The sequence below is a fragment of the Rhodopirellula bahusiensis genome, assembly GCF_002727185.1.
Taxonomy (GTDB): Bacteria; Planctomycetota; Planctomycetia; order Pirellulales; family Pirellulaceae; genus Rhodopirellula; species Rhodopirellula bahusiensis.
In genome coordinates, this window is the sequence record NZ_NIZW01000009.1 from 1 (window position 1) to 230,686 (window position 230,686).

Here is a 230,686-nt window from a genome sequence, read left to right on the forward strand (position 1 = left end):
TCCAGAGCACCTGGATTGCCGATATTGACAGCGCAAATGCCGCGCCAAATCTGCCAAAAATTGACCCGACTTACGTATAACTGACAGCCTACTAGACTCGAGGCTTCCACTCCGAGCCATCAACGAGGACTCCTTCAGAGCCTTTGTTTGGAATTTCACCGGACGTGGGTGCGGTGGAGGACGGTGCGCGGCGTAGCTAGTTTTTCGGAGTTTGTCAGCCAACAGCCCTGGATGAAGTTCTGGAGCCAGGCGGTTGCATTTTGAGCGTTCCCCTCTTTAGAATGGTGCGGTTGTTCCACCGCCGTTCAGAGCCCTGAAGGGAGCCTTGATGACCGCTGCAAGATGTTCGCGTTCGAATGCCACTGAGGAAGCAGCGGAGTTTGAAATGGTGGGGGCGTTTCATCTGCCGAACAAAGACGAGTCGACAAGATGGGATCGTCGAATGGTTCGCTCGTGCGTCAGAGTCCTCCAAGCGAGCCTGTTTTTACTCGCGTTTCTTTGCCTTTCACCGGCTAGTTCGCTAGCTCAGTCGTCTAGCGCGGATGACCGGCTATTGAGTGCTGACGAACTGCGTCGCGTGAAGGGGGAGCCTCGCACCTATTTCTACGGCAAAGAGTTTCGCTACAAGATCGAAACTGAAAGCCGCACCGAGCACGGTGGCGCGACGTTTTTCTCGGGGCACTTGGACATCGCTGCTAATGGCGTGCGGACGCTCGCCATTGGCAAGCCAACTCCAGATCGCTCCTACATTCCGGTTCGTTTGATGCACTATCAGAAGAACCAAGGCGAACCTCACATCGATGACGATCCGTTGCTGACCTATTTTGAGGGCACCAACGGACGGGCCAGCCACAGTTTTCTTCGGAAGTTGCTATTCGACTGTGAAGGCAGGAAAGCAGTGACTTCTTTTGGCAATGCTTCCGTTGGCCATCTCTTACCTGCTTTTCATCAAGACCCACTCGTCAGCCTTCTTGTTAACGATGTTGCTTTGATCAATGGAACTGAACGAACGAATGACGTTGAGTTCGTTCCAATGGGCGACAAGCTTCAAACCGAATGGTTCGAACACAAGGCCGATCCAAAAGCAATTCGAATGTCAGCAACCGACCCAGGGGATCAATCCTACGTCGTGTTCACTTCGCAACCGGAACTCCTGCTCCTTGAGAGACGGGAAAGCTATCCCGATGGTCCACTGCAGGTCGACATCTCAGAGTTGATGACGTTCGATGGTTTTCGATACCCCAAGAAGGCAACGTACCGGGCTGTCACTCCCGATGGAAAATCGGGTTACATCTGCTCGATCGAAATGCTCGACATTAGTGAGATCGACGTTGACAGCTTTGAGTGGATTCCGCCCTGGCCGGCTGGTACTGAGTGGGCGCGTCATAAAGATAGGAAACGATTTCTTGTTCCCTATTCCGATGCGCAACTTGCCAAGATTCAACAGCACGGTTTGGCCAATGCTCGAGCGGATGCACCGTCGCCAGAGTCACCCAAGTTCTTCTATCTCAATGCCGGGTTGGTGGTTCTGATCTTCGGGTTGGTCGCCTACCGATTCTGGCCACGATCCAATTAGAAGAGGGATTCAACCATGCGCACGCAAGCTTCGATTCCGCGCGACGGCCAATTTCTGGACGGCATGGTGCCGTTGATTATGTCCACCCGACGACGTAGGCCAGGTCCTACCTGGCATGGTGACAGGAAGAAGCCATGTGAACTCGAGAACGCAGGTCAAACCTCCTCGCTTTGTTCCAAAGCATCGGCGGGGGTGCCAGGTAAAACCTGGCCTACGTTGCTCCCAGCGGAGCCCATCGAATCCATCGGCGCAAGCCACCTTCTGTACCGAGTCGACCACTGATCCGTTCCGCCAATCCGATAGGACTCGCCATGAACCAATCTCTTTCCGAACCGGGACGCATCATGACCATTCGTCGCGGTTTTACCATGATCGAATTGCTGATCGTATTGGCGATCATGGGGTTACTGGTGTCATTGTTCACCGGTGCTGTTCAGAATGCACGCGAGTCAGCCCGGCGGACTCAGTGCATGAATCAACAGCGACAACTTGCGCTCGGCATCCAAATGCACGCTGCCAAGCATGAGTACCTTCCCAGCAATGGCGGTGATGATGGCAAGTGCACCGTCACCTCTGCATCGGGCAAACCGATTCGGATTGGAACTTATACCTTTGCGGTTGACCATCAGTTTTGGTGGGGAGTCGGCCAACCGGGAGCCTCACCGCCGCAGCAAACGGGGTGCTGGGCCTATGCGATTCTGCCATCGCTGGAACAAGGGGAAGCGTACCAGAACGTTCAGGTCGAATCCGCTGGGCCGCTCTTCCGTTGCCCCAGTCGCTCGCGAGGAGAACCACTGGTCCCGCGAGATGATTCGTACGGCAGATATTCCGCGGGCGGTCGGGCGTGGGCCAAGACGGATTACGCTGGCAACCGCCGGGTGATGTTGAACTTCCCTGACGCTCAGCGACTCAGTGCGATTGCGGACGGACTGAGCAACACGTTAGGGACGGGTGAGAAAGCATTCGACCCGATCATTCAAACGGAAACGAGTTGGTATTACGACGAACCGATCTTCAGTGGTGGCAGCAATGGTACCGTGCGAAGTGGTTTGTTGATCGAACGAGATGGTCCCGGCGCCCGTTACATGGACAACTGGGGATCGGCTCATCTAGGCGGCGCGCTGTTTTCACGTTTGGATGGATCGACGGAGTTCCTCACGTCCAGCGTCGATGGCGAGTTGTTCCGCAGTCTGATCGACCCGAAAGACGGGGCCCCTTGATTCGAGATCGGTCGACGTAGGCCAGGTTCCAACTGGCTGGGTGACTGGACGGAGCCTCGCGAACTCGCGGATGAATGCTAAATCGCCTCGCTTTGTTCCAAAGCATCGGCTTGGTCGCCAGGTGAGACCTGGCCTACGTGAATGCATGTGGCTGGATTCGCCAGAATTCAGTTGTCCCAGTTAATTCACGTCCGAATTCTTGGCGAATCCGGCTACGCTGCGTGGAATCAGGCCCCTGCCAATTCAGTCATTTCGGTTTCGCTGTCGCCGAATCGTTCGAGATCCAATCCGTAGCGTTTGGCCATCGACAAATACAAGTTGCAGACGGGGACTTGGCCTTTGGCAGCGATGTGACGACCGGGCTGGATCGTGCCGCCGCCGCGACCGGCCAGCAACAACGGCAGGTTGTCTGGGTCGTGACGGTTGCCGTCGGAGAAGCTGCTCCCGAACATGATCATGCTGTTGTCGAGCAATGTCGACTCGCCTTCCTTGACCGCTTTCATCTTCCGCAACATCCGAGCGAATTGTTCGGTGTGCCAACGGTTGATGAGTTGATACTGAGCGATCTTTTCTTCTTTGTTCTCGTGGTGTGATAGTTCATGGTGACCACCATGAACTCCGTCGAGAAAGCTGAACGAGCGACCGGACACATCATTGGCAAACATGAACGTGGCGACGCGAGTCGAATCGGTTTGGAAGGCCAACACCATCATGTCCAGCATCAAATCGATGTGCTGGCGGAAGTCACCCGGCGTTCCCGTTTCTGGGATCTCCAGTGCGTGACCGCTGGCAATGCGATCCCGTTCTGCTTCGTAGCGTGCTCGGTGGCTTTGGTCACGGGTGGCAAACTCAATCCGTTTCTCCACTTCGCGGACCGAATCCAGGTACTCGTCCATCTTGAACTGATCGTCGCGGCTGAGTTTGCCGCGAACCAAACGAGCGTCTTCCAAAACGTAGTCCAGCAAGTTCTGGTAGGACTTTGCTTCCGGAGTGCTGGTCTTCATCCGTTTGCCAAACAGACGCTCGTAGACCACGCGAGGGTTGATGGCTTTCGCGATGGGCCGAGTGGGTGACTGCCACGAAATGTGCGAACCATACAATCGTGTGTAGCCGACGTTGCTGTCGATGCCGCTGATCACAGGATCAACCCCAAGTTCCAGCGAAGGCAGCGGCGTTTGGTCGCCCACCTTCGCAGCGATCAATTGATCGATCGAAACGCCGCCGCTGCTGATGTCTTTCCCGGTGGTCTTCGCAACGGGCATCCCGGTCAGGTAGTTTGCGGTCTTGGCGTAGTGACCATCGCCACCGTGCGAGTGTTTCTTGTCGAGCCCAGACAGCACGAGAAAGTCATCCTTCAAATCCGCAAGCGGTTCGAGTGAAGGCGACAGTTCGTAGCCGGCTCCTTCGGACTCAGGAACCCAATCTTTCTCCCAGACTCCATTGGGGAAATAGAGGAACGCGGTGCGAAGCGGCGGTTGCGGATCGCCATTTTGCGAACCCGATGCGTCCGGTTTGGCAGCGGCCATGGTATCCGCCATGGAGGCCATCCAAGGCAGTCCCAACACGGCTCCGCTGCCACGCAGGAAGCGACGACGAGGAATGGGCTTTTGCATGATCAACCTAACGGTCTATGGGTTGGCAGGTTTGAAATAACGATTGCGAAACGGATAACTGGTCACGATTGTTTCCAGGATCACTCTGGCACGCTGGTCGTTGGCATCCAATGCTTCCAACGATTCATCGACGACACACTTGTCGAACTTATTGAGCGATCGGCCCAGAGCGAATCCGTACAACTTCTTGACGAAGTGCTTTTTGAATTCACCACTGCGCCGCAACAACAATTGTTTGAGTTCTTCGGGACCGGAGAACGTTTCCCCTGAAGGAAGCTTGCCGCTGGAGTCGATCGATTGGCCGTCTTGTTCAGTTCGCCAGCGACCGATCGCGTCAAAGTTTTCGAGTCCAAAACCGATTGGATCCATGCGGTTGTGACACGCGGCACATTGAGGATCCTTGCGGTGAATTTCCAGTTGTTCGCGAAGCGTTGCCGCGTGGTCGGCTTCGGCCTCTTCCAAAGCGGGAACCCCTGGAGGTGGCGGTGGCACTCGCCCGCCGAGTACTTCTTCCAAAACCCAACGGCCGCGCAACACGGGGCTGGTTCGGTGTCCATACGATGACCTTGTCAGGACGGCGGCGAGTGTGATCACACCACCGCGACGACGATCCGAGAGTGGGATGCGTTTCCAAGTTTCTGAGTCATCGGTTTGTGTCAGGCCTTGTTCGGAAGCATCCAGACCGTAGTACGACGCCAGAGTCGAGTTGGCATGGATGGAGTCCGCATCGATCAATTCCATCAACGGGCGATCATCTTTAAAAACGTTCCAAACCGTTCGCACGGCTTCTTCACGCATGTCGGCGGCCAAGCGTTCGTCAAAGTCTGGGAAGAGTGTCGTATCGGGTTTGGACTCACCTTCGAATTGCGAGAGCCCCAACCATTGCAAACCAAAGTTCTCTCCCAACGCCCGCGAACGGTCATCGGCGAGCATGCGGTGCATTTGCGATATGATCTGTTCGTCGGTTGCCAGTTCGTTTGCGTCCGCAGCCAACATCAATGTTTCGTCTGGGATGGATGACCACAGGAACAAGGCCAACCGAGTTGCCATCTGATGCGGCGTCAGTGGTTGCACGCCACCGGCTTCGGATTCGGTTTCGACGACAAACAAGAAATTCGGTGACACCAAGATCGCTTTGAATGCATCAGCGGTCGCTTCGCGGATTGGCATTCCCGATTGCTGGGAGGCGTTCATCAACGTCATCAATCGGTCGACTTCAGAACCATCGACGGGGCGTCGCCACGCGCGGCGGGCGAATTGGTTGATCGCCTCTCGTGCATCGACCTCGCTGGCGATGTTCGTCAGCAAACTGCCAGCCAAAGAAGACTGTCCGCCCGAATTCAAAGCATCTGTGATGACTTGGTTGGACACCGCCAAGTACTGTTCGATGTGCAACGCCGATGTGAAGAGTGCGTCGCCAGCGGTATCGAATCCTTCGCCGCCGGCCCCGTCCGAAGGAACTTGCAACGATTCATCAACGGGCATTCCCACCAGGTCTCGAATTGCGTTGAGATATTCCGTTCGAGTGAGCCGGCGGCTCATCACGACGCCACGGTACCAAGCCTGGGTCTCTTCGTTGGCCAGTCGTTCGCACTCGTTGTCATCCGGTCGTGAATCGAACCATCGATGAACGAGTGCCTTTTGTTCGTCGTTGAGTTGCGGACTGCCTTCAGGTGGCATCTCGTTCAGTCGCACGCGTTTGGCGACTTCTTCCCAAACGGTGGCATTTTTTTGCAGCTTTTCGCTCGCACCGAATTGTTCTAGATCAAAACCTTCGGCATCCGCGCCCCGATGGCACTCCGAACAGGCCTGATCCAAAATCGGATAGATTGCGTCTTCGTATTCTTTCCGCCAGGCCGCGAATGGATCGTCATCCGCGATCGACAAAATTGGCGCAGCAACACAGGCGGCAAAAACGACGCAGCGGAACAGAAAACAGGCGAGTGGCATCGCGGGGAACATCGAGGGATGCTCAGTCGGCTGGAGGTGGGGCAAATCGCGGCACTGGTAGAATTGTCCGCGGGCGGGAACCTCAGTCTAGCCAATCCGGTCCCAACGTCCAACTTGAATGAGCCAGTCGATTCGACAATCCCCCGAAGATTTTTTCTCACCCACACTGCTACGAAGATCAACGCACGGAGTTGCCATGAAGGCGACTCGCCCCCCGAAAGCGACATCACCCGATGAACACCGAGCCCGCTCCAAACGCCAACGAGGAAACGATCACAGAGGGCGAACCAGTTGTTCTAAGTGAGACGTCTGGCTCGACCGAAACGAACGCAACAGAAGTCCTCTCGACCAACGAAGCAGCCACCCAAGCTCCGTTGCCGACTGATTCGACGTCTTATCAATCGTTGCCGATCGAGGCACTCAAGTTGGACCGATTCCAGGGCGGGATTGTGATTGCCGTCGTGCTGGTGGGTTGTCTTGTTGGCTTGATCGTTCCAATGTTCTTTGCGTCAGCCACGCTTGACGTATGGGCGTGGGCTGTGGCTGGTTGCTTGCTGCTTCTCGGCCTAGTCGTTTACGCGGCATGGTTTTATCCAAAGGCCGCGCACCGGTGTGCGGCGTGGAGAATCAGCGAACACGGCTTGGAAATCCGGCGAGGCGTATGGTGGCGTCACCGAATCGTGATCCCACACTCTCGAATGCAGCACAGCGACATCGAACAAGGCCCCCTGCAGCGGATGTATTCGCTCGCAACCCTGGCCATTCACACAGCGGGAACAAAGAACTCATCGGTCCAACTTGAAAACTTGAAATCGGAAACCGCCGAGCAATTGCGAGACGCTTTGACTGGCGGTCGCTGGGACATGAACACACCGCCTGAATCGCCGGTGACACCATGAGTCCAGAGCCGAAACCGCTGCATCCGATTTCGATTGTTTTTCAAGCCGTCGCAATTTCAAAGCACACCATCATTCCACTCGCACTTGTCGCCTGGAATGGATCTCAATCGAATTGGTTGGGGTTCATTGGTGCCTGGGGCTTTCTCGGCATGACGATGGCGGTGTTCGCCGTAATCGGATTCGTTCGGTACTGGTTCTATCGTTACCAGTTGGCGGATGGAGAGTTGGTTGTGACGTCGGGCGTGTTCTTCAAATCCAAACGCAACGTTCCGGTTGCTCGCATACAAAATGTCGATCTCGTCCAAAACCTATTTCATCGCATCTTTGGCGTGGCGGAGGTTCGAGTTGAAACGGCCAGCGGCACAGAACCCGAAGCGATTCTGAAAGTTCTTTCTCTAAGCGAAGTCGAATTACTGCGAGAGCAGATCGAATCGGCTCGCAAAGGCGTGTCTTCTGAGGCGGCAAGCCAAGCTGCGATGGGGACGGGGGCCATCCCCGAATCAGCGACTTCGACAAACGGACCGTCGGCAGCGACCACGGCGCCAGTCTCCGCATCGACAACCTTGCTGCAGATTCCGCTGAAGTGGTTGGTTCAAGCGGGATTGGCCAGCAACCGCGGTTTCGTGATGGTCGGGATCGTCATCGGGATCCTCTCGCAGCAGATGGGCAATGACAACCGGTTTGTTCTCCGGATCGTGAGAAACATACCGTCCAGTCGCGAAATGGAGATCGCTCGATCACAGGCCAACTGGTGGGAATCTTGGCTGGTTTGGGTTGGAGCGTTGGTTCTCGTCCTCGTGTTGATCCGTTTGCTGGGGATCGCTTGGTATGTGCTTCGGTTCTATGGGTACCGTTTAGAACTGCGCGACGAAAACTTGCATCTGTCATGTGGATTGCTGACGAAAGTTTCGGCCACGGTTCCGCGACGTCGCATTCAGTGGATCAGCATCCATCGCTCGCCGTTGCTGCGATGGATGAAACTCGCGTCGATCCGAATTGAAACCGCCGGAGGTGCCGGCAAGCAAAACGAAGACGCGGCGACGACGGTCACACGTCGCTGGTTCGTACCAGTCATCCCCGAGTCACTTCTGGATGAATTGGTGGAGCAACTGCGACCGGGACTGGAATGGTCGGAGAGTTCGCTTGAGTGGCAATCGCTCGACCGACGGGCGCTCAAACGGATGCGGCGGAAATCCAGTCTACGGGCTCAGGGCATCAGCATCCTCGCCGGTGGTTTGGCGTTTTTATTGTTTGATTTTTCGTATGCTTGGACGCTGGGGGTGCTGGTCGCCGTGGTTCTGATCCCGCTGAACATTTGGGTTGCTCAGCGTCGACATCGTCACTTTGGATTCGCTGAATTGCCATCGGGAGAAGGCGTCGTCATTCGCGAAGGATTTTGGGATCGAAAGGTGAGTTGCACGTTCTACGATCGAATCCAATCCGTCAGTTGTTCGGAAACGCCATTTGATCGCCGCTGGGACATGCAAACGCTTCGAATCGACACCGCGGCGGCTGGTCCAGCGGACCACGTTTACAGACTGCCCATGTTGTCGCGTCCAATCGCCAGCGAATTGTTTGATCGCTTGTCGAGCAAAACGTCGCGAATCGAGATGGTTTGGGACTGATTCACCCCGTTGATGAGGGATTGCTGAAAGCGTGTTCAATCAGGGTGGGTGCCGCCTCGCGGGATTGCAAACTGTCCTTACAATGGCCGGTTTTTGCGACCGATATCGCACCTCTTCCCGCAAGTCCAACTCATGTCGATCATCGAAGTCCGCGATTTGACAAAGAAGTACCGCGTTTACCAAAAACGCGAAGGAATCGGCGGCAGCATTCGCGGATTGTTCAAGCGAGAATTCCGAGAAGTCACCGCCGTTCGTGGGATCGATTTACAAGTCGACCAGGGTGAGTTCGTCGCTTTTCTGGGGCCGAATGGTGCTGGCAAAACGACGACGCTGAAGTTATTGAGCGGCGTCATCCAACCAACGTCGGGCACCGCCAGCGTGATGGGGTACGTTCCCTGGGAACGAAAAGACGGTTACCGACGCCGGTTTGCTTTGGTGATGGGGCAAAAGAATCAACTTTGGTGGGATTTGCCCGCCCGCGAATCTTATCGCTTGCATCAGCACATCTACGGGATTCCCGAAGGCGAGTTCAAAACGCGTTTGGATGAGATCAGCGATCTGCTCGACGTGACTCGTTTACTCGATCAACCCGTTCGAGAATTGTCGCTCGGGGAACGCATGAAGATGGAACTGATCGCGGCTTTGTTGCACAGTCCCGAAGTGTTGTTCTTGGATGAACCGACGATCGGTTTGGACGTGATCGCACAGCACAACATTCAGAAGTTCCTGCGGTACTACCAAGAGAAACGCAAGATCACGATCTTGCTCACCAGCCACTACATGAAAGACGTCGCGGCGCTGTGCCGTCGCGTCGTCGTGATCGCTCAAGGCACGATTCAGTACGACGGATCGCTGTCGGGAATCGTTGACAAATTCAGTGGCTACAAATTGGTCACGTTGCAGTTCGCGGCGTCCGAGAACCTGACGCGACCTGAACGTCTCGGCGAAGTCGTCGACGAAAATTGGCCGAAGCTGACCTATCGCGTTCCCCGAGCCGACGTTCCCCGATTGCTCGCTGAAACGCTACGAGACCACGCGATCGAGGACGTGGTTGTCGAAGACCCGCCACTCGAAGACGTGATCGCAGACCTGTTCCGTGAATCCATGGACGATTCCACCAACGACGCTACCGAAAGCACCGCGACAGTATGATTTCACTGGATGATTTGACCATCGGTTTTCGCGGTCCGGCTTTGCTGGACGGGGTTTCCGCACGCATCGAACGAGGGCAGCGAATTGGTTTGCTCGGCCGGAACGGTGCGGGCAAGACAACCTTGCTGAAGATGTTGTCTGGCGATGTCACGCCGGACAACGGGCAAGTGATCTTGGATGCGAATGTGCGTTTGGCGCGGCTGACTCAGGACGTTCCTCAAAACGTCAAGGGAACCGTCCAAGACATCATGACGTTGCCAGCGGAAGAGTTCTCGAAAATGGGAACGACCGCCGGGCTGGGAACCGCTCTTGGGCCGACCGATCACGGCACGTGGGAACCTTGGGAGATCGAACAGAAAATCGAGGAAACGCTCACGCGAATGAACCTCGATCCGCAGACAGAATTCGAAAGTCTTTCCAGCGGAATGCGACGTCGTGTTTTGTTGGCACGAGCGATCGCCAGCGAACCAGACATGTTGCTGCTCGACGAGCCAACGAACCACTTGGACATTCAGTCGATTCTATGGCTCGAAGACTTCTTGAGCCGTTGGTCCGGAACGTTGATGTTCATCACTCACGACCGGTCGTTCTTGCAATCGCTCGCCAATCGCATCTGGGAAATCGACCGCGGACGCTTGTTCGATTGGACGTGCGATTACCAAACGTTTCTGAAACGCAAAGCCGCGGCATTGGACGCCGAAGAAAAGCAGAACGCTTTGTTCGACAAACGACTGGCGGAAGAAGAGGTTTGGATTCGGCAAGGCATCAAGGCTCGAAGAACCCGCAACGAAGGACGTGTGCGAGCGCTGAAGGCGATGCGAAATGAGGCCAACCAGCGTCGCAGCGTCGAGGGCAAAGCCAAACTGAATCTGCAAGTCGCTGAGCGCGGCGGTGCTTTGGTCACCAAGCTCGACGATGTCTCGTTCACTTACCCGGGCACGGACCGAGTGATCATTCGCGATCTGTCGTCGCTGATCATGCGAGGTGACAAGATTGGCATCATCGGTCCCAACGGAGCGGGCAAGTCGACTTTGCTGAAGTTGATCTTGGGCAAACTCGAACCGACAACGGGTTCGGTCAAGTTGGGCACCAACCTGAAGATTGCTTACTTCGACCAATTGCGAGACACGTTGGATCCAGAACTCACGGTTCAGGAGAACGTGGGCGAGGGCAGCGACAAAATCCAGGTTGGCAATGCGACCAAGCACATCATGGGTTACTTGCAAGATTACTTGTTCACTCCCGAGCGTGCACGAACCCAAGTCAAGTTCCTTTCTGGTGGTGAACGCAATCGAGCGTTATTGGCCAAACTGATGACCCAGCCCGCCAATGTCATCGTGCTGGACGAACCGACGAACGACTTGGACGCCGAGACGTTGGAACTGCTCGAAGACCAATTGGTCGGTTTCGATGGCACGCTGCTGATGGTCAGCCACGACCGAACGTTCTTGAACAACGTCGTGACCAGCACGTTGGTCTTCGATGATGATTCGGACCCCGGTATCGTGAATGAATACGTCGGTGGCTACGACGAATGGGAAACGGTCGCCAAACGACGACGCGCAGAAGCAGGTGCGACCAAAACGAGCGAGAAGAAGACCACGTCGAAGCCACCTTCCAGCAACAGTGTCGGCAACGAGACCAGCGTGAAGCCGGTCAAGTTGTCTTACAACGACCAACGCGAATTGAAATTGTTGCCGGGCAAGATCGAAAAGCTCGAAGCGGAAATCGCTGCAATCCACGAAGAGATGGCCGCACCGGAGTTCTACCAATCCGGCGGCGATGTGATCGCGACCAAGAGCGATGAACTCAAAGCGAAGGAAGCCGAACTCGCCGATTCTTACGAACGTTGGGAAGCCCTCGAAGCTCACTGAGCACAATTGCAGTTCACTTGCTCTGGCCTGTTAAGCCGCAAGGTGAGCGGACCCGGCTGAGGGTGCTCGCCCGATAAGTTTGCTGTCCACTGCCACCTCTCCCCCGACGGGGGTCGTGCAGTTTTAACTGCTGTATTGCCGGGCATTTTTCATCACCCTCCCTCTGGGAGGGTCGAGCGAAGCGAGGGGAGGGCTCAGCATTGGATCCAGCGCGTAACCCTCCCCGGCCCGAAGCGGGCCGACCCTCCCAAAGGGAGGGTGAAATAGAACTGCACGACCTCGACGTTCGTCGGGGGGAGAGGTAGGTGGATGAAAACAGATTTCGAATTGCTTGGTCTGCCTCGCTACATCCTCGGCAAGTAATTCCGAAGGTAGTCGTGGCTTTGTTTGAGAGCTCGAATTCGGTTCTCGATCGAACCTTCGTAGGACCGGTCTTCGACTTCGACGCAGACCGGTCCGCTGTACCCGGTGTCGGTGAGGATTGAAAAGAACTGACCCCAGTCGACTTGTCCAAGGCCCGGTAGCTTCGGAGTGTGCCACTCATTCGGATTGGCAAACACTCCGACTTGATCCAGCATGACTTGGTCAACGCGAACGTCTTTCGCATGAACATGGACCAATCGATCGGCGAAGGCTCGCATTGGTGTCAGGTAATCCATGTGCATGAACACTGGATGTGAGGGATCGTAGTTCAGGCCGAAGTGTTCACTTGGGAATGTTTCAAACATTCGTCGCCACACCGCCGGGCTGATCGCCAAGTTCTTTCCGCCAGGCCATTCGTCGTCACCGAAGAACATGGGGCAATTTTCGATGCCGATCCGAACATCAAACTTTTCTGCCGCTTCGATGATTGGTCCCCACACGTTTTCAAATCGGGGCCAGTTGTCATCGATTGTTTTCTTCCAATCTCGACCAATGAACGTGGTCACACGTCCGATCCCCAGTCGCGAAGAGGCCTCGATCAATCGAATCAAATGTTCCGCTGCGACCTTGGATTCGGACTCATCGGGTGACAACGGGTTGGGGTAATAGCCGAGCGAACTGATCGCGACGTCGTATCGTTGACAGAGCGACTGAATCTCGTCGATGCGTTCGTCGGAAAGATCGGTGACGTCAATGTGCGTCGTTCCCGCATACCGCCGCTCCGCTTTTCCCGGCGGCCAACACATGACTTCCACGCACTCGTAGCCACACTGGCTCGCGACCGCGAAGACTTCCTCCAAGTTGTATTCCGGCAAGATGGCACTGACAAAACCAAGTTGCATCATGAGAAACGCTCGCGAAGGAGGCTGACGGTTGAAACAAACGGGGATCCGAAAAGACATTCGAACCAGCCCGAATTTTGCTAGAATATAACGAGTTTGATCGCCACCGGATCTTTCGCTTCCCGCGATATTGCCGCCCGACGAAAATGACTTGTTCAAGCTCGCTAGTGCGATGCATGTGATTCCAACCCAATCGTTCCACCACCCGCTGATTCGTGAAACCGACTGAACCCAACGCCGCGGCACCGCATGAACCCAATCGCGTTTGCGACGTGGTGGTGGTCGGTGGCGGCCCGATTGGAATCGAAACCGCGATCGAAATGCGGCGAAATGGAATTGATGCGATCGTGGTTGAGGCTGGTCCGCTCGGTCACACGATCTCTTGGTGGGCACCTCAAACACGTTGGTTCAGCAGCAACGACCGGATCTCGATCGCCGGCGTTCCTCTCAACACGGTTGATCAAGCCAAAGCGAGCCGGGAAGAGTACCTGACCTACCTGCGCTGCGTCGTTGACCAATTCAAAGTTCCGGTGGAGACGTTTTCAAGAGTCGAAAAGATCGAACCTCGTCCGGACGAGCCTCGCCGTTGGCAGGTTCGAGTCCAATCAAAGTGGATCGAAGCGTCGGCGGTTGTGCTGGCCATTGGCGGAACGGATCACCCCAACCGGTTGAACATTCCCGGCGAAGACCTACCGCACGTCGATGGTTATCTCCGCGAGGCTCACCACTACCACGGGCGTCGCGTGTTGATTGTCGGTGGTCGCAACAGTGCAGTGGAAGCGGCGATTCGGTTGCATCGCGTCGGCGCCAATGTCACGCTCAGCTACCACCGGGAAGAACTGCCCACGACGAGCATCAAGTACTGGCTGCGACCCGAGATCGATGGCCTGATCCGCAGCAAGGCGATCGAAGCGTTGTTCGAAAGCCGCGTGACCGCGATCACACCTGAACGAGTTGACTTGGAGCAAACGCTGCCCGATGGGCGGCATCACACTTTGCACATGCATTTCGATGATGTGCTGACCTTGATCGGGTACGACCAAGACAAGACGTTGTTCAAACAACTTGGGATTGCGATGGAAGATCCCGGCGGCAAACCAGTCCACGACGACGCGACGATGGAAACGGCATTGCCCGGGATTTATGTCGCTGGAACCGCAGTCGGAGGCACCCAAAGCAGCAAGTATCAAGTGTTCTTGGAAAATTGCCACGACCACGCGACGAAGATCACCAAGCACCTTTTGGAAAACGGCATTGGCCGATCTGAACCCAGCGATGAAGCTCAGACGGATTCGTCGTCCGACACGGCTCTCAATCGCCAAATTGAGATGAATCCCGAGAGCTGATCCTTCGACGGACAAGCTCTCTTTCGAAAACCGTTTTCAATCAACTAGCGACGTGAGTCACTCGCCCGCGACGGCTGCTGCGAGTTGTTCGTAGGTGCGTTGATTGTTGACACGAGCCCCACGATTGTCGCAAGCGATCTGGTACAGATGCTGGCCGATCGGCGTGGGGTACTTGCCCGTCACGCAGGCCTGACACAAATGCTCTTCCGGCAAATTGATGGCTCGTGCGATCGCTGATACAGGCAAGTACTGCAGCGAATCCGCACCGAGATCGTCAGCCATTCGTTGCTGTGATTCTTCGTCCAACTCGCCGGTCAACGAGAAGTACTTGGGCGCGATCAGCTGATCAATCGTACTCATGTCGATTCCGTAGAAACACGGAGCAACAATCGGTGGACAAGCCACACGAACGTGGATCTCCTTCGCACCGCCAACGTCACGGATTCGATCCAAGAGAGCGTTCATCGTTGTGCTTCGAACGATCGAATCCTCCACCAGGATGACTCGTTTGCCCTGCAAGACCTCACGAAGCGGTGTGTATTTCGCGGCCGCTTTGGCTTTGCGAGCACGTCCGCCTTCGATAAAAGTTCGTCCTGCGTATCGGTTGCGGATCAAACCTTCACGGCAAGGAATCGACAACTCGTAGGCCATCGAGTCCGCAGCTGCTTTGCTGGTGTCCGGAACGGGAACGATGATCGTGTCAGGATCATCCAAAGGAACTCGACCAAACTCACGTTCCGCATCGGCCAGTTCACGTCCCAGATTGGTTCGCGAAAGGTAGACACTTCGGTCGTCCAACGTGCTGGCGACATTTGCGAAGTAGATCCACTCAAAGAAGCAGTGCTTGGGCGTTTCGGGTTCCGCGAATCGTTCCATTCGGAATCCTTCGTCTGGATCGATCAGAATCGCGTGACCAGGCGGCAAAGATCGAATCTGATCCGGCTCGAAACCAAGGTTCAAAAGCGCGACGCTTTCACTGGCACAGGCAAACAGCGGGCCTTCGTGGATGTAGCACATCGGCTTGATGCCCAACGGATCGCGAGCGACCAACATCTCGCCTTCCGCGGTCAACAGTGCCATCGAGTAGGCACCATCGAAACCGGCCGTGACTTGTTTCAAGACATCAATCCAGTCGACTCGTTCTTGCGACTGCGACAGCAATCGAGCGATCTCGTGAAGAATGATCTCTGTGTCGGTATCGAGTGCCAGATGGTGGTCGCCATCGGCGAGCAACCGTTGCTTCAGAAGCGTGTAGTTCGCCAATTGCCCGTTGAAGCAGAAGCTGAACCATTTGCGTTTGTGGATGTGCCGACGCTCGAACGGTTGAGCGTAATTCCGGTCGTCTGCTCCGCAGGTCGCGTAGCGAACGTGACCGATCGCGGCGCGTCCCGCCAGCGATTTCATCAGTGATTCCGCTTTCGCCCGATGGTTTAGGCGGAAGACTTCGGTCACCGTTCCAACGTCGCGACGCGTTTTCAGTAGCGCGGGACGATCAGGGTCGAAGGTGGACATCCCAGCGGCGAGTTGCCCGCGATTTTGGATGTCGAGCAACATGCGGGGCAACAGACGCGAAATTTGTCGCGGTCCATCGTCCGTGCACACGGGGCTGCGCCCGCGACCAGAGAGGTGGTAGATCGCGGCAACGCCGCATTCGTGATTCAATTCAGCCATGAAATCTGCAATGAGGTGATCGCTGGGGCGAGGAAGCTACAGTCTACCGATGACAGGCGAGAACGCAATTCGCTGAACTGCCTGGATTGCCAAACCCGCCACCAATCGGGCGGGGAAAACGACGGTTTCGAAGGGTCAAATGGATCGTCTCGATCGAATCCCCAGAACGATCAACACCACCAGCAAAGTCGCCAGCAAGAGGGCTGGCCAGGCGATCGAAATTCGCGAAAGCACGACCAGGGGCATCGCAACGGTGATCATCCCACCGCCAACGAAGGGTGCCGACAGAGGCGCCGCCAACGCGTAATCCTCCGCCGCACCGGTTTTCAGTTCTGGGTCAACGACACGCAGCAAAACGAATCCGGTCGCGGTCGTGCCGGTGGACATTCCGAAATTGATCAGCCCCAGCGGGAACCATTTGTCAGCCGGCAAAATCTTTCGAGACAAAAACAACAAACAGAATGTCGACCAGATCGATCCGGCCACAAAGAGAATGGCCAAAGGCACCCACAAAGACGCCACCGCGGCCAAATTCAGTGTCGCGACGGCGGCGACGACCAATAGATCCATCGAAGCACCCGAAATCCGATGGATCGTTGTTTCGTCAATCAAACGGACTTGCCCGATCGCTCGCAACGCCATTCGCACGATCGCTCCGCCGAACAACGTGTATATAAACAACGGGAATGATCCAACGATGCTGGCCAGCGTCAAACGCGAACGCAATTGAGACTCGCCAGCGTCCGCAACTTCGCTGGTCTCGGCTGCATCCACCTCAGCAGACGCAACGCTCGCATCGGCCCCGATCGCTTCCGCGACCCAGCCAACGCCGGACTGCATCGCGACACCGATGCCCATGGCGAGAGCCAGCCAAATGATTTGCAACAACAGCGGATCAATCACACTTCCGTCGATGCGTGCTCGGCCGATCGAAGCTGGTTCGGATTGCGTTTCCGCCCGTGGCTCGTTGGATTCGTTTTCGATTCGAGGTGTGTCAGCGTTCGAATCCTCGGTGGAACTTTCAACTTGGATCCATCCCAACCGAACGGCCAATTGGATCCAAACGATGCCCGAAACCAATCCGTAGACCAAGCCACCGGTCGCCATCATGACGCCCAAATCCAATCCTTCATCCCAACCGATCGAAGCGTGCTTGAATACGTCGCCCATTGCCGCGGCGGTGCCATGTCCGCCAGCGAAGCCGGTTTCGATCAACATTCCGGCCGAAGATGGCAAATCGAATTGTGGCCCGACCCACAACCAAGTCACCCAGAGTCCCACCACGGTCTGGCCGAGCACGATGATCCAAACCATCAGGCCTTGCTGCATAACGTCACGAACTAAATGACGGTTCGATGACGACGGGTCCTGATCGCTTTTGCCCAACAACATCGCCGCGAAAACGACAGCGATGAGAATCGATGGCCACGGACCGAGGGCCGCCACGATAGGCTCCAGCGTTTCGCGTTCATTCCAGCGGAACCACTGGACGAACGCCAACCCCAAGAAACCCGCGATCAACGACGCGGGGATCAATCCCAACCGGAACCATGCGACTTGTTGACGCAACCAAACGCCAATCAGCAGAAGAGCGCAAACAAAAACGATGGCGTGAAGCATGGTCCTCGATCCGGTAGTTTCGGGCTCGGTTGATACCGACGCCGCGAGCGTTTGTTTAGCACCGCTGGTCCTCGATCTTGGCTCGCACCGAAGGCGTCGCCACAGTGTCGCGGGTCACCGAGAGCACGCAAGGTGACGCGAACCGTTTCGGGGTGCGAGATGGGCAGTGACAAAGTCCGGCATTCGTCCTACAACATTCAGTCCGGAGTCCGCCTCGGCGACCGCTTTTCTCCGTCCGCCTCCGTCTTTTCGCAACCCACCATGCTCGCAAGAAAACCCCTGTTTCCCGGCGTCATCGAGTTGAACTTCCAAGCCGGCGAAGTGCTCGGGTGCAACGTCTACTTGGTCCACGATTCCGATGAGTGGATCCTGATCGACATTGGCTACGAAGAGACCGTCGATGACTTCATCGAAATCATTCGCGGATTGGACTTTCCGCTGTCTCGCTGCAAGACGTTGGTCGCAACGCACGCGGACGTCGACCACATTCAGGGACTGGCCAAAGCCAAGCAGATTCTGAAGACCACGATCTCGGCGCATCCCAACGCAGTGGAGCCGCTGACGACCGGCGACACGCTGAAGACGTTGGCGGTCATTGAGGCTCAAGATTTGAGGATGGCGATGCCTCCCGTCGAGATTGAAAACCAGATCAACGACGGTGACATCATCACCGTCGGCAAGAAAGAAATCGAAGTCTGGCACACGCCCGGGCACACCGACAGCCAACTGGCGTTCCGCATCGGCGATGTGCTTCTGTCCGGTGACAACCTCTACCGAGACGGTTGCATCGGCGCGATCGACGCTCACCACGGAAGCGATATCCGATCGTTCATCAAATCACTCACGCGAATTCGCGACAGCGATGTGAAGTGGTTGGCACCCAGCCACGGCCCAGTGTTCGCGAAAGACAACGCGATGCTGGACAAAGTCATCGAGCGGGTCAGTGGCTACCTGCACATGGCCGATTTCGGAACGCTCGCGGAAGATTGGCCCTTAATGAACGAGTGGGATGAAGAAGTCGAGCAAGGCATCTTGCCCGAGGGACTTCAAGCTCCGACGGAATGACACCGATGGAGGTCGAACGACCCGACCTGTTTTCGAATGGGACCGTGATCTTGGGCGGCGGTTTGTGCGGCCTGATCTTGGCGCACGAACTGGCTCAGTCGCTCGAATCAAAATACGGGGCCAATGCACCCTGTGTTTGGGTGATTGAAGCTCCGTCGGGACCAGTTCCCACGCGCGACCAGCATCGTCCCGCTCGTTGGTTGCGATTACTCGGTGGCGAAGCGGACTACCAGTTGCAAACGCAACCCTCGACTGCGTTGGCTGGTCGGTCGATCCATTGGCCACGAGGGAAAGGCTTGGGAGGCAGCGGACGGATCAACTCGATGATCTGGTTCCCACCCACCGACGCCGACCGTCAATCGTTGACGAAATTGCTCCTGCCTGAGCAGCGTCCGAACGCTGAGTTTCCGAGCGCTGAGTCGCAGGCCGAGATCAAGCTGCAACTTCTAAAAGCCTTTGATCGCGCGCTCGAAATTGTTCGTCCCGAGCGTCCTCGCTGGCTCAGCCCCACCAGCACGGCTTTTTTGGAGTCAGTATCAAAACTACCGAGCGGTTGCTTTCACGCCTACGATCGACTGAATCGAAACGGTCGTCGGTGGACAGCCGCGGATCTGCTCGCGGATCTGCAGCAAAGCAATCCCGACGCAGCCAAGCGAATTCGCATCGTTCGCGCGAGCGTGTCATCCTTGAGAATCGACAACGATGCAGTCATAGGCATCCGTTGGTCTGATGGCCGAACGAGCCAAATTGCAAATGGCGTTGAATTGGTTTCGTCACTTGGTGCAATTGGCTCACCGACGCTGCTTCATCGAAGCGGTCTGACTCATCCTCAGATCGGTCAAAACTTGCACGATCATTTGATCATGCCAGTCATCCATTCTCACGAAGGTCACGCATTCTCAGACTCAACCTCTGACACGCGTGAGCTGGCTCGATGGCAACACAGCGGTGGCGGACCAATCGCTTGCAACATCGCCGAGTGTGGTGGAATCGACGAAGACCAACGTTGGCAACTGCACGTGACTCCGACTGACTACCTTCGATTCCCCAAGGACACTCGCCGTCCCGCGATGACCATCGGAGTCAACGTGACGTGTCCACGTTCGCGCGGAAGCATGAGTTGGACGGAGGACGAAACCATCATCGATGCTGGTTACTGGAGTGACGATCGAGACCGGATCGAGTTGCTCGACGGAGTTCGTTGGGTGCGAGAACTGGTGAAGCAATCCGGATTCGATCGGCGGCTACGGTCCGAACTAATTCCGGGTTCCAAGCGACAAACGGACGAAGCCATTTGCGCCGCGATGGCTCGCTACACACAAACGCTTTACCACCCCGCCGGCACCTGTGCACTCGGCGATGTCGTCAACCCAAATTTTCGCGTTCGCGGGCTGGCGAACTTGCGAGTGGTCGATGCGTCATTGTTGGCCGAACCGACCACGGGGAATCCCACCGCAACACTTGCGATGTTGGCTTGCTACGCCGCTGCCCAACTGAGCCGCGAGTAGGCTGACTCCATGAATCCGGCCGTGCTCAACCAGCAAAGTTAGATTTAGCGGGGCTTGCTGCGGTAGCGTTTGTTGGAGGCAACCAAGGTGACAAACTTGCCTTGTTGCAGCGTTCGCCCATCGTCGCTGACAAGTTGTCGATGCCAAGTGATTTTCGCAGCGCGACGTCCGTGAGGCTCGGTCGACTCGACCGACGTCACCACGCGAACTCGTTCGCCGAAGAAGACGGGGTTCTCAAAGTTCCAATCGCTAACAGACACCAAAGCCAAAGTCGCTGCACGTGGGTACTCGGTCGACAGCCCCGCCAAAACGCTCAGCCCAAGCAGCCCGTGCGCGACCGGTCGACCGAAAGGCGATTTTGGCAGAAGGCTCTCGCCATTCTCATCTTCATCGTGCAAAGGATCGAAGTCACCGGTCAGATCGGAAAATGCTCGAACATCATCCGCGGTGATGTTCCGCCACGGACTCAGCCATTTCTCGCCGACGCAGAGGTCCTCGCAGTACAGAGTCTCGGTGGGCTCAGGGGCATCCTTCGCGATGACGACGGGATCCGGGCGAGTCGCATTCTGCGAAGAGAGGATCGCATTCTGAATTGGCATCGAATCGGACATACGCGTCATTCCTTGTTGAGTAGCACTCCACCGTGAACCCGCTCAGGTCAATGAGCATCGGTTGGCCCCGCGTCAGCAGCAGCCGGTGAAGGTCGTTCAGGCCTCGCAACCATGCGAGTCGAACCCGTGGTTCGCCTAGGCGGCACTTTGGCCAAAAGAATTCCACGAAGCAATTCAGGGACCAGGCATTCGCTTAGAATATGCCAAACGCTGCTCGAGGCAATCTACCTGCGGCGATTGGGCGAACTATACCGGCCGCATTTTGCGGTTTGTATCAGATCGAAACGGCGTTTTTCGACCACAAATGCTTCGATGGTTGGCGACGGCGTTTCGTTCAATCATACTCTCGTCTGATCGAAATACGATCTTTGCCCACCCTTCCCTTCCTATGGATCCCACCTCGATGACCAACTTGCTCTTCGCAAACACCCTGACGACCAACAAGATGACGACGATTGCAATTTGCGTCGCCGTGGCCCTGGCGAATGCCGCTAGCGTTCATGCCGAAACGCCCGCCACCGTGCCCGCCGAGAGCGGATTGACCTCGATCTTCAACGGCAAAGATCTGACCGGATGGAGTGGCGATGAACGCTTGTGGTCCGTTCGTGACGGAGTCATCCACGGCGAAACCACACCCGAAAACAAAGCCAACGGAAACACGTTTCTGATCTGGGAAGACGGCAGCACCAAGAACTTCGAAGTCCGCTTGTCATTCCGCTGCAACGCGACGAACAATTCGGGAATTCAGTATCGGTCGAAGCACATCACCGACAAATCAGCTCGCAACAAGTGGGTTGTCCGTGGTTATCAACACGAGCTTCGCAACGAAAAGGATTTCCCGAACATCTCCGGTTTCATCTACGACGAAGGTGGCCGCCGAGGTCGCATTTGCTTGGTTGGCGAGAAAGCAGTTTGGAAAGACGGCAAGAAGAAGGTCCTCGAAAACTTCATGGACGAAGCTGAATTCCAAGAGCTATTCAACCTGGATGACTGGAACGAAGTCGTCATCATCGGCAAAGGCAACCACATCCAACACTTCATGAACGGAAAGCTGATTCTCGACTTCACCGACGAGCAACCTGAACTGACATTGCTCGATGGCAAACTCGCGTTGCAACTGCACGCTGGCAAACCAATGTGGACCGAATTCAAAAACATTCGTTTCAAATCGTTGGACTGAGACAGCCAACATCGCAAGCCGTACGTCGATCGTTCTGAAGACGATGTCACACTGGGGAACTTGCAGAAACAAACAGTCTCTGCGACCCGATCATTTTTGAACGAATTGCTGTCCGCGGGGTGTCAATTTCGCATCACCACCATTTCGTTCGCGGATGTGGGGTAAGCTAGACACCTGCGGAAGTCGTGCACAACGCCTTCCCTGGTTTGCTGGGCTTTCCGTGGTTTGCTGGCACTTTCAATGAGGATGAAGGTTTGACTTCCGATTCGGACCTTCCAAGCGGTACTCAACCGGGCAACACACAGCGTCCTTCCGAGACGTCACAGCTGGACGCGACAGTTGCATCCGGCAAAGCGATTCCTGTTATCGAGACGCCCGACTGGATCGGGCGCTACCGGGTCGTTCGGCGAATCGGAAGTGGTGGCTTTGGTTCTGTTTTTCATGCCAAAGACGAATCGCTCAATCGTGACGTCGCAATCAAGATTCCGCTGCGTACACTGGACGACGTCAACGATGAGTTCCAGTGGACGTCCGAAGCTCGGATGGTCGCCAAGTTGGATCATCCCAACATTGTTCCGGTCTACGACGTTGGAAACTCGGACAAGTTTCCATTTTTCGTCGTTTCCCGATTCATCCAGGGCGTCGATCTTCGCGAGAGATTTCAGAAGTCGAAACCGTCACTCGAAGAAGGTCTGGCCTGGGTCGCTTCCATCGCCGACGCCTTGGACCATGCTCATGCGAACGGCTTGGTCCACCGCGATGTCAAACCAAGCAACATTCTGATCGACAATCAAAATCGTGCTTGGCTGACCGATTTCGGATTGGCAATGAGCGACGATGCGCCGCGACCGACTCGAGCCGGGTTGCTGATCGGGACGTATTCCTACATGAGCCCCGAACAGGCTCGTGGCGAAGGTCACTTGGTCGACGGTCGCGCCGACATCTTTGCATTGGGAATCGTGCTGTATGAGTTATTGGTCGGACGACGTCCGTTCAGTGGCGGGTCCAGTCAACAGTTGCTGCAGGATATCGTCCGCGCGGAACCAACACCGCTTCGCCAGTTCGACCCAAAAATTCCAATCGAACTGGAACGAATTTGTTTGAAGGCGTTGGCTCAACGGGTCTCCGATCGCTACGAGCGGGCGGCGACGATGGCCACCGAGCTTCGCACGTACCAATTGGAAGAGAGCACGGTCGATTACACCGATGATCTGTCCGCTGCGTTTGTTCCCGTCGACAATCAATGGGCACCGCCGGGGGTGAAGGAAAACGCGCAGGGCAATGAAGCAGAGTCACGCGTGATCCCGAAGGGTCTGCGAGCGTTTGACAAACACGATCGCAGGTTCTTCTTGCAACTTGTCCCCGGTGCGCGAGACGCTCGTGGGATCCCCGAAGTTCTTCGCCAACTGAAGATCCGGATCGACTCTCGCGAGTCCGACGACGCTTTCCGAGTGGCACTGATTTATGGTCCCTCTGGATCAGGCAAATCGTCCCTGATGCAGGCCGGTTTGGTTCCTCTGTTGGACCCTTCGGTTGAAGTTATCTCAGTGGAAGCCAACGCGAAGCACACGGAATCGCGGTTGCTTTCGACACTACAAAACCTTGATTCGCACACCGCCGCCGAGTCCACGCTGATCGGGGCGATGTCGTCCATCCGAAAGAATGGCGTCAGCGGCGGAAAAAAAGTGTTGGTAGTCGTCGACCAATTCGAGCAATGGTTGCACGCGCATCCCAAGATGCGAGACGAAGTGCTTGTCGATGCAATTCGACAGTGCGACGGTGGAAACTTGCAATGTTTGTTGCTGATTCGCGATGACTTCTGGATGCCCGCCACACAGTTCTTCCACGAACTGGATGTGCGTTTGGTCCAAGACGTCAACAGCATCGCCGTGGACCGTTTTGATCTTCGGCACGCACGCTATGTCTTGACGGAATTTGGACGAGCGTATGGCTGCCTCCCTGATGATTTGAGCGGGATCACCAACGAACAGAACAAGTTCATCTCCAGTATCGTCGAAGCTGTTCAAGAGAATGGCAAAGTCATTTCGATCCATCTGGCCGTCTTGGCTCAGATGTTGAAGGGACGCACTTGGAACCTCAAAACGCTGGCTGAGTTTGGTGGTACCGAAGGCATCGATATCGGTTACCTGCAATCAACCTTTGAAGGCTCCAATGCCTCGCCTCATCACCGAAGTCTTCGTGATCCTGCGAAAGCGGTCTTGGCCGAACTGTTGCCCGATCGTGGGACCAAGATCAAAGGCCAGATGAAAGACATCGATCGACTGCAGCAAGTGACCGGGCTCGACGATTCAACCTTCGATGAATTGATCGCTGCTCTGGACGGAGAGCTTCGTTTGATCACGCCCACCGCTGCAATGGACGGCCTCAATTCGGATTCGTCCCTGCGAAGCTATCAACTAACGCACGACTTTCTAGTGGAACCAATTCGCGATTGGTTGACACAAAGCGATCGCCAAACCGTTCGAGGACGCGCGAAAATCCGGTTGAACGAACTATCGGAGTATTGGAAGAACAATCGCGAAAATCGCTTCCTACCCAGCGGATTGGAATTTCTTCGCTTCCTAGCGTTGACCCAGGCGGCTCAGCGAACGGAAGACCAATCCAAACTGATGGCGGCATCGGCTCGCTATCACGGGACCCGGTGGGCCATCGCCGCCGTGATGCTTTTGATCGCGGGACTCGCCGTTGCTGCGATCAACAAAGACGTCGCAAATCGGATGGCGGAACAGGAAACGGATTCAACCGTGTCTCGTTTGCTTGCCGCCGACATCGGAATGATGCCCGACGTGCTTGAAAAGATTCAAACCGTTCAAGAAGAAGCTCACCCACGTTTGCGATCCGTGCTGACGGATCCAACCAAAACGTCTCGTGAAGTGTTGGCTGCGCGACTGGCGTTGGTGGAGAACAATCCCGAACAAGTCGAACCGTTGGTGGATGCGATTCCTTTTTCAGATCCAGAAACCCTCGAATTGATTGCGGAACGTCTTCGACTTCAATCCGAGATTGCAACTCCTTTGATTTGGTCGCGGTATCAATCCAACACTTTGGATGAAGACCAACAACTGCGTTTCGCCTGGGTGCTCGCGCAGCTGGACGCAGTGAATCTACGTTGGAAACACCATGCCTCGCAATTAGTCAGAGCCATCGTCAACCAAAACCCGACTCGAGTCGGTGAGCTGACTCCCGGTTTCACCCGCATCGCCGAACAGATCATCGATCCCGCAGCAAAGTATTTTGCAACTTCAACCGATGGCATCCGATCCGAAACAGAAAGTGATGTTCGCCTGAACGCTGCGTTCCTACTTTCGCAGTGCATCGCTCCCGCGGATCCGGTTTTGAAGGAATTGCTAGTCGTCGCTGACAAAGATGAATTTGAATTGCTGCTGGCTGTTGCTTTGGAAGATCCCAGTGCTGTTTCTCGATTGCTTCAAGACGAGCTGAAACGGGAGGCGAAACCAGAATGGGACGAATCCAATTTGACATATACATTTCCGTCAGTTGATTCGACACTGAAAGCGCAAGTTGCTTCGATGCACGGTTTCGTCGACCAGAACTTCGTGATGATTCAACAGTGTCCACTCGAAGAATTCGAATCGGTCGCACGATTACTGCAACCTTTCGGATACTGCCCCGAATGCGTTCGTGCCTACACCAAAGACAACCGCCAATTTCTCGCCGCTGCTTTCCAACGGAATGGGCTGGATTGGAAGTTCACTCTCGACGTCAATCGAGAGTCTGTGGAAGCATTCCAACAAAGCATGCGGGCGGAAGAATTCTATCCTTGCGATGTGACTGCCATCCCCACACTGTCAGATTCCGATGAAATTGAAGCGTCGGATAGCTTGCAGGAATACGGTGTTCTGTGGACCGAACTACCAACCGGAACGATTGACTCCAGAATTTATCTGGGGCTGACCGAGTCGGAACATCAACCGAAAGGTTGGGAACCGCTGATTCAAATTGGCTTTGTTCCAAAGACGAATTTGAAACGGAGGCATCCGAGCGGAAGCGATCGCTACAGTTCCGTCCGTCATCGCTTGGTATCACCTCCAATGGCCGAGGACACATGGAACGATAGCCCCTACAGTTTTCAATCACGCATTTTGCTTGCGAAGTATCAGGCCGACATTCGTTTGAACCCACCCGGTGAATTCGACGAAGACACAATCAGCTACTCAGCAGTCTGGTGGAATGGTGGAACCCACGAGTCAAAAACACTTGAGCGACTCCCTTTCGCGGAGCATCTGACAGAATCAAAACAATTGGCAGCAGATGATTTCCGGCTGATCAGTTTGTCTTTGGTGGAAGACGGCGATGAAATTGTTGCCGCTTCAGTGTGGCACCGCCCAATTGTTTCGGATGAACAGAAAGATCATGTTGCAAGCCGCAAGGCCAACGCGACGATCGCGTTGACGCGACTGGGATCCACCGAGCAACTCTGGAAGTCACTCGAGGACACCACTGGTCCTCGACTACGATCCTATTTGATCGACCGAATGGCATCACTGAATGTTCCGCCATCAGTTTTACTCCAACGACTGCGAGTCGAAAGCGATGTGTCGCGACGAGTCGCGCTGATCGCGTCGATGGCCCGATACCGGCCCGAACAATTGCCCGCCGACGAACTGCTCGGTTTAAAAGAAATGATTGGTGATTGGGGAACACAACATCCACAGGCATCCGTGCACTCCATTTGCCGCTATCTCGCGAATCGTTGGGAATGGAGTGCCGTCGTCGAAAAGATCGATCAAGCGGACACACCCGATCGGGACTCTTTCATTCGATCAGAGGAAAAAGCCAATGAACTCGAACCGACCTGGGATCGAAATGGACAAGGGCAAACAATGGTCCACATCCCAGGTCCAGTCGAATTCACAATGGGATCGCCCGGTCACGAGTCGTTCCGAGATCATTCTCTGGAGGTGCCCATTCGAACCAAGATCCCACGCGCATTTGCGATCTCCGATTCGGAAGTCACTCTGGAACAGTATCAGCGTTTTGACCCAGACGCACACTATGCGACTCAGTACACACCCCATCCCGATTGTCCGAAAACCTCGGCTGGATGGTTCGAGGCTATCAAGTATTGCCGCTGGTTAAGTGAGCAGGAAGGCATACATGAATCGCAGATGTGCTATCCGACAATCAAAGAGATTGAGCGAGATGCTGAGTCACCAGAGGGTATCATACGACCCAAGAATTTTCTGGAACGCACGGGCTATCGATTGCCAACAGAAGCAGAATGGGAATTTGCCTGCCGTGCAGGAACGGACACACCTCGCTACTACGGGTATGCTCCCGAATTGCTCCCGCAATATGCCTGGACTACAGGGAGCTCTGCCCAAGCGTCCCAGGTGTTGTTCCGTCCGGTGAAACAGCTTCTGCCCAATTCGTTCGGCTTGTTCGACACGCTTGGTAACGTCATGGAATGGTGCGAAACACACGATCCAGCACGGCGTCACAACAAAACTAAGATCGTCGACACCTCGAATGGAATGATCGACAGCCAATCCATCTATCGAAATGCTCGAGGAAGCGCCTTGTTCTACGTCCCGACGACGATGCGCGCCGCCAAACGAGAACAAGAGAAGACGTACACATTTCACCCCTACCTTGGATTCCGTATCGCTCGGACGTTGACGCCAGCGGAGGAAACGAGCGATTGAGCGTGGACCATGCTGACCCTTCCGATATTCGCGTCACTTCAGGGCAAAATCCGCGTCAGTTCACCCCACTCACCATTCGACGTTTTTTGAAAGACAGTTCCTTTGTCCGTGATCACACGCATTTGGTTGTTGATGGTTCTTAGATCGATCGGCTTCAGATCGTTTTGTGGCAAAGGAACAATCGACCAATCTGCAGAGGCGATATCGAATTTGTAAAGCGTCTGATTCTCAGTCAAGACGTGAAGCATTTTGGAATCAACAGCAGCCATCATGCAAACTTTCTCGTCATCCAGTGGGTCACGACTCAGGTGAGACCAGCTCACCCCTGACGGTTCTTCTCTCATTTGATAGACGGTTTGATCGCGAGCGAGCAGAAACAAATTTTTGTTATTGCATGCCACACCGTCGACTTTCCATGAGGCGGGCGAGATGACCTGATTGTTCTCATAAACTTTCCGGTCGTTCTTGAGAGAAAAGTGTCGCCAGACGGCCGGCGGTGGAGGCAAGAATGGATTGGGAGTTCCATTCGCGATGCTTTGTTGCATCCACACATCGAAGGGTGCACTCCCTTTCACTTTCAAAACATGAGCTTCTACACACCAGTGGTCTTTATCAACGGAAGTGAAGTTGTCGTAGGACGCCCAGCAACACCCTTCGTCTTTCCACTGTGTCCCCCACGAATTCATCAGCAACAAAGCCTGTTTCTCATCGTCGTATCCGACGGCAGCAATGGCATGGTAATTCACATCGTCTGAAGAGCTTTCTGTCCAAACGTACGGCATTTCAATCGCATCATCGGCACGAAAATCACCCTTCATACGGACGACCAAAATGACCGGATATCCCTCGTGCAAATAGAGCTTGATATCGTCCAGGTTTCGGGCCCTCGCGTTGTCCAACAACTTGAACGAGTTTGCTTCCACGGCGGCGTTTGATGAGATTTGGCCGTTCACTGGATTCAGACATGCTCGCGATGCACAGCCATTGAGTTTTAGAAAGTCCACGGCTTGAAGGATCGTCAAACCACCCCCGTCACTGGATAGTTGGTTGTAAACATACTCGGGACTGAATTGATCGCTGGCGAAGGTTGGCTTCCGCCGTCGTTCTTGACCGATTTGGCAGGAATAGGCGGCGTAGGCAGCGGCCCAAGCCACACAATCATTCTGAGTTTGCTTGCCCGGAGTCGGAAGAAATTCTCGCAAGTCAACTATGTTGGGCAACACGACGGAATCGTTCGGGCCCCAATTCTGATCGATTCCGGGAACCGAGCTTTGCACCGTTTCGAAACTGGGAACCGTCGTGATCGAGTCCGTGCCGTATGGAACGGAAGAAGGAAGTGCAACGTCGCCGGACCGCTGCGTCTCACGGTGAACATCAACCGTTGCCGCCGCTGAATCAGGAGGCGCACCGAGATCCGCTCTCGTCGCAATTTGTTCGTAGACTTCATCCGGTACCAAGAGCACGCCCGGGTTATCGGCAGTTTGGGCAATCAAGTCACTTTGGTGAAAGAAACCAAAGGCTAAGACATGCCAGGTCAACCAGAAAGACAATCGCATAAGTCGACCAACATGAAGATCAATGGAAAGAATTGAAAAACGTTGGATCGTTATCACTCGATACGAGTTCGCAAACTTGCGTGTGGCGCCGAAAAGGAATAGCCTTCCATTCCCGTGGGGCTAACGAACCATCCGCCAGCATTCTAACCGAGGTCACCATCATGAGTAAAAGTCCAGAGCAACTTCGCGCGATGGCTTTGTCGGGAACTGTCTCCATTCCACCTCGGTTCCCTGACCTCGCCATTATCTCATTTGAAACCTGCGACAATTCGACCTCACCGTTTGTGGTTGTGGCCTATCAAAAGCTATCACCCAAGCTATCAATCAAGCGGACGTTTTTTCCATCCGATTTGAAATGCTTCTTCGTACCGGAGTCAACTTCGCATGTTGACTTGGAGAATGGCGAATGGTTCGAGGGCAACCAGCTATTGAAAAAGGCTCAGTTGATGCTTGATAGCACGAAAGTGGAAGGCATTCTCTATGTTCGCGAACAAGCACAATCGTTGCTTGAGATGGAAGCTGGCATGACCGCCGCCGAAAGCGCAGAGTTCTATCCACCGCTGCCTGATGACCGTTCGGTCAATCACTACAACATGAATCCATCGGGAGTCTCGGCGGGTTGTGACTGAGGTGGCTCGATGAATTCATCGCCATCAATCGACCTCGCGTTGCTAACACGAGACGAAAACTCATTGCAAGATTCGGTCTGCAACGCAATCGAATCGCAGGTCGGCGTCCGCCTGAATATTCATCGCATTGTCGGTGAACCACAGGTCGGTGATGCCAATCGACTCGCAACGATCGTCCGTTCGCGAAATGAGGCGGTCCGTCGCTCGCGATCCGACTACCTAATGTTTTTGGATGATGACGTGGTCCTGGCCAAGGACTGCATCGCTCGTTTGCACCATGGACTGAACGCGCGAACAAACTTCGGGGCTTTTGCGGCGGACTACTTGGGTGAATCTTCTCCGCATCGTGATTCGCGGCATGTGGCGATGGGTGCGACGCTCTTTCGTAGCTCCGTGCTGCGACGCGACTCGTTTCGGTGGGAGCCTGCGAAGTGCGAATGCCTTTGTCGATGCGAAGATCTGCGCCGAAGCGGGGCTCGGATCGATTACCTTCGCGGCGCGAAGGCTTGGCATTTGTCAAAGAGCCAAAACCGGCGAGTATGCAATACGGCCGACCTGTCGCTCGGAGATACTCCTCCACATTCTGCTGATCCGGAGACCGTCACGAATGCGAAAATCCTAGTGGCGTTCAACCGCCGTGACGTCCGTCGATTTCAGGACGTCTTCTTACGAACCCTGCGAGCAACCGGAAACACTCAGGAAGTCATTGTCGTCGGGTACGGGTTGTATCCCAGCGAGATTCAGCAACTCAAAAACTTGCCCAACGTTCGTTTCATTCGCCGGCCCTTCAACGGACAGCTGCCGCCGGTCCGGCGATTAGAGGACTTTCGCCAGATCGTTTCTCAACTTCCGGCGGATACATCGGTGGCTTACTGGGATGCGGGGGACATGTTGTTCCAAGGGCGACTCGACTCGCTTTGGCAACAAACGCAACAACATCCCGACAAGATTTTGGCAGTCAGAGAACCTCTCGGCTTTCCTCACAACAATGCGATTCGCGGATGGACGCGAACCATCGAGGCCCCTTCGATGCAGCGACGGGCGTTCGAACTGTTCGCATCCAACCCGTTCCTCAACAGTGGCTTCGGTGCGGGAACGGCTCGATCGATGCGCCGCTACTTTGACGAAGCGGTACGGTTGCGAGCCACGGCGCTTCGTGGAACGACCGACTGGGGTGACCAAACCGCACTCAATCTGTACTGCCACAGCGACCCGACGCGTTGGGTCGAAGCCTCCGAACACTGGAACTTCTGCGTGCATGATCGACGGCGAGGCGAAGTTCGCGTCACTCCCGATGGTCATGTGGTCAATCGATCCGGTCAATTGATCCCCGTTGTGCACGGGAACGCTCGTTCGTTGACTCAACTCGCGATAGTCCGATGAGCCCTTCATGATCGGTATCAACGAGGACACACCGACGTTTGTCATCAGCACGCTCGACGAGCAATCGTGTGATCGAGTCAGCCAAGTCAAGCAACATCTGCAGCGTGCAGGCTTTCGGCATTGGCAAATCATTCAAGCCAAGACGCCCGAAACGGAAAATTTTGAAGGAGTTGGGCTGCCTCCGATTTTACAGGGGCGTTGGCGAACCGATCTTCAGCACATGTGGGGCTCCGCCGCCTGCACGCTATCGCACATCCAGTTCTACGATCGGCCTGACAGTGAATTGCCAATCATTGTGTTGGAGGACGATGTCACGATTCATCCCAATTTCTTTCAAATATTGGATGCCGTGAATTTCCCAGACCAGATCCAGTGGGATCTCTGCCACCTTTCGTACTTCAACTCTCAACTTGGAAGTCAGAAAAACCCAACTCGGGTCGTCGCACCACACCTGATTCAGTGTGCACCAAACCAAGTCGCCGGAGCATACAGCTACATCGTGAATCGCTCGTTCCTAGAGCGTTTCACGCCGTTGGTGGAAGAAGTCGACTGCCAATTGGCCCACCTCACCGACGAGATCGCGAGCTACGTCATCGAGCACGAACCGAAGCTGACGGCTCCCGATTTCCGTTTGGATAGCGTACGAATGTCGCTTGATCACGTGTCCTGGCACCAAAACAATCCGACGACCGATTGATCGCTCGTCGGCGACACTTCATCACCTAGCTTCCACAGCCCCCTTATTTACCTTCGCAGTTTGCCCTGGCTGCCAAATTCTTTGCAAATATTCGGAACGGAATTTCGTCTTGGTGCGGTCAAAGGGTTCTGCTAATTTCCCTTTCATCGCCGGTGAGCCAGGACGGCCCCCACAAACGGCGATGCGATCTTCACAGAACCGGAAGGGAGTCCGACGTGGAAAACACGCAAAAAACTGGCCTGAGTTCGACTGGGCAGGCCGCACATATCCGCTGGATGATTCGCCGGGATATGCCGGATGTCTTGGGGATCGAGACCAACTGCTTTGAGTTTGCTTGGTCCGAGGATGACTTCATCCGCTGCCTCCGCCAGCGCAATTGCATCGGCATGGTGGCCGAGTGCGACGAACGCGTCGCCGGCTTCATGATCTATGAACTGCACAAGAACCGACTGCACATCCTGAACTTCGCCGTTCACAGCGATTACCGTCGCAACGGCATTGGCAACACGATGATGCGAAAGTTGCTGGGCAAATTGTCCCAAGAACGCCGCAACCGAATCATGCTGGAAGTTCGCGAAACGAACCTGGAAGCTCAACTGTTCTTCAAGTCGCTTGGATTCAAAGCCATCTCGGTGCTACGAGACTTCTATGACGATGCGACGGAAGACGCTTACCTGATGCAATTCCGCTACCAACCCACCGCGGAAGAATTGGCGGCTCCCCACAACCGCATCACACGCATGGCGGGCTGAGCCAAACCCAGGTTTCAGCTCTACGAATTCATAGAGGGCATCGGCAATTGCAAGCCGATGCCCTTTTTTCGTGGCATCACTTGCGTGGGCTGATCGTCCAAGCACGAATGCTTCGAACACGCACTTCGTCTCGCCCCGCTTTGATCAGGTCACGGTTCGCTGGCGTGGCAACGTTTCTACCGTACAGTCCCGCGTCGACGGGAATGCGTTCGCCGTCGGCTCGAAGGTTTTGGTGGTCACTTGAGAGCCCCGCGCCTGAGTTCGCCTCCCGCGAAACGATCAGATACATCGGAACAGTCGGCACGAGCTTGGAATCGCGAACCACCGCCTTACCATCAACAAACCAGATCAGAGCCTTTTCGCTCCAGAACAGTCCGATCTTGTGCCAGCCTTCGTTGATGCCGGGAATCTCAATCGAGGTCTTGCCATCTTCGCGAAGTTCATTGAGGGTTGTTGGCGGGTCGGTTTTTCCGCCGATGCACTTCATGAGCAAAATGTTGTTGCGTGATTCGGCTTCGGGCGACTCCTTTTCGACAACCATCTCGTGCTCGTAGATGTCGATCTCCAGCCCATTGGATGGATCATCATCGTATGCACTGCTTTGCTCCGACGCCGGCATCAACCAGAACGAATGTCGGTGTGCGAGCGCTTCCATGCCCTCAAAATTCACCTCAATCTCAAAGAATGTCCCTGGTTCGAACGTGACATTGGGTGACGACGTGTCGGTCTTACCAGGTTGCCCCCAGAACTGATCCTTCGCGACCAATTGATCCGTGCTTTCGACCGGCACCTGCTGACCATTCACACTTTTCAACGCGAAGGTATCAAACCAGGAGGTGTGGATTTCGAAATCGGCAAAGTTGACTTCACCACGAGCTGCGTCTTTCGGATCCGGATCAACGTACGGGAAGTTACGAGGAGAATTGCCCGAGTCGCGGCTGGAAAATCCGTCGATGTCCGAATCAGCAACGTAGCCTCGCTGGACCAAAACACCGTCCTCAATCGATGCGGTTTTCTCGTGATACCGGTCATACCAGGCGGCGTGCCGGCGCCCCTTTGCCTGTCGGTGCTGGCCCGCGTTGTTGCTGACGCCCATGTCTTCCTGACGCAGCATCCCCGCCTCCGGTTCGAGCACGCCAGGGACCGAGAAATCGACATCGTACGTCAGCTTAAACTCAAATCGCTCGTTCGCACGACTGTCATTGATCGTCGGCAATTCGTCCGCGATCGCCGGAGCCCAGCATGCGAAAACGAGACCGATGACGAGGGAAGTTCGATTGCACATTCTGTCTATCCTGTTGCCACTTCGAGCGAGCGTTGGCACCCTAACTGGCTGCGTTACACGGACGCCAATCGCGGTTCGCGACGTCCAGTTCGATGATAATCACGTGTGAACATTTGCAACCCCCTCGTCCGGTCAGCTGCGCAGCAGGCAGCCGGCTTAGACAGCCTTCAAAACCGACAGAGATGCTCACGGCTCGGTCGAGACTTCCAGCTCGCTTGGCAGCCCCTGAAATGCATCCAGCCAATCTGCCGTGATGGCTTCAGCGATGCCAGCGTCCTCTCGGGCACGAAGTTCCGCCGCGGTGGCTCCCCAGTAGAAGCTGACCCAACCGTCCGCGTGCGTTTGTGATTGCAGAACAAAGGCTGACAATTCTTCGGTGCTGCACTTCAAAGGAAACATCTCTTCAATGACCAACGGCTTGCCAACCTCATAGGCCTTCAGTGAATTCAACGCGTCCTGAACTTCACCTTTCTTGGGATAGAAATGGACAGAAACGAAGTCGAGTCGCTTGCCCACCGTGGGCGAATAGAACAGGGGTTTTCCACCACCGAACGCGAAAACCCACGGGATCACTCCAACGGTGACCATGGTCTGCGAATCCTGTTCGCGGATCGCGTCAACCATTTGATTCACCCAAGCTTCCGCAATCTCCTCGCGGCTTCGCTCGCCCCGACGAAGCGCCAAACGCTGCACAAAAAATTTGCCACCAAGCTCACCCGCCAGCCAATCCGACTCAGGTTTTTCACCCGGCAAGATCGGCTCGTTCATCAAGTCATAGCAAAAGACCGCTGGACAGCCCGAGCAAACCTTCGCGACCTCCGACCAAAACCTCGCCTGCGCCTTCCAACGTTCTGCTTCGTTCAGCTCATTCAGCCAATCCGGAACGTTGGATTTGTGATAGCAAGCCAATCCGGTGATGTCCAAATACAAACGCTTTGACTCAGCTAGCTTCAGCAGCCGCTTGAGTTGGTTCACCTGAGCGACTGAAGCTTTCTCGGGAGTCTCCATCCAGAGACCGATCTGCAGATGGATGCGAACACAGTTGGCACCGAGTTGCTTGATCTCGTCAAAGTCTTCAACGACCTTGTTCCATTCGTCAATCCAGTACTCATCGAGTAGCCGCCCCGACTCATCGTGGTCGTAGTTCACTCCCCAGATGACGAATGGCTCGTCTGAGTCGCTTTTCACAAACGAGTGGCCATCCGAACTGACCCCAACACGCTGCAAAGGCTCTTCAGCCTGGCCAACGACTGCACAAATCCAGATGAGGGAAATTGCAAAACAAACGCTCGAACGGCAAAGCTCCCGAGCTCGAGGTGCGCTGAAAGCAAGATTTTTGTAGCAAAGAGCTCGCTTCAAAGCAGCCATGGCACCTTAGATCCTTTCGCGGGGAAAGGCGATGATACCATCCTCAGCTTGCTGTGAACAATTTCGCAGAGCAACCGAGACCGGAAGGCTCAGATGGCTTCTCCACCACGCTCGCCGGTTCGGATTCGGACGCAATCGTCCATTGGGAGGACAAAGATTTTGCCGTCACCGATTTCGCCGCTCTCACCGCTGCGGCCGCCTTCCAAGATTGCGTCGATCGTTGGCTGAACAAACTCCTCGTTCACACCAATTTGCAACTGCACCTTGCGAAGCAAGCTGACGCCGTAATCACGGCCACGCATGGAACCGGTTTGACCACGTTGCCGCCCAAACCCTTGGCAATCCACCACGGTCAAACGGTGCACCTCCACGCGAGTCAACGCCTCTTTGATGGCGTCCAATTTGGAAGGCTGAACGATGGCAATGATCAATTTCATGAACGGTAACAGTCAGAAGTCGCGAACGGGCGATTCAAGCGAGCCAATCGTGCGGGCAAAGACCAGCCCATTCTGCGTTCAGGTCCGCACCTGATCGCCAATTGAAAACTGATGGGCTCGATCGCCTGCCAGGAATTTAGACGATCCAAAGATTTTCGCGTAGACCCGGTGGCTTGCACAAACATCAAAAGCCAGCTGGCCTCAGTCGTCTGCACCGGCAAAGCCATCACCACCGACAGCGCAAAAAAAAGACCCCGATCCGCGACAGGTGAGGCGGACACCTGTCACGGACCATTGGGGCTTCTTCTGGCCCAGGCAAGAGCCGAGAAGTTCAAAGCACCGCGCTGCGACGCCGCCGAGTGTGTAACGGCACAACCGGCGACATCACTGCGGTGGGTAGAACTAGACCACCGAGCCGCCGGAAACGGCGTCTGATGGGTAAGCGTGCATTCCGTGCTCGCTGATATCCAAACCTGCTTGCTCTTCTTGTGGCGAGACTCGCAGCATGCCTACAGCTTTGAGTACACCGAAGACGACCGACATGGTGATGAAGGCCCAAGCACAGATCGAAACGGTTCCGATCAACTGAATCATGAAGCTGGTTGAACCAGATTCCAAGTGAGCGTTTGGCAAGATGCCGAGAGCCATGCAGCCCCAAACACCGCAAACGCCGTGGACAGGGAAAGCACCGACGGGATCGTCGATTTTGATTTTGTCCAGAACAACAATGCTGAGAACAACCAAGGCACCTGCAACAGCACCGACAACGATCGACATCGAGTTGCTCATTGCGTCACAGCAAGCCGTGATGCCAACCAATCCACCAAGAGCACCGTTCAGGCCCATGGTCAAGTCAGGTTTGCCGAACAAGCCCCACGAGACAGCGGTTGCAACGATCACGCCAGCAGCTGCGGCGAGGGTGGTGTTCACAGCGATGAAGACGGTTGCGTCAATGTCGCCAGCAGATTGGAATGCCAATTGGCTACCAGGGTTGAATCCGTACCACCCCACCCACAGGATGAACACACCCAGAGCAGCGAAAGCAACGTTGTGACCTGGCAATGGAACGCTCTTGCCTTCGGCGGTGTAACGACCCAAGCGAGGGCCGAGGAAGATCGCACCAGCCAAGCCAGCGAAACCGCCGACTGCGTGAACAACTGCTGAACCAGCGAAGTCTTGGAAGCCCATGGCGTACTCGCCGTCGACCAAGTCGCCGAACTGCATCAACCATCCGCCGCCCCATTTCCAGTAACCGCTGATTGGATAAATCAATCCAGTCAGGATGGCACTGTAAACCAAGTAAGCGTTGAATTTCATACGGCCAGCAACAGCACCCGAAACGATGGTTGCGGCGGTCGCGGCGAAGACGGCTTGGAAGAACCAATCGACTTGTGGCGAGAATGTTTGATCAGGACTGGATTCATAAATCCCAGTGCCACCGAAGGCGAAGTAACCGTTTTCGACGTCACCATAGCTGCCCGGATACATCAATCCGAAGCCGATGAAGAAGAACAGCAACGCCCCGACGGACAAATCCATCAAGTTCTTAGACAGAATGTTGATGGTGTTCTTGGAGGAGTTCAGCCCCACTTCGACCATGGCGAAGCCGGCCTGCATGAAGAGAACCAAAACGGCACAGAGGAACAGGAAGCCATTGTCGAAGGCGTACCCTACTCCCGCGTCCGCCGCGGGCTCCTCTGAATCAGCGTCACCCGCGTCGGCGACTTCTGCAGTATCCGTTGCAGCCGCTGGCTCATCCTGAGCCGAAGCTACCGACGCGAGTGAACCGCCGATCCCCATCATCCCCACAAGGAGAACCATAGTGAGCCAAGCGAAACGGAAACCTGTCCGTCCGCCGCCAAGCTCTTGTGTTGTAAATGCTGAGATCGAACTCATGTGGTCTTCCTTCTCGTAAGACAGTTGGTGTGACACGACACGTTGCCTTCGGCACCCATTGCCAAAGTGAATCATTCACCATGCCGAGTCGTTTCGAACCAAGTGCTGCGCCGCCGTCCACCGTCCAACTCCTGCCCGGGCCATCCTGAATCGCTCGTGAGTCGTGCGTTGTCCTTTTGGGAAGCACTTCTTTTCGAAGGATGGCTACTGGCACACTTTGGACCAAAAGCAAAAACGGACTTCCGCAAATTCTCGCAAGACACTGAAGACAAACGACTTAAAACTTCCAGAATTACAACACCCTGCAATCCGAGCCCCATGCCAACACCCTCCGTGCCTAAGTCGCAGGCATCGCCCGGCAACCGCCGCCTAAAAACAAGGCAGGCGGTTTCACCCGCGGAGGGAGAGCGTAAAGCAGCGCTCGACTACCTGGGAAAGAAGGACGCTGCACTCCGACTGGTGAAGCATCGATTGGGCAGCCCACCGTCGTGGCGACGTCCCGCCGGCTTCGAAACGCTCGCTCGAATCATCCTGGAGCAGCAGGTGTCGCTGCGATCGGCGGAGTCGACCTTCCTGAAGTTGCAACACCTGCTCGCTGGACCACTCACCGCCGAAGGCATTGTCTCGCTTTCATCGGTGCAGACTCGAGCGTGCGGAGTCAGTCGACAAAAGCACCGCTATCTGCACCAACTGGCCGATGATGTTGTCCGAGGCCGTTTTCAGCTGGATCGCTTGGCCGAAATGCCTGATCAACAGGCCCTGCCTCAACTGACCGCTAGGCTGGGGATCGGCCGCTGGAGCGCGGAGGTTTACCTGATGTCCGCGCTCGATCGCCCCGACATTCTTCCCTTCGGCGACCTGGGTCTCCTCAAAGGCCTCGAGGAATTGGACGGGGGACAATACGAAAGCTTCGAAGCGGTGGTCGAACGTGCCAAACAGTGGCGCCCGTACCGTTCGACGGCAACTCGATTGGTATGGGCGTTGTACCTGGACAACCGTGGACTTCTGAACCCGATGGCCGCATCGAGTGTCACTTAGGGTGCTGCATCGACGGACGGGACCACAACCGAATACCTCCGCCAAACCACCTAAGGCGAACAAGCGACCGAAGCCGATGCGGTGCGGTGTTTGTGACGCCATCTTCACGGCCCCCTCATAATTCCGCCTGACAGGGGGCATGCATTCGTCTAAACTAAGTTCTGTGGCGTTGGCAATCTGGCGTCGCACCCCTCCCGGATGGCTCTCATCCGTCCTCCTCTCTTTTCATCCTACCGATTTGGTTCTCTCCTCATGGAACCTTCCTCCACGCCGGGTCCGGCGCGCAATGCTCGTCGTAGCAATCGCCGTATGCGCCACCCAGACAAAGATGTTGATAAACGTGTTCGCGAGCTTGATGCCGAACGCGATCCGCTCTCGTTGCCCGAAGAGATCGTCAGTGAAGTGACACGCGCGGGCGGCCGAGTTGGCATCCCCGCGAAAGATCAACCGCCCAAGCAAGCGTTGAACATCAACGACTTGCAAAAGCTCGAACATGACGAGTTGCTCGCTCTTGCCGAAACGGAAGGGTTGCAAGAGATCGCTGCGCTGCCGCGACAGGAACTTGTCTTCCGCTTGCTCAAAGCGCGGATGAGTGCGAATGGTCTGATGTACGGCGAAGGCACGCTTGAAATCCTTCCCGATGGATTTGGATTCCTGCGGAGCGCGCAGTACCACTACTTGTCTTGCCCCGACGACATCTATGTCTCCCCCAGCCAAATCCGTCGATTTGGACTGCACACGGGTTCGCATGTTGCCGGGCAAATTCGTCCGCCGAAGGAAAACGAACGCTACTTCGCTTTGCTGCGAATCGAAGCGATCAATCATGCGGACCCGATGCAGCGACAACGCCAAAAGCCGTTCGATGATCTCACGCCACTGCACCCGCGCTCGCGAATTGTGACCGAGCATGATGCGCAGGAACTCAGCACACGTGTGGTGGACTTGTTCACCCCAATTGGATTTGGACAACGAGGTCTGATTGTCAGTCCACCGCGTGCCGGCAAAACCATGTTGATGCAGAGCCTCGCCCGCGGCGTTCTCAACAACTACCCCAACGCCTATGTCGTGGTCTTGTTGATCGATGAACGTCCCGAAGAAGTGACGGACATGGAGCGTGAGATCCAATCGCCTCAATGCGAGGTGATCAGCAGCACGTTTGACGAACCACCGGCGAGACACATTCAAGTCGCTCAGATGGTGGTTGAAAAAGCCAAGCGAATGGTGGAATCGGGAACCGACGTTGTCATCTTCCTCGACTCGATCACCCGGCTCGCCCGAGCGTTCAACAGCGACAGCGATTCGGCAACGGGCAAGCTACTGACCGGCGGCCTGGACGCCGGTGCGATGCAGAAACCCAAGTCGATTTTCGGGTCCGCTCGAAAGGTCGAAGAAGGCGGTTCGCTCACGATCTTGGCAACCGCTTTGGTCGACACCGGAAGTCGCATGGACGACGTGATCTTTGAAGAATTCAAAGGCACCGGCAATTTGGAGATTGTTCTCGACCAAGACCTCGTCGCTCGCCGAGTTTGGCCAGCGATCGACCTGACACGCAGCGGCACACGTCGCGAAGAAATGTTGCTCGATCAGGAAGAACATCGCAGGATTGAAACCCTGCGTCGCGAATTGGCGGAACACTCGCCAGTCGATTCCATGACGGAACTGACCAAGCGAATGCGAAAAACACAAAACAACGCTGAGTTTCTCATGAGTGTTCAACCGCAAGACTGAATGGCCGCACGCGGCATTCCCCCCACCTCCTTCACCCTCCAATTCTTTCCCGAGAATTTGAATGCCTTCCATCGATGGAACCACCGGAAATTTGCCCAGCGGACGTGTTGCAATCATCGCGAGCCGCTACAACGCCAACATCTGCGACTCGATGGTGCAGGCCGCTTTGCAATCACTGACTGACGCTGGCATCCCGGAAGACAAACACTGGCTGATCCGTGTGCCTGGTGCATGGGAATTGTGCTGGGCGGTGGAGCAAGCCTTCCAACACGCTGACGTCATTGGTGCGATCACGCTGGGATGCGTGATCAAAGGCGAGACGACTCACGACGAACACATCAATCGCGCCGTCAGCGACACGCTGATGGAGCAATCAGTACGAACGGGCCGTCCCGTTGGCTTTGGCTTGCTGACTTGCAACACCGTCGAACAAGCGATCCAGCGCAGCGGTGGAACGGTCGGAAACAAAGGCCACGAAGCCGCCGATGCAATGCTGGAAATGCTGCGATTGCAAACCAAAATGCGATAGCGTTTGCGGCCGAGTCCACGTCACGCCAAACGAGTTTGCGTGGCGTTCGCACTGATTGAAATCACCGCTGCATCCGGAGCCCTGCATGACTCGTTTGTTCATCCAGTTCTACTGCGGCGTTCTATTGATCCTGCTCATCGCCTGGATCATCCAAGCCTACGTGTTTCGCGGAACGACGGAGGCCCAGAACATCTCGGTGATCGAGAACGCGCTCAGTGGCGGCGCCTTGCTGGCCCGCGACGAGATTGCCGCCGGTGGAATGCAAAACATCGACGAAACCGTCGCCAGCATTCAATCACGATTCACCTATCCCGTCGGCGTGGTGAATCGCTCCGAACGGTCATTGTCGAAGACACTGTTGCAACGCCTCGACGATGGCGAGGCCGTACTTTCCGGCGATAGCATCGAAGTGGCACTCACGGGAACACCGCTGTTGGTCGAACTCGGACCGCTCCCGCGTTTCGCCGGGCCGCGACGCAGCGACATTCTGCTCGGACTGACCAGCGTCTTTCTATTGGTCGCATTGGCGATCGCGATTTTAATGCGTCCCATCGCCAGGCAGTTTCGGATCGTTGAGCGTACTGCATTGGCGATCGCGGACGGTGACTTCGCCGCACGGATCGTGGACACCGGTCGAAGACGAAGCTTTCCAATCGTCGACGCATTCAATACCATGGCCGATCGAGTCGAATCATTGCTTCGCTCGCAAAAGGAATTGCTGCAGGCGGTCTCGCATGAGTTCCGAACGCCGCTCGCTCGCATCAAATTCGCAACCGAATTGGTGCGTTCCGCTGACACGGATGAGAAACGAAACCAACGAGTCGACTCGATCGATGACGCCACTGACAAACTCGATGACTTGGTCGCGGAACTACTCAATTACACTCGCACCGATGAGCAATCTCAGGTCGCACCTCGTGAGCGAGTCTCGGCTCAAGACATTGCGATGGATGCGATCGGGCAACATGCCCCTCTGCATCCCAATATCATCTTCGATGGTCCAACGGAATCCGACAACATCGACTTGGTGACCTATGAAGCCGGTCTAGTTCGAGCAATTGGCAACCTGGTCGGCAACGCTGGAAAATACGCCAATTCCAAGGTTCGCGTCACCATCACCAACGATTCCAATCGGGTTTGCTTCTTAGTCGAGGACGATGGCCCCGGGATCCCAGTGACTGATCGTCGTTTTGTTTTCGATCCCTTCCACCGACTCTCTGGCGATTCCCAGCCTGGCACGGGACTCGGGCTGGCGCTCGTCCATCGGATATGCCAGCGTCTGGGCGGCAAAGTCACGATCGACGACAGCCCACTCGGTGGAGCTGCGTTCTTGGTGGATCTGCCGCAGAGCTTGCTGCCTATGCCCAGCCATCCATTGCCTCCTGCGTCAGCGGAACGCGATTGATCAGGCTAAGATGGAAGAAGAGGAACGCGTTTTCGCGGCGACCGCTCGTCGCCTCAAAACATCCAACTTCTCCTGAGGCGAAATCATGAACAAGAAGATTTCCTCGTTGCAACTTCGGCGACGCCTCCTGTTCATCGTCGCGTTAGCCGTCTTCATCGGCGTCCCAGCTTACCTGGAATTCAAGCTTCGTCGTCCGGTCGGAGAAGGGCCCGCTGGTCCGGTGATCGATATTGAGCCGTTCGAAACCGCTTGGACTCAACACCAAGTTCATTTGCTCGGGATCGGCGACAGCGTCACTCGAGGCCTTGGTGCAAAATCGAAGTCACACTCCTACTTTGAACGTCTGCGAGAGAACCCCAAGGACGAATGGCTCGACATGCGGGGAAAGCACTTGGCAGCGGTCCTGCCAAACCTGACCGCCTCCAATGTTGCTGTTTCCGGTTCGACTTCTTTGGACCACGAACGCGTCATCGAGGCTGAAATCGAAACCTTTGACGATGACGTATTTGGATTGGTGGTGATGACCACCGGCGGAAACGATTTGATCCACAGTTACGGTCGCCGACCGCCCGAAGAAGGTGCCATGTACGGCGCGTCGTTGGAACAAGCCCAGCCTTGGATCGAGGCGTTCGAATCAAGGTTGAACAAAATGCTACGTCTGACCAGCGATCGTTTCCCGGCGGGTTGCCAAATTTTCTTGGGCGACATTTACGACCCGACCGACGGCGTCGGCGATGCACCCAGCATTTTCCTCCCCGACTGGCCCGATGGTTTGGCTATCCATGCGGAATACAACCGTGTCATTCGCCGGGTTGCGAATCAGTTCGGGCATGTCCATGTCGTGCCGCTGCATGAGACTTTCTTGGGACACGGATCGCATTGCCGCCAATTCTGGCGAAGCACGTACGATTGGGACGATCCCACTTACTGGTTCTACACCAATATCGAAGACCCAAACGACCGCGGCTACGACGCGATCCGCCGAGTCTTCTTGCAGGCCATCGTCGATCAACGCCGATCCCTCGAATCCCTCCCCGCGACCAAAATGTTGCAAGAAGGGATGAAAGACCATAGCCCACCACAGAATCATCTCAGCACCCGCTAAGCAGGTTTCGTTGGGTAGATCAGCCGATTGGCGTTCGCCAAGGTTCCCACGCCTAAGCAGTTAACGAAATACAACTTGACCTTCCTGCTTGCCTGCTTTGCCTGACAAACGGCCGCAAGCAGAAACGAAGCCACAACTGCAACTTCGCTCCTGCTTTGTCTGCGACAAGAGTTGCTCCAGCCTCAATCCGAGATGGAAGCGAGGCTTGTTGGCATCCCTTCGCAATCGAACTTGGCTTGCACCGATTGATCCGTCAGCGAAATCACCCAAATGCTCGCGTCACCTGGGTTGGTGATTGCGATCTGGCGTCCTCGCGGCAGGAACACGGCGTCGTGATGACCGAAGTGACCTTCGATCTGGCTCCGTCCGACCGAGATCGGTTCACGCGTCTTCGCGTCGGAGAATTCACCGTTCCCGTCGGGATCCAAATCGACCACGAAAAGCTGATCGTTCTCGGGAGCCTCTTTCGACTCCGCAAAACACAATGCGACCGGGCGTCCGCCCGATCCTTTGCCCACGATTGGCGTTCGCAACGATTGATCGCTCTTCAATTCCATCGGCATCGATTGAATTTGGGGTTCATCGCTCGATGCGTCAACGACACACAGCAACGATTGATCTGCTTTGCCGCTCGTGAAGACCACGGTGTCATCGAGATTCGCGAACGCTCCGGTGCGCAGCGGCTTGCCTTCGGGATCCGAGCCAATTTCCAGGTGATTGACCTGCACTGAATCGGCAGCATCGTCGGCCTCCATGTCAGCCGCAACCCAACAAATGCCGTCAGCCGGAGCGAAGAAAACTTTGCCTCCGCAGTAAGTTGCACCGTGCAAGACACCGGTGGGGCAATCGATGCGATATCCCTTGCCCGCGTTTTCATCCAAACCGACCACATCGACTCGGCCCGCGTTTTCCCCTTCGCCATGGATCCAAGTGCTGTATGCAACCTTGTCGTCGGCGACCGCCAGCGTGATGTGGCCACCACCGCCCTCGTAGAACATCCCCGCCTCGGTTGCCGACTTGGCTTCCCGAACACCGTTGGCATCCATCACCGTGAATCCATTGCGTTGGTCGTTCGCCATCACAAACGACTTGCCGTAGCGATAGAGGTGAGCGGGATTGCCTTGTCCGTCGTCAATCAATTTCGACTGCACCGAAGGCGTCTTCGTAAAACGCCAATGAAAGTGATCGCCATGGGCTTCTTGAGTTGCACCGGATTCGATCGCAACCCATCCGCTGCCGATGTCGCCGTTCGCTTCGTCACGCACGCCTACCACGAGCAACCCGTCGTCGATCTGCATCTGAACGAGCATTTGGTCGTCCACGTCGAGTTCCGGAAAGCCCTGCACGGATTCTTCCGCGAGAGCGTAGCCGTCCTTGGATTTCCGAAGGTCCGCCCACTTCAGCGCGGCACTTTGGTGATCCTGCCAAAACAATCGGGCGATCGTGCGCCCTTCTGCGTGCACGTTGGAACTACCCAGCAAGCTGAGAGCAGCAAAAGTGAATAAGAGTCTTTGAATGGTCATGTTTGTGTTTCAGAATTCAATGTTTGGATGAAAGTGATTGAACGGCCTGACGTGGCAGCTCAATTTTCTGGTGAGGTGTTTCGGAAAATGGTTTCAGTCGCAGAGAGTCGCAAAACTTCTCCATCACGGATGGCTTCAACATCCAACCGCCATCGCTGATCGATTCCATCGCAACGACATAGCTCTCCGGTTCAGGAGATGGCAAATTGCTAAAATGAGCCAAGCCACGCTCGTTCGTGATGGCTCGGGCAAGTGAGCCGCCGTCGGAGGTTTGCTTCAACAAAACCTGCACATTCGCGAGCGGTTTGCCGTCGTAGATAACCTCAACGAACGTATTTGACTCAGGCGTTGACGACTGCGAAGTCGCATCGCATCCAGTCGAACCAATGACTACGCAAGCCAGCAACAACGCCGACGCTCGAGCACTCACGGCCACTGGACCACCTCCCGGCCGTCGCGTGAAAACAACGCGTGGTACGTCGTTCGATCGATGGAATCGGTCATGAAATGAACGCTGCCATCCAACATCGCGTGCATGGAACCGCCGGTGTGATACGACCGCGAGGAATAGAATCCCCGACCATGAATTCCGATGTCGGGGATCGATGAATTCGGCGTCATGTAGCCGTTGATCACCGTCGCATAAGGCACGCCTCGAATCCAACACGACCCACGATTCCCGGAGTAAGAGCTGATCTTTGCGGGGAAAACGGTCTCCAAATCAGGGTTCTGGATCAGCGCCCCACCCTCTACGAACCCCGGGTTGGGAGCAGTGTTCCCACTCGTGCCACTCCAGTTTGCAATCCGACGATGCGGGCCAGCGGGTGTGGGTTCGGTCAGTCCACTGGTCTGATCGCCCATGATCGTTTCCGCCATCAAGACCGTCTGGCTGGTCCCATCCAAGCAGTCGCGAAATTTGGCCCAGGAGTTCTCCCAAACCATTCCATCGGTTCGATAGCGGTCGTCGTAGTTGGTGTCCGTTCCGCTGCCGTAGCTATACATGTAGCTCAGTCCACCGGAGAAGCCGGTCGCTCCATCGGCAAATGTGGTGCTGAACCTTGGGTCGCCAACGTCGCTGGGACAAAGGAAGGTCGGAACCACTTTTTCGACGGCTTCGCGAAGAACCGGATTGAAGCTCGCTGCCCATGGAGGGCCGATCAAGAGCGGTTGTTCGAAGTTGATCAGTTCGCTCAGCCCAGCCTGCTCGATGTATGGCAATACGCGAGCTTGGACGGAGAAACTGCTTGATCCCGTCATCGCCGGGATGCACTTGAACGAACTCTCGTAGTTGTGAGTCGCCAAGGCAATCTGTTTCATATTGTTGCTGCACTGCATGCGGCGTGCAGCTTCACGAGCGGCTTGAACGGCCGGTAAAAGCAAGCCGACCAAGATGCCGATGATCGCAATGACCACCAGCAACTCGACCAGGGTGAACGCTTCGCGAAAACGCGTTTGCCGCATCCGCGGTACTGTAAATTTCATGGGATTTCAATTGAGTGCGCGTAGAGAGATAGAGGTTGCCCCGCGCGGCGCGCACGTCGATCGACACAGGTTAGGTCGGACCGAGCGCCGATCGTCCGCGAACGCACACGCGAGGCAATGGTTGAGGTCAAATCGTTGTATGAATCCACAGTCATTCCGTGCACGCTCATCCATCCGTCAACGGATGACATGGCGATCCTGCCTCGCCGCGGATGATTCGTTGCCAAATCCAGATTGGCTACAACGAACGATCAGCGCGCATCGCCAGCGTGGATGCGGACGAATTCAGCAAGTACGAAGTGACAGTGACTCAGACTCGAATCGCAGGTGGGCCACGCAGAGGAGGCCAAGAGATAGACGGATCAACATCCGCTGAAAGGCATGTCGGCCAAGCCGCAAATTCAATCCATTCGCAAGTGATCGACGCTTGATCTTGATCGACAAAACCACCGGGAGCCGCGAGCGATTGGCAGATCCAGCACGAATGAGAATCGTGTGGGGAATGCGATTCGCCCTCGAACTCCGTCGCATTCGCGAGTGAGTCTTGCGAACAAGCACTCGACGCTGTTTCCTCGCACGCTTGCGAATGACAGCCATGGTCGTCTGCACAGCATTCGTGCACGTTTCCATTGTGCTGACACGCGGAATGTCCATGATCGCAACCAGCATGGCCGCTGGCACCGTGATCGCACGTCGCGACGTGCAACCATGCCGGTGCATGGCCGAGCAACAGCGTGAAGCTGAGCAAGAAAGTCGTTAATGGACGGATCGACGGGACCAATGTTCACTCAAACGAGAAATAGCTGAATTGGAAATGCAGGTCCGACCAAAGACTCGAAGCTAGCATACGCAATTCTCGCATTTTTGGTTTAGCCCTAATCCAGAAATTTCGCCAAACGATTCTGTCGACTTCCCGCTAGTCGCCCGGTAAAGGAACCCAACCCGCCCGCGTAAAAGCTGACCTCCGAACAGTCGAACATACAGGAAGTTCCTGCACCGTGATTGCGTTCGTGATCGACCCACGATGGTAATTTGGGCTCCAACTCGCGATATTCATGGGTCCTCGATGCTGCCAGTGCTCGACGGCCTCGATGCTCGAAGGATTCGGGCTGCACTGCATTCAATCAACCGACAACTTTTCACTCGATTTCGACTATGCCATCTTCCAAACAGTTCCCCGAAATCGAACCTGGACCCGGCGAGCGGCTGAACACCGAGATGGTCATTTCGGAATCTTACAGCAGTCGTGAGATCACAATTCCTCTTCACATTCGCCGGGGCCTTCAAGATGGTCCACGCGTATTCGTCACCGCCGCGTTGCACGGGGACGAACTCAACGGAACGGGAGCCATTCGTCAATTGCTTTCCGATTCGTCTTGGGACCTGCACTCGGGAACATTGATCTTGGCGCCAGTTCTCAACATCCTTGGATACGAACGTCACTCGCGATACCTGCCTGACCGTCGCGACTTGAACCGTTGTTTCCCTGGATCAAAAACGGGCAGCATGTCGTCACGAATGGCCCGAACCATCTTTGATCAATTGATCGAACCCTGTGACTACGGAATTGACCTGCACACCGCAGCCGTGCGTCGCACCAACTACCCGAATGCTCGAGCTGATCTAAGCAATCCAAAGTGCGCTGAGATGGCCGAAGCTTTTGGAGCTGGCATCATTCTGGATGCTCCCGGGCCGGAATGCTCCCTCCGTCGTTCCGCGACCGACCACGGGGTGCCAACGATCGTTGTCGAAGGCGGTGAGGTCTGGCGGATGGAATCTGCAGTCATTGACTGCATGACTCGCGGGGTTCTCAATGTGCTCCGCAAACTTCAGATGGTCGATGGCGAAATTGATGTTCCGATCAAGCAGACCGTGATCAGTCACACGAAATGGATCCGGGCCGAACGAGGTGGACTGATGCAAATGCATGTCGCACCCGGAGAAACGGTCAAAAAAGACCAAGCCCTGGCAACGAACTGCAGTTTGCTCAACGAAGGCCAGAACCAATTGCTCGCACCATTTTCAGGCGTGGTGCTTGGCGCCAGCACACTGCCATCTGTCAAACCCGGAGAGCCCGTCGTTCACATCGGCAAACTCGGAACTCGCAAACAGACAAACGCCTACGAAAAACGTTCGGGGAACGATTCCATCCAACAAGATGCAATCGAGCAATTCTCATCAAGCGTCCACGTCACGGCTCCAGAACCAATCACTGATTTCGATGACGTCGATTCGTGATTGAATCCTTCGTTCTTTCCGCTCGGAACACTTGCGTCAATAGTATGTTGCCCGCGAGCGTCAAAGGTAGACCGACTCTGCCTGATTTCCTCGAACATGTTGGCCGTTTGGGCGTTCGCCCCGGTTTTGCGCCGGAACCGTGGCTAACGCCAAGCGGCTGACATACCCGATGTCACCGGCCCACCCGCTTAGAACCAGATTTCGCTCAGCTCGCCCGATTCGAGTTCGTTGGCGTAGCTGAGGTAGTAGTTTCGGTTAGGGGCGTTGTATTCCTGGGCCGCCAGACCTCGCAGTGCAGCGATCTTGACTTTGCGAGCAAGTGGTCGGTCGGCGCCATCGAGCCATTTCATATGGTCGGAAAGTTCCAACGCCCACTGGTAGTCTTGCTTGTCCAAAGCAGCCTGCATTTGCTGAGACAGTTGCTGCGTGCCGCCGGCAAGCTCGGCGATCTTTTGGGCTTTGATTTTGGGTTCCAATGGATTCAGTGTCGTTGGGTTTCCATCGAACCAACCGAGCAGTCCCGAGTAAATTGCACGTGTGGCGTGCGGGACCGAACCGTAGAACTCGATCAGGTACGGTTCGTCTCTCAGGTCGGCAGGCAGTTTGACCTCATGAGCGATCTGGTCGGGTCCCTTTCCCGCATTGATTCCGCGAACGGTTTGGTCGTACACGCTGCGGATCGCTCGGCTGTAATCCGTCAATGCGGTCACGGCAGCTTCGGCGTCCAAGATCGGCATCGTGTGCCCAGGAACCAGATGGCTCGGCCGGAACTCAGCCATCTTCGCGACGCTTTCGGACCAGCTCCGCACGTCTCGATAGGCCGTTCCGCGAATCGCGTAGAGGTTTGGGAACGAACTGTAGAAGTTGTCACCAGAGAACAAGACTTTCCCCTCGGGCAACCAAATGAACATCGCATCGTCGGTTTCACCAGGAGCGACGTGCATCTCAAGCTTGATGCCAGCAATCGTCGTCTTCAATCCGTCGTCTGGGACTTGGATCGTCGGCGGTACAAAACCGTTTCCACCGTCGTGATCAGCGGTCAGCGCCGGGGCGACGCCGCGATTCGTGCTCTCCATGGGCGAGAGCTTCCGTCCGAATTGACGCACGTTCCGTTTTTGCTTGACCGGTCCAGCGGCTTTGGTCGTGCCTTCGGCCGATCCGAAGTTTTCGGTCCCGTAAATGTCTGGCATTTCTTCGCCAACAAATGCACTCGCGCCGCCGATATGGTCGCCATGACTGTGGGTGTAGATGATTGCTTTGACAGGCTTGTCGCTGTGAACGCGGAGAGCTTCGAAAGCCTCCTTGGCGCTCTGAGGTCCTTTCAACGTGTCGATGATGATGACTCCGTCCTTGCCAACAATCATCGACGTGTTCGCGCCGTGAAATCCAACGGCGGTGAAAACGTTGTCCGTGACTTGGACGACACCTTTCTGAAACTGCTGCTGTTGCGAATTCAGCATTTTCAACGCCGTCTGCGGATCAACTTGGGTGTCGCTGTGGGCGATTCCTGGCGAGACGATTGCTGGCGCGACAAAGGATGCGAACACCAGAGCGATTGATTTGAGTGGGATCGACATGTGGTACGTTCCTCGGATGAAGGGCTGGTTCTGCTTGGCGAAGTGGTTTTGTCGGTGCGGTGCGAACCATCCGGTGAGCAATCCGAGGGCCCGCGTCCTTGTGGTCGTCAGGGGACGATCATGCGAGCGAGTGCGACTTCAAAGAATCGAAATACGCTTCCCAGCTCTGGTGCTCGCGGCCGGCTGCCTCAACAAAGTGGCTTTCGTTGTCCACCGCACCGGTGCGAATGCCTTCGTAGATGCCAGCGATGATGTTGCCCAGGAATTCGCCAAGTTCTTGCGTGCGGTCGTCGCGATATTCTTCGACGGACATGGAACGAAAGGTAAGTTGGGTTCCAAACGCGTCGTTCAAGGAGTCCGTCAATTGCTGTTGAGTGATCGCGTCACCGTGCAGGTTGTAAGTGTGCCCGTTGTGTTTTGATTCCGTCAACATTTTCGCATAGGCAAACGCGAGTTCAGGACGCGTTGTGTACCCGCATTTTCCATCCCCGGCGCAGCTTGCGATCTCGCCTCGTTGTTGGTAATTGTCGATGTATTCCACGTCGGGCTCGATGTAGATGCCGTTGCGACCGATCACCCAATCCAGACCACTTTCACGGATGTCCGTTTCGGTTTGCCGGTTGCTTTGCACCACGGGTGAGAACGCAGTGCCGTCCTCCGCACCTTGAATGCTGGTGTAAACGATCTTGCGGACACCCGCCTGCTTGGCCGCTTCGATGACGTTGCGTTGTTGTTCGATGCGTTTCTCGGGAGCATCCATTCCGGACACCAGCAAGACGTGGTCGATGCCTTCGAGCGAGCTGGCAAGGTCGGATCGCGAGTTGTAATCGCCCGGTCGGATTTCAATCCCGAGCGAGCGGGCTTTGCTGGGAGTCCGAGCCAGTCCGATGACGTTTTCCTGGCCCACGATTGGAAGCGCTGCGTTGACTACTGCGCCACCCAGGTGGCCGCTGGCGGAAGTGATTGCGACTTTCATGATCGAATTCCTCGTCGGTGGGGGATGGCGAATTGCATCGTCGTGCGACTGGGAAAACTTGTCCCGTGCCGCCGTTAAGTGTATGATGCACATAAAGGCAATGCAACCGCCGCCAAATGGCGGCGTTTCGTTGCTTTTCAGTGCGACTACCTATGAGAGCATTCATGTCAAAACCTGAGCGACCCGGCTTTTTGATCAGTCGACTCGCCTACCTCTTCCGCGCACGAATCGAATCGGTGCTGGCGGAAAATGGTTCCACGCTGTCCCCCGAAGAATCCGCCTTGCTGATGGTCTTGGTGGAGTCAGAGCAACCGCTGCGCCGTGGAGAATTCGCGGAGATCATGTTGCGAGACAAGACCACCATCACGCGTCAGCTTGATGGGCTGGAGGCGAAGGGGCTGGTGCGAAGAAAACCGGATCCATCCGACGCTCGTGCGGTTCTGATATCACCGAGTCCGAAGGGAACTCGCCAGATCAAGAAACTGCTGCCGCACTTTCAAACGCTTCGAGAGAGCCTTCAGGACGGGCTGACGGCGGAAGAGTGGGCGACCGGGATGAAAGTCATGCGTCAGATGAAAGACAATCTGATCGCAATCGAATCGTAAGACTTGTGCGAACCGAAGTGACTCCAGGTTCGCACGATGTGACCTTCCTCGATCAGGACGTCGTGCCGCTTCCCATGCTCGGCCCCCTCCCTCACGTACGCCTGAACGGCGTCACTCGACCTCCCAAAAACTTCGTTCGGGAGAGGTTCTCAATTGCTGAAACCCGCTAAAGCGCCGCCTCGATCAACTGCACGACCTCGATCAAGCGATCGTGGGGACGATGCCGCCGTCGCTTCGCAGAGCAGCGCCGTTGATCGCTGAGGACAGTGGGCTGGCGACAAACGCGACCAAGTTCGCAATCTCTTCTGGCTCGATCAAACGCTGGATCAAGGAGGTCGGCCGGTTCTCTTGCATGAACCGTTTCTCTGCGGATTCGAAGGGTTCGCCAGGGAACAGATTGCCCACAAAGTCACGCACGCCGGGAGTTGCGGTGGAACCTGGCAGCACAGAGTTGACGGTCACCTTGGTGCCTTGAGTCAACTGAGCCAGGCTTCGCGAAAGTGCGAGTTGGGCGGTCTTGGTCATCGCGTAGTGAGGCATTTCTGGTGATGGAACCAGTCCTGACTCGCTGCTGATGAACACGATCCGTCCCGAGTTTTGGTCGAGCATTTGTTTGAGGTAGTGACGTGCGAGTCGCACGCCGCTCATCACGTTGACCTCAAAGATTTCATTCCATTGCTCGTCCGTCAGATCGAAGAAGTCAACCGCTTCAAAGACGCCAAGGTTGTTGATCAGGATATCGACCTGGGGATGTTCTTCAATCGTCTTGGCGATCCCGTCGGTAGTGCCATTGTCGGCGACCAACCCCACCAGTTTTGCCTCCGGGAGTTCTTTGCGAATTTCACCGATCGCCTTTTCAACGCTTGCTTCGCTGCGAGCATTGATGATCGTCGTCGCACCGTCAGCTGCGATGCGTTTCGCGATTGCCATCCCGATTCCGCCCGAGGATGCGGTGATCAGTGCGGTTTTGTCGTTCAGTCGTAGGTCCATGAGTCTGCTTCTTTTCGTTTCATAGCTTCGGTTAGGTGACTCGAGTCACCTGTCAACGTGAGATGTTCGTTCAGCATGGACGTCCGCACGGTGTTCGCCATCCGGCTCGCACAAACAACTACGCGTGCGTCACAACCCGCCACATAGCAAAACGGTAGCCGGATTCGCCAAGAATTCGGACGCTCACCGCTTCGCATTCGTCGTAGGATTGCCGTGCTTCCAAGAAGAGATTTGAGATTTCTCTACAATCCTTGATGGAAATGTCAGCCGGACGACGCACTGATGTTCATCACAAATTCCAAGCCCAAGTGACGGGCTGACATCTATGGATTACGTAGAAGCACATGAAAACGGAAGAGTCAATCTTTGTCGATGCCATCGAGCGGCCTGCTGAGGAAAGGATTGCGTTCATTCAACAGGAATGTGGCGAAAATGAGGCCTTGCGCCGGCGAGTGGAAGCTCTGGTGGCGGCGCATGAGAAAGAAGACGGATTCCTCGATTTCGATCCCGCTGAGACCACGGACACGACGTGGAGCGTAGACGTCGGGCAAGACATTGGTCCCTATCGACTGCTACAGAAGCTGGGGAAAGGCGGGTTCGGCGTGGTCTTCATGGCCGAACAACGGCACCCGATTCGACGCAAAGTCGCTCTGAAAGTCATCAAGCCGGGGATGGATTCGAAGGTCGTCGTGGCGCGCTTTGAAGCCGAGCGGCAAGCTCTCGCGATGATGGACCATCCAAACATCGCGCGAGTGTTTGATGGCGGAGCGATCGCGGCGGGCGATCGGCCTTACTTCGTGATGGAGTTGGTCAAAGGCGTTCCGATCACGGAGTTCTGCGATGCAAATTCATTGTCCACTGCGGAGCGGTTGCGGTTGTTCATTTCGGTTTGCAACGCGGTTCATCACGCACACCAAAAAGGCATCATTCACCGCGATATCAAACCGTCCAACGTGATGGTCACGCTGCACGACGGCCAACCCGTGGTCAAGGTGATCGACTTCGGCGTCGCCAAAGCACTGCATCAACGACTGACAGAAAAAACGTTGTTCACGCAGTACGGGATGATGGTCGGCACGCCCCAATACATGAGCCCCGAGCAGGCGGAGATCAGCGGTCTGGACGTCGACACTCGCAGCGACGTGTACTCGCTCGCTGTGTTGCTGTACGAGTTGATGACGGGAACGACGCCGTTGCAGACGGAATCTCTGCGCGAAGCCGGGTACCAAGAACTGCAGCGAATGATTCGCGAGGAAGAGGCGGTGAAACCAAGCCAACGCCTCAGCTCGTCAGGGCAAAAGTTGACCGTGCTGGCGAAGCATCGAAGCATCAGCCCGGATCGCTTGCCCCGAGAAATTCGCGGCGATTTGGACTGGATCGTGATGAAAGGGTTGGAAAAGGATCGCCGCCGACGATACGACTCCGCCAACGATTTCGCGACCGATATTCAACGTGCACTCGATCAAGAACCCGTCAACGCGGGACCGCCGTCGCTGGTTTATCGCTCGAAGAAATTTGTGGTCCGCAACCGAAGTCGGGTTGGCTTTGCAGTGGCGGCAGCCACCGTTCTCGCGGTCGCTGCATTCGCGTTTGGTGCGCATCAATACCAAACGCTGGCGGTGCAGCAACAGGATGAAGCTCGTTTGATCAATGCGGTGGATGAAGCGACCTCCGCAATGGTTGCGGTCGTCGACGCGTCTCCCGCCGATGAGCGTTGGGCGAGCACCGATTTCCTGGTTTCTCGCGTGCAGGATTTGGTCAGCGAATCCAACGCGGGAAGACCGACGTTGAATCGGGCAACGTCGTTTCTCGATCGCTATGAAGCCGCTCGTCGCGACCGAATGTTCGCTCTCGCGATGGAAGACGTGCTGATCGAACGAGGCACGAATCGTGATCTCGAAAGCTGGGAAATGATGGAGCAAGAACTGCGTCGGATCCTGCGAGCACGCGGGTATGACGTCGATGTGCTGGATCCAGAGGTGATGGGGCAACAAGTCCATCAGGATCGCGCCAACGTTTTTGTCACCGATGCGTTGGAGCTTTGGATTTCCACCCGCAATCATCTGGCGGAACTGGGAGGCGAGGAATTGACGTCGGATGAACTGCAGGCGTGGACCGAGGCGATGTGCGTCGCGGATCCCGACCCGTTGCGAATCGCGATTCGCAAGGTGATCTACGCAACTCAACCACCCAGTAAATCAGAATTGGAACACGTGGTGGAGCAATGTGACTTGGCGGCGAAATGCCCGCGGAAACTGTCTTGGTTGGCTGAGTCGTTCAAAATGTTGGGGGATCGGGAAAGGGCCGACGAGATTCAGCGTTTTGCGTTGATGCAGCATCCCAGCGACTTGATGTTGAATTTCGACTACGCGACAACGCTGATGAATGAAGAACAATGGAACCTGGCGATTCGATACTACATGCGATGCACCGCAATTCGTCCGCAGGTTCCTGGTGTCTGGACTGGATTGGCAGAAGCCTATCGACGCAACGGCGAATTGGGAGCGGCCGAGAATGCCGTGAAAATCGCGATAGAATTGGAACGCAGTTAAAATGCGGAGCTCGCGGTCATTCATCATGTTAAACAAGGTGAATAGAATGCTTGGCCGCCGGTTTCCCACAGACGCGAGGGTTCCTTGAAACAGCTCACTGAAATTCTCGACGCGCTCGATTCAGGAGACACCGCCGCAGCGAGGGATCTGTTGCCGCTCGTGTACGACGAACTTCGCCGTTTGGCTGCTGCGAAGTTGAGCCATGAACGGCCGGACCATTCGCTGCAAGCAACCGCGTTGGTGCATGAGGCTTGGATGAGAGTGGCCGGCGACGGTCGCGACGACCAACGAAAGTGGAATTCGCGTGGTCATTTCTTTGGTGCCGCTGCGGAGGCGATGCGCCGAATCTTGATCGACCACGCCCGTGCGGCTCAGGCCGAAAAACGCGGTGGCGGACGTGCCAAGATCGAACTCGATACATGGAACCATCCCGCCGCCTCGCAGCCCGAGAAGCTGATCGCATTGGACGATGCGTTGGCCAAACTTCAGGAGCTCGATCCGGTCAAAGCGGAGTTGGTCAAACTGCGGTTCTTCGCCGGCTTGACCAATCAGAAAGCCGCCGCCGCACTGGAAATCTCGACGGCGACAGCCGAGCGTTACTGGGCCTACGCTCGAGCGTGGCTGCAAACGGAAATGCAGTAAAACGCTCGAACGCCAGCATCTTCTTGGGCGATTTGCGAACCCAAGGCAGATCGGTTTTGCGCAAGCACCTCGCTGTTGCGTTTAGCCTGTTCCGCCTGGCAACAGCCACGGGAAGCAGTTGCGATTCTCTTGCGCCGGAGGTCTGTCCCGTGATTTGCGGGCCAAATGGCGATTTTGATTTTCTTTGAGTTTTCTTGATGGAGTTGGGGCTGAGCCTACGCACTGGAGTGCAAACCCAGCCCACAAATCCTTTTGGAGAAAGCCTGATGTCCATTTTTCGTCATTCAAAGAACGTCGCTGCCTGCCTGTCGTTCACCTTCGTGTCTTTGGCACCTTTGTTTGCTTGGTCCATCGAGCCGATTGTGTCATCCAAAGTGACAACCCCGTCGAACACGACCACCGAAGTGGTGCTGGCGTCGGAAGTCCAGTGGCAATCACTCAATCCGCTGCGTGGTGACCAGGCACCTCAAGCAGGAACGCTTTGGGGCGACCAAAACAAAGACGAATCGTCAGGGTTCCTGGTCAAGTTCCGCGATGGATTTTCGTCGCCGCCACACATTCACAACATCACCTATCGAGGCGTCGTCATTGGCGGTGGGTTGTTCAACGACGATCCCAGTGCCGAACCCATGTGGATGCCCGCCGGTTCGTATTGGATGCAACCGGCAGGGGAAGTCCACATCACTGCGGCCCGTGGTGCCAGCATCGCTTTCTTGGAAATTCAATCGGGCCCGTATCTTGTGATGCCGCCCAAAGAAGCATTTGACGAAGGCGAGCGGCCGCTGAATCTCGACGCTTCCAACATGGTCTGGCTCGATTCTTCCACCACGAATTGGATTGACGCGTCGGCACAAACCATTTCTGGCGGTGGTCCGAAATTGTCTTTCCTCTGGGGCAACCCCGATGCCGGTCAAGTCAACGGAACGCTCGTCAAGCTGCCCGCAGGATTCGTTGGCAAGTTGACCAACGACAGCGAAACGTTTCGGGCGGTCGTGATCCAAGGCCAAGCCAAACTCTATGACGCAACGGCTTCCGACATCACACCGCTGACGACTGGCAGCTACTTCGGATCCAGGGGATCGGTCGAGCACACCATTTCGACAGACGAAGAAGCCCTGCTCTACATCCGCACTGAAGGCGACTTCGGAATCGTCTCCAAGTAGCTCCAATCGATCGTTCAATCTTTCTCCCAACCAAGACTTGTTGAAATCATGACAGACAAAATACGCAATAAGACCATGTTGATCACCGGAGCCAATCGGGGCATCGGAAGAGTGATCCTTGACGATGCCATTGAACGAGGGGCGAAGAAGGTCTACGCCGCGGTCCGCGATCCACGAACCGTTTCACCGCTCATCGAAATGCACGGGGACCGAGTCGTGCCGATTCGGCTGGATCTTGAAGAGCCGAATTCGATTGTCGAGGCAGCGGAAGTGGCGACGGATGTCGAAATCGTGATCAACAACGCCGGCGTGATGAACATGAAGAGCTCGCTGGAGCCAGATGCGATCGAAGCTCTGCAACAGGAAATGAACATCAACGTTTATGGATTGATGCGAGTGGCCCAAGCATTCGCGCCGGTCCTCCAGGCAAATGGCGGTGGTGTGCTCGTGCAGCTCAACAGTGTCGCATCGGTGAGAGCATCTGCCAGTTTCGCGACCTACTGCGCCTCGAAAGCGGCAGCGTACTCCATCACCCAAGGGCTGAAGGATTTGTTGGGGGAACAGGGGACTCGCGTGATCAGCGTTCATCCCGGTCCCACGCAGACGGACATGGGCTGTGCCGCCGGTTTCGGCGATTTCGCATCCTCCCCATCGCTCGTTTCCAATTCAATTTTTGATGCGATCAACGACGGCCAGTTCCACTCGTGGGTTGGTCCGCTCGCCGAATTGGTTCGCCAACCCTACCAGCCATTTTCTGACAACGTGATCGAAGGCGACATGAAAGCCTTGCGTGAACGTGCCTTCGAAAACGAATCAACCACCGCGCATTCAATAGAAAACCTTTCACGATGAATCTCTGCAAAATCTTGCTCGTGTTGTTGTCCTTGGCATTCGGTGCTGGGTTGGGTGACATGTCGCTCGCCGCGGCGGACGACTCAATCGGTCAACTAGCGAGCGATTCAGAATCCGTTGGCGGCGAGATCGGTTTCGATGAAGGCTGGATCGTCGTGATCGGTCTGGTGGCTGCCATCGCCTTTTCAGCAGGCTTTGTTCACAGCGGGATCGGTTTTGGGTTTGGAATTGTCGCCATTGGATTGATGCCCTTGGTCATCGACGCCCGGCACACTCATTTGCTGGTCAGCCTTTGTGCGGTTCCAGTTCAGATGGGGACTGTCTGGGCCTATCGTCGTGGTGTTGTTTGGCGTCCGCTGTTGTTTGCACTGGGAGGAGCTTTGGTTGGGTTGCCGCTGGGGCTTTGGTTGTTCAACTCAATCAATCTGGATTGGCTGACACGTGGCACCGGTGTCGCACTGCTGATGATGATCGCGTACTCGTTCTACAACCGAGGCGCGGCACGCAAGCGGACGGAGGAAACGACGGATGTGTTTGACGAAAGCGAAGTCGCTCCCTCGGAAGAAAAGGACGATGTTGCGGGCTCGACGACAATTGGGATCGCGTCGGGATTCCTGATGGGCGCCGTCACGATGCCCGGGCCTCCCGTCGTCGCGTTCGCGTTGCAGCAGGACTGGGATCAAGAACAATTCAAAGCCTTTGTGAATCAGTTTCTGTTGGCCTTGTCAGTATTCAAAGTGGTCGGACTTCTTGCGACCGCTGATATTTCCCAGCAATCAGCAATCGAGTCTGCATTGATCATTCCGGCCGCCCTTTTCGGAATCGCAGTGGGCAAACGATTCAGCACCCGACTTTCTGCCGGCGGATTCCGGACGTTGGTCGCAGTGGGTTTGGCCGTGGTCGCTGTGCTACTGGTTGTCAAAGGTTCCGGCTGACTCGGGCGGCATCACGGGGATGCGATTCCATCGAATCATTTGCCCAATGATTCGATGGTGTGTCCGGAATGGATCGCACCGCGAAGAAGGTTTGTGATTTGGGTGAGCGTTATCTTTCGATCCGCCGGGGCCGGCGCAAGCGTTGCTTCCATGATTTGGTGCAGAGCAGGCGGGACGCCGGTTGGCGGTCGAAAGAATCGTTCTTCCGAGTGGAGAGTTCGCGACATCATCTCCACCGCCGATGCACCGGACTGGGGCGGTTGCTTGAACAGATGCCAGTGGACTAAACCGCCGATCGCGTGGAGATCGGTGGGAATGCCGATCGCACCGAAAGACGGATCGATTTGTTCCGGGGCAGCAAAACCCAAAGTGCCACCGAGAACAGACGTCGGGCCAGAATCCGAGGCTTGTGAGAATCCAAAGTCGGTGATCGTGATTCGGTCGTGCGAGTCAACGAGAACGTTGCTCGGTGTGAGATCGCCATGAACCAGTCCGGCTTGATGCACCGCCTCGAGCGTCTCGCAGATTTGCAATAACCAGCCGATGAACTGCGCTGCCGTGACGCGATCGAGCGCGTGCACTGGCCGACCGTCGATCCATTCACTGATGACGTACGGACCACCGTGTGGAGATTCGCCGTGGGCGACGTATCGAATGATGCCGGGATGATGGATTTGCGAGGCGATGTTGATTTCGCGAAGGAACGAGTGCCGGGCAGGATCGTTTTGCCAGTACGTTTTTCGCAAGAATTTGACGGCAACGCCGCGATCGTCTGACTGCATCCTCGCGTGATAGACCTTTCCGAAACCGCCGCTGCCAATCAACTTTCCCAGCACGAACTCGTTGTAGCCCACGCGAGGCAAGGAAGAGGACGCGGCAACGGGGCTGTTCGCGACAGGCTCATGCCGAGATTTCCCTTCCAGCTTTTGGCGAATTCTCACGAGACGGCGGCGCACCGTCCGCTCGTCAATTCCGAGTGAGTTCGCGATGTCACGCTGCGACCGATCTGCTAGCAGGCCCTCCACAATCGCGAACAGATCACTGGAAAGTTCTGTGTTCAAGGAGCTGAGAAACGTGTCCACGTGCTCGCCCGCTTCAGATGTTTCTTCGCTGGCGAGATGTGTTGATGCTTCCTCCAGCGTCACACGGTTCTGGTTCCCACCTCGCTTGGCAGCAGAAAGCCTTTCGATCGATCGGGACATTTTCAGGCGAGCGAACGTTGCCAAGAGTCGCCAGAGCGAAACATTGCTGCTGACCTGCACGCGGCTGTGTTTTGCCGCGTCAAAGAAGCTTCCCATCGCCGACTGGACGACTTCGTCCGGATCAATGGAGGATCGGTAGCGACGGTTCAGGCGGCTGGCGACCAACGCGACCAATCGGATTGCGTAACGATCGAACAACACTTCGGCGGCTTGTTCGTTTCCAGATTTCCACTCACGCAGCAGCCATCCGTCGGGTCGATCCATGATCGACTCAAAGAGGTTCTGATTTTTTTCGCGACTGCTGTCCGGTTCCAACGTTGGTTTCTCACTTCCCTGGTGGCATAGGCATCCTGCCTGTGATCGACATTCATGACAGGCTGGAAGCCTATCCCACTGGAGGAGACACGAAAATGACGATGGTGGTTACACAACCTTGCATTGGTTGCAAAGACAAAGCGTGCTTGCCGGTTTGCCCGGTCGAATGCTTTCACGAAGACGACAGAATGGTTTACATCGACCCCGACGAGTGCATCGACTGCGGAGCCTGCGTGCCTGAATGCCCCACCGAAGCCATCTTCTACAAAGACGATGTCCCGGAACAGTGGAAGGGATTCATCGAGCTGAATGCAACGAAATCGCAAGAATGCCCGTCAGCACACGAGTGAAGTCGTTCACCCAAGCAATCGCTACGTTCGCAAGACGGTAGCCGGATTCGCCAAGAATTCGGAGGCCCACAACTCGCGCCTCTGAATTCTGGCGAATCCAGCTACCAAGTTCTGTAGGCCAGGTTCCACCTGGCACCGCGCCGATGCTTGGGAACCAAGCGAGGCGTCCAGACAACCTGCCGTGGCGAAGGCGATGTCCTCCGGCATAGCACCCGCGCCAGTTGGGACCTGGCCTACACAACAACGGGTCCGTCACAACCAGCCACGTTCGCAAGACGGTAGCCGGATTCGCCCAGAATTCGGAGGCCCACAACTCGCGCCTCTGAATTCTGGCGAATCCAGCTACCAAGTGCTGTAGGCCAGGTTCCACCTGGCACCGCGCCGATGCTTGGGAACCAAGCGAGGCGTCCAGACAACCTGCCGTGGCGAAGGCGATGTCCTCCGGCATAGCACCCGCGCCAGTTGGGACCTGGCCTACACAACAACGGGTCCGTCACAACCAGCCACGTTCGCAAGACGGTAGCCGGATTCGCCCAGAATTCGGAGGCCCACAACTCGCGCCTCTGAATTCTGGCGAATCCAGCTACCAAGTTCTGTAGGCCAGGTTCCACCTGGCATCGCGCCGATGCTTGACAGCCCACTTCATTCCTGTTCTCACCACGACGCCAATGATCAGTAAGGTGGTGCAAGTCGGCGGAAGCCGTGAAAGAGAACAACGATTAGAAAAAACGAATTGCGAAGCAAGACAGCGATCGGATTGATTGTCGGAGTTTCGACGGACGCCTCACCGGCAACGGAACGAGCCAGCGAATCACCGAGTCGCTCCATCCACGCTGTGCTGCGAGGCCATTCGCAAATGCCGTGGATCCATTCCGCTGGGATCCCTTCGCGACCAACCCCGGCACCGACAATGCCGCCAACGATCGCGGCGGTTGTGTCAGCGTCGCCTCCGCAGCGAATCATCTCAGTCACGGCTTGGCGAAAATCCTTCGGATGCGATAGCCACGCATGAATCGCAACCGGAACGGTGTGATACGTGTAGCCGGTGACTCCATTGCCGAGCCCCAGCGAATCGGCAAACGTGTTCGTGGACTCTCTCTCACCGACGCTCTCGATTGCTTTTCGAAGCAGTTCAACCAACTCGGTGCCGGCTTCTCCGACCGCATCGACGACTTGATCGAGCCATTGGTTTGCATTGATCGTTGGGTGTTGGCGCGAATGTTTCGCAGCCAACGCCACCGCGATCGCTCCGTATTCGGCTTTGGGATCGCTGTGTGTCAGCCGCGAGGAGGCTCGCACCATTTTCAACAGCGATGGCACATCGACGATCGCGGCACCGAAGATCGCAGCTCGCATTGCCGGTCCGTTTCCAGCAGAGAACACACCCGCGTTTTCTGGCTTGGCGCCCAACCACAGTTTGACTCCGGCCCGAGCCGTTGCTTTGCCAACTCCCGCTGGCAAGGCCAAGATCCACCAACGCAGCCGACTTGCAAAACGGTTGGTGAACACATTGACATCGCCGCGCGCTTTGATCAGCGACTGAGCCACCATGCACATGTGCTCCGTATCGTCCGAGATCATCCCCCGCCGAAAGAAAAACCGGTAGCGATCCGCCGGTCCAAGCAAACGCTCGGCTCTCTGCGGCGAAACACCTTCGTAGGGAAGCCCCAACGCATCGCCAACCGCGGTCCCCAAAAGGCATCCAACGATCGCGTCGCATGTCATTGCATTCGTGCTCATCTTGGAAACGCCAAGTATTTCGTCGGCACGGAATCGACCAGCCACACGCCGTTGGCGGAGAGGAAGAATTCCTGACCGTCTTCGTGCATCATCCCGGCAGCGACACGAAGGATGATCGGTTTGCCTCGCCGCGAACCAACTTTCGTGGCCGTCGTTTCATCGCCGGACAAATGAACGTGGTTTCGAGCACGCTTTTGCAATCCGCCTTCACGGATGCTGTCGAGAAACGCGGCCACAGTCCCATGATAAAGCGTTGCGGGAGGCGTCTGCTTCTCAAGCTTCAAATCCACGCCTGACACAGAGTGACCTTGGCTGGCGCGAATTCGCAAACCATCTTCGCTAAGTGCGAAACGTCGTTTGTCGTTCGTGGCAATGACTTCGTGCACCAATTCCAAAGTCAGCTTCTTGCCGCGGGCATTGGCACTCGCAATCAAATCATCGATCTCGAGCCAGCCTTCTTCGTCCAACTTCATTCCAATGACGTCCGGTTGGTGCCGCAGAACAAGGCTGAGGAACTTGCTGGTCGAGATGAGTGTTTGGCTGGCTTTCATAGCACCAATGTAGTGGATGAGGGAACGAATGGATTGCAGCGGGACTCGTTGCCTCATCCACTACGAACGAAAAATGCCCGCGACAGATCACTCCGCCGCGGGCACTCTTGTTTTACAGCAAATTCACAACGCGATCGGCGAGTCCTTTGTCGCCCAGCACGATGTTCATGTTGCCGGTGGAGGCAATCTTTTCAAGCACCTCCAATTCTCGCAGTCGCATCAGCGTTGGGTTGTCCGCCAGCAACTTTGCCGTGTTGGCTTGGCTGCGCATGGCAGCCGTTTCTTCACGACGTGCGATCAAGTTGGCCTCGGCCGCTTTCTTGGCCTCCGTCACCTTGTTCATCAAGTCCTTCATGTCGCCAGGCAGGATGACGTCGCGGATGCCAATCGAAATGACTTCCAACCCGAGCACGCTGGCTCGGTCTCGGACGTTGGTTTCGAGTTCTTCGATCAAATCATCCTTCTCGCTGCCTGCTTGTCCCGATAGGAACACATCCAGGTCTCGATTGCCAACCGCGGACCGCAACGCGAGTTGTGTTTCGCGGTAGATCGATTGACGCGCGTCTTCCGATGCACTCACGGCGCGGCGAGCATCCTTCACCACATAAGTGATCATCGCGTTGATTCGCAGGCTCACCTTGTCGGCGGTCAGCATTTCCTGGCCCGACACGTCGACCTGTGATTCACGCATGTCGATTTCGACAACACGAGCCTCACCAGCGTCCTTCCAAAACGCGTACAAACCTGGTTCGAGTTGATCGACATAGCGGCCGTCCAAGTACAGCACGCCCATATGATCTCGATCGACCTTGCACACGTCCAGAAAACGATTGGCGTCGCCGCCGCGAACAATCGACACGAGCTGCTTGTGCTCGAACCGGGCGTCTTGCACTGCAATCGTTTCGATGCGGACATCGCGAACGCCAACCCAGTGAGTGTGCAGGCCAGGACCAAGCACGCGGCTGAATCGACCATCGATCCAAACCAGCGCACGCTGGTGATCTTGCAAGTCGACCACATCGGCTTTGCCAGACAGTGCACCGGACTTTGCAATCACATCCAGTTGTTCGTGCTGGAGCCATGGATCTCGCTTGCTCACCACTTCGATGGTGATGTTGGAGAACGGCGCGAAGACGTAGTGCGTTCCTGAGTCGAGAAGTGCAACGAATTCACCGTCGCGGAACTTCAAGCCGACTTCGTAACTGCGGATAAGAATCTTCGTGATCATGGTAGGTGCTGTCACCTTCTAAGTTGGTACGCAGGTGTCTTCGGGTATGTGAGCCGTTTGGCGTTTGCCATGGTTCCCACGCACAACCGGGGCTAACGCCCAAACGGCTCACGTGACGAACCCCAATCATTCCTGCGTACCTACTTTGCCTGCGAGGAGAATTGAAATTGACAGGCGGGGTGCCTGTCCAATGAAAACGGAGGCTTTTGGGCACGCGGTTGTTCGCTGAATCACACGAAACATTCGCGGAAGTTGGCTCGAGAGCATCCGGCTTGACCGTCGTCTGCTGATTCGGGGATTTGGCTTGGATCAGCGTGGCTCGGCCTGGGCTTTGCGTTGCCAATCCAAGTTTCAAAGTCCGTCCTCAGCTTCCTTCGATGTTGCTGGATGATCCGTCTGCGAACTTGCAGGGCGAAACCATCGTGCTGCCAAACGAAGACTTGCGACCAAGGTCGTTCGTCTTCATCAGCCGATCCGACAAAGCAACCGAATGCCCGCCAGCTTCCATTGAGACGCCTGGCGCCCGACGCTCTGACTTTTTGGTCAAAGCGGTGATGCGTGACGGGAGTCGAACCCGCGACCGTCAGATCCGTAATCTGATGCTCTAACCAACTGAGCTACTTCGGTCGATGCCTGTTTAGAACCCGCCCCTTCACAGGGGATTTCGCGGAACACGGAAAGCCAATCGCAAACGCGCGAGGCCACCGCGCCGCTGGAACTCACACCGACCGATCGCACCCACCATGACACTGCATGTGGAAAGTGGTTCGCGATTGAACATTCGGAAAAGAAAACGCCCGCGACAGAAGGATCCGTCGCGGGCGTTTGTCATTGGTTGTGTCAAACGACGACGCGAGTCACAACACCCGAGCCGACTGTTTTGCCGCCTTCGCGGATGGCGAAACGGTCGCCATCACGAAGAGCGATTGGTTGCTTCAATGCGACGCGGAGGTGGACGCCGTCACCGGGCATTGCCATTTGCACTCCGTCCAACACCGATGCACTGCCAGTCACGTTCGTGGTTCGGAAAAAGAACTGCGGGGCATAGCCGTCAAAGAACGGCGTGTGCCGACCACCTTCCTCCTTCTTCAGCACGTACACTTCCGCTTCGAACTCGCGATGCGGAGTCACACTGCCGGTTTTCGCCAACACTTGTCCCTTCGTGATCGCGGTGTGAGCGGTCTTGCGAAGCAGCACGCCAACGTTGTCGCCGGCCTTGCCGTTTTCAAGCACTTCGCCAAACGATTCCACTTGCGTGATCACATCGCTCGGGGTTTCGTCAGCCAAGCCAACAATGTCGATCGAATCCCCCGCCGCAACGATGCCTTGCTCGATCTTTCCGGTCACCACCGTTCCACGGCCTGCGATTGAGTAGACGTTCTCAATGGGCATCAAGAACGGTTTATCGATCGAACGCTGCGGATCGGGAATCGAGTGGTCGAGTGCATCCAACAATTGTTCAATGCACCCGATGGTAATCGGGTTGGCGGGATCGTCATGAGCCTGCTTGGCCGAGCCGCGAATGACCGGCACGTCGTCGCCGGCGTATCCGTGCTGCGTCAGCATTTCTCGCAGATCCATTTCAACCAAGTCCAACAGTTCGGCGTCTTCGACCAAGTCGCACTTGTTCATGAACACGACCAAGTGAGGCACGCCGACTTGCCGAGCCAGCAGAATGTGCTCCCGCGTTTGCGGCATCGGACCATCGGCGGCCGAAACCAACAACACAGCACCGTCCATCTGAGCGGCGCCGGTGATCATGTTCTTGATGTAGTCAGCGTGGCCCGGGCAGTCGATGTGCGCGTAGCTGCGACCATCTGTTTCGTACTTCACATGCGAAGCGATCACGGTCACGGTTTTGTTCTTGTCGCGAACAATGCCGCCTTTCGCTATCGACTCGTACGATTTGTACTTCGCCAGCCCTTTCTCAGCTTGAACACGCAAGATTGCCGATGTCAGCGTTGTTTTACCGTGGTCGATGTGACCGATGGTGCCAACGTTGACGGAGACCTTTTGCGTCATTTCGGTTTGAACCATAGCTCGTGAACTCCCTTTTCAAAGGAAACATTTCGCACCGTTCGCCAGCCGTTGAGGTGAGCAGCCTCGGCAGCCTTTTCGCTCGCGTGAGCGCCAGAGGAACAGAAACGAAGAAACAAAAAGTGGGCCAGGCTTCACGCCTGTCGATTCACAAAACGCAGGCTGGCAGCCTACGTCACACACGAAAAAAGCCCGCCGAGTGAATCACATGGCGGGCTTGGTGGATCGGATTGAATTGCTTTTAAAGGATCATTCACGACGCACCAAACCAGCCTCTTCGTTCAATGACGAGGTGGATTCGGAGAAGGATGTTGTGAATGTCGTGAAGGTGTTCATTTCAAATTCCAGAGAGGTTGCTTCGAAGCAGAGACACGCGTCCGCCGTCAAGGTTCACGATTTAATTGTGACTGCGAGGTGCAGTCGCCTGGGAAAGCGGACGATGATTGGGCGAGACTGAGATGGCACAACGAGGCGGCAGGAAGCGGTCGTTGCTACGATGGTGCCAACCACTCACGCGAACGCCTGTCGCAGTTCCAGTGGAAGAAACGTTTTCAGAACTCGAGCCACGCAGCGAGTCCGCGTGCGTTTGCTTTCCTGAATGGCTACGGGCAATTCCGCCGGCAACGATTTTAAGTTCATTGGTGGAGACTGCGAGTTCGGATGGGACGCTGTCTGTGTTTTCGGGTTCACCAATGAGCGTGGTTGGCGGGTGAATTCCGACGGAATTCAAAGCAACGGATGAAACTCTCAAGAGGAAGGCCAGAATGAGAAGAAGCAACTGCATCGTACCAGCAATGGTTTTCGTTTCCGTGTGTTGCCTCGCGGGCTGTTGCATTGCGAATGCCGACGACACGCTTGCTTCGCCCGGCGAAGGTACTGAAACGGTCAATGACAGCGTCGCTTCGCCTCGGCCTCCATTCAGTTGGGATCATGTGCCTCTGTACATGCACATCCGAAAGGCGACCGATTTCACTCCCGACGAGTTGGATTATCTGGGCGGATTCCCGTTGATCACGCTGGAGAAGACCACGGGCAGCCGGACCCATGGCTCCACCGAGGCTGGGTCGCTTGCCGCAGCTAAGGCGATCAAATCCGTCAACGAAGACACGTGTGTTCTGTACTACCGAAATGTCATGTGCAACTATTCCGGGTACAAGACCAATGCCGGGCTGCGGGACATCCCCGGAGCCTTCTTGCAGGGCAAAGACGGGAACCGAAAGCTGCATCGTGGCGTTCGGGAAATCTACGACCTGTCCAATCCTGAGTTGCGTCGATGGTGGGTCGATCACTGCGTGGAAGTGGCCAGCCACGATGAGATCGACGGAATCTTTTTGGATGGCAACATCAAGGCCCTGGAGCCAGCGTACCTTCGTGGGGAAATCGGAGCCAAACGAAAGCAGGAAGTCACGGACGGCTACTCCCTGATGATGCAAGTCCTGAAGGACAGGATTCCAGCCAACAAGATGCTGTTGGCCAATGTCATCCGAGCAAGGTTGCCAGATTCTGGCTTGGACACCATGCGGTACTTTGACGGATCCTACTTGGAAGGCATCGAGAGCCAGACCAATGGCCTGACTCGGGTGGAGTATTTAGCGAAAGGGATCGACGCCGTTCAGAAAGCCGCACGTCAGGGGAAGATCATCGCGATGTCGATCGGCCTGGGCGACGCGGCGCTCACAGGACTGAAGATTGATGACAGTCGCAAGAAAGTGTCACGGGTAGCCAACATCCAGCCACGCCTGGAGTATTGCTTGGCGCTGTTTTTGATCTGCGTTTTTGATCTGCGCCGAAAAGTACAGCTACTTTCTGCCTCATGATGGATACAGCGTGAACAACAATGACAGTGCCGTATGGCTCACCCGTTTCCCAGAATACGACAAGCCATTGGGACCGCCCAAGGGACCTGCCGTGAAGGATGGCACCACCTACACGCGCGAGTTCGAATCAGCGAGTGTCTTTCTCGACATTCAAAAGCAGATAGGAAAGATCACTTGGACGGAACCGAAATGAACTCACCCTCGCAAGAACCTTCGTCTGTCTGATCACACCGTCGGCAATCGCGCGTTCCGAAACCTTGGTTTGTTGGAGGTGCATTGATGGGTCAGTGAACCGAGATGGGATCACTGACGGTGGGGTGGTTAGATGATGTGAGGTTAGAAAATGAAATGCATGGCGCCCGTGCTTGGTGATGGGCGCTGGACCATTTTTTACCCCCCATTTTCCAACCTACTGATCGCGTCGGAGATGCTGAAGACGGTTCGGCGAGATGTGGTTGGAGACTTGCCACAGGTCCAAAGAAAAAGCCGAGTTGCGATTGCTCACAACTCGGCTTTTGAAGTGGAGGCGGGGAGCTGGCACTTGCACCTTCGAAAACGCCGTGTTTTACGGGGTTTAGGGAGCCGGCTCGTTTCTTATTGGCCACCGGTTTGGCCACTTTCGGATTTCTGGCCACGAGAGTTTTTGCCGTGTTTTGGCAAGCTGTCGGAAGATCCACATTTCAAGTTTCCAGCATTCCAATTGTTCAACTGCGATCATTCGTTCTCGTTTGGCCGTGGATCAACTGCTGCTCGAACAAACAACGACTCCGTGATGGAAGGCATTTGCCGTCCGCCCAAACGCAATTGTGCCATTGGGTAGTTCAACTCTCAGGCTTTGAATCTCATTCCAATGTTGATTGAGTGAGTCAAGCACGAGAAACGCTATGTCTCTGGCTCATGCATCTCCGACTGCTTCAATTACTCAGTCGCTATCGTCAGTTCGTTTTACGAATACACGGTCGTCTTTGAGCGCATCGAGGCGTCTGCAAAAAAATGAAATAAAGTGCTCAGGTCGAATAATGGTTGTTCCCAACTGCCTAACTGCCCGGTCCCACAACTCAAGTAGTTCTTCAGTGGCTTCACGGAAGCACCCGTCGCCGAACTGGCTGCGAACGTATTCAGGCCACTGTGGATGCAGCGAAATCTCTTCGACAACCTGCTCGAAATTGTTCGCTAGGAAAGTTTGCTCGGTGCTTTCATCATCGACGTAAAACCGAATGAACAAATCGAGTATTTGTTCTGGTGACTGCGGGAGAAGCTTCAAGTCGTCAACCAACAGCATCAATCGATCCTTGACGTGTGCCTCAAGAACGTCTTCGTCTGAGATTCCTCGCTCTTCATATTCTTCCCAGAGTGATTCGAGAAACTCTTGCCATTTTGGGTGTTCGCTCGCACGGCTAACCACAAATGAATACAAGCCAAAAGGGTTCCCACGTTCGTCGCCAGAGATAACGTAGTTGTTGAACATCCATTCTTGAAAGAAACTATCAAAAGAAGAATCCAGTTCGTCAAAACTCAATCCATCAAGCGCCGGTCGTTCTGCTCCGAACTGTCTCGCAACAAGATCGGCAATCAGCAACTCCTCTTGAAAACCGTACTGTGCAAGCATCTTTCTCGTTGCTGCCGAGCTACGGATCTTCGCTTGTTGCAAAGATCGAAACTGATTGAGAATAAGCTTCACGGCGAATGACCATGAATCTCGATTGCCCAACAGATCGGATGGCCGAATTTCCACATTGGGTTGCCAGAACTCAGAAACGTCTCGTCCAAAAAAACCTGCAAGGCGTTGAAGTTTTGAACGAGTTCTTTTGTCCACACGAGCTAAGCCTGCTCGCCAAATACGCTGGACCCACTTCTTGTCGTCACCGGAAAACCCGAGCGAATTCGCAAGTGATTCAGGGCTCTCAATCTGTTTGGCAAGAGCGAATTTCTGCAAGTTGACCTGGAAAATTTCTGCTGGGCGCATTCTCAAATCCTTTGGCTTAAACAAGTTGCGCCAAGTTTTACCAAAGTTTTCCCATGCACGCTCGTTTCCAGGAAGGGTATAGCCGCTGATGAACCCCGGTGCGTGACCGGGCAGAGGCTTAATCGAGGCCTAACGCAGAGCTTCGCTTCCACACCTGTTCAAAGGAGAACGCCAAATGGCAAAGACAGATGCAGATCAAACCGAGCAATCTTACTTCCGCCACAACTTTCGTTGCTGGCTTGAGAAGAGCCCCAACGGGACGTTGGTGCAGCTTCGGAAATGGCTCGAAAGAGTTCACAACCAATGCAGGAAGTTTGTTGACGGAGATGATCCACCAATCGAGCAAACCAAAAAGATCCCTTCACCCCTGAGCGAGTACCTCAGCTATTGGGCAGAGCACGACGGCGAGTCGTTCTCGTACCGAGAGGCCAACATCGAGGAGGACATCATCAACCTCGAAGGATTTATCGAAGATCTCGGACCGAAGACCAAGCTCGCCAGTTTCCCGTTGTACGAGGTCACTTGATCATGGTCGCAAAAAAGTCACACACACAATCACACACTAGCAGGAAAAAAACACAGATGAAAACCAAACAATACCGACTGACCAAGGCCGAAAAGACTCTGTTGGACCGCATCCAAGAGCGGGGAAACGATGTTGTCTGCAATTTGATGGCGACGAAAATGTATCAAGAGCAAATGAGCGTGCATCGAGGAGCAATGTGGATCGATGATGAATTCCCCGAGGCCGAAGGTCAGTGCCTGATATTCGGCAACGATTCGTTTACTTCCGATGTGCGATCCCGAAAAGAAGTTGCCCAAGTTATAGCTCGGCTTGATAGTCTTGCGATTCGAGTTTTCGGGTTTGGGCTGGGGCCAGATGGGTACACATGGGCATTGCGGGTGGATTCTGACGACGAAGACTTACTCGACCTAATCGTCTGGGATGTCTGGTTCGACATCACTTGTGGCAAGGCGAATCCGATGAAGGATGAACTGAACGAGTACCTCGGCGAAATGGGATATGACGTGGCGGCGTAACCAATTCCGAAGACAACAGCGAGCAGCAGTGCCTTGGCCTCACGTCGAGGCACTGCTGCTGTTGTGACGCAAAAAGATAACGAAGCCTTTTTGCTTTATCGTCAAACGAACGTGTCATACAGTGTTTGTGAGTGAGTTAACGACGTACCGTTGTTGGCCTCTCAACAGTATCGAATGGCATTGCTAACGCCAGTTTGACAATCAATTCCGCACCGCTGCGGAGCCCCCGAAAAGATCAATGTGGAAGTATCTGGCTACCGGTATGCGCTGACCTCGTGCTCCGGTCGCTGTTCATCTCTACGGAGATCAGAGACGGGCTCTGTTTACGATTCAATTTCACTGCACTCATAGGAAACAAAATGAACAGCATCCAACTGACTTCACTTCACGAAACGCTTGATGCCTACTCAGATTTCATCACGCAGCGTTCAGCAGCCTCACCTGCATCCGCCGCCAAACGCATAAATGTCATCCGCCGATTGAAAGAGTTCCACACCGACTTGCCTCTTACCTCCTTAGGGCACGGTGAAATTCAGTCGATGGTCGATCACTGGCGATCCCGGCCAGCCGCCAAAACGTCTGGCAAGCCAATCGCATATTCGACAGCAGCGAAACACATTTCAGAACTTCGAAGATTCTTGATATGGCTGCATGAGAATCCCGAAGCGTCGTGGTCGATACCATCAAACCTTCTTCGATTAAATACGCAACCTGTGCGGATCGACTCGGACTTTCGGAACAAGGGTCAATCCCTTCGAAGATACAGCATTGATGAACTACGGGTCCTGTACCAACACGCTCGGGAGGATGAGCGGCTCATCTTCCTGTTTGGACTCAACTGTGGATTCGGCGCTGCTGAGATGGGACTACTGAAGGTCAAGGACTTTCACCTCAAAAGCCAGAATAGTCATCCGTTGAATGAGGAGAGGGGCTCCGTACTTATCTTGCACCGTCCGAATACGAATCACGTTGGCGTATGGCAATTGTGGCCCGAGACAGTACACGCATTCGAGGTCTTGATGGAAAGAGAAGGTCAGATTGGCGGCCATGTTTTCAATAGCCGAGATGGTGAATCGCTGTATCGTCAAACTTCACGAAACCCAAGTTCTGCATTTGCAAATCTTTGGCGACGTTTGACGAACAGAGTCAGCGAGCAACATCTCGAATTCCCGCTTCTGCCCATCAAGATGCTTCGAGGCACTGCGATGGAATTACTGATGCCAATTTGCCCTGGCGATGCGGTGCGTGCATACCTCGGGCACCGCCCAGACCATCGGGATCTTGTTTACGGAAAGCTCGATGGACGACTTGAAGCCGAAGCATGTCAGCTACTTCGTGAGATGCTCGAACCAGTCTTCGTAGATCGAACCAACTGACCATTCTTCATCGCTCCAAGCCTTTCTCCGTCAGTGACCTACGCACTTTGTGCGATGTCGTCTCATGAACTTGTCCAGTGTGGGCAAGACAGTTTCGTTCCTGTTTCGAAAGAGAATTTTATGGATACCCACAGCCGTATCAACGGCACCATTGCCCTTGGCCAACCTTCGCACGAGAAATTGCTTGAATCGTTCGAGCGTAAGGTGCAACTAATCCGTGACCGTGTAGCTTCAGTAGCCCATGGCTATCACTCGGGATGCTACATCGTCGGCAGGCCCGGAACCTCCAAGACTTTCACCGTCAAAGAGGAACTGGATCGAATGGAAGTACCCTCGACGGTTCAGAACGCTCGTATGACGCCAATGGGGTTGTTCAATTTTATCGCCGAACATCCTGAACACGTCATCGTGCTGGATGACATCCCATCGTTGTTCAAGAACGATCAGGCGATGCAAATCCTGATGGCCGCATTGGATGGCAAGCCCGGCCAACCACGGAGGGTCACGTACAAGTCGAAGGACCAGGACATCCACGTTCTGTTCTCGGGAGCCGTCATCGCCATCTCCAATCTTCCGCTTCGCCGTGACCCACTGGCGCAAGCTTTAGGCAGTCGTGTGGTGATGCTGGACCACGAACCCAAGGACGAAGAGATCGCTGCATTCATGCAGCACCTCGCATCCAAGGGTGATGGAGAATTGTCGTCGGAAGAGTGTCTCGAAGTTGTCAGCTTTTTGATTGCTGAGACACGATCCTGTGACATGCGATTGGACCTTCGGCATCTGGACAAGGCATGGCAAGACTACCGCCAAGACAGGCACGGAAGAACGAAGACGCCTTGGAAGGATCTCGTGCGCACCAGCCTTCAGAAAGTTGCCTCGGAGCCAATTCTTTCGATGTCCAAACGTGATGACATCGAACTCCAAAGGCAAAAAGTCCGGGACGCAATGCGGAAATTCCCAAATGATCGGCAAGCACAGTTGGAGATCAGTGGTCTCAAACAATCGACGTTTTACAACCGTCGAAAGGAGGTGCTGGCCGAAGCCGAATTCATTGCCGCATAAGACGCCGACCGCAGAACTCTCAACTGACTTTCAAACTCAAAAGCGACCCAAAGGAGGGCCGACTGCTATCGGTACGCACCGATCCAGAGGCCCTCCACTTTTCAAAAACCGAATAGGAAACACATATGAACAACAATGATCGCAACTGTATTCGCACCTATCATGCACCCGACCACCGTTGGTCGATCCACAACGGCAAAGTCGAGACTGTTTTGCCCACCTTGGGCAACTCACTCTACGACGGAGCAATATTTGATCCACCCTATGCCCTGAAATTCATGGGAAACGACTGGGACAAAGTTCTGCCGTCTACAGAAGTCTTCAAGCAGATACTCCGAGCCTGCAAACCGGGGGCGCACCTGTTGGCGTTTGGGCACCCAAAGACCTTCCATCGATTGATGCTCAGAATTGAAGAGGCCGGTTGGGAAATCCGTGACACGCTTTCATGGATTAATGGTGAGGGTTTTCCTAAGTCACACAACATCGGCAAAGCCATCACAAAGCGTATGCCCACTTCCGAGCAATCAAAAGCATGGGAGGGATTCGGGACCGCATTGAAGCCCGCATGGGAGCCGATCATTCTGGCACAGAAGCCTCGGGAGAAATCCTTTGCCGATAATGCTCTTCGGCATGGATGTGGTGGATTGGACATTGATGGTTGTCGAGTTGGGACGACTGGAGGAACGACCCGAAGCCACCAAGCAGCCTATCCACGATTGCCTGATGATACGGAAGATCGGTCAAATTGGGGGCGATCTGGCCATAGCGTCGAGCCAATCAACAAAGGACGATGGCCAGCAAACCTTCTTCTTGACGAAGTTGCCGCCGAGATGTTGGATCAACAAAGTGGTTTCAGCCGTTCAAGAAAAGGAACGCATCGCCCAACTGCCAGCAACGTCGGCAACGGAAGGACGATGAACCCATTCAAAACTCGTGTCGAGTGCATCGAAGGTTACGACGACATGGGCGGAGCGTCACGCTTTTTCTATGTCGCTAAGGCCAAGAAAGAACGTGAGGGTAACGAGCATCCAACGGTCAAACCGACTGATCTCTGTAGATACCTTGCCCAACTGATCCTTCCACCTGAACGAAAAACTCCTCGACGACTCCTGGTTCCTTACTCGGGGAGTGGATCGGAGATGGTCGGTGGATTGAATGCGGGCTGGGATCGTGTTGAGGGGATTGAAATGGAGGAGCGGTGGGTGAAGACGGCCCAGCGTCGGCTGAAGTCGATGGAAGTCCAAGTTCCCAATTCCTCGGAATCTGGAAACCGGGAACGTCGTCCTGCGATCTCGATCACGGAGGCGTTGCAACCTGCTCCCAAAGTGAACTCGGTTGAGGTTGGCAATTGTTGTGAGTTGATTTCCCGTCTCCCAGACGAATCGGTGAATTTGGCCGTAACATCGCCACCCTACGCCGATCAACGAAAGAGAATGTATCCCGGCATACCTGAAAAAGAATATCCAGATTTCACTGTCGAATGGATGGGAAAGCTTTGGAGTAAGCTTGCCGATGACGGTTCAGTGATGATCGTAATACGACCTCACCTCAAGAAAGGCGTGATCAGCGACTACGTTCTCAGGACTCGCCTGGCCCTACGAGATTATGGATGGAAGGAATGTGAAGAACTGATCTGGTTCAAGCCTGACGGTGGCAATGCCACTGGAAGTAACCGTCGCCCTCGTCGGTCGTTTGAGCACATTCTGTGGTTCAGCAAGACGCATGATCCGTACATCGATACCAAGGCGTGTGGCAAATGGTCGGATCGAATTGGGTTTGAGGGAAAAAACCGATTTGGAATGGGGCCGAACAAGCCGCACCACAAGGGGCATTTAACTGAGTTGAAGAGTGGGAACTCTCGTTCGGCAGATGTAATTGATGTGCCTGTGGCCAAAGTTACTAGGGGAGTGATGCACCCTGCAATGTTCCCCATCCCGTTGGCCGAGCATTTGATCAAGACGTTCAGCCCTGAAGGCGGCACAGTCCTTGACCCGTTTGCAGGTTCGGGAAGCACCTTGTTAGCCGCCAAACAACTTGGCTGTCAGTTCTACGGCTTCGATATCATGCCGCAATTTGTGGAACTTGCTCGCAAACGTCTCAACGACAGCAACGACGGTCCAAACCTAGCGGCCTAATAAGGAAAGTCCCGATGATTAATAGTCCCCAGCCAAGGAAGGCTGGTGACTTTTAACGCAGACTCCGACGTGCCAATACAAATTTTGGATCGCAAAGCGGTTCACTGGATAAACGCCTTGCTGGGCAGGGTCTTCCAGCTATTTGCAGCATGGCTGTTGGAGAAAATGGGAACGCTGGCCTGGTTGACGTTGTTGTTGACCACGATGATTGCGACCAAAACGCAGCAATTCAACTGATCTCACGTTATCAACGGATCTTCCTTGTCGAAATCAGGCAGCCAGCCGCATAAACTCCTCAAATGGAGTTATGAATCGAGCGATTTCATCAGGGTTGATCCGCAGAGAAGCCTCTGGATCAACTAAAACGGGCTTAATAGTCTCGGATTGGGGGTGTCTTGTTAGTGATTTGAAGAAGTTGAGAAGATTAGTTCGTATAAAGGATGTTCTCTCTTTCTCCCCCTCTTCAGCTTCGCAAATCTCAGGCAATTGGAGCATCGCCATCAGTTCGTCGCTTGCCTTCCATTTGCACGCTTTGCCTTTGCGGTATTCACCATTTTCATTGATGTAGCCCAGTCTGTACGATTCGTCTTCCCAAGCTATTAACCCCAGGCTCGACAAGTAGTCCCTAACAATTCCGAACCGCTGGCAGCAGAACGACCGATTAATATCCCCAGCCTGAAACAACGCTCGCCACATCTCTCGCCAGCGCTCAACTGGTAGCGACCCATCTCGGTTCATGTTCTCCGTGAAGAACTTGATCAACATGAGCCAGATCGCAACATCTTCCACGGTAACTTTCGTTCTCCCGCTAGTTTCCAGCAGGTGGGAATCGAGCAATGACTCAGCCACAGCACGATAGTGACCATCAATCTCACGAAGTTCTTCCTCGACAATGTGCTTGCCGGTGATCGATTCACTAGCAATCAACCCGGATGACTGCTTGGGTCGGCTTTGCTTCGGCTCGTGTCGTTCACCAACAACAGGCAGGGATCGTAGGTCATCCACGGAAACAAGCGTCGTCTCTCGGAGGGCCGCTTCATCTTCAGGCGTCGGTATTCTCGGGAGCTTGGCCAGCATCCCCGCCCTGTAGTCAAGCACTTCGTACTTTGACTCACCCCATTCGATAACAGGGAGGGTGCCTTTGATCTCGACATTTTCCACATCGAAATCATTTTCATTTAGAACTTGTCGCAACCACGCCTGAAGGCGGTGAAGCAGCAAGTCGTTGATGCAATCAGCACCCAGACCACATTTTTCGAGCACAAAGAATCCGTGGGCACCATTGCCGTTCGTTGAAACCTCGATGTAGAGACTTGGAAAGAAGTGTTTTTTAAGAAATTGAGCAAACGCCATCGCCCCTTCCAGAGTCCCGAAGCTTTTGCAGTCGATGTCGATCATCACCAGCGTTTCGGGATCATTGGGCCGAGAGCTTCCCGCAAAGAAAAACGTCGCTTGTGAGCTTCGGTGTGCTGCAAATTTTGGATTTGTCATCTTCTTCAGCCACGTCCTACGTCCGAACCGCAGATCTTCGAAGAAATTCAACACATTATCGTTACTGTTGACATGAATCGGATGCGTTTTGCCGTGTTTGTCCGTAATTTGGACCCCAAAGTCGAGGCTCGATGTCCGGTTCCGCAGCCACTTGTTAATTGACCGTTCTTTCTTTGTGCCACAAAGACTGAGTTCTGCCCGATCTTTGTGACACAAAGATTCGTTTCCAATTTCCAGCTTTCCAAATTTATGATTATTTGGACCGTAAAAACGTCGTTGCGAATCGAAATCATCAACAGAAATACTGTCAATTAACTTTGAAAACTCGTCGTAGTCTGAATAGATAGTTGTAGTTGAGTTGGGCATGAGAGTGTCCTTCATTGCGGGCCGGTCAGTTCCATGAGTTGGCCCGTTTTTTATGCGCTGTTGATTATCCAGTTTTCGGCTTATAAGTCAAATTCTTGTTCTTGCGTTGTCCAGTGACAATCACTTTGATGGCCAGTGCTTGCTCCGGTGAAAAATATGCTCGCTTGTGTAGCTGGACTTCAGGCTTCGGAACCCGTCCGTTCGTGATCCAAGAACGTAACGTCTCGTAAGGAACACCAAGCTCGGCAGCGAGGTCTGCTATCGAACGCAATTGCAAAGCTCGTTTAACATGCTCTTGAGGCAAAGAGTTCAAGAGGAATTCTATACCAAGCGTCTGTTCTAGCTGTCGCAATGCTCGTCGTGATTCGTCGTCATTCATATTCGCCCCTACTCTTATGTAGTAAGGTAATCATGATTTTGAGATGAGATCCACGAACTTCTTGACATTATTTTTCAACTCGGCTATCTTCTTCACTACGACATGAATTCTGTCGCACGAAGAGTCTCAATGAGCTTACTTGGACGCATCATCTGTGTCCCCCACCTGCTCCTCTCGTGCAACATGTCGGACCAGACTTCGTGAGCGATTGCTATGCAATCGCCCGTTGATCGTCTGGTTTCACTCAGGCTCTTAAGAGCCATTCAAATCCCATTGGCGATCACGGTGCGTTGCTGCGTTGATGATGCGCCGATAAGAGCAGGTGGATTCAATGAAGACTAAGAAAGACGCATCCAATCAAAACTGGTGGTGGATCGCCATCAACGGTGCATCCTGTGCAGCCTCTCCAGTGGACTCAAAGCATGTCCCTACGGTCGTTCCGACGCCAGCGCAATTGATCGGATACCGCACCCAATATGAGCAACTGGCGGCGCAACGCTTGATCTTGCAGGCACCGGAGGAAAAGGTCAAAAGATATCTGGAGTCGCTACCACGTCGCATTCAATCAGGTGAGGTTCAATACGTTCGCCCTGACGACCCAGAGCCACCGACCCACGGGCAAACCCAGTGGATTCTCTCAGGAGGATCAAGTGTCCAAAAGGATCTTCCACCGCAACTCCAGAACTCCACAACAACTCCGACGTTACTAAGTCTTATTCCGAGGGAATTCATTGAGCCACTTAAGAAACTAGGGAACACGGACTGGCTGAACATTGTGACTGAGCCTCACGGCCACCGGCTAGAGCTTGACGAGAGCGTTTTGCGCACACTGGAGGAGCATCCTCGCTTTTGCGATGTAATCTTGCGTCTGGCCGAGTCAATGCCAATGGAATTGCTTCAGCTCCTTGCACATTCAAAGATACTTGCGACCGGCCCAAAAATCGTGCAGCCGACGCCTGAGCAGTGCGAAGCGTTGGCTCATGTAGACCTCAACCTAGATTTTCGAGAATACGAACAGCCATTTCCAGCGTTCGTCGTTGAGTTGCCAATAGAGATTCAGCGTCAGTTGACGAGAGATTATTCTGTTCCCTGCCCACGTTTTGCGATCCCTTATCATGACAGGGCAAGTCACTTTTTAACGGTGCTGTGCGATCACGGACGGAGAGAATCCAATGAAGGGATATGCACCGTTTTCTCAAAGCATTCGCTCGACGAAACGATGGAGTCCACGCTCCAGAAACACTCGGGAGAAGCTGGCAGAGACTATGAGCAGGCGATAACGATTGAACGAATTGCATTGAACCTATCACTCCTCCTCACTCGCTACGGCTTCCAAGAGAACGGCCCGCTCGACAAAAAAGCCTTCTTGAAGCAATCGAGGTTGGCAAAAAGTAAGTCACAACGAAAGCAACAGCGGGCAAACCTGCTTCTAAATTCCAGCTTCCAATCGGTAGCACTCAGTCAGAATGTTCAGCTTGTGAACAAAGCCGAAACCACCGCACCAATTGTCGGGAGCGAAGGCTCGCTGAAGGCACCTCATTGGAGGCGTGGTCACTTCCGCAGGGTACGAGTAGGTGCTGGCCGACTTGAGACACGACTTGTGTTCGTCAGGCCGTCATTCATCAACGCTCAAAACTTTGGGGGCGATTTCGCCGACACAGAGTACCGGATTCGGACTGACAAAGCTGTGCTGACAGATGCAAGTCACGACCATATCAGCATTTCAAATGAGGTTGAAGTATGACGAGTCCAATTGAACAGGGTCTCGAAGCCGAAATGGAGTTGCGACGACGGCTGTTACGACACCTAATCGCAAACTGGGACGAAGCCCTCATCCATACGGCAACAGATGGATTCCAAGATTTACTTTTTGACGCTCACGATGGAATGCTGGAGGCTTTGCTTCAGCCACTTGTCGAATGGCCGGACTTCTGGCCGCAACGCATGGCGGCAGAAGTCTTGGGACTGGACCTCGATGAGGAATACGACACCCGAGAGCTGTTGGATCTGTTCGATAGGCGGACTGAAGTATCAGGCCCAGAGGCATCGTCGGAGTCAAGTTGGAAAGAAGCGGGATTTCGATTTACACCGATCTGTTTTGCTTCTTTTGTTCAGCGACTTCTGAACTCAACGACAACTATTTCCAACGACGATTCCAACTTTTGTAATTCGCCAATCATGATCTCTTTCGCCTTCTCCTGATCGAAGCTACCTGAACCGGCTCCAATCAGCGGAAAGGCGATGGATTGGAAGCCGTTTTCTTCGGCGACCTTTGTTGCATTGCGAACAGAACTGCGAATCGACCGTTCTGACGCTCGCCAGAGCATATTGATCCCGGCGACATGGATGATTCCTTTGAACGGGAGCTTCGCTGCTGACGTGAGCACTGCTGATCCAAGGGGCATCGGGCCGTGTTTGGCGATTTCCTTGAATGGACCAGTGCCGCCACGTTTCTTGATCGCACCTGAGACACCTTGGGGAAGTAGCAGCCACCACGGGATGATGTTGCGATTCCAGGCATTGACGATCACATCAACGTCTTGGTCAAGCAGATCGCATTGAACAACGGTGCAATTCATCGCTCGTCCCATACGCCCAAGCATCGACGTAGAAAAACAAGCTGCCCCAGATGATAAGCGTTATGGTCGGCAACGAGCAATGCCTCCCGCAAGATGGTTTGGCCGTCACCATGGCGGATAGGTGCAAAGAGATCCGTGTCTGGATTGGCAACCAGATCGATCATTGCTTGCAAGTCATCACGAAAATGCTGCACGCTTTGATCCCACGATGCTGAATCGGATGGGGCGTCTTCCTTCGGCCAGTAACCGTCTGGGAATTCGGGTGAAACGTGATCTGAATTGCGACAGAATTCCAGAATGTCCCACTGACAAATTCGCATATGCTCCAGCAAACGCCATGGCGTGTGAGGAACGCCGTCAACCTTTGCTCCTCGCAACTCTTCTGGCAGATCGGCAATTGCTTGCTCGAAATGAAGATGGGCACCGCCACCCTTGAGCAGATCAAGGACATGTTCTCGAACAGATTGATCAGACATCGTTTCTACTCAAATCTCTTGGATCGCACGAATGTATCGGTCAGCCGACCGCTTCACCGCTGACTTGGCGTCAGTGCCGACCACCTTACCCCACCAAGCTCCGTAGATGCGGTCGAACTCGAACGGCTCAATGGCATCAACGATCTGGCGAACGGTCGAGACCGGAAGGGGAATCAGGTTTGGATAGGAGTACATGAAACTGACCCAACGACGGTCCTGAACGACTTGCAAGATATCGCCGCTCAGAATGACGCCTTTGTCGTCAGCGCCATCAGGCCAGTACATCACGGTTCCGCCGTCGAAGTGACCTCCGCAGCGGATCAGGGTCAGACCAAAGCCGATCTCTTTGGTTTCACCTTTCCAGAATTCGATGGCCGGATCTGGCCGCATCACCCACTGACGGTCGGCGGCGTGAAGGTAGATCGGACAGTCAAAGGCTCGACTCCACTCCACCATGCTGGTGTAATAGTGAGGGTGACTGATGGCGATTGCTGAGATCCCGCCAATCCCCTGGATCATCTCGACTAAACTGTCGTCGATCAGGGCAATGCAGTCCCAGAGGACGTTTCCTTCCGGGTGCGTGACAAGCAACGCACGTTGCCCGATGGCGAATGATGGCTCCATTCCAATCCCGTACAGACCGAGTTCTTCGAGCCTGACGACGCTTCGATTGGTCTGCCTCAATCCGTCGAGAGTCGTCCACTGCTGGCCACTCCAATCGACGTACTGCCGTTCGTCAGTGCAAATATTGCATTCTTCGGGTGGTTGATCGGTCTTGGCGAATTGAGTGGCACAGGTTGAACAAATGAAGTTTGGCATGGCGACTCCTTCAGGACCAATTCTATGCGCCCCACGACGGACCCAGTAAAATGTACCGAGAAGCTTCGAAGACGATCAAAATCCGATAATAGATCATACGTCAACGTGCAAACACGCCCATACCTCCGAAGGATTTGCGCAAGCAGAAAGCCACGGTCAAACAGCGACCCCAAGAATGAGGTGAGGCTGCATTTAGGGTAGCTGCTGATCACCTCCTCGAACCGTAACCGATGTAGAAATCCTTCGACATGGAGCCATCAATGTCAGAGTCCACCGACGAGAAAATCGCCGACATCGAGCGTTACGTTAACGAGCGCCAGCTTGCGATTGCCGGGTTTCTTGCGAAAGAATTCGAAAACGATGGCAGCGAGAGCCCATTGAAGCAATCTGGGTACGCAATTCTGGCAATTGTCGTGCCTTACTTTGAGATGTACCAGCAGTTCAAGACTGCCACAGAAAGTGTAGGCGGAAAGAGTGGGAATATGTTTGACGAAGGATTCGAAGCTGTCGTCGCCAAGTTCATTCAGAACAGTCACCTTCTTGAGTTTCTGTTGGGGACTGGTGATGCCGTGCTGGTTGAAGCAAGTCCGTATGACCGAATTTGGGGCATCGGATTGAAGGCCGATGATGAGAGGGCAAAAGATCCGGTAACTTGGCAAGGGCAGAACTTGCTTGGGTTTGCGTTGATGGATGTTCGTGAAGAGTTAGCTTAATTGATCTTCAGCAATTTGATCTGCTGCCTCCGAAGCGAATTGGATAACTTTCCGATGCTACAGGTCGAATTGTGTTTCCCAAAATCGTTTTGATGCAAACTTTAGTTGGTGCCCATATTTTTCAGCGTACTGCTCAAAAAATCGGTCATCGACTTCATGAGATCCGATTTGTCCTTCCGCAAACTCTGCAGCCTTGTTAACCGCACTAATGCAGAACGACACGGTTGGGTCTTCTCGATTCAACAATATTTCGCCATTCGAGTCGATCTCTAAGAAGTCTTCTTGCTCGGCCTCTCTGACGGAATCACCGGACGTGCGGTCTCCCCAAGAGTCAGGAACTCGGTATTCCCTATTCGTAAGTTCGTGATAGGCTACTTCCCTAACGATCAATGGGAGTTTATTCAGACAAGACTTGGCCTCTTGGCATAATATTGCAAATGTGTCCCAATCGTCTGACTCTTCAATTTCGAATTCAGCGACTTCTTCCGCATCCTTGAGCTTCTTGACGGCTTCTAGCTGCCGCTTCAGATCATCAAGTTGATCATATGCCTGAGTAAGCTCGTTCACACCGTCTTCATACTGCGATTGAAGTTCTTCGTACCGAGCGGAATCGACCATTTTCGGATTTGGTAGTTCATCAAGAAGCATTGGGAGTTTTTCTATAAACTGGCGTTTCTTCGCTTCCCATCTTGCGGTTTTTTGTTCGAGACCCAACGTCACTACAAGTTCATCACGAATCTCGGACAAATCTGAGTTTTCTGCGATTCGTCTTCCTTGGACGCCGCTGAGGACCGCTTTCATGTCATGAAAATCGGATGGGGGAATCAAAATAGGTATGACGGCGTGAGCCAAGATCCAAGCCGCACCCAACTCGCAAAGACAAAACTGACTGGCGAAATAGTTAGGCGACAGCATCAGTATTACTACTTTGGGCGACTCAATTTCGGTGCGGATGTAATCCTTGAAGTTCTTTCCCGATGGAATGCCCATTCCATCTAAGGAGCTACAGAAAATGCGGTCTGCTCTGAGTCCTAGTCCCGTTTCAAGCAAATCAACGAAGGCATCGACCAACAGTTCGTCTGCTGCCGCATGGCTAACAAAGACTTCCTTTGTCGATGCTTTTATCTTTCTTGATGCTTTAGCCATCGTTTGTTTATCCCTCATCCTCATCGAAGAAGTCGTTTGAGACCTCTTTCAGTTCATAGATTTTCGTTTTGCTGATGCCAACATTATGTTCGATCATGAAATCTGCGAGCTTTGGGCCATCGATCAAGACAATCTTTTTCCCGACGATCCGATCAACAAACTCATTGGCATCTTTGCTGAACTGTGAGGTTGTGATGATCACCCCCTTGTTCGCCTGAACGAAATCCATACTCCCAACAAACTGCTGGACAATGGGCCTACCCACGCTTAGATCCGAATACCGTTTTGCTTGGATGCAGACAACATCAAGTCCTAACTTGTCTTCTTTGATAATTCCGTCGATCCCGCCGTCGCCACTCTTGCCTGTTACAGAACCATCGCCTGTTACACCACCGTAGCCCATTGCTCTCAAAAGTAGCACGACAACACGCTCAAAAAACGCAGGGCTACAAGTCTTCAATTTGGTTAGAAGTTCTTCGGCAGTCGCCTTATGGAGTGCCTCAAACGACGACTCGATGAGCTCCAGCGGAGTCTTTGTGTTTTCGGCTTCACCTTCGTCAGCATCATCTGAAGTATCCACTGTGTCATCATCTGATTTCTTGGCACCGATGAATTTCAAGTACGAAGGAAACTGTTTCAAAACCTTACAGTTGATGATTGTGGGTTTTTGATTCAATATTCTAAGGCCAGCATCCGCTATGTTTACCTTTCCTCGACTTGGATTGAGGATCAAGCCTGCGTTTTTCAAATGCGTCTTTGCCCAAGCGACTCTGTTTGTAAAGATCGCTTGCTGTCCGCTCGGGAGCAATTGATGGCGTTCTGCTTCTGAAAGTTTGAAATGAACGGCAAGTTGTTCCGTCAACTCTTTTGTTGTCCACGTTTTTTCATCGCTGAGAACTTGCATGAACGGGAGCATGATCGATTGGAAATCTGGAATTGCCATTACTTGAACCTGCATTCTCTTTGGACTTCATTATTGATTCGGTACGACTTGAGCCTCATGCTCGGCTAAGTAGCTGATCGGACTCAAAACGATCATCAGCTTGTCACGAATCTCCGTGATGCGTGACTCGGATATATTTGTCAGTAGATGCTCAACAAGTTCAGCTTGGCGGGGTTGGCCAAAGGCAAGGCGGTAGAGGGCCAAGGTTTTTAGGAGTGTGGACAACTTGGCTCGGTCTCGACTGAACGGGTAGAAAGGAATGATCCGCTCGATTTGGAAGTGATCGGCTTCCACATGCCAGAATGGAATCAACTCACATTTTCCTGTTTCCTTGCGCTCATGATCGTCCGCAAGTTCGAACAACGCATCCCATACTCGAAAATCTTTCAGCAACCCTTCGGTCAAGAGGCCGCCGTATTTGGCGGCGATTTGCTGACGTATCACCAGTCCCTTGAAACGGTTGATGCGACCCTCACGCTGCTCCAAGTCGATTGGGTTTGTTGGCAAATTCCAGTGAACGATCTTGCGGCAATAGGCGTGGAAGTCGAGTCCCTCCTGACCGATTGAGGTCGTCGCCAACACGAATGGACGGAACGGCGAATTGAAGTTCTGGCGAATCCCCCTGATTCGCTTTTTCCCATCGTCTGTTTCGACCCTTTGGTTGCCCAGATCCACGGCATAGTGGCAACGCATGTTTCGACGCTTGCCATTGAGGAAGCTCTTGAGATCATCCACTTTGATCGAGGCGGTTCCAAGATTCATGGAATCAACAAGTCGGTGAAAAAGATCCCAGATTGTCGGGCAGTCTGCCTTCAGCACATGAAAGAACTCGTCCAAAACTGATTGCAGGCCACCATCCACGCAATATTCAAGGACTCGTCGCCAGTAGACCGCCCGGTTGGTACTCAATCGAACCGCTGCAATGGATTCGGGCTTGTTGAATAGACTCAGGAACTCGTTAGCGATGTCGAAAGCGAACAGCGTTCGGAAGTAGTATTCGTCTCCGAAGTTCCGGGACACGCCTCGCAGCGCCGTGATCGCTGGACTTGCAATCGCCATGTCCGCAAGCACCTGAGATAGATCGGATGGCAAAGGGCCAAGACCAGCTTCAAGCGGATTTTCAAAGCACTGTGTAAACTCCTCAAAGTGCTTTTCCTTGGAGCTACTTTCTTCCTTCTGCTGGCTGTCTTCTTTTTTCGAACCGAAGAACAATGAATCGTCGGTCTCGTAGACGCCCTTTAGCCACTCCTTGAGATCTTTATTGATCGACGGAGTTCGACGATCAAGCAATAGCGGAGCCGCCCAATACCATCGGTCAGATTCACCGGTCGTGTTCCCGAATCGCTTGAGTTCTGCATCCTCGATCAACTGATCTATTTTGGCTGCGATCTCATTCCGAATTTCGTTCAGTGATCGGTTCTCAAGCAACTCCGCATCAGGATCAAACAAACCAGCCAAGGTTTGCGAGGGATAAAGCAATGCGAAGTTCGACAGGTTGTTCGCCGATTCGCCAGCATCGGATTTCTTCTGTGAGAATACCAATTGTGGAATCGGATGCCGTCGCTCATTCTTCGCATGGAAATATTTTCGGTCTCGTTGCTCTTGGGCGTCTATCGACTCTTCGTTACCGATAGTCCGCCTCTCGATCTCGTAGGAGATCAGCGACGACAGCATTCGGGGAACCATCAACCATGCGGAGAAAATAAGCGTCTTCGAGAACCCAACAGAATCAGCAAACACGCCTTCAAGCGGATAGCAAGGTAAGCTCGGTGGAACCCACAGCAATTGCTCACCATTCCTGCCGAGCACCTCCTCAAGTACCTGACTGAGTTTGGCATTGTTAGCGATGGAGCCGTTTCCGTTGAACTCCAATGCGTAGCGATTCACGTTCCGGTGATTGATCCATGCTGCGGGATTGGCTCGCAACTGAGTTCGAACCTCTGGCTCCTGCTTTCTCGCTCGAATCTGATGCTTCAACTTGTAATCATCGAGAAAGGAGAGTGGGAACGGTGCTGATTTACAAAACTCGACCGGTGCATGTAGCGGCTGAATGGCTCGATCCTCTGTTTCGTTGAGGTAGCGGACGACATTATCGGTAGCAATGAAGTTCTGAATATCACCTGCCGAAACCTGCAAGGGATGCGACTGCCACTTGTCCACGGTCATCGCATTGAAGTCATCCGATACGCTGAGCCGTTCAGTTCGACATATCACTCGTCGCAGGACGTTCTGTACTGAGTCTCGGTGGCTCGTGTCGATCTCTCCTGTCTTGGCCCCCAATTCAAGCAACTGTTTGAACAACGCTTGTCGGTGTTCCTCGTAGTCATCCAAAGCAGTTTCATCGCCGTCGAACAAGAACCCAAGGATCGTGCGGAATTCCTTGTAGTGTTCTTCGCCGCTCTCCCAAGGAGAATCACCCGTGTAGGCTTTGAAGGGAGTCGCAGACAGCAAAAGAATCCGGGCTTCAGCTTTGCCAAAAATTCGCCGAGCGATATCGGCGGCGTCAGACTCACTTTCACGATTTACAAGCTCTTTGAATCGCTGGAACTCATCGAGAATGTAAATGTCGGCATCGATGTAATCGACACAGACTTCGGACAAAGCGTCCTTCAGTTCTTGAACAAGATGATCAGAACCCTCACGGTACTGGCCCAAGTTCTTCAATGTCAAAAGCTTGGAGAATTCAACAACGGCATCGTAAAGAGAAATGGATCTGAAGATGCCGAGATGCTCGAACAGCGGGCACTCGACATACTTCAACACCCGATTCTTGATTGCTTTAAGAAAACGCTCGTGGCAACAAGGTCGGAGAGCGTAACCACACGGTTTGTCTCGTTCGGAATCAAGCTCATCAAACCAAACACTAGCGGCTTTCTGGACACTTGCACGCAGCATTGCAGACAACGGTTTGCCACATTGACCGAGTTGATCGTCTTGCATCAAAAGAGAATACAAAATTCTCCGTTCGCCTTGCTGCCCCGTGCTGCTTCCTTTATTAAAGGACGTTCCCGGTGTCAGCGTGTTGAGTCGAAGAACGCCTTCTTCACCGCCTTCGGGCTCAAATGCCAAGTAGGTTAGTCTGCTGGCGAAACGATCATGTGACCGCTGATCAGGGAAGATGTCCAACTTGCCAACATTTTCATGAGCGATGATCTGATTTGAGCAGATGTACGTCACCTTGAGTGGTGTGTCATCACCAGCCTCAATCTTCTCTTTGATTCGTTGAGCAATCACTCCCTTGGCAACGATGGTCTTTCCAAGGCCGACCTCATCAGCAACCAGCATCCGCTGCTGCCCGTTCTTGAAGAGATTGTCGTAGACAACTTTGACGGTGGCACGCTGAAAATCCTTCAATGAATCAATACTTCGTTTGACGAATTCGTCAGCAGGAGTCGGCGTGTTCATCGCTTCCTCCGTGATGACTGAGGAACGATCTGCTTAAACGCCGCCCAGAACTCCAAGAACTCATGCGGAATGACGTTGCTGTCGGACTCTTCTCCCTCCTCCTTACGAAGCTGCTGAAGCACTTCATCTATTGCCTGCAAACGCTGAGGAGAACGAGACGCTGCCAGCAACAGTTGCTCAAAGATCGGGATGGAAGTGTCCCAGACACTCTCGCCGTCGCTGTTTGTATTTCCCCCGTCATCACCGGGATCTGCGCCAACCGGATCTTTGTTCAGGTCGTCTGCCAACAAAAACCGCAGGTACTCGAAAAAGCGATCTCGACTGTTGATGATGCTCTTCAATATTCGGCTGACTCGGCTTTCAGGAATCCCATCGATCTCAACTTTCATCAAGAAGGCCCTCAATCGTTCAGAGCCCTGCCAAATTTCAAACCGCAGGAATCGACTGAGATTACTTTCGTTAATGTTTCCGAAGACGAGTTTGCTGATACGTCCGGGACTCAGTTCCTCGGGACCAATCCCATCCGAGTTGAAGGGAGATAGTCTGACCGATAGACCCGGCCACTTTCGAGAGCCCGGATCAAGGACCAAATGAAGGTCGTAGTTGGCCTCATTCTCGGACGGCCTGACTTCTGCGGTGTTGATTTCCAAATGTTTCAGGAGATCAAACTCCAAGAGCCGAAGTTTCTCTTCGAGCTTCTTGATCTCGGTGTCGTCAACAGGCTCGTCAGGTGGTTCGTATTGTTGGAAAATTCCGCCTTGCTCGTCCTTGCCCAGCAACTCGTCTTTCAGTTGATCAAGCTGTACCGCTGCGCCCGTGCCACGAAGCTCCAGAATGAACTCGATGTTTCGTTCAAGAGCAGCTTTCGTTGCGTTCGCCGAGCCAAGGAACCACTGGTTGCGGCTTGATTCTCCTTGATACACATACAGCTTGGCATGGAGGTTTTGCTCCAATTGTTCGCCTTCGCCGTCTTCCCCTTGCTCAACACTTTCTCCGTCAACGATCAAATCCGAAATGCAAAACGCCCGGACATCTTCCAGAGTCTCTGGCTTGAGTCGTCTGAGTTCTTCCCGGCATCCGAAAAGCAACAACTCGTCGGACACGTTCTCCCAAAGGGTATGAATCGCTTCGTCGTGAACGAATGGGCTAATGCAAAGGGCACGACTTCCGGTTTGCGTAGTAATCGGGTTCTCGTAGCCATTGACGCCAACCGGATGAAAAAAGAAATTCTGATTGAATCCATTTGGCGTCTTGAACTGGACCTTTCGCAGATCAGCGACAAACTTGCGGTCACCGTCGAACCCTTCGTAGGAGATCAGATGCTTGACGAAGGAAACTAAAGGCGCATTCTTGCTTTGTCGCTCTTCGGTCACTTCACCATCGAGGTGCGCAGCAATGTCCCAGCTTCGGTCGTAAGTCAAATTGCGACTGAGAACGATCACCCGGTACATCGTGGGTTCGTGATCGTGTTCGTAACGAAGCACCCAGACCTTCGGGTGAAAGGCGGTGTAGGCGTCATCAGGCAGAATTCCAACCACACAAGGCTCAAGCAGTCCGTAGAGACGATTGTGCTTTCGGGGAACGTGGATCTTGCCTCGCTGATGGTAGATCCGCAGCACATCGGGACACCGCTGAATAGCTTCGAGAAGTTGTACTCGCTCCGCATCGAAGTTTCCTTCAAGCGTTTGCGAAAAGAATAGTGCAACCGGAATCGAGAGCAGCGTGTTCAGGTCCAGTGTGTATGTGGCTGCAACGGCCTTGGCGAGACGGTAGCCGGGCGGCGGGATCAGCATCGCACCGTAATCCAGTCGGTGCTTTTTAATGTCAAGCATCGTCGCCCTCCGATGCTGTCAGGCCCCGATGTATGTCACTGATAATCGTCCTTGCCTGACTCAATCGATAGTTTAGGTCAGCGATGCCGACCCATTTCCCAACGCTCTCTTCGGCGGTTGGATTCAAACGAGCACGGGACTTTTTGTTGAACCGCTCTTGACGAGTCACAAGCTCATCCAGTGTGGCAACTGGCTGATCGTCACGAATGCCTTCGATCCATGACTCCACGAAGCGGATCGTATGCTCCCGCACTCGGCGATGGTGATGTTTGGCTAACTCCCACAAGAATCCGGTATCCCAACGGTCCCAGTCGAAAGAAGCCAATTCAGCCTTCCATTCGTCCCATTCACCTTCAAATTCTTCCCGCAAAGCGCTCGTTCCATGCCGCCCTTGCAGCAGGCAGTTGTAACGGATGTGAGCGCCACACATGAGTTGCCAAAAGTCCCGTGCAGCGGCAATGATCATCTGAAGGTCGCCGGGGAATTGACTGAGAAACGGAGCTTCGTCCGCCAGTGTCGTGAAATTCCAGTCGTTCGGAAGATCGAGGAACTGTTTTCGCACGTCGCTGTCCAGCAGAATTTGCCCCAGCAGACACATCGGTACACGAGCTTCGATTTGTCTCGAAAGAAATGATGCCTCTTCTTGCGACAAGTGGACCGTCAGATTCTCGATCCAGTCCTCGTCGTAGGCGGGGCCGTTGATTGTTGCGTTCGCCTGTTCGGTGGCGTCAGGGTCATCGCCTTTGGTTTTGTCGGTTCCCTGTACCAAGTCCAGTAGAGGTTGATCCGGGTTGGCGAACTTGCGACTGAAAACCTGAAGCGACAGGTTGGTCTTGATCAATCCAAATTGCCGGATTCCCGTCCAGTAGGCGGACGAAGGTTTCCGCTGAACCTCGCCCTGTTTGTTGGCGAATGATTCACCGATGATCCCATCCTGCGGATCGTCCTGATGATTGCCGACCATTGCTTCCATGCAGAGGTTTTCGTGCTCATTCAGATAGTCTGCTAACTTCCGACGCCGCCTCTTGTGGGCCGGAAGTCTTTCGTAATCCTTGAAGATCCGGGGAACGGTCAGGAAGTATTTGGCCCGTGTCTGGATCGTGGAAACGCCGGGGAAGAGAGAGTCCGAAAAGGAATCTCGGACTACGCCGATTCCAAGTTCATCAATCACACCGGGAGTGGAGAGCAGGTCGATAACCGACTTGACCTTATCACGATGTTCTGATGAAAAATCGACCCATCCAATTGCTGACACGCTTAGCCTCTAGTTTCCAATTCACTGACACTTGCATCCGAAATTGGTGAAGAGCCTTGCGGTTCACTGCCATCGTCATTCTTCATCGCTTGATCCCATGGTTGAGGGGCTGTTTTAAGCAAAGCAATATGTGCCAATCCTCCGCCAAGCGAATCGCCAAGGCGTCCGATGCCAACCCGTTCGACAAACTCTGCCTGCTGCTCAATTCCCTTTTCGCTTTTCAAGATCAGCTTGGTCGAAGTTTCCAACTCACGCATACCTCTATGCTCGTGAAAAAATCCAGCGAGGGATGGGTTGCGAAAGTCTCGCTTCAACGATTCAAGTGCAACTTGATGGAAATAGTCTTGATGAAATCGGTCAATAGATTGATTCGACGTGGCCTGTTGCCTCCCGGTTACGATCATTTGCATCGGATGCAATGACTGAGCAACCGCAGAAGGTGACAACCGGAACAAGGTCAAGATCTCTTCGATCTCCGCTTCCGTGAGATAAAGTTCAGCTTGTATCTTGCATACTTCGTTAATGAAGGCTGGGTTTAGATGACGCTGATAGAACTCCGAATGAAGAACACTTACCGGGAATCGATCCGCAAAAAGAATGCGAAATATCTCAGGTGCGATCAGATCACCATCTTCCATTTTTCGAATCGGTATCGAGCATTTACCATCATCATCGGTCTTCAAATGTCCCTCATCGATGAGCTTCTGTGCTGCGTCCTTCAACTCGGATGATGAAAAGTCATCGATCTGCGAAAAGTCGTCAATTCCATTGATCGAGCCATCGTTCTCGAAGAGCGTTGCAACCACGAAGATTTGCGCCAAAGTCGATCTGTGTCGTGCCTGTGCTTCTTGTTGAATATCGATGTAGGATGAGACATCAAGCTCGGTCTCGACCATCGCTGCGAACCCAGCAGCAAGTGCAGCCTCAATCGCCACACCCTCCGCTGACAGTATTGTGAATTCTCCACCTGAGAAGACGATGATCCAAAACATTTGACCGTTGTGATATGCAGGCTCAAACCTAGATGCCGTGCGATCAGTCAGCGTTCTCGCCCGGCGACTTATTTCAGCCAAAGCGATAAATGGGATTATCTCAGCAATGAGCTTCAGCAATTCGTCGCCGTGCAACAGAGAGATGTTCTTTCTGTGGCCTGACAGTTCGTCGTAATTGCCCTGAACGTGTCCGTTCACGCCCGATAACGAGACGAAACATCCCGCAACTTCCGATTCCGTACACGCCTCTTGGTGGAATACTTTTCCCAAAAACTTGCACCATTGGGTCATGTCCATGACTGATTTGTGGGCTTTGCACTCACAAATCAATTTCTGGTGTCGTGTTGTACCGAGGCCGGGCAATGGCAGTTCGCCTCGGACATCGATCTCGGCACCATTGGCCATCACATTTGTCGTGCAGTTTTCATATCCACGGTGGCGCAAAAGATTCATAGTCAACGTCTCAAGTTGCTTTCCTTTGTCATTCGATGTGGCAGCGAGAATAATCATCAATCAACCTAACCTTCAAAACACTGAGTCGTATTTGGGTTGCCAGAACGGAAACCGGTGACACGTTAGAAACCGTACTTATCCTGCCGCATGAGGAAGGCTGTTTTACCGCCCTCCATGACTTGAGTGATCTCGCTACGAATGTCAGGAATGTCAATCGCACCCTCGCACTTAATTTTGCCACCGGACTGATCACTGGTTGTGCGATAATCACAACACACAACCAGATCTGCATCTCCGTTGACGACCACGTTGGCGTTATGGCTTGAGAAAATGATTTGTCGGTTCTTCTTTGCTGCCCAAATCTCCTCGACGATTTCAAGGATCACTTGATTGTCGAGATCGTCTTCCGGCTGGTCTATAACCAGTGGTGGTCCAACTTGATTGAGAAGAACACGAAGCAGTGCGGTTGCTTGTTGTCCAGCGGAAGCGTCAACAAACGGAACGTACTCACCCTCTCGAACTCGATACTGAAACGTCGGCGTGTCCTCCAACTCAAGCAACGACAAATCAAGCCAGTTGTCGGTTGTTAGCTTTTTCGCAACTTTCTCAATATCGGAGTTGCTGAAGCCTGCCGCAGAAAGTGTGGGACAAGCGGGAATATCTGGATCGGAAGCATCATCAAAATCAATTTCAGACAGCAATTGGAGATCATGCAGCACCGCCTGCCACTGGCCCGGACAATCTTCAGCTTCCGAGACTGCACTACAGAGGTCTTCGAGTTTCTTGGCCTGCGTGCGAATCCCTGTGCCTTCCAATAGCGTCTGAAGTTTTTCAAGGACGACTTTGACACCACCACCTCGCTTTAACGTGGCAAGAATCATCTCTCCAGAAAGTTCCGTTAGTTCCCGGCATCTTTCGTCAAGCAATTCGGCCTTCTGGCGGAAGAGATCCATCCACTGGCTTCGGGCGGACTCGTATTCGACTTCGGGAGTTCCATGGCTTTCCAAGTCGGTTTTTCGATGAGAAATCGTTTCCTTGAGCGTCTTCAATCGACCCTCAACTGACGAAATTTGCTTTAGCAGAGATTCGTGCTCAACCGCTCGTTCCTTAACCGCCTCGTATTGCTTCTCATGGGCGTCAAACTTAGCTTGCCAGTCTCGCTTAAAGGATGTGTATCGTCTCCAGTCGTCCTCTCCTTCAGCGAACAAATTCTCCGCTTCATCGAGTTTTTGCCTTGCCGATGAGAAGAGACTGGACAAGACAGTGTGTGAATTCGACAAATCATCCTTGTTCGGCATCGCATCCTCATCTCCAATGCTGGACGGCAACGCACTCAATTCGCTTTTTGCAGCGCTTACAACTTGTCGCAGCTTCTCGATATTGCGGCCCCAAGTCTCGAAAGTGCTTTTTTCATTTAGATAGAGTTTGTGATCATCGAGCACCTTTCTGTCATCATCGGATAGCCCCTTCAGCCCTTTCTGAAGTTGACTAAGTTGCTTCTCCAACGATGCCAGTTCGACCTCTTGCCGTGCGATGTCTTGGGAAAGCGACTTTTTCCTTCGTACTTGCGAATAGCTGTTTCGAATTCGAGCAACATGGTCACCGCCGAGACTCTTAATTTCGTTCAAACGACTTCGTATCGGAGACTCAACGAATCGCAGAAGTTCTTCGTTCCTCACACCGACAGCGCTTAACTGCTTTTGACTGTATGCGTGAAGGGGAAGTAGTTCCCTCACATCCTTTTCTCGCACGTCCTTGAAGCCATCATCGCCTACCTTAAGCGATACGTCACCACTTTCAGCTTTGCGCCGCACAATGTGCTTTACGCCGTTAATGCTAAAGTGAACGTCCACCGTTGCGTTGTATGGCTTGAGCGTGTTGTTGATCAGTGTGTTTCTCTTCGTCTGGTAATCCGGCACATCATCAAGATCCGTCACTTTGATCGGTTGGTCGCATAGTCCCCAGCGGACATATTCCAGTAGTGTTGATTTACCAGTACCTCGACCTCCGATGAGGCAATTGAATTGGGCGTTAAAGTAGAGATCAATCGGTCCCATGAACTTGCTGTTCGAGACGTGAAGTGACTCAATCACAAGGGAGGGCAGTTGAGGTGCCTCATGCAGAATGCGAGTAGAACGAGCAAGACACGCTTGCCGAAGTGCCTCAGCCGTAGGCTGAGCCCATTTCACCCATGCGGTATGGTCGCCGAGGACACCGAAGTCATGCTGGCGGTTGTCCGACGTGGGGAAAATGCCGAGAGGCTTGTTGTCGTATTCTGAAACCAATCCATCCAAAATCCGCCGATCACCGACCCCCAGTTGTTTAACAGGTCCATCCAAGTAGCCACCGACACAGGGCATCGACTTATAATGCGCCAGAAACCCTTCACGTTGCAGAGTGTGCTTACCGCCCGAACTTATATTTGGGAGGATGATATAGCGCCTACGAATAAAGTCATGCTCATCGAGCCGTGCATGTAGTTCTCTGAGGTCACGAAAATTGTCGAGTCGTTGTATTTGAGCGTGCTTTATCTCTGCCGCATCATTGGGCGTGATCGTCAATGCGTTGCAAACGGCGGCAAGCAAGTTGACCGGAAAGTCAGCATCGAGAATCAATAGGGCTTGGCAAGGGATGCCCAGTGTTAACTCCATGCCGGGGAACACGGTGATGCGATCTTCCTCCGGTACTGGGGCTCCCGCCTCATCAACTTCATTTCGTGAAGCCTTTCGAATATGCGGAAAGAAGCCAAAATCATGATGGTCAGTAATGGCTACCGCATCCAATCCCTTATCACGACAAGCTTTGATGAAACGCTTGGCATAATCTGACCGTTCCTCTTCGGTCACAGGACGTTCGCCATCCCAATTTAGGTCTCTTGGCGTATGAACCTGAAAGTCGCAGTGCCGGAAGTGTGCCCCTCTGTCCATGTCGTTATGTCTCGTTTAAGTAGATGTTGTGTTTACTGGGGATGAACCGTGTACTGTGCCGCCAAGCTTGCTAGGGACTTGGTTTCGTCAACTGCGGTGTGCGGGATTAGCAGGTAGTGCCATGGCTCGGCCGCAACCGTGCTGGCGTGTTTGCACCATTCGGCAGCCGCTCGGGCCTTCGTCTGGACTACTTCGTCGTTGACTTCCCTTTCATCCTTCGGCTCGCAGAGATAGTAGCCATCGTCGGTTTGGGCAACGAAGTCGGGTTCATAGTTCGCATCACCGCTGTAGTGGATTTGGAACGTGCCTTTGTTGGGTTTAACCCACTTGCTGACTGTCTTGTCGTTTTCAAGAACGACCGCAAAACGACGTTCGGTGTCTGAATCGAACTTCTGCACGGGGAACAGACACTTATCGAAATCGCCGAAGAGCATCGAACGGATGTTCTTCTTTTCGTCAACAGGCTGCCGAAATGGCCGAGGGGTTTCATCTTCGGGTGCGTTGAAGGCACTCATTCGCAGGACGTTGAAACCAGCGCTGACGTGGACCTCGTAATCGGTTGCTTCCTCGACGAAGTGTTCCTGCATCTGAGCGTGGATCAGACGAACGTATTGTGGATTGTAGGCCAGTAACACGTTGCGGATATCTGCTTCGTCAGTCAGGTACGTTCGAAGCTTGTCGATCAGTTGACCACTCAGCTTGTACAGCAACTTGGCGTCGTCGTCGTAACTGATGTCGTTGTAGTCGATCAGGCCCCGGACCAAATAGTCTTCAAGCTTCTTTTCCGTGTCAGATGCGAGGCTGAGTAAGCGAGTTTGCTTATTCTCACGCAGTGTTTGAATCAGAATGTTGTTCGCCATCGGCTGCTGGTTGATGCTGCCGGCGTCGAGGTCAAAGTCCTTGTAACCGCAGGTTTTATCGCCGGTCGGGACAAGTGTGATGCGAGGAATGTCAATCGTCATGGCGACGTAGGTTTCCGTCGTCTTCGTAATGACTTCCTCAACTCGCTTGTCCTCAAGCTTGTCTTCCATTCCTTCAAATTGTGCCTGTGGCACTTTGATCTTTTCCTTGACCTTGGCAACCAACTCTTTTCGCACTTCCGGTGAGTTCAAATCCGATGATCTTGGCAGCCGTTCAAATTCCTGTTTGATAATGTCCAGCGTTGTCGTGGCCACTTCGACCTCACGCTTGTCAGTGAAGAGTGGCTTCTGCTTCGTTGTGTCTGATCCGGTGCCCGTTTGGCCCGTAATGACTTGCACGGCCTTGGAGACGACTTCGACAACCTTCGACTTCTTTTCCGGGATGTCCTTGCCGATGACCACTCCCGTCACGAGGATCGAATCACCCCGGTTAGCTTCATCCACGATCTCTTGGAACTTGTCGTGGGCCACAATGGTCAGTCGATCTACCGCTGCGTTGCCGGTTCGCTTGCCGTAAGGCAGGCGCAATCCACGACCAATGGATTGTTCGACCAACGTGCGGGAATCGGCTTTGCGAAGCGGGACGATGGTGTAGAGATTGGTAACGTCCCAACCTTCTTTCAGCATGTTGACGTGGACGACAATCTCGACCGGGTTGGCGGGGTCTTCGACCGTCAGTAGTTGCTCGACGACTTCATCTTTCTCGTCACCTTTGGTCTTGGAATGAACCGTGATGACTTTTCCTTTGTAGGCACCATCGAAGAAGTCCTTCGATTCAATTGTCGCCATCAATGCGTTGGCGTGCTCGGTGTCCTTGGCGACGACCAGCATGAACGGCTTGACTCGTCGGACACCGTTTTCACGAGCGTAGACTTCCAGTTGCACTTTGGTCTCTTCGTGAACGATGATGCCATCCTTCAGCTTGAGGCTCTCCAGTCCGTCCTCGTCGTAACTGCTGGCGTTGAAGTTCTCTCGGGTGGCGACGGATGGCTGTTTAATAAACCCATCTGTCAAAGCCGACGCCAACGGATAGCTGTAGATGGCGTTCTTGAACTTTTCAGTCTTCGTCCCTCTCTCGACTTGAGGTGTGGCCGTCAATTCGAGTCCCAGAATCGGCTTGAGTTCGTTGATGGCGTTGACACCGGCACTCGCCCTATAGCGGTGTGATTCGTCCATCAACAACACAAGGTCATCCAAACCAGCCAGATATGCAAAATAGCTGTCGCCGATGTACTCGTTCAGTCGCTTGATTCGGGGCGAATTTCCTCCACGGACCTCCGAGTTGATCTTGGAAATATTGAAGATATTGATGTGAATAGGGGAATCATCAAACATCAGGCGTTGCCCACGAGCATCGACACCATCGTTGCGAACACCGACACCGCTCTCGTAGTTGTCGCTGGTAATGATTTGCGGCGGGCGAGTGGCAAACTCGTGGATACCTTGAAAAACATATTTTGGCGTGCCGGGTGTGAAGTCGGCAATCAACTTGCGATAGATCGTCAGGTTGGGTGCCAATACAAAGAAGTGTTGAACTTTCTCGGCTCGATGCAGATAGGCGATAAAGGCACCCATCAAACGAGTCTTGCCAACACCCGTAGCCAGTGCGAAGCACAAGGACGGGAAGTCACGTTCGAAGTCTTCAACCGTGGGAAACTCAGACTTGATGATTTCAAGCTGTTGTGCGACATCGGCGGATTTGTCGAGGTCGATGATCTCACAGATACGGGCCAGAATCTCCAGCGAATCACGCTGAGGTTGGCGGAGGCTAAGTCGATTGGCGATTGCATTGGTGTGCTGGTTCATTCTGCATCCTCCAACGCAAACAGAGATGCTTGCTGGTCCAACACTTTGCGTGCCTTTCGTTTGTTCTTGGGTAAATCTTGGAGGACTTCTTCGAACTCATCCGGTTCAGGTTCGGGAGCATCGGGAAGTGCCTTGATTTCAAGGCTGTAGTCGTCCTTGCCCCATTCACACTTCGACATGACTGCGAGTGGAATCTTTTTGAGCGTCAGATTCGGGAAATCCTCCACCTTGCGAATGCGATAGGCACCGCAACAAATGAGCAGGGAACGGTTCGGGCCAACTTCATCGCTGAGCTTCACCAACTGCTCACGGGTCAGTGTTTGGGTGGTGACATAAATGAAGTCCGTTTCAGTCGAATGACCGTGTTGCCAGTAGAAGTCCGTGCTCGGGGCGTAAGTAAATCCCTCTAGCTTGCACATCGCCTCGGCAAGCATTTCGGGGTTGTACTTTTTGTTGATGATCCAATTGCCGAATTCATCTTCTTCAAGGAGTGAAGGGCCGAGAGTGTAGTAGCGGAATCCGCCTCCGCCCTTCCACTGATTAGCTGAGGATACTCCACCTTGGTCATTTCCGTCGATGACTTCTCTCAGGCGTGGAATCAAGTGTGTATGACAGTGTTCACCTAGCTCCACCATTACCCATCTACGGCCCATCTTATGGGCAACAGCCCCAGTGGTTCCAGAACCAGCAAAGCTGTCCAAAACGCAATCGCCCGGATTCGTCGAGATATGAATGACCCTTTCTAAAAGCTTCTCAGGCTTGGGTGTTCCAAATGCAACTTCCTTTGGAAGCAGCTTTTTTACTTCAGCCTTCGACGTTCGATTGCTCCCCACATCCTCGTGAAACCAAATTGTTTCGGGTGGTCGCTCTCGACGATTTTCGGCATAAATTCGGTAGTACGGCGTCCATCCATTGCGCCCATCAACCCACTCGATGCGATCTGCTTCGTTCTTGACCTTCTCTTCACCCCAACGCCACGCACCATCTGTTCCATCCTGCTTCTTCGGATAGATCATTGATCCATCTGGCGCCTCAATCCCGAAATAAAGATTCGGACGAGCCTTTCTTGTGTCACCTTGGCCACCCATTGCCCGGAGTGGCTTCGTGTAATATCGGCGGTTCGAATCATCCGTTCGGTTGTAGTGCTCCGGGATATCGTCATCGTCCGCAGGAAAGCGATTGATAGTGGCTGTGTCTCGATTCTTTGCAAATACGAGAATCGTGTCGTGCCGAGACGAGAAGAAATCCGCATCCATCCGTGGGCTGTCTGATTTCTCCCATATCACAGAACTGATGAATTGATCTGGTCCAAAAATTTCATCACAAACACATTTGCACCTATGAACTTGATTGTCGTCAAGATGAATCCAAATCAACCCGTCTTCCGAGAGAAGGCCCCGCAAAATGTGAAGTCTCTCCGCCATAAGCGTGAGCCATAAGGAATTCTCCAAGCAGTCGTCGTAATGCTCGAATGCTTGTTGCGTGTTAAATGGAGGATCGATGTAAATGCACTTCACCTTTCCCGAAAACTCTTGCTCTAGCGCTTTCAACGCCAGCAGGTTGTCGCCGAATATTAACCGATTGTCGAATAGGTCGCTGTCACCGACTCGGTGCGAAGCGTGATACGACCAGCCTGAGTCTTCAAGAAAAATGCGTGGCTCCAACTTGGGTCGGGTTTCTTTGCCGATCCACGTCAGTTCAAGTTTTTGTTTCCGTGCCATTAAATTCCGTCCTGTCGGTGAATTCAGTTCAATGCCCAACGAATCGTGAACAGATTTGAGACAGACTTCTGTTGGCCAAGCTGAACCTCGATCTGTCCGATCAGTTCGTCTCGGCGATTGTCGATCTCGTCCTGTGCTTCGTAAAGCCGTTTGCGTTTCTCTTTGCGATTCGATTCGAGTGATTTAATTTGTTTCTGTGCTTCCAGCTTCTCTGCCAACGAAGCCGCCAATGCGGCCACCTTGCGAGCTTCACGGATCTCTTTGTCGAGTTCCTTGATTTCCCGTTCCAAGCCCTGCTTCAAGTCGTCCGACCAGTGATCAAGCTTCAGCACCTCTTCGTCGAAGTGCTTCATGTTACGTTGTTCTACTTCCCTGACACGTTTGGTCATTTCCGTGTCACGACTGGCAGATAAATCAGGCAACGATCCTGCAACGGAATCCTCAACCGTAGCGGGAATCGACAATAGCTTGCCGCACACATCGGCATCCAGCACGGTCCCATCATCGGTCACGCCAGTTAGCAGCAGGAATTCTTCCACGTCGAGCGAGTTGATCGTCAGCTTTGACAATTCCAACCAACCGGATTGACCAAGTAACGGCTCCAGAACACTCACGACCGATCCGTAAGCCGAATAGTTAAAGTTCAACGTGGCAGAATCCAACTTTCGCTGAATCGCACTTTCAATGATGGCGGTCGCCAACGGATGCCCTTGCCGATAGAAGGCGTCACCGTTTTCGTTCGCCTTCCTCCAGTCGAAGTGGTAGTAACCGGAATGGGCAACCTTGCCTTGATATTTGAACCGAGGTTCATTGGGATCAAAGGTGGCGTCCCCGTTCAGTTCGCTGCGAGTCAAATTCAGCAGCCATCGTTCTCGTTCTCCAAGACTCTCCAGTGTCTTGTCTCGATGAACTTTCAGACGTGCTGCCACTTCTTCATCGAAATTTTCCAGCAAAACTTGGCGAGTGTCGTCCATGCGAACTTGAATCTGAGCATCAAGATCTGATTGCAACTGATCAAACGCCGCCGCAATTTGAGCCGGGTTTCGGCATGTCTGGTAGACAGCGGCAATTCGTCGTTCGATATCGACACCCGATTCCAGTGCCCCCAAGACCTGATCACTTGCTCCGAACACACCATCGAAAAGCGTGAACTTTTCACTGAGGATTTCGAAGACTCGCTCGTCTGCTTGATTGCGACGGTTCAGGAAGTTAACGACCACTACGTCATGCTTCTGGCCATAGCGGTGACAACGACCAATGCGTTGTTCAATCCTCTGCGGATTCCACGGCAAATCAAAGTTGACGACCAATGAGCAGAATTGAAGGTTAACACCCTCAGCAGCAGCTTCCGTGGCAATCAGGATCGATGCCCGGTCCTTGAACTCTTCAACAATCGCCGCTTTGATGTCTACTGCCTTTGAGCCGCTGACACACTCCTGACCGGCGTGCCGTTTCAACCAGTCTTCGTAGACCTGCTTGGACAACGGGTCAGCGTTTGATCCGTTCATCAGGACAAGCTCGCCCTCGTAGCCTTTCTTTGACAGCAGATCGAAAAGATAGGTTTGGGTTCGGCGAGATTCTGTGAAGATGACTGCCTTGCGTTCGGCTCCCAGTTCAGCGGCCCGGCGAAGGGCAATTTCCAGCGCCGGTATCAACGCTTCGCCCTTTGCATTGATCGTGATTCGACTTGCCAGTTTCGAGAAGCCAAGCAGTTCTTGAAGCTCTTCTTCAAGTAGCTTGGGGTCGATGTAATCTTGCTCAGTGTTTGCTGGCGTCTTTTGAGGTTGAGTCGTTGTAACAGGCTCGGCTGATGTTACCTGCTCGGCAACACCATCGGTTTCCTCATCTGGTTCCCACTCGTCTTGGAGTTCGCAAATCGACTCGAAATCGGATTCGTCGATCAGCAGTGAATCGTCGTCGGCGTAATTCTCCTCGACTGCTTCAATCACGAGAGCAGTTTGATTCTGTTGTTTCGGCAGGTCTTTCTGCATTGCACGAAGTCGGCCAACCAACCCCTGCAATGTACCGGCGATGGCGAATGTCGATGAAGCCAGTAGCTTCCTCAAAACCAACGTGATGAGATGGCGTTGGCTGGCAGGAAGGGAGACGAGGTTTTCTCGCTGGAGAAAGGCCGAAACGCTCTCGTATAGCTGATGTTCGTCGTCACTCGGCGTGAAGTCTTGAGTAATGGGAATGCGTTTCGTGTAGGAAACGTATTCGACCACTTGCTTTCTGAGAGTCCGAATGCAGACCGGATTCAGTCGATTACGCAACTGGCTGTTGCGCTCGGCTTCACTTCCGGTACGAACAAATTGATCACGGAAGGATGCCGCATCTCCGAAGACATGTTCATCGATGATACTGACGAGCCCATAAAGTTCCATCAACGAGTTTTGGAGCGGGGTGGCCGTCAGGAGGAGCTTGTGTGCCGGTCCAATGGAGTCGGCAATGCGGCGAGCCATCTTGCTTTGCGGTTTGAAAACATTTCGCAAGCGATGAGCTTCATCAATCACAACCAAGTCCCATGGCACTCCCTGAACACTGGGGGCCTTGGCTGAAATGAAGTGGTAGGAACAAATGACGATTTTGTCGTCTTGCATGAAGGGGTTTGTTTCGCCCTGCTTCCGCAAGCGATTAAACATGGCACCGTCCAAAACGAGCGACGGGAGGTAGAACTTTTCGTCAAGTTCCTGTTGCCATTGTTTTCGAAGCGTAGCGGGAACGATCAGCAGGATACGCCGTTTTCGCTCGGCCCATCGTTGGGAAAGGACGATTCCCGCCTCGATGGTTTTCCCTAGACCTACCTCATCGGCAAGGATGGCTCCCTTGGATAGCGGTGAGCGCAGCGCAAACAGGGCCGCATCGATTTGATGCGGATTGAGGTCAACCCGAGCGTTCGAGATCGAACGGGTCAGGTTCTCAATGGTCCCACCGGCTCCCTTGAGGGTCAGCAGGTGCGCCCAATATTGGCTGTGGTACGGTGTCATCGGGACGGTGCTATTTTCTCCGGACTCTCTAGTTCACGACGAGTTGACTGAAAAGTACCGGTAGCATACGATGTCGGTGCGTTGCAAGCAATCAGGGGGGCAGGCTTCCCAGCAGGAGAAGAACACAGTGACGATGCAATTTGGCGAACGTGTCCGCACGCTTCGTGAGGCTCGGCAGTTCACCCAGCGTGTTCTCGCTGAACGAGTGGGCGTCAGCGTGTCGTACATCAGCAAAGTTGAGAACGAGCGGTTGCACTTCGGCGACTACCCGTCCGAAAAGTTCATCCATAAGTTGGCAGCCGAGCTTGAGGCCGACGAGGATGAACTGCTATTGCTGGCGGATAAAGTGCCTTCGGCAATACGCAAACGAATTCGAGAACGACCCGAAGCTTTCCGAGCCTTCGCTGATCTCGATAATAAATCCATGGATGACCTACTGTCGAAATCTGGAGCGACAAAACGCAAACGGTAGGTTGTGGCCATGTCCGACGATGATTACGAACTTGATGACGACCCGCTCGAAGATACCTTCGAATTGGCCCGATTTCCGATTCGACTTAATCTGCCTGATGCCGATGAGGCTCTCTTCGACGATGCCAAGGAAGCTGTTCGTCGTGAGTACCGTGATTCCGTCAAATGGAAACGGTTACGCTGCCGGTCAGTGAAGTTGCTTTCGGAATCCGAAACCGGCACCGTCTTTATCTTGGAGGTCGGTCACGCCGTAGAGTTCGATTGGACGTGGGAAGGTGCGGTTGCGTTTCGGCCTCTGCTGCTGAAGGAGTTTGCGGACGATCAGAAGACATTTTTTGAAGAGAAAAGTGACGATCTCGAAATCGAAGATTCGATTCTTTGGTCGGGAGAGATTCTGGAAGTTGATGAAGCCGCAGGCCGGATCTTTGTTTGTGTCTCCAACCCGGAGCATCCACCAACAACGGGCTCCTTCTACGTTAGACCCTTCGAGTTTCTTGCTTTCCTGAATGCCGTCTTTCACGAGCCATCGTTCGATCAGATTCAGGAGATGTTGCCAAGTCGTCTCGCCGCTGCGGAAGGCGGAATTCACCCGGATGTTAATTCTTATCGAGATGTCGGACTTCCCAAGCTGAAGCCGTGGTGGGGCAAGTCATGGAGCATTCTTTGGGGACCACCGGGGACCGGCAAGACTTACACGACTGGTCATCAAGTTGCCAATGTCCTGACTGATCCGAGTGAGCGAATCCTTGTTGTTTCAACGACTAATCGAGCAACCGACGCTGCGGCCATTGCCATCGGTCGTGCAGCGAAAGATGTGGCCCCCGGTGAACTTGCCAGCGGTTCCCTGCTGCGGATTGGCAAAGGAGCGTCATTGCAGAAGTTTGAATCCGAAGACCTGACAGCAATGTTGAAAGGGACGGAGACAGAGTTTCTTGCTCAGATCGAAGAACTTTCGGTTGAATTGGCTCGGTCAACAAGCTCTGAAGAAAAGGCAATGATCCGCAAGCAGATCAAAGAGCTTAGAGAGAAAATGCGTGACGCTGCCCAACGCAATTTTCTGGACAAGGATGTTCGGGCAGTGGTCAGCACCGCATTCCGAGCGACCACTTTCCTCAAGTGCGAGGATGTCAAGGACAACATCGAATATGGTCATGCTCCGTTTACCACGGTGTTCATTGACGAAGCGGGTTTGATTTCACGAGCCGCAATTGCTGCCTTGTCGCTGCTCGCTAGTCGTAGAGTTGTATTGGTAGGTGACTCGAAACAATTAGCACCGATCAGCCGGATCAGCCGCATTCTGCCCACCAGCCAGATGACGTGGCTGGCAAATAGCGGCCTAAGTCATTTAGAGACGATCACAACAGATGAAGTCGGCGTCCATGTGCTGCAAGAACAACGGCGAATGCACAGCGATGTCTGCAATGTCGTTTCCACCTACCAGTACGACGGTTTTCTCATCACGGCACCGGAGGTCAACGACCGCCCATTTCGTTTGCCGGATGTTCTTAATGAACAACCAAGAACCATCTGGTATGTCTTGGATGACGACGGAGAGGAACTGCCAACAATTCGTGCTGAACGTGGGCCGGGGAATCGAAGCTGGATAAGGATGGCTACGTCGAAGATTTTGAAACGTCTCTTCTCTGATCCAACGCTGCGAGAATCGAATGGCTTGTTCATTTCGCCGTTCAAAGCTCAAGCTAAAGATATCGCCTCCTTCTTTGCGACCAACGAGTTGCATTCTTGGTCAGCATCCACGGTTCATAGCCAACAGGGATCGGAAGCGGATGTCATCATTTTTGACACGGTGAATGCTGGCAGCTATAGCTGGCCGTATGACGAGTGGAAACGACTGGTCAACGTGGCACTCAGTCGATCTCGTGAAGCCATTATCGTCTTGTCTAGTCGAGCGGAGATGGACGAGCCTTACCTGCGACCGCTGCTGCGTCATCTTTCGCCTCGGGTCTTGCGGAAACGAGGAACAAAGCTGATTTGGGAAGAGGTGCCAGTAAAGACACAGTATGTTCCACCGAATGGATCTGTCGTAAAGGAAACCAATTCTGTCGGCTACCAGATTTCAAAACGCAAAGAACTGCGGCCTGTACTGTCCCACGAGCAACAACGACTTTGCGGTCTGGAACTTGACGGAAAACCGAGGCTTGTGCGAGGCGTGGCAGGCAGCGGCAAGACCGTTGTGTTGGCCAATTGGCTGATGCAGACCGTAAAGCTTCTTGGAGATCAACCAAATATTCGCATCTGGGCAGTGTTTGCGAATCGCTCTTTACAATCACTGATTGGTGACTCGATTGAATCCGCATGGGAAAGCGAGACTGGCGGCAAACCCTTCCCATGGGATCGAGTTTCTTTGCGTCATATCCGGGAGATTCTGGATGTCCTGCTGCCAGAGGCTCGACTGTCCGCAGAGAGTTTCAAATTCGATTACGACGCTGCCGCCGCTGCATTTCTGGACCGAAAGTCGGTCGAAGACATCGAGCCACGGTGTGACGCTCTGTTCATTGACGAAGCACAAGACATGGGGCCAAACACGCTAAAGCTGCTGACCTCAATCGTTCGTCAATCTGACAATGATGACGAAAACAGTCGGTCGGTTAACATTTTCTACGACAACGCTCAGAACATTTACGGACGAGGAACACCCACATGGTCCGATCTCGGCTTGGACATGCGTGGACGCTCGACCGTGATGAAAGAGAGTTTCCGCAGCACCAAGCCAATCACTGAGTTTGCTCTCAATGTTCTTTATCGACTGCAACCACCGGAGAACAATTCAGACCACAAGGAACTTGTTACCCGAGGATTGATCGAACGCACCGAGCGAAATGGGAGCGAATGGTGGACGGTCAGATTCAATCAGATTGATGGTCCAAAACCATCTTTCCGCCAGTACATGAATCTGGAGCAAGAGTTCGAGGCGATTGGTGAATACATCCGGGAGTTGATTCAGGAAGAGGGGGTTCAGCCCTCCGACATTTGCCTGCTCTACAACGGATCAAACATTCCATTTCACCTCAACAAACACGTTGTTCCCGTTCTCGATGAACTTGGCGTTGAGTTGTCGGTACAAACCAACAAGCCGTATGCACGCAGCAGTAACATGCTGCTGGCGACCACTTCACACTCGTTCAAAGGGTATGACTCCGAAGTCATCATTATTCCCGGTGTGGATCAGTACAGAGCCAACGAGCGAGGAATTCTCGCCAACAATTTGTATGTCGCCATGACTCGGGCAAGATCGATTCTGACGCTCTTCTCGCAGAAAATGGGCAACCGAGACGCAAAGCAGCTTTACGCCGTAATCGAAGACTGTCTGGACAACATTCACGAGCGTCCACAAATCGACTCTGAGATCAGCCCTCAAGATGATCTCGTTGACATCCTAGATATCATCGGCGGCGAACATCGCAAGTGGTTGGTCAGTTTGTGGAGTGGGCATCGTGTGTCGCAAGAACCATTGCTTACCAAGGGCGGCGAAGTGATTGCGGAACCGTTGTTCTGGTTCAAGGCTGACGGCAAGGCGTATGCTTGCTTCGGCCTTGAAACACCGAGGCAGAGGGTTGTCCAAAAACTTGAGGACTTTGGTGTATCGCTTTTGGAAGTCGGTCAGGACATTCCGGGAGCAGCCAAAGTATGAAAATCCTCTTCCTCCACGGCTGGCACAGCATCGTCGGTGGTGTCAAACCGACTTTCCTGAAGAATGCTGGGAACGAAATCATTAACCCTGCACTGGACGATGACGATTTCGATCTGGCCGTTCACACCGCCCAAGCCGAATACGATCAACATCAACCTGACGTGATCGTCGGTTCATCACGAGGCGGCGCAGTTGCCTTGAACCTCGACAGCGGAGACACGCCGCTCGTCTTGCTCTGCCCCGCATGGCGAAACTGGGGGACGGCCAAGTTTTTGAAAACGAACTCGGCAATCCTCCACTCACGCAAAGACGATGTGATCCCGTTCACTGACTCGGAAGAACTTTTGGCCAACAGTGGCCTGCCATCTGAAATGCTCATCGAAGTCGGGGACGATCATCGCTTGGCCGATCCAGAGCCACTTAAGGCGATGTTGGATGCGTGCGAACGTGTACTGTCCGGTGTTCTGATTCGTGAAATGTGGACCGAGGTTAAGCAACACGGTGATCTTTCAAGTGCTGCCACTAACATGGACTTGGATCGCTACTTTAAAGCGTGCGGAACTATCAGGAAAGCTTACAGCCAAAACAAAAAAAGCGGAGAAACAGGATTGAGAAGAATCTTAGATACATTGCTCGGCTGTCACGATGACTGGAGAATATGTTGCCACGAGGCAGGTCATGCAGTTGTTGCCGTCAAGCTTCGAATACCAGTAAATAAAATCACTAGAGGCGAGGGAACATTTGGAGAAGTACAGCCCATTCACGATGCAAGCGACAATTGCGATCAGAAGTCCCTAGTGAGATATCAATTGTTCTATGCCGCTGGCGCTGCTGCTGAGCGGATCGTCTTTGGAACCGAAAAACGGACGTTCGATGAGTTGGTTGATCCGTTGGAGGGCGACAGGCAGCAGCACGAGCAATTGGAATCCCATGAGAGACTGAATGCGTTCGGAATTGATATTGAGGAAACAATTGCTTGTTTTGGCGGCGAAGACGGTAAGAAAATTATTGAGCGAGTTGCCGCTTTGCTGAAGGAACGGAGAGACAAAGATGGACGAAAAGGCCAAATAACCCAAGAGGAAGTAGCCGAAATTATTGGCGACAAGCTCTGGTGAACAGGCAACCACGGCAACGATCACCGGCTTGCCGACTCTGAATCGCTTCGAGCGATTCAGGGTGCGTGTGAACGGCTCAAGAAGTCACCTTCAAAGCAATTCAATACATGACTCACTCAGAAGACGAAATCAACGACGCAATCAAAACGCAAAAGCTGCTTTGCCAAAAGTTGCTGGAGATCATGGACTTGCAGGGAGACATCGATGCCCTGTTGCGGGAAAATCACCCTTCTCCATTTGGATCGGAGAAGTTCAAGAACGCTCGACCCGAGGAGCTTCAAAGACTGGTGGTGATGACTGCCATTCAGTTTGTGTTGTTCGAACCGGACGAATGGGTCGAAGGAAATGATGAGTTCAAAGTCGCTGCTGAGAAGTTGATCGAGGTCACTTCATCTCAGTTGAAGTGGCTCAAAGAAAAGCATCACTGAAAATAGGATTGACCGATGAGGCATTGCGAATACCAAATCCGGCAACTCGCCGACGAAATTCAGCCGCCTGAATCCGGCAAACAAAGCATCGTCCTGAACGACGACGACAATACAAAAGTTGTATTGTTTGCCTTTGCGGCTGGCGACGGTCTCAAAGAACACATCGCCCCGCTGCCAGCAATCATTCAAATTATCAAGGGTGAAGCCGGGTTGACTGTCGGTGAAGAATCGGTGGCAGGCAAGCCGGGGATTTGGATTCACTTGGCAGCCAAGACGCCCCACAGCATCAAGGCAACGACTCCACTGGTCATGCTGCTGACGTTGTTGAAGTAAAACCTGCTCCTGCTCGTATTGGAAATACAGGAGAAGCAAAAATGCCGTGCCAACTCTGCGGTAGCAACGAGGTTCACAGCAAGCATCATTTGATTCCCCGCCACTGTCATCGAAAGAACTGGTGGAAGCGGCACTTCACCAAGGAACAAATGCAGCACACGATCCTCTTATGTAAAATGTGCCATCATTCGGTGCATGAGTTGATCCCAGATGAGAAGGAGTTGGGGCGGGAGTATTACACGATTGAGAAATTGAATTCGCATCCCGGCATCGCCAAGTACCTTGATTGGAAGCGAAAACGATTGAATTGATCAAGGTTGCTGCCGACAAGAATCATGATCGAACCGTTAAGCAGTCCGAAATCGACACCCCTGGAACCGATACCGGCAGCGAACACCTGCAGAACCATTGCAACGAACGGTAGACCTGCCCTCATGAAAGTCCTCTTCCTCCACGGTTGGAAAAGTGTTGTTGGTGGCGTCAAGCCGACTTGCCTGATGGATGCTGGCCACGAAGTCATTAACCCTGCACTGGACGACGACGATTTCGATCTAGCCGTCCGCACCGCTCAAGCCGAATATGATCAACACAAGCCAGATGTGATCGTAGGCAGTTCCCGTGGCGGTGCGGTCGCCGTGAGCATCAAGAGCGGTGACACGCCACTCGTTCTGCTCTGCCCGGCGTGGAAGAATTGGGGAACTGCGACGACCATCAATCCGAATACAATCATCCTTCACTCACGCCAAGACGATGTGATTCCGTTTACCGACTCTGAGAAACTTGTCGCCAACAGTGGCCTGCCATCTGAAACGCTCATCGAAGTCGGCAACGATCACCGACTTGCCGATCCAGAGCCACTCAAGGCGATGTTGGAAGCGTGCGAGGAACTGGCTTGGACGGAGACCGAGCGAAAACTTCTTGAAGGTGACTGGAGCGGGCTTTGCTATACGGCTGCCAAGCGATGGGCAAAGGACGCAAGGGAACCAGGCTGTCGGCTCGTCCACGGTACGGTTTTCAGCGGAGCGATGGGCAAGCGAATCGAACACGCTTGGTGTGAACGTCGTGGCACGGTGATTGATCTGACGATGCCCGTTGGTTCCCGAGTCATTTCCAGAGCGACCTTCTACAAAACCATCCAACCAGAAGTTGCAAACAATTATTCCTCCGACGATGCGTTGTTCTTGTCCATCAGGACGAGACATGACGGTCCTTGGGATGAATCCGAACGGCAAGGATATGCAGAAGTGAAAAGCATTCTCGACGATCCAGCGATTAGCGGTCGCTACCTGTTTCCGCAAGATCGAACTGTTGACGATCCGTTCATGGTCAAAGTCGATGGTGCCGTGTTGGCGTGCTACCGGAAGATCCTCGATCCCGAAGCCTTGACGATGATCCACTTTCACGGGAACGGCGAAGCAGTCGCCGACTACGTTCCGTCCATGGCTGATACCTTCGCTGACATGGGGCTGAACTCTCTTTTTGTCGAGTACCGAGACTACGGAGGTTCGAGCGGAGAAGCGAAGCTCGTCGCAATGCTCGGTGATGGCGAAGCGGCGATGACCGCTGCCGATATTTCGCCTGAGAGGGCCATTGTCTTCGGTCGGTCCATCGGATCGCTTTACGCCATCGAGTTAGCTCATCGTCAGCCGAACATTGCCGGATTAATCATCGAAAGCGGTATCGCCAATCCTGCCGAGCGTTTTCTGACTTATGCTGATCCGGACTCAAAAGGCTTCGGTGAAGCCGACGTTCACGCCGAGGTCAAGCGATTCTTCAATCACAAGAAGAAACTGTCGGAATACACGCAGCCTTTGTTGACGCTTCACACCGAGAATGACGGACTGATCGACATCTCCAACGCTGAACGCAATCACAAATGGGCTGGTTCACGTCAAAAGCAACTCGTTCGATTCCGAAAAGGCAACCACAACACCATCCTTGGAGCGAACGAGAAAGAGTACCTTGATGCCGTTGGCAGTTTCGTAAGGAGCGCCCAGAGATGACTGATCAACAAGCGAGCGAGACGCATATGGAATTCAATTGCTGGAAGAAGTCTTACAACTCGTTTGGAGGGAGTTCGCTCTTTTCCCCGATAGCTGGCCTGCTGACAGTCAAACTGGCGGATTCAAGCTACGGTGATGCTGTCCAAGAGATCGACATCACTGCCAACCTGCGGAGCAGAACGGGGAAACCACGCCGCACACTCGAAAACCTATTCAAGCAATTCCATGAATTCATAGAGACGTTGCCTCTTGTTACCTTTCGGAGGAAGAAGCAGAAGCTAGAGATCCAGTTCTTGAGCGAGCACTTTTCAGACCAGGATGACATTCATTCGAATGCCAGTCCAGACAACCTTCACTCGGCGGCCCAAGAGGTTGCGACTGCGCTAATCTTGGTTCGCAAGCGAGTTAAGAAATCCGATAATTTTGACGTGGATCGATTTCTTGCTGATGCAACAAGTTTGCTTGAATCCAAAATTGAAACGGAGGACGAATGGAATCGGATCAAGGAGCAGGCAAAAGCGATTGACGAAGCAGTGATGGCAATGAAGAGCCCATGGGAACTGCTGGAGATTGAAGGGACAAGTTCCATCCGCAAGCTCGTGAAATACTCGACGAGCCGTTTTACTGGGAGTGTACCGACGACTTTGCCCCGAACGGCAATGACACGGGAGCGGACTTGCTTGAAGACTTCCGGCGATGGAACAAACGATCCCCCAAAACTTCGCCACTAAAGTTCCTTGATGCGTTGATGCAGCGATGGGGAATCGAGCCAATTGACTGGCTTGCCAGCGATTCTGGATTTCGTGGAAAGCTAAGTCAGGATAAGTCAATCTCCCTTCAGGTCTGTAATGAAGCAGCAATCGGCCTTGCTTTCGCAACCATCAAGATGCGGGCGGAATGTCGTTCAGACGTAGCCGAGTATGGCTTGGCGGCCTTGAAACGAACTGGAAGGCTCATTGATAGCAGCACTCTGTCTGAAGCACTCAAATCAGAATGGAAGGCTGCTGAAAAAAAGATGGTGGCGAAGCTGAAAGCACATCAGACCTAAGTTTGTTTAGCAAAGCAATCACACCAACGACCTATTGATCAGGCGTTTTCGATGACAGCCAAATGGACGGAATTGGCGAACCAGTTTGCCTCGGAGAAGAAGACAGAGGTTGTTAAGGTCGCTCGCCGGATTTTGCAATCCCCAGATGCTTCTGATTGGCAGTGGCTCTCCGAATCGTTAACCGACAACCATCGGAAATGGTTCGTGGCGGCGATCTTTCGTGGATACCCGGTTCCCAAAAGGCTGTTCGAACCTTTTCTCCAAGCCGCAGTTAGCGAGCCGAACCCAAGTCTAAATCAGCAGTTCGTCGAGCCGTGTGTCAAGTCGTATGGCCATCGCTCTGTGAACGAGTATCTGCTGGAAGTTGTTGAAAGTGGAGACAACTCCAACATTGCGGGGGCCGTGGCATCACTCTACTGGGCGAAAATGCAGATATCGTTCTCTGGAAAGGTTGCGGCCTACACTCTGGAGCACGCAACTCCTGAATCCAGGCGGGCATTTGAATTACTGAACGATGTGTGGGAGCGAAAACGTGCAACCTTCTTGAGGGTGTTCGTTTCGAATGCGAATCTGGATGTCAGGCGTCAGATCATTCCGTCTCTCAAGCTGGAGGAGAATGCCTACCCCGAATCTCTGAAGCCGCTGGTGCAGCAGGCCATCGACATCGCAAAGAACCATTCAGACGAATACATCCGCCATCGATTGGACGTGCAACTTGGAAATGAACGTCTGCTGCAACCTCTCCCGGAAAGACGGCACACAGATTGAGCCATCCTTCCCGCAAACTCCTGAATTCCCAACGGAAAGAAGTGTTCACCAGACCTGGAATGCCCAAGTAATTCCGCAGACACCGGCACCAGGATACACAGCCATCCGAAAACCATTCCGCAGATCGCAATGTCTTGCGTCCCACCAAGCCCATCTCGCTCTCTTCGCTTGCGGTCAACTATTGCCCGAAGGATTTCGGTGACGACGACGCTTAGGATGCCAGCCGTGACAAAGATGAGCGTGGCTATCTTCCCCATGAATCAATTGTCCGCTTACTTGTCCACGAGATTCGCAAACACGTCTTTGGGATAGCCGTATTTGCGACCATCAGGCCCGTTCAGTGCTGACATCGGCGTTTCATTCAGTCGATAGCCGATATCGCTCGGGGCCATGCCGTCCTCCAACATGAATTTGGCCGCATGGATGTGGTCATTCATTGAACCCGTAACTGAGCGGTTCAACGCTTTTGCAAAACTCAGCGTTCCATTCGATGGTGCGATGAATCTGCGATAAATGAATTGCTTGCCGTCATCAGCCGTGAATTCTCGAATCGTATCCAAAGCTCGGGCAATGAAGGTGCTGTCGTCAGTGATTCCTCGTCCATGCATGACGCAAGCGTACAACGAAGCCGTATTCATCAGGATGATGTATTGGGTGCGGTCGAAGATGAAGAGATGACTCGACCAATCGGCGTAGGGATTCTCGTCTGCTGGAAGGGATTCCAGTTTTCCAACTTTCAGCTTGGTTGCGAGTTTTTGGGAAAGTCGGAAAATCATTTTTTCCAGCGGCTCGCTGCGGGTACATCGGATGCAGGTTGAAGAGTCATGGCTTGACTGCACGAGTCGCAATGAACGTGTCAAGAAACGCTGACAGAGGATCGTGGTCGGAGTCAGCATATCGATCTTCGTAGAACCCAGTCAGCATCAGACCGGCCCTCAACTGTCCGCCGATCTGGTCTTCCAAAGTGTGACCGAATTCCAACGGCTTTCCCGTCTGGATCATTTCCCGAATGTGGTCCTCATCGACGTGATCTGAATCGGAATAGGGCAGAGCGTACCGGACCTCCAGATTGCCGTTCTCTTTCCGTTCGTCGTCGAAGATGTACCGCATCGGATTGGTGAAGCCAGTCATTAAGACGCCCCCGCTTCTCAAAACACGAAAGCATTCCTGCCAGACCGGGATTACCTTCGACGAAAACATGTTCGAGCAAGGATGAAAGATGAAGTCGAACGAATCGTCGAAAAGCATGGACAAGTCGGCCATGTCGCCTTCGACGAACTTCATTTCGAGCCCATCTCGGTCGGCTACAAATCGATCTTGGTCCAACTGCTTTGGCGAATTGTCGAACACCGTGACTCTCGCACCGGCTGCCGCAAGAATCGGAGCTTGCTGGCCACCGGCTGAAGCGAGGCAAAGAGTTTCCGTTCCTTGGAGCGACGGAAACCAGTCTTTGGGAACCGGTTTGGTGGGAGTCAGGACAATGGCGAAATCACCATTTCTGGCTCGTTGAATCGTCTCTCGATCAACCGGGGTAGTCCAACGATTGCTCTGATCGACTTGGTTGTCCCAAGCATCTTGGTTGTGCTTGCGAACATCTGATTGAAGCATTTTGAGATCGCTTTTATGCGGGATTTGCATCCAGAAAGCGAAGTTGCGTTCTGGTAGAGGATCGTCGCTGCTTGGATTTCGGAACCACAAGCAAGGATGGATTGGAAAACACTTCACGGCAGAGCCAACAGTCCGCCCTGCCAAACCGTCACAGCTTGTCCGCCGAGACACACACGATCCCCGAGAACACGGACCTGAACGACGCCTCCTCGGGCGGATGCCTGAAACGCAGTCATCTCCGTTTTGCCCAGCACCTCCGCCCAGTAAGGTCCGAGACAGCAATGGGCCGCTCCGGTTACGGGGTCTTCGTCGATCCCCAAGGCGGGAGCGAAGAATCGAGACACGAAATCGTAGTGAGCGTCATCTGAGCGGCTTGTGACGATTACGCCCCGAGTGGGGATGTCTGTTAATCTGCGGAAGTCGGGTGACATCGAACGCACGGTTTCAGCATCCTCGACGACGACCATATGATCGAACTGCGTCTTACCAATATCAGTGGACGAGACTCCCAGTACCGTTAATAGGTCGTGCGGGGGATCGACCTTTTGTACCGGGATCGTCGGAAAATCCATTTCAATGAACCCGTTACTCTGCTGACAGGCCAGAACGCCGCTCTTGGTGTGGAACCGGATCGGTTCGGCTTGCGGATGGATCCCTGCCGACCAAATCGCATGAGCCGAGGCGAGCGTAGCGTGGCCGCAAAGTGGGACTTCGACCTGTGGAGTGAACCACCGCAAGCTGTAACCATCGTGGCTCCGTCTTAAAAACGCCGTCTCCGAGAGGTTCATCTCGGCAGCCACGGCTTGCATCCATTCGTCGGGGGCTTCCTGTTCTAAAAAACAGACGGCGGCAGAATTGCCGCCGAACGGTCGATCCGTGAAGGCGTCCACCTGCCAGCATTTGATCGAGGACATACTAAGCCTAATCTGGTTGAAGGTATCTATCAGCGCACATTATGACGTAGAAGCACGACACGAAGTCCGTCAAAATGGTTCACCACGAACCAATAGCCTGCCTCTAACCATACACTGGAACCAGTTACTTGAAAGCAATCGACTTAATTCATCGTCTTCACGCACATCGCATGTGGGTGAACCGCAGACTACGGGAAGCCGTGCGTCCCCTCTCTGAAGAACAGCTTCGGAAGCCACTGGCCATCGGTCAGGGTTCGGTCTGGCGGACGCTAACACACCTTCTGGCCGCTGAATACGTCTGGCTGGAAGCCCTGCTCGGGAACGAGTCGCCACTGTTGCCTGGAGACGTGCCGGGCAAACTGCCGGGAAACCAAGAAGGCGAAGAAGCGATTATTTCGCTTGACGAACTGGTCTCCAAGTGGGAGCAACTTGACGAGCGTTGGGGAAAATATTTCGACTCGCTGACGGACAACGATCTCGATGAGTTGGTGTACAAGACCAGCACCAGTTCAGGACGGGGGAAGAGGCTTGGAACAAGGCGAGCCGACATTCTGCTCCACGTCTGCACCCACGCTCAGTACACGACCGCACAACTCATGAACATGCTGCGGCAGCTCGGTGTATCGACGCTTCCTGATACAATGCTGATTTCGCTGGCCCGAAACGAGGCCAGCATATGAAACCGAACTTCCGTAACATCCGATGGTCGATACCTACCTGGTACCAAGGGAACGTGATGTCTCCAAGTGACCCGCATCGAAAAGCCGAAGATACCGCTGATCAAGAGCAGCTTAAGCTGATGTCTGCTGCTATCTATGAAATGCGGATATTGCTTTCCAGCTACAGCGGTAATGATCCGAGCATTCGGCTGGCCGAGCGTCTGGCATACGCCCTGCACAATGATGCCCTTGCTGTTCTGGAAGGGGATGGAACTTTCAATGTAGCGAACGCACGAGAACGAATTGCCATCGCCGAAGAACTCGCTGGTGAAACACTCGGCGACGGTTATGGCGTGCTCAAGAGATGATGCGAAGGTTTCCAAGTTGCTCTTTTCCTGCACCGGCGCTTTGCTTACCACAAAACCACTTCGAACAAAGGCTGCCCATTTTGAATGTACCTGATGAATTGACAAGTGATGAGATCCGCAAGAAACACAATCAAACCATGAATCAATCACCACTTTATGCCGAAACGCTTCAAAAGATTGGAAGAAATGTCGTCGAATTCCAGAAGATGGAGGGGATGCTCAAGATCCTGCTTGCTTCCATCGATTCCGACACAGTATCAGGCGAGCCAAAGACTCTACCTGCCAATAGGCACGAACTCGTCTCCAAAAAAACATTGGGAACCGTCAGCAGAGATCTGCTTGAGAAAATCTTCTCGGAGCCACTTGAGCCCGGCCAGTTGTCGCATGGAGAAAAACACCGGCTTTCGTATCAATTTAGAATTGGAGGCAGTAGCGAATTCGTTAGTCAAATCAAAGAATCGTTCGATAAAATCGTGAAAGAAAGGAACGAACTCATCCATCATCGGCTGGTTGATTTCAAGCCAAGTTTCGATGAATCATGCGAGAGACTGATCAGTTATCTGGATTCTCAGTATGGGCGTTTGGAGCCGCTGCTTGATTTTCTCAGGAAAGAAATGGAAGCAATGTGTGAAATGCAGGCCATGGGCGTTGACCTTCTGAAGCAAGTGACTGAAAAAAATGTCCAAAGTGAAAGAACATGTTGCGATTTGCCAGGATGAGTTTATGCGGTTTCATTTGCGATGTTTCCTGGATGCTGCTTCAAACAGCGAATTGCATTTGTCCTCAAGTATCCCACCAATCACCGTGCATTTGCTGAACGGGGTTCGCTGAGCAACCTCTTGTGCCAAGATGTCGATTTGTTTCCAGCCAAGCTGTTGAAGAAATCGAATGGACGTACCAAAAATGACCGTTTCGATTCCCGTCCAATGAATTGCTCCCTGACACATCGGACAAGGTTCGGCGGTGGTGTAGAGGGCGAGTGGCGGGACTTTCCAATCATAACCTGCCTCGACCATTTGGTTGATGGCGTCGATCTCACCGTGCCAAGTTGGATTCACCGATGACTTGTTCCACCCTTCGGAGATCACATCTCCGGTATCTTGATTGACGATCACAGCGGCAAACGGAAGTTTCGGCACTTTGCCTGCCAGTTCAATCGCCCGACGCATGTATTTGTCGTGGTCAAGCATCACCGCCCCCAGTTCCAAAACGTCATCGACAACTGCAACACCGAGGCAATCGACACCCAAGCAAAGTACGGCACCTGCGCCACAGCAACCCATTTGTGGTGTTTCCAGATCGTCACCATCATCCAAATGGTCGTGATCCAAACGATCACGATGTCAACGGCAGCCAGTGGCAAGTTCCTCATCCCAAACTGGATTGGCGTGAAGATCAAATTGGAAACGAGATTGATCCCAAACGGCAAGGCCACCATCCAAGGCAACTTCTTTCGCAGCGCCTGCACGAATACGAAGCCGAACGTGACCAGAATGATCGGATAGAGACACTGCCAGACAAATCCGATTGTGGACGGCTTCGGTGTCCAGCTTGGCTTCTCCAGCGAGCTGTACCAGTCGATCCAAGTCATTCGTTTGCCTTCGGCTGATCGTACACCTTGTTCGCTAAATCCGTCGCTCTTGCTTCCATTTCCGTCAGGACGGCGGCGAAATCACGGTATGCAGCATCAACGGTGACTGTCCGGTTCCCCTTGCGTATCCGTGCAAACGACCCAATGGAGCGATCCTCTCCGACTTCCAGTGTGCCACCAGATCGCAACAAGGCGGCAAGGTGCGGGTAGGTCGCTTCCTCACGTAGTTGATCGCTGGCTCTTTTCATCGTTCGCTTTATTGGCATTATCGTTCATTGTTCAGCAAAGTTGGATTCATCATGCCATCGTTCAATCCAAGTTCTCTTCGCAGTAGTCCAGAGCGATGGTTGCCTGTTCTTGATCAACCAGATCAAGGACATAATGTGCCGCAATGTAGCACATGGCAAACGCCATCAGCGGTCTCTGATCGAGGCCATGGTCGATTCCGTCAGGACTGGAGTTAGCGACGTAGTTTGCCAGTGCCCCTTCGGTAACACGAGTCCGAAGTGCTTCGTCTCGATAGTCCAGCCCACGGAACTTCATGCACACCAACGGGGCCAGATGAAACAAATTGGCATCGGTGATCCGCTGGCCGGTCAGCAATCCAAACGGCTTGGATTCTCTGGCATCGGCGATTGCAAGCTTGATCTCGTTAAACCATTCGTTGGGATTCTGTGGTTGTTTTCTATTCATGATCCAGTCCATGAACGCAGTGCCCATTCGTCGTCGCCGATTTTCACGAATAACGACTGCCCACCACGCAGTTCAATGTCGTTCTCAAGTGCGGCACGCACATCGTGCTCGCTGGCCCGCCACATCTTCATTTCCATCATCTGTGATGCCAACCAGTACGGGCTCTGGGGATCACCCTCCATCTCAAGAACTTCCCGGCAAGCAGCAAGGATGCTGTCGATGATCGGCATTTTTAGACTCCCGAAAAGATCCGCCACGAATTTTTTGCCAGCGACACTACTATAGCTTGGACATCATTCTAGGAGCGAATCTTTGAACGTCACAGAGGATCGACGAAGACAATTGCTTGGCCCCTTCAATGTGTCGGAAGCGGCACACAGAGTGGGTCAGCCAATCCAAAATTTGCACCGAGAGATCCGGCCAGGCAATCTTGCCCATCTCGGACCCACTAAAATTTTGAAACGCTCGATCAATGAGACATGTCGATGGATAATCCGTATCAGTCGCCTTCTTCATCCAGCGGGAAAGAACTGTCCGAAAGTGGGGCATCGGCAAGCCACTTCTGGGAGCAACCTCGCTCGTGTTTTGGTCCCTCTTGTTCGTTCGAGTTCTGTTTCCACCAACCTTCAAGAATGTCGCAACACCCATTCCAACCGGTCCCGAGGAATGGGTGCTCTTAGCGACGGCCTCCGCCATCGGGCTTTTGCTGACTTGGTCAGACGTGAGGCAAAAGTGAGCATAATCTGGTTCTTGGGAGCCCCAACTTATCGACCAAGTTTTGGACGCAAAGCAGCAATTCCAAATAATTTTTGACCTAAAAAGTCAGAACTGATAAGCTGCCGCCACAGTTACCGAAAATTTACTTTCACTTCTACTCGCACGCCCCCTGTGTCCGTTCAACGGACCTCTTTGGCGTCGTCTGACCGGTCAGTTTGATCCGGCTTTTTCCGCCTCTCCATCACATGGAGAAACTCAGAAATTCCCACAGGTTTCATGTAAAAACCGGTGGGAAATTACTACATAAAAGGAGACGGTTTTTTACGGAGGAAACATGAACGTAACCGCAGCGGAAAGACGGGAGAAACTTAACCTGTTCAACGTGGCCGAGGCCGCACGATGGCTTGATCTGAGTGGCCTGCGAATTTACCGAGACATTAGGGCGGGATACATCCCGAAGCCCAAAGTGCAACTTGGCAAACGTCACTACTACCGAGAATCCGAACTCCAAAACTTAAACAACTACTACAGAAGGGAATCGAAAAATGAACATGAAAACAAAAAGAATGGAAATTGAGATTTGTGGTGACGAGACGACCCGTCACTGTCGTCGGCTGTGTATCGAAGTACCAGCGGAGATGAGCAATGACGAGATCGAATTGATCGATGCAGAGATATTCAATGATGTTGCTGAAACCACCGAATGGGAGGCCGAAGAGTCAGATGGGATCTGCGCTGATGGACATCTTTATTTAGTCGGTCCTGCCAAAACCGACGCTGAGGTCGAGTTGACCATCAGCCTTGACGATCTCAATCGACTCGGGCTCAACGTGACAAACTGAGCAGTAGAAAACAAAACCGCCAGCGTTCTGAAAACGCTGGCGGTTTCTGGTGTGCCGTATTTCCAACAACAATGACACAAATGTATTTAAGTAACACAGAATCGATTTTCGAACAGAAATTTCAGATTTCCGAGAATGAATCCGCAGAGATTGAAAAACTCGCTGCGGATACGTTTGCTGCGTTTCATCCGTACATCAACATCAGAGATTGTGGAAAGAAGCTTTGGGATGAAGAGCAGGGAGCGTTCATTCCCAAACACATGATCACAAAGGAAGCGTTCAGATTTGGAACAATCTACGACAATTTAAGCAAGACGCAACGGAAAGCTTACAAGCCAATTTTTACTGAAGGGAAGCGTAAAGGAAAACCGTTCCACTATTGGGCACATTATCGCCGGGGCATTATGTCGTCGGAGAAGATGGCCGAGCACATACAGGGCGAAGAGAAGTATTACTACACCGGTTCGCCCCGTCACCGAGCCTTGCCCTATCTGGACATCGACGCTCACAACGGCGAAACAGATGAACTGAGGGCGAAGGAGCTACTTGCTGATATCTGTTCGACTTCGCTTTGGACCCCTTCTGATCGTGGGCAGAACGGACATTTCAAACTTTACTACGGACCAATCCGCACACCTGATTTGTCTCATCCGCATTTTCAATCGTTGCCTAAAACTGAGAGATCTGCCCTGATCGAGCGGATTCGAGTTGGACTTTCGCCAAAGCAAGTCAACGGGCTTTTTAAGCGTGCTCAAACTGCGTATTCACGCTATCTGGCCTTCCATCGAATCGAATGTGATTTTGAAGTGAAGGGACATGTCACTGAATACAGCCATCCCACCGGCAGTATGAAGATTGTCAGTGGGCTGCTGGGGAAATTTCCGTTTGCTGTCTGGAATCGTCAGCGACTCGAAGAATTCAAGAGCCTGCCAGAGATCAGTTGGTTTGTCTGGGAACGCCAGATCCAACTACTCGAAAAGATGTTGGAAGAGAAAGAGGACAAAACAAAGATCAACGAGACAGCGACCGACCAAGTTGCAGCAGAACAGTCTGGGAAACCAAAATCACGAGCAAAGAATGAACGGTCGCCAGATCCCGAAACATGTGCGTTTACCAAGAATCGGCTAGAGTGCCTGTCGTTTGTGCGAAGCTATTATCGTGATCACAAGAGCATTCCCAGTCACGACGACTTTCTTACGCATCTGAAGATCAATAGGCTCTACACCGGTGACTGGGACGATCCCCAAACAGATCGTCCCCACAGAACAGCACGCATCCTCGATTTTACGTTACAAAACTTTGACCCAGAAAAGCTGGGCCGTGGTGAGGGCCGCTGGGGAAATTTTCCCGTTCTGGACTGGTTGCGAGATTACGCCAAGCACAATTTTGGCGGTTTGACTGGGACCGTCTTAAAGTACAAAGACAAATTGATCTTTTGCGATGACGGAACCATCGAAAGTGGTCGCCATTGTCAGAGATGCAACGTGTCACCCGCCTTTGTTCATCACTGCATCCGAGTCGTCCTGACTTGCATGGAAGATTTGGCTGAGAACGATGGTCTCCCGGAGGACCGAATTGTCAAAGCGTGGAATTTGTTGTCGGGTGCCCCTGCTTGGAATCGTGATCACTACGCCATTGTTCGCAACTTTTTGGAAGACCGTGGTGTTGTCGATATCTACGACAAGAATCATGGCCCAAACAAATGTTGGCGTTGGCGAAAAGGCAGAAACTACCCGACTTCACCGGAAGAATTGCAGCGAAAGCTGAAGAAGTGCCGGGGAATTGACCTCGGATATCTTTTTCCCAGAGAAACAATGAACAGCAACAAAGACAAGATAACTCCCTACTGTAAAGTAATAGAGACAAATCCCCCTATGACTGCCGGTGAAGACGTTTTTGAACATCCTCCTCCCTGAGATAGCGATATTTTGTGCGAACTATCTCAAAAAACTCTTTCTTTTACAACTTTTGGAATTCAACTGCGGGGAAGGTCTGTCCAGACATCATTTTAAGTGATCGCTTGGGAAGCATCGACCGTGCTTTGCTGTGAAGATGCGAACGGAGTCGTCACTAATCACTGACTCTCGTGTTGCCGCCCGTCTTCATTGAACAAGCGGGGGTTAGCCGTCTGATATCTGATGCTGGTCCACTCCCAACCGAGATTCTCAAGCACTGAGACAACTCCGCTTCTTTACACCCGTCCCATTGTCGCTTTACCAAATCGAGATAACACCCGCTTGATCGCCGTTCAAATCAACCTCCTCACAGGAACGACGACATGCCAAACGCAAACGAAATTCGCCAGCAGATCACCAACGACATCATCGCCGCTCTTTCGAGCAACGAGTTGCCGCCATGGCGAAAGCCGTGGGCAAACGATCCCAACGCTCCCGGACTTCACACGAGTTTGAGTACCGGTAACTCTTACCGGGGAATCAACCAAATGATCCTGCAGCTCTCGGCTTGGAAACGCAATTTCACTTCCAAATGGTGGGGAACATTCCGGCAGATTCAAAGCAATGGGGGCTGCGTCAACAAAGGCCAAAAAGCAACGAAAATCATTCTCTGGAAACCAGTTGATCGAAAGCGAACAAGCGAGCAAGGCGAATCAATTGACGACAAGTTTTTCGTCATGCGAGAATTCGCCGTTTTCAATGCTGATCAGACATCAGGCATGGACCGTTTTCAGGTCGGCTATTCGCAAGCTGAAGTCAGTAACGAACTTCGATACAGCGAAGCCGATGACGTGATCGAAGCCACTGGTGCCGATATCCACTTCGGCGGCAATCAAGCGTTCTACTCGATTTTGGGTGACTACATTCAGATGCCGTTTCGTCGGCAGTTCGTCACACCTGAATCCTATTACGAAACTTGTTTTCACGAACTGTGCCACTATTCGGAAAGCCGAACCGGTTTCGACCGAGCAAAGCCGGAGAACGACTATGGTTTCGGTGAATTGGTTGCCGAAATTGGTGCGTGTTTCCTCATGGGCGAACTAAACATGCCCACGACGGAGAATCTGGAAAATCACGCTGCTTACTTGAAGTCGTGGCTTAAGGGGATGAACGACGACCCGAAATTTATCTTCCGGGCGGCGGCTCAATCAAGCAAAGCGACTGACTACATCCTCAGTTTCAGCCGCCAAGACGAAACGATTGCGGAAACGGTCGAAGAGCCTGTTTGTGCTTGATCGCCTTTTTGCACCAGGGCAGTTGGGACTCCCATCTGCCCTGTTTGCTTTAACACCCGCTTGACCATTGTCCTGATCGGGACAGCCACTCGGAACACCGGGGATGATCGCAAGACGACTCAGCTTCGGCACTTCAACGAGCAGCGTGAGCCACCGCAACAACTCTGGCCAGTGAGCGATGGAGTTCTGCTGCAACTGCGAAGCCTGAAGTCACTGATGATCCATCCTCGGTGTATCCGATTGGCCTTTTCCATTTTCCATGCTTTCAAAAATCAATTTTCATGGCTGATGACAAATACCTTCCTGGCAGCCCCAGCCGACGACGAGTTAAAGAAGTCCGTTCACATCTTTGGCGATACGGTATTCGACCCAAAGGCGATGCGTGGCGTTTGGCTTGGACTTGGGCCAGTGCCATCGCCAGTTCCTATTACCACTTTCGCTGGCCTTTGCCATCGGAGATCGCAAGCCAGTACATGGTTCTTTTGCTGTGCGAGATGAAAGAGGGGCGGTCACTCAGGCTGCCATTTCGGGCTGACCAAGTTCAACCAGAACCGGTTCAAAACATGTTTCCAAACGAATCATTGCTAGAAATTCCACGTCTCAAATCAGAGGCCAAGTAACACCCGCTTGTTCGTCAGCGAACCGGGGCGATCCCTGACAGGCGTTTTGTGTGGCTGGGGCAAGGAGGCCCCATTTTTAATCCAACTTTTGTAACACCCGCTTGGAAGGCATCAGTCAATCCAACTTTTGTAACGGAGCAATCGATGTCACGAACCCCGCTGATCACCGACGAAGAACGCAATCAACTCCATCCACTGCTGTCGCTCATCCGAGATCCCGACCAACTTTACGCCTGCACGACGGCTGGCGAATTCTTCGACTGTGACGACCACGCCCTGATGGCGTTTCAGATTTGGCGACGAATGGGCCGTAGCAACGAAGCCACCGGAGCGGCTTGGCGGCGACTGATGGAGAGCGATTGCCCAACGCATGACGTGATGGCACTGGTCGCTTTCCATGTCTTTCACGAGTTGGACAAGGATTAACACCCGCTTGTCAATCAAATCAACCACCACGGAGCAATGAAGTGAAAGAGACCGAACCGATCATCACGAGCCTCAGTCAAGTTGTGGGGCAAGCCCGAGCCGTGCGAGTGCTGCAAACGGCACTCGATGCCTATTGGCATGAACGAAGCAAACATGGCGAAGACAACGTGTCGTTCCCACACTTGCTGATGGCAGGTCCAGGAGGAACCGGCAAGACGATGCTGAGTGAACTTGTCGCTCGTGAGCTTTGCACCGAAGTCCACGTTGAATTGGCTCAGAACATCAGCAACATCGGGCAGATGCAAGGTCTTTTGATGATGCTCGATAAGCCGGGCCAAATCTTGTTTTTAGACGAAATACATCAACTCAACGAGTCGGTTCAAGTATGCCTCTATCGGGCTTTGGAAGAACGAAAGCTGTTCCTTGGCGGAAATAAAAAGCCGGTGACGTTGCCACCGTTCACGCTGATCGGTGCCACAACTCACGAATATATGCTCACGACAAGCTCAAGAGATCGATATCAGATTTTGATTCGTCTGTCCCACTACGACACTGATGAAATGACGGTGCTGATCGAACAACGAGCCAAACGTCTTGGTTGGGGCCTCGATCCAAAGTCAATCCGTGAACTCGCCAAGCGAAGCCGTGGCGTCCCCAGACTCGCCGTTCGAATGTTGGAAGCAGCCAAGCGATCCTGTTCCGCCAACGGTTGTGATTTCATCGAAGCCAGTCACGTTGCCGAAATGCTGGAAATGGAAGGCATTGATGCCCTCGGATTCGATCCGGTGGAGCAAAGCTATCTTCACCTGCTGAAGCAACATCAAGGAGCGGTAAGGCTCAACGTATTGGCCACGCATCTGGGCTTGCCCCGTCAGTCCATCGAGATGTTTGAAAGCGATTTCATCCGGTTGGGACTGATCACGAAGAACGAAAAGGGACGCTGTTTAACACCCGCTGGACACGAGCATTTGAAGGCCAGCAACGGCTGATTTTTCTGTGCTTCCACTGTCCGAATTCTGCAAGGCAACTGAACGATGACCGTAAAAACAACGAACGATAATCAACCGAAAGCCGCAATCACCGTGAGCCGGATGTGTTCGAAACTGGGAATGTCACGCAGCCAATTCTACTGGCATGTGAAGCGAGGGACGTTCCATGCTCCCCTTCGATTGTCCAATGGTCGTCCCTATTTTAATGCTTCTCAAGTCGAGGACAACCTGAAGGCGAGAGAGCTTGGGATCGGTGTCAACGGTGAATACGTCCTGTTCTATGAGCGATCCGAAACTCCGACTCATCCGAAGGCAACACCCGCTTCTAAAGCAGATCACTCGGGGCTGTTGGAGAGCCTTCAGACGCTCGGCCTCAACGGCCTGACGACCAAGCAAGTTGCTGAAGCAGTTGATGCTTGCTACCCGAAGGGCACCAGCGGCGAGGACGAAAACGACATTCTCCGAACAGTTTTCCGACATCTGAAGCGTTCGGGAATTGGCTGATTCGTGGTCAGTGAATGCTTGAGGACTGTTTGGAACTCCTGCGAACTTCGTTTGATGTCCGTCAACTTCCGCAAGAACTTGGCAAGAAGTGTGTTGAGAAACTGTTCGATTTACCAACGAAAGCTGTACCAAAGATGAACGAAAACCAATCCGAAAAGTGTTCGGAATTAAGCACGACAAGTCACGTTATCTTGCGTTCGCCTGATTCACCGGGCCAGATCACACGACAGGCCGACAACGACGAACAGTTGATCGAACTGTGGCTCCACGGTCGGCCCAAGAACACCCAGCGTGGCTATCGGAAGGAGGTGGATTGCTTCGCCGACTTTGTGGGCAAGCCGTTGCGTTCCGTAAAACTGATTGACCTCCAGTCATTCGCTGATCGCCTCGGCCAGAATCTCAAGCCTTCATCAATTCATCGAGCCATGAGCGCCGTCAAAAGTCTCTTGGCGTTTGGACATCGACTGGGCTATCTCCCGTTTGATGTGGGCAGTGCATTGAAACTACCCGGCTTCAGGGATGAGTTGTCTGAACGAATCATTAGCGAAGCTGAAGTCCTGCGGATCATTGCCCTTGAGCCAAATCCACGCAACAGAGCAATCTTGTTGACGTTCTACGCTGGCGGTTTCCGAGTCTCGGAGATCTGTGCAATGAAGTGGCGGCATTTGCAAGAGCGTGAATCAACCGGACAGATTACTGTCTTCGCCAAGGGAGAGAAAACGAGATCCGTTTTGATGCCCAAATCGGTTTGGGACACGCTGATAACTTTACGTGGCGATGCCCCAACGGACACCCCCGTGTTCCGCAGTCGCAAAAAAGGCCATCTGTGCGAATCGGCGGTTTGGCGAGTTGTGAAAAAGGCGACTAAACGTGCTGGCATCCCGAAGGAAGTCAGTTGTCACTGGTTCCGGCACGCTCATGCCTCCCATGCACTAGATCGTGGTGCCGGGATTCACTTGGTCCAAGCAACATTGGGACATTGCTCGATTGCGACCACCGGTCGTTATCTTCATGCTCGACCAAGTGATTCCAGTGGAAGCTACTTGCCTATCTCATGAGAGCAAACTATAGACACTTCACGCCATCTCTCTTGCGGTGTCACGCAGCCTTTGGAAATCTCGCTCTAGATCGTGCCGATGTTTCGGTATCTCGGTGTCAATGCACGGTCTTCTTCTGTGCTGAATGTTGAAGTCTTGGTGCCACTGGGAAACCGGTTGTACGATCACCGAGTCCATTCCTTCAAATTGATCAGCAGAAATGTCAATGATTAAACCGTCGTGTTCAATCCACGCATGATGCTGGACACCCTTTACACCAGCAACGTATTCAACATCAACACCTAGAGATTCTTCCAAATAAAGACCAAGAAGAGTGCTGCCATCACCACATGCACCTTGTGGGAAATCGGACAGGGAAATGGCACTGAAACATCCAGCATTTAAGTCAATGGCCTTACGAAAACGCAATGCCGCTTTATTAAATCCGTCAATGTCCATCGCTAATCATTTCGGAGGCAAGGGCAAGGAGACACAAACCCAGCAATCTAAACTTCAGTTTTTGAAGTCGATTCGTCGGAACCGCTGGGAAGTAGACAGGATGCGATGGCTTTTGCGACTTGGTGTGCTGGCGTAGCGACGACGTACTCAATCGAACCGTTTCGCACAAACTCAGCGATCTGTTGACCCGCAAATTTAAAGCTGGTTGGATTTGCAGGATCGGCAACAACAATTGGACTGCCACTCATCCCGGTTAGTGTTGGCAGGTTATTCCGACACAACTTAAAATGGAGTTTCAAGCTTTCTTGTAAGACAGCCTTGATCGGGATAATTCGATTGCACATTTTGCCAATCCCGATGACATCATGAGTGTACTGTTCATTGTTTTCGATGGTATGTATGCGAGACTTCAGGACAGTGGTTGTTTCGTGTGAGCTATAGCCAATAAGTAGACCCAATACTTGCGAATCGTCTTGTTCACCGAAATGGAGTCCGTACCTAATGGAGGGTATTCGATTCTCCTCAAAGGATTTGCCAATATCTTTGGTGATCTTGCAAACAGATAAGTCTGTGTCACCCTTCGCCAGTGAAAAAAGCTCGTCAATCTTGCTGAGAGGTATATCGACTTCAATGTTGTGGCTCTCGCTCGAAAGAGAACGATGGACAACGCTAAGAGACGTGACTGTTCCTTGCTTGTTTCGCTGGACTAGAGACTCGACAAAGTGCTTGACTGTCACTATTACTCGAAAGTCACTTGCATCTTCCGATGCAAATACGAATCCTGAAGCCATGTGAAAGGGCTTGCCCTCGTACTTCTTGGAAGTCGAATAGATGAAGCTAACGGCGTAGGAAGAGAGAGTTACACGGTCCACATCGGAAATCTCGTGCATTGGTTGAACACCTAAACGCAAGGCTGAAAAAGATCGAACGCAATCATGCCGCAGATTGTGGCAAAGCTGCGGCGACGCTACGGAGTTGCGGGTGCAGTGATGCCTGAATCCACTCATCCAGCTTGCTTCTTACTTTGTGCTGAACTGTGAGACAGCGAATGTTGGGTTGATCATACCGCTCTCTACTTGAAATTTGCTAGAACGAACCGGCGATTCAATGGCTGCGGAAACCTGGCAGGCTTTTTTAGATAGGGCATAAGCTTTGAGAGTTCTGCCTTGGGGATCGTTTTCGGTTCCCGGAGGATGACCCAGCTTACATTTTCGTCGTACTTCGGCGTGGTCAGTGAGCCTTCGTAGCGGTAGTATTCATCTCGATTGCCTGGTAGCCACTCAAGCGGGTTTGTGGGGATGATTGAGTTGCTACCATCGCCTTGTGACGCATAAAACCCTTGCATTTGGGCGACGAGTCCCGGCGTCGATTCTGCTTCGCCGTTTGGTTCGATGAAGATTCCCAGGACTGCACGAGTGCCATCATCGACGTTCTGATGAACGACGTGCAATTCCATCGTCTGCTGGGAACCGCCGACCCAGTGTTCGCTTGGGTGGTGAAAGTGGAATTCGACGAGATGGAATCTCTTTCGGTCTAACTCAATATATTGCCGATGGTCAGCAACAAATTTGACGTGAATTCCGTGTCCGTCGTCCTCGATGGTCCCTGTTGCTGACTTCTTCCACTTGATCGACAGTTTGTCCTTGCCGAAGTCGGTCAGATAGTGACCGTTCAAGTTGATTGGCGATTGTTGAGCGTTTCCCACGAGGTTCTCCCAAAACGGCGTTTGCGAATTTCCCAAATTGTATCCGAATGCTCTCCTATATGCTGTTCATTCGTGAAAACCCCGTCCAGCAGTAACACCCGCTTCGAATCCAGAACAATTCAACCCCTTTCTGGAGATCACGATGAATCAAACGACTTCCATTGCTGACGGCAATGATCCAACCGTCAAATCAGCCGCTCAGGATGCCAATGCCGTTCAGGATGCGGTTAATCTGATCGCAATCGTTGGCTGTTTTCATCGCCATCTGATGGCTCTTCGTCAAACCGGCCTGTGCAGTGATGATCTGAACAATCATCCCGCCTCGCTCGCATTCGTGAGCAAGTTGAACAGCCTTTGTCGGATGACGACCGAACGGGAGATGGCGGCATTCTCAGCAATTGATTGCATGGAGCGAGGTGAAACGGCGGAGTACGAAGTTATTCCGTTGTAGCGAACACCCGCTTGTTACTCGTCGCAGTTGGCTCCCACGGAACAATTCGTTCCGACCGCCTGTGACGAGGAATCAAGCGAGAACAAAAATGCAAACCAATTGTGTTCGATCAGGGCAAATTGAAGTCGGAATCATCACTCACGAAGGAAAAGATTTTTCCTCCATCGGAGCAAGCGTTGTCGGTCGTACTCTCACCGCATACACCCGATGCACTCACGGTGAAATCCATCTCACATCGTGGTGCGGCCAAACGATTCTCGCCTGCCGATCCGAAGTTGTGCAGCGGTATGCGGACGACTCAATGGCGATCATGTTTCGGCTTACAGCCAATCGATTCATCGTTGGTTATGCACTCGCCGACGATGGAATGCTCTTCCATGGTGAATTGCTCCGTCACGGCGATGAAGACGACGCTCGATACCTTGCACGCCAGTTAGCCGATGATTTCGCCCAACTCGATGCGGATGACGAGGAAGCCTTCGCCTTCAACGAAGAACATTGACCTTGGCTTGAGAGCTCGCAGCTCAAATGTCAGTTCTTACCACTGCGATTGAAAAGCTTGGCTGCGGCTACACACATCCGGCCTCACTGTTTCGCAAAAACCTTTGGAACTGGCTGAACTAAGAGAAAGAACCGGGTTTAATTTTTCGATTTGCTTTACCGAGTTGAAACCGAGTCATAAAGTAATGTTGGCCATCAATCATTGTGCGACATGGCAACTCGTTACTGACCCGTTTATGTGTTTGGGAAGAAAAAATGAATGAACTGAACCGATTGCTCACGGACATTGAAGCTTTCGACATCGATGAAATCAACAAGCTGATTTCCGATCTGGGCGAAACTTTCGCTGATTGCGAAAACAAGCGTTTCACCAGCGATAGCATTCGTATCGCCGGAAGAACAGTTGTGTTGTCTCGTGATGAACTTATGATCCTTCAAGAGAAACTGAAAAACGCTAAGTTTGATCTTCAGGACACGGAGAAGACTATCGCACATATGTACGACGGTGTTCCGCCCTCAAACTAGAGGCTTACAACAGTCGAAGCCGCCATGATCATGATCATGGCGGCTCTTTTCAATCCAAAATAGCTAGATGATTCCGGTCTGCCCCGTGTTTCTCTTGGCGAACAGGACCAGCAACGAATAACACCCGCTTGCTCTGCATCAAACCCAATACAACTTTTGGAATGGAGCAAATGATGAGTGAGATTAAAGCGAATGGTAATTTACACGGCCACGAACTGACCGACCTTCCCGTACTGAATCCCGGCGATTGGTTCGGAAAGACATGGCTGATCGAAATTGGTGGCAGCTATTCATCGCTGTTTCTGATCGTCGAAGCGAATAGCTTGTCAGACGCAATCGATGAACTGGCTGACAACGAAAAATATGGTCATCTGATCGTCGTCGAAGACGAGTATCTCGGTGACTATCCCGAGGATGATCGACACTACGGCCCAAGTGGACAAGTTCTGGATCTCGATCACCTGATGGCATATGGCCAAGAGGGAGTCGAGATCCCATTCCCTTGTCGCTATCACGGTGAGGGCCTTCCCGATGAAGGAGTTCTCCCAACTGAGTTTGAGCACGTTGATTCGGAGTAACACCCGCTTGATCGACATCAATCAAACTCACTCACAAGGAGAAACAAAAATGGGCTGGCTTTTTCGTGAAGACATCACACGCAAAGAACTGATCGCTGAACGCACCGAATCATGGGAGCGGCAATCGGGTGAAACAATCGTGCAAAGCGAATGTTTGGCCCACTGCTTTCGTGGCTGCGGATTTAGCGGTGTGCTTTGGGCCGTCTGGGAGCGTCGATTCATCAAGGATGGCGAAGACACCGAACCAACACAACGATGGATCACTTGCGATCTGATTCAGTATCGCAGGGATGCTGGCTTTGGCTACAAGGACATGGACGAATCAATGGGACCGTACTATTACTCGTGTCCCATGAAGTATCTGAACATGGTGCCAATTGATCGCTTTGGCGGAAACTCTGGATGGCGAGAAATGGTCATCGACCATCACCAGCGCCAACGTGAAAAACGCAAATCACGAGCAATCATCGTGTGATTGCGGGCGATCAGTAACACCCGCTTGTGGATTGTTCGAGCCGACAAGACTGGCTCACAACGATCCACAAGCGAGGTAGATCAACAATGACACCAATGGAAGCATACGAATACGCAGCAAGCTGGGGATCGTTTTTGAGAAGTGGCGACCCCGGTGCTTGCATGTACGGATTCGACTCAGACTGTCGCCCTCAGTCTGAAGAACATCGGCAAGCCGTTATCGAATGGATGAAACAATGCCGATTGAACGTCATCGAACGCTCCGAAGATTTTGGCGACGATGAACTCGAAAAGCTCGATGCCTTCGTTGAATTCATCACCAAAAGAAACATCAAAGGCCAAGCCGGTGGATCGTTCATCATCGAAATCAGCCTTTGCGGATCGGTCACTTGCTGTACCACTTACGGCCAAGAACTTGAAGGCGAAATGCGGTCGGATATGAATGATTGCAACGGTTCAGGCGATGCCGAACCCGCTTGTCAATATATCCTCGACAACTACAAGCCCGAATTCCGAATCGTGCGCCGAATAGGTGACGTTTGTCAAAACGTCGTTGCCTGCAAAGAGGAAAAGCTTCAAGTGTGCCGTGAGATCTACGGTGGAAGCGACACGAATTTCAACGATAAAGATAACGCAAATCTCTATCTCGTCTGGGCTGCTGCCTCCAGTTTGGAAGCAATGCAAGAGGCAGGGTAACACCCGCTTGTTAGACATCAACAGAGCCAAGGCAACACGTCTTGGTTCTTTCTTTGACACACACAACGGAGAACGTCATGAGCAAGCGATTGTTCAATTTAGGTCAGATTGTTGCCACTCCCGGAGCCTTGGAATTCTTGGAGCGTCACTCGATGACTTCAATGCAGCTTTTGCAAAGGCATGTCACGGGAGATTTCGGGGATCTTGGCGATGAGGACAAGGAGTCCAACAACGAGGCAATTTGGAATGAAGAGCGAATCCTTTCCTCGTACAAGATCGGCGATGACAAGATCTGGATCATCACCGAGGCCGACAGGTCGAGCACTTGTTGCCTGCTACCCGAAGAGTATTGAGCGATGGACACAGTTCAAACCAGCGTCTTCGACACGCTGTACACGATTGTTTTCACGAACACCACGTTGGGCCGCTCCGCTGAAGAGGGGCTCAACGTCTGGGTGTGTGAAAACGTCGAAGCTTTCCGTCAATCACTAAATGTGCTGAAAACCAAACCGCATTGCCGAGTGATCAGCGCCGGTCCCAGCGTGGTCAAGCGAGAGATGTAACACCCGCTTGATGACTGTCGAGCCCGGCAGTCGAGAGGATCTGACGGAACGCTATGGCGACGTTTGGGACACATCGCAACTGCAAGAGCACTTCAGTGTTCTTGCCTTCTCTGCCCCTTTCGGCATCGTCTCCCGCAAGTCCGATGGGGTCAGGGGCAGCGTCCTCTTCCAGCACAGCCCCCGGTTCTATCACTCATTCAAACCCGAGTGATTCGCACCAAGCCAAGAGGGACCATCGACAAGTTCGGTGGTCCCTTTGGCCATGCGCCGACCAACACCCGCTTGTTGGTTGTAGCACGCATCAACACTTAAACGGAGAACGACGATGGCATGGTCTTGGTCACACACGAACGAAGCATACGCAGCAGTTGAAGAACAACTCAACGACAAAGCGAACGCCGCCAACAACGGCGACACCGAAGTTGCCGAGTGGCTTGAAATCGTCTGGTCTGAATGGATCGCAAGCGATTGGCGGGAGGATCGAGTGACTACCGATCTCGATCTTCAGAAGTACGAGCGGTCATTGGCACGAGCCAAGCGGCAAGGAAACGAACTCGGCTATGAAAAGCTGGCCGCCGACATCTGGAACTGGAGCAGCGAGCTTTCCACTTGCACCAACGGCGGCTGGGATGCGTGGGTCTGCCCGTTCGGTTGCCATTTGATTCCTTTCACCGTCGAAGTCGAGTGACAATCAAGCGAGTTGCAACGTCGATGTTCTTCAGTTTGAAGCATCGATGTTGCACTTTTTTTAATTGAAAAACTTTTCATGGAACCTGGTAACACCCAGTACCCGGATCGCCCTTGCCAGGGATAGTGCGTTGTCGCTTTCTATTGCTCTCGCACTTTTTCCGTCCCGGAGAGGTTGTTGCAAAAATTGAATTTCCCAGAGTTTTGAACTGGACTTCCACTGCTCAAAGTTGTTGCCAGAAGCGTTGGCCCGTAGAAAACGGCGGCTGAAAATAGTTGTTCTGGCTTTGTTTCGACGCAGCCCAATTACGGGCTAATTGTTGCACCATCCAGCCAAATCTTTGAGCAGGTCATCTTGCTTTTGGATGAATTGCTGTGGTCGATAGCGAAGCCAACGCCGAAGTTTTTGTTGTACTCCATGTAGATCGTCGTCACATTCGAGAGCGTGTCATGGTTGTTGGTAGAAGTGGCTCGCAGTGGAAGCAAGTCAGCTCTCCCCGCTGCCCGGACTGCCTCTTCAAGTCCTAAGTGAAATCCGTTGGGCGTCATGCTAGACCAAAGATTTTCATTCTTAATTCTGTACGCTACTCCTCGTGCGATATCATTTAGGTCGGTGTCACTTTTAGAACCACTGGGATTTGTCGATTCCGAATCAGACGATCTTGTTGATGTTGCACCCTTAGCCTTCAAATCAGCGATTTTTTCGTCGGAGAGTCCTTCGGTTGAGATCTTGTTCCCGTTGTACTCCAACCACTCTCGATCTGGTTTGCTTTTGGACTGTCCGATGATCCCCAGCAACAGAAAGCATCCAAGAGATGCGCCGGCCCACTTTAGCTTTGCGTCTTTGCTCCAAGTGGGATGTCGCCAAATTAGGAACAAACCAATGGGCGCACATAGACATGCGAAGGATGCGACAACTGCTGTCGATGCCATGAGCGATTTCCCAGCCGCAGATGCCTCTTTTCTTAGGGCATCGATTTCGCTCTGCAATATCCCTGATCGCTCCAGCAAGCCTCCGATATTTTCTTGTTCGTTCAGACAAGCCTGTGGCACATTGCCAATAGCACAGGCCGATTTTCCGAGTGCAATCAGCTTTTGACGACGTTGGAAGTGGGCAGTCTTGAGTTTGCCAGCAATGACAGCTTGGTTGCCAAGCGACTTGGCTTTGTCGGTGAATGTCTTGGCTTCGGGTGAAGTCGCTTCAGCCGATTCAAGTTCGGCAATGTTTTGGTTCAGTTTTTCGATTTCACTGAACTGCGATTCATGCGTCTCACGTTCAAATTGCGTTTCAAATGTCCGCTGGCCGATGATGTGATACTCCTTGGGAAGAAGCACCTGATGAATTTTTGTGAACTCCGTTTGCTTAGCAGCCAATTGACTTGCAAGTTTTGCTGATCCGCCAAACGACACTGTTTCCTCTCGGTTGTTGTAAATCTGGGGAGGAACATCGTTCTCAACAACTCCTGGCTTATGACGAAGTGGTGACGCTGCGGATTGTGGGAAGAGACCTTTGACAGAGCCAGCGGTTCGCCATTTGGCCATTCCCTCTTTCCAGATTTGATCATCTGGCTTCAGCACACCATCTACCGCCATTTTTCGAAGGTCGCTGTCACCGAATGGACCAAACTTTTCATTTTCTCGACTGTAGTACCACTGATTTGCCATCAAGTGTTTTCCTCTATTATCGATTACGACCAGTGAATTGCCCGTGATCCACCTGAGCGGTGAAGTTCTTTCGGCAAGCGTTGCAGGTGATGACTTGTCCGCCTTGCTGCATCCGAATTGGATAGGTGCCGACTGAACCGCACTTCGGACACTGGGTTACACCTGAGTTTTGAGCCATCGTCGGGATTCCTGAGCTAGTTGAACTGGATATGCTTGCGTCTGTTGGGATGAGCGGAACCCGGATCACAACCGGCTCAAAATTTTTTCGATCCCAATTTCTGAGCCTGTTTTGAACCCGCCTACGCTTATCCCGGTAGAGCCAAGGCCCAATCCGAAATCGCTTCAGCTAAACTGGCCGTCTTTGAGATTCGACGGCGGAACCGGTTGATGGAACTTGGCCACACACAACGACTTGGGCAATGGCTCACCCTAGCTCGGCAGGGTCAGGTTGACGCACGCAACGAGATCATCGCTCATGCCTGCGAACGGCTGAGGCTGCTGACCAGAAAGATGCTGAAGAATTACCCGAAGGTGAAACGCTGGTCCGAAACAGATGATGTGCTGCAAAACGCTATGATCCGGCTGCATCGTTCGCTGGCCGAGATTCAACCCGAAACACCGAGGCAGTTTTATGGACTGGCGACGACACAAATTCGCCGTGAACTCATCGATCTAGCCAGACATCACTTTGGAGCCCATGGAAATGGTGCAAACCATCTCACCGATGGCGGTGAGGCAGCGAATCAAGAGATTGATGGGCGAGAACCTGAGTCATTGGACTCTTGGAGCAAATTTCACGAAGCAGTTGAAGGGCTGCCGGAAGACCAACGAGAGGTTGTGAACTTGCTTTGGTACGAAGGCATCTCACAACCTGATGCCGCAAAACTGCTGGGGATCTCGCTGGCTACATTAAAACGTCGCTGGCAATCGGCACGAATCACACTTGGAAAACTGATCGAGGAAATCCAGCTTGGCGAATGATGACGAAGATCGATTGTCCGCACTACTGCTGAAGTGGGAAGAGGCTTGGGATCTCGACGAAGACATCTCGGTGGCCGACCTGTGCGCTAACCATCCTGAACTAGAGCAGGCACTTGCCGATCAGATCAAGCTGCTCAAGTCCATGAGTTGGATGAAGCAGGATGCTGCTGACGACGATCAGGATGACGATGAGGAAATCGATTCTCTGATTGGTGAGACTTTGGCCGGTCGCTACCAAATTGACTCCATTGTTGGCTTCGGTGGCCACGGAAAGGTTTACAAGGCGTTTGATCCCGAGCTTGAACGACATGTTGCGGTTAAAGTTTCCAAGTCAATCGCCAGCGAAAATCAGACCGATGAACTACTTGAAGAGGCACGTCGTGCGGCCAAGCTGAAGCACTCGAACATCGTTGCCGTCTACGATGTCGGTCGCCATGAGGGTCAATTGTTCTTCGTGACAGAACTGGTCGAAGGCCAAAACCTTGCCGATCTGATTGCAGGCGGGCGAGTCAAACCGTCCGAAGCAACGAGAATCGTCTCTGCTTTGGCGGATGCACTCCAGTTTGCTCATCAGCAAGGTTTTTTGCATCGAGACATCAAGCCCGCAAACATCTTGTTGGATCACCAGGGGCGTGTACTTGTAACCGACTTTGGGATCGCAACGACGATTGACAAGATCGAGGATCATCGAGGCGGTACTCCCGGCACCCTTCCTTACATGGCACCCGAGCAAATTGCGGGACAGGTCCAACTGATCGACGGTCGTACCGACATTCATGCTCTCGGCGTCGTCCTCTACGAATTGTTGACTGGTGAGTTGCCGTACCTGGGACGAACACCCACTGCCGTCCGTGAACAGATTCTTTTACGGCAACCTAAGCCACTGTCTTCACTGAATCGGTTAGTGCCAAAAAAACTGGAAGCGATTTGTCTGAAGTGCTTGGCAAAGCATCCGGCTGATCGCTACAGGACGGCGATGGAGGTCAAGCAAGCGTTTGAGACTCCTGATTCGACCAGCATTGCAAAAATTGGACTGGTTGTATTAGGCATTTCACTCATCGCCTTGTCATTGATCGCTTGGCGACCTTGGAATGGAGAGAATACCTCTGCGGAAAGTAAGGTTGCCGCACCTTTGGTCGAAGGAGGGATCATGTTTGACGGCATACGGCGGATTTTGACTCCGGTAATGAACTCGACTCTCCCGCTAACGATTGAAGCATGGATTGCCCCTAGCGATGTGAACAACTCAGAGAATCAGTTCATCGTTGGCAGTGATGTTCCGGGGCACTTCGGCATTGGCATGGGGATTGGCAAAGGCGGTCATCCAATGGCTGAGACGGTGCGTGGAGGTATTGACGCAACCCGATTTCGTTTATCGACAAATCGCTGGAGCCACTTAGCGGCGGTTTTCGCCTCCGATGAAACTCGGATTTACCTCGATGGGAAGCTGGCAGCAACTTGTGAAGCGACCAACGTGCCAGAGGTCGAATCACCATTTGTCATCGGGAATCTCGGTGAGCAGCAAGGAAACATGCGTTTCACCGGCAAGCTGAGGTCAGTGAGGATTTCATCGGGAGAAAAATTCAAAGGTGAGTTCATCTCAGACGAGAGCTTCACAACCAGTGACCACTCTGAGGCACTATTGATCTACGACGAAAGCAGCTTCGGCGGCGACCAGATCAAGGATCTAAGCGGCAGTGGAAACGACGGAAGCTGGGAATCAATCGTCAACTGATCGCATTCTCCGGTTCTAACACCCGCTTGGTTTTCGGTGCATCTTTGCCCGTATCCATCGTCTAGTCAGGAGCGAGAACATGATTTTAAGAGCAGAACCAATTGGCCAACCGCCATCCCGGCGATGGGTCGTTCAAAATACTCACGACGACACCGCATGGGACGGTGAGAAGTTCGTCGAAGATTGGGAAGCCGCTAGGAAGTACGCTCATCCCAGCGATGCTTGCGGCGACATGGCCGAGATTCTCAAGGACTTTTATGGAGACTTGGAAAAGCGAACATTCATTGTTCCTGTCGAGATCGAAGTGTACGGATCAGCCACCAAGAGCAAGATTGCTCGCTACCTGTACCAAGCGTCTGTGCTTCACATGCGAACTCAAGAATACGGCAACGGTCCTTGCGAGTGTTTGGTTCTTCCGACAATTCATTGGGGAAGAATCCGAGAGTCAAAAGAGTAGGTTCGCAGTTTTCTTCCAAATTCCACAAGTCAAACAAGAGGAGAGGCAGATGTTCTTGAAGCCGCTAGACCTCAGTGATGGTATCGTTATTACAAGGCTCAACGACGATACGTTCTTTGACGGCTACAGATTTGTCAGCGATATCACATCAGCAAAACGCTATGAGTTTTTGTCTGAAGCGCTTTTTGAGATCTCTGAAATTGAAGACCAATATGGCGAATCCGCCAAGCAGCGAACTTACATCCTTCCCGTCACAGTCCAAGTAGCCGGAGATGTGACACGCCAAGAGGTCGGTGAGTATCTCGAATCGGCGATCAAGCTGATCATGAATCGAGAAGATTTTGGAAACGGTCCTACTCCCGAAAGCTACGTCGAGTCAGAGGCTCATTGGCACTTGATTAAAGAGATGCCCAATCGCCTGGATGAAGATCCCGACGAGCCAGACTTCTCCTTGGGCTATTACATAGATCCCGAGGATATTTAATGGTTATTTACCACGGAGTTCAACTTTGCGCACCTCAAGATTCATGATCTTCGGCCGATCCATCGTGATCGTTTTTGTCATTTACATGACTATGGAGTGGGCCTGGAACACAGCAACCGGGACAAGCTTTTGGAAGCCTTGGGAAATGGCGATCAGTGCGGTGTTGTCCGTGGCGTTTTTCGGTGGACTGGCCTGGCTGATTACAAATGTTGGAATGGGTTTGCTGTTCGGCGGAAACCCCGAGTATCGAGCGTATCGAAGTACCGGTGGCGATCCATTTTTCGACTCACTACCTCGAATTTTCAATCGTGATTCACAGACTGTCTGTGCATCGGGAATGGATGAACCGCAAACGGACTTTGATCCTCCTGCAAGTTGGAAATTTCGGTGTCCCCGGTGCAATGCCCGAGTTCAGCATCGAATCGACGTGTGCTGGAGTTGTCCCTACGGCCAAGACAGCGACAGCACGGCTTATTTCGGAAGGTACGGTAATGTGAAACCGCCAGAGATCAGCGATGCCGACTGGGCTGAGATCAAGAGGCGTCACGATGTCTGATGGCGAGCCTAGCTCTTTTCACGAAGACCAAGCTCATTCAGTCGTCGGTGAACGGTAGCGACCGAAATCTCAAGAGAGTCGGCGATCTGCTTGGGTTTTCGAACTCCCGTTTCCCAGAGTGTGCGTACCTTGTCCCCGAGCGGGTCTGGTTCGGAAGTCGGATCGGGAACTGAGTCAAACATGGGCATCAAGTGCTGGCGGAACTCCCGTTGTGCTTTGAATAACGAAGCCCACGGGCGATTTGCGTAATGACGATATAGAAGCTTGTCACCTTTGTGTGGGATTCCATGGCAAAGGGCAACACTCGCAACAATAGCCCTGGCCTGCTCGCCTCCAAGCCAGTCAGGCAATTGGTTTCGAAGCGTGCCAAACGGTAAATCCGAAACGGTCGCTTCTGGATTGTTTTTTGCAATTCGTTTGCGGAGCCGACTCCATGTGTTTCCGAAACTTGATTGGGCGTTGCGAGATTCATCTCGATACAGAGGCGTCCCGGTTTCAGACAGCAGAATCCGTTCGTGTTGTTTCAGTTCTCGTCCGAGCCTTCTTTTGCTCTCAACTCGCCACCATTCAAGAAGCTTCACGGTTTCGGGCCAAAGCCACCACCATCCAATCACATCACTCTTCGGGCGAGTCAAACCGCACCAATTGTCTTCCTCGGAACATTCAACCTTCAGACCTTGGCTCTTCCAAGGATGTTCTTGAGCGAGAAATAGATCTCCCCATTCGACTCGCCCGACCTCTGCTGCACCATGAGCACAATTGAGCCCCCATGTGATCAGGAAGCGTTCGAAGGGGATCGCATTCATGTAAAGGGTTTTGAGATCCCCTAAAGAAAACGTCTTGATTTCCATGTCATGCACGGATCGTCTATCACTCTTCAGCTTTCGAACATCTTTTTTGATGGAGGAAAAATCTTGCGGCTTTCGCCAACCGAATTCAGTCGAGAGATGAAGCCACTCAAAGAATCGCCACAACTCTCCGACGTAGTTCTGGCAAGTTTTTTGAGCGAGAGGCTTGCCTTCCTTATTCTTGCGGCGATCTTCTGGGCGATCACGCCAAAAATCGAACTCGTCTTGGCATTTTCGAAAGTCCAATTCGGCGAGCTGAAAATCTGGCCTTCGTTCTTGGACGGCCTTGATGATCCCCAGAAAGTGGTGGCCGCTTCCGTCAAATGTTCCATCGGGCTCCGTGAACTCTTGGCGGCGATTCTTTTCGTAGGACGTTAGGGCCGCATGAAATGTGCCAGTGATCAATGGAGTGGTTGGCTCTGGCTGCGTTTGATTCTTCGCCTTTGCCAGTTGTTCGAGGCTCCAGCGAGCGTTCTTCTCGTGACGCTTGACCTTTTCTTCGGCGAACGGTTTGGGCAGCCCCCAGTTAACTGATGGAAATGCCTCAGTCACTACATCGTAAATGTGCATTGCTTCATCGGCTTGGAAGCCATCCACTGTTGCCGGGTAGTGACAGGAAAAGTCTTCTGTCGTGTAGCGATCAATGATCAGCTTCAGAAGAATCGGCAATTCGGACTCCTCGAAGGAGGCGAGGATGTCATCAATTGGGGGAAGCGGAACACGAAATTCACCCTGCCGAATTGACTCCGCAGCCCAGATGGCGATGGGTGTCCATTGGGCATCTTGTTTCAGGTCATTCTCGCAAAAGTGTTCGTTGTCATCCCAAAGCTGGTCAATTCGGGCAAATCGCTTGTCGGCCTCATCGCCAGCCACGCCGGGAGTTCGAAACCGCTTCCCCGCCTTCATGCGGCGGTCGCCCTTGCCATCATCAGTGCGTTTCTTGCTGCGTCGTGTTTTTAGTTTTTTCGTGGCTGTCATCGTGCCTGTCCGTGAGTGGATCAGGGCGTTTCAAAGACGCTTATTGGCCACTCTGCGTAGCCTTATTGGCCACCAATTTGGCCACTGCAACGAAGTCGAAAAACGCCCAGAGCACGGAATATAGCAAAATCCCAATGAAAAAGCCACTTTGCGACGAATCGCAAAGTGGCCAATAGTGGAGGCGGGGAGGATTGAACTCCCGTCCCGCGATGCATCCACGATGCCGTCTACATGTGTAGTCAAGCTATTTGCAGAATCTCGAAGATTCCTTTTCGCTTCATCGGGCGCTACCTGACAGGCTCCCGAATCCGCTAACTCAAATCTTGTTTAGTGACCCGCGTCTTGAGTAAGACGGGCCACGATCCGACATTGTGACGGACATTCAGGCGACATCGGCGATCCCCATCAGTCCGGGCTACCTGTAATTAGGCGGCCAGTGCAAAGTTTTCTTCTGCAACTAAAAGTTTTTGATCAGCTTTTTACGTGGCCAACTGATCAACCACGACACGCAGGCATACGCTTCTTGTCATCCGGTCGATTCCAAGTCGCCCCCTTGCTTCTTCATCAGACGTTCATTGTACCCGATTGGTTCGGCGTTCGCCTGGGGGTTTGCCTTGGTTTCCCGCCTGAATTCGTCGCCAAACAGGACGTTTCTCCGGAAAATCAACGTTGCAGAGCCATTTCGACCAACGATGACAAACCGCCAAATTCGCTTTCGCGAACGACCAATCGGTCTCCGGCACGCAGTGCGTAGTCGGATTCAGGACGCACATCGCCGGCACCATGATCCGCGAATTGGACTTCCATGCGGAGGCCTTCGACCGAATCGGTTGAATGGCGATACAACACCGCTTCCAAGCGACCGAATCGCTTGTCCACGCCAGTTTGTTTGAGCAACGTGCTGACGAAAACAGATTGCCCTTGAGGGTTGGCACCCGATGCGGGTGGCAAAGGAAGAACGCGAACGGGACTTTGGTCACCGACGATTTGCAGCACGATCGAGGAGTTTGCCTTGGCTTCGCGAACTTTGTGATAGACCTCTTCGGTGAATGATCCGGAGGACAGCGCCGTGCCCGAACCGACCGTGTCGAACCTTGATTCTGAACTGGTGCCGCCTGGTGCCATCCCGCTCAACTCGCTGAGTTTGGGAGGTTTCATGCTGGGCATCTTCAGAGCACTCAGCTGCAAGGGAGCACAACCGCTCGCGACGACGGACAGAGCTCCAACGACACAGGTGAGAAGCAGAGTTCCGCGCATTTTTCGTTCGGTGGGGAGTGTCATGGTGGGAAGGCTTCGTCAGGCGAAAAGAGACCCTGCGGGTCGCGGAAATTGGATCGTCTGGGAAGATAATCGGCCTGGGCCCGAAGTTTCTTGAGCAATCTTTCGACATTTCCTCAACCCAATCAAATCGAAGTCACCGTCCGCCGCGTCCCGCTGAAGCGAGGAAAACGGGCTCCAACTGAATGAATTCACCGTATCCGCGAATCAGTTCGCCGGCGTTTGGCTTCTCGTTCGCGTGTAACTGGGGTGGCAAACGAAGTGAGGGCTCTGTTATCGAAAAATCTCTCGAATCGCTTCCTCCCAGGAGTCTTCTCTTATGTTCGAGTTTTTGAAACGTTTTCCTCTGCGTCGTCGGTCTCCCATTTCTCCGACTCCGTTGAATCGCGGTGACGTATTGTCCGATGACGTCGTGCTTCGACTTCAACTGCCGCCCGCTGCCGCTGACCTCAGCCCGGCGGTTTCGACGAACTCAGCTTCCGCCTCGCTCGCGATGCAAAGTTCCGCGGACCAAGCGACCGCCTCGGCAACCATGCAAGCTCCCGTCGCTTCGCCTGCCACACCGAGCGTTCGACCATCGAGGCTTCGCAGCAGTCATCGCGAACGTATCTTTGCGATGCGGATCGAACACCTTCAGATCTGCAACGAGAAACGATGCCGCCTGCTCGCCAAAGTCGGTGTCGTCACCGCAGGCGATCTGGCATGCTGCAACCCCGAACAGATTTCGCGTCAGTACAAGTCGCCTGAAAGAGCTCTTCGCTCCATCAAACGATTGCGTGCGGCCGTTCGATTGTCGGTTGCCATCGACGGCATGATGCCACGCGACGCTTTAATTTTGGTAGCGATTCATCGCCGCAGCGTGGCGTCACTCGCTCGTGAATCAGCCGCCGCCTTGCATCGCGATTTGGAACGATTCTCGCTTAGCAGTCGCGGCCAAAAGATGGTGGGACACCGAGGTGTTCCCAGTCTGCGCCGCGTCAAAAGCTGGGTGGGACAATGCGAGGAATTGGTCGCAACTTGGATCCAAAACCATCCCGCTGAAACGCAGATGGCGGCCTGACCCGAAAGCTCAGCAGGCTGCACATTGCGGTCACTGCATCTTCAGCACCGGCAATCGACCTCGCGTATCAATGCGATTGCGAATCGATTCCGGTGTGGCATCGGCTGGCCGAGGCCGTTCCGCCGGAGCCACCTTGGGCGGCACGTAGTGGTCACCTTGTCGAGAATCGCGGCGTTCGAATTCGGCTTCGATTTCGCGGCGGATGTTCTGCTTGTCCGCACACCATTTGGGTTCAATCAGATAGTTGGGCGGCGCGTCACCGCTGACTCGTTCCACGATCACTTCCGGCGGAACGAGTTCGAGGAAATCGACGACCGTGCGAACATAGTCTTCTCGTTTCATCATCTGAACCTTGCCGGCCAAGACTTCTTCACCGAGCGGTGTTCCGCGAACACTGTAAAGGTTGTGCAGCTTGATCGCGTCGAATCCCAAGCGACCAACCTCGACGGCCGACTCCATCATCATCGCATGATCTTCTCGAGGCACGCCGAGGATGATGTGCGAACAACATTCGAAGCCGCGACCTCGAGCTCGGTCGATCGCGTTGATCATGTCGGCATGCGTGTGAGCTCGGTTCATCCACACGAGCGACTCATCGTGGACAGTTTGCATGCCGAACTCCAGCGACACGTCGTGATCGACCGCCAGTTCTTGAAGCAGATCAAGAACGCTGTCGGGAACACAATCGGGACGCGTCCCAACGGCCAGGCCCACGATTCGGTCATCTGAAGTGAGCGCCAGATCGAAAATTTCTCGCAGCTGTTCGATCGGAGCGTAGGTGTTTGTCGCCGGTTGAAAGTAGGCGATGAAGCCGCGGACGTCGGTGTATCGCTTTTGAACGCGGCCGATTTGTTCGGTCAGCTGGTCCGCCACACGTTGCAGGCGAACTCGTCTGGAAGGGCTGAACGATCGGTTGTCACAAAAATTGCATCCGCCCGTCGTGACTGCTCCGTCGACGTTGGGACAAGTGAACCCAGCGTCGATGCTGACCCGCTGGATTCGACCGCCATGTCGACGACGCAGAGCTTTGCCAAACGCATTGAATCGAGCCCCTTCGGATTGCCAAGCCAACCGAGATTGGTCGGGAATGATGGCCGGAATGGGATCTGAGTCAGCAGAGCGGTCGCGGGAAGATTGCATCGGCGAATTGTACCGCGGCGACGTTCGAAACCAACCGCCGACGTCGCCGGAGGATGACGGCTCCAGTGTTGATGGCGCTCCGACCTGAGTGTTCCCGGGAATCAGCCATGCAGATTGCCAACCGCTTTCTCCAGTTTTCCGCGATCCTTCCAATCGGAACAAGCGTCAAAGGTTGCATAGAAAGTCCATCGATTAGCTTCGAACGATCCCCGACGGGGGGTCCGAAGTCTGGTCGGACGCTCACGGCGAGAATACAATGGAGCGTTTCTAGTGATCATCCCCCTTCTTTGAAACTCAACGTCACCATGAGTGCTGAAGACGCCCCTCGATTCGCTGGCGCATTCGGTCAACTGACGCCTTTGGGCGGCGGCGATCCGATCCCCCTGATCAAAGACAAGCTTTTGATCGGCCGTCGGCGACACTGTGATATTTGCTTGGACTTCTCGAACGTGTCCAGCCAACACTGCCGAATGACCCTGGAACAGGGTTATTGGTTCATTCGCGATTTGAACAGTCGCAACGGAACCAAGGTGGATGGCCGCGCGATCATGCGGAAACGCGCCGATCCCAAGTGCAAAATTTCCATCGCCAAACACCACTACACGCTGGAGTACGAGCCGCAGTTGCTGGGCGCTTACGGCCCACCGCCGGCGGACGACGACTACATCGAAGAAGTCATGAAGAGTTCATTGATGGATCGTGCTGGCATTAGTCGGCGAGATCCCAAAAAAGGGTTCTTCAACCGCAAATCGGAAGACTGATTGATTCAGCGGTCCAGTTTCAACCAAACGAAAAAAGGCACGTGCGAGAGGCTCTCACACGTGCCTTTTTTGATGCATTCCTTCGTCGTTTAGCAATCGCTTTGCTAGCGATCCCAGACGATTTTGATCAACCGCGACCCAAGGTGGTGGTGACTCGTTTGATCAGAGAGCGAACTGGCTGAACGGGCTGATAGCCAGTCAACTTGCGTCGACTCCAGCGACCGTCTTCGGTTTTGCTGTAGAGGATGATTTGTGGGATCATCTTTTCGTTCTCCATCAGCGTTTTCGCGAGTTCTGGTTCCGCGTCGCGGTCGACAAGAGCAACACTGACTCCGTCAAGTTCACCGCTGTTTTGCATGTTAGCGATGGTTGTTTTCTTCAACGTTTCGCAGGCGGGGCACCACGGTGCACCGACGACGACCATCAGAGGCTTGTCTTCCTCCACCGATTTTTTGTAGGCGAGCGTGTAGTTCTGGTCTGGCGTCTGAGTGGACGTGTGATGGGTGACCTCGGTCGTAACAGAGCCGTTGGTCGCCATTGCGATCGTAAGACCCAAGAACAGTGACAGCATTCCAAGCTTCCTCATACAACGTGTGAAGCGTCGACGGTTGCGGCAACATGCCGGCATTCGAGCTGGGCGACCGATTGACTGACCGCCTCAGAGTCCTGAGGGCTGCAGATCATCCGCAAACCACGTCCTAGCTCAAGAAAAGTTCGATGAGTGGTACCGCCAAACGCTTGTGCAACGAAACACGCCAAACCATTTTCGAGTTCCTCTCGAAGGCACCGGCGAGTTCGCGGTAAACGCTGAAAGTCGGCTCCAGTCGATGGCTTCCTGATCGACGGCGGAAATGACTTCGACCCGGACGGAAAACGTCTGACCCAGTTCAGCCCCCATTGTGGGTGAATAGCCAAACTGTGTCGATCGCGTTGACCGGACAGGCTGGGCGGGATTCTAGGACTGCAGCAAATGCATGCAAGTATCCGCACCCCGCTTTTGCAATTTTCGCATTAACGATGCCACAAAGACCACTAAACGGCACCTAAAAGAGCTCAAGCCATCACTGACATGTAAAAATAGGCAAGGTGGATCGGGAGCCAAGTGAAATCCTTGTGCAAAAGCCGCGAATATCTGTGCAGCGAACCGCCGTCCACTCGCTTGCTCAGCGGGAAGACAATGCGGACGACTCGAGCATTCCAGCCCTTGGTTTCGGGGTCGCGGTTGCTTCGATTTTGCATTTCGCGGGTTGAGATGAAGGCGGTTTGCTGGCAAGTTCTTCGCCATTCCATCTACCTTTTCCGTTCCGTGTCTCGATCGATTGGCCGAGCCACCTCCTTCGCCTCCCAAAACGTCCATGCAACCGCCCTCAGTCCCGGCCGTTCCTCCCGATCACCCAGGCCTCGAGGCATTGCTTCGGCGGATGGGTGAGGCCGTCGGAATCATGGACGACTCGGTGTTTGAGAACGACAAATTTGTCGGCTTCTTTCAGTCTTTCCGGCCGGATGGGCGCGGGTTGGACGGCGTGTTTGAGCGTCTGGATTGCGGCGATGAACTGCAGCAGCGACTGGAAAAGCTGTTCGAGGTTGCCGGGGATGACCGCCGGCCGCAGGGTGGCCGCGACGCGTTTTTCTTAGCCCGCTCTCCAAAACCCATCGATCCAAAGGTTGTTGAATCGAAAGCGGTGGATTGGACCGAAAGAATGGCGGCGATGGCAGAGACTCTCGGCGAGCCAGAGGCTGCGGACCGACTGCGTGCGATCACCAAACACCGCGTTTTGGAAGGCATCCCACCGAAGCATCCCAAGCAGGCCCATGAGAAGACGGAACTGCTGAAGACATTTCAGAACGTGGTGGAGAACTTGGTCTGCCAAATCGCGACCCCCGACCCGTTCGCGGAAACGCTGCGTCCCCCGTACTACTTCGTCAGCTGCGACGCCGGCGTGCGAGATCACTTGATGTGGCCGCTGTATCGAGATCACGTCGAAGTGGAAGAACCGTTCCAGCCTTACTTTGATTTGTGGTCGCACGGCGTGAAATTTCGCGTCTACCAAGAAAATCAGGTCGACTGGTACATGCCACGTCTATAGTGGGCTCGATGTCACCCTCGTCTTCTCCGCCAACGTATGCGGGCACCGAGTCCTCGTTGTCCGAAGCGGCCGTCGTGTCCCAGGATGCGTCGGAAGTGGACGCATTGCCGACCCAGGATGCCGATGAGAGGGGCGAGTTTGAACCGCCGTCGGCGATCGGCTCCGAGCCGCCGAGTGGCGGAGGCTTCATCACCGCGATTGTTTTCGCGGTCGTGATGCTGGCGATGTTCATCAACCCGATCGAATTCAAAACCAGTGCCGAGTTTGATCGCGCGACCAGCAACTTGAACGTGCTGACGCTCGCAAAACTTGCACTCGCTGCGGCGGCGAGTGGACTGGGGGCAATCGCCGTTTTCGTCAGCCCGCGGACCCGACAGTTACTCGGCAGTCTTCCCGGCCTTGGGTTGCTCGCACTGGGTGCGTTGTTTTGTGCTACCAGTCTGTTTGCGATCGAAAGCAACGCGATGATCAGTCGCGCGTCGGCAATGATTTTTGTCGGCTACTTGCTGTTCACCGCGATGGCTCTGGCGACGCTGGGACCGCGAAAGATGTTGGCAGCAATCGTGGCAGGAACGTCGCTGTACATGTTGCTGACTTGGGGACTGTTCCTACTCGTTCCCGAGATGGGCACGTTTGAGGAGTACATCAGCGCAACCGAAACGGTCCAGCGAATGGGAGGCACGGGGCACCCGAACAACATCGCGAAAACAGCGATCGCAATTGTGTTGGTTGGCGTGGCGATGTACCTGGGACGTAACGACTCATTGATCTCGGTTGGTCTTCGAGGCCCGTGGCAACGCCTCATCCTGATTGGAATCATGGTGCTTGCCGCGGCAACCGTCGTGGCAACACTCAGCCGGACAGCCATGCTGGCGGGAGCGGCGGCGGGAGGCATCTTGCTGATCGATCGCCTTTATGGACGAGGCGGTCTGGCACTCGGGATCTTCGGAATCGCTTCCGCTGCCTCACTGGTTCTGGCGATTTCGCTGTTCACCGGAAAAGGCCCCTTCTCGGAATCTGCCGTCAGTGCGGTGACGAAAAGCGGCGATGTCGAAGAGCTCACCTCACTCACCGGCCGAACCACCATCTGGGAAGAAGCGATCGGGTTCATCGTCGAGAGACCACTCACCGGTTACGGCATGGACAGTGCCGCCAGCGTCATGAGCCGAGAAGCAACGGGAACTCACAACCTGTTGCTTCACGTGACATTTTCGGCCGGCGTGATTGCGTGCCTGGTGATGATCCTGATGCTCGGCTGGTCGCTCGTGTTCGGAGCGACTTCGCCGCATGAATGGATTCGCACCGTGCTGACTTATGTCCTGGTGTCAGGACTGGTCGAAGACACGATCATCGAATCGTTTCCAACCACGTTGACCGTCCTTTGGATGGCCGCGTTGTTGGCGCCGACTCTAGCCGGTCGTTCCCAACCCTGATGCGATCGCGTTGACGCTCAGCAACAACGCTGGCAGCAAAGCATCCGCTTGAGTGTGCTCGCCCATTTTGTTGTAGCTGCGCCAACGCTGCAGCAACGAGATCTGTTGACGGTGCAGCAAACGCAAACCTTCGCTTCGCAATGCGATCATGCGTTGAACATTGGGACGCTGCGATTCCATGGGTCCGCCGTAGACGGCTTCGACCATCTCGCACGCTAACTTCCATTGCGTTTCGATGTCGGTGACGAAGCGTTCTCGCAGCGCTGGATTTTCGACCAAGGCGGCGTATTGCTTCATCACTTCGATGTCGACGGCGGTGACGCTGGTCGCGACGTTGCTGATCAAGTAATGAAGCGGCGCCCAATCGCGAAGGGCTTCTTTGACAGCGGCGAATTCTTCGGGGCATTCGGTTTGCAACTTTTTCAGAGCCGTTCCAACGCCGTACCAACCCGACAGATAACAACGGGCTTGGCCCCAACTGAACACCCAAGGAATGGCTCGCAAGTCATCCAGGGTCTGTTGACCAGTACGACGGGCCGGACGCGAACCGATCCGGCTTTGTTCGATCGCGTCGATCGGCGTGGCTTCGCGGAAGAACTCGACAAAGCCATCGCTGTGCAACAATTCGTGGTATGTCGTGCGTGCCCAGGCGGCCAGCTTCACCAGCGTTGGTTCCAACGGGTGATCCGGTTCCTCGGAGCGTGAATCAGCAAGCGATTTACGAGTGACTCCCGCCAAGAACAATTCCAAGTTGTAGATCGCGGTGGGTTCGTGAGCGTACTTCTGGGCGATCGTTTCGCCTTGCTCCGTCAAACGCATGTCGCCGGCGATCGTGTGATCGGGAAGGCTCTTGATGAACCGGTGCGTCGGTCCGGCACCGCGGCTGATCGTGCCGCCACGCCCATGAAAGAACCGAGCTCGAACCCCGTGCGAACGCGCGACTTGAGTCAGCTTCCGTTGTGCGTGTCGCAACCCAACCAGGCTGGCCAAAATGCCGCCGTCCTTGTTGCTGTCGCTGTAGCCGATCATGACCTGGCCGACCGATCCGGTTGCACCTTCGCGTTGTGCGATCGCGGCCAAGCTGTTTCGTGTGATCGGGTGCTGCAGGAATCCGTCGTAGATTTCCGGCGAACGTTCGAGGTCATCGATCGTTTCGAACAAAGGCACAACCGGTAGCGGACAAACCGCACCCGATTCGGTGCGTTGCAACAGACCGACTTCGCGAGCGAGCAAGTACACCGCCATCAAGTCGGACGTCTTGCGAGTCATGCTGACGATCAACGCCCCCAGTCCATCGGCGCCGTGTTGCGAGCGATACTCAGTCACGACACGCAGTGCACCAAGGACCGCATCGGCTTCTTCACCGGCAGATGAATCGGGGTGAGTCAGCGGTCGCGAACTGGCGAGTTCCTCATTAAGGAACTTCATTCGCTTCTCTTCATCCCAGCTCGCGAATTTCCAGTCGGCCATCCCCGCGGCACGAAGCAGTTGCTCAATCGCGGTGTCGTGTTTCGCACTGTTTTGACGGATGTCCAAAACAGCCAAGTGGAATCCGAACGTTTGAGCGATTCGCATCGTTGGTGCAACGGCACTCTCGGCCACATCACCCAAATCGACCGCGACCAAACTTTCGTGCAGGCAACGAAGATCCGCCAACAGCTCTCGCGAACGTTGGTAGGTGTGCTGCTCCTTGCCGCTCGCCATCGTCTTTTCAGAAGGCAGGCTCGCGAGCATCAAGTTAATGAACTGACGCCAAGGCTCGTTCGGATTACGAGCGATCGCGGCCGCACCGGCCGGGCCCATCGCATGGGCACGTTCAGCGATCCGAGTTAAGAAATCACTGGTCGGCGGCAACCAGTAAGCCGACACACTGGTCAATCGAGCGAGCTGGACCAACTCTTCTCGCATCAGTTCGACCGCACCGCGACGCAATTGCATCAGCGTTTCTTCCGTCACCTCGGGAGTGACCAAGGGGTGCCCGTCTCGGTCGCCGCCCACCCAGGTTCCAAACGTCAATCGTGGCAGAGCCAACGGGTCGGCGATCGCTTTCTCGCACAATCCGACCTCTCGCCAAGCCTGACGCAAGCGTTGATCGAGTGGTTGCAACGCTTTCGGGAACACAACCGTCAAGTAATCCATCACATTGCGGCGTTCGGATTGCAGGTCTGGTTTGTCGAGATAGATTTCGCCGGTCCGCCACAGGATGTTCAGCACCGATTCAATTGCTTGATCGTTTTCGGACCGTCGCCAAGGTGGAAGATCCGTTTGGTGCCGCATCTGAAACCGACGAAACAAGCGACGGTGATGAGCCAGAACGGTCGCGCGTTTGGCTTCCGTTGGGTGAGCCGTCAGAACCAACTCGACACGCATCGAAGGCAATTCTGCAGCGATCATCTCCGCACTCCAACCGCGGTCGATCAACTGCTGCAAGCTCTCGCCCCACAACGCGGGCAAGTCAGCCATGCCCGATTCGGATTCGATGCGATCGCGAAACTGGGCGGCTGAGCTCTGTTCAGCCATGCTCAGCAATTGAAAAGCGATCGAATACGCCTGCGTCAGCTGGACCGAATCGGCAGGCGCTTTCGCGGGATCGAGTTTCGACCCCGGAACCGGCAGCAGTTCCGCCAGCCTTTCGTCGCCGCCACGTTGCAACACGGTCTGCAACGCCGACAACATCCATTGCCAATCGCGATTCAGTTGGTCGACATCAAGAGCGAGAATATTGGCTGAAACCATTGTGGCGATTCAATGTATGGAAAAAGGAAAGAGCAGCGGCAATCCAACGGCATCATTGGACCTCGTACACCCTACGATTTTGCAGACTGAGGGCCGGAGCAACAGAGGCGATGGACAAGAACGCATGCGAAACGGACGGAGTAACGAAAGAAGCAACGACTGCGCATAAAAAAACGAGCACTGTTCGTGAACAGCACTCGCTCTTAGACGGTGAAACGTCGTTTCCAATTCAGGTCGAAAACGAACGGCTTCCGTTGATTCAGTTGCAGCAAGGATCTGGGCAGCACTTTTTGGCTGCGAACTTTGCTTTGAGCTTGGCGAACAAGCCACACTTTGGCTTTGCACATGGGTCACAGCAAACTGGAGCTGGTTCTGGGCAGCAAACAGGTGCTGGCTCGCAGCAAACTGGAGCTGGGGCAGGTTCGCAGCAAGGTGCTGGAGCTGGGGCAGGTTCGCAGCAAACGACTGGTGCTGGAGCTGGCTCGCAGCAAACTGGAGCTGGGGCTGGTTCGCAGCAAACTGGTTCTGGTGCTTCGCAGCAAACTGGAGCTGGTTCGCAGCAGCTTTTCTTTTTGAAGCAACCGAACAAGCCAGCTTCGGCTTGAGGAGCAACAGCAACGCTGGAAACAGCGAACAGGGCGACAACCATGATCGATCGAATCATCTAAACTCTCCTAGACTAGGTGGAAATGCCTCAAACACGCGCGGAGGCAATTTGGGCAGAGTTTAGGTGTCACGCAGCTTGCGTCAACCATAGCAAATGCACCGTAAATAACGGTTAAAACGACTTTCCGGGCCGATTGCTTGCGGTTTTTGAGCGTTTTTACGCGACTGTGTTCAAATCGGGAACGCCACCGCGTCAGGATGCCGCACCGAGCTCCCTAGCCAAATTTCACGCCATCGAACTGAAAACCAGCGATTTCCGCAACGAATGCGACCAAGCAATTGCGTCTTTCGCCGAAATACGACCTGCCAAGTGACGGCTGAATCAAGCAGCACGGCGAGTCGGGGTCGCGATCTCTTCGCGTTTGGCAGGCTGGCCAACGCGGCGTCGTGGAATCGCAAGCGGCCCACGTTCGTCCGCTCCGGCGTAGGAATACCACGCACGATCGTCGATGGTGTCCAAAATCGAACCGGCGACTTTCACCGCTCGAGCTCCGGCGGAACCATCCACAACCGGCGATGATCCACTGTCGATACTGATGACAAAGTCATGCAGCTCATCCAGGATCGCGTTTCGAGGTTGCAGTTCATTGACTTCGCACTGCAGATGTTCGCCGAACAAAGTGTCGGCGTAACCCAATGGGTTTTCCGTTTGTTCATTCAAGTCAAACTGACGAGTCGAAAGCGTTTCGCTCGCACGCACGGTGGCGAGCGAAGGCTTGCCAAAGTCAATTTGTGCGAAACCCGCTGGGCTGAATAAAGTCATGTCACGCGCTGGCAAAGGACTGACACGGGACGCTTTCAAATTCGCAACCATGCCGCATTCGAATTCGATGCGAGCCTCGGCGATGTCTTCGTGATCGCTGACAACCGAGATGCCGCTGGCTGAAATGGATCGTACGGCGGACTGTGTCAGTGACAGTACCAGGTCGAGATCATGGATCATCAAGTCCATGACAACGCCAACATCCAAGCAACGTCCGGGGAAACGAGATGCGCGAGTGGCTTCGATGTACTTCACATCGACGCCAAACTCTTCCAACGCGGTGAAGGCTGGATTGAATCGTTCCACGTGGCCAACTTGAAGCACGACGTTGCGTGTCGATGCCATCAATGCCAACCGGCGAGCGTCGTCGGATTCGGCGGCCAATGGCTTTTCAACCATCAGGTGCTTGCCGGCTTTGATCAACGTCGAAGCGATGTCCGCGTGATAATCGGTGGGAGCCGCGATAATGGCGGCGTCGATGTCTTCAATGACATCGTGGTAATCGGTGTGAGCAGCAACACCGTGCGTGTCGGCGACCGCCTGACACGCGGATTGGACCGGATCGCAAACGGCGACGAGGCGAGCGCCATCGACTTGTGAAATCAATTTCGCGTGGATGCGGCCCAAGTGACCTGCACCGATGACGGCGACTCGCAATTCCCGGTTCATGCTGCTTTCTTTCTTCTATCTCGGCCTCGGCCGGCACGACCAAGGCAACTGTTGTCCAAACAATCAAACAAGTGCCGCAAAACGGGGCGGATCGGACCAGTCGCGAACAATTGATCGCGAGCGGGTTCCACGCCGATACGTTTCCGATACAGCAAACGAAACGCCTGCGTCAACACTGCAATGTCATCGTCGGTGTAATCATGACGTTTCAGCCCCACCGTGTTGACGCAACGGGGACGAGCATCGGCACCGTCGACAATCACGAACGGAGGCACGTCCTGCAGGATGCGTGTCATCGCACCCACGAAGCTAAGTGTTCCGATCGAAACGAATTGGTGCACACCGGCTCCACCGGCGATCGTGACATCGTCGGCAATGTGTGCGTGACCACCGATCATGCAATTGTTGGCCAACACGATCCGCGAACCGATGCTGCAATCGTGAGCGATGTGCGTTCCGGTCATCAGGTAGTTGTGATCACCGACCCGAGTCACGCCGTCTTCTTTTTCGCTGGCGCGATTGATCGTGACTTGCTCACGAAAAACGTTGCCGTCGCCGATCTCAACCCGCGTTGGCGTGTTGCGATAGCTGACGTCTTGTGGATTGGTACCAATCGAAACGTGCGGAAAGATCTGGTTGTCGCAACCGATCGAGGTGACGCCATCGAGGGTCACATGATCTCCCACACGCGTGCGGTCACCCAATTTGACGTTGGGACCGATGACGCAGAAGTGTCCGATCTGGACACCTTCGCCAATTTGAGCACGAGGATCGACCACGGCGGTTTGAGCGATAGTGGCACTCATAGTTGGATCCCTGGTGCGTTGTTCAAAGGTTGAGATGCGTTTTCAAAGCGGGTCAAGTTTCCGTTGCGACTGCTCATGCGACTCGGCTTCTCCGCTGGCCAGCGAACGAATTCGAGGCATGCGTGAGCCGTTGCTGTTTCGCGAGCTCAGCCAGTCGGACGGCGACCATTCCGTTGATCTGGTGCCCGCCGCGAACGGACGAGAACTGTCCTATCAAACCGACGCCGGCGAGCGAAAGATCACCGATTAAATCGAGTGTCTTGTGACGAGCGCATTCGTTTCGGAAACGAAATTCGTTCTCGACGGGTCCGTCAGCACCGATCACCAAAAGGTCTTGATGGGTCACGTGCGACGCAACGCCGGACTGGCGTAATTGTGTGGCTTGATCAGCGGTCACGAACGTCCGAGCGGAGGCGACTTGCCGAGCAAACGTGTGAGGTGTTTGCACGCACTGGAAGGTTTGCTCACGAATGGTGCTATCCGGACCGTAGTCCAGGCTGTACTCGTAAACCGCTTCGTTGTTGTTGCTGGGCGACACGTCAACGTAGCCGCCGCTGTGTTCGATCCGAAACGAATCGCGAACAATCAACGGCTGCGCGGTGGCGGCTTGGATGACCAATCCGGCTTCTTGCAAAGCTTCCACATAGGCCAGTGAGCTTCCGTCCAAACCGGGCAATTCTTCGGCAGTGATTTCGACGCGGCAATTGTCGATTTCGAGTCCGGCCAGAGCCGCCATCAAATGCTCGACCATTTCAAAGCTGGCCGGGCCATTGGCAAGATTCGTGCGAAACGAAACGCCGGTGGCGTATTGGGTGTTGGCGGGGCACTCCGGCTGACCAGGCAGATCGGCTCTTACGAGCACAATGCCGGTTCCAGCTGGCGCGGGACAACAAGTGACGCAAACGTCCTTGCCGCTCCAGTAGCCACGTCCGCTGATTTCGCAGCACGACGCGATCGTATGTTCGTTGCGAATCCCCATCACGCTGCGAGCCTCCTTGCACGCGAGCGAAGCCTATCCATCGGCATCGAAATGCTGACAGACCCCATTCTTGTTCTTGGACAACGCCGCGAGTCCTTCGCGACGCTCAACGGGTGGCTCGAAACGAGTTCGAACCACCGCATTCTTGCTTCAGTCGGTGGACTGAACTACTTACGATTTGGCGTTCCGCCAGGATTCGTAGCCACACCGGACGCCAGCTTCTTGTCGAGGTATTGCATGACAGCACCGGTCATGTCCAATTTCTCGTCGTGGTAAACGATGTTTCGCATCACGCCACGAATGACCGACTCGCCCTGTTCCAGATCCATCTGTTCGCTGTTGTAACGCAAAACCAAGTTGATTTTGTGGTACTCGGCGATCGCTTGAACGCCCGAAGTGATGAGTTGGTAGTTGTCGTAGTAGATCTTGGCTTCGCGGTCAGCGAGTTCTTTACGCTTGCGAGCCATGTCCAAACGAAGTTTGGATTCCATGGAAGCGACTCGTTCTTCCTGAGCAGTGAACTCAGCTGAGCCGGCTTGATAGGTCTTCAGCTTTTCGAGCGAGTTCTTCAACTCTTCTCGCTTCGCGGTCAGCTCGGCGTCGAAGGCTTTTAGATTGTCCTCCACAGCCTTGACTTGAAGCTTGATGCCTTCGTTGTTTTTGAAGATGTAAGCAACATCAACAACAGCGAGGCGGTGGCCTGCGTCTTGGGCCGAAGCTTTTGCTGGCGCCAATACGCTGACGGTGGTCATGGCCAATGCGATGGCCGAAAGAACGATGGTTCGCACGTCCGCTACTCCTTGCGTGGTGAATGCGATTGTCTGATTCAAGCCCGCTTGAATGGCTCCGGTTTCCTCACCGAAATCAAGCGTTGCTGCCGGTCATTGTGTCAATCCGTCCCAACCGCTTCAAGGCGGATCGTGGCGTTTCAACAGCAGATTGGCATTTTTCTTGGCGTTTATCTTGCCCGAAGGCGCACGTCCAATTCCACCTCATTTCCGTCCCGCTGAATGGTTAATTTCAGCAAGTCTCCGGGTGACTTCGGTCGAAGTTCGTCCCGCAAATCGTTGATGGTTTGAATCGTCCGGTCTCCGGCCTTGATCAATTGATCGCCCACTTGGATGCCACCTTCCTTCGCAGCACTGGGATCCATCAAATCGGTGATTGCATTGGTTTCTGGATCCAATTGGATGCCCAAAACCACTGTCAATTGACGCCGAATCTGAAAGTCTTTGTTGGTCTGCGTATACGGAGGTCGCTGCTCCATCGTGGCGACACGATTGGCGGCCTGAGAAACGATATCGGTTATGCGGGTCATCCCATCCAGATTAAGTTTCTCGAAATCATCACTTGGACGGTGATAGTCACTGTGCAATCCAGTGAAGAAGAACAGAACCGGCACGCCGGCTTCGTAAAATGAGGCGTGATCGCTGGGGCCGTACCCGGTCGCGACGAGATTCAGCTTGAATGGCCGCGACGTTTGGTCCATCCCGGCGTTCAAATCCTTGACCAACGACTCAAATCCCCCGGACGTTCCCGTCCCGTAAACGGTCAACTCGTTGTCGCGAAGCCGCCCGACCATGTCCATGTTCAGCATCGTGACGGTCTTCGACATCGGAAATCGCGGTTGAGAACAATAATACTTGCTGCCCAACAAACCACGTTCCTCACCAGTGAAGGCGATGAAAACAATTCGGCGATGATCCGTCGCCTCACTGAGTTCGCTGACGACGCGACCAGCAACGGCCAACATGGTCGAAGTGCCCGAGGCATTGTCATCGGCACCGTTGTGAATCTCGACGGTTCCCGGTGCGAGAGACCCGACACCTCCCATTCCGACGTGGTCGTAGTGAGCTCCGATCACGATGGTTTCATCCGCCAACTTGCCTTTTCCCTCCAACACCCCGATCACGTTGGGACTGGTCGCGGTGGCTTTGGTCAGCCCCACTTTCAAGCGGCCACACAGTCCCGGCGAATCGATCGCCCTGGGCTTGTAGTCGGCGTCAATTGCTGTCTCGACCGCGGCCAAACCCTTTGCGAAGAGTTCTCGTGATTGCTCGGATTCGGCGGAGACGTCGTTTTGGGAATCTGCGGGCAGCGAAGCCATTTGCTTCAGCAGACGATCGGCGACCTCCCGTGAAATGGATGCAACGGGAATGGCGGGACGGCGATCCATCTTTCCAGTTTGCGGGTCGATGATTCTCTCGTCGCCCTTGCGAGGTCGCATGCCAGCTTCCGCGACGCCGAGCAGCCCCCAGTTCGCCTTCGCTTTTTCTCGCTCACGATTGCCCAGCATTTCATTGACCTGATTCAGTTTTTCGGTCAACGATGCACGCAGATTCGTCGCTTCGGCGGGCAACGCGTTGAGCTGAGCCGTCAATGCTTCGAGACGTTTATCCTCGGCCGCGTAACGAGTGTCGATCGCTTGTAAGTTGCGTTCGATGCTCACGGGATCGTTGACGAACAACACCCCCACGGCACCTTGATCAATCGCTGTCGCAATCTTGGTGTCGAAGAATGCGTGGCGAGTGTTTTTGACGCCGTCGAACGGACTGTCCGGGTCAGCGAAACCAGGTTCCTTGCGAAGCATCATCACGATCTTTCCGTTGACGGAGTCTTCGCCCTCGGCCGCTTTCACACTTTGAACGTCTTTCACAGACGCGTAGTCGTCGTACCCGAGCTCGGGGGCTCGGATGCCATAGCCCACCCAAACGATGTCCGCTTCGACATCTCCCTGGGTGGCGCCGATCGCCAGCGGCATGAACTGATCTTCCAGCTGGATCTCTGTCGGCTCGACTCCGGGCGACCACCATCGCAGGCCGTTTTGCTCGGCCGATGTTGGCTGCGATCCAGTTGCCATCTCGACTGGCTGCATCGGCGAATCGCCGTACAACTCGGTTTCCAAACCGATCTCTCGGTAACGCTTGGCAATGTAATCCGCCGCCTTCAAGATCTCGGGACCGACGGCGCTGCGGCCGGCCAACTCTTCGCTGGTGAGGAACTGCAAGTCCATTGCCAGCGACTCAGCTGTGGTGATCGCGGCCTTCGATCCCGTCTCGGAATCGGGTGTCAGCTCCTCAGCCTGGGATGGCGAAACTACGATACTGATGAAGAGCAGTGCGAGCCCCACCCGGCCGACCAAACCGAGTCGACAAACCAACCGAGTGATCCAGTTCCCAAACGTGCTGTTCGTGTTCCTTCGCGTCATCGCTGGCTTCCAAAGATTGTGACTGAGATCGTTTCGCGAAAAGATGTGGGGACCTTCGTTATACATGTTGGCGTCAGCAGAATCTCGCCCCAGCTCAGTGGACTTGCGAAGCCGGATCGAAACTTAGTTCGATGCAATGGAGCATTCTCGTTGCCAAAACACCCTTCCCCCAGATAGAATTGCGGGTCGGCGAAGGCAATGAGACTGCTACACCGGCATTCATTTCCTCCCACCAGTCGCTCACCGGTGGCCGAGACAGCCCACTGTTTCGGTCACCGGCGCGGGACTGAAGATTTGACACTCCTGTCGTTTCTTCCCTATCCCACTTCAAGAGGTCTCCCTGCGCGTGTCACCCCAGTCACCGAAATCTTCTCGTGATCCTTCACGAGAATCGCTCTCGTCATCGGCGATGCCAACGAACGAAGCCGACATGATCGAACTCGAATCTCAGTCGCCATCCGATTCGGACGATGGCTCGCAGACGATTCGTTTGGTCGATGCCTCCGACGACGAACCCTACGCCGATGCAGTCGCGAAAATCCAGCGTTGCCAAGAGATCCTGGGTTACGACTTCAAAGACCTCGATCTGTTGCGTTCGGCTCTGACTCACGCGTCCGGTGCGTCCAACCGATTGGCCAGCAACGAACGTTTGGAGTTCCTCGGCGACTCGGTCTTAGGCCTGACCGTTTGCGAATGGTTGTTCAACGAATACCCAGAATACAGCGAAGGCGATCTGACCAAAATCAAGTCTGCCGTCGTCAGTCGTCGGTCGTGCGGCAAAGTCGCTTGCAAATTGGGACTCGACCAATGCTTGATCGTCGGTCGTGGTGTGACCCGAAATCGAAGCTATCCCAAATCGCTCGTCAGCGACGTTTTCGAGGCGGTCATCGCTGCGTTGTACATTGATGGTGGGCCCGAGATCGTTCGTGACCGTTTGAAGAAATGGCTTGCCGACGAAGTCAACTTGGCCGTCGACACACAAGGCTCGGGGAATCACAAATCGGTGCTTCAGCAATTCGCTCAACGTGAATTGTCCGCGACACCGATCTACAAGCTGATTCGGGAAACAGGGCCGGACCATCGCAAGATGTTCTTGATGGGCGCGATGGTCGACGACCGTAACTTTTCTCCCGCTTGGGGAAACAACAAGAAGGACGCAGAGCAACGTGCGGCGGCCAACGCGTTGGCTGAACTGCACGATACGAAGGTTCCCTACGCCAGCGACCAGCCACCAATGTGACTGGCTGCCCTGGACGAAGTATCAGCGATTCTCGCTTCGTCACGATTCAGGTGAACCGACCGTGGGACTTTCGTGTCACCGCTGGAGCATGCGGACGGGTTGCGACATCTCGGTTGCGTTGCAACTCTGACGCCGTATCCGTTCCTACGCTTCTCTGAATCGAGTCATTCCGTGACCACGGAAACCACCGCCGCCAAACCAGTCTCTGAGACAGGTCCGATCCCCGTTCAATTCTCTTGGGGAGTGACGCTGGCCGTCGTGGGCACCTTCTTGTTCGCGCTGAAGTCGATCTTTATCAAGCTGGCTTTTGCCGCGGGAGCTGATGCGACGTTGTTGCTGGCCATTCGGATGGGCATGGCGTTTCCGTTCTATGTCGTGGTGTTTGCCGTGTTGCTTCGCCGTCGACAAGCTGCGGTTTCCGATTCCGGCTCAGCCGCACTCCCGCTGCCGATCGTGATTCGGTCGTTGCTGCTCGGCTTCCTGGGCTACTACCTCGCGTCGTACTTGGACTTGTCCGGGCTCGAGTACATCTCCGCACAACTCGAACGATTGACGCTCTTCACTTACCCTGCAATCGTCGCCGCATTGGCGTGGATGTTTTTGGGTGAGCAAGTCAACGCGAAAATCATCGCCGCGATTGGAATGTCCTATGCCGGTGTTTGGTTGATGTACGGGCAAGAACGTTCATTCACACCTGACGCCAACACGGGCTGGGGCGTCTTCTTGGTGTTTGGTGCCGCACTCAGCTATTCGCTGTACGTGTTGTTTGCCAAACCGGTGATGCAAAAAATCGGAAGTCGCGAATTCACCAGCTTGGCGATGATCGGATCGACGGTGTTCGTCGCCATTCACTTTCTGACGACGCATTCGATCAGCGACTTCTTCCAGGTCCATCCCATCGTCTATGCGTATGGGTTGATTCTGGCGTTTGTCTGCACGGTGATTCCAAGCTTCATGATCAACGAAGCAATCTTGAAAATCGGAGCGACCCGAACCACCGTCATCGGTTCAGTCGGACCAGTGCTCACAATGTTGCTCGCCGTGGTCATACTCGGCGAACCATCTTCATGGAAACACTTCGCCGGAATGGGAATCGCAATCGTCGGAGTCAGCTTGGTTGCTAAGAAATAGCGACGTCACAGACGCCAAGAATGATTGACTGCCTTGGATCGCATCGTTCCTGTCAGTTCCGCAGTCATCAGCCAGCTGCGATGGCGACCAAGACCAATGCGATGATCGGAACAAAAACAACCGCTCCGGCGAGGAGCATGTTGGAGAATCCACGCCAAGCTGAACCGAAGGATTGCACTTCCGCGATGGTGTTGCACATCAACACGAACGACCAAACCGCCAGGACAATTTCAACGAGCGACAGAGCAAGCACGGGAACGATCAGACCTGGATTCGCTTCCAAACGAGGTGTCTCGCTCGTAAACAACTCTTCCCTCATCATCAACAGTTGAGGAATCCAGAGAAGCATAGCGACAATCGTTGGAACGGATGCCCAAGTGATTGCCGTTCGAACCGTTTCGCTCGTCCCGGTGCCGCCGATCCATTTACCCGTGAACGCTATCAACCAAGATCCGATCCAAAGCCCCACTATTCCGCCGACCGGACCAAGAAGACATGCAATTGCTATGATCACCGGCAAGGACACTACATCGCCAAGATTACGCATCGATGCGCGGTCCAAGGTTTCGCCGACACCGGAAAGACACGCCAGCAAAAGCACGTGCAACGTCGGGTCGACTGAAACAATTTGGCGTACAGTTCGACGCGGTGACAACCAAATCGTTTTGAATGGTTTGAACTCACCTTGCAGGTCGTGTTCGCTAGGTCGCTGGAATGAATTGTCCGCCGTTGCTTGAGGCGTGGAGTACGGATTTTGGTAATCGCTCAAGGTTGACTTCTCCAGCTCGCAATGATGATTCGAGTGTCCGCGCCCAGCTACGCTTCATACGGTCGACGAAACTGATCTGGTTGGATGAGAGGCTAGCTTAGCACCCCCACCAGTTATGAAAACCATCCCACCCGCTTGCTTGGCGATCACGAAAAAGCGGCGTGTTCTTTGGGCCAGAACACGCCGCTTCCAATGCTTTCAGATTCTTTAAAAAGGACCGTCATCGTCGACAACAGTCCCATTCAGCACAAATGATTCCTCAATTGGCGTTGCGGTTGATTGGTTCCTCAACAACGAAGGCCTTTGGGAAGTCGGCGGCGTCTGATCCACCCTGGTCCACCCAACGCTTGTTGTTGGAATTGCCCTGGGGTTGATTCATGGGAATGTCCATGCCGCCTTCGTCGCCAAGCATCTCATAGAGCTGGTTTTCCATTTCCTTGGCGACCGATTTGTAGTCCGGATCGTGAATCAGGTTGTTCAATTCATCCGGGTCCGTTTGCAGGTCGTACAGTTCGTCGGTGTCCCACAGACCGTAGTACGTGATGTATTTGAAACGATCGCCTCGCAAGGCAAACTGGGTCGGCGTTTGCGGGAAGTTCTTTTCCCAGTAGTAAACGTAGAGAAAGTACTTCCGCCAATCGGCGTCACGGTCATTGGGTAGATCGAGGAAACTTTGCCCGTCCATGTAGTCCGGCGTTTGCAATCCTGCGGCGTGCAAAATCGTCGGCCCGACATCGATGTTGCCAACGACGTTTTCGATTGGTTTGCCGCCTTCGAACAAACTGGGGCACTGCATCAACATCGGTACGCGAATGGAGGCTTCGTAGGAAACTCGTTTGTCAATCAATCCATGTTCGCCCCACATGAATCCATTGTCGCCCATGTAGATGATCAGCGTGTCATCGTGGATTCCCATGTCTTTGAGTTGCTGCAACACGCGGCCAACGCTGTCGTCGACGGCCAACACTGATTCACAGTACCGACGGTACAAATAGTCGAGGCCTTTGTCGCTGTGATACGAAAAGTCGATCCCGTGCCAACTGTTCTTTTGGTCGCGAACCCAACGCGGGGTGTTCTTGTCAGCCGACAACTCTTTCCCCGTTGGGAGGAAGCTCAGGTCAGCATCGGCGTAGCGTCCTTGGTGTCGTTCGGCGGGCGTGAAGTTCGAGTGAACGGCCTTGTGAGACAGGTAAAGGAAGAATGGTTTGTCATCGTCTCGTTCTTTCAACCAATCCACCGCGTAGTCGGTCAATTCGTCGGTGATGTATCCCTTCTGTTTAACTCGGTCGCCGTTGACGTTGAGCGTGTACTTGGGGCCCGGCGGCAGGTAGTTGCCTTGGCCTCGGAAGCTGACCCAGTGATCAAACCCAGGCCGCGGATCGTCGTGATGCCCGCCCATGTGCCATTTGCCGACAAAAGCGGTGTCGTATCCGGCTCGTTGCAAGTACTGAGGAAAGAACAACGTTCCTTCCGGCACCATGCGGTTGTTGTCGATCACACGGTGCTTGTGCGTGTACAAACCCGTCAGGATCGAAGCTCGACTGGGGGAGCACAAACTGGTCGTGACAAACGCGTTCTTGACGTGCGTGCCATTGGCCGCAATCGAATCGAGGTGGGGCGTTTCGAGGAACGGATGACCGGCGCAACCCATGGCGTCGAAGCGGTGGTCATCAGTCAGGATGAAGACAACGTTGCGGGGTTGGACTCCGTCACGCTTGGGCGTTGGAGGCAACTCACCAGCGGCTTGAGCAATGGTTCCACCGAGAGCCACGCACAGCAGCGCGGCGAGATACGGTCGGACTCGTGAAAGTACGGTGCGCATATTCAACAATTCTTTGGGGCGGGAATGAGGGGAAGCCCGCCATTGTAGTCGAATTGCGTGGGCTGATCGACGATCTTCGCCCGCGAGGCGGGGCGATTCAGCAGCCATCATCCAGTTTGACTCAATCGGCTTGAGCCGCGTCCCAAATCGCTTCGTCCGCCTTTCGAATGATCGGTTCGAACTGCTCGATCTCGACCGCGTTGTTGCCTTGTTCATGCTTGCGAAACAAGAACAGATAGGTCTCGTTCTGAGGCCGATAACGATGGAAAAAGAACTCGTTCTTTCGAGCAATCGCTTCAAGCAATGACTTTCGTTCCGCCTCGCCGAGTGACTTTTCAGCGACGGCTCGATTCGATGCGATTGTTTCACCCGACGTGACTGGTTCACCCAACAGAGCTCCAGCCAACTGCTTGGCCAAGTCGCGATAGCCGACTTCATTGGGCAACATGCGATCGTCCACCAATTGCTCATCGGTGGGTTGCCAGTTCAGCTCCACCAATGCCAATGATTTGGCTCGCGCCACGTTTCGAAGCATCTGTTCAAACGCTTCCAGTCCGGACTCATAGTTGGGACGTCGATCGCCGGGCATGGCAACAGGCGTGAGCAAGATGACTCGTATTTCGCGTTGCTGCATCTCATCGATCAAGCTTATCAAGTCAGCTTGGTTGCGTTCGGCATTTTCTGCGAACGCCCCCGCTTCGGATTGGCCGTACCACAGCAAGGCGACGGTCGGATCGGCCGCATCAATGTCCGCCAAACGCCGGGCTCGTCCGGCTTCGATGTTGTCGAAGCGTTTGCGTGCGATGGCGGCGACCGTGTCACCGGACCAACCCAAATTCCGGACGGACAACTTCCAATCCGGACGCTGGGTTTGCAACGCCGCTTCCAGTTCGTCTCGTGGCTGCATACGTTCAACGAACGTGCCTCCGATGACAGCGATTCGGTCTTGCGGGTGCAGCAGTGCATTGCCCTCTTCGGCCATCGCGGCACCGCCACCCACACCGAAGATCAACGCGAAAAAAACGACGGCGGAAACTTTCTTCACCATGACACATTCCTCTGTGTCCAATTCGTCATTGCCTCGCACGAATCGGTACAACCATCCTCCAGCGATCGCGCCCACGATGGGCGCGGTCAGATACAACCAAAGCAAATTGTAATGGTTGGACATGACCGCGGGACCCAGGCTGCGAGCGGGATTCATGGATGCTTTGGTCAACGGTCCGGCCACGAAGGCCTCCATCGCGATGGTGGCGCCGACCGCCAATCCAGCGGTGATCGATTTCTCTTTCGCGCCGGTCGAAACGCCCAGCACGATCCACATCAGGATCATCGTCATCATGAACTCCACCGCCCACGCTGAGCCCGTCGGCAAGGATGCCATCGTGGAGCCAAGCTTCACGTCGTCGACACCAAAAACCATTCCCAGCGAACCGGCGGCGAGCAACGCACCCGCACATTGAGCGACGATGTACGCGGCGGCGTCGACCACCGGCAATCGCCCCACGCTAGCGAATGCGATCGAAACGGCTGGGTTCATGTGAGCCCCTGACAAATCGCCGATCGAATAGATCATGGTCATCACGATCAACCCCCAAACCGTGGCCACGCCAACGTGAGTCAGCATGCCAGTTTGATTGTCGACGACCATTGCGCCGCAGCCAATCAACACCAAGCAATAGGTGCCGATGACTTCGCAGACGCATCGGCGGGTCAGAGAAAGTTGCATCGTGGGTGATCAAGCTCGAGTGGTAGGCAAGGGAATGACATCTTCAATCGAATCGGCATCAACACGCAACATCAGCAATCGGTCGACGCCCAACGCGACTCCGCTGCATGCCGGCAACCCTCGCCGCATCGCCTGCAGCAACGTTGTTTCGACGGTCAAAGCCGGCCGACCGTGTGAGATTCGAATTTGGTTGTTGTGCTCGTAACGTTTCTTCAGTTCTTCGGCGTCCAACAGCTCGTCGTAGCCGTTGGCCAGCTCAACGCCTCGGTAGAACAACTCAAATCTTTCGGCACATTGCGGGTCATCGTCGCAAGGTTTGGCCAAGGCGGCTTGGGTCACAGGGTAACGAGTCAGAATCGTCGGTGTGTCATTGGCGAAGACCGGCTCGATCCTTTCGCTCAGCAACACGTCCAACAAAGCATCGCGATCGAGCCCAATCGATTCAGCCAGTGATGAATCAACCTCGCCAACAACGTCTCGCAATTCAGCGATGGGAATATCGATCGGATCGAACCCAAGATGCTGGCCGAACGCGTCTCGGTAGGTCAATGTTTTGTAGGGAGGGGTATTCAACGTCTCGGCGGCGAGTCCGCCCATCAATTCAATCGCGGACGCCGCGTTTCCGCCGACCTCGTACCACTCCAGCATCGAAAACTCGACGTTGTGCCGAACCCCTGTTTCGCCCTTTCGAAACACCGGAGTGATCGCGTAGATCGAAGGGGCTCCCTCGGCGAGCAGCCTTTTCATCGCGGATTCGGGTGACGTCTGCAGGTAGAACGTCGACGGCGAATCGGGCTCGCTCACCAAACCAACTTGCGAACCTTCAACCTCAATCGGATCCAAAAACGCATCGACGACGCAGTCTCGGCCTAAACAAGGTGGCTGGACCTCCAAGAAGCCTCGGTCGTCGAAGAATTGCCGAATCTCCCGCAGCAAGTCGGCTCTTTGCCGCAATCGGATCGCCAAACTGGTTTTCGAAGACGAAGCGACGGCAGATTTCGAAGCGGACGGGTCAGGCATGGACGACAAGGAAACGAGGACTCGAGGCGGCGGAAGCGGTGAACTGACGGAAAAACGACGCTCAAACCGAGCGTTCACCACCCGAAGATGCGGATTCTGCCCCCAAGAATACGGGCACCAGAGGAACAATTACATAACCGTTACACGCTTTTACACGACACGTGACGTCGCAAACGGCTCGCGTTGCTATTCTTCCGGCGGAAACAAAGACGTCAGCCTTTTCGCGGCTGAGTCCCCGACTTATTTAACGCACCACGAGACCAGGATCGTTCTCTGATGTCGACCGTTGTTGAACCCACCAAAAACCGGGGCCCAGCCAAGAGCAAGGGCAACGCTGACCAAACGAACACTCTCAAACCAGAATCCACGACGTTGGATTCTCCCCAAACCGGCGGAAAGCTGCGTTTGGATCAACCAACAGCCGAAGATGCCGACGGTTTCTCGTCGCTCGTCGCTCAAAAGGCCGCGAAGAAACGCGATTTGGCCAAACCGACCAAAGCGGACCGCGTTCGAGCTTCCAACATCAGTTGGTGGGCCGTCGGATGGCTGGCAATGGCACACATCGTTTGCTTGGCCGCACCGTTCACTTTCACTTGGACCGCGTTGATCACCGCCTTGGTGCTGCACTGGGTCGCTGGCAGCCTCGGCATTTGCCTGGGTTACCACCGCTTGCTGACGCACACCGGCATGAAGACCTACAACTGGGTCCGCTACACCTTTGCAGCAATCGGTTGTTTCGCCGGCGAAGGCTCACCGTTGGATTGGGTCGCCGATCACCGCAAACACCACGCACACAGCGACCTCGAAGGCGACCCGCACTCGCCTCATGACGGTGGCATCTGGAGTCACATTTTTTGGCTCGCGTTCCACACCCACAATGGCGACCGTGACGCTTACCTGAATCGCTGGGTGCCGGACCTGTACAAAGACCCAGCGATGCGGGCCTTTGACTTGTTGTTCCTGCCGATTCACATCGTAGCCTCGTTTGCCTTGCTCGGCATCGGCTATGCGTTCGGCGGTTGGGAACTCGGTGTCTCGATGTTGGTATGGGGCATGTTCGTCCGCTTGGTCGCCGTTTTGCACGCGACCTGGATGGTCAACAGTGCGTCGCACATCTGGGGTTACAAGAACTACGAAACCACCGACGACAGCCGCAACAACTGGTTGGTCGCGATCGTGGCTTACGGCGAAGGCTGGCACAACAACCACCACGCTTACCCACGCATGGCCAAACACGGTCACAAGTGGTGGGAATTCGACATCACTTGGCAAGCCATCAAACTGCTCCGCGCGGTTGGCTTGGTTTGGGACGTCGTCGACTACCGCACCGTCGCTGAAAAGAAAGCTCGCGACGCGAAAAAGACCGCCGCAGCCTAGGGCTCGGAAGTCGCCAATAGTTCGAGCCGATTCAATCGAGCCTCGAAGCAAATCACAAGAAGCCGGTTTCTCAGGAGACCGGCTTTTTTCGTGCGCGGTCGACGGTGAAAACTCAGCACGATTTTTTGACAGTTTGTCAATTTTGACATCTTGTCAAAAAGGTTCATCGAACGATCATGGGTGTATGAACCCAGCGACCATCGAAGAAACGACCGCGAAGCTGACGCCCAAGCAGATCGAGATTCAGCAGCGAGAATCGCGAATTCTCGACAAAGCCTTCCCGATGCTGCGCAGTGGCGGCGTGGCCGCGATCAGCATGAATGCAATCGCGAAGGAAATGGGCTGCACTCGCGGGACGATTTACAATCACTTTGCCAACAAGGAAGAGATCTTGCTCGCGTTGGCGACGCGAGCGGTTCGGCGGCGAATTGCATTGTTCCAGTGTGCGATGGAAAGCCAAAAGATGCCGCGAGACCAATGCGCGGCCGTCGGAATCGCGGTCGAAGTTTATGCCGACTACATGCCCGACGAATTCGCGATTGAGCAAATCATTCGTCACGATGTTGTTTGGCAGAAGACATCCGCGGGCCGACGCGACGTTCTTTCCGATTGCGAACAACTGTGCATCGGTTCACTCGGACGCCTCGTCCAAAGTGCCATCTCCGCCGGTGACTTGAAACCTGCTCGTGGACAAACCGCCTCCGAGTTGTCTCAACAATTGGTGTTTGGACTTTGGTCGCTCACTTATGGCGGCCTGGTCCTGGAAGCCACCAGCCCCTCGTTGATCGCGGCGGGGATCGAAGACGCTCGTTTGACCATTCGTCGCAATGGCAACCTGTTGCTCGACGGCGTCGGCTGGCAACCGCTCTTCAATGCTCGTCGCTACAACGCCTGGGCCAAACGTCTTCGACCGACGTTGATCGAAAACGCCAAAACCATTCGGCAATTGCCCTGCACCAGCGAAAAGGATTTCTCACACGCACCCGAGTCCGCATCATGAACGCTCCAGTGCCCGCCCCCAAGCAACGCTCCGTTTGGAATGCCAGATCGATCGCATTGATCGCGTTCCTCTTGACGACCGGAACGCTGCTTTCGATTGCATTGGGTCCCGGTGTCCTGGGAATCGATCCGGCTCCCGCGGACGACGGATCATCCGACACCGCAACGCCTCGTTTGCATGTGCGTGTCGCCCAAGCCCGATCCATCGAAGGTCCGGAACTGTTCCATCGCTATCGCGGCGAAGTGGTCGCTCGCCGAGACAGTTCGCTGGCGATGCGACGTGGCGGTCGGTTGACTGAGGTTTCGGTTCACGAAGGTGACATGGTTGCCAAGGGGGATGTGCTGGCACGAATCGATGTCGCTGATCTGGACGCGGCAGCAGCCTCAGCCGATGCGGAAATCGCCGCCGCGAAAGCGGCTTTGGACGAAGCCATCGCGGGACCACGTTCTCAAACCATCCGCGTCGCGGAAGCCAACGTACAACAACTCCAGGCCCAATGGACCGCATCAAAGAATCGGTTCGAGCGACAGCAATCCCTTCGCGGACGCGGTGCCGGAACACAACAAGAACTGGACGACGCCAAGTTCGCAACCGACGCCCTCGCCGCGAATCATCTGGCCGCGATGGCGTCGCTCGATGAGCTGAAGGAGGGCACACGACGAGAACAGATTGCCGCCGCAAAGGCACGGTTGCAATTGGCCAACGCGGCTCGTCAACGCGTCGAGGTGGATCTGTCAGACAGCCTCATCGTCGCACCCTTTGATGGTGTGATTGCGACTCGTTTATTCGACGAAGGATCGATCATTGGACCGAATCAACCTGTCTTGCGAATCCTGGAAGCTCCTCCGGTCCACGCCACATTTGGAATTCCAGCGGACGCTTCTGATTTCCTGAAGGTGAACGATCGACTGCGAGTTTCGGTGGGGGAAGCGGGTGCCGAGCAATCACAACCGGCTCGCGTGATTCGCATGCAACCTCAAATCAATCCGGTCACTCGCCTACGACTCATCGAAGTCGAACTGGTAGACAATCACTCGGCTTCCGAATTGGAATCAGCGTCTAAGTCGTCGCTCGATACAGAGTCCATCGGATGGATCGGCAAGACTGCAACGCTCTGGGTGCCATGGTCGAAAACAGAAACGCAAACCGATGGCTGGATCGCTCAACGCGAGAATTCCGAGCGGGCTGCGATTTGGGTGCCGACGTCCGCGCTCGTTCGCGGCGTCCGCGGGCTTTGGTCAATCTACGTCGCTGAACCTGATCTGAATTCAGATGTGGAACCCGGGTCCGGCGAGAAGTCACTGGAGACGATCGACTCCAACACCGTCACCATCAACCGTCGCGATGTCAAAGTCATTCGAACGGCGGGGCAAATGTCGCTGGTTTCGGGACCAATCGCTCCCACCGAAGCGATCGTGATCGAAGGCACTCAGCGAGTCGGTCCGGGAGTCAACGCTGTCGCGGTTTGGGACACCCCGGCCTCTTCGCTGTCTTCACAGGAAATGGCGGCACAATGAGCGATCATGATTTCCCGCCGAATGACACGCTGGCAGATGATTCGCTGGCAAGTGACAACATGGTTTCCAATCAGACTTGGCTGGAACGTTCCGCGGAACGATTCTTTCACGACCGTCGTTTGCTGGTTCTGATTCTGGCGTTGATCTTGGTCGCTGGCCTGAGCAGCTTGGCTATTTTGCCACGAATGGAAGACCCGGTGCTGGCTCGCCGAGTCGCGTTGGTGAACACTTCACTGCCGGGTGCCGGTGCGGAGCGCGTCGAAGCGTTGATCACCGAGAAGATCGAAGACCGCCTGCGAGACATCGAGGAGATCAAAGAGCTCCGCTCGGTCAGCCGCGTTGGGATCAGTACCGTGTCGATCGAGCTTCGCGATGAAGTCACCGAGACGGACACGGTTTGGTCACGTGTTCGAAGTCGGATCGAAGACTCGCTTCCCGACCTACCGCCCGATGCTTCGCGTCCCCAGTTTGATGAACTGGAAGTCCGTGCCTACGCGTTGATCGTCGGTCTCGTTTGGGATGGCGATGGGCCTGCCGACACCAGATTGCTGCGTCGTCTAGCGATTGATCTACAAGATCGAATGCAAGCGGTGACGGGCACCGATTCAATCGATCGGTTTGGCGATCCCGGTGAAGAGATCGACGTGCGGCTCGATCCACGAAGGCTCGCTGCGATTGGATTGACTCCATCGGACGTGGCATCGCGTTTGGCGGCTTACGATGCAAAGGGAAGTGCGGGGCAACTCCGCAATGCTCCGATGCAAATGCTGATCGAAGTCGGCAACCAATTTGATGCGACGGAACAGATTGCTTCGATCCCAATTCGCGCCGGCGATGGCAACGATGTTCGCTTGGGGGAACTGGCTCAAATTCAGTTGGCCGTTCCCGATCCGCCTTCAACCGCGTCGTTGATTGAAGGTCGCGAGGCCGTTGTGCTTGGGATGATGGTTCGACCTTCCTACCGAATTGACACTTGGACGGAGAACGCGGAAGCGATCCTGGCTGAGGTCGCTGAAACGTTGCCCGATGGAGTTCGCATTGACACGGTGCTTCGGCAAGGCGACTACGTCGATGATCGCCTGCAATCGTTGACGGGAAACCTGCTGATGGGTGCAATCGCAGTGGCGTGCGTCATTTGGTTGCTGATGGGTTGGCGTTCCGCATTGATCGTGACGCTGACATTGCCGCTCGCCAGCCTGATGGTTTTGTTTGGGCTGCGTGTGGTTGGCATTCCCATTCATCAAATGTCGATCACGGGATTGATCATTGCGTTGGGATTGCTGATCGACAACGCGATTGTGGTGGTCGACGAGGTTCAAGCCCGTTTGCGAAACGGGATGACGCCTTCCCAAGCGATGACGAGCAGCGTGTCGCACCTGGCGATTCCATTGCTCGGGTCAACACTGACGACGGCACTCGCGTTCGCCCCAATCGCATTGATGCCTGGTCCCGCGGGCGAATTTGTGGGCTCGATCGCAATCAGCGTGATCATGGCAATCACATCTTCGCTGTTCTTGGCGTTGACCGTTATCCCGACGATAGCATCGCGAGTTCTTGCCAGTTCGTATCAAACGTCGAGCGCTGATCCAGCATCAAAATTCCGAAAGCTTCGCTGGTGGACCAACGGCATTCGTTTGCCGCGAGTGGCCAAGCTATTCGAATCCGTTGTTCGAATCTCAGTGCGTCGTCCGTCGGTCGGACTCGCGATTTCTTTCGCGTTGCCGGTGATCGGATTTGGATTGGCCCAAACGCTCGAAGAACAATTCTTCCCGCCTAGTTCACGCGATCAATTTCACATCACTGTTGAAGGAGCGGCGACATCGTCTTTGGCGAAGACACGGGAAACGGCCGAGATCGTCGATGCGATGGCTCGTGAGATGGGCGCCGAACGAATTGATTGGTTCTATGGCGAGAGCGCGCCGCAGTTCTACTACAACGTGATCGCGAATCGACGTGGCACCGCCAACTTCGCACAAGGACTGGTGCGATTGCCTGCCGGTCAATCGCCGACTCCCGTTATCCGCGAACTGCAGAAGCGTTTGGATCAACGCATTCTTTCCTCCCGTGTCTTGGTTCGCCAACTTGAACAAGGCCCACCTTTCGCGGCACCGATCGAAGTCCGGTTGTTCGGGCCTGATTTGGATGTTCTTCGTCAAATTGGGGAAGACGTTCGTGCGAGATTGACTCAGATGGACAACGTCGTCGCGGTGCGGACCGACCTCGCGGAAGTCTTGCCGCAACTGACGCTGGAGATCGACGATGCTGCCAGTGCTCGGGCAGGGGTCACTCCCAGTGAAGTGTCGCGTCAGCTTTCGACGGCATTGGAAGGCCAGCGTGGCGGCAGCGTTCTGCAAGGCAACGAAGAATTGCCGATCATCGTCCGCGTGCAAGCCGATGACCGAGGCGACTTGGCTCGATTGGAGAGCATGGACTTGGTCCTCGCGTCGAGAGTTTCGCCCGTCGGTGACACGTCGTCATCGATCCAGCTGACGCCGGTCTCGGCATTCGCGAAAACGAAGTTGCATCCTGAATCGGCCGCGATTCCCCGGCTGAATCGACGGCGGATGAACGAAGTGGCTGCGTTCTTGGATGCCGGAGTGCTTCCCAGTTCCGTTCAAGCTCAACTCGAAGCGGATTTGGAGTCCAATCCGTTGGACTTGCCGGCGGGATACTCAATGGAGTTTGGTGGGGAAGCATCCAAGCGTGACGATGCGGTCGGCAATTTGTTCTCGACCGTTGGTGTCCTGGGAGTGTTGATGCTGGCGACGTTGGTTTTGTCGTTCAGCTCGTTTCGAATGGCAGGAATCATTTCGGTGGTTGCCGTTCTATCGATTGGGCTGGCGATGGCAGCTCTTGCGATCAGCGGCTATTCATTTGGCTTCATGGCCATCATCGGAACGATGGGTTTGATCGGCGTCGCGATCAACGATTCGATCGTGGTGTTGGCGGGTATTCGAGCCAACCCCAAAGCCTCGAGCGGTGACGTCGAAGCCACGGTTGCCGAAACCATGCACACGTCTCGGCACGTTGTCGCAACGACATTGACGACCATGGCCGGGTTCACACCGCTGATCTTGGATGGCGGAGGATTCTGGCCACCGATGGCGGTGTCGATCGCCGGCGGTGTTGCTGGTGCGACTTTGCTGGCGTTGGTTTTGGTTCCTGCACTGCATCAGCGATTGGTGAAAACACCTTGCCGCGAAAACGCATCGCCAGCCCCGGTCTGACCGCCCAAGACCGAACGGTAGCGTCCAGGAAAACGACCTAGCCGTTGAGGTAGGTTGGATGGAATCAATCCCAGGTTGTGGACTCGTCCGAACCCTCGTATCGTCCGGCCAGTTTCTTTCCTTGGGGCCTCGGAGACCATGAACCCGATTCTCGTTCTCCTATGTGTTATCGCATTGGGTTTGCTGGTTGGCCGCGTCTCTTTTCGCGGCATCTCGCTCGGCACCTCGGCGATTTTGTTTGTTGCGTTGCTGGCTGGGCACTATGGATGGAGAATTCCAACCGGCTTCGGAACGTTGGGGCTGGCCCTGTTCGTGTACTGCGTAGGGATCTCCGCGGGACCAACTTTTTTTCGCGGGCTGGCGTCGCACGGCCGAGCGATGGCGATCACCGGATCCGTCATTGTCCTGACCGGAGTTGCGGTGACCTGGGTTTGTGCTCGGCTGCTGGATCTGCCAGCGGAACTCGCGGGCGGTTTGATGGCTGGAGCGATGACCAGCACTCCCGCCCTCGGTGCGATCACGCAATCATCGGACAATCCCGCCGCCGTCGCCGTTGGCTTTGGCGTGGCTTATCCCATTGGCATCATCTCCGTCGTCTTGTTCGTTCAAATCGCGATCAAATTGTTCGCGACCTCCGACGACGATGATAAAAATGGCTCGGCATCTCCGGCAGATTCCGACGCTGAAACCACGCCGTCGAACAGCATTGGCAGACGAGTCGTCCGGATCGCGAATCCAGTGGTGTCGGGAAAACGTCCCAGCGAGATCGCAGCGTTTGCGGATTCACCATGTCAGATGTCACGCGTCCAACGAGAAGGCCGCTGGCGTCCGACGCCACCCGATTACCAATTCCAAATTGGTGACGATGTCATGCTGGTTGGCGGAGCCTCTGAAATTTCGCGAGTCTCAGAAACACTGGGCGAATTGCAAGACACCGCGGATCCGGTCGTCGATGCGGATCGAGAACGCCGGTATGTCGTCGTCACTTCACCAGAGATCTACGGCCACACACTCAAAGAACTTCGCCTGCGATCGAAGTATGGCGTGACGATCGTTCGAGTCCAACGTCACGATGTCGAATTTGTTCCCTCGTCCAGAACGCGAATTGAGTTCGGTGACGGGTTGGTCGCCGTCGGGGAACCTGATGCGCTCGCAAAGATTGCCGCCGCCGTCGGTCACCGCCCGCGCACGGTCAATGAGACCGATCTGTTATCGCTGGTTGCCGGAATCGTGCTGGGGATCTTCGTCGGCAACCTTTCGTTGCAGATCGGCGAGTTCTCAATGTCATTGGGAATCGCTGGCGGCCCGCTGATGGTCGGACTGATCCTGGGACACTTTCGACGGCTCGGACCGATTCGTGGTTCTTATCCGCCGGCCGCAATGCTGTTGATGACCGAAGGCGGCCTGGCATTGTTCTTGGCCGACGCCGGGCTGAACGCGGGCGCCAATGTTGTCGAGGTGCTGATGGAACGCGGGGTTTTGCTTTGCGTTGCTGCTGCCGCAATCGCAATCATTCCGTTGCTCGTCGGCTTTGCAGGTTCCCGGTATTTCGGAGGCCGCACACTGTGGCAATCGCTCGGTGCAACCTGCGGCGGGATGACGTCGACGCCAGGTTTGGCGGTTCTGACGGGAGCGACGGACTCCAGCCAACCAGCGACCAGTTATGTCGCGGCTTATCCCGTCGCACTGGTGATGATCACGATCGCTGCACCGTGGTTGGTCGACCTGATCAGCTGAGGATGCCAATCAGAGACTGGAATTCACTCCGTCTCGGCCATGTCGCGTGCGTGGTAGCTACTTCGCACGAACGGGCCACTGGCGACCTTCTTGAATCCCATGGATTTGGCGATGTCCGCCAATTCATCGAATTCTTCTGGCGGCACATAGCGAACCACGGGCAAGTACTTTTCGCCTGGCTGCAGGTACTGGCCAAGAGTCAGAAAGTCGACGTCGTGTTCGCGAAGGTCAGACAGTGCGTCGAGCAATTCGCCTCGTTCTTCGCCCAACCCCAACATCAAACCGCTTTTGGTTTTGACTTCGGCGTCATAGCGTTTGACTTGCCGCATCATCTCCAGCGTCCAAGCGTAGTCGCTCTTGGGCCCGCGAACTCGGCGGTAGAGACGTGGCACAGTTTCCATGTTGTGATTGAACACGGTTGGTTTGGCTTCGATCACGCGAGCCAACGCTTCTTTGCAGTGAACAAAGTCAGGCGTCAAAACTTCCGTGGTCGCTCCAGTGCGTTCCCGAACCGCGATCACGCAGTTGTGGAAGTGATCGGCACCACCATCGGGCAAATCGTCTCGGGTGACGCTGGTGATGACAACGTGTTTCAGTCCCAAACGTTCAGCCGCTTTCGCGATTCGATCGGGTTCATCCACAGCTGGGGCGGCTGGTGGACGGCCACGGCTGACGGCACAAAAACCACATGGCCGCGTGCAGACATTGCCCAGCACCATGAATGTCGCCGTCTGCTGGCTGTAGCACTCCATCCGGTTGGGGCACTTGGCGTTGTCGCAAACGGTTTCCAACCCGTACTCTTCCATCAACGAATCGGTCAAATGATTCGAATTGGACTTTGGGATCGGCCGCTTGAGCCATCGCGGCAACCGTCCCGTCGAGCTGACGTCGGTGCCCGCGGGCATTTCTGGTTCGGCGACAACTGGCAATCGAAAAGCCATCGGCGTCTATCCGGATGAAAGGCAAAAAATCAAAAATCAATGGTCGTCAGCTCACTGAACCGTTCTGCGGAACCGTCCGTAACCAAAGCCAACTCGCTCCAGTGTAATGGCCCGGGCGGAAATCGAAAATGGTCGCCCCATCCTGCTTTCGCGGGATCCCGATACAATCACGACCATGTCAAAGAACAAAAGTAAAAAGCAGCCCACCTTGACCGAGGCTGGCGCAAAAAAGGCAGCCGGTAAGAAGTCAGGGAAGGGCAAAGGCAAAAACGCGAAAAAGAATCAACCGAACACCACGGCGGTCGCTGAAAATCGCAAAGCCAAGTTTCGCTACGAGATTCTCGATAGCGTCGAGTGCGGCATGATGCTGATGGGCAGCGAAGTCAAATCCATGCGGGAAGGCAAACTTTCTCTCGATGAAGCGCACATTCGCGTCACCAACGGAGAACTGTGGTTGGTCGGTTCTGACATCGCCCATTACAACAACGCGGGGATGTGGAACCACGATCCACGCCGGCCTCGCAAGCTGCTGGTGCACGCCAGAGAGTTCGACAAATTTGCCGGCCGCGCTCATGAGCGTGGACTGACCCTGATCCCCCTGCGAGTGTATTTCAACGAGCGTGGCTTGGCGAAATGCGTGATGGGATTGGTCAAGGGTAAAAAGCTGCACGACAAACGAGAAACGATCAAGAAACGCGAATCCGACCGTGGTCTGCAAAGAGCCATGCGGCGCAAATAAGAATTGCCATGCGGCGAAAGTTAACAGCGACATGCTAGCGATTGAGAACCTGATCAAACGATTCGATCAACCTGGTGGAGGCGAACTGACGGTGCTGGATGTGCCCAAGTTCGAGATCGCCGTCGGCGAACAAGTCGCCTTGATCGGCCAAAGTGGCGGCGGCAAAACAACGCTACTGCATCTGATCGCTGGCATGCTGTCGGCCACCTCCGGCTCAATCCGCATCAACAACTTGGAACTCACTCGATTGAGTGAACAAGGTCGCGATCGGTTTCGCGCTGGAACGATCGGCTACGTCTTTCAAACGTTCAACTTGTTGCCAGCTTTCTCCGCACTGGAGAATGTCAAACTGGGCATGTCATTTGGAAGCGGAAATGTCGACCCGGCCCGAGCATCGGACTTGCTCAATCGAGTTGGCTTGTCCGATCGAGCCCACTACCGACCGAATCAGCTCTCAGTTGGTCAACAGCAACGCGTCGCGATCGCTCGTGCTCTGGCCGGTCGTCCAAAACTGTTGCTGGCCGATGAACCCACCGCCAACGTGGACCCCGCCAGTGCCGACACCGTTCTGAATTTGATCATTGATTCGTGTCGTGATGAACAAATCTCGCTGCTGATGGTCACCCACAGCATGGATGTGGCTCAGCGTTTTCAGCGTTGCGACAAACTCGAAGTAATCAACCGAGCCTTCTCACCGTTGGGGGCCGGAACATGAGCCTGCTGTTCATCGCTTGGCGAAACTTTCGCTACCGAGCCCTTTCGAGTTTCCTGACCACGCTGTCGCTGACACTGGGCGTGGGACTCGTTGTTCTGGTCATGTCGATTTATGGCATCATCAGCGAAGCCTTCGTTCGCAACGCTTCGGTGGGATACAACTTGGTCGTTGGACCCAAAGGCAGCACACTGCAATTGACGCTCAATGCGGTTTACTACCTCAGCCAACCGATCGAGAACCTACCCTACACCGAGTACATGGAGTTCTATCCAAAAGAAAAACGAGCCGAAATGGTTCGCACTTTCGGTGGCGATCCAGAGCTCGGCAAACGCGATGGCATCTACGCGGGATTCATGAAGGAAGGCTACGCGATCCCACTCGCGCTTGGCGACTACTTCGGCGAATTCCGTGTTGTGGGCACCACACCGGACTTCTTTGAATTGTTGAAACACGGCCCCGACGTCGATCAGCCATTCACGTTTGAGGAGGGACGCAACTTTGAATTCCACAACGAGGAAAACAGCTACTTCGAGTGTGTGCTGGGGTCTCGCGTCGCGGATCAGATGGGTATGCGTGTCGGCGATGTCATGAACCCGACCCACGGTGACCCGGAAGGCAAAGGGCACGGGCAAGGATTCCAGATCGTCGGTGTCTTGGATCCCACCGGAACGCCCAATGACCGAGCCGCGTTTGTCAATCTGGAAGGTTTCTATCTGCTCGAAGGGCATGCGAAACCGATTCCGGATGATGCCGTGATTGAGCTTCCTGAAAAAGCGGATCCGGACGAACCGTGGTTGCTGACGATCCCCGAACGAGAAGTCACGTCGATTTTGGTTCGCAACGGGAACCTGATGATGGCTCCGATGTTGCAAAACCGAATCAAAGAAAGCGTCCGATCAGAAGCGGCAACCCCGATCGGTGAAATCAACAAACTGATGACGATGATTGTTGGCCCGCTGATGCAAGCGTTGCTGGCGATTACGTTGATCACCTGCGTGGTTGCTGCGGTGGGTGTTTTGGTCGCGATCTACAACTCGATGAATGATCGCAAACGAGACATCGCTGTGATGCGAGCGCTCGGTGCTCGTCGTGGCAGCGTGACATGGATCATCTTGTTCGAAAGTTTGATCATCGCTTTGGTCGGTGGCATCGCCGGATGGGTCTTGGCTCACCTGGGGATCTGGGCCGCCAGCCCGTTGATCGAAGCACGGACGGGAGTTCAAGTCGGATTCTTCTCGATCAGCACTTACGAGCTGTACTTATTGCCGTTGGTGATCGGACTCAGCTTGCTGGCCGGCATCGTCCCCGCGGCTTCCGCCTACAGCACCGACGTGGGAACAAACTTGTCCGCCTAAGGATCTGCGAACAGCATTCCGACGCCCGAGTCGTACCAAAGCCTCCCCCATTGTCGCCCACCGACTCCGCTCGGTGAAACAAATCGTTGCCCACCGACTCCGCTCGGTGGAGAGGATTGTCGCCCATCGACTCCGCTCGATGGATTGCGAGACATCCCAGATCCGACGAACCCAAACTCTCCATTTGACGGAGCCAATGGGCGACGATGGGCACAACCGCGAATGGTAAACTGGACGGTCCTCACTCCTACCTTGAGAACGGACCACGATGAATCCCAATTCCGCCCGCCGTCTTCATTGCCTTCTACCAACTACCCTTTCGCTCGGCACACTCTTGCTAGCGTCGCTAGCGGTTGCAGCCGAACCAATCGGTGATGGAATCGCCGACGACACCGTCGCGATTCAGCAATGGATCGACACCAAACATGACGTGCAGCTCCCCGCGGGAACGTACCGGATCACGAGCCCGCTCCACATCGATTTGAAACGCACGGGAGCGATCGCGTTCAAAGGTGAAGGACGCGTTCGAATCGTGATGGCCGGCCCCGGACCAGCGATCCAGGCAATCGGGACTCACACGGGCACAGCGGATCCGTCGACCGTGACCGACGAAGTTTGGAACAAGCAGAACGCCCTGATCATTTCAGACTTGGAAATTGTCGGTGAGCATCCGGACGCCGATGGCGTGGAACTGTCTGGAACGATGCAACCGACGCTTCACAACCTGACGATCCGGAAGTCACGCCATGCGATTCACTTGGTGAATCGCAATCGCAATGTGATCGTCAGCGATTGTCACTTATACGAGAACTCCGGCGTTGGTTTGTATCTCGATGCGGTTAATTTGCATCAGATCAATGTCACGGGATGCCACATCAGCTACAACGCTGGCGGCGGGATCGTTTCGCAAGGCGGCAACGTTCGCAACTTGCACATCACCGGGTGTGACATCGAAGGCAACATGGGTTCCGCTGACGCCGATCCATCCGCGAATGTTTGGTTGGTCAGTGGGGATGGATCGATCGGTGAGGTCGCAATCACGGGATGCACGATCCAGCACACCCATCAAGCAAACGACTCGGCCAACATTCGGATTGATTTGCACAGCGAAGCCGTCTCTGGCACGGAAGAACGCCGGCATGGCAACATTACCATCAGCGGCAACATTCTCTCCGACGCTCGGGTCAACATTCACTTGCGGCACCTTCGCAGTGCGACCGTCACCGGCAACACAATGTGGCAAGGCTTTGATAGCAACATCTTGCTGGAAAATTGCGAGGCACTCACGATGACGTCCAACACACTGGACCGAAACCCGCGTTACCACTTGGGCAGAAATGCAGTGGCCAAACATGGAATTCAAATCGACGACTGTCGCGACTGCATCCTCTCCGCGAATGTGATCAGTGGCGTTCGAGAACGCCCCGCCTTGATGGAACTGACACACTGTCAACGCATCATCGTTCAGAGCTGCCTGTTCACCGACGACGCGCAACCCGCCATCCTCGCGAAACATTGTTCCAACTGCGTGCTCCGGAACAATCTGGCGAAGGGCGGTGACTTGGAGATCAAGCTGCAAGACTGCGAGAGCATGCGAACCGATTGACCGTTCACACGATCGACGCTGACTTTTACGCAAATCGCTGCCATTTCTTCCAATTCGCAAATATTTGCGGCAGGTGGCTGCTCCGACTCAAATAGGTGGGCATGTCCCCATCCGAAGTCCCGCCGACGACGCTGACCGAGAGCGATTTCATGCGTCTCTTCCTCAAGCATGAACTCGCGCTCCGAGCCTTCGCACGATCAATCCTTCCAAATTGGAACGCGGTGGACGATGCGATTCAGGAAGCCAGTGTGACGATGTGGCAAAAGTTCTCTCAACTGGAGAACGAAGCCGGCTTCCTCCCGTGGGCAAAGGTCATTCTGCGTTTCAAATGTTTGAACGCCGTCACGGGATTGAGACGCGATGGGCGGCTGCTCAGCGACGAGGTGTTGAAACAAATCGCTGATGAATCGGAGGCCATCGAGGCGGAACGAGTGACTGAAATTCGCTCTGCTTTGCAAGATTGCCTGACTCAATTCACTCGGCCCCACCAGGAACTGCTGATGGCACCGTACCAAGGTGACGGACAGATCACCAAGATCGCGAATAGCTGCGGCAAGACGGTCAACGCATTCTACAAGTTGCTCGGACGCCTCCGAGCCAAACTTGCAACCTGCGTTCAACAGCGTCTGCAAATGGAGACTTCTTGAAATGAATTCATCGGAATTGATTCAGCAGTACCTCTTGGGAACGCTCTCCGATTCTCAAGTCCGCGAATTAGAACACGAACTTGAAAGTGACGCGGGACTTCGCAGGAAGTTTGCCATCGCAGCGGCGACGGATGCAGGACTGCGCGACTTGGCCATTCAAAACTCGATGGAACCGCAGGCCGCCACGACGCCATCCCCACAACGAAACGCTTGGCTAATCGGTTGGTGTGCAATGGCTGCGTCTTTATTGCTCGCCGTGCTGTTCACCACCCGCCCCAAAACCCCGGTCCCAATCGCAACGCTCAGCACCAGCGAAAATGCAGCCTGGGAAAGTGCATTGCCAACCACGGTTGGATCCAAACTGGTCGCCGGCAACATGAAATTGATGTCAGGGATCGCAACGGTTCAATTCGACTCAGGAGCCCAGATCACCTTCGAAGCTCCGGCCCATTTTGAACTGATCGATGCCATGCGAGTTCGGATGGTCGATGGGGCGGCAGTCATTGATGTTCCGGAAACGGCTCATGGATTCACCGTGGAAACTCCCGGCGGGTTCGCGGTCGATCACGGCACTCAGTTCGCGGTCGCAGTCAAAGAGTCGTCGCAGACAGCCCATTTTGAAGTGCTGCAGGGCGAGATCTCGGTTCACCATCCTTCCAGCGGCAAAGAGGTCCACTTGTTTGATGAACAATTCGCATCGCTCTCTGATGCTGATTTAGAAACGCAAACGCAAGAGTCGCCGGAACAAGAATACGACCAATCTGATTCCGAACGCCCGCGTCTGATTCGCGTCGGAACGGAAGGACGATCCGACTATCTCATCCGCAACAATCGTCGCGGCAAGTGGATTCATCCAGAGATGCTGATGGTCAAACGCGCGGACAGTCGCAAATGGGATATGCGAGCCATCTTTTCGATGGACATCCATTCGGTGGACTTGGATTCAGTCGTCTCTGCTCGCTTGCGTTTGAACCAGGTGCCGAGCGGAAAAGGGTTTGCTTCGCGCCTTCCAAAAATCAACACGTTCGCGGTTTATGGCGTGACGAACCCAGAACGAGAAACTTGGCAGCACGACCCGACTTGGGAAAACGCTCCCGACATCATCGATGGAATCTTGCTGGGCAAATTTGAGATCCCTCGCAGCCAACAGACAGGAACGTTTGGCATCCAGTCCGATGCGTTGCTGGAATTCCTTCGAAGCGACTCGGATGGCAAGGTGACCTTTGTTCTCGTTCGCGAATCGGTTTTGGTCGAAGGCACTGACCGAGGTTTGGTTCACGCATTCGCGAATGACTCGCATCCAGAAGTCTCCGGCCCGCTCTTGGAATTCGCGGTGGATTAGCCGAGTGAAATCGCACTGCCACACCGCTCGGTTTCGCCGGTGTTCCCTTTATCATTCCCCCCCTGACGTTCATCCAAATGGTCCTTCTTCGAACTTCATTCGCTCTGCTTTTCGCCGTCGCGTTTCAAACGGCAACGGGGGCGGAAGTTCCCAACACCGAGATGCCGCAGCGGCACGCGGAGCTTCTTGAAAACCACTGTTTGGATTGCCACGACAGTGCGACGAAGGAAGCCAACATCGATCTCGAGACTCTATCGATGAATGTCTCCAAGGACATGGCCACCGCGGAGTTATGGTCGAAGGTTCTTGGTGCACTCAACTCGGGTGAGATGCCACCGGAGGACTCCGAGCCACTGCGTGATGCCGACAAACTGGCGTTCTTGGAAGACTTGTCGCAGAAGATGGTCACCGCGAGACAAATTCTGAGCGATTCGGGAGGCGACGTTGTGATGCGGCGTCTCAATCGCCGCGAATACGCGAATACCGTGGAATCCCTGTTGGGTGTGCGACCTGATGTCACGACGCTGCCGGACGACCAAGCCACGGCAGGGTTCGACACCGCAGGAGCATCTTTGTTCTTGTCGAGCGACCAAATCGAGCAGTACCATGCGACGGCGACGACGAATTTGCGACTGATGCTTCTGCCTCGGAAGCGACCTGCAACAAAAACAGTACGCATCGAACCCGAGGACTACTACACGCCGCACTACACCGAAGCGGCTGAACAGATGCGAGATATTGGCAAGCGTGCGAATGCATTCTTGGCTCAATCAGAGAAGCCTGCATCAGAGTTTGGGTTGCTGGACGAGTACCAAGCTAAGAAACAAAAAGTGCAAGAGTGGCTGCCATTGATGGAAGACTACCTGGCTCGACCTGAGACCCAAACCGGGATCACGTTGATCATGACCATCAAGCAAGGCGGCTACACAAAAGTCAAACTGCCCACGCAACATCCCGACGCCGACGGCCTCTACCACTTGAAAATCCGAGCGGCAATGTACCCTGATGCGGATGAGCGACATCACTACCTGGAATTCAGCTCGGGCTTTGGAACGGGGCGCAAACTGCTGGGATGGCGCAAAGTCTCTGCGCCATTGGACGATCCGCAACTGATCGACTTTGAGTTCTCGCATGAACCTGGTGCAAAGCAGCAGGTTTGGATTCATCAACGGTCTCACCAGGATCGTGGCGACAAGAACCTGGCCACACTGCACATGCGTGAAAACGGGATTGGGACTCCTCCCGGGATCTGGATCGACTCGGTGGAATTGTCCGGCCCACTGCCCTCGGCACAAACCGATGCGATTCAGGCTGCTCGCGATTCGATACTCTTCGAACAACCAAGCGACATGGAAGAATCCGAATACGTTCGCGAAGTCATTCGTCGCTTTGCAACCCGAGCGTTTCGTGGGTCGCCTCCTGCTGATGAGTACCTGCAACGATTGGGCGAGCACTATCAAACGGCTCGTGACCAAGGCCAAACGCTTGCGGAAGCCTTGATCTCACCGCTCTCAATTGTGATGGCTTCGCCAAGCTTCCTCTATCAAGTTGAACAAGCCGATTCCGATCAACAACGCAGTCTCTTGCCGACCGAACTGGCCGTGCGGTTGTCGTACTTTTTGTGTTCAGCTCCGCCCGATGAAGAACTGTTGGCCTTGGCAGAATCCGGCGAACTTTCTGATCCGGCAACGTTGGCATCGCAAACCGAACGGTTGCTTCAAGACCAACGCTCCGTTGCGTTTCTGGAAGGCTTCGTTCACCAGTGGCTGCAGATGGAACGCTTGGACATGTTCCAGTTCAACGGGGCTGACTTCCCGAACTTTGACAACGCCGTTCGAGAAAATGCTCGGCAAGAGTTATTCGAAACGTTCGCCTACTTGCTGGACAATGATCTTCCCCTCCAAAAATTGCTGAAAGCGGACTTCGTCGTCATCAACGATTTGCTGGCGGGTTACTACGAAATCGAGGGCGTTCAGGGGCATGAGTTTCGCAAGGTTCCTGTTCCAGCGAATTCCATTCGCGGAGGCTTGCTGGGAACGGCGGCGGTGCTGGCGATGGGATCCGATGGGCAACGTTCCTCGCCAGTCGAACGCGGTGCTTGGGTGCTGCGTCACCTGCTGCACGATCCTCCACCGCCGGCACCACCCAACGTTCCTCAACTGAGCCGATTGGCTGGCGAATCACTTTCCGCACGTGACTTGGCTCGGGCTCACCAAGAACAACCCCAGTGTGCAAATTGTCATCGCAAAATTGATCCGATTGGATTTGGACTCGAAAACTTTGACGCGGCCGGTCAGTGGCGAAATCAAGAAGTGATTGGACTTGGCAAGCGCCGATATGGCCGCTGGCAAGATGAAGTTCGTTTCGACATCGAACCCGCTGGTACGCTTCCAAATGAACAGGCGTTTTCGAACTTCTTTGAATTACGCGATGCCGTCGCAGAGCACGAAGACGAGTTCGCCCGTGGATTCACGGAAGCTTTGATCGCATATGGTCTGGGTCGTCCTTTCGGATTCACCGATGCAGAGCTTGCCGAACAAATCAGTTCGCAGGCAAAGCAACACAATCATTCGATTCGCGAATTCATACACGCACTGATTCAGTCTCGAGCGTTTCAAACTCACTGAGAAGGTACGCAGGTGTCTTTGGGTATCTGCACCGCTCTGAAGTCATCCCCCATTCCATTGACCGGCAGGATGCCGGCCACCGTCTTCCGAACCAGAACAAGGCAACTTCCATGAGAAACATTCGCCCATCCCGCCGTGGTTTTCTTCGCAGTGGCAGTGCCTTGGTTGCATTGCCAATGTTGGAATCGTTTGGTTTCAAGCGGTTCGCAAACGCGGCAACGACAACAGTCGCGCCACCCAAACGCATGGTGTTCTTGGGGATGGGATTTGGCGTCACAGCGGATCGTTGGTATCCCGACACCAACACCGTCGGGGAGAACTACGAATTGCCTAAGATCCTTCGTCCTCTGACCCGACACCAGAAGGACATCACGATCATTCAGAACCTGATGCACCAGTACTCCGCCGACGGTCACTCCGGCAGCACCTTCTGGTTGACCGGAGCCAACCGATACGCGATTCCAGGCCAAAGTTTTCACAACACCGTTTCAGTGGACCAAGTCGCCGCGGAAGTGCTCGGCCAACAAACTCGGTTCACTTCCATTCAGCTTGCCGCCAAAGGTGCATCCACCGACGGGCACGGTCCCGGTGGATCGCTTGCTTGGAACCGTTCCGGCAAACCAATCGCCGGGTTGGACACGCCCGTTGCCGCTTTCCACCGTTTGTTCTCGGTCGACGAAACTCCACTGGAAGTGCAACAACAACGCCTGAGCGAACAACGGAGCGTTTTGGACACGGTGCTTTCGGATGCCAAGTCCATCAACCTGAAACTCAATGCGTCTGACAATGCCAAGCTGGACGAATACTTCCAGTCCATCCGAGAAATTGAGATTCGGCTGGCCAAAGAAGAAAAGTGGTTGGGTGTGGATAAGAAGCGACCCCAGCAAGCCGTTCGCGAACCCGGTGAATCGCTTGAGGGCGTGGAAGAGATTCGCATGATGTATGACATCATGCTCGCGGCCATGCAGGTCGATGCGACTCGCGTCTTCACCTACCGCATGCCAGTCAACTCGATGATCTCAAGTCTTGGTGCGACGATGAGCGCACACAGCATGAGTCATTACTCGGAGGGCGAACGCCGCACGGTTTCTCAGAATCGTGACACCGCTCACGCGCGATTGCTGGCGGAGTTCATGGACAAACTGAAGGCGAGCACCGAACCCGATGGATCCAGCCTCTTCGACAACATCGCCATCTCATTGGGCACCAACCTCAGTTCAGTGCATACGCTCAAGAATTGCCCCACTTTGATCGCGGGTGGTGCAGCGGGATTCCGTCATGGTCGTCATATCGTGATGGACGACCCCAAGACACCGTTGTGCAACCTTTGGCTCAGTACACTGCAGGGAGCAGGTATTCAAACGGGCTCCTTCGGTGATTCGACTGGTATGATTGAGGAGCTGTTTTAAGCAGGTACGCAAGTGTTTTCTGGGATGTAAGCCGTTCGGCGTTTGCCACGGTTCACGCTCACAACCGGGGCTGACGCCCAAACGGCTCACGGGATTGCCCCAGTTAATCCTGCCTACCTGCTAGACACCGCGAAATCTTGATTCTCGAAACGGTTTCCCGGATCGTTTCACCCCGGCCACATTCCCCTCGAAAGCCCTCCGGTCCCCGCCATGATCTTGCGTCTACTGCCCTGGTCGCCAACCTTCCTTTGCCTGTTGATCTCCGCGATCGCGGGACAAATCGGCATCGCTTCTTCCGCGAATGCTGCGGATCGCCCCAACATTGTTTTGATGATGTGTGACGACTTGGGCTGGGGTGACACTGGGTTCAATGGCAACACGATCATCAAAACACCCGAACTGGATGCTCTGGCAGAAGAGGGAACCGTGCTTGATCACTTTTATTCCGTCGGTCCGGTTTGCTCACCCACGCGAGCCTCGTTTCTGACGGGACGCCATTACTTTCGAATGGGGATTTGGACGGCCAACCGAGGCCACTTGCCATCACAAGAGTTCACGCTCGCTCGCATGCTGAAGCAAGAAGGCTACGCGACCGGGCACTTTGGGAAGTGGCACCTTGGCACGCTCAGCCGAACGGTCTCTGCAAAAGGGAAAGGACGCCGGCCTGACCTTCACTACGCTCCGCCATGGGAACGCGACTACGACGCTTCGTTTGTGACCGAATCCGCTGTGTGCACCTGGGATCCCGGCTTGGGCAAGCGTGCTCACAACAATCCATACTACGAAAACGGCGTTGCCACGGATGAAAATGTTCTGGGTTGCGACTCGAGGGTTCTGATGGATCGGGCATTGCCGTTCATTGAGAATGCGGCGAAGAAAGATCAACCCTTTCTCAGTGTGATTTGGTTCCACGCCCCACACGAAGACATTCAAGCCGGACCGGAGTACCTCGCTCAATACGAAGGTCACGGCGAAGCGGCTCACTACTACGGGTGCATCACCGCCGTGGATGATCAAGTCGGAAGGCTTCGAAAGAAGCTCGATCAACTCGGGGTTGCCGACAACACGTTGTTATTCTTCTGCAGCGATAATGGACCAGAAGGCAAGACACCAAAAGACAGAGCAAAAACGCGGCGAGCGGGCAGTGCGGGTGAGTTCTCCGGTCGCAAGCGAAGCGTCCTCGATGGTGGCGTCCGTGTTCCCGCTTTTGTTCATTGGCCCGGCCAAATTCCAGCCGGCGTTCGGCTGGATGCGCCGCTGTCCGTCATGGACTTGTTGCCCACCGTCGCCGCAATCACGGGTGCAAACCTGCTTCCCGAACGTCAGCTTGATGGTGAAAACATTTTGCCCATTTGGAAGGGGCAACAAATTCAGCGTGAGACATCGATTCCGTTTCGCTACGGTGACTTCGCGTGCTTGGTACGAGGCAAGCACAAGCTGATCATCGAGTCATCCGGCGATCGTTCGCAAGATCGCTTGTTCGATCTCAGCAACGACGTCACGGAGTCCGACAATCTTGCCGATCAACATCCGGAACTGGTCGAGTCCATGCGATCGGAACTGCTTGGCTTCCTGAAGTCAGCCGAGTCCAGCCATGCTGGCGAAGACTACGATGGCGGCCACGTGCCCGTTGATGCTTGGCATCCGCTCTCGCGTGCAAAAAACCGCAAAGCGGCAACTTCGAACCGTTGATTAAGACTCAATCGCTTCGTCTTTCAGACGGAATGAACAATTGCGTCGCATGACGAAAACGGGCCGGAACTCTACGCCGTCTTTTCCCGCGTGAAGGTTGTGTAAACAACCCACGCGATCGCGGCCGCCATGGCAAAACCGGCCCAGCCATGCAGTTCAACGAGATCATGCATGGTCTCGGTAGAAGCGACCGGCAACATACAAACGAACATGGTTGCGATGGTTGCGATGCCGAAGATCAATAGCGTTCGAAACGCTCCCAACTCAAACGCGGACTCTGCTACCGGCTGTCGTCGCATCAGCAACCGCGTGACCGCGTAGACGGGAAGCAGCGCCACCACGGCACCGCTCGCCATCATATGAAAACGCAAAGTCGCACCGCCCAAGTGGCCGCCCCACAAGGCCGGAAGCGCCGTGGCAACCAAAGCTCCTGTGGCGATCACCAAGACCAACAGCGACACGTTTCGAATGAGAGACAACAAGGCGAACGACTCCGAAAATCAATCAACAACAAGCAGGTTAAAATCAGTACTACTACCGCGGAAACATCTATTCCATTCTGGATCGGATCGTCGGTAGGCAACTACCGACAGCCGCCAACAACAACACGATCAGGGACGCCGCGGTCAGGACCTTGAACATTTTTCGGCCGCCAAACAATTGGTTCCATTCCAATCGCGTTGCTTCATCGAGTCCCTGGATGCTTGCCATATTGATCGGATCCGCCGTCACCGGAGCCGGCCCTTTCGGGGTGATCGTCGAAGTGAAAATCAGCCCATCGTCAGAGTGACATTCCAGACAACCGGTGGCACCGAGAGCCCAACCCGCAGGCCGGACATTGTGAGCCATCGGCCACCGAACCATCTCGATCGCTTCCTGGTTCTCGACTGCGACCTCGACCAGTGAGCCTTCCTCTTCGCCGCGAGAAAAGACCAACCCGGTCGATACGTAAACGGCTTGTTCAACTTCCATCGTCTTCTCGATCGCCGCCAACGCCGCGGCAACCTTTTCGTCGAATTCTTCCCGGCCCTTGTCGGACAACTCCTCGATAAAATCCTTGCGAACACGTAGAGCACGCCGCGTATTTGTGTAAACCTCTTCGGGAGGAAGTGGCGTCACTTTGCCATCCACCAATTCGCCCCAATACGCCGGCCACATCGCTCGGTGTGGCGTGACCAATCCATTGCTATCCGCCTTTGCGAAGACGGGGCCCTGAATCGACGGGAGTTCCATTCCGCTGCGATGACCTTTCTCGCCCAAACCATGAGCCAACGACGTCATCAGTCCAACGGCTTCCTCACCGGGAACCGGGCCACTGTGACAAGCCGTGCAGCTCAACTTTTCGAAGTGAACCGGAGGCAGCCCCTCGTGCTTCGGAAACGGAGATCCGAGACGGCCAGCCCGGAATGCGATCTGAGTCAATGATAGCTCGTCGTCCAGTTCATCAGCGTGAGCGTCGGTCGACTCGGAAACTCCCATGTGACATCCCCGGCAACTCAGGGTTGTCGCAGCGACGCCTGCGGGATGCTGCTCGCCTTCGAAACCACGAACGGTTTGGTGGTCGATTCCATTGCGGTGACAATCGACGCAGTTCATGCCTGCCCGCAGGTGAACATCTTGATCGTGATTCCAGCGAGCGTCGATTCCCGCATCGGACACGGTTCGCTGGCTGTGACATTGGTAGCAGGAGTTGTTCTCAGGTTTGCGAACCAAGTCAAAGAACACGGTGCCATCGATGCCAAATCGTCGGTCGTCGTACTCGACCTTCGGCAGTTTGGCTTGGACCTTTTCATCATCTAAGTCCACACCAGCCTTCATTCGCGAGACCGATCCCGACACGTCGCCGATCCGGATCGCTGCCGTCGGTGCCCACGCAAAGTTCTCGTCCTCGATCGTTTCACGTCGCCGCTCGAAGTCGTACGCTCCGGATTTCGCATGACACGCCATGCAGTCGATCTCCAGCGATCCGGTCAGTGGCCATCGGGTCGGCTCGGATGATTCATCGGCAAGTTCCGCGGCTTTCGTATCCCAACTCGCTGCGGCTCCGCCGCCGGGAATCCGAGCACCGAATTTTTGCGTCATCTCATGAGTCGTGATGCCGATTTCGCTGGGACTGAAACGTCCTTCCCAATCGCGGTAAGCTAGTGGCAATTGAGTCCCCGTGCGGGCGTCCGTCCAAATCCACGGCTCACCGGGCCGACCATCGGAACGAGCCGTTTCGCTTTCCGCGTGCGCAGCTTCCGCATCGGAGTGATTTGCCGATTCCAATTTTGCCGGGGCTTCACCAGCGTTCTTTGCCGCGTCGGCTTCCGAACCAGCTTTTACACGTTGGCGTTCCACTTCGCTCGCAAAAGCGTTGAAGTGCCAACCGTGAGAGATCGTCTCGAAGTCGTGGCAACGTCCGCAGGTTTTTTCGACCGAGTAAGGTTCCGTCGACTCCGGTGAAATCTTGCGATTGTTCCGATCATAGAGATCGATGTGGTGCAGGAATCGTTTATCGCTATCGCTATGTGCGTACTTGCTGGTCCCGGCTGCAGACGCACCCGGTGCTTGCCAATCCAGCGCTGCAAACACAACGAGAGTCAATGCACTCCAGCCCAGGCAATTGCGATTCAATCGACTCACATCCATCCCCAAAACCAAACCACGCACTCGAAACAAAACCAGAGCCGACGACCAACGCTGAAGGCAGAGACTCGCATCGCAAAACCGAAGACGAGTCGTCCTGACCAAGCGTGAAAAGATAGCAAATGAAAGTCGATCTGTCCGGCTTGCCACCGCCAGCAATTCTCGGCATACTGTCGCAGGTCGCGGCAGTCGAGATTCATCGGCCGCCCGCCATCTTTCCAGCGCATCCGTAGCTCAATTGGATAGAGCATCGGTCTTCGGAACCGAGGGTTGGGGGTTCGAATCCCTCCGGGTGTACTGATTGGCTTTTCCCAAGGCCTCTCCAGCCATCCCAGGCACGCAATCGTTGGCTTTCTTCGGTTTCTGCTGATGGCCCGGCACTATCTACTGAGGTGCCCTCCTGTGTGCCCTCCAAATCTGTTGAGGGCACATTGGATGCTGGTTCATCCGCGAGGGCATCGAGGAAGTCATCCTCGGTGACGCTGAGGTAGTGGGTTTCTGCGATGGCTCCCGAGTGCCCAAACCAGTCGTTCAGAACGTGGTTTTTGTGCCTGCCCGATCGCTCAAGCTCTGTCCGCCTGCTGGCTCGCAATGCCATGAACGGCTTCGGGTAAACCGCAAGTCCAGCCCGTTCCACGATTTTGTTGTACGTGGTCCTCAAATTGGCTTCGCTGCATCGGTATCGCTGGATGACATAGGAATCAGCGGCACATTCCAGCCCAGGCCCCACAATGGAGAACAGAGCATCCAGCTCGGTCCTGACTTCACGGAACAGCGGCACAATCCGCGTTCCCTTCCCATAGCGCTTCGTCTTCGGTGCCGTGACTTTGAATCGTCCCCGGTCCCAGTGAATGTCCGACCAACGCAACCGCAGCACTTCGCTCGGGCAACGCAGCCCTGCAAAGCGGCAAAGACCAAAGATCACTCGCCATTCCTGATCAGGACAAGCTTTCATGATCGCGGTTGCTTGATTTGCTGAAATGATCCGGTTCTTGATCGTGTCGCTTCGCAGATCAATCTTCACCCCAACGAACGGGTTCGACTCGATCAGGTTGTCGTCAACTGCCTGTCGCATCATCTGACGGCAGCGTTTCACGTTCTGGCCCGCGGTGTTCGGTGACAACTTCGGCCCTTTTTTGTCATCAATCATCCACCGTTGCCACCGCTCAACATCTCCCTTTACCAAACTGCCAAGCGGAGCATCTTTTCCCAGGTAAGCCTCAAGGTGATCTACGGCCTGCCGATAGTTCTCCGGCTTTTTCCAGTCCGTCCGGCTTTTGATGTAGGCACGCATGAACGCCAACACAGTTCGCGGGAGTTCTGCACGTTGGCGAGCCTCGACCAGTCCATGCGACGCGATGCGATCATGGATCTCAAGCGGTAGGCGATCCAGCCAGTCAGCCGTTGGCGGTGGCCCGGCCCCATATAACGTTCCAGAGGCTTTCTTGGCCCATGTGTGAACGAAAGGTCGGCTGTCAAACAAGTTGGTCGTTCTTCGTCCTAACGCCGCACTTTGCGGTGTTTGTGAGACCGACGGCCGCTGACTCGTTTTACGGCGGAGAACCAGAAAACTGAGGGACAGTGGGAGTTAGAGATCGGGAGATCTTCGATTCGGTGGTCAATTGCTCGGGTTTGCGTTGGTCCGGTACAGAGCGATACGAGTTGATTCCGTTTCGCGATGGTGATCACGCGGGCGATCGAAGACAATCACCAGCGGTTTTGTTCGGACTTCCATTCTTGGAGATGATGTCTTGATCCGCCTCGCAACGCTGTCTGCCTTCATTATCTTTTGCCTCGTTGGCCTCGCGGACGAAAATCGGAGTCGTTTTTGGGGGGCGGAAGCTGCCGGCGTGGTGGCGGATGTGTCGGACCTACCCGATAGCTGGGACAAGACGCAAAACGTGGCGTGGGCAGCCGACGTGATGGGCCAAGGTTGGGGTGGCCCGATCGTGGTGGGCAACCGCTGGCTTGTTTCGTCGGCCGTTGCCGTGGAAACAGATGATCAAGCCAAAGAAGACCAACATCGACTATGGCGCGGCACCTTTTCCAGGGAAAGAAGCGTTTCTCACGCAAAGGCTCGTTCACCGCGTCGGTGGGCCTACGACGGAAATGTCATTGCACTCGGCGAGCAAGGGTGGACGTATGTGATCTAGTCCGGATCTGAATCCGAATTGCTCGATATCAATTCTCTTGACGAGTGATGCATCGCGAAGCCAGGCGGGAGCGATAGCAATTTTCTAATTCGCACGAAGGCGAAGGTTTATTGCATCATCGAAGAGGATTGATCGCAGAGACGAGGACAGCTTCCACTACCGAAAAGTCTCCGTGGCCTCCGTGCCTCCAAGTTCCCCCAAATCGACCAATCCTATGAAGCGTCCTGTAATATCTGCATTCACTTTCGCCGCCATTGCTGCATTCGCGTCGGCAGGTGGAGCACAAGTCGTGCAAACTCAATCCGGGGCGGTTCGCGGGCATGAGTCGGGTGATGCCGACATCATTTCGTTCAAAGGCATCCCGTACGCCGAACCGCCGGTCGGCGCGCTTCGTTGGAAGCCGCCACAAGTTGTGAAGCCGTGGAGGGATGTTCGCGACTGCAAAACCTACGGACCGATCTCGCTGCAGCGAAAGAACTGGGACAAGGGAGGGCAGAGCGAGGACTGCCTTCACCTAAACGTTTGGACCAAGAAGAACTTCAAAGATGCCAAACGTCCCGTGATGGTTTGGATTCACGGCGGCGGCTTCACGCAGGGTTCTGGCAACCAAGGAAAGACCGGCGGAGACGGTTTGGCGGGCAAGGACGTCGTCTTGGTATCAATCAACTACCGTCTCGGCGCACTGGGATTCATGACGCATCCGGCGTTGTCGGCTGAATCACCCCGTGGCGTCTCCGGCAACTACGCAATCCTGGACCAGATCGCCGCTTTGCAGTGGGTACGCGACAACATTGTGAACTTCGGCGGCGACCCCAACAACGTCACTATCTTTGGCGAATCGGCGGGTGGCACGAGCGTCTATCTTTTGACGGCAACACCGCTTTCAAAGGGATTGTTTCATCGCGCGATCCTGCAGAGTCCTTGGCTGGATCCGGTGATCTTCCGCGATTTGAAGAAGGAAACCGACTTCGGTCCGGCCGCGGAGTTTGACGGCACGGAACAAACGAATCGCTTGTTTGATGAGAATGTCAAGAATGTGTTGGCGGAGCTTAGAGCGATGCCAGCGGAAGAGCTGATGGAAAAGGTCAAGCAGCGTTGGCCGGTCGCGACAGACGGATATGTCTTTCCCCAACGTCCGACTCAAATTTACGCCGCGGGTAGACAACACAGGGTTCCGACCATCGTGGGCACCAACCGTGACGAGGGAACCATGTTCGCCGGCCGCCAAGGCTTCAAGAACATGCAGGACTACCGCGAAGCGTTGGTGGAGCGATTCGGTGACAACGCCGACCGGATGATTGAGTTCTATTTGAAAGATACCAACAAGGATTTGCGAAAGGCTGCCGTGCAGTTGGTGACCGATGGTTGGTTCGTTCAGCCGGCTCGTCAGTTCGCGAGGGCGATGGACAACCAAGGCAGCGACGTGTGGATGTATCACTTCACCAAACCGGTGCGGGGCTGGATGGGTGCGGCTCACGCGGCCGAGATCGGCTATGTGTTCGGCAAACTCGAGAATCCGATTCTGGAAGACGCCAAGCTTTCTGACGCATTCATGAACTATTGGGTTCAGTTCGCCAAAGCGGGCAATCCCAACCTAGAAGGCTTGCCCGAGTGGCCGGCGTACATCACCGACAGCGACCGGCATCAACTAATGGACTCGACGATTGAAACGGGCACCGGCCTGCGTTGCGACGCTTGTGATCTGTTGGATCAAGTTCGTGGCGTCGAAATGAAAACGACTGAAGTTCTTTCAAGCCGAGACTGAGCAAATGAACTGGACGAAAAGAAGAAGACCTTTTGTTACTGCGATCGCGGCGATGATGATCGCGATGATGACAGCTTCGGACACCGTGGCCGCGAAGCCTTTCTTCGCCAGTCCGCATGTCCGACCGATCGCGATCGCCGATGGGTTGGTGCTGGTGGTCAACACGCCGGCGGATACCGTTGATGTATTCGATCGCACGACCCGTCGGCTGGTGAAGCGTATTGCGGTTGGCGTTGATCCCGTTTCCATCGCGGTTCGTCCCGATGGCGAGGAAGTGTGGATCGCGAACCATGTTTCTGACTCAATCAGCGTGGTCGATCTGAAGGTCGATAGCCCGACCTATTTGTGCCCAATTGCAACCGTACAGCAATTCGACCACGCGTCGCGTACGACACGCTTTGACGAACCGGTGGGCATCGCGTTCGCCAGCAACGACAAAGCGTACGTGGCGCTATCGTCGGAAAACGCTATCGCAGTGATCGATGTCGACGGGCGCAAGGTGACTAAGCGTCTGAAAATCAACGCCCAAGATCCACGCGCCATCCTGGTCGCGGGCGACCGTCTGTACGTGATCCCGTTTGAATCAAACAACCAAACGCAACTTTCCGGTGGAAACGGGCATGAAATTGACGGGGAGTTGGTCACCTTTGACGCTTGGCAGCATTCCATTTTTCACAACAACGTGTTGTCGCTGGGACACGTTGTCGACATCGTCAAGCATCCCGATGTTCCTGACCGCGACCTGTTTGTCTTTGACACCAGCACCGACGAACTGGTTCAGACAGTCGATACGCTGGGGACGTTGTTGTACGGATTGGATGTCGATGCCAGCGGGAACGTGTTCATCGCGATGACGGATGCTCGCAACGAGATCAATGGACGAGCTGGAACGAAGAAGCACGGATTGAAGGAACTGGGCAACCGTGCGTTCCTGAATCGTGTCACGCGAATCGGAGCGGATCTGGGAAACGATTCCGTTGAGTTTTTCGATCTCGAACCACAGCCACCGCAGCCCCCCGAACCGGATGCGGCTTTTGCAACGCCCTACGCGATCAAGGTCAGTCGGGACCAAAGGACTCTTTTTGTCTCCGCCGCCGCCTCCGGTCGGCTGATCGCGATGGATACAGTGTCGGGCGAGGTGCTAGATAATGTCGACGTGCAAGCGGTCCCACGCGGCATCGCCATCGACCACGACAATGCGGGCCAACCACAAACGGCTTGGGTTCTCAATTCGGTCGAGAATTCCATTTCGGTCGTGGACGTGTCCGATGTTTCGCGGATGCGGGTGATCGAGCACTTGCCGATGGAGGATCCGACGAATCCGGTATTGAAGCGGGGACGAAAGGCGTTCGAATCCGCGGAGGCTTCGACGACGAAGACATTCTCGTGTGCCAGTTGTCACCCCAACGGCCATACCGATCAATTGCTTTGGGTTTTGAAGACGCCGATCGTCAGCGGCGGTGATCAGATCATGCCGCGGTCGACCATGCCGGTGCGAGGGCTTCGCGATACGCAGCCGTTTCATTGGGATGGCGTTCCGGGCGACCCCTACGGAGGCAACAACAGTGCGAGCATTCACGCGTCGGTGCCGCCCAACAGCGATGCTGACGATCCGCTGTCGGCCATTCGTCATCTTGTCGATGGCGGGATCGCGGGCACGATGTCGATGCACGATGATCCAACTCAAAATGACGAAGGCAAAGCGGGAACCCTGGATGCGCCGGAGCGGGACGCAATGTCGGCGTTTCTGTTGAGCATTCGCTACCCGCCGGCACCACGACGTCCCTACGACAACGTGGTCTCCGATCAGGCCAAACGCGGTTTCGAGCTGTTCCACGTCCATGGTGACGACGATCCGAGCAAGCCACGCCCGAATGTTTGTGGCGATTGTCACCGGATGCCGTTCTTGGTCAGCACCAACACGCCGGGAACCGGCATGGACGCACCGACGTGGCGGGGCGCACAAGATCGTTTCCTAATCCTGCCGCAAGGCAGGTTGAACATCATCGACTTCGATTTCTACGCGGCTATCGCGGATGGCGGACAAGACGAACGCAGCATTTGGCAACTGTCTTGGGCCGGTCGCGAGCGATTCAACCCGGTGTGGGACATGGTGCTGGAAGGAAGCACGGGAATGTCTGGTACTTACGGCCGGCAATGGACAATGAATCAGTCCAACGCCGATGATGACCAAGGTCGTGATCTACTAAGCGTGCTCGAACAAGCCGCCTTGGAGGACGCGATTGTATTGAAGGCTGAAGGCGTGGTGATCGGAGGCGATGCGTCGACCGCCATCCAGCTGGTACTTCAAAGCGAAGCCGAGGCACCACGCTATCAAGATCTCAACGATTCGTCCGTCGAGTACAGTCGCGGCGATCTTGAAGACGCTGCCGCGGCGGGCCGTTTGATCCTGACGTGGACGGCGACGCTTCCTTCGACCGAGTCGTTCGAAGCCCAGCCGGCAATCTGGACGCACGGCCCGATCGGGCAACAACGGGGACGGCAGCAGTTCCCGATTTTGCATACAGCACGTCCGGAAATGCTGATCAGCGGTCGACATTTCGGTTCCGATGCCACGGTGTTTGTCGACGGGAGAGTCGCCGATGCCCAAGTTGATGTTGCTGGCGAAGATGTCTCGATTGAATTTGGCAAGTTACCCTCTCTTGGCATGCACCTGCTCCAAGTCAAAACCGCCTACTCGGACTTCAGCAATGATTTCATTTTCTATGTCGCCAAAGACGCAGGCGATGCGGATCGGCTGAAGTTGGAATTGGACCGGCCGCATCTTGACCTGCAAAAGCGGCTTGCTGATGCCGTCGGCCGCGGTGATCTCCGCCGTGTCCGTGGGTTAATTTCTCGTGGAGCAGCAGTCAATTCGATCGACCGCGAAAGCGGCAGCTACCCGCTGGCGATCGCGGCCCTTCATGGCCACACCAAAATCGCCGAGTACCTCATTGAATCGGATGCCGATATCGATGCCAAGAACCGTGACGGTAACACGGCGCTGCACATCGCCTCATTCTTGTGCCACAAAGAAGTGGTCGAAGTCCTGATCGAGCACAACGCATCGAAGTCGATCCGCAGTGCCCGAGGCGAACGTGCGGTCGACACGGTTGCCGGTCCTTGGAGCGATGAACTGGCAGGCCTCTACAAATTCATTGCGACATTGACGTCACAGGACATTGATCTCGAAGCTGTGCGGGACGAACGCCCCCGCGTCGCCGCCATGCTCAAGTGATCCCATCAAAACAACAAACTCACTTCTTGCTTAAAACTCTTTCACAAAGGAATCAATGAAATGAATCGAAGAAATCAGCACTGGACGCTTCGTGCGTTCATCGCATTGGCAGTCTCATTCATCGCGTCCGGGACTCAGTCAGCGATAGCACAAGACTTTGACTTGATCGAGCAACGACTCGGTGGAATAGTCGCCGACGGCGAGCTATCGCTTGAGCAGGCTCACGTGATGTTGCACGCCCTTCGGCAACACGCCGAACAACATCACGAACAGGCCGAGATGCAGGAGCTGTTTGAAAGGGCCGGCATCGCAGAATCATCAGTTGTCCGGTTGCATCGTGCGTTGGAAGAACGCGGGATACATGGTCAGCAACGCGATCTCTCCATGCGGCTTCTATTGCGGGCCTTGCAAACCAAGAATTCATCGGCTGATGAATTCGAGTTCCCCACTAAGTTGCGTCAATATTTGCAAACCGAAGGCAAGTTGGCCGAAGAGCAAGTGCAATTCATCACGAATATCGCCGCACGATTGGCTCGTGAAGTGAACACTAATCGCGAGCAGAAGCAACAGCGATCAGAGCAAACGCAAACGCGGCAGAAGCAGGTCGAAGAACGGATTGTACAGTGGATCGAATCACTCGAAACGGAACTTCGCGAAGCCGTCGAGTCCGAAAGATTGACCGAGGACGAGGCTTGGGAGAAATGGGACTGGATCAAGGAAAACCAAATCGAACCGAAGCTGGATGCCGCTATGGAAGAACGTTCGTTGACCGAAGAGCAATCCGAACACATCTGGGTTGAAATCAAAGAGCGTGAAGCCGAGCTTCGTGAGCAACATGAATAACACGGGCCAATCTCAAACGATGATTTCGACAGTCATGCGATGGTTGATTGTTTTACGCTTGACGCTCTTGCTTTTCGTCATGCTGCAGACGCTTTCGGGTGTCGCGTCTGGTTATGAGCCTGAGCCGGATTGTCTACGGCATCAGTGGCGTGGTCCACAAGCCAATGGTACATCGGCAACTGCGTATCCACCTGTGACGTGGAATGAAGACACGAACATCAAATGGAAAGTTGCCATTGATGGTCGGGGAACGTCGACGACTGATCGTCTGGGGCAGCAACCTCTGTGATGCTAATACTCATCACGCCAAGAACTTGCCGGTTTTTCTGGCCGGCGGTGGCTACGAACACGGTCGCTACATCAACCTTCGCAACAATGGCGACCATCCGTTGTGCAATCTGTTCCTGCGTTTGCGACAGGATGCCGAAGTCGAAACGGATACCTTTGGACAAAGCACAGCGGCGCTTAGGTGGAACTGATTCATTGCCCCTCGATGCCCAACATGATCTTTAAAAGGAGTTTAGCTTGATGTGGAAATTCGGACTATTGACAACCCTAGCTTTGCTTTGCTCGCTTCCATGCTTGGCTAGCGACTCAGGGCATCTCAGCCCCATCGGCGAGCGAGTCGATTCATTCACGCTCGACAATTGCTACGGGAAGCCAGTTTCGCTGGACGACTTTTCTGAATCGAATGCGATTGCGATTGTGTTTCTGGGGACTGAATGTCCGCTTGCCAAACTTTACGGGCCGCGTCTGACGCAGATTCAGCAGCAGTACTCCGATCGCGGCATTCAAATCGTTGGGATCAACTCCAACAAGCAGGACAGCCTGACCGAGTTGGCGGCTTATGTGCATCGACACGAATTCGGCTTCCCCATGTTGAAAGATCCCGGCAACCGCATCGCCGATACGATGGGTGCCCAGCGGACACCGGAAGTCTTCTTGCTCGATCAGGATCGGGTGGTCCGCTACCACGGTCGGATCGATGATCAATACGGCGTCGGCTATTCCAAAGAGCGAGATGCAAAGCCAGAGTTGACACTCGCCATCGATGCGTTGCTGGGCGGGAAGGCGATCGACAAGCCCGAAACCGAAGCCGTTGGGTGTCACATTGGCCGGGTCAAAGAAGTGCCACCAACGGGCAGCGTGACGTTTACCAAAGACATCGCTCCGATCTTCAACACGAAGTGCGTCAACTGTCATCGAGACGGCGAGATCGCTCCGTTCACGTTGACCAGCTACGACGACGTTCTCGGATGGGAAGACACCATTTTGGAAGTCATCGCGGAGAACCGCATGCCGCCGTGGTATGCCGATCCTGATCACGGAACGTTCGCCAACGACGCTCGATTGACCTCGCATCAGCGAGAATTGATATCGACTTGGGTTGACAATGGAATGCCCGAAGGCGATCCCAAAGACTTGCCTGAACCGCCGAAGTTCGTGGACGGATGGCAAATTGACCAGCCCGATCAAGTCGTCCGGATGCGAGACAAGCCTTTCTCGGTTCCCGCTGAGGGCGTGTTGGATTATCAGCGGTTTGTCATTGATCCCCAGTGGTCCGAAGACAAGTACATCGTCGCGTCCGAAGCCCGTCCCGACAAACGTGGCGTCGTTCACCACATTTTGGTTTATGTCATTCCGCCGGGCCAGCAGCGACGAGATCTTCGTCAGGCGATTGCCGGCTACGCACCCGGAAGCCCACCACTGGAACTGACAGATGGCATCGCGGTCGAGGTCAAAGCGGGCAGCAAATTGCTCTTTGAGATGCATTACACCCCCAACGGCACGACCACTGAGGACTTGAGCTATGTAGGATTCCGTTTCACGAACAAGCAGAACGTTCGCAAGCGGCTTCAAGGACGTCTTGCGATCGACCAGCGTTTCGAGATCCCTGCCGGTGTGGCCAACCATACGGTCAAGGCCACCTACGTCGTTCGGCAGGAAGAGAACCTGATCAGCATGTCACCGCACATGCACTTGCGAGGTAAATCATTCCGGTACGATATTCGCTTCCCCGACGGTCGGAAAGACACGCTGCTGAACGTCCCCAACTACGACTTCAATTGGCAGCTGAAATACATCCTTGACGAACCCATGCGATTGCCAAAAGGAACACGGGTTGAATGTACCGCCGTCTTTGACAACAGCAAGTACAACCTAGCCAATCCCGATCCGTCGAAGCCTGTCCGCTGGGGCGACCAGAGTTTCGAGGAGATGATGATTGGATTCATGGATACGGTGCCCGTGGAGGATGATCTTCGATGAAAGCAACGAAACCAGTGCTGCTGTTGATTGCGTCACTTTTACTCGGTGAAGTTGGATACGCGGACTGGCCTCAGTTTCGTGGTAACAACTCCGACGGCATCGGATCGGGATCACCGCCGATCGCGTTCGGCCCAAACAAGAACGTCCGCTGGAAAACGCCACTTGCACCGGGACACAGTTCACCGTGTCTCGCTGGTGACCGAATCTTTGTCACGACCTGTCACGCCAAGGATCGGTCGCTAAGCGTCGTTTGCCTAAGTCGCGACAACGGCGAGGTCCTTTGGGAATATTCAGTCACCGTCGACGAATTGGAAAAAGGGCATCCCTCGTTCAACCCTGCCAGTAGTTCACCGTGCTGCGACGGGGAGAGAGTCGTTGCGTACTTTGGGTCGTATGGGTTGCTCTGTCTTGACCACGAAGGCAAGCCGCTCTGGGAAAAACGTTTGCCGCTAACCAAGTCGTTTGCTGGAAACGCAGCGTCACCGATGATCGTCGGCGACAAACTGATTCTGTATCGCGGCAACTACGTCGACCACTACCTGCTTTGCCTTGATAAACGGACGGGCAACGAACTGTGGCGCGTCCCGCAGTCCGAAAAATTCACCGGCGAAATGGCCTGCACCGCGTGCCCGATCATCGCCGGCGATCGTTTGATTTGTCATTCCGCCCGAAGCGTGCAAGCGTTCGACATTGATACGGGTGAAAGACTTTGGATCGCGGGCGTCGCCACGACGGCAACCAGCACTCCGATCATCGCTGGCAACGAAGTGGTCGTGGCGGGATGGAACAAGCTTGGCGAACCCAGCTTGCGTCCGCCGATACCGAATTTCGAAAAATTGCTAGAGTCCAGCGATATGAATGGGGATCAGTTGATCGGGCGCACGGAACTTCCCAAGCTGTGGATCTTCCATCGTCCTGACGGAGCCGAAGCACCAATGAACGGTGGCACGGTTACGTTTCGGATGGCCGACAAAAATCGCGACGGGAAGATCCAACGCGAGGAATGGATCGGGGTTGTTCAGGGAATCAGCAAGTTTCGAGACGGTTACGAATCGCACGGACTACTCGCCATTCCGTTGGATTCAGTGGGACTCGTGAGTCCCGACGTCATGCGGACTTTGACTGAGAAGGGGATCCCCGAAGTGCCCTCGCCGGTTTCAGATGGCGATCATGTCTACCTCGTTAAGAATGGCGGTTTGCTGACTTGCCTGAATTTGATGACAGGTGAAACGACATCCCGCGTTCGCACGCGCGGTAGTGGAACGCATTACGCCTCGCCACTGATCGCGGGCGGAAACCTTTATACCTTCGCCGGCGACGGTCGGGTCAGCGTCCTGAGTCTCGGTGCGCGTCCAAAGATTTTGGAAGTCAATGAAATGGAGGACGGAGTCTACGCGACTCCGGCGATTGGTGACGGGGTTATTTACTTGCGGACTCATTCCGCACTCTATGCGTTCGCGAAGGAGCAAGAATGAGGCTCTGGTTTGATCGAAGCGTTTCGATCGGTGGTACGCCACGTCGATTCTGTCATTGGGCGGTTGGCCCCATGCATTCTCACGTGCTCGTCATCTTTCTTGTGGTCTGCGGATGTTTCGTATCGTTACTGCCAGCTCAGGAGCCACCGCCTCGGTCTCTTGAACAAAAGATGCAGCGATTCCAGAAGCATGCTGAGCGGTGGCATCGTGTCGGCGAGATCATGCGAGAATTTCAGCCGCTGGTAAAAAACGTTGAGTTTGATCGTGCCGAAACACTCGTCGTCAGAGCACTCAGCATTCTCGAAAGCGGAACCGATCCGCAGGCGGAACAACGGCTTCGCAAGTTTCGGCGGCAAGCGGATGAGACGCACTACATCATCTTGCCAGTCCCCGAAGCCGGTCATTTGCACGGTGGGAATGTCGAAGCTTTCGAGAAAGGCATTCTGCGAACGAAGCAGCAACTCGGCCAGGTCGCTGACCCTACCAAACACAACTGGGGCTTTCATTTGATGTTGCCCGCGTGGCGTTTCGATCCCGAACATCTGTTCAATCCCAACGCCAGCAAACAGATCATGTCGCGTTCGATCGAGGGAGCCATCGACGTTGCGTTGCGGCATGATGTTGCCGTCTATATCACCATTGAAAACCTCGAATGGGAAAACCGTCCCGACCTGTGGAATTTCAGTGATGAAAGTAGGCCGGGGTACGATCCAGACAACACCCAAAACGTCGAATGGATGGACTGGGACGGCGCGCCGCATCCACATCGCTATCGTGACTGGGGGCGTCCCGAACAGATGCCGCCGGTCATTTGTTACAACAGCCCAACCGTTCGTCGCGAAGTATCGCGTTTGGCTCAGAACGTCATTGGTCCGGCTATCACAGCGGGCATCAAGAAACTTGCAGACGCCAACAAACAACACCTGTTTGCGGGAGTGACCGTCGGCGCGGAACCGGCACTGCCCAACTACTCGGTCATCGACAAAGTCAATCCACGCATCGCCGAGAAGATGCAGCGCGATGGCGTACCTCGCCGACGACTCGGATACAACGCGCTCACGAATCTCGGCTACAGCAAAGTCAATCCACCAGCCGACTTCGCTGAGGCACTGGCCAAAGTCAACCAGGATTACATTTCCTTGTGGGCGAATCACCTAGCCAAAGCAGGCGTTCCGTCCAGCAGGATGTACAGCCACGTGGCGGCGGGGGCCGGAGTCATCGGTTCGCCCGGAGTCGAATTCACCAACGCTCCGATTTCGATTGCGTTCGCGGAATCGTGTCGCCCCGGCTGGACATCGTATCCGGTCGGACCGCTGCAGAACGACTTTGGCTTGCTGTATGAAGCACTCGCCGAGCACGGCAACCCACCGTGGGCCAGCACTGAAGCGACACCCAGCGGCTTCGGTCCGGAAGGTGTTCCCATGCGTGAATACCTTCAGCGTCACTTTGATTTCGGAGCGTCCGTCGTCGTGTTCAACACCGGTGCAACCGAGCCAGACTTCGCCGGTCGCTTGCATCACGCTGTCTGGGGCGAGGACGCAATTCTCGCTTACCGTCAATTTATTTCATCCCAAAAGTAGTCCAGCTAGAGAAGACATTTCGTTGATGAATATCGAACCGAGGACCTTGTCGTTTACCTTGCTGCTGGTCAGTTGCTGTTTGCCGCCAACCTTATCGCTGGCTCAACCGATGCCCGCGCCGTCAAGGATGCCGGCCGCCAACGCGGAGTCGGTTGGCATGTCGTCCGATGGTTTGAATCGTATCGGCGAACTGATGCAAAAACACATCGACGCCGGGCACATTCAGGGCGCGGTGACGATCGTGGCACGTCGCGGCAAAGTGGTTCATTTCTCAACGCACGGAAAAATGGATGTCGAGCAAGGCCGAGCGATGGAACCTGACGCGATCTTTCGCATGGCGTCTTCGACGAAGCCTGTACTTGGCGTCGCAGCGATGATGATGATTGAGGAAGGAAAACTCAGCCCGAGCGATCCCGTTTCAAAGTACATCCCTGAGTTCGCCGACATGAAAGTTGCCGTTCTGGCTGAACCGGCGGATCGGGATGTCAGCCCATCGTGGGTGAACCCAAAAGGTGATGTGCCCGATCATCGCCTTGTCCCGGTCAACACACCGATAACGATTCATCATCTGCTGACTCACACATCGGGCCTCAAGAGCGGCGGATTGGGATCGGCGGTCGATTCTGTAACGCGCCGCAAGGACGACACGCTCGCGACCTACATCCCAAAGCTCGCCAAGGTTCCACTGGATTTTCAGCCCGGCACGCGGTGGAGCTACAGCCCCGGCACGGGCCTCGACGTCGTCGCCCGCATTATCGAAATCGTCTCCGAAACTCCGTTTGACGAGTTCCTGCGGAAACGAATCTTCGATCCACTTGAGATGAACAACTCGTATTTCAACCTGCCCAGCGATAAGGAATCGAAACGTGTCGTCATTTCGGGAAGCGACAAATGGGAAAAACTCAAAGGGTGGGGGCCAACCAAATACGTCTCGGCATCGGGTGGGCTGTCCAGTGCGGCCGAAGACTACCTCCATTTCGAGCAAATGTTACTGGGCGGTGGCGAACTCTTCGGCCACCGACTGCTTCGCGCCGAGAGCGTCAAACGGATGAGCAGCAATCAGGTTGACGATCTCTACTCAGGCCTGACTGGACGCAAAAAGGGACGCCAAGGAATGGGCTTCGGGTACACGGTCGCCGTGACACTCAATCCGGATGCAGCCGAAAACAATCGCGGAAAAGGTGCATTCGGATGGGGCGGCGCTTTCGGCACGCAATCGTGGACTGATCCTGAAAGGGAACTGGTCGCAGTGCTAATGCTCCAACAGCCGCACGGCCCAACGCAACGCGATATTGGTGAAGCCGTTCAGCAGGCGATTATCGATTAGTCATAAAACCAACAGATAAACCTTCGGAAACGAAACGAGAGAGTCATGAAATATTCAATGGCAGCAGCCATCCTTACACCAGTACTGTTTTGCGTCGCGGCGACTCATGTCTTTGGGCAAGACAACAAGCGAGATCCGAGTTTTGCAAACGTGAAGTATGCAAAACATGATCGACATGTTTTCGACATCTGGCTGGCCGACTCATCGAAGCCCACACCACTGGCGATCTACATTCACGGCGGAGGCTTCACTTCGGGTAGCAAAGAAAAGCTGAAGCCGGACGTTTTGTCTGAACTGCTTGAATCCGGCATCTCCGTCGCGGCGATCAACTACCGCTACAAAACAATCGCCCGTCTGCCCGCCGCTCATCACGATGGCCGACGCGCACTGCAGTTCATGCGATCCAAAGCGACCGACTGGAACATCGATAAAAACAACGTCGCCGCCTTCGGCGGTTCTGCCGGCGCTCAAATCTGCATGTGGTTGGCCTTCAGTGACGAAATGGCGAAACCAGATAGCGATGATCCCATCGAACGAGAATCAACACGGCTGACGTGCGTTGCGACCGCCGGAGGCCAGACGTCCAACGGCGCTGAATTCTGGGAAGAGATGATCGGCTCTCTTGTGGACGAGGAAACCGCACGCGCTGCACTCATGATGCCTTTCAAGGGCAGAGCTCCTGAACAAGTACAAATCGCAACCTGGGGCGGTAAGACTCTCGACGAAGCCAACAAGACTGCCGCCCGCTATTCCGCGATCGACATCGTGACAGCCGACGACCCGCCGATCTTCATGAGCTACGGATCGTCACCGGGTTCCAAACCGCCGACCGATCCAAAGAGACTTCGAGGCTGGCTCATTCATCACGTCAACCTTGGAATCGCTCTCAAGGAAAAAACTGACGCCATCAAACACGAAGCCCACCTGAAATATCCCGGTTCAGAATGCGAATACGAATCGCTGGTTGAGTTTTTTCAGGACAAGTTGCTGGGGAACTAGTCAACGGAAATCTGGACCACCAGACCCGACGTAGCCGTGGCTCGCACCTGACTCGTCCGGGCTGACCCAGAACGCGTACAGCAAGCCATTCTTCAAATGAAAACGGAATCGGATCGGCCTGTCGCTAATAGTCGTAAGATCGCCGGCACCCTGCCATGAAACCTTCGCAAGTGTCTTGTCTGACGAAATCGGAAGACAATTCGCTTTGGTAAACGGTTCGATTGCCTTTCCGTTCTCATCCAGAATTTCGACGGATAACTCGCCATCGGGGCAATCCACATTGACGAACAGGTGCTGTCCTTTGAACGTCACCGGTCGCGTGGTCAGCGTGCCGCCCTTTACGCCGGCATCCATTGAGGCGAAACCGTCACGTCGCAGGAATGCCAAACCGGTTGAAGCGTCGAGATCCCAAGCGTCGTCTTCACGCGGCTTGGCATGTCCGCTGAAATAGAAATACAGCCGATCGCCCACGACCAACGGCCCGCCAGCACAGGATTGGACATTACCGTACCGCCAGCTTCGTTCATCCCACGTGCTGGAAATGAATCGCGCCCGATTCGGACGGTCCCAGTGAAACCCGTCGCGACTGAAACCGAGCAGGATGTCGTTCCGTTTTTGGAGGTTCAGTTCACCGCAGACGTCGTTGGGTGGTCCTTGCCAAATCGAAAATTGGCCGAGCATGATACTCTCGTAGGGTGACGCGTCGAGGTTGTATAGCTCAGGGGCGATGTGAGAGAACCTATCGTCCGGATGACGGGGATCAAGATCCTCCGCTCCTGTCCAATTGACGGAGTCTCCCGAAACCTCACCGCGAACGATTTTGTCTCCGTCGATGCGAGGGCCATTGAAACCTGCCTTGGCAAATAATTGTTCGACGGTGCGTCCTTCCGTGTAGGATCGCGCCCGTCGTTCCTCGCGATCCTCCGTGCGTTGGCTTAGAACCCACACGTCGCGGAATGGATTGTAAAAGGCTGTTGAACGGTCGCCCCAGATTCGGGCTTGCACCTTCGGTTCCGACCATTCGATTCCGTCGGCACTGCTGCGATAGGTGAAGAACCAGCCGATGTCGTCGTCAATCTCGTGAATGTCCTCACTGGCAAAATACTTGAATCTTTCCTGAGGGGACGTTGCTTGATGGTCCAACCAAACCGTGCTCGAATTCATGGTTTCAGGGTGCAGCACCAGATTGGCATGCACCGCACCAGCAGTTGGGTTCACTGCGAAAAAGTCAAAGTAGTCTGACTTCAACATGGCGTCAGTCATCTCAAACACGGCTTTCCCGTCCGACGTATCAAGCGTGCCGTCATCATCGATGACGAAGCCCGCGTCACCGAAACCGATTTCGACGTGTTCGAGCTCCGACAGGTCGATTTCTTCACCCTCATCATCGAACGCTGTCATCGAAACGCGTTCACCTGCGGAAACCTCTCTCGGAAGCCGCAAGCACACCGAGTTGGACTCTTCTGCTACGCGTGTTCTCGAACAATTTCCGCCAGCGGCGAACGCGGCAGCAACGCTTTCAAAGGGCGCGTCTTCGTCAGGATGGACCAAAACGCAAGCGATCGATCGCGGCAGTTCGGATGTGGTGGAAATCTCTTGCAATGCCGGCATCTGCCAATGGATCCCATCCTGGCTGGTGGCATAAAGCAGCGTGCCCTCGCCGCCCGCATACCAGATTTTGAAGAGCTTGTCCTTTGCGTCATAGCACACCCCACCGCTGAAAGGTGCTCGATAATCACCTGGTGTTTCTGCGCGGATCACCGGATTCTCTTCGCAGTACTCAGCCTGTTGGAATGTGCGAGACAGCGTTGTCGATTCAACAAGAAAGTTGTCGACGAAAAGCTGACGTCCCACGTCAATGGGAATGACCGCAGGCGGAATTTCGAGATAGGGAACGGGCATTGGCTCGCGCGTCAACTGCCCGGTTTTCGGCGGCCACGTTTCCGGCAATACGATCCCGTTGTAAAGACGCTCCTCCGCCGGTAGGAGTCCCGTCAAGCTGAGCACGGCAAGCAATCCTGCGATCGGCATTCTCGATGACATGTTTTGTTCGTCCTCGCGATTCAGGGTAGTGAGCATTCTGCAAGATTGATTCTGAGCCGCCCTTACAACGAATGCGGTCAATTGTTGTGCTGATCGGCAAGCCAGCGGACGATCGTTCGCGTGACCAACGCCGGTGCATCTTGTTGCACGAAGTGGTCCGCATTTGGGACGGTGACCAGGGTCAGCGGCTTCTCAAGGTACTCCCATGTTCGATTGAGTCCGTCAGCCAGTAACGCTGTGTCTTTGAGCCCGTGGATCATCAGCACAGGACACTTGACCATCGGGAAGCCAGTCTGCTGCTTGTACGGCTCGCTGGGGTAGTTGGCCTTGTAGTAGTTCAGCATTCCTTCAATCGATGAACGCTTCATGGCTTCGACGTATCGCTCACGCGATGATCGGTCTTTGACCCAAAACGTGAGTCCCATGGCGGTCAAATCGGTCGCCGCGTCAGGCTGCTGAAAACGCCGTGCGTACGCTGAAGCTTTTTGTTGTTCAGGATTGCTTGCCAATTCACGCGTCAGGCAGGCGGGGTGTGGCAGGTTGAGAACGACGAGCCGCTGTGTCATTTCAGGATGCTGCATCGCGAACGACCATGCGATCATGCCGCCCCAATCGTGGCCGATGACCGTTGTTTGTGACTTTCCAAAGTGTTTGACAACGGCTTCCACGTCACCGACCAACTTTGGCATCGCGTAGTTCTCGACGCCTTCAGGTTGGTCACTCTTGTTGAACCCACGGAGGTCGATGGCAACCACTTGATGGTCCTTGGCGATCGCGGGAATTTGCTCTCGCCAGGTGTACCAGTAGTCTGGAAATCCGTGAAGCATCACGACCAGCGGGCCTTCACCAGCCGTGACATAGTGAATCTTGACGGCGCCACTCTGGACAAAACCATGTTCGATGAGGTCTTCGATATCCGCATTCGCTGTCGTGGCAAACATGCCCAAGCAGCAGGCGACGGCGAAGAACAATCCAGAGCGTTTCATTGCTTGACCCGATACAACAGAGACTGAGAGAGCGACCAATATCCCAAAGTATCGCATGTCTGCTTGTTCCGGTGTCGTTCCATGAACTCATTTGCGTTTTGCTTCCAGCCCGTGAGGATCCAGAAAGATCATCCGACGATCTCACTGAGATTCGCCTGCTGCAGACGACCCACGTGAGGTTGAACGTACTTCTGTGCCTGGTTGCAGTGTATCGCTCTGGTAGACGATGACTTGGTCGCCTTTGCTGAGTTCTTTGAGAGTTTGGGTGTGAGAGTCGTTTTGCAAACCGATCGTGACGGGGTGCAAAATGGCTTCGCAGTCGACGATGGATAGCACCTGCCAATTTCGTTGATGTCGAAATAGGAAACTGTCGGGGATCACGTTGACGCGTTGTTCTTCCATGCCAAGCGACGATGCTTTGGTAAACGCGGCTGGTTCGAAGACTCGCACGCACCTTGTCAGTGGCGAGCACTTGCCGAATTGGCGTTCAGGACATGTTTCAAAAGACTGGTGGTTCCGTGTCAATGAATCGGAAACGGATCAAAGCAACCAAAGACCTCGTCGCCGGTCTGGGTAGGTTTTGCCCCGAAACGTTAAATTGTCGGTTCAGCGGACGCCGCGAGGCGAAGAAAGCGTCCGGTCATCGAGAGCCCTATTTTGACAAGCCGCTTTGTGCCTCCTAAGAAAAAACGTGTCGTGACTCATCGACATTCCGTTAACCATCCGACTGATTGTTCGATGATACCGCGATGACGGTAGGCGCCCGAAAGGAATAGCCTTGATGCGCCACGACGTTGACGGCACCCTGCTTGGTTTCTCTGCTGAACGATCAGCGAGTGCGTTTCATTGACATAGTGGGCTATCGCACTTCTGCAGGTCGAGCGTCCAACGGCTTTGATAGGAACCGGTAAATATCGAACACTGGTCAACGACAACTGGTTCAGTGTGCGGGCGAAACCGTAAACCGCTAAACGAATCCTGCGGCATTACAAAACCGAACCTTCACGCTACACCTCGACACATAGCCATACGCTAAACGCGTAGTGTTCGTCGTGTTGTCAGATATCTTGAATTCTCCAACGCACCGCGATTCACCCGTGCGGATCGATCATACGGTTGCAGAACTTACCAGTATGGAGAATGAGACAATCAAGACCTTAGCTAGCGTTCTCGTGCCCGTGCCAATTCTCGTGACAGGATGTGGTGGCTCGTCCGAGGCAGCCTTTAGCCCAATCAAGGCTCGAGCTGCGGAAGAGCAACAGTCGTTCGCGCAATACCACGAGCAACTGAAGGCGGAATCGAAGTCGCAGAATCGCAGATGAGTCGAACATCTGCCGCAGTTCGTTGCGTTGCTCTTCCACGCGGAAGCACGCCGAATATCACATCTTTGAAAAATAACATCATCCCCAACACTCAACTTCAAAACAGCCAACCAGGAAAACGAATGAGAAATTCAAGTCCACATCCTTCAAGGCTTCGACCGGCTGGATTCACCCTTGTCGAGCTACTTGTCGTCATCGCAATCATCGGCGTTCTGGTAGGGTTGTTGTTGCCCGCTGTTCAAGCCGCACGCGAAGCGGCTCGACGAATGAGTTGCAGCAACAACTTCAAGCAAATCGGATTAGCCATACACAACTATCATTCCGCTCACGATAATTTGCCGATGCAGCGAGGCGGGACATACGACACCGGTACAGGCGCCAGCAACAACAATGGCTTCAACCTTAGCTGGATGGTCGGCTTAACTCCCTTCATTGAACAACAAGCCCTTTGGGAGCAAATCAGTAATCCACTTGCTTTCAATCGAGACGGGTCCGTTCGAACTCCTCCATATCCAGCAATGGGCTCTGTTCCCTGGGACGAGAATTACCAACCGTGGCTGACGCAGGTCGTCAGCTTCCGTTGCCCCAGCGACGGTGCCGATTCCCCTAATGACCGCGTTGCCTTCAGCAACTACGCGGCCTGTGCCGGAGACGCATTTTTTGAGCAACATCACTCTGGAATCGATGACAGCGGTCGATCTTCGAATGATGGTACCTGGGGTGATTCGGCCGGATCACGATGGGCTCGCGGAGTCTTCAGAGCACGGCATTTCACCGCGTTCCGTGACATCAAGGATGGGCTATCTAACACCATTGCCGCTGGAGAAAATGTCGTTGATGTGCAGGAACGTGAGATCAAGACGATGCCTCACATTGACGGAAATGTTGAGAACCGTCCTCCTGCGTACTACGAAACTGCTGGTTTGATCGACCCTGAACGCCCACAATTCTGGGCCGCTGGAGTTCTACTGGATGATAATATCAACCACGGCCGTGGACGCCGGTGGAGTGATGGACGGCCACAGTCATCCGTTTTTCACACGATCCGCCCCCCCAATAGTTACAGCGTGGTTCAATCTCACGGAGGCCGCGGGCAGTTTTCCGCATCAAGCCGTCACCAAGGTGGCGTCTATGTCTTGATGGCCGATGGAGCGGTGCGTTTCGTAACTGACTCTATCGACACAGGCGATCAAAATCATATGGCATTTGGGCGAGCACAAGCACCAAGTACCGACCACAATGCAGGGGCAGGCAAGAAAAGCCCCTACGGTTTGTGGGGTGCTTTGGGGACGAAGTCTTCCCGTGAGATAATCGACGAACAGTTTTAATTGCGTCGAATAAGGTCATTGCCCGAAACGCAATCGATACGGAGATAGTGAGTCAAGCTTGCAATCTGCAAGCTTGACATGTTGTCTCAGACGATCATTGTTGCGACGTTGATGGTTTCTGAGATCGAAGCAAAGCCGTACATCAGTTTGTCCTGCGTTTCACAGACTGAGTCGTGTGAGCTATCTCCGGGACCATGATTTCAGAAAGTCGATCAATCGCCGGCTTGTTTTGGGAGTTTCGAGAATTTTGTCGATTTCGTCGTCCGACATCTCGCCGTCTTGATTGTCGTCTATCTTCTGGAACTCGACTTCGGTGTCCATCTCAACATCGTCTTCGTTGCCGGCGGAGCCATTCTTGCTGACAGGATCTTCTAGATCGAAATATTCCTCCGATGCTTGTGATCCACCTTCATAGCGTGTGACAGATGCCGACGGCGATTGCGAACGCGGGTAACACTTCTCATCGCCCAATCGTCCCATTGGCCCGATACTGCGGAAACGTTCTTCAAAGAAGACGACGTTGTGGGTTTGCAAGATGGTGCCGGTTTGCAATTCCAAACGTGCGATTTCTGTATTGTACTGAGACAACGCTTGAGCTTCGGCGCTGACGGAGTTGCCCCAATCGACAATCGCTTGCAATACCACAATGAATTGCACAATTCCTTCGTTGTACTGGGCCAATTGTTGTTCCAAGTTGATCCTCGCGGCTTGCCGGACGGCCTGGAAACGTTCGTATTGAGCATAAAACTGTTCGATGTTGCGCAGACTTAGTGCCAAAAAGTGCTGCATTTGATGCAGCCCTTGATCCAAGTTCGCCCGGTCTCGCGTGATCAGCAACTGTCGTTGCCGCAGCGCCGCCCGTTCCGCTCGCAATCCCAGTGGCACAGAGAAATTGACACCCAAGGACCAGTCTTCGAAGTCCCCCGAACCACTGCGGATGCGATTGCCCGACGGCGCGATTCCTTCGAGTCCGTTCCAACGATACAGAGCGACGCCGTTCAGTTGCGGCCGTGCTTGGTTGTTTGCCAACAGCAGTCGTTGCTGGTCCGCTTCCAGAATCAACTTCAGCTCGATGATGTCTGGACGTTCTCGTTGAGCCAAATCATTGATCGCAGTCCAGTCGACTTCAATCAATTCTTCCAGCATTGGCGTGACGGGAATCGTGCGTTGAGCTTCGTATGGCGGCAAGCCAAGAATGTTCAGCAACGCCGCTTGACGTTGCAACACGTTCGCCTCAGAAGCCAATAACGTGGCACGGAAGTTTTCGAGAGCAAGTTGGGTTTGAGCGAGGTCGCCGGCGTTGGCGTCACCGGTCGCAATGCGAGCCTCCGTTCGCGTGTTTGCAAACTCCGCTTGTTCGACCTGTTGTCGTCGTGCCCACAAATCCGTTTTCGAAAATACAAGTGACCAATAGGCTTCAATGACGCCTTGGACCGATTGTTGGACGGCAGCTTTGTATTGAAAATATGATCGTTCGGTGTCAATGCGGGCCAGCACGATAGGAGCTTGATTGACAGCGCGCCCGGCACCTTGGAGAAGCGGTTGCGTGTAACTGAGTTCCGTTGCCGTTCGATCGGCGGGATTGAGCGGCAGGACGCCCGGCGTGATACGGTTGGTGTTGCTGTTCACACCGAGGTTGGTTGTGCCGCCGATCAAGTTGCGTTTCGAAAGCCCAAAGTCGAGTCCATAGCCTTCATTTTGGACGCCTCCGATGATTGCGTTGGTAGGATCAAGGGGATCGAAGATCGCGTTGGGATTCTCCGTTTGGTTCCATACGTTGTTCAATCGCAGATTCGGATCGAATATCGCTCTTTGCCCGTCGATGGTCGTGTTCGTGATCGCAGCGTCATAGATTGTTCGCCCGCTGGTTGATGCGGTTACTCCGCCAAGCACACGCACGACTTCTGAGTTTGCCAGGGTGATGTTGATGGCGTCGTTGAGCGTCAGGTAACTTTGGGGAAATTCGAACTGTGGATCAGTCACGGTCGCGGGCCGAGGCGTGACCGGAACCGGTACTTGGCACAATTGTTCGGGGCGGCGAATGTCGAGACAGCGTTGCTCGGGCAAAATCGGTCGACACGGCTCGTCGGCCAATGCAGGACGCGGCACCCCGGCGATCGAGGTGCTGGCGATCGCGACGGCGAGTAGGTGATGGCGCAAACGGTGGATTTTTGTGTGAATGTCCATAGCGTCCATCATCGGACGGACGTAACGAATTCAACTAATGATTCACCTTTGCCGTTATGACCGGAACTAGCGTTCATCCCAATTGATACAAAAGGTTGGGTCGTAGTGATTGGCGTGAGCTTTCGGCTTGCGCTGGGAATCTGGGGCACGTTCCAGACTTCAAGCTTTCGCCACTTGAGTTGGGTCGTATTCCAAAGCGGCCTTTGCTAGCACAAAGTCTTCAGTGTCCTCGACCACTTCGCCGTCACGCAGCACGATGGTTCGTTTTGCGTTTCTCGCAACATTCTGGTCGTGCGTTACCAGGATCACCGTGATCTTTTGCTCTTCATTCAATTCACGAAACAGCTCGATCACTTCACGGCTCGTCTTCGAATCCAGATTGCCCGTCGGTTCATCGCCCATCAAAATCGAGGGTCGATTGACAAGTGCCCTCGCGATCGCGACGCGTTGTTGCTGCCCGCCAGAAAGTTGGCTCGGGTGATGATGATAGCGATCGGCCAAACCGACTTTGCCGAGCATTTCCATCGAACGATCTCGGCGTTCGCGAGCCGGAACCTTGGTTCCATACATCAGCGGTAGCTCAACATTTTCAAGTGCCGATGTTCGGTTGAGCAAGTTGAAATTCTGAAAGACGAAGCCGAGTTGCTTGTTACGAATCTTCGCACGCTGGTCGCGGTTCATCGTCACCACTTCCTCGCCGTCGAGCAAATAGCTGCCATGCGTCGGTCGGTCGAGGCAACCGAGCGTGTTCATTAGTGTCGATTTGCCGCTTCCTGATGCTCCAATCAGGGCAACGTACTCACCGAGTTCGACATTTCGAGTGACAGTACGAAGCGCGTGGACCTTCACTTCACCAAGGTCGTAAACGCGGCGCACATCATCAAGTTCGATGAGAGCCATTCACTCGTACCTCAGTGCGTCAATCGGGTCGAGTTTGCTGGCTCGGCGGGCTGGGTAGTAGCCAAAGAAAACGCCCACCGCTGCCGCAAACCCCATCGCGACCAGAGCCGCGGGAATCGAAACCACCATCGGCCAATCCGTTCCCGGTTTATAAGCATTGATCAAAACGGTGGCGGCCATGGACGCCGCCGTTCCCATCGCAATTCCAATCGCTCCACCGATGCAGGACAACACCACTGATTCGATTAAAAACTGCCGCAGAATGTCCTTGCCGCGAGCACCAATCGCCATGCGGATGCCAATTTCGCGAGTTCGCTCGGTGACCGAAACCAGCATGATGTTCATGATGCCGACGCCACCAACCAGCAGCGAAATTCCAGCAATCGTAGATAACATCAATGTAAGCGTGCCGGTAATCATTCCCAGCGTCGCCGCGATCTCGGTCGTGTCCTGCACGCTGAAGTCGGGTTCGTCGGCCGGCCCGACTTCATGACGTTCGTACATCAATGATTCAATTTGCTTGGTCGCTTTGCCCATTTGATCGGTACCTCGAGCGGACACCATGATCATGTGAACGCTGTCCAAGGGTGATCCGTTGATTCGTTTGCGAACGGTCGTGTGCGGCATCAACACGACGTCGTCCTGATCATCACCGACCATATTGGCACCCTTTTTTGCCAAGATGCCGATCACACGGAACGGGACATTGTTCACGCGAATCGTTTCATCCAACGGATTGACGGTACGGAACAGTTTCGGAATCAACGTCTGGCCGATCACACAGACCTTGGCGTTGGAGTCGATGTCATTGACCGAAAAGAATCCGCCGGCCTCCAGACCCCAGTTGCGAACCGTCAGATAGTCCGCGCCAACGCCCTGCATTTGTTTCGGATTCCAGTTTTCGTTGCCGTAGATGATTTGCCCGGCAGTCCCAACAACCGCGGACGCCGCCAAAACCGACGGGCAATCTGAACCAATCGCATCCGCGTCCGCGGCCGTCAGAGTCGGGGCACCGGATTGTCTCACGCCGCCGCGTTTGGTTTGCCCGGGTAAGACCAACACCACGTTAGTGCCCAATGCCTCAAACTCGCCACTGACCAAAGCGCTGGCACCTTGCCCGATCGAGACGATGGTGGTTACCGCCGCGATGCCGATGACCACACCGATGATGGTCAACACAGCTCGCATTTTATTCTTCAGCAACGCACGCAGCGCGATCCGGACAGTATCGAAGAAGGACATCGCTATTCCTTCTTCCCAACGACCAACAGAGCACTGACGTCCAGGTCGCCCTCGGCCATTTCAGTAAACTTGTTTTCCATCAGCCCGGTTGTGATCTCGACCGCCTTCAAGAATTCGCCGTCGACCATCCAAACGTGTCGCTGATCCTTCTTCTGCTGGGCGGCAGCCTTTTCTGTGGCCGTTTGGTTCGCGTTCTCTTCGGCTTCAGCGTCTGTTTTGGGCTTCAATTTCCACGTCGAACCATCGATTAAGTGCCGGTCTTCCTTGCGGACCAACTTTACGTCCTCGGGGAAGAACCGCAGAGCCGCATTAGGTATCTTTGGAACGTCTACGGTCGAGTCGACTTCAAACGAAATGCTAGCCGTCATGCCAGGCAACAGTTTCAAGTCCGCGTTGCTGGCTGCGATCACGACTGGATAGGTCACGACATTTTGTGTCGCCACACTGCTGACTCGGATTTGCTCGATCTCGCCGTCAAAGACTTGGTCGGGGTGGGCGTCGACGGTGAATGTGACTGGCCGGCCCTCAGCCTTTGCATTTTGAATCAATCCAATATCGGCTTCATCGACCGACGCAAACACGTGAACCTTTTTCCGCAAATCAGGGGCGACAACAAATAATTCCGGTGTTTGAAACTGAGCCGCCAGAGTTTGACCAGGGTTGATCAGGCGATTGATCACGACCCCATCGACGGGTGACGTCACTTCGCAGTACTGCAAATTGGCACGCGATGTTTCGAGCGATGCTTTCGATTGCAAGATGGTCGCTTTGGCCAGCTTCCGCTGGGCTTGCAACGATTTTACCTCAAAGGTCAATGCGTCCATTTCACGATCGGACAAGAAGTCCTTGTTCGATTCACGAAGTCGTTTTCCGCGCATGTAGTTGTTGAGTGATTGCTGCAACTGCGCTTCCACACGCTCCAGATCGGCTTGGCGAGTCGCAAGTGTCGCTTCGTCGCGATCAACGTTCGCCTTAAACAATCGAGGATCGACGCGGGCGAGGATGTCGCCTTCTTTGACTTCGTCGTTGAAATCGACATTCAGCTCGACGATCGGTCCCGAAACGAACGATCCGATTGAAACAGACAACACCGGTTGGATCGTGCCTGTCGAGTTGACGTACCGGGTGATATCGCCGGATTCCATCTCGGCGGTTTCCCATGTCACTTTGTTCCGCTCGGCCAGATATTTCATCGTCGGTTGGTAACCAGCAGCTCCCCCCATGCCGACAAGGCCGACCAAGCTCAACAGTTTGACAAGGATTTTCATCGGGTGCTCATGTGGAACGAGGGTCCTTTTGATAGGCCCCTTAGCCTACCCGCAACGCTTGGATTGTTCTGCAGAAGGCTTGTATCAGAACGTACCGAACAAATGACACGTGCTTTCAGCGTGCTGACGTCAGGTCAGTCGGAATCGCGAGCTGGAAGCTCACGCCACGACGCCCCCCAGTCCAAGCTGCTTCAAGAAATCTGGGATCCCTCCGACGTAACATTGGCAATGTTGGCAAACATTCGCTTTGGCCGAGATGTTGACATCGCATCGAGGGCAGCAGCGAGTCTTTTCCGGTTCGACGGTGGTTGGTGGTGGCAACGCGTCTTGAACGCCCAGGATCCGCATGACGCCCGTGTCCGACAGCGGATCGCGATCCTCGTCAATCGAATGAGACGTCAACGATTGCAGGGGAATATTGACCACAACCCGGCACCGAGGGCATTTTCGAGAGGTGCCGCAAAGATGGGCGGCGGCTTTCAGGCGATGGCCGTTCTCACAGGTAACTTCTATGCGGTTCATATTGGCTCTCCATAGTATTTTGAATGATTGGCTACGAAGAGTTGAACGACCATTTCGGCTGTGGGTTCCGGCACGATTCGTATAGCTGTGTATCGAGCTGTAGCGGCGACTGTTTTCAAGGCAAAAGCCGATACAATGCTGAGCAGGCGAAACTTGTCGTGCTTGTCGGCCTGCCAGAATCGCCGGGTGTTTCACAAACCAACGACTCATCGAGAATCATTTGAATCCCCATATCATGCTCGTCGAAGACGACACCTCGCTCGCGTCAATGGTTCGTGACTTCTTGATCGACCAGTCATTCGACGTGACGGTCGAGGAAGACGGCACTGCGGCGATTGGGCGAATTGAAGCGGGGTCGTTTGACGCGATCGTCTTGGACATTGGCTTGCCAGGAACCGACGGGTTTGACATTTGCCGACGCGTTCGGCCAAAGTACGGCGGACCAATCATCGTCTTGACCGCTCGCGGTGAAGAGATCGACGAGGTGATCGCCTTAGAGGTTGGTGCCGATGACTTCATGGCCAAACCCGTGCGTCCACGGGCACTGTTGACACGATTGAAAGTCCATTTGCGGCGTGGTGACAAGACGGATGTCGGAGCCGATGCGAGTGCCATCGTCGTAGGCGATTTGCGAATCAAAGAGGCCAGCCGCGCCGTAACCATCAACGATGAACAAATCGAATTGACCACCGCTGAGTTCGACTTGTTGGTCTACTTAGCCAAGCGAGCCGGTAGAGTCGTCGACCGTAAAGATGTCTACATCGATTTGCTGGAATTACCCTATGACGGTCTTGATCGCTCGATCGACCTTCGCGTCTCACGCTTACGACGCAAACTCGGCGACGATTCCAACCGCCCTACGCGAATCAAGTCGGTCCGCGGCGTCGGCTACTTGATGGCCAAAACCTCATGACACGACTGTTCTTTCGCTTCTATCTGGGCGTCATCCTCATTCTATTCGTTGCTTGGTTGATTCAAGCTTACGTGTTCCGCGGAACGACCGAATCGGCCAATATCAAAGTCATCGAAGACGCACTTAGCGGCGGAGCACTTTCCGCACGCGACGATTTGGTCAGAGGCGGACCGCGAAACTATGAAGCAACATTGGACGCGGTTCGGGCGAGGTTTGCTTACCCGGTCAACCTCGTCGAACGCTCCGATCGACCGATGCCGGAACGTACGACTCAACGTCTCGACGGCGGCGAAGCTGTTCTGAATGGAGACAAGATCGACACAGCCATCCCCAACACCAATCTGTTGATTGAGCTGGGACCGCTGCCCCAGTTCGTTGGCCCCAGCCAGCGCGACGTGCTGATTGGTTTGGGGAGCGTGTTCATGCTCGTCGCCGGAGCCATTGCGATTCTGATGCGTCCCATTGCTAGCCAGTTGCGAAAAGTGGAACACACGGCACTCGCGATCGCCGACGGCGATTTGACCGCGCGGATCGATGCTGGCAAACGCAAACGAAGCCTTCCTATCGTCGGTGCATTCAACGCCATGGCTGACCGAGTCGAAGGGTTGCTGCGATCGCAGAAAGAGTTGCTGCAAGCGGTTTCTCATGAACTGCGTACACCGCTGGCACGCATCAAGTTCGCCACTGAATTGGTTCGATCGGCCGACACAGAATCGAAGCGTGAGAAAAGACTCGACGCTATCGACGAAGCAACCGACAGTTTGGACGGATTGGTCGGCGAGTTGCTGGATTACACGAGGCATGATGAAGGGTGCAAGCATCCAAGTCAGGAACCCGTCAATGTGAATGATGTTGTCGCGGATGTCATCACCGTGTATGCCCCGCTGCATCCCAAGATTACCTTCGAGACGAATGATCACCGGTCGGCTATCGAAGCGATTACATACAAGGCCGGACTAACAAGAGCGGTCGGAAACCTCGTGAGTAATGCGGGCAAGTACGCCGCATCTCGCGTGTGCATCAGCGTCACTCGCCAAGATGATTTCTTTTCGATTGCCGTCGACGACGATGGCGGCGGCATTCCGGAAAACGATCGAGACATTGTCTTTGAGCCATTTCGACGCCTCGGAAGGAGCCAACAACCCGGTAGCGGCCTGGGACTGGCACTCGTTCGCCGCATCTGTCGGCGTTTGCATGGCGATACCACCGTCACTTCTAGCGAACTTGGTGGAGCCCGCTTTGAAATTCGACTGCCACAGAATCATTCATCAACGACCAAGCCTAAATTCCGTGATGAGATCGTTACGTGATCGCGACTGAATACCGTTGTCCGTATTCCTAAACGAAAGGCACAAGGATGCTCTCCCACCCCACCATGACTATTGATCAGGAACAATTGAATAGAGGATCATCGTATATCTCTAGCCAATTATGTTGTCTGCGTCTCGATGACATCGTTGATGCTTTGGGCCCTGTCAATTCATTGCGAAGGAAACCATGTCGCTTCTTCTACAGGTTTTAGTTCTCTTGTTGTTTCTTGCGATGTCGCTGTCGTAAGGCAATCGCGAAGCCACAACTCAGTCGTCCTTGCGAATTCGAATGAATGATCGCCTGTCATTTCCCCGGTTATTACGCAGCGTTACCAACGAGTTGTGGTGTTGGGGCGAATAGCATCGTGTCGTAGACGCGGATACCTATCATCAATGGCCACCTTTCTGAATGCCACGCAAATGAACAATAAACGATCAAAAACAGCTCTGATCTCGACCTTTGGATTGCTCATTGTGAGCGGTCTGGCAACAGTCTACGCGTATGCCAACGTAGACGTGTACCGAATGCCAGTGTCATCCATGAAACCGACTATTGAGCCCGGTGACAAGGTGCAGGTGGATTGCCAGGCCTATCAATCGAGCGAGCCCAAGCGATGGGACGTGATCGCATTCAAGTCTCCAAAAGACGAAAATCGGATTTGGCTGTTTCGCATCGTGGGCATGCCCGGTGAGGCAATCTCTCTCGGAGCCGCTGGCGTCACCATCGACGGCAAACTGATTGTCGTGCCCACGAGCTTGGATGGAATCAAGTATGCCGAGAGCGAGACCGGAAACGATACAGTTTCCTATCCGTTCAATATTCCTGAATACGAGTACTTCGTCCTGGGAGACAACCCCGACAAAGCAAACGACAGCCGTTTCTGGGGAACCGTCTCTCGCGATACCATCATCGGTTTGGTGAATCCGTGATCAATTCCGCAGCCCTGGTGCATACTCAATGGATCGCTCAATGAACTACTCAATTACACCATCTTTCAAAGCGTTTGCTGCAACATTAACGCTCGTGTGTCAGGCTGCGTGGCTAGCGGGAGTTCACGCAGAGTCACCGTCGAATTCGGATTGTTCTGCTGCCGAGTTGCTCCCAGATTCGATCGCAGTCTCGGCCGAAATTCCCGATGTCGGTGGCGTACTGCAAACAGTTTTGAAACACCCACTGCGATCTAGACTCGAAGCGTTGCCTGCCTTCGATGCGGCTATGCAATCCGGCAGCCTTGGGCAGTTGCAGATGGGAGTGCGTGCTTTTGAAGGCAGCATGAGCAAACCATGGCACGAAGCAATCGCCACGCTAACTGACCGTGGACTAACTATCGCGTTGGACTCAGCCGACGGAGGCGTAGCGGTATTGATGAGGTCGTCGGACCAAGACTTGTTGGAACGGTTTCGGGGTTTTGTTTTGGCGTTTCGCCAAATGCAAGGTGCGCCCGCAAAGCAGGGTGAATACCGCGGATTCGTCGCCGACATGGTCAGCGCAAACTTGAAGATGGTTAGGATAGACGACTGGATGCTGCTGACCAATCATTCAGACTTGGGTAAATCTATCATTGATCAGTACCTGGATCGCAATGGTCAGTCCCTGGCATCAAATAAAAACTACACCGCAGCTCGCCAACACCTTGACTCGGTTGATTCACATCATCGAGCCGTTTCGGCAATCGTAGACATTCAAACGTTACGCGATGCCGGCGTGGCCAAGAATCTCTTCAACGAGAAGACTGACAACATCGCTGCTGAAATAGTTTTGGGTGGTGTACTTGCGAATCTTCGTCACGCTCCTTTCGTGAGTGGCCAGTTGGACGTCAGTGATGACGGATTATCATTGAGGTTGGACACACCGCACCAGCGAAACTGGGAAGCACCACGCGAGTACTTCTTCGGAGAATCAGAACTCGCGACCGCACCGCCGCTTCTGTACGTGCCCAACCGCCTGTTCGCGTTTTCAACCCATCGTGATCTGTCTCAAATGTGGCTTCGTTCAGGAGATCTGGTTTCGGATCGTGCCGTTGATCAACTCACGGTTGCCGATACAACGCTGACGACATTTTTCTCGGGGCGCGACTTTGGTGAAGATATTCTCGGGGCGTTCGAAAGCGATGTGCAGATCGTGGGGATGGAACAAGACTTCACGGATGTCTTGCCGCAACCGGCGATCAAGTTGCCCTCGTTCGCTTTGCAGTTCCAGATGAAAAACCCCAAGGAAACGCAGCCCGAGTTGCGTCGTGTGTTTCAGAGCTTCGTCGGCTTCCTGAATGTGACAGGTGCCCAGAACGGTCAACCGCAGCTCGACCTCGGCGTGGAGACCGTGGGTGACGCTCAGTTGGTCACCGCGACATACGTCCCTGATAACGACAAACAAGAAAGCCGAAACGAAAGAATTCACTTCAACTTTTCCCCTACGCTGGGTTTCGCCGGCCAGCGGATCATTTTCTCAAGTTCGACGTCCTTGGCTCGCACTTTGATTTCAGATGACACAAGCAATGAAAAGGTCGGCGGCGAGCAATCCAACACACGAGGGAAATTCGAGGCGGCGACTTTGAAACGGATCTTGGATGCCAACCGCTCGCAGCTGATCGCCAACAGCATGCTCGAAAAGGGACACTCCAAAGAGGCCGCTGTAGGTGAGATCAGCTTGCTCTTGGAACTTGTCGGATTGATTCGCGATGTGCGACTGAACTTGGACATCAACGATTCCCACATGACATTGAGAGTGGGCGTCGACGTGCAAGCGGACAGTGAGACGCCCTGATGAGTGAGAATCAGATGAGCCAAATGCGATCCATCGACCCGGCTTGGGCATGGAAGCCCTTTGAGCCCACCTCAGATCAACCGTGGGATCGTTCGGCGGTATCGCATCTGTATCGTCGCGCCGGATTCGGGATGGAGTTGTCGGTCATCGGCGAAGCAGTCAAACGAGAACCAGCCGAGGTGGTTGGCAAGCTTGTTTCAGCTAACCGGGAATCAACCGAATTTCGCTCGACCGCCGATGCACTGGCAGAAGCGACGCTGGCTGGCGGTGATCCGGAAAAGTTGTCCGCCGCTTGGGTCTATCGCTTGCTATACACGCCCAACCAATTGTTGGAAAAGACAGCGATATTGTGGCATGGGCACTTCGCAACCGGAGCGGAGAAGGTGAAGGACGCACGGATGATGTGGAACCAAAACCAGTTGCTTCGCGATCACGCACTGGGCGACTTTGGCAGCTTGGTAAAGAAGATTTCGCAGGACCCTGCGATGCTGGTTTATCTTGATTGGGCGGTCAATCGCAAAGCCCATCCCAATGAAAACTTCGCTCGCGAATTGATGGAGCTATTTTGTTTGGGAGAAGGCAACTACAGCGAGACGGATGTCCTTGAGCTTGCCCGTTGCTTCACCGGTTGGGAAATCAAGAACAAGCGATTTCGCAAGAATCGCTATCAGCACGATCCCGGCGAAAAGACAGTGCTCGGGCAGAACGGGGATTTTGACGGAGAAGATGGTGTGCGAATCGTGCTCGACCAGCCCGCAATGCCTCTGTTTGTCACCCGCAAGCTGTACCGTTTCTTTATCAGTGATGAGCCCGAACCGACCGATGCGTTTCTGCAACCGCTTGCCGACCTGTTTCGCGAGCGTGATCTGCAAATCGCTCCGGTTGTCGAGCGAATACTGGGGAGCAATCAATTCTATTCCCAGCACGCCATAGCTCGCAAAATCAAATCACCAGTGGAGTTGGTGATGGGAATGCTGCGAAGTCTCGGTGCTACGACCAACACGCAGCTTGTCGCCAGAGGCCTACTGAGTATCGGACAGGGCCTGTTTTTTCCGCCCAATGTCAAAGGCTGGGACGGCGGGCGGGCTTGGATCAATTCATCCACGCTTTTAGGCCGCTCTAATTTGATCGCCGATATTTTGGATAGCGATGCGACCCGGTTCGACGGCAAAACCCTGGCCGAGTACTTGGGTGAGCATGACGTTCAAACGACGGACGAAGCCATGATGTACTTCGAGCAATGTTTGCTCGCTGCCCCGTTGGACGAACAAGCCAAAGACCAACTTCGCCATTCGACGGTTTCTCAGCCGGGCGATCAAGACCAACAAATGCGAACGCTATTGCATGTGATGATGTCCCTCCCCATCAGCCAACTCGGTTAGTTCATGAACATCCATTTGAATCGACGACGCTTTTTGAGGGATTCCATCGGTGCATCCGCGGCGATTGGTGTTGGCACAACGCTGCCAGAGTGTTTCGCTGAGGCGGCTTCCACGTCCATCCAATCTGACGAACGAATTCTGGTCGTGGTACAGATGTCCGGTGGCAACGACGGTTTGAACACAATCGTGCCATACGCCGACGACGACTATCGTTCGGCACGGCCAAAGCTCGCGATCCCGACCAGCGAAGTGATTCGGTGTGATGACCACGACGGTTTTCACCCCGCAATGACGGGATTGAAAGAGTTGCTGCAGGACGGGAAGTTTGCCGCCGTCCGGAACGTCGGGTACGAGAATCCGAATCGTTCGCATTTCGAATCGATGGACATTTGGCACACCTGCCGTCGCAAAGACGAACCGCGGTCGGATGGTTGGCTTGGTCGATTCTTGGATCAGCAACCCGCGATCGCCGGCGGTGACGTCCCGGCGCTTCACCTGGGGCGTGAACAACAGCCGACCGCAGTCGCATCGACTAGTGTTCGCGTGCCAACGGTCAAGGAGTTGGCGGAGTTTCAGCTACGAGGTAACAACAAAGATCGTCTGCGAGAGTTGTTGGAGACCAGACCACCGGCCACGAGTTTAGGCGACAATCCCCTGCTCAGCTTCCTGGAATCCAGCACAACATCCGCGATCGCGGCCAGCGGACGAGTGACCGAGGCGGCATCGAGCTACCAAAGCGATGTGATTTACCCCGAGACCGATCTTGGCAACAAGCTTCGCGTCGTTGCGCAACTGATCGACGCGGGGTTGTCCACAAGGATTTACTACGTCCAGCACGACGGTTTTGACACGCACGCCCAGCAAGCTGCGACGCACGATATCCTGCTGAGACAATGGAGTGACGCGGTGACGGCGTTGGTTCGTGATCTGGACGCGCACGATCACGGCGGGCGGGTCTGCGTGATGACGTTCAGCGAATTCGGCCGCCGAGTCGCCGAGAACGCCAGCGAGGGAACCGACCATGGTGCCGCCGGCCCTATGTTTCTCTGCGGCGGTGCGGTGAAGCCAGGCATCCACGGAAAGAGACCAAATCTGACTGACCTACAGCAAGGCGACTTGAAACACGAACATGACTTTCGCCAAGTCTACGCCACAGTCTTGCGAGATTGGCTCGGCACCGACCCAGCGACAATCCTCGGCAAAGACTACGAATCGCTGCGTCTGTTTACTTCCTGAGGATGCCAATCGCCCGATCATGAATCAAGGGTTCTCGATCATCTTGTCGCCCGCATTCATCGCGGAGGGTGCAATTTCAAGTTTCTTGCATTCTCGTATCGCAACCGAATTGCCAGTGACGCTGCCTACGACTCCGCCCGCCATGCCGATCAATCCACCAACATAGAATGGTTCGTCAGCCACGGCGGGCAAGACGACGATAGCCTCTGAGACGGCGGCCTGTCCAATTTGAGAATAGGTGGCCGGATACAACTCTTCTTCTAGATCCCAGTCATTCATTTCGCGAGCGTACGTCAACAAGTCGCTGGTCGTTTGGGTGTGGTGCAACAACGGGAAAAAAGGCAAACGCTGAGCCACCGCGTAGGTGCCGAGGAGTCGCTGTTTGCGGAACTGTTTCGCCAAACCAGACTCATAGAGTGAATCCAGCGAGTCAGTCGAGTTCAGGCTCAGCGTGTTGGTGAACGGGCTGTAGTGATCCGAGTGAAATGCGCGCCCGGGTAGTAGCGAGTATCCGACAATGTCGAGCGTCCCGGCGGTGTATTTCCAAAAGCCCGAGATTCGGTCGTTCGCTTTCAGTCGTTCCCAGTGCTCGCCGGGTTCGTAGCGACGGACGTCAACGTACACGTCGTCGAGTCCGTTGATGGCAAGATAGCCTTGAGCCAAACCGAAAGCTTCGGACCGTTGCTGAATGATCTCTACCAACGTTGGCTCATCCTTGCCGAGAAACTTCCGCATCGTTCGCCTCGGCGATTGCACCACTTTTTCAATGCGATCAACCACCGGATGGTCCCCGCCCACAGCGACGCGATTGCAGCTCGGCGACGCACACTTCGAGCCGCTGCTGTTCTGCACCCCGTAGCGGTACTGCGATTGCACGCAGCCACCGACGGTAACAACGATCAACAATACGAAGAATCTCATCCGTGTGATTCCCGTTTTGGATGTTCTAGGTTGAAACGGTTTTGGACGGTCCATTGGACTGGCTGATCCAAGTCCATGCTTCGTCCTCCTGATCAACATCAAAAGTTTTCATTTCGATGCCGACCAATGGGTCGAACATCTTTGCCATGCCAGACATCCAATCACTCGCTCCGACAATCGCGTAGCGACGCAGCTTCTTCAGAGCCGCCATCTTCAGCGACAGCAGTCCGCCCTTGAACATGATCGACGGATCAAATCCGCTAAAATGATCCATGCGAACGAGTAGATCAATTTGGTCGTTGCGGTCCATGCGTTCTTTCAAAGGCACCAAAGCCACGTCCAAATCTTCGCTACGGATATGCCCGTGGTACTCAAACGCCACCAAATCATCCCGATCGGTCGGGATCAAGACGATCGACGGCTCTTGCTTCGGCGCATTGGCAGTGCCGTCGATGTCCGAAGCGAAGGCAATTGCTTCCTGCTTGGCCGCGGCCCGCGATGGATCGAAGACTTTGACGTCTGTGGTGAACAGCATTGGACTGAACCAACCTACGACCGCGTTGTACCACTGCTTGTTCGACAAGATCGCAATTCGTGGAATGCGACGAAGCTTGGGCAACATTGCGAACTCGGCTTTGACATCTGCAGTGATGGCGTCGGCGGTCATGTCAGACCACTGCGTCACGTCAACCACAATGCCAATGCGATCGTGCTGTTTCAACGCTGCGTTGATTCTGCGTGTGAAGTCGCGAACGTCCTCGACCGTCAACATTCCCGACAGTTCGATGGTGACGACGTGGGCAACGGTCGTTTGGGTGAGTGCTTGATTGGTCATCGTTTAGCTCCTGTTTCGGTAGGGTTTCCGATTTGAAATTTCTCCATTTGTCTTGACTCAATACATTCCGATGGTACGCTCACGAAAACGGACGGACAAGTCCGTTCCGCAAGGTTTCGTCGTATCGATTTGTAAACATGAACACTCAAGAACGTGAATTCGCAGAGAAACCGCTGGCTGCAAAATTGCAAAAGAAGCGTCAGGACATCTTGGCCAATTCGTTGCGTGTGTTCGCGAAAGAAGGTTTTGGCGGGACTGACGTGCAAGTGATTGCGGACTTGGCTGGCGTCGGCAAAGGCACCGTTTACCGACATTTCGGCAACAAAGAACAACTGTTCCTTGCTACCGCGAAACACTGCCTCGATGTGCTCGGCGAATTTGTTGTGAAACAACTCGGCGGCATGGAAGCGTCCGAAGCGTTGCCCGCCGAAGTCGGTGCGATTGAAACACTACGTCGTGTGGCGTCGGCCATTGCCCTGTATTACCAGCGCACACCGCAAGCGGTTGAAATCATGATTCAAGAGCGTGCCGAGTTTCGCGAAACGGTGTTTCCCAGTCACTTGATGTACCGAGCCGAAAACCGCGCTGGCATCGACGAGTTGTTGAAAGCGGCCATCGCGTCGGGCGAAATTCGGAAGGTCGATCCGAGGAAAGCCACCAACGCCTATTCCGACTTGATCTACGGCAGTGTCATCAGCGGCGTTCTCGAAGGCGGCAAATCAAAACTGGTCGCTCGTGTGGATGCGGCAATGGGCATCTTCCTCGATGGTTTAAAAAAGTAATCCCACACAGAGACCAAAGGAGCACTGACAATTAGTTGATTCCGTCAACGAACTCCGTGTGCCTCTGTGATTCAACTCGTAAAACAAGCCCAATGAAACGAATGCTTCGCTGGACCCTCCCGATTCTCGCCCTTGTCGCGATCGGTGGTTGCGGCTTTTGGTTTGCACAAGCCGACCGAGAGACGCCACAAACCGCCAATCCGACCGACAAAACCACGTCGCGTCTGTCGGTCAAACTCGCGCCGGCGTTGCGAAGTCCCATTCAAGCGTGGGTGTTCGCCGAGGGAACCGCTCGCGCTGTTCAGCGTGAATACTTGACCTTCGAGGCGACCGGCCGCGTGACATTTGTTGGCCCAGAAAAACCGGGTGTGCCGGTCAAGCAAGGCGAGGTGCTGGCGACGCTCGATAAGCGCACCTTCACCGCAGAGGTCGATGCCGCTTTGGCGACCATCGAAGATGCGAAGACACAAGTCGAAGCGGCTCTCGCGGACGCCGAACAAGCCAAAACATCTTCATCGCTGCAGCAACGTCAATACGAGCGAGCACAACAGCTATACAAACAGAATGCATCCTCCAAACAGGAACTTGAGGAAGCGAAGGCGGCGATGGAGAACGCTCAGTCGGCCGTGCAAGCCGCCGCTTCGCGTGCAAAAGCGTTGACGTCGAATATTGCCGTCGCCGAGGCCAAACTCAAACAGGCGAAGATCGAGCTAGAAAACTCGGAGATTAAATCGCCCATCGACGGTTTCGTCGCCTACGTGAATGTTGAAGAAGGCTTCTACTTCACGCAGAACCTCGTCAAGACGTCCAGCGAAGCCGAAGCTCTGACCACGATCCCATTCGTCATCATCGACCCCTCGCAGTTTGAAATCATTGTCGACGTGCCGTCTTTCGATGCGCAGCGAATCGAGGTCGGCCAGAAGGTCATCGTATTGCCAGGCGGAACGGCCGACCAAACGATCCTTAACACTTTGGAGGGTGGATCAATCACTTCGCCCGCCCCGGACGCGGCGTGGCAAGCGACGGCTGAGGTGTACTCAGTCAATCCCGCCATCAACCCCGGTGGTCGTAGTGTTCAGGTGAAAATTCGCACGACGGGCGAGGTCGAGAAACTTCGCGACGGCATGTTTGTGACGTGCTGGATTGCAACGGAAGAGTCCAATGAGGCGATCGTCGCGCCGCTCGATTCGTTTCTGTACGAAGAGAACCGCCCTTACGTTTTTGTCTATCAACCCGAAGACCAAACGGTCCAGCGCCGCAGTGTGGGGTTCGGCATTCGTGGTCTATCGCGTTACGAGATCGCCAGTGGCGTCGATGCGGGCGATCAACTGGTGACCGACGGCCGCTACAAGTTGGTTGACGGAACTCCAGTGCAGGCGATTGAGTAAGCCATGACCACTCAACAACACATCCCGACCGTCCATGAAGCAACCGGCTTGGAGCGATTTTTCATCCTTCGTCCCGTCGTCGGCTTGCTTCTGTTGGTGTTGTTTATCGTCGGAGGTGTGTTTGCCTACGTGTCGCTTGTAAAGGAATCGCTGCCGGATCTTGCGATTCCGCAAGCGACGATCTCAACGTTTTGGCCGGGAGCGGATCCGCAAACAATCGAACAGGAAGTCACCGACAAAATTGAAAACGAATTGTCGAGTCTGAAAGGACTGAAAAAGTACAGCAGCGCGTCCTTCGA

193 protein-coding genes, 2 tRNA genes, 1 other RNA gene and 1 pseudogene (1 of these 197 cut by a window edge) are annotated in these 230,686 nt (G+C 54.2%); 115 read left to right on the top strand and 82 right to left on the bottom strand.

Translation table 11 applies throughout. The features are described from left to right. The first annotated feature begins 553 nt into the window (after window positions 1-553). Together CEE69_RS12695 and CEE69_RS12700 are read left to right on the top strand one after the other, a co-directional pair. Window positions 554-1,576 (top strand): hypothetical protein, encoded by a 1,023-nt coding sequence (locus CEE69_RS12695; RefSeq protein ID WP_099261024.1) that lies wholly within the window; start codon window positions 554-556, stop codon window positions 1,574-1,576. 311 nt (window positions 1,577-1,887) lie between these two features. Then, complete coding sequence (locus CEE69_RS12700) at window positions 1,888-2,796, top strand: DUF1559 family PulG-like putative transporter (RefSeq protein ID WP_099261025.1); 909 nt, start codon at window positions 1,888-1,890, stop codon at window positions 2,794-2,796. Between the two features lie 227 nt (window positions 2,797-3,023). Here the strand turns inward: CEE69_RS12700 and CEE69_RS12705 are convergent, their stop codons facing one another. Further along, a complete protein-coding gene (locus tag CEE69_RS12705; protein WP_099261026.1) occupies window positions 3,024-4,409 on the bottom strand; it encodes a DUF1552 domain-containing protein in 1,386 nt (461 codons plus the stop codon). Window positions 4,410-4,424: 15 nt separating this feature from the next. Further along, window positions 4,425-6,359: a DUF1588 domain-containing protein gene (locus CEE69_RS12710; protein ID WP_233215181.1), complete on the bottom strand. Its 1,935-nt coding sequence runs from the start codon at window positions 6,357-6,359 to the stop codon at window positions 4,425-4,427. 233 nt (window positions 6,360-6,592) lie between these two features. On the opposite strand from CEE69_RS12710, the gene CEE69_RS12715 reads away from it, so the two are divergent. From CEE69_RS12715 to CEE69_RS12730, 4 genes are all read left to right on the top strand, one after another. Continuing rightward, window positions 6,593-7,258 (top strand): PH domain-containing protein, encoded by a 666-nt coding sequence (locus tag CEE69_RS12715; RefSeq protein ID WP_099261028.1) that lies wholly within the window; start codon window positions 6,593-6,595, stop codon window positions 7,256-7,258. Next, window positions 7,255-8,883: a PH domain-containing protein gene (locus CEE69_RS12720; RefSeq protein ID WP_099261029.1), complete on the top strand. Its 1,629-nt coding sequence runs from the start codon at window positions 7,255-7,257 to the stop codon at window positions 8,881-8,883. The genes CEE69_RS12715 and CEE69_RS12720 overlap by 4 nt, the downstream gene beginning before the upstream one ends. A 132-nt stretch (window positions 8,884-9,015) precedes the next feature. Next, the gene (locus tag CEE69_RS12725; RefSeq protein ID WP_099261030.1) at window positions 9,016-10,035 is read left to right on the top strand and encodes an ABC transporter ATP-binding protein; all 1,020 of its coding nucleotides are present in this window, start codon (window positions 9,016-9,018) and stop codon (window positions 10,033-10,035) included. Further along, a complete protein-coding gene (locus CEE69_RS12730; protein WP_099261031.1) occupies window positions 10,032-11,909 on the top strand; it encodes an ATP-binding cassette domain-containing protein in 1,878 nt (625 codons plus the stop codon). The genes CEE69_RS12725 and CEE69_RS12730 overlap by 4 nt, the downstream gene beginning before the upstream one ends. Before the next feature lie 344 nt (window positions 11,910-12,253). Here CEE69_RS12730 and CEE69_RS12735 read toward each other — a convergent pair whose 3' ends face one another. Further along, a complete protein-coding gene (locus tag CEE69_RS12735) occupies window positions 12,254-13,174 on the bottom strand; it encodes a sugar phosphate isomerase/epimerase family protein (protein WP_099261241.1) in 921 nt (306 codons plus the stop codon). A gap of 215 nt (window positions 13,175-13,389) precedes the next feature. On the opposite strand from CEE69_RS12735, the gene CEE69_RS12740 reads away from it, so the two are divergent. Next, entirely contained in the window at window positions 13,390-14,520 is a 1,131-nt protein-coding gene (locus tag CEE69_RS12740) for an NAD(P)-binding domain-containing protein (protein WP_099261032.1), read from the top strand. Between the two features lie 57 nt (window positions 14,521-14,577). On the opposite strand, the gene CEE69_RS12745 is transcribed toward CEE69_RS12740, so the two are convergent. Next, complete coding sequence (locus tag CEE69_RS12745; RefSeq protein WP_099261033.1) at window positions 14,578-16,191, bottom strand: amidophosphoribosyltransferase; 1,614 nt, start codon at window positions 16,189-16,191, stop codon at window positions 14,578-14,580. Between the two features lie 135 nt (window positions 16,192-16,326). Continuing rightward, window positions 16,327-17,811, bottom strand: coding sequence for a sodium/glutamate symporter (locus CEE69_RS12750; protein WP_099261034.1), 1,485 nt, complete (start codon window positions 17,809-17,811; stop codon window positions 16,327-16,329). A gap of 261 nt (window positions 17,812-18,072) precedes the next feature. Between CEE69_RS12750 and CEE69_RS12760 the strand changes: the two genes are divergently transcribed. Together CEE69_RS12760 and CEE69_RS12765 are read left to right on the top strand one after the other, a co-directional pair. Beyond that, the gene (locus CEE69_RS12760; RefSeq protein ID WP_099261035.1) at window positions 18,073-18,876 is read left to right on the top strand and encodes an MBL fold metallo-hydrolase; all 804 of its coding nucleotides are present in this window, start codon (window positions 18,073-18,075) and stop codon (window positions 18,874-18,876) included. Continuing rightward, a complete protein-coding gene (locus tag CEE69_RS12765) occupies window positions 18,873-20,384 on the top strand; it encodes a GMC family oxidoreductase (RefSeq protein ID WP_099261036.1) in 1,512 nt (503 codons plus the stop codon). Before CEE69_RS12760 ends, CEE69_RS12765 begins: the two co-directional genes overlap by 4 nt. 44 nt (window positions 20,385-20,428) lie before the next feature. Here the strand turns inward: CEE69_RS12765 and CEE69_RS12770 are convergent, their stop codons facing one another. After that, window positions 20,429-20,995, bottom strand: a complete 567-nt coding sequence (locus CEE69_RS12770; protein ID WP_233215184.1) for a MaoC family dehydratase — start codon at window positions 20,993-20,995, stop codon at window positions 20,429-20,431. 388 nt (window positions 20,996-21,383) lie between these two features. On the opposite strand from CEE69_RS12770, the gene CEE69_RS12775 reads away from it, so the two are divergent. Together CEE69_RS12775 and CEE69_RS12780 are read left to right on the top strand one after the other, a co-directional pair. Next, on the top strand, window positions 21,384-22,175 hold the full coding sequence (locus CEE69_RS12775; RefSeq protein ID WP_099261038.1) for a 3-keto-disaccharide hydrolase: 792 nt from the start codon (window positions 21,384-21,386) through the stop codon (window positions 22,173-22,175). A gap of 254 nt (window positions 22,176-22,429) precedes the next feature. Next, on the top strand, window positions 22,430-27,862 hold the full coding sequence (locus CEE69_RS12780) for a bifunctional serine/threonine-protein kinase/formylglycine-generating enzyme family protein (protein ID WP_099261242.1): 5,433 nt from the start codon (window positions 22,430-22,432) through the stop codon (window positions 27,860-27,862). A gap of 38 nt (window positions 27,863-27,900) precedes the next feature. On the opposite strand, the gene CEE69_RS12785 is transcribed toward CEE69_RS12780, so the two are convergent. After that, window positions 27,901-29,418 carry a C1 family peptidase gene (locus CEE69_RS12785; protein ID WP_099261039.1) on the bottom strand — a complete coding sequence of 506 codons (1,518 nt, stop codon included), beginning with the start codon at window positions 29,416-29,418 and terminating at the stop codon, window positions 27,901-27,903. A 161-nt stretch (window positions 29,419-29,579) separates the two neighbouring features. Between CEE69_RS12785 and CEE69_RS12790 the strand changes: the two genes are divergently transcribed. From CEE69_RS12790 to rimI, 4 genes are all read left to right on the top strand, one after another. Then, window positions 29,580-30,047 carry a hypothetical protein gene (locus CEE69_RS12790; RefSeq protein WP_099261040.1) on the top strand — a complete coding sequence of 156 codons (468 nt, stop codon included), beginning with the start codon at window positions 29,580-29,582 and terminating at the stop codon, window positions 30,045-30,047. A 9-nt stretch (window positions 30,048-30,056) separates the two neighbouring features. Continuing rightward, window positions 30,057-31,430, top strand: coding sequence for a glycosyltransferase (locus tag CEE69_RS12795; protein ID WP_099261041.1), 1,374 nt, complete (start codon window positions 30,057-30,059; stop codon window positions 31,428-31,430). A gap of 7 nt (window positions 31,431-31,437) precedes the next feature. Further along, complete coding sequence (locus CEE69_RS12800; RefSeq protein WP_099261042.1) at window positions 31,438-32,127, top strand: glycosyltransferase family 25 protein; 690 nt, start codon at window positions 31,438-31,440, stop codon at window positions 32,125-32,127. A 275-nt stretch (window positions 32,128-32,402) separates the two neighbouring features. Next, entirely contained in the window at window positions 32,403-32,879 is a 477-nt protein-coding gene (gene rimI / locus CEE69_RS12805) for a ribosomal protein S18-alanine N-acetyltransferase (protein WP_099261243.1), read from the top strand. A 76-nt stretch (window positions 32,880-32,955) separates the two neighbouring features. On the opposite strand, the gene CEE69_RS12810 is transcribed toward rimI, so the two are convergent. The 4 genes from CEE69_RS12810 to CEE69_RS12825 form a co-directional block, all read right to left on the bottom strand. Continuing rightward, entirely contained in the window at window positions 32,956-34,164 is a 1,209-nt protein-coding gene (locus CEE69_RS12810; RefSeq protein ID WP_099261043.1) for a LamG domain-containing protein, read from the bottom strand. A 186-nt stretch (window positions 34,165-34,350) separates the two neighbouring features. Continuing rightward, entirely contained in the window at window positions 34,351-35,352 is a 1,002-nt protein-coding gene (locus CEE69_RS12815; protein ID WP_233215188.1) for a cellulase family glycosylhydrolase, read from the bottom strand. A 269-nt stretch (window positions 35,353-35,621) separates the two neighbouring features. After that, a complete protein-coding gene (locus tag CEE69_RS12820) occupies window positions 35,622-35,969 on the bottom strand; it encodes a P-II family nitrogen regulator (RefSeq protein ID WP_007327264.1) in 348 nt (115 codons plus the stop codon). Between the two features lie 402 nt (window positions 35,970-36,371). Further along, complete coding sequence (locus CEE69_RS12825; RefSeq protein ID WP_099261045.1) at window positions 36,372-37,772, bottom strand: ammonium transporter; 1,401 nt, start codon at window positions 37,770-37,772, stop codon at window positions 36,372-36,374. 411 nt (window positions 37,773-38,183) lie between these two features. On the opposite strand from CEE69_RS12825, the gene CEE69_RS12835 reads away from it, so the two are divergent. The 5 genes from CEE69_RS12835 to CEE69_RS12855 all read left to right on the top strand — a co-directional run bounded on the left by CEE69_RS12835 (window position 38,184) and on the right by CEE69_RS12855 (window position 43,670). Next, window positions 38,184-38,903, top strand: coding sequence for a DNA-3-methyladenine glycosylase family protein (locus CEE69_RS12835; RefSeq protein ID WP_099261047.1), 720 nt, complete (start codon window positions 38,184-38,186; stop codon window positions 38,901-38,903). A gap of 309 nt (window positions 38,904-39,212) precedes the next feature. After that, a complete protein-coding gene (gene rho, locus CEE69_RS12840; RefSeq protein WP_099261048.1) occupies window positions 39,213-40,631 on the top strand; it encodes a transcription termination factor Rho in 1,419 nt (472 codons plus the stop codon). 61 nt (window positions 40,632-40,692) lie between these two features. Then, on the top strand, window positions 40,693-41,160 hold the full coding sequence (gene ribH / locus CEE69_RS12845) for a 6,7-dimethyl-8-ribityllumazine synthase (protein WP_099261049.1): 468 nt from the start codon (window positions 40,693-40,695) through the stop codon (window positions 41,158-41,160). An 85-nt stretch (window positions 41,161-41,245) separates the two neighbouring features. Continuing rightward, window positions 41,246-42,565: an ATP-binding protein gene (locus CEE69_RS12850; protein ID WP_099261050.1), complete on the top strand. Its 1,320-nt coding sequence runs from the start codon at window positions 41,246-41,248 to the stop codon at window positions 42,563-42,565. A gap of 85 nt (window positions 42,566-42,650) precedes the next feature. Beyond that, window positions 42,651-43,670, top strand: coding sequence for an SGNH/GDSL hydrolase family protein (locus CEE69_RS12855; RefSeq protein ID WP_099261051.1), 1,020 nt, complete (start codon window positions 42,651-42,653; stop codon window positions 43,668-43,670). 182 nt (window positions 43,671-43,852) lie between these two features. Here CEE69_RS12855 and CEE69_RS12860 read toward each other — a convergent pair whose 3' ends face one another. Genes CEE69_RS12860 through CEE69_RS12870 form a run of 3 tightly spaced genes read right to left on the bottom strand, consistent with a single transcriptional unit; the run spans window position 43,853 to window position 46,675 of the window. Next, entirely contained in the window at window positions 43,853-45,193 is a 1,341-nt protein-coding gene (locus tag CEE69_RS12860) for a hypothetical protein (protein ID WP_099261052.1), read from the bottom strand. Window positions 45,194-45,209: 16 nt separating this feature from the next. Further along, window positions 45,210-45,629, bottom strand: coding sequence for a carboxypeptidase-like regulatory domain-containing protein (locus CEE69_RS12865; RefSeq protein WP_099261053.1), 420 nt, complete (start codon window positions 45,627-45,629; stop codon window positions 45,210-45,212). Next, on the bottom strand, window positions 45,620-46,675 hold the full coding sequence (locus CEE69_RS12870; RefSeq protein WP_233215189.1) for a DUF1559 domain-containing protein: 1,056 nt from the start codon (window positions 46,673-46,675) through the stop codon (window positions 45,620-45,622). The genes CEE69_RS12865 and CEE69_RS12870 overlap by 10 nt, the downstream gene beginning before the upstream one ends. A gap of 1,155 nt (window positions 46,676-47,830) precedes the next feature. Here CEE69_RS12870 and CEE69_RS12885 point away from each other — a divergent pair. Next, window positions 47,831-48,913: a succinylglutamate desuccinylase/aspartoacylase family protein gene (locus CEE69_RS12885; protein ID WP_099261057.1), complete on the top strand. Its 1,083-nt coding sequence runs from the start codon at window positions 47,831-47,833 to the stop codon at window positions 48,911-48,913. A gap of 188 nt (window positions 48,914-49,101) precedes the next feature. On the opposite strand, the gene CEE69_RS12890 is transcribed toward CEE69_RS12885, so the two are convergent. Further along, the gene (locus tag CEE69_RS12890; RefSeq protein WP_233215214.1) at window positions 49,102-50,373 is read right to left on the bottom strand and encodes an alkyl sulfatase dimerization domain-containing protein; all 1,272 of its coding nucleotides are present in this window, start codon (window positions 50,371-50,373) and stop codon (window positions 49,102-49,104) included. A gap of 235 nt (window positions 50,374-50,608) precedes the next feature. Then, the gene (locus CEE69_RS12895) at window positions 50,609-51,469 is read right to left on the bottom strand and encodes an SDR family oxidoreductase (RefSeq protein ID WP_099261245.1); all 861 of its coding nucleotides are present in this window, start codon (window positions 51,467-51,469) and stop codon (window positions 50,609-50,611) included. 161 nt (window positions 51,470-51,630) lie between these two features. On the opposite strand from CEE69_RS12895, the gene CEE69_RS12900 reads away from it, so the two are divergent. Beyond that, window positions 51,631-52,071, top strand: a complete 441-nt coding sequence (locus CEE69_RS12900; RefSeq protein WP_158231015.1) for a MarR family winged helix-turn-helix transcriptional regulator — start codon at window positions 51,631-51,633, stop codon at window positions 52,069-52,071. A gap of 201 nt (window positions 52,072-52,272) precedes the next feature. Here the strand turns inward: CEE69_RS12900 and CEE69_RS12910 are convergent, their stop codons facing one another. After that, the gene (locus tag CEE69_RS12910; RefSeq protein WP_099261059.1) at window positions 52,273-53,061 is read right to left on the bottom strand and encodes an SDR family NAD(P)-dependent oxidoreductase; all 789 of its coding nucleotides are present in this window, start codon (window positions 53,059-53,061) and stop codon (window positions 52,273-52,275) included. A 344-nt stretch (window positions 53,062-53,405) separates the two neighbouring features. Here CEE69_RS12910 and CEE69_RS12915 point away from each other — a divergent pair, with 344 nt between their 5' ends. From CEE69_RS12915 to CEE69_RS12935, 5 genes are all read left to right on the top strand, one after another. Beyond that, complete coding sequence (locus CEE69_RS12915) at window positions 53,406-55,613, top strand: serine/threonine-protein kinase (RefSeq protein WP_099261060.1); 2,208 nt, start codon at window positions 53,406-53,408, stop codon at window positions 55,611-55,613. A gap of 84 nt (window positions 55,614-55,697) precedes the next feature. After that, entirely contained in the window at window positions 55,698-56,255 is a 558-nt protein-coding gene (locus CEE69_RS12920; protein WP_099261061.1) for a sigma-70 family RNA polymerase sigma factor, read from the top strand. Between the two features lie 266 nt (window positions 56,256-56,521). Next, window positions 56,522-57,418, top strand: coding sequence for a DUF4437 domain-containing protein (locus CEE69_RS12925; RefSeq protein ID WP_099261246.1), 897 nt, complete (start codon window positions 56,522-56,524; stop codon window positions 57,416-57,418). A 48-nt stretch (window positions 57,419-57,466) separates the two neighbouring features. Continuing rightward, entirely contained in the window at window positions 57,467-58,270 is an 804-nt protein-coding gene (locus tag CEE69_RS12930; RefSeq protein WP_099261062.1) for an SDR family oxidoreductase, read from the top strand. Next, window positions 58,267-59,205 carry a sulfite exporter TauE/SafE family protein gene (locus tag CEE69_RS12935; RefSeq protein WP_099261063.1) on the top strand — a complete coding sequence of 313 codons (939 nt, stop codon included), beginning with the start codon at window positions 58,267-58,269 and terminating at the stop codon, window positions 59,203-59,205. Before CEE69_RS12930 ends, CEE69_RS12935 begins: the two co-directional genes overlap by 4 nt. 35 nt (window positions 59,206-59,240) lie before the next feature. Here the strand turns inward: CEE69_RS12935 and CEE69_RS12940 are convergent, their stop codons facing one another. Further along, the gene (locus tag CEE69_RS12940; RefSeq protein ID WP_143549219.1) at window positions 59,241-60,671 is read right to left on the bottom strand and encodes a protein kinase domain-containing protein; all 1,431 of its coding nucleotides are present in this window, start codon (window positions 60,669-60,671) and stop codon (window positions 59,241-59,243) included. Window positions 60,672-60,817: 146 nt separating this feature from the next. Here CEE69_RS12940 and CEE69_RS12945 point away from each other — a divergent pair, with 146 nt between their 5' ends. Further along, a complete protein-coding gene (locus CEE69_RS12945) occupies window positions 60,818-61,072 on the top strand; it encodes an indolepyruvate ferredoxin oxidoreductase subunit alpha (RefSeq protein ID WP_099261248.1) in 255 nt (84 codons plus the stop codon). A 672-nt stretch (window positions 61,073-61,744) separates the two neighbouring features. Here the strand turns inward: CEE69_RS12945 and CEE69_RS12950 are convergent. The 5 genes from CEE69_RS12950 to tuf all read right to left on the bottom strand — a co-directional run bounded on the left by CEE69_RS12950 (window position 61,745) and on the right by tuf (window position 66,628). Continuing rightward, entirely contained in the window at window positions 61,745-62,797 is a 1,053-nt protein-coding gene (locus CEE69_RS12950; RefSeq protein ID WP_099261249.1) for an ADP-ribosylglycohydrolase family protein, read from the bottom strand. 11 nt (window positions 62,798-62,808) lie between these two features. Beyond that, window positions 62,809-63,363, bottom strand: coding sequence for an RNA 2'-phosphotransferase (locus tag CEE69_RS12955; protein WP_099261064.1), 555 nt, complete (start codon window positions 63,361-63,363; stop codon window positions 62,809-62,811). Window positions 63,364-63,475: 112 nt separating this feature from the next. Further along, window positions 63,476-64,606, bottom strand: coding sequence for a slipin family protein (locus CEE69_RS12960; protein ID WP_233215191.1), 1,131 nt, complete (start codon window positions 64,604-64,606; stop codon window positions 63,476-63,478). A 540-nt stretch (window positions 64,607-65,146) separates the two neighbouring features. Beyond that, window positions 65,147-65,212, bottom strand: a tRNA-Arg gene (locus CEE69_RS12965). 219 nt (window positions 65,213-65,431) lie between these two features. Next, window positions 65,432-66,628: an elongation factor Tu gene (gene tuf, locus CEE69_RS12970; protein ID WP_099261066.1), complete on the bottom strand. Its 1,197-nt coding sequence runs from the start codon at window positions 66,626-66,628 to the stop codon at window positions 65,432-65,434. Window positions 66,629-67,392: 764 nt separating this feature from the next. Here tuf and CEE69_RS33490 point away from each other — a divergent pair. Beyond that, entirely contained in the window at window positions 67,393-68,445 is a 1,053-nt protein-coding gene (locus CEE69_RS33490) for a putative glycoside hydrolase family 15 protein (RefSeq protein ID WP_261341342.1), read from the top strand. A 10-nt stretch (window positions 68,446-68,455) separates the two neighbouring features. Further along, entirely contained in the window at window positions 68,456-68,638 is a 183-nt protein-coding gene (locus tag CEE69_RS33495; protein WP_261341343.1) for a putative glycoside hydrolase family 15 protein, read from the top strand. A gap of 729 nt (window positions 68,639-69,367) precedes the next feature. Here the strand turns inward: CEE69_RS33495 and CEE69_RS12990 are convergent. Then, window positions 69,368-70,435: a hypothetical protein gene (locus tag CEE69_RS12990; protein WP_143549220.1), complete on the bottom strand. Its 1,068-nt coding sequence runs from the start codon at window positions 70,433-70,435 to the stop codon at window positions 69,368-69,370. 151 nt (window positions 70,436-70,586) lie between these two features. On the opposite strand from CEE69_RS12990, the gene CEE69_RS12995 reads away from it, so the two are divergent. The 6 genes from CEE69_RS12995 (at window position 70,587) to CEE69_RS32010 (ending at window position 76,262) form a co-directional block, all read left to right on the top strand. Then, entirely contained in the window at window positions 70,587-70,937 is a 351-nt protein-coding gene (locus CEE69_RS12995; protein WP_099261070.1) for a hypothetical protein, read from the top strand. A 56-nt stretch (window positions 70,938-70,993) separates the two neighbouring features. Beyond that, entirely contained in the window at window positions 70,994-71,452 is a 459-nt protein-coding gene (locus CEE69_RS13000; RefSeq protein WP_099261071.1) for a hypothetical protein, read from the top strand. 194 nt (window positions 71,453-71,646) lie between these two features. Further along, complete coding sequence (locus CEE69_RS13005; protein WP_143549221.1) at window positions 71,647-72,828, top strand: hypothetical protein; 1,182 nt, start codon at window positions 71,647-71,649, stop codon at window positions 72,826-72,828. Between the two features lie 321 nt (window positions 72,829-73,149). Continuing rightward, a complete protein-coding gene (locus tag CEE69_RS13010) occupies window positions 73,150-73,890 on the top strand; it encodes a hypothetical protein (RefSeq protein ID WP_143549222.1) in 741 nt (246 codons plus the stop codon). Window positions 73,891-74,015: 125 nt separating this feature from the next. Next, window positions 74,016-76,025, top strand: a complete 2,010-nt coding sequence (locus tag CEE69_RS33655) for a site-specific DNA-methyltransferase (RefSeq protein WP_099261074.1) — start codon at window positions 74,016-74,018, stop codon at window positions 76,023-76,025. Window positions 76,026-76,070: 45 nt separating this feature from the next. Further along, the gene (locus CEE69_RS32010; RefSeq protein ID WP_143549223.1) at window positions 76,071-76,262 is read left to right on the top strand and encodes a hypothetical protein; all 192 of its coding nucleotides are present in this window, start codon (window positions 76,071-76,073) and stop codon (window positions 76,260-76,262) included. Window positions 76,263-76,295: 33 nt separating this feature from the next. On the opposite strand, the gene CEE69_RS13020 is transcribed toward CEE69_RS32010, so the two are convergent. Continuing rightward, window positions 76,296-77,882 (bottom strand): hypothetical protein, encoded by a 1,587-nt coding sequence (locus CEE69_RS13020; protein WP_143549224.1) that lies wholly within the window; start codon window positions 77,880-77,882, stop codon window positions 76,296-76,298. A gap of 64 nt (window positions 77,883-77,946) precedes the next feature. Next, on the bottom strand, window positions 77,947-78,261 hold the full coding sequence (locus CEE69_RS13025) for a MerR family transcriptional regulator (protein WP_099261076.1): 315 nt from the start codon (window positions 78,259-78,261) through the stop codon (window positions 77,947-77,949). Window positions 78,262-78,592: 331 nt separating this feature from the next. On the opposite strand from CEE69_RS13025, the gene CEE69_RS13030 reads away from it, so the two are divergent. Beyond that, window positions 78,593-80,005 carry a hypothetical protein gene (locus tag CEE69_RS13030; RefSeq protein ID WP_099261077.1) on the top strand — a complete coding sequence of 471 codons (1,413 nt, stop codon included), beginning with the start codon at window positions 78,593-78,595 and terminating at the stop codon, window positions 80,003-80,005. 367 nt (window positions 80,006-80,372) lie between these two features. On the opposite strand, the gene CEE69_RS13035 is transcribed toward CEE69_RS13030, so the two are convergent. The 3 genes from CEE69_RS13035 to CEE69_RS13045 are packed head-to-tail and all read right to left on the bottom strand — an operon-like array spanning window position 80,373 to window position 82,135. Beyond that, window positions 80,373-80,840 (bottom strand): macro domain-containing protein, encoded by a 468-nt coding sequence (locus CEE69_RS13035; RefSeq protein WP_099261250.1) that lies wholly within the window; start codon window positions 80,838-80,840, stop codon window positions 80,373-80,375. Continuing rightward, the gene (locus tag CEE69_RS13040; RefSeq protein WP_099261078.1) at window positions 80,837-81,316 is read right to left on the bottom strand and encodes a DinB family protein; all 480 of its coding nucleotides are present in this window, start codon (window positions 81,314-81,316) and stop codon (window positions 80,837-80,839) included. Before CEE69_RS13040 ends, CEE69_RS13035 begins: the two co-directional genes overlap by 4 nt. A gap of 9 nt (window positions 81,317-81,325) precedes the next feature. Continuing rightward, window positions 81,326-82,135 (bottom strand): MBL fold metallo-hydrolase, encoded by an 810-nt coding sequence (locus tag CEE69_RS13045; protein WP_099261079.1) that lies wholly within the window; start codon window positions 82,133-82,135, stop codon window positions 81,326-81,328. A gap of 260 nt (window positions 82,136-82,395) precedes the next feature. Here CEE69_RS13045 and CEE69_RS13050 point away from each other — a divergent pair, with 260 nt between their 5' ends. After that, window positions 82,396-82,848, top strand: a complete 453-nt coding sequence (locus tag CEE69_RS13050) for an NADAR family protein (protein WP_199169863.1) — start codon at window positions 82,396-82,398, stop codon at window positions 82,846-82,848. A 57-nt stretch (window positions 82,849-82,905) separates the two neighbouring features. Here the strand turns inward: CEE69_RS13050 and CEE69_RS13055 are convergent, their stop codons facing one another. From CEE69_RS13055 to CEE69_RS13100, 10 genes are all read right to left on the bottom strand, one after another. Next, a complete protein-coding gene (locus CEE69_RS13055) occupies window positions 82,906-83,994 on the bottom strand; it encodes a toll/interleukin-1 receptor domain-containing protein (RefSeq protein ID WP_158231016.1) in 1,089 nt (362 codons plus the stop codon). Between the two features lie 7 nt (window positions 83,995-84,001). Then, window positions 84,002-84,937 carry a restriction endonuclease gene (locus CEE69_RS13060; protein WP_099261251.1) on the bottom strand — a complete coding sequence of 312 codons (936 nt, stop codon included), beginning with the start codon at window positions 84,935-84,937 and terminating at the stop codon, window positions 84,002-84,004. Between the two features lie 30 nt (window positions 84,938-84,967). After that, on the bottom strand, window positions 84,968-88,342 hold the full coding sequence (locus tag CEE69_RS13065) for a helicase-related protein (RefSeq protein ID WP_099261082.1): 3,375 nt from the start codon (window positions 88,340-88,342) through the stop codon (window positions 84,968-84,970). Further along, window positions 88,339-90,174, bottom strand: a complete 1,836-nt coding sequence (locus tag CEE69_RS13070; protein ID WP_099261083.1) for a phospholipase D-like domain-containing protein — start codon at window positions 90,172-90,174, stop codon at window positions 88,339-88,341. The genes CEE69_RS13065 and CEE69_RS13070 overlap by 4 nt, the downstream gene beginning before the upstream one ends. Beyond that, window positions 90,167-91,429, bottom strand: coding sequence for a DUF6361 family protein (locus CEE69_RS13075; RefSeq protein WP_099261084.1), 1,263 nt, complete (start codon window positions 91,427-91,429; stop codon window positions 90,167-90,169). Before CEE69_RS13075 ends, CEE69_RS13070 begins: the two co-directional genes overlap by 8 nt. Window positions 91,430-91,431: 2 nt before the next feature. Continuing rightward, entirely contained in the window at window positions 91,432-92,931 is a 1,500-nt protein-coding gene (locus CEE69_RS13080; protein ID WP_099261085.1) for a restriction endonuclease, read from the bottom strand. A 65-nt stretch (window positions 92,932-92,996) separates the two neighbouring features. Further along, window positions 92,997-95,801: a TrlF family AAA-like ATPase gene (locus CEE69_RS13085; protein WP_099261086.1), complete on the bottom strand. Its 2,805-nt coding sequence runs from the start codon at window positions 95,799-95,801 to the stop codon at window positions 92,997-92,999. Between the two features lie 32 nt (window positions 95,802-95,833). Further along, window positions 95,834-98,527 (bottom strand): DEAD/DEAH box helicase, encoded by a 2,694-nt coding sequence (locus tag CEE69_RS13090; RefSeq protein WP_099261087.1) that lies wholly within the window; start codon window positions 98,525-98,527, stop codon window positions 95,834-95,836. After that, entirely contained in the window at window positions 98,524-100,287 is a 1,764-nt protein-coding gene (locus CEE69_RS13095; RefSeq protein WP_199169865.1) for a site-specific DNA-methyltransferase, read from the bottom strand. The genes CEE69_RS13090 and CEE69_RS13095 overlap by 4 nt, the downstream gene beginning before the upstream one ends. Then, complete coding sequence (locus CEE69_RS13100; RefSeq protein ID WP_099261089.1) at window positions 100,272-103,235, bottom strand: SNF2-related protein; 2,964 nt, start codon at window positions 103,233-103,235, stop codon at window positions 100,272-100,274. The genes CEE69_RS13095 and CEE69_RS13100 overlap by 16 nt, the downstream gene beginning before the upstream one ends. 133 nt (window positions 103,236-103,368) lie before the next feature. Between CEE69_RS13100 and CEE69_RS13105 the strand changes: the two genes are divergently transcribed. The 10 genes from CEE69_RS13105 (at window position 103,369) to CEE69_RS13150 (ending at window position 113,053) form a co-directional block, all read left to right on the top strand. Further along, the gene (locus CEE69_RS13105) at window positions 103,369-103,707 is read left to right on the top strand and encodes a helix-turn-helix domain-containing protein (protein WP_099261252.1); all 339 of its coding nucleotides are present in this window, start codon (window positions 103,369-103,371) and stop codon (window positions 103,705-103,707) included. Between the two features lie 9 nt (window positions 103,708-103,716). Beyond that, on the top strand, window positions 103,717-107,358 hold the full coding sequence (locus CEE69_RS13110) for an AAA domain-containing protein (RefSeq protein WP_099261090.1): 3,642 nt from the start codon (window positions 103,717-103,719) through the stop codon (window positions 107,356-107,358). Further along, the gene (locus tag CEE69_RS32830; protein WP_199169866.1) at window positions 107,355-108,473 is read left to right on the top strand and encodes a hypothetical protein; all 1,119 of its coding nucleotides are present in this window, start codon (window positions 107,355-107,357) and stop codon (window positions 108,471-108,473) included. Before CEE69_RS13110 ends, CEE69_RS32830 begins: the two co-directional genes overlap by 4 nt. A gap of 107 nt (window positions 108,474-108,580) precedes the next feature. Beyond that, window positions 108,581-108,901, top strand: a complete 321-nt coding sequence (locus CEE69_RS13120; RefSeq protein ID WP_099261091.1) for a hypothetical protein — start codon at window positions 108,581-108,583, stop codon at window positions 108,899-108,901. Window positions 108,902-108,916: 15 nt separating this feature from the next. Further along, window positions 108,917-109,234 (top strand): cupin domain-containing protein, encoded by a 318-nt coding sequence (locus tag CEE69_RS13125; RefSeq protein WP_099261092.1) that lies wholly within the window; start codon window positions 108,917-108,919, stop codon window positions 109,232-109,234. 41 nt (window positions 109,235-109,275) lie between these two features. Then, window positions 109,276-109,545, top strand: coding sequence for a hypothetical protein (locus CEE69_RS13130; protein ID WP_099261093.1), 270 nt, complete (start codon window positions 109,276-109,278; stop codon window positions 109,543-109,545). Between the two features lie 123 nt (window positions 109,546-109,668). After that, a complete protein-coding gene (locus CEE69_RS32835) occupies window positions 109,669-111,237 on the top strand; it encodes an alpha/beta hydrolase (protein WP_199169867.1) in 1,569 nt (522 codons plus the stop codon). Further along, on the top strand, window positions 111,234-111,968 hold the full coding sequence (locus CEE69_RS13140; RefSeq protein ID WP_099261094.1) for a hypothetical protein: 735 nt from the start codon (window positions 111,234-111,236) through the stop codon (window positions 111,966-111,968). Before CEE69_RS32835 ends, CEE69_RS13140 begins: the two co-directional genes overlap by 4 nt. A 17-nt stretch (window positions 111,969-111,985) precedes the next feature. Next, the gene (locus CEE69_RS13145) at window positions 111,986-112,285 is read left to right on the top strand and encodes a hypothetical protein (protein WP_143549226.1); all 300 of its coding nucleotides are present in this window, start codon (window positions 111,986-111,988) and stop codon (window positions 112,283-112,285) included. A 51-nt stretch (window positions 112,286-112,336) separates the two neighbouring features. Beyond that, complete coding sequence (locus tag CEE69_RS13150; protein ID WP_099261096.1) at window positions 112,337-113,053, top strand: hypothetical protein; 717 nt, start codon at window positions 112,337-112,339, stop codon at window positions 113,051-113,053. Window positions 113,054-113,325: 272 nt separating this feature from the next. Here the strand turns inward: CEE69_RS13150 and CEE69_RS13155 are convergent, their stop codons facing one another. The 3 genes from CEE69_RS13155 to CEE69_RS13165 all read right to left on the bottom strand — a co-directional run bounded on the left by CEE69_RS13155 (window position 113,326) and on the right by CEE69_RS13165 (window position 115,575). Beyond that, window positions 113,326-113,829: a DUF6933 domain-containing protein gene (locus CEE69_RS13155; protein ID WP_099261097.1), complete on the bottom strand. Its 504-nt coding sequence runs from the start codon at window positions 113,827-113,829 to the stop codon at window positions 113,326-113,328. Window positions 113,830-113,875: 46 nt separating this feature from the next. Continuing rightward, window positions 113,876-114,661 carry a class I SAM-dependent methyltransferase gene (locus tag CEE69_RS13160; protein ID WP_099261253.1) on the bottom strand — a complete coding sequence of 262 codons (786 nt, stop codon included), beginning with the start codon at window positions 114,659-114,661 and terminating at the stop codon, window positions 113,876-113,878. Window positions 114,662-114,774: 113 nt separating this feature from the next. Then, on the bottom strand, window positions 114,775-115,575 hold the full coding sequence (locus CEE69_RS13165; protein ID WP_099261098.1) for a PhzF family phenazine biosynthesis protein: 801 nt from the start codon (window positions 115,573-115,575) through the stop codon (window positions 114,775-114,777). 170 nt (window positions 115,576-115,745) lie between these two features. Here CEE69_RS13165 and CEE69_RS13170 point away from each other — a divergent pair, with 170 nt between their 5' ends. The 3 genes from CEE69_RS13170 to CEE69_RS13180 all read left to right on the top strand — a co-directional run bounded on the left by CEE69_RS13170 (window position 115,746) and on the right by CEE69_RS13180 (window position 117,321). Then, complete coding sequence (locus CEE69_RS13170; RefSeq protein ID WP_261341345.1) at window positions 115,746-116,255, top strand: DinB family protein; 510 nt, start codon at window positions 115,746-115,748, stop codon at window positions 116,253-116,255. Window positions 116,256-116,311: 56 nt separating this feature from the next. Next, window positions 116,312-116,602 carry a hypothetical protein gene (locus CEE69_RS13175; protein WP_099261254.1) on the top strand — a complete coding sequence of 97 codons (291 nt, stop codon included), beginning with the start codon at window positions 116,312-116,314 and terminating at the stop codon, window positions 116,600-116,602. 80 nt (window positions 116,603-116,682) lie between these two features. After that, window positions 116,683-117,321, top strand: coding sequence for a hypothetical protein (locus CEE69_RS13180; protein WP_143549227.1), 639 nt, complete (start codon window positions 116,683-116,685; stop codon window positions 117,319-117,321). Window positions 117,322-117,333: 12 nt separating this feature from the next. Here the strand turns inward: CEE69_RS13180 and CEE69_RS13185 are convergent, their stop codons facing one another. The 5 genes from CEE69_RS13185 to CEE69_RS13205 all read right to left on the bottom strand — a co-directional run bounded on the left by CEE69_RS13185 (window position 117,334) and on the right by CEE69_RS13205 (window position 119,116). Beyond that, the gene (locus CEE69_RS13185) at window positions 117,334-117,792 is read right to left on the bottom strand and encodes a nucleoside deaminase (protein ID WP_099261101.1); all 459 of its coding nucleotides are present in this window, start codon (window positions 117,790-117,792) and stop codon (window positions 117,334-117,336) included. Beyond that, complete coding sequence (locus CEE69_RS13190) at window positions 117,792-118,193, bottom strand: TspO/MBR family protein (RefSeq protein WP_099261102.1); 402 nt, start codon at window positions 118,191-118,193, stop codon at window positions 117,792-117,794. The genes CEE69_RS13185 and CEE69_RS13190 overlap by 1 nt, the downstream gene beginning before the upstream one ends. Then, window positions 118,190-118,441 (bottom strand): hypothetical protein, encoded by a 252-nt coding sequence (locus CEE69_RS13195; RefSeq protein ID WP_143549228.1) that lies wholly within the window; start codon window positions 118,439-118,441, stop codon window positions 118,190-118,192. Before CEE69_RS13195 ends, CEE69_RS13190 begins: the two co-directional genes overlap by 4 nt. A gap of 61 nt (window positions 118,442-118,502) precedes the next feature. Beyond that, window positions 118,503-118,886 carry a hypothetical protein gene (locus CEE69_RS13200; protein ID WP_143549229.1) on the bottom strand — a complete coding sequence of 128 codons (384 nt, stop codon included), beginning with the start codon at window positions 118,884-118,886 and terminating at the stop codon, window positions 118,503-118,505. Next, window positions 118,883-119,116, bottom strand: coding sequence for an HTH domain-containing protein (locus tag CEE69_RS13205; RefSeq protein ID WP_099261105.1), 234 nt, complete (start codon window positions 119,114-119,116; stop codon window positions 118,883-118,885). The genes CEE69_RS13200 and CEE69_RS13205 overlap by 4 nt, the downstream gene beginning before the upstream one ends. Before the next feature lie 1,038 nt (window positions 119,117-120,154). Here CEE69_RS13205 and CEE69_RS13220 point away from each other — a divergent pair. The 8 genes from CEE69_RS13220 (at window position 120,155) to CEE69_RS13255 (ending at window position 127,232) form a co-directional block, all read left to right on the top strand. Further along, on the top strand, window positions 120,155-120,445 hold the full coding sequence (locus CEE69_RS13220) for a hypothetical protein (protein ID WP_143549230.1): 291 nt from the start codon (window positions 120,155-120,157) through the stop codon (window positions 120,443-120,445). Window positions 120,446-120,525: 80 nt separating this feature from the next. Beyond that, complete coding sequence (locus CEE69_RS13225) at window positions 120,526-122,361, top strand: hypothetical protein (protein ID WP_099261109.1); 1,836 nt, start codon at window positions 120,526-120,528, stop codon at window positions 122,359-122,361. A 362-nt stretch (window positions 122,362-122,723) separates the two neighbouring features. Then, on the top strand, window positions 122,724-123,635 hold the full coding sequence (locus CEE69_RS13230) for an ArdC family protein (RefSeq protein ID WP_099261110.1): 912 nt from the start codon (window positions 122,724-122,726) through the stop codon (window positions 123,633-123,635). Between the two features lie 281 nt (window positions 123,636-123,916). Then, the gene (locus CEE69_RS13235) at window positions 123,917-124,255 is read left to right on the top strand and encodes a hypothetical protein (RefSeq protein ID WP_099261111.1); all 339 of its coding nucleotides are present in this window, start codon (window positions 123,917-123,919) and stop codon (window positions 124,253-124,255) included. A 144-nt stretch (window positions 124,256-124,399) separates the two neighbouring features. Beyond that, window positions 124,400-124,681: a hypothetical protein gene (locus CEE69_RS13240; protein ID WP_099261112.1), complete on the top strand. Its 282-nt coding sequence runs from the start codon at window positions 124,400-124,402 to the stop codon at window positions 124,679-124,681. A 41-nt stretch (window positions 124,682-124,722) separates the two neighbouring features. Beyond that, a complete protein-coding gene (locus tag CEE69_RS13245; RefSeq protein ID WP_099261113.1) occupies window positions 124,723-125,670 on the top strand; it encodes a Holliday junction DNA helicase RuvB C-terminal domain-containing protein in 948 nt (315 codons plus the stop codon). A 120-nt stretch (window positions 125,671-125,790) separates the two neighbouring features. After that, window positions 125,791-126,174 carry a helix-turn-helix transcriptional regulator gene (locus CEE69_RS13250; RefSeq protein WP_199169869.1) on the top strand — a complete coding sequence of 128 codons (384 nt, stop codon included), beginning with the start codon at window positions 125,791-125,793 and terminating at the stop codon, window positions 126,172-126,174. 134 nt (window positions 126,175-126,308) lie between these two features. Further along, complete coding sequence (locus CEE69_RS13255; RefSeq protein ID WP_099261255.1) at window positions 126,309-127,232, top strand: tyrosine-type recombinase/integrase; 924 nt, start codon at window positions 126,309-126,311, stop codon at window positions 127,230-127,232. Window positions 127,233-127,250: 18 nt separating this feature from the next. Here the strand turns inward: CEE69_RS13255 and CEE69_RS13260 are convergent, their stop codons facing one another. The 3 genes from CEE69_RS13260 to CEE69_RS13270 form a co-directional block, all read right to left on the bottom strand. After that, on the bottom strand, window positions 127,251-127,670 hold the full coding sequence (locus CEE69_RS13260; RefSeq protein ID WP_099261115.1) for a hypothetical protein: 420 nt from the start codon (window positions 127,668-127,670) through the stop codon (window positions 127,251-127,253). Window positions 127,671-127,717: 47 nt separating this feature from the next. Continuing rightward, window positions 127,718-128,560 (bottom strand): hypothetical protein, encoded by an 843-nt coding sequence (locus tag CEE69_RS13265; protein WP_099261116.1) that lies wholly within the window; start codon window positions 128,558-128,560, stop codon window positions 127,718-127,720. Window positions 128,561-128,742: 182 nt separating this feature from the next. Beyond that, complete coding sequence (locus tag CEE69_RS13270) at window positions 128,743-129,375, bottom strand: carbonic anhydrase family protein (RefSeq protein ID WP_158231018.1); 633 nt, start codon at window positions 129,373-129,375, stop codon at window positions 128,743-128,745. Between the two features lie 142 nt (window positions 129,376-129,517). Between CEE69_RS13270 and CEE69_RS13275 the strand changes: the two genes are divergently transcribed. The 9 genes from CEE69_RS13275 to CEE69_RS13320 all read left to right on the top strand — a co-directional run bounded on the left by CEE69_RS13275 (window position 129,518) and on the right by CEE69_RS13320 (window position 133,851). Beyond that, entirely contained in the window at window positions 129,518-129,826 is a 309-nt protein-coding gene (locus CEE69_RS13275; RefSeq protein WP_099261118.1) for a hypothetical protein, read from the top strand. A gap of 88 nt (window positions 129,827-129,914) precedes the next feature. After that, window positions 129,915-130,328: a hypothetical protein gene (locus CEE69_RS13280; protein WP_099261119.1), complete on the top strand. Its 414-nt coding sequence runs from the start codon at window positions 129,915-129,917 to the stop codon at window positions 130,326-130,328. A 254-nt stretch (window positions 130,329-130,582) separates the two neighbouring features. Then, window positions 130,583-130,852 carry a hypothetical protein gene (locus tag CEE69_RS13285; RefSeq protein ID WP_143549232.1) on the top strand — a complete coding sequence of 90 codons (270 nt, stop codon included), beginning with the start codon at window positions 130,583-130,585 and terminating at the stop codon, window positions 130,850-130,852. A 170-nt stretch (window positions 130,853-131,022) separates the two neighbouring features. Then, window positions 131,023-131,430 (top strand): hypothetical protein, encoded by a 408-nt coding sequence (locus CEE69_RS13290; protein ID WP_233215194.1) that lies wholly within the window; start codon window positions 131,023-131,025, stop codon window positions 131,428-131,430. Window positions 131,431-131,479: 49 nt separating this feature from the next. After that, the gene (locus CEE69_RS13295; protein ID WP_099261257.1) at window positions 131,480-131,905 is read left to right on the top strand and encodes a hypothetical protein; all 426 of its coding nucleotides are present in this window, start codon (window positions 131,480-131,482) and stop codon (window positions 131,903-131,905) included. A gap of 95 nt (window positions 131,906-132,000) precedes the next feature. After that, a complete protein-coding gene (locus CEE69_RS13300; RefSeq protein WP_099261121.1) occupies window positions 132,001-132,600 on the top strand; it encodes a hypothetical protein in 600 nt (199 codons plus the stop codon). 77 nt (window positions 132,601-132,677) lie between these two features. Continuing rightward, the gene (locus CEE69_RS13305) at window positions 132,678-132,953 is read left to right on the top strand and encodes a hypothetical protein (RefSeq protein WP_099261122.1); all 276 of its coding nucleotides are present in this window, start codon (window positions 132,678-132,680) and stop codon (window positions 132,951-132,953) included. 3 nt (window positions 132,954-132,956) lie between these two features. Beyond that, window positions 132,957-133,163: a hypothetical protein gene (locus tag CEE69_RS13310; RefSeq protein WP_099261123.1), complete on the top strand. Its 207-nt coding sequence runs from the start codon at window positions 132,957-132,959 to the stop codon at window positions 133,161-133,163. A gap of 325 nt (window positions 133,164-133,488) precedes the next feature. Then, complete coding sequence (locus CEE69_RS13320; protein WP_099261125.1) at window positions 133,489-133,851, top strand: hypothetical protein; 363 nt, start codon at window positions 133,489-133,491, stop codon at window positions 133,849-133,851. Window positions 133,852-134,156: 305 nt separating this feature from the next. Here the strand turns inward: CEE69_RS13320 and CEE69_RS13325 are convergent, their stop codons facing one another. Together CEE69_RS13325 and CEE69_RS32510 are read right to left on the bottom strand one after the other, a co-directional pair. Next, window positions 134,157-135,515 (bottom strand): DUF4339 domain-containing protein, encoded by a 1,359-nt coding sequence (locus CEE69_RS13325; protein ID WP_233215215.1) that lies wholly within the window; start codon window positions 135,513-135,515, stop codon window positions 134,157-134,159. Window positions 135,516-135,531: 16 nt separating this feature from the next. Then, the gene (locus CEE69_RS32510) at window positions 135,532-135,693 is read right to left on the bottom strand and encodes a hypothetical protein (RefSeq protein ID WP_158231019.1); all 162 of its coding nucleotides are present in this window, start codon (window positions 135,691-135,693) and stop codon (window positions 135,532-135,534) included. Between the two features lie 209 nt (window positions 135,694-135,902). Between CEE69_RS32510 and CEE69_RS13330 the strand changes: the two genes are divergently transcribed. The 5 genes from CEE69_RS13330 (at window position 135,903) to CEE69_RS13350 (ending at window position 139,728) form a co-directional block, all read left to right on the top strand. Further along, window positions 135,903-136,496: an RNA polymerase sigma factor gene (locus CEE69_RS13330; RefSeq protein WP_099261127.1), complete on the top strand. Its 594-nt coding sequence runs from the start codon at window positions 135,903-135,905 to the stop codon at window positions 136,494-136,496. Further along, the gene (locus CEE69_RS13335) at window positions 136,486-138,231 is read left to right on the top strand and encodes a protein kinase domain-containing protein (RefSeq protein WP_099261128.1); all 1,746 of its coding nucleotides are present in this window, start codon (window positions 136,486-136,488) and stop codon (window positions 138,229-138,231) included. The genes CEE69_RS13330 and CEE69_RS13335 overlap by 11 nt, the downstream gene beginning before the upstream one ends. 79 nt (window positions 138,232-138,310) lie before the next feature. Further along, window positions 138,311-138,688, top strand: coding sequence for a hypothetical protein (locus CEE69_RS13340; RefSeq protein WP_099261129.1), 378 nt, complete (start codon window positions 138,311-138,313; stop codon window positions 138,686-138,688). Window positions 138,689-138,737: 49 nt separating this feature from the next. Continuing rightward, window positions 138,738-139,172 carry a hypothetical protein gene (locus tag CEE69_RS13345; protein WP_099261130.1) on the top strand — a complete coding sequence of 145 codons (435 nt, stop codon included), beginning with the start codon at window positions 138,738-138,740 and terminating at the stop codon, window positions 139,170-139,172. Window positions 139,173-139,317: 145 nt separating this feature from the next. Then, a complete protein-coding gene (locus CEE69_RS13350; RefSeq protein WP_158231020.1) occupies window positions 139,318-139,728 on the top strand; it encodes a hypothetical protein in 411 nt (136 codons plus the stop codon). 8 nt (window positions 139,729-139,736) lie between these two features. On the opposite strand, the gene CEE69_RS13355 is transcribed toward CEE69_RS13350, so the two are convergent. The 3 genes from CEE69_RS13355 to CEE69_RS13365 all read right to left on the bottom strand — a co-directional run bounded on the left by CEE69_RS13355 (window position 139,737) and on the right by CEE69_RS13365 (window position 142,712). After that, a complete protein-coding gene (locus CEE69_RS13355; RefSeq protein WP_099261132.1) occupies window positions 139,737-141,554 on the bottom strand; it encodes a hypothetical protein in 1,818 nt (605 codons plus the stop codon). A 173-nt stretch (window positions 141,555-141,727) separates the two neighbouring features. Then, window positions 141,728-142,107: a transfer-messenger RNA gene (gene ssrA / locus CEE69_RS13360) on the bottom strand. 110 nt (window positions 142,108-142,217) lie between these two features. Further along, complete coding sequence (locus CEE69_RS13365) at window positions 142,218-142,712, bottom strand: hypothetical protein (protein WP_233215195.1); 495 nt, start codon at window positions 142,710-142,712, stop codon at window positions 142,218-142,220. A gap of 451 nt (window positions 142,713-143,163) precedes the next feature. Here CEE69_RS13365 and CEE69_RS13370 point away from each other — a divergent pair, with 451 nt between their 5' ends. Then, complete coding sequence (locus tag CEE69_RS13370; RefSeq protein WP_233215196.1) at window positions 143,164-143,892, top strand: DUF4332 domain-containing protein; 729 nt, start codon at window positions 143,164-143,166, stop codon at window positions 143,890-143,892. 30 nt (window positions 143,893-143,922) lie between these two features. Here the strand turns inward: CEE69_RS13370 and CEE69_RS13375 are convergent, their stop codons facing one another. Beyond that, entirely contained in the window at window positions 143,923-145,032 is a 1,110-nt protein-coding gene (locus tag CEE69_RS13375; RefSeq protein WP_233215197.1) for a TIGR01212 family radical SAM protein, read from the bottom strand. A 305-nt stretch (window positions 145,033-145,337) separates the two neighbouring features. Between CEE69_RS13375 and CEE69_RS13380 the strand changes: the two genes are divergently transcribed. Beyond that, window positions 145,338-145,793: an FHA domain-containing protein gene (locus tag CEE69_RS13380; RefSeq protein WP_099261135.1), complete on the top strand. Its 456-nt coding sequence runs from the start codon at window positions 145,338-145,340 to the stop codon at window positions 145,791-145,793. A gap of 127 nt (window positions 145,794-145,920) precedes the next feature. On the opposite strand, the gene CEE69_RS13385 is transcribed toward CEE69_RS13380, so the two are convergent. Both CEE69_RS13385 and CEE69_RS13395 read right to left on the bottom strand, forming a co-directional pair. After that, window positions 145,921-146,364, bottom strand: a complete 444-nt coding sequence (locus CEE69_RS13385; RefSeq protein WP_143549234.1) for a thioredoxin family protein — start codon at window positions 146,362-146,364, stop codon at window positions 145,921-145,923. Between the two features lie 482 nt (window positions 146,365-146,846). Next, window positions 146,847-147,083, bottom strand: coding sequence for a hypothetical protein (locus CEE69_RS13395; RefSeq protein ID WP_099261136.1), 237 nt, complete (start codon window positions 147,081-147,083; stop codon window positions 146,847-146,849). 65 nt (window positions 147,084-147,148) lie between these two features. Between CEE69_RS13395 and CEE69_RS13400 the strand changes: the two genes are divergently transcribed. Both CEE69_RS13400 and CEE69_RS13405 read left to right on the top strand, forming a co-directional pair. Further along, entirely contained in the window at window positions 147,149-147,880 is a 732-nt protein-coding gene (locus tag CEE69_RS13400) for an apolipoprotein acyltransferase (protein WP_099261137.1), read from the top strand. Between the two features lie 8 nt (window positions 147,881-147,888). Beyond that, window positions 147,889-149,313, top strand: a complete 1,425-nt coding sequence (locus tag CEE69_RS13405; RefSeq protein WP_099261260.1) for an O-antigen ligase family protein — start codon at window positions 147,889-147,891, stop codon at window positions 149,311-149,313. Here CEE69_RS13405 and CEE69_RS13410 read toward each other — a convergent pair. Beyond that, complete coding sequence (locus CEE69_RS13410; protein ID WP_099261138.1) at window positions 149,290-152,049, bottom strand: phosphoenolpyruvate carboxylase; 2,760 nt, start codon at window positions 152,047-152,049, stop codon at window positions 149,290-149,292. The two genes, CEE69_RS13405 and CEE69_RS13410, sit on opposite strands and share 24 nt — an antisense overlap. A 345-nt stretch (window positions 152,050-152,394) precedes the next feature. On the opposite strand from CEE69_RS13410, the gene CEE69_RS13415 reads away from it, so the two are divergent. After that, entirely contained in the window at window positions 152,395-152,625 is a 231-nt protein-coding gene (locus CEE69_RS13415) for a hypothetical protein (RefSeq protein WP_099261139.1), read from the top strand. 412 nt (window positions 152,626-153,037) lie between these two features. Here the strand turns inward: CEE69_RS13415 and CEE69_RS13420 are convergent, their stop codons facing one another. The 5 genes from CEE69_RS13420 to CEE69_RS13445 all read right to left on the bottom strand — a co-directional run bounded on the left by CEE69_RS13420 (window position 153,038) and on the right by CEE69_RS13445 (window position 159,140). Continuing rightward, complete coding sequence (locus CEE69_RS13420; RefSeq protein ID WP_099261140.1) at window positions 153,038-154,147, bottom strand: Gfo/Idh/MocA family oxidoreductase; 1,110 nt, start codon at window positions 154,145-154,147, stop codon at window positions 153,038-153,040. Further along, window positions 154,144-154,953: an acyl-ACP--UDP-N-acetylglucosamine O-acyltransferase gene (lpxA, locus tag CEE69_RS13425; RefSeq protein ID WP_099261141.1), complete on the bottom strand. Its 810-nt coding sequence runs from the start codon at window positions 154,951-154,953 to the stop codon at window positions 154,144-154,146. Before lpxA ends, CEE69_RS13420 begins: the two co-directional genes overlap by 4 nt. A 73-nt stretch (window positions 154,954-155,026) precedes the next feature. Continuing rightward, a complete protein-coding gene (gene lpxC, locus CEE69_RS13430; protein ID WP_099261142.1) occupies window positions 155,027-155,935 on the bottom strand; it encodes a UDP-3-O-acyl-N-acetylglucosamine deacetylase in 909 nt (302 codons plus the stop codon). Between the two features lie 164 nt (window positions 155,936-156,099). Beyond that, on the bottom strand, window positions 156,100-156,762 hold the full coding sequence (locus tag CEE69_RS13440) for an OmpH family outer membrane protein (protein ID WP_099261144.1): 663 nt from the start codon (window positions 156,760-156,762) through the stop codon (window positions 156,100-156,102). Between the two features lie 128 nt (window positions 156,763-156,890). Beyond that, on the bottom strand, window positions 156,891-159,140 hold the full coding sequence (locus CEE69_RS13445) for a M28 family peptidase (protein ID WP_233215199.1): 2,250 nt from the start codon (window positions 159,138-159,140) through the stop codon (window positions 156,891-156,893). 346 nt (window positions 159,141-159,486) lie between these two features. Between CEE69_RS13445 and rnc the strand changes: the two genes are divergently transcribed. Further along, a complete protein-coding gene (gene rnc / locus CEE69_RS13450; protein ID WP_099261146.1) occupies window positions 159,487-160,380 on the top strand; it encodes a ribonuclease III in 894 nt (297 codons plus the stop codon). Between the two features lie 171 nt (window positions 160,381-160,551). Further along, window positions 160,552-161,511 (top strand): DMT family transporter, encoded by a 960-nt coding sequence (locus tag CEE69_RS13455; RefSeq protein ID WP_099261147.1) that lies wholly within the window; start codon window positions 160,552-160,554, stop codon window positions 161,509-161,511. 67 nt (window positions 161,512-161,578) lie between these two features. Here CEE69_RS13455 and CEE69_RS13460 read toward each other — a convergent pair whose 3' ends face one another. The 4 genes from CEE69_RS13460 to epmA all read right to left on the bottom strand — a co-directional run bounded on the left by CEE69_RS13460 (window position 161,579) and on the right by epmA (window position 166,851). Beyond that, window positions 161,579-162,280 carry a Yip1 family protein gene (locus tag CEE69_RS13460; RefSeq protein WP_099261148.1) on the bottom strand — a complete coding sequence of 234 codons (702 nt, stop codon included), beginning with the start codon at window positions 162,278-162,280 and terminating at the stop codon, window positions 161,579-161,581. Between the two features lie 259 nt (window positions 162,281-162,539). Continuing rightward, entirely contained in the window at window positions 162,540-164,102 is a 1,563-nt protein-coding gene (locus tag CEE69_RS13465; RefSeq protein WP_099261261.1) for a sulfatase family protein, read from the bottom strand. Window positions 164,103-164,223: 121 nt separating this feature from the next. After that, window positions 164,224-165,831: an aquaporin gene (locus CEE69_RS13470; protein ID WP_099261149.1), complete on the bottom strand. Its 1,608-nt coding sequence runs from the start codon at window positions 165,829-165,831 to the stop codon at window positions 164,224-164,226. 9 nt (window positions 165,832-165,840) lie between these two features. Further along, the gene (gene epmA, locus CEE69_RS13475; protein WP_099261262.1) at window positions 165,841-166,851 is read right to left on the bottom strand and encodes an EF-P lysine aminoacylase EpmA; all 1,011 of its coding nucleotides are present in this window, start codon (window positions 166,849-166,851) and stop codon (window positions 165,841-165,843) included. Window positions 166,852-167,127: 276 nt separating this feature from the next. Between epmA and CEE69_RS13480 the strand changes: the two genes are divergently transcribed. The 5 genes from CEE69_RS13480 (at window position 167,128) to CEE69_RS13500 (ending at window position 175,709) form a co-directional block, all read left to right on the top strand. Further along, complete coding sequence (locus CEE69_RS13480; RefSeq protein WP_099261150.1) at window positions 167,128-168,228, top strand: acyl-CoA desaturase; 1,101 nt, start codon at window positions 167,128-167,130, stop codon at window positions 168,226-168,228. A gap of 184 nt (window positions 168,229-168,412) precedes the next feature. Next, complete coding sequence (locus CEE69_RS13485; RefSeq protein WP_099261151.1) at window positions 168,413-169,228, top strand: TetR/AcrR family transcriptional regulator; 816 nt, start codon at window positions 168,413-168,415, stop codon at window positions 169,226-169,228. Further along, window positions 169,225-170,745: an efflux RND transporter periplasmic adaptor subunit gene (locus tag CEE69_RS13490; protein ID WP_099261152.1), complete on the top strand. Its 1,521-nt coding sequence runs from the start codon at window positions 169,225-169,227 to the stop codon at window positions 170,743-170,745. The genes CEE69_RS13485 and CEE69_RS13490 overlap by 4 nt, the downstream gene beginning before the upstream one ends. Beyond that, window positions 170,742-173,972: an efflux RND transporter permease subunit gene (locus tag CEE69_RS13495; protein ID WP_099261153.1), complete on the top strand. Its 3,231-nt coding sequence runs from the start codon at window positions 170,742-170,744 to the stop codon at window positions 173,970-173,972. Before CEE69_RS13490 ends, CEE69_RS13495 begins: the two co-directional genes overlap by 4 nt. Before the next feature lie 138 nt (window positions 173,973-174,110). Beyond that, complete coding sequence (locus CEE69_RS13500) at window positions 174,111-175,709, top strand: aspartate:alanine exchanger family transporter (RefSeq protein WP_099261263.1); 1,599 nt, start codon at window positions 174,111-174,113, stop codon at window positions 175,707-175,709. A 23-nt stretch (window positions 175,710-175,732) separates the two neighbouring features. Here the strand turns inward: CEE69_RS13500 and lipA are convergent, their stop codons facing one another. Further along, window positions 175,733-176,650, bottom strand: coding sequence for a lipoyl synthase (lipA, locus tag CEE69_RS13505; RefSeq protein ID WP_007327628.1), 918 nt, complete (start codon window positions 176,648-176,650; stop codon window positions 175,733-175,735). A 106-nt stretch (window positions 176,651-176,756) separates the two neighbouring features. Here lipA and smpB point away from each other — a divergent pair, with 106 nt between their 5' ends. From smpB to CEE69_RS13550, 9 genes are all read left to right on the top strand, one after another. Then, window positions 176,757-177,389: an SsrA-binding protein SmpB gene (gene smpB / locus CEE69_RS13510; protein ID WP_099261154.1), complete on the top strand. Its 633-nt coding sequence runs from the start codon at window positions 176,757-176,759 to the stop codon at window positions 177,387-177,389. Window positions 177,390-177,420: 31 nt separating this feature from the next. Continuing rightward, window positions 177,421-178,104, top strand: coding sequence for an ABC transporter ATP-binding protein (locus CEE69_RS13515; protein WP_099261155.1), 684 nt, complete (start codon window positions 177,421-177,423; stop codon window positions 178,102-178,104). Then, window positions 178,101-179,459 (top strand): ABC transporter permease, encoded by a 1,359-nt coding sequence (locus tag CEE69_RS13520; protein WP_099261156.1) that lies wholly within the window; start codon window positions 178,101-178,103, stop codon window positions 179,457-179,459. The genes CEE69_RS13515 and CEE69_RS13520 overlap by 4 nt, the downstream gene beginning before the upstream one ends. Before the next feature lie 268 nt (window positions 179,460-179,727). Then, a complete protein-coding gene (locus tag CEE69_RS13525) occupies window positions 179,728-181,065 on the top strand; it encodes a right-handed parallel beta-helix repeat-containing protein (RefSeq protein ID WP_099261157.1) in 1,338 nt (445 codons plus the stop codon). 101 nt (window positions 181,066-181,166) lie between these two features. Next, window positions 181,167-181,712: a sigma-70 family RNA polymerase sigma factor gene (locus CEE69_RS13530; protein WP_099261158.1), complete on the top strand. Its 546-nt coding sequence runs from the start codon at window positions 181,167-181,169 to the stop codon at window positions 181,710-181,712. Window position 181,713: 1 nt separating this feature from the next. Further along, window positions 181,714-183,054: a FecR domain-containing protein gene (locus CEE69_RS13535; RefSeq protein WP_099261159.1), complete on the top strand. Its 1,341-nt coding sequence runs from the start codon at window positions 181,714-181,716 to the stop codon at window positions 183,052-183,054. Window positions 183,055-183,131: 77 nt separating this feature from the next. Next, window positions 183,132-185,681, top strand: coding sequence for a DUF1592 domain-containing protein (locus CEE69_RS13540; RefSeq protein ID WP_099261160.1), 2,550 nt, complete (start codon window positions 183,132-183,134; stop codon window positions 185,679-185,681). A gap of 110 nt (window positions 185,682-185,791) precedes the next feature. Continuing rightward, entirely contained in the window at window positions 185,792-187,090 is a 1,299-nt protein-coding gene (locus CEE69_RS13545; protein WP_099261161.1) for a DUF1552 domain-containing protein, read from the top strand. Window positions 187,091-187,300: 210 nt separating this feature from the next. Further along, window positions 187,301-188,782, top strand: coding sequence for a sulfatase family protein (locus tag CEE69_RS13550; RefSeq protein WP_099261162.1), 1,482 nt, complete (start codon window positions 187,301-187,303; stop codon window positions 188,780-188,782). Window positions 188,783-188,853: 71 nt separating this feature from the next. Here CEE69_RS13550 and CEE69_RS13555 read toward each other — a convergent pair whose 3' ends face one another. Next, entirely contained in the window at window positions 188,854-189,264 is a 411-nt protein-coding gene (locus tag CEE69_RS13555) for a hypothetical protein (protein WP_099261163.1), read from the bottom strand. A gap of 67 nt (window positions 189,265-189,331) precedes the next feature. After that, window positions 189,332-191,413 carry a multiheme c-type cytochrome gene (locus CEE69_RS13560; RefSeq protein WP_099261164.1) on the bottom strand — a complete coding sequence of 694 codons (2,082 nt, stop codon included), beginning with the start codon at window positions 191,411-191,413 and terminating at the stop codon, window positions 189,332-189,334. 220 nt (window positions 191,414-191,633) lie between these two features. On the opposite strand from CEE69_RS13560, the gene CEE69_RS13565 reads away from it, so the two are divergent. Beyond that, window positions 191,634-191,707 (top strand) — tRNA-Arg (locus tag CEE69_RS13565). 220 nt (window positions 191,708-191,927) lie between these two features. On the opposite strand, the pseudogene CEE69_RS33660 reads toward CEE69_RS13565, so the two are convergent. Continuing rightward, a pseudogene (locus tag CEE69_RS33660) lies at window positions 191,928-192,716 on the bottom strand (tyrosine-type recombinase/integrase); the annotation flags it as partial. Between the two features lie 445 nt (window positions 192,717-193,161). On the opposite strand from CEE69_RS33660, the gene CEE69_RS13575 reads away from it, so the two are divergent. From CEE69_RS13575 to CEE69_RS13615, 10 genes are all read left to right on the top strand, one after another. Next, window positions 193,162-193,563, top strand: a complete 402-nt coding sequence (locus tag CEE69_RS13575; RefSeq protein ID WP_099261165.1) for a hypothetical protein — start codon at window positions 193,162-193,164, stop codon at window positions 193,561-193,563. Between the two features lie 214 nt (window positions 193,564-193,777). Beyond that, window positions 193,778-195,328 (top strand): carboxylesterase/lipase family protein, encoded by a 1,551-nt coding sequence (locus tag CEE69_RS13580; RefSeq protein WP_099261166.1) that lies wholly within the window; start codon window positions 193,778-193,780, stop codon window positions 195,326-195,328. Between the two features lie 64 nt (window positions 195,329-195,392). Beyond that, complete coding sequence (locus CEE69_RS13585; protein WP_158231021.1) at window positions 195,393-198,566, top strand: ankyrin repeat domain-containing protein; 3,174 nt, start codon at window positions 195,393-195,395, stop codon at window positions 198,564-198,566. Between the two features lie 60 nt (window positions 198,567-198,626). After that, the gene (locus CEE69_RS13590) at window positions 198,627-199,409 is read left to right on the top strand and encodes a hypothetical protein (protein ID WP_099261168.1); all 783 of its coding nucleotides are present in this window, start codon (window positions 198,627-198,629) and stop codon (window positions 199,407-199,409) included. 203 nt (window positions 199,410-199,612) lie between these two features. After that, window positions 199,613-199,888: a hypothetical protein gene (locus tag CEE69_RS32020; RefSeq protein WP_143549236.1), complete on the top strand. Its 276-nt coding sequence runs from the start codon at window positions 199,613-199,615 to the stop codon at window positions 199,886-199,888. A 67-nt stretch (window positions 199,889-199,955) separates the two neighbouring features. Then, a complete protein-coding gene (locus CEE69_RS13600; RefSeq protein ID WP_233215201.1) occupies window positions 199,956-201,677 on the top strand; it encodes a thioredoxin family protein in 1,722 nt (573 codons plus the stop codon). Then, window positions 201,674-203,152, top strand: coding sequence for a PQQ-binding-like beta-propeller repeat protein (locus CEE69_RS13605; RefSeq protein ID WP_099261171.1), 1,479 nt, complete (start codon window positions 201,674-201,676; stop codon window positions 203,150-203,152). The genes CEE69_RS13600 and CEE69_RS13605 overlap by 4 nt, the downstream gene beginning before the upstream one ends. Before the next feature lie 170 nt (window positions 203,153-203,322). Then, window positions 203,323-204,732 carry a hypothetical protein gene (locus CEE69_RS32515; RefSeq protein WP_158231022.1) on the top strand — a complete coding sequence of 470 codons (1,410 nt, stop codon included), beginning with the start codon at window positions 203,323-203,325 and terminating at the stop codon, window positions 204,730-204,732. 46 nt (window positions 204,733-204,778) lie between these two features. Next, a complete protein-coding gene (locus CEE69_RS13610) occupies window positions 204,779-206,059 on the top strand; it encodes a serine hydrolase domain-containing protein (RefSeq protein WP_158231023.1) in 1,281 nt (426 codons plus the stop codon). 45 nt (window positions 206,060-206,104) lie between these two features. Further along, window positions 206,105-207,058 carry an alpha/beta hydrolase gene (locus tag CEE69_RS13615; protein ID WP_099261173.1) on the top strand — a complete coding sequence of 318 codons (954 nt, stop codon included), beginning with the start codon at window positions 206,105-206,107 and terminating at the stop codon, window positions 207,056-207,058. On the opposite strand, the gene CEE69_RS13620 is transcribed toward CEE69_RS13615, so the two are convergent. The 3 genes from CEE69_RS13620 to CEE69_RS13630 form a co-directional block, all read right to left on the bottom strand. Next, window positions 207,059-209,137, bottom strand: a complete 2,079-nt coding sequence (locus tag CEE69_RS13620; RefSeq protein WP_143549237.1) for a hypothetical protein — start codon at window positions 209,135-209,137, stop codon at window positions 207,059-207,061. It lies immediately after the preceding gene. Window positions 209,138-209,178: 41 nt separating this feature from the next. Continuing rightward, a complete protein-coding gene (locus CEE69_RS13625) occupies window positions 209,179-210,087 on the bottom strand; it encodes an alpha/beta fold hydrolase (RefSeq protein WP_199169871.1) in 909 nt (302 codons plus the stop codon). A 141-nt stretch (window positions 210,088-210,228) separates the two neighbouring features. Next, window positions 210,229-210,537 (bottom strand): hypothetical protein, encoded by a 309-nt coding sequence (locus CEE69_RS13630; protein WP_143549238.1) that lies wholly within the window; start codon window positions 210,535-210,537, stop codon window positions 210,229-210,231. Between the two features lie 994 nt (window positions 210,538-211,531). Here CEE69_RS13630 and CEE69_RS13640 point away from each other — a divergent pair. Then, a complete protein-coding gene (locus CEE69_RS13640; RefSeq protein ID WP_099261264.1) occupies window positions 211,532-212,737 on the top strand; it encodes a DUF1559 domain-containing protein in 1,206 nt (401 codons plus the stop codon). A gap of 180 nt (window positions 212,738-212,917) precedes the next feature. Here CEE69_RS13640 and CEE69_RS13645 read toward each other — a convergent pair whose 3' ends face one another. From CEE69_RS13645 to CEE69_RS13665, 5 genes are all read right to left on the bottom strand, one after another. Continuing rightward, window positions 212,918-214,924, bottom strand: a complete 2,007-nt coding sequence (locus tag CEE69_RS13645) for a TolC family protein (RefSeq protein WP_158231024.1) — start codon at window positions 214,922-214,924, stop codon at window positions 212,918-212,920. A 159-nt stretch (window positions 214,925-215,083) separates the two neighbouring features. Then, a complete protein-coding gene (locus CEE69_RS13650) occupies window positions 215,084-215,824 on the bottom strand; it encodes an ABC transporter ATP-binding protein (protein ID WP_099261179.1) in 741 nt (246 codons plus the stop codon). Continuing rightward, window positions 215,825-217,066, bottom strand: coding sequence for an ABC transporter permease (locus tag CEE69_RS13655; protein WP_099261180.1), 1,242 nt, complete (start codon window positions 217,064-217,066; stop codon window positions 215,825-215,827). A 2-nt stretch (window positions 217,067-217,068) separates the two neighbouring features. Beyond that, entirely contained in the window at window positions 217,069-218,334 is a 1,266-nt protein-coding gene (locus CEE69_RS13660) for an efflux RND transporter periplasmic adaptor subunit (protein WP_099261181.1), read from the bottom strand. 159 nt (window positions 218,335-218,493) lie between these two features. Next, window positions 218,494-218,856 (bottom strand): ATP-binding protein, encoded by a 363-nt coding sequence (locus CEE69_RS13665; RefSeq protein WP_143549239.1) that lies wholly within the window; start codon window positions 218,854-218,856, stop codon window positions 218,494-218,496. A 235-nt stretch (window positions 218,857-219,091) separates the two neighbouring features. On the opposite strand from CEE69_RS13665, the gene CEE69_RS13675 reads away from it, so the two are divergent. The 6 genes from CEE69_RS13675 (at window position 219,092) to CEE69_RS13700 (ending at window position 226,461) form a co-directional block, all read left to right on the top strand. Continuing rightward, the gene (locus tag CEE69_RS13675) at window positions 219,092-219,769 is read left to right on the top strand and encodes a response regulator transcription factor (protein WP_099261184.1); all 678 of its coding nucleotides are present in this window, start codon (window positions 219,092-219,094) and stop codon (window positions 219,767-219,769) included. Further along, window positions 219,766-221,079: an ATP-binding protein gene (locus tag CEE69_RS13680; RefSeq protein WP_099261185.1), complete on the top strand. Its 1,314-nt coding sequence runs from the start codon at window positions 219,766-219,768 to the stop codon at window positions 221,077-221,079. The genes CEE69_RS13675 and CEE69_RS13680 overlap by 4 nt, the downstream gene beginning before the upstream one ends. Before the next feature lie 420 nt (window positions 221,080-221,499). After that, entirely contained in the window at window positions 221,500-222,009 is a 510-nt protein-coding gene (gene lepB / locus CEE69_RS13685) for a signal peptidase I (protein ID WP_158231025.1), read from the top strand. Window positions 222,010-222,049: 40 nt separating this feature from the next. Then, a complete protein-coding gene (locus CEE69_RS13690) occupies window positions 222,050-223,843 on the top strand; it encodes a hypothetical protein (RefSeq protein ID WP_143549240.1) in 1,794 nt (597 codons plus the stop codon). Beyond that, entirely contained in the window at window positions 223,843-225,225 is a 1,383-nt protein-coding gene (locus tag CEE69_RS13695; protein WP_099261188.1) for a DUF1800 domain-containing protein, read from the top strand. Before CEE69_RS13690 ends, CEE69_RS13695 begins: the two co-directional genes overlap by 1 nt. Before the next feature lie 3 nt (window positions 225,226-225,228). Then, the gene (locus CEE69_RS13700) at window positions 225,229-226,461 is read left to right on the top strand and encodes a DUF1501 domain-containing protein (protein ID WP_099261189.1); all 1,233 of its coding nucleotides are present in this window, start codon (window positions 225,229-225,231) and stop codon (window positions 226,459-226,461) included. Window positions 226,462-226,485: 24 nt separating this feature from the next. Here CEE69_RS13700 and CEE69_RS13705 read toward each other — a convergent pair whose 3' ends face one another. Then, window positions 226,486-227,382: a hypothetical protein gene (locus tag CEE69_RS13705; RefSeq protein ID WP_099261190.1), complete on the bottom strand. Its 897-nt coding sequence runs from the start codon at window positions 227,380-227,382 to the stop codon at window positions 226,486-226,488. A 25-nt stretch (window positions 227,383-227,407) separates the two neighbouring features. After that, window positions 227,408-228,217, bottom strand: coding sequence for a SpoIIAA family protein (locus tag CEE69_RS13710; RefSeq protein ID WP_099261191.1), 810 nt, complete (start codon window positions 228,215-228,217; stop codon window positions 227,408-227,410). Window positions 228,218-228,354: 137 nt separating this feature from the next. Between CEE69_RS13710 and CEE69_RS13715 the strand changes: the two genes are divergently transcribed. The 3 genes from CEE69_RS13715 to CEE69_RS13725 form a co-directional block, all read left to right on the top strand. Continuing rightward, window positions 228,355-228,999 (top strand): TetR/AcrR family transcriptional regulator, encoded by a 645-nt coding sequence (locus CEE69_RS13715; protein ID WP_099261192.1) that lies wholly within the window; start codon window positions 228,355-228,357, stop codon window positions 228,997-228,999. A gap of 101 nt (window positions 229,000-229,100) precedes the next feature. Then, window positions 229,101-230,387 carry an efflux RND transporter periplasmic adaptor subunit gene (locus CEE69_RS13720; protein ID WP_158231026.1) on the top strand — a complete coding sequence of 429 codons (1,287 nt, stop codon included), beginning with the start codon at window positions 229,101-229,103 and terminating at the stop codon, window positions 230,385-230,387. Window positions 230,388-230,390: 3 nt separating this feature from the next. Continuing rightward, window positions 230,391-230,686, top strand: the start of a protein-coding gene (locus CEE69_RS13725) for an efflux RND transporter permease subunit (protein ID WP_099261194.1). 2,896 nt of this gene lie beyond the right edge of the window; only the first 296 of its 3,192 coding nucleotides appear in the window; it begins with the start codon at window positions 230,391-230,393; its stop codon lies beyond the right edge, outside the window.

Excerpts from the sequence above, each read along its gene's own strand:
- CEE69_RS12700 (WP_099261025.1), top strand. The coding sequence starts at position 1,888 with ATGAACCAATCTCTTTCCGAACCGGGACGCATCATGACCATTCGTCGC.
- CEE69_RS12705 (WP_099261026.1), bottom strand. The coding sequence starts at position 4,409 with ATGCAAAAGCCCATTCCTCGTCGTCGCTTCCTGCGTGGCAGCGGAGCC.
- CEE69_RS12710 (WP_233215181.1), bottom strand. The coding sequence starts at position 6,359 with ATGCCACTCGCCTGTTTTCTGTTCCGCTGCGTCGTTTTTGCCGCCTGT.
- CEE69_RS12715 (WP_099261028.1), top strand. The coding sequence starts at position 6,593 with ATGAACACCGAGCCCGCTCCAAACGCCAACGAGGAAACGATCACAGAG.
- CEE69_RS12720 (WP_099261029.1), top strand. The coding sequence starts at position 7,255 with ATGAGTCCAGAGCCGAAACCGCTGCATCCGATTTCGATTGTTTTTCAA.
- CEE69_RS12725 (WP_099261030.1), top strand. The coding sequence starts at position 9,016 with ATGTCGATCATCGAAGTCCGCGATTTGACAAAGAAGTACCGCGTTTAC.
- CEE69_RS12730 (WP_099261031.1), top strand. The coding sequence starts at position 10,032 with ATGATTTCACTGGATGATTTGACCATCGGTTTTCGCGGTCCGGCTTTG.
- CEE69_RS12735 (WP_099261241.1), bottom strand. The coding sequence starts at position 13,174 with ATGCAACTTGGTTTTGTCAGTGCCATCTTGCCGGAATACAACTTGGAG.
- CEE69_RS12745 (WP_099261033.1), bottom strand. The coding sequence starts at position 16,191 with ATGGCTGAATTGAATCACGAATGCGGCGTTGCCGCGATCTACCACCTC.
- CEE69_RS12750 (WP_099261034.1), bottom strand. The coding sequence starts at position 17,811 with ATGCTTCACGCCATCGTTTTTGTTTGCGCTCTTCTGCTGATTGGCGTT.
- CEE69_RS12760 (WP_099261035.1), top strand. The coding sequence starts at position 18,073 with ATGCTCGCAAGAAAACCCCTGTTTCCCGGCGTCATCGAGTTGAACTTC.
- CEE69_RS12765 (WP_099261036.1), top strand. The coding sequence starts at position 18,873 with ATGACACCGATGGAGGTCGAACGACCCGACCTGTTTTCGAATGGGACC.
- CEE69_RS12770 (WP_233215184.1), bottom strand. The coding sequence starts at position 20,995 with ATGTCCGATTCGATGCCAATTCAGAATGCGATCCTCTCTTCGCAGAAT.
- CEE69_RS12775 (WP_099261038.1), top strand. The coding sequence starts at position 21,384 with ATGGATCCCACCTCGATGACCAACTTGCTCTTCGCAAACACCCTGACG.
- CEE69_RS12785 (WP_099261039.1), bottom strand. The coding sequence starts at position 29,418 with ATGCGATTGTCTTTCTGGTTGACCTGGCATGTCTTAGCCTTTGGTTTC.
- CEE69_RS12790 (WP_099261040.1), top strand. The coding sequence starts at position 29,580 with ATGAGTAAAAGTCCAGAGCAACTTCGCGCGATGGCTTTGTCGGGAACT.
- CEE69_RS12795 (WP_099261041.1), top strand. The coding sequence starts at position 30,057 with ATGAATTCATCGCCATCAATCGACCTCGCGTTGCTAACACGAGACGAA.
- CEE69_RS12800 (WP_099261042.1), top strand. The coding sequence starts at position 31,438 with ATGATCGGTATCAACGAGGACACACCGACGTTTGTCATCAGCACGCTC.
- rimI (WP_099261243.1), top strand. The coding sequence starts at position 32,403 with ATGATTCGCCGGGATATGCCGGATGTCTTGGGGATCGAGACCAACTGC.
- CEE69_RS12810 (WP_099261043.1), bottom strand. The coding sequence starts at position 34,164 with ATGTGCAATCGAACTTCCCTCGTCATCGGTCTCGTTTTCGCATGCTGG.
- CEE69_RS12820 (WP_007327264.1), bottom strand. The coding sequence starts at position 35,969 with ATGAAATTGATCATTGCCATCGTTCAGCCTTCCAAATTGGACGCCATC.
- CEE69_RS12825 (WP_099261045.1), bottom strand. The coding sequence starts at position 37,772 with ATGATGGGGATCGGCGGTTCACTCGCGTCGGTAGCTTCGGCTCAGGAT.
- CEE69_RS12835 (WP_099261047.1), top strand. The coding sequence starts at position 38,184 with ATGCCAACACCCTCCGTGCCTAAGTCGCAGGCATCGCCCGGCAACCGC.
- rho (WP_099261048.1), top strand. The coding sequence starts at position 39,213 with ATGCGCCACCCAGACAAAGATGTTGATAAACGTGTTCGCGAGCTTGAT.
- ribH (WP_099261049.1), top strand. The coding sequence starts at position 40,693 with ATGCCTTCCATCGATGGAACCACCGGAAATTTGCCCAGCGGACGTGTT.
- CEE69_RS12850 (WP_099261050.1), top strand. The coding sequence starts at position 41,246 with ATGACTCGTTTGTTCATCCAGTTCTACTGCGGCGTTCTATTGATCCTG.
- CEE69_RS12855 (WP_099261051.1), top strand. The coding sequence starts at position 42,651 with ATGAACAAGAAGATTTCCTCGTTGCAACTTCGGCGACGCCTCCTGTTC.
- CEE69_RS12860 (WP_099261052.1), bottom strand. The coding sequence starts at position 45,193 with ATGACCATTCAAAGACTCTTATTCACTTTTGCTGCTCTCAGCTTGCTG.
- CEE69_RS12870 (WP_233215189.1), bottom strand. The coding sequence starts at position 46,675 with ATGAAATTTACAGTACCGCGGATGCGGCAAACGCGTTTTCGCGAAGCG.
- CEE69_RS12885 (WP_099261057.1), top strand. The coding sequence starts at position 47,831 with ATGCCATCTTCCAAACAGTTCCCCGAAATCGAACCTGGACCCGGCGAG.
- CEE69_RS12890 (WP_233215214.1), bottom strand. The coding sequence starts at position 50,373 with ATGCTGAATTCGCAACAGCAGCAGTTTCAGAAAGGTGTCGTCCAAGTC.
- CEE69_RS12900 (WP_158231015.1), top strand. The coding sequence starts at position 51,631 with ATGTCAAAACCTGAGCGACCCGGCTTTTTGATCAGTCGACTCGCCTAC.
- CEE69_RS12910 (WP_099261059.1), bottom strand. The coding sequence starts at position 53,061 with ATGGACCTACGACTGAACGACAAAACCGCACTGATCACCGCATCCTCG.
- CEE69_RS12915 (WP_099261060.1), top strand. The coding sequence starts at position 53,406 with ATGAAAACGGAAGAGTCAATCTTTGTCGATGCCATCGAGCGGCCTGCT.
- CEE69_RS12925 (WP_099261246.1), top strand. The coding sequence starts at position 56,522 with ATGTCCATTTTTCGTCATTCAAAGAACGTCGCTGCCTGCCTGTCGTTC.
- CEE69_RS12930 (WP_099261062.1), top strand. The coding sequence starts at position 57,467 with ATGACAGACAAAATACGCAATAAGACCATGTTGATCACCGGAGCCAAT.
- CEE69_RS12935 (WP_099261063.1), top strand. The coding sequence starts at position 58,267 with ATGAATCTCTGCAAAATCTTGCTCGTGTTGTTGTCCTTGGCATTCGGT.
- CEE69_RS12940 (WP_143549219.1), bottom strand. The coding sequence starts at position 60,671 with ATGGATCGACCCGACGGATGGCTGCTGCGTGAGTGGAAATCTGGAAAC.
- CEE69_RS12945 (WP_099261248.1), top strand. The coding sequence starts at position 60,818 with ATGACGATGGTGGTTACACAACCTTGCATTGGTTGCAAAGACAAAGCG.
- CEE69_RS12950 (WP_099261249.1), bottom strand. The coding sequence starts at position 62,797 with ATGACATGCGACGCGATCGTTGGATGCCTTTTGGGGACCGCGGTTGGC.
- CEE69_RS12955 (WP_099261064.1), bottom strand. The coding sequence starts at position 63,363 with ATGAAAGCCAGCCAAACACTCATCTCGACCAGCAAGTTCCTCAGCCTT.
- tuf (WP_099261066.1), bottom strand. The coding sequence starts at position 66,628 with ATGGTTCAAACCGAAATGACGCAAAAGGTCTCCGTCAACGTTGGCACC.
- CEE69_RS33490 (WP_261341342.1), top strand. The coding sequence starts at position 67,393 with ATGAGAAGAAGCAACTGCATCGTACCAGCAATGGTTTTCGTTTCCGTG.
- CEE69_RS12995 (WP_099261070.1), top strand. The coding sequence starts at position 70,587 with ATGGCAAAGACAGATGCAGATCAAACCGAGCAATCTTACTTCCGCCAC.
- CEE69_RS13000 (WP_099261071.1), top strand. The coding sequence starts at position 70,994 with ATGAAAACCAAACAATACCGACTGACCAAGGCCGAAAAGACTCTGTTG.
- CEE69_RS13010 (WP_143549222.1), top strand. The coding sequence starts at position 73,150 with ATGGAAGTACCCTCGACGGTTCAGAACGCTCGTATGACGCCAATGGGG.
- CEE69_RS33655 (WP_099261074.1), top strand. The coding sequence starts at position 74,016 with ATGAACAACAATGATCGCAACTGTATTCGCACCTATCATGCACCCGAC.
- CEE69_RS13020 (WP_143549224.1), bottom strand. The coding sequence starts at position 77,882 with ATGCCCAACTCAACTACAACTATCTATTCAGACTACGACGAGTTTTCA.
- CEE69_RS13025 (WP_099261076.1), bottom strand. The coding sequence starts at position 78,261 with ATGAATGACGACGAATCACGACGAGCATTGCGACAGCTAGAACAGACG.
- CEE69_RS13030 (WP_099261077.1), top strand. The coding sequence starts at position 78,593 with ATGAAGACTAAGAAAGACGCATCCAATCAAAACTGGTGGTGGATCGCC.
- CEE69_RS13035 (WP_099261250.1), bottom strand. The coding sequence starts at position 80,840 with ATGAATTGCACCGTTGTTCAATGCGATCTGCTTGACCAAGACGTTGAT.
- CEE69_RS13040 (WP_099261078.1), bottom strand. The coding sequence starts at position 81,316 with ATGTCTGATCAATCTGTTCGAGAACATGTCCTTGATCTGCTCAAGGGT.
- CEE69_RS13045 (WP_099261079.1), bottom strand. The coding sequence starts at position 82,135 with ATGCCAAACTTCATTTGTTCAACCTGTGCCACTCAATTCGCCAAGACC.
- CEE69_RS13050 (WP_199169863.1), top strand. The coding sequence starts at position 82,396 with ATGTCAGAGTCCACCGACGAGAAAATCGCCGACATCGAGCGTTACGTT.
- CEE69_RS13055 (WP_158231016.1), bottom strand. The coding sequence starts at position 83,994 with ATGGCTAAAGCATCAAGAAAGATAAAAGCATCGACAAAGGAAGTCTTT.
- CEE69_RS13060 (WP_099261251.1), bottom strand. The coding sequence starts at position 84,937 with ATGGCAATTCCAGATTTCCAATCGATCATGCTCCCGTTCATGCAAGTT.
- CEE69_RS13065 (WP_099261082.1), bottom strand. The coding sequence starts at position 88,342 with ATGAACACGCCGACTCCTGCTGACGAATTCGTCAAACGAAGTATTGAT.
- CEE69_RS13070 (WP_099261083.1), bottom strand. The coding sequence starts at position 90,174 with ATGCTTGACATTAAAAAGCACCGACTGGATTACGGTGCGATGCTGATC.
- CEE69_RS13080 (WP_099261085.1), bottom strand. The coding sequence starts at position 92,931 with ATGATTATTCTCGCTGCCACATCGAATGACAAAGGAAAGCAACTTGAG.
- CEE69_RS13085 (WP_099261086.1), bottom strand. The coding sequence starts at position 95,801 with ATGGACAGAGGGGCACACTTCCGGCACTGCGACTTTCAGGTTCATACG.
- CEE69_RS13090 (WP_099261087.1), bottom strand. The coding sequence starts at position 98,527 with ATGAACCAGCACACCAATGCAATCGCCAATCGACTTAGCCTCCGCCAA.
- CEE69_RS13100 (WP_099261089.1), bottom strand. The coding sequence starts at position 103,235 with ATGACACCGTACCACAGCCAATATTGGGCGCACCTGCTGACCCTCAAG.
- CEE69_RS13105 (WP_099261252.1), top strand. The coding sequence starts at position 103,369 with ATGCAATTTGGCGAACGTGTCCGCACGCTTCGTGAGGCTCGGCAGTTC.
- CEE69_RS13110 (WP_099261090.1), top strand. The coding sequence starts at position 103,717 with ATGTCCGACGATGATTACGAACTTGATGACGACCCGCTCGAAGATACC.
- CEE69_RS32830 (WP_199169866.1), top strand. The coding sequence starts at position 107,355 with ATGAAAATCCTCTTCCTCCACGGCTGGCACAGCATCGTCGGTGGTGTC.
- CEE69_RS13120 (WP_099261091.1), top strand. The coding sequence starts at position 108,581 with ATGACTCACTCAGAAGACGAAATCAACGACGCAATCAAAACGCAAAAG.
- CEE69_RS13125 (WP_099261092.1), top strand. The coding sequence starts at position 108,917 with ATGAGGCATTGCGAATACCAAATCCGGCAACTCGCCGACGAAATTCAG.
- CEE69_RS13130 (WP_099261093.1), top strand. The coding sequence starts at position 109,276 with ATGCCGTGCCAACTCTGCGGTAGCAACGAGGTTCACAGCAAGCATCAT.
- CEE69_RS32835 (WP_199169867.1), top strand. The coding sequence starts at position 109,669 with ATGAAAGTCCTCTTCCTCCACGGTTGGAAAAGTGTTGTTGGTGGCGTC.
- CEE69_RS13140 (WP_099261094.1), top strand. The coding sequence starts at position 111,234 with ATGACTGATCAACAAGCGAGCGAGACGCATATGGAATTCAATTGCTGG.
- CEE69_RS13145 (WP_143549226.1), top strand. The coding sequence starts at position 111,986 with ATGCAGCGATGGGGAATCGAGCCAATTGACTGGCTTGCCAGCGATTCT.
- CEE69_RS13150 (WP_099261096.1), top strand. The coding sequence starts at position 112,337 with ATGACAGCCAAATGGACGGAATTGGCGAACCAGTTTGCCTCGGAGAAG.
- CEE69_RS13155 (WP_099261097.1), bottom strand. The coding sequence starts at position 113,829 with ATGATTTTCCGACTTTCCCAAAAACTCGCAACCAAGCTGAAAGTTGGA.
- CEE69_RS13160 (WP_099261253.1), bottom strand. The coding sequence starts at position 114,661 with ATGCTTCAATCAGATGTTCGCAAGCACAACCAAGATGCTTGGGACAAC.
- CEE69_RS13165 (WP_099261098.1), bottom strand. The coding sequence starts at position 115,575 with ATGTCCTCGATCAAATGCTGGCAGGTGGACGCCTTCACGGATCGACCG.
- CEE69_RS13170 (WP_261341345.1), top strand. The coding sequence starts at position 115,746 with ATGTGGGTGAACCGCAGACTACGGGAAGCCGTGCGTCCCCTCTCTGAA.
- CEE69_RS13175 (WP_099261254.1), top strand. The coding sequence starts at position 116,312 with ATGTCTCCAAGTGACCCGCATCGAAAAGCCGAAGATACCGCTGATCAA.
- CEE69_RS13185 (WP_099261101.1), bottom strand. The coding sequence starts at position 117,792 with ATGCTTGACCACGACAAATACATGCGTCGGGCGATTGAACTGGCAGGC.
- CEE69_RS13190 (WP_099261102.1), bottom strand. The coding sequence starts at position 118,193 with ATGACTTGGATCGACTGGTACAGCTCGCTGGAGAAGCCAAGCTGGACA.
- CEE69_RS13195 (WP_143549228.1), bottom strand. The coding sequence starts at position 118,441 with ATGAAAAGAGCCAGCGATCAACTACGTGAGGAAGCGACCTACCCGCAC.
- CEE69_RS13200 (WP_143549229.1), bottom strand. The coding sequence starts at position 118,886 with ATGAATAGAAAACAACCACAGAATCCCAACGAATGGTTTAACGAGATC.
- CEE69_RS13205 (WP_099261105.1), bottom strand. The coding sequence starts at position 119,116 with ATGCCGATCATCGACAGCATCCTTGCTGCTTGCCGGGAAGTTCTTGAG.
- CEE69_RS13220 (WP_143549230.1), top strand. The coding sequence starts at position 120,155 with ATGAAAACAAAAAGAATGGAAATTGAGATTTGTGGTGACGAGACGACC.
- CEE69_RS13225 (WP_099261109.1), top strand. The coding sequence starts at position 120,526 with ATGTATTTAAGTAACACAGAATCGATTTTCGAACAGAAATTTCAGATT.
- CEE69_RS13230 (WP_099261110.1), top strand. The coding sequence starts at position 122,724 with ATGCCAAACGCAAACGAAATTCGCCAGCAGATCACCAACGACATCATC.
- CEE69_RS13235 (WP_099261111.1), top strand. The coding sequence starts at position 123,917 with ATGGCTGATGACAAATACCTTCCTGGCAGCCCCAGCCGACGACGAGTT.
- CEE69_RS13240 (WP_099261112.1), top strand. The coding sequence starts at position 124,400 with ATGTCACGAACCCCGCTGATCACCGACGAAGAACGCAATCAACTCCAT.
- CEE69_RS13250 (WP_199169869.1), top strand. The coding sequence starts at position 125,791 with ATGTCACGCAGCCAATTCTACTGGCATGTGAAGCGAGGGACGTTCCAT.
- CEE69_RS13255 (WP_099261255.1), top strand. The coding sequence starts at position 126,309 with ATGAACGAAAACCAATCCGAAAAGTGTTCGGAATTAAGCACGACAAGT.
- CEE69_RS13260 (WP_099261115.1), bottom strand. The coding sequence starts at position 127,670 with ATGGACATTGACGGATTTAATAAAGCGGCATTGCGTTTTCGTAAGGCC.
- CEE69_RS13265 (WP_099261116.1), bottom strand. The coding sequence starts at position 128,560 with ATGCACGAGATTTCCGATGTGGACCGTGTAACTCTCTCTTCCTACGCC.
- CEE69_RS13275 (WP_099261118.1), top strand. The coding sequence starts at position 129,518 with ATGAATCAAACGACTTCCATTGCTGACGGCAATGATCCAACCGTCAAA.
- CEE69_RS13280 (WP_099261119.1), top strand. The coding sequence starts at position 129,915 with ATGCAAACCAATTGTGTTCGATCAGGGCAAATTGAAGTCGGAATCATC.
- CEE69_RS13285 (WP_143549232.1), top strand. The coding sequence starts at position 130,583 with ATGAATGAACTGAACCGATTGCTCACGGACATTGAAGCTTTCGACATC.
- CEE69_RS13290 (WP_233215194.1), top strand. The coding sequence starts at position 131,023 with ATGATGAGTGAGATTAAAGCGAATGGTAATTTACACGGCCACGAACTG.
- CEE69_RS13295 (WP_099261257.1), top strand. The coding sequence starts at position 131,480 with ATGGGCTGGCTTTTTCGTGAAGACATCACACGCAAAGAACTGATCGCT.
- CEE69_RS13300 (WP_099261121.1), top strand. The coding sequence starts at position 132,001 with ATGGAAGCATACGAATACGCAGCAAGCTGGGGATCGTTTTTGAGAAGT.
- CEE69_RS13305 (WP_099261122.1), top strand. The coding sequence starts at position 132,678 with ATGAGCAAGCGATTGTTCAATTTAGGTCAGATTGTTGCCACTCCCGGA.
- CEE69_RS13310 (WP_099261123.1), top strand. The coding sequence starts at position 132,957 with ATGGACACAGTTCAAACCAGCGTCTTCGACACGCTGTACACGATTGTT.
- CEE69_RS13320 (WP_099261125.1), top strand. The coding sequence starts at position 133,489 with ATGGCATGGTCTTGGTCACACACGAACGAAGCATACGCAGCAGTTGAA.
- CEE69_RS13325 (WP_233215215.1), bottom strand. The coding sequence starts at position 135,515 with ATGGCAAATCAGTGGTACTACAGTCGAGAAAATGAAAAGTTTGGTCCA.
- CEE69_RS32510 (WP_158231019.1), bottom strand. The coding sequence starts at position 135,693 with ATGGCTCAAAACTCAGGTGTAACCCAGTGTCCGAAGTGCGGTTCAGTC.
- CEE69_RS13330 (WP_099261127.1), top strand. The coding sequence starts at position 135,903 with ATGGAACTTGGCCACACACAACGACTTGGGCAATGGCTCACCCTAGCT.
- CEE69_RS13340 (WP_099261129.1), top strand. The coding sequence starts at position 138,311 with ATGATTTTAAGAGCAGAACCAATTGGCCAACCGCCATCCCGGCGATGG.
- CEE69_RS13345 (WP_099261130.1), top strand. The coding sequence starts at position 138,738 with ATGTTCTTGAAGCCGCTAGACCTCAGTGATGGTATCGTTATTACAAGG.
- CEE69_RS13350 (WP_158231020.1), top strand. The coding sequence starts at position 139,318 with ATGGCGATCAGTGCGGTGTTGTCCGTGGCGTTTTTCGGTGGACTGGCC.
- CEE69_RS13355 (WP_099261132.1), bottom strand. The coding sequence starts at position 141,554 with ATGACAGCCACGAAAAAACTAAAAACACGACGCAGCAAGAAACGCACT.
- CEE69_RS13365 (WP_233215195.1), bottom strand. The coding sequence starts at position 142,712 with ATGAAACCTCCCAAACTCAGCGAGTTGAGCGGGATGGCACCAGGCGGC.
- CEE69_RS13375 (WP_233215197.1), bottom strand. The coding sequence starts at position 145,032 with ATGCAATCTTCCCGCGACCGCTCTGCTGACTCAGATCCCATTCCGGCC.
- CEE69_RS13380 (WP_099261135.1), top strand. The coding sequence starts at position 145,338 with ATGAGTGCTGAAGACGCCCCTCGATTCGCTGGCGCATTCGGTCAACTG.
- CEE69_RS13385 (WP_143549234.1), bottom strand. The coding sequence starts at position 146,364 with ATGCTGTCACTGTTCTTGGGTCTTACGATCGCAATGGCGACCAACGGC.
- CEE69_RS13395 (WP_099261136.1), bottom strand. The coding sequence starts at position 147,083 with ATGGAATGGCGAAGAACTTGCCAGCAAACCGCCTTCATCTCAACCCGC.
- CEE69_RS13400 (WP_099261137.1), top strand. The coding sequence starts at position 147,149 with ATGCAACCGCCCTCAGTCCCGGCCGTTCCTCCCGATCACCCAGGCCTC.
- CEE69_RS13405 (WP_099261260.1), top strand. The coding sequence starts at position 147,889 with ATGTCACCCTCGTCTTCTCCGCCAACGTATGCGGGCACCGAGTCCTCG.
- CEE69_RS13410 (WP_099261138.1), bottom strand. The coding sequence starts at position 152,049 with ATGGTTTCAGCCAATATTCTCGCTCTTGATGTCGACCAACTGAATCGC.
- CEE69_RS13415 (WP_099261139.1), top strand. The coding sequence starts at position 152,395 with ATGGGTCACAGCAAACTGGAGCTGGTTCTGGGCAGCAAACAGGTGCTG.
- CEE69_RS13420 (WP_099261140.1), bottom strand. The coding sequence starts at position 154,147 with ATGAACCGGGAATTGCGAGTCGCCGTCATCGGTGCAGGTCACTTGGGC.
- lpxA (WP_099261141.1), bottom strand. The coding sequence starts at position 154,953 with ATGAGTGCCACTATCGCTCAAACCGCCGTGGTCGATCCTCGTGCTCAA.
- CEE69_RS13445 (WP_233215199.1), bottom strand. The coding sequence starts at position 159,140 with ATGACGCGAAGGAACACGAACAGCACGTTTGGGAACTGGATCACTCGG.
- CEE69_RS13465 (WP_099261261.1), bottom strand. The coding sequence starts at position 164,102 with ATGCGCACCGTACTTTCACGAGTCCGACCGTATCTCGCCGCGCTGCTG.
- CEE69_RS13470 (WP_099261149.1), bottom strand. The coding sequence starts at position 165,831 with ATGCAACTTTCTCTGACCCGCCGATGCGTCTGCGAAGTCATCGGCACC.
- epmA (WP_099261262.1), bottom strand. The coding sequence starts at position 166,851 with ATGCCTGACCCGTCCGCTTCGAAATCTGCCGTCGCTTCGTCTTCGAAA.
- CEE69_RS13480 (WP_099261150.1), top strand. The coding sequence starts at position 167,128 with ATGTCGACCGTTGTTGAACCCACCAAAAACCGGGGCCCAGCCAAGAGC.
- CEE69_RS13485 (WP_099261151.1), top strand. The coding sequence starts at position 168,413 with ATGAACCCAGCGACCATCGAAGAAACGACCGCGAAGCTGACGCCCAAG.
- CEE69_RS13490 (WP_099261152.1), top strand. The coding sequence starts at position 169,225 with ATGAACGCTCCAGTGCCCGCCCCCAAGCAACGCTCCGTTTGGAATGCC.
- CEE69_RS13495 (WP_099261153.1), top strand. The coding sequence starts at position 170,742 with ATGAGCGATCATGATTTCCCGCCGAATGACACGCTGGCAGATGATTCG.
- CEE69_RS13500 (WP_099261263.1), top strand. The coding sequence starts at position 174,111 with ATGAACCCGATTCTCGTTCTCCTATGTGTTATCGCATTGGGTTTGCTG.
- lipA (WP_007327628.1), bottom strand. The coding sequence starts at position 176,650 with ATGGCTTTTCGATTGCCAGTTGTCGCCGAACCAGAAATGCCCGCGGGC.
- smpB (WP_099261154.1), top strand. The coding sequence starts at position 176,757 with ATGGCCCGGGCGGAAATCGAAAATGGTCGCCCCATCCTGCTTTCGCGG.
- CEE69_RS13515 (WP_099261155.1), top strand. The coding sequence starts at position 177,421 with ATGCTAGCGATTGAGAACCTGATCAAACGATTCGATCAACCTGGTGGA.
- CEE69_RS13520 (WP_099261156.1), top strand. The coding sequence starts at position 178,101 with ATGAGCCTGCTGTTCATCGCTTGGCGAAACTTTCGCTACCGAGCCCTT.
- CEE69_RS13525 (WP_099261157.1), top strand. The coding sequence starts at position 179,728 with ATGAATCCCAATTCCGCCCGCCGTCTTCATTGCCTTCTACCAACTACC.
- CEE69_RS13530 (WP_099261158.1), top strand. The coding sequence starts at position 181,167 with ATGTCCCCATCCGAAGTCCCGCCGACGACGCTGACCGAGAGCGATTTC.
- CEE69_RS13535 (WP_099261159.1), top strand. The coding sequence starts at position 181,714 with ATGAATTCATCGGAATTGATTCAGCAGTACCTCTTGGGAACGCTCTCC.
- CEE69_RS13540 (WP_099261160.1), top strand. The coding sequence starts at position 183,132 with ATGGTCCTTCTTCGAACTTCATTCGCTCTGCTTTTCGCCGTCGCGTTT.
- CEE69_RS13545 (WP_099261161.1), top strand. The coding sequence starts at position 185,792 with ATGAGAAACATTCGCCCATCCCGCCGTGGTTTTCTTCGCAGTGGCAGT.
- CEE69_RS13550 (WP_099261162.1), top strand. The coding sequence starts at position 187,301 with ATGATCTTGCGTCTACTGCCCTGGTCGCCAACCTTCCTTTGCCTGTTG.
- CEE69_RS13560 (WP_099261164.1), bottom strand. The coding sequence starts at position 191,413 with ATGGATGTGAGTCGATTGAATCGCAATTGCCTGGGCTGGAGTGCATTG.
- CEE69_RS13580 (WP_099261166.1), top strand. The coding sequence starts at position 193,778 with ATGAAGCGTCCTGTAATATCTGCATTCACTTTCGCCGCCATTGCTGCA.
- CEE69_RS13585 (WP_158231021.1), top strand. The coding sequence starts at position 195,393 with ATGATGACAGCTTCGGACACCGTGGCCGCGAAGCCTTTCTTCGCCAGT.
- CEE69_RS13590 (WP_099261168.1), top strand. The coding sequence starts at position 198,627 with ATGAATCGAAGAAATCAGCACTGGACGCTTCGTGCGTTCATCGCATTG.
- CEE69_RS32020 (WP_143549236.1), top strand. The coding sequence starts at position 199,613 with ATGAAGACACGAACATCAAATGGAAAGTTGCCATTGATGGTCGGGGAA.
- CEE69_RS13605 (WP_099261171.1), top strand. The coding sequence starts at position 201,674 with ATGAAAGCAACGAAACCAGTGCTGCTGTTGATTGCGTCACTTTTACTC.
- CEE69_RS32515 (WP_158231022.1), top strand. The coding sequence starts at position 203,323 with ATGCAGCGATTCCAGAAGCATGCTGAGCGGTGGCATCGTGTCGGCGAG.
- CEE69_RS13615 (WP_099261173.1), top strand. The coding sequence starts at position 206,105 with ATGAAATATTCAATGGCAGCAGCCATCCTTACACCAGTACTGTTTTGC.
- CEE69_RS13620 (WP_143549237.1), bottom strand. The coding sequence starts at position 209,137 with ATGCTCACTACCCTGAATCGCGAGGACGAACAAAACATGTCATCGAGA.
- CEE69_RS13625 (WP_199169871.1), bottom strand. The coding sequence starts at position 210,087 with ATGAAACGCTCTGGATTGTTCTTCGCCGTCGCCTGCTGCTTGGGCATG.
- CEE69_RS13640 (WP_099261264.1), top strand. The coding sequence starts at position 211,532 with ATGAGAAATTCAAGTCCACATCCTTCAAGGCTTCGACCGGCTGGATTC.
- CEE69_RS13645 (WP_158231024.1), bottom strand. The coding sequence starts at position 214,924 with ATGGACATTCACACAAAAATCCACCGTTTGCGCCATCACCTACTCGCC.
- CEE69_RS13650 (WP_099261179.1), bottom strand. The coding sequence starts at position 215,824 with ATGGCTCTCATCGAACTTGATGATGTGCGCCGCGTTTACGACCTTGGT.
- CEE69_RS13655 (WP_099261180.1), bottom strand. The coding sequence starts at position 217,066 with ATGTCCTTCTTCGATACTGTCCGGATCGCGCTGCGTGCGTTGCTGAAG.
- CEE69_RS13660 (WP_099261181.1), bottom strand. The coding sequence starts at position 218,334 with ATGAAAATCCTTGTCAAACTGTTGAGCTTGGTCGGCCTTGTCGGCATG.
- CEE69_RS13665 (WP_143549239.1), bottom strand. The coding sequence starts at position 218,856 with ATGAACCGCATAGAAGTTACCTGTGAGAACGGCCATCGCCTGAAAGCC.
- CEE69_RS13675 (WP_099261184.1), top strand. The coding sequence starts at position 219,092 with ATGCTCGTCGAAGACGACACCTCGCTCGCGTCAATGGTTCGTGACTTC.
- CEE69_RS13680 (WP_099261185.1), top strand. The coding sequence starts at position 219,766 with ATGACACGACTGTTCTTTCGCTTCTATCTGGGCGTCATCCTCATTCTA.
- lepB (WP_158231025.1), top strand. The coding sequence starts at position 221,500 with ATGAACAATAAACGATCAAAAACAGCTCTGATCTCGACCTTTGGATTG.
- CEE69_RS13690 (WP_143549240.1), top strand. The coding sequence starts at position 222,050 with ATGAACTACTCAATTACACCATCTTTCAAAGCGTTTGCTGCAACATTA.
- CEE69_RS13695 (WP_099261188.1), top strand. The coding sequence starts at position 223,843 with ATGAGTGAGAATCAGATGAGCCAAATGCGATCCATCGACCCGGCTTGG.
- CEE69_RS13700 (WP_099261189.1), top strand. The coding sequence starts at position 225,229 with ATGAACATCCATTTGAATCGACGACGCTTTTTGAGGGATTCCATCGGT.
- CEE69_RS13705 (WP_099261190.1), bottom strand. The coding sequence starts at position 227,382 with ATGAGATTCTTCGTATTGTTGATCGTTGTTACCGTCGGTGGCTGCGTG.
- CEE69_RS13710 (WP_099261191.1), bottom strand. The coding sequence starts at position 228,217 with ATGACCAATCAAGCACTCACCCAAACGACCGTTGCCCACGTCGTCACC.
- CEE69_RS13715 (WP_099261192.1), top strand. The coding sequence starts at position 228,355 with ATGAACACTCAAGAACGTGAATTCGCAGAGAAACCGCTGGCTGCAAAA.
- CEE69_RS13720 (WP_158231026.1), top strand. The coding sequence starts at position 229,101 with ATGCTTCGCTGGACCCTCCCGATTCTCGCCCTTGTCGCGATCGGTGGT.